Source organism: Fibrella arboris, from assembly GCF_041321095.1.
In the GTDB taxonomy this organism is placed as follows: Bacteria; Bacteroidota; Bacteroidia; order Cytophagales; family Spirosomataceae; genus Fibrella; species Fibrella arboris.
In genome coordinates this window covers 1-230,686 of sequence record NZ_JBGGWE010000005.1, presented here as the reverse complement: position 1 = coordinate 230,686, position 230,686 = coordinate 1, and the positions used below count along the sequence as shown (strand labels likewise).

The 230,686-nt window shown below is 54.0% G+C and carries 191 protein-coding genes and 1 tRNA gene (1 of these 192 cut by a window edge); 90 read left to right on the top strand and 102 right to left on the bottom strand.

The window, feature by feature from the left end:
* The 8 genes from ACAW75_RS10815 to ACAW75_RS10780 all read left to right on the top strand — a co-directional run.
* On the top strand, positions 1-2,779 hold the 3' portion of the coding sequence (locus tag ACAW75_RS10815) for a metallophosphoesterase (RefSeq protein ID WP_370728730.1). It extends 968 nt beyond the left edge of the window; only the last 2,779 of its 3,747 coding nucleotides appear in the window; its start codon lies beyond the left edge, outside the window; the stop codon is at positions 2,777-2,779.
* A 54-nt stretch (positions 2,780-2,833) separates the two neighbouring features.
* Positions 2,834-3,934: a mandelate racemase/muconate lactonizing enzyme family protein gene (locus tag ACAW75_RS10810; RefSeq protein ID WP_370728729.1), complete on the top strand. Its 1,101-nt coding sequence runs from the start codon at positions 2,834-2,836 to the stop codon at positions 3,932-3,934.
* An 85-nt stretch (positions 3,935-4,019) separates the two neighbouring features.
* Entirely contained in the window at positions 4,020-4,583 is a 564-nt protein-coding gene (locus ACAW75_RS10805; RefSeq protein WP_370728728.1) for a GNAT family N-acetyltransferase, read from the top strand.
* Positions 4,580-5,863: a serine hydrolase domain-containing protein gene (locus ACAW75_RS10800; RefSeq protein ID WP_370728727.1), complete on the top strand. Its 1,284-nt coding sequence runs from the start codon at positions 4,580-4,582 to the stop codon at positions 5,861-5,863. The genes ACAW75_RS10805 and ACAW75_RS10800 overlap by 4 nt, the downstream gene beginning before the upstream one ends.
* Positions 5,864-6,053: 190 nt before the next feature.
* A complete protein-coding gene (locus ACAW75_RS10795) occupies positions 6,054-7,307 on the top strand; it encodes a dicarboxylate/amino acid:cation symporter (RefSeq protein ID WP_370728726.1) in 1,254 nt (417 codons plus the stop codon).
* Positions 7,308-7,371: 64 nt separating this feature from the next.
* Entirely contained in the window at positions 7,372-9,009 is a 1,638-nt protein-coding gene (locus ACAW75_RS10790) for an ABC-F family ATP-binding cassette domain-containing protein (RefSeq protein WP_370728725.1), read from the top strand.
* Between the two features lie 115 nt (positions 9,010-9,124).
* The gene (locus ACAW75_RS10785) at positions 9,125-9,568 is read left to right on the top strand and encodes a peptidylprolyl isomerase (protein WP_370728724.1); all 444 of its coding nucleotides are present in this window, start codon (positions 9,125-9,127) and stop codon (positions 9,566-9,568) included.
* Positions 9,569-9,693: 125 nt separating this feature from the next.
* The gene (locus ACAW75_RS10780) at positions 9,694-10,332 is read left to right on the top strand and encodes a hypothetical protein (RefSeq protein ID WP_370728723.1); all 639 of its coding nucleotides are present in this window, start codon (positions 9,694-9,696) and stop codon (positions 10,330-10,332) included.
* Positions 10,333-10,432: 100 nt separating this feature from the next.
* Here ACAW75_RS10780 and ACAW75_RS10775 read toward each other — a convergent pair whose 3' ends face one another.
* The gene (locus ACAW75_RS10775; protein ID WP_370728722.1) at positions 10,433-11,182 is read right to left on the bottom strand and encodes a TrmH family RNA methyltransferase; all 750 of its coding nucleotides are present in this window, start codon (positions 11,180-11,182) and stop codon (positions 10,433-10,435) included.
* A 5-nt stretch (positions 11,183-11,187) separates the two neighbouring features.
* Here ACAW75_RS10775 and tamL point away from each other — a divergent pair, with 5 nt between their 5' ends.
* Positions 11,188-13,815, top strand: coding sequence for a translocation and assembly module lipoprotein TamL (gene tamL, locus ACAW75_RS10770; protein ID WP_370728721.1), 2,628 nt, complete (start codon positions 11,188-11,190; stop codon positions 13,813-13,815).
* 66 nt (positions 13,816-13,881) lie between these two features.
* On the opposite strand, the gene tgt is transcribed toward tamL, so the two are convergent.
* Positions 13,882-15,012: a tRNA guanosine(34) transglycosylase Tgt gene (gene tgt / locus ACAW75_RS10765; protein WP_370728720.1), complete on the bottom strand. Its 1,131-nt coding sequence runs from the start codon at positions 15,010-15,012 to the stop codon at positions 13,882-13,884.
* A 213-nt stretch (positions 15,013-15,225) separates the two neighbouring features.
* Between tgt and ACAW75_RS10760 the strand changes: the two genes are divergently transcribed.
* The 5 genes from ACAW75_RS10760 to ACAW75_RS10740 all read left to right on the top strand — a co-directional run bounded on the left by ACAW75_RS10760 (position 15,226) and on the right by ACAW75_RS10740 (position 18,217).
* Positions 15,226-16,389: a glycosyltransferase gene (locus ACAW75_RS10760; RefSeq protein WP_370728719.1), complete on the top strand. Its 1,164-nt coding sequence runs from the start codon at positions 15,226-15,228 to the stop codon at positions 16,387-16,389.
* A 166-nt stretch (positions 16,390-16,555) separates the two neighbouring features.
* Positions 16,556-17,176 (top strand): 16S rRNA (guanine(527)-N(7))-methyltransferase RsmG, encoded by a 621-nt coding sequence (gene rsmG / locus ACAW75_RS10755; RefSeq protein ID WP_370728718.1) that lies wholly within the window; start codon positions 16,556-16,558, stop codon positions 17,174-17,176.
* A 105-nt stretch (positions 17,177-17,281) separates the two neighbouring features.
* Complete coding sequence (locus ACAW75_RS10750) at positions 17,282-17,608, top strand: hypothetical protein (protein ID WP_370728717.1); 327 nt, start codon at positions 17,282-17,284, stop codon at positions 17,606-17,608.
* A 181-nt stretch (positions 17,609-17,789) separates the two neighbouring features.
* A tRNA-Asn gene (locus ACAW75_RS10745) sits at positions 17,790-17,863 on the top strand.
* A gap of 228 nt (positions 17,864-18,091) precedes the next feature.
* A complete protein-coding gene (locus tag ACAW75_RS10740; protein ID WP_370728716.1) occupies positions 18,092-18,217 on the top strand; it encodes a hypothetical protein in 126 nt (41 codons plus the stop codon).
* A gap of 79 nt (positions 18,218-18,296) precedes the next feature.
* On the opposite strand, the gene ACAW75_RS10735 is transcribed toward ACAW75_RS10740, so the two are convergent.
* From ACAW75_RS10735 to ACAW75_RS10725, 3 genes are all read right to left on the bottom strand, one after another.
* Positions 18,297-19,181 (bottom strand): inositol oxygenase family protein, encoded by an 885-nt coding sequence (locus ACAW75_RS10735; RefSeq protein WP_370728715.1) that lies wholly within the window; start codon positions 19,179-19,181, stop codon positions 18,297-18,299.
* Positions 19,182-19,356: 175 nt separating this feature from the next.
* Positions 19,357-20,334 carry an aldo/keto reductase gene (locus ACAW75_RS10730; RefSeq protein WP_370728714.1) on the bottom strand — a complete coding sequence of 326 codons (978 nt, stop codon included), beginning with the start codon at positions 20,332-20,334 and terminating at the stop codon, positions 19,357-19,359.
* 98 nt (positions 20,335-20,432) lie between these two features.
* Complete coding sequence (locus ACAW75_RS10725; protein ID WP_370728713.1) at positions 20,433-21,677, bottom strand: DUF2264 domain-containing protein; 1,245 nt, start codon at positions 21,675-21,677, stop codon at positions 20,433-20,435.
* 348 nt (positions 21,678-22,025) lie between these two features.
* Between ACAW75_RS10725 and ACAW75_RS10720 the strand changes: the two genes are divergently transcribed.
* Complete coding sequence (locus tag ACAW75_RS10720; protein WP_370728712.1) at positions 22,026-22,742, top strand: sialate O-acetylesterase; 717 nt, start codon at positions 22,026-22,028, stop codon at positions 22,740-22,742.
* Positions 22,743-22,830: 88 nt separating this feature from the next.
* Here the strand turns inward: ACAW75_RS10720 and ACAW75_RS10715 are convergent, their stop codons facing one another.
* Genes ACAW75_RS10715 through ACAW75_RS10705 form a run of 3 tightly spaced genes read right to left on the bottom strand, consistent with a single transcriptional unit; the run spans position 22,831 to position 24,974 of the window.
* Positions 22,831-24,120, bottom strand: a complete 1,290-nt coding sequence (locus ACAW75_RS10715) for an MFS transporter (protein ID WP_370728711.1) — start codon at positions 24,118-24,120, stop codon at positions 22,831-22,833.
* Between the two features lie 8 nt (positions 24,121-24,128).
* Positions 24,129-24,356 (bottom strand): hypothetical protein, encoded by a 228-nt coding sequence (locus ACAW75_RS10710; RefSeq protein WP_370728710.1) that lies wholly within the window; start codon positions 24,354-24,356, stop codon positions 24,129-24,131.
* A gap of 27 nt (positions 24,357-24,383) precedes the next feature.
* Entirely contained in the window at positions 24,384-24,974 is a 591-nt protein-coding gene (locus ACAW75_RS10705) for a TetR/AcrR family transcriptional regulator (protein WP_370728709.1), read from the bottom strand.
* A 126-nt stretch (positions 24,975-25,100) separates the two neighbouring features.
* On the opposite strand from ACAW75_RS10705, the gene ACAW75_RS10700 reads away from it, so the two are divergent.
* Positions 25,101-26,210: a bile acid:sodium symporter family protein gene (locus ACAW75_RS10700; RefSeq protein WP_370728708.1), complete on the top strand. Its 1,110-nt coding sequence runs from the start codon at positions 25,101-25,103 to the stop codon at positions 26,208-26,210.
* 157 nt (positions 26,211-26,367) lie between these two features.
* Here ACAW75_RS10700 and ACAW75_RS10695 read toward each other — a convergent pair whose 3' ends face one another.
* The 3 genes from ACAW75_RS10695 to ACAW75_RS10685 form a co-directional block, all read right to left on the bottom strand.
* The gene (locus ACAW75_RS10695) at positions 26,368-26,631 is read right to left on the bottom strand and encodes a hypothetical protein (protein WP_370728707.1); all 264 of its coding nucleotides are present in this window, start codon (positions 26,629-26,631) and stop codon (positions 26,368-26,370) included.
* 89 nt (positions 26,632-26,720) lie between these two features.
* Positions 26,721-27,839, bottom strand: coding sequence for a glycerate kinase (locus tag ACAW75_RS10690; RefSeq protein ID WP_370728706.1), 1,119 nt, complete (start codon positions 27,837-27,839; stop codon positions 26,721-26,723).
* A gap of 97 nt (positions 27,840-27,936) precedes the next feature.
* Positions 27,937-28,977 (bottom strand): glycoside hydrolase family 43 protein, encoded by a 1,041-nt coding sequence (locus tag ACAW75_RS10685; protein ID WP_370728705.1) that lies wholly within the window; start codon positions 28,975-28,977, stop codon positions 27,937-27,939.
* 163 nt (positions 28,978-29,140) lie between these two features.
* Between ACAW75_RS10685 and ACAW75_RS10680 the strand changes: the two genes are divergently transcribed.
* Together ACAW75_RS10680 and ACAW75_RS10675 are read left to right on the top strand one after the other, a co-directional pair.
* On the top strand, positions 29,141-29,824 hold the full coding sequence (locus tag ACAW75_RS10680; RefSeq protein WP_370728704.1) for a murein L,D-transpeptidase catalytic domain family protein: 684 nt from the start codon (positions 29,141-29,143) through the stop codon (positions 29,822-29,824).
* A 116-nt stretch (positions 29,825-29,940) separates the two neighbouring features.
* Complete coding sequence (locus ACAW75_RS10675; protein ID WP_370728703.1) at positions 29,941-30,645, top strand: murein L,D-transpeptidase catalytic domain family protein; 705 nt, start codon at positions 29,941-29,943, stop codon at positions 30,643-30,645.
* 105 nt (positions 30,646-30,750) lie between these two features.
* On the opposite strand, the gene ACAW75_RS10670 is transcribed toward ACAW75_RS10675, so the two are convergent.
* Both ACAW75_RS10670 and ACAW75_RS10665 read right to left on the bottom strand, forming a co-directional pair.
* The gene (locus ACAW75_RS10670) at positions 30,751-31,926 is read right to left on the bottom strand and encodes a L,D-transpeptidase family protein (protein ID WP_370728702.1); all 1,176 of its coding nucleotides are present in this window, start codon (positions 31,924-31,926) and stop codon (positions 30,751-30,753) included.
* A 68-nt stretch (positions 31,927-31,994) separates the two neighbouring features.
* Positions 31,995-32,585: a DUF6962 family protein gene (locus ACAW75_RS10665; protein ID WP_370728701.1), complete on the bottom strand. Its 591-nt coding sequence runs from the start codon at positions 32,583-32,585 to the stop codon at positions 31,995-31,997.
* Between the two features lie 92 nt (positions 32,586-32,677).
* On the opposite strand from ACAW75_RS10665, the gene sucD reads away from it, so the two are divergent.
* From sucD to porN, 8 genes are all read left to right on the top strand, one after another.
* The gene (gene sucD / locus ACAW75_RS10660) at positions 32,678-33,553 is read left to right on the top strand and encodes a succinate--CoA ligase subunit alpha (RefSeq protein WP_370728700.1); all 876 of its coding nucleotides are present in this window, start codon (positions 32,678-32,680) and stop codon (positions 33,551-33,553) included.
* Positions 33,554-33,585: 32 nt separating this feature from the next.
* Entirely contained in the window at positions 33,586-34,821 is a 1,236-nt protein-coding gene (locus tag ACAW75_RS10655) for a DUF4271 domain-containing protein (RefSeq protein ID WP_370728699.1), read from the top strand.
* Between the two features lie 72 nt (positions 34,822-34,893).
* Positions 34,894-35,679: a uroporphyrinogen-III synthase gene (locus ACAW75_RS10650; protein WP_370728960.1), complete on the top strand. Its 786-nt coding sequence runs from the start codon at positions 34,894-34,896 to the stop codon at positions 35,677-35,679.
* Between the two features lie 134 nt (positions 35,680-35,813).
* The gene (locus tag ACAW75_RS10645) at positions 35,814-36,776 is read left to right on the top strand and encodes a PorP/SprF family type IX secretion system membrane protein (RefSeq protein ID WP_370728698.1); all 963 of its coding nucleotides are present in this window, start codon (positions 35,814-35,816) and stop codon (positions 36,774-36,776) included.
* Positions 36,777-37,001: 225 nt separating this feature from the next.
* The gene (gene porK / locus ACAW75_RS10640; protein ID WP_370728697.1) at positions 37,002-38,150 is read left to right on the top strand and encodes a T9SS ring complex lipoprotein PorK/GldK; all 1,149 of its coding nucleotides are present in this window, start codon (positions 37,002-37,004) and stop codon (positions 38,148-38,150) included.
* 45 nt (positions 38,151-38,195) lie between these two features.
* Positions 38,196-39,017, top strand: a complete 822-nt coding sequence (porL, locus tag ACAW75_RS10635) for a type IX secretion system motor protein PorL/GldL (RefSeq protein ID WP_370728696.1) — start codon at positions 38,196-38,198, stop codon at positions 39,015-39,017.
* 141 nt (positions 39,018-39,158) lie between these two features.
* Entirely contained in the window at positions 39,159-40,751 is a 1,593-nt protein-coding gene (gene porM, locus ACAW75_RS10630; RefSeq protein WP_370728695.1) for a type IX secretion system motor protein PorM/GldM, read from the top strand.
* 59 nt (positions 40,752-40,810) lie between these two features.
* Positions 40,811-41,890 carry a type IX secretion system ring subunit PorN/GldN gene (porN, locus tag ACAW75_RS10625; RefSeq protein ID WP_370728694.1) on the top strand — a complete coding sequence of 360 codons (1,080 nt, stop codon included), beginning with the start codon at positions 40,811-40,813 and terminating at the stop codon, positions 41,888-41,890.
* A gap of 287 nt (positions 41,891-42,177) precedes the next feature.
* Here the strand turns inward: porN and uvrC are convergent, their stop codons facing one another.
* The 3 genes from uvrC to porW all read right to left on the bottom strand — a co-directional run bounded on the left by uvrC (position 42,178) and on the right by porW (position 48,795).
* Positions 42,178-43,986 carry an excinuclease ABC subunit UvrC gene (gene uvrC, locus ACAW75_RS10620; protein ID WP_370728692.1) on the bottom strand — a complete coding sequence of 603 codons (1,809 nt, stop codon included), beginning with the start codon at positions 43,984-43,986 and terminating at the stop codon, positions 42,178-42,180.
* A 73-nt stretch (positions 43,987-44,059) separates the two neighbouring features.
* Positions 44,060-46,411, bottom strand: coding sequence for a penicillin-binding protein 1A (locus ACAW75_RS10615; protein ID WP_370728691.1), 2,352 nt, complete (start codon positions 46,409-46,411; stop codon positions 44,060-44,062).
* A gap of 122 nt (positions 46,412-46,533) precedes the next feature.
* Positions 46,534-48,795: a type IX secretion system periplasmic lipoprotein PorW/SprE gene (porW, locus tag ACAW75_RS10610; RefSeq protein ID WP_370728690.1), complete on the bottom strand. Its 2,262-nt coding sequence runs from the start codon at positions 48,793-48,795 to the stop codon at positions 46,534-46,536.
* Positions 48,796-48,949: 154 nt separating this feature from the next.
* Between porW and ACAW75_RS10605 the strand changes: the two genes are divergently transcribed.
* From ACAW75_RS10605 to ACAW75_RS10570, 8 genes are all read left to right on the top strand, one after another.
* Positions 48,950-49,195, top strand: coding sequence for an AtpZ/AtpI family protein (locus ACAW75_RS10605; RefSeq protein ID WP_370728689.1), 246 nt, complete (start codon positions 48,950-48,952; stop codon positions 49,193-49,195).
* 482 nt (positions 49,196-49,677) lie between these two features.
* On the top strand, positions 49,678-50,778 hold the full coding sequence (gene atpB, locus ACAW75_RS10600) for a F0F1 ATP synthase subunit A (RefSeq protein WP_370728688.1): 1,101 nt from the start codon (positions 49,678-49,680) through the stop codon (positions 50,776-50,778).
* 60 nt (positions 50,779-50,838) lie between these two features.
* Positions 50,839-51,084, top strand: coding sequence for an ATP synthase F0 subunit C (atpE, locus tag ACAW75_RS10595; protein WP_370723402.1), 246 nt, complete (start codon positions 50,839-50,841; stop codon positions 51,082-51,084).
* 167 nt (positions 51,085-51,251) lie between these two features.
* On the top strand, positions 51,252-51,746 hold the full coding sequence (gene atpF, locus ACAW75_RS10590) for a F0F1 ATP synthase subunit B (RefSeq protein WP_370728687.1): 495 nt from the start codon (positions 51,252-51,254) through the stop codon (positions 51,744-51,746).
* 13 nt (positions 51,747-51,759) lie between these two features.
* Positions 51,760-52,299 carry an ATP synthase F1 subunit delta gene (gene atpH / locus ACAW75_RS10585; protein ID WP_370728686.1) on the top strand — a complete coding sequence of 180 codons (540 nt, stop codon included), beginning with the start codon at positions 51,760-51,762 and terminating at the stop codon, positions 52,297-52,299.
* Between the two features lie 62 nt (positions 52,300-52,361).
* Positions 52,362-53,519, top strand: a complete 1,158-nt coding sequence (locus tag ACAW75_RS10580) for a pyridoxal phosphate-dependent aminotransferase (protein WP_370728685.1) — start codon at positions 52,362-52,364, stop codon at positions 53,517-53,519.
* Positions 53,516-54,373, top strand: coding sequence for a prephenate dehydrogenase (locus tag ACAW75_RS10575; protein ID WP_370728684.1), 858 nt, complete (start codon positions 53,516-53,518; stop codon positions 54,371-54,373). Before ACAW75_RS10580 ends, ACAW75_RS10575 begins: the two co-directional genes overlap by 4 nt.
* Positions 54,374-54,557: 184 nt before the next feature.
* Positions 54,558-55,439, top strand: a complete 882-nt coding sequence (locus tag ACAW75_RS10570; protein WP_370728683.1) for an aldo/keto reductase — start codon at positions 54,558-54,560, stop codon at positions 55,437-55,439.
* An 81-nt stretch (positions 55,440-55,520) separates the two neighbouring features.
* Here the strand turns inward: ACAW75_RS10570 and ACAW75_RS10565 are convergent, their stop codons facing one another.
* Together ACAW75_RS10565 and asnS are read right to left on the bottom strand one after the other, a co-directional pair.
* The gene (locus ACAW75_RS10565; RefSeq protein ID WP_370728682.1) at positions 55,521-55,973 is read right to left on the bottom strand and encodes a ferritin-like domain-containing protein; all 453 of its coding nucleotides are present in this window, start codon (positions 55,971-55,973) and stop codon (positions 55,521-55,523) included.
* Positions 55,974-56,165: 192 nt separating this feature from the next.
* Positions 56,166-57,617, bottom strand: coding sequence for an asparagine--tRNA ligase (gene asnS, locus ACAW75_RS10560; protein ID WP_370728681.1), 1,452 nt, complete (start codon positions 57,615-57,617; stop codon positions 56,166-56,168).
* Between the two features lie 144 nt (positions 57,618-57,761).
* On the opposite strand from asnS, the gene ACAW75_RS10555 reads away from it, so the two are divergent.
* The 4 genes from ACAW75_RS10555 to ACAW75_RS10540 all read left to right on the top strand — a co-directional run bounded on the left by ACAW75_RS10555 (position 57,762) and on the right by ACAW75_RS10540 (position 59,589).
* Positions 57,762-58,319, top strand: a complete 558-nt coding sequence (locus tag ACAW75_RS10555; RefSeq protein WP_370728680.1) for an RNA polymerase sigma factor — start codon at positions 57,762-57,764, stop codon at positions 58,317-58,319.
* Between the two features lie 5 nt (positions 58,320-58,324).
* Positions 58,325-58,651 carry a hypothetical protein gene (locus ACAW75_RS10550; protein WP_370728679.1) on the top strand — a complete coding sequence of 109 codons (327 nt, stop codon included), beginning with the start codon at positions 58,325-58,327 and terminating at the stop codon, positions 58,649-58,651.
* Between the two features lie 156 nt (positions 58,652-58,807).
* Complete coding sequence (locus ACAW75_RS10545) at positions 58,808-59,122, top strand: hypothetical protein (RefSeq protein WP_370728678.1); 315 nt, start codon at positions 58,808-58,810, stop codon at positions 59,120-59,122.
* 170 nt (positions 59,123-59,292) lie between these two features.
* On the top strand, positions 59,293-59,589 hold the full coding sequence (locus ACAW75_RS10540) for an Hsp20/alpha crystallin family protein (RefSeq protein WP_370728677.1): 297 nt from the start codon (positions 59,293-59,295) through the stop codon (positions 59,587-59,589).
* 61 nt (positions 59,590-59,650) lie between these two features.
* Here ACAW75_RS10540 and ACAW75_RS10535 read toward each other — a convergent pair whose 3' ends face one another.
* Positions 59,651-60,517: a YitT family protein gene (locus ACAW75_RS10535; RefSeq protein ID WP_370728676.1), complete on the bottom strand. Its 867-nt coding sequence runs from the start codon at positions 60,515-60,517 to the stop codon at positions 59,651-59,653.
* 280 nt (positions 60,518-60,797) lie between these two features.
* Between ACAW75_RS10535 and ACAW75_RS10530 the strand changes: the two genes are divergently transcribed.
* The 6 genes from ACAW75_RS10530 (at position 60,798) to ACAW75_RS10505 (ending at position 69,560) form a co-directional block, all read left to right on the top strand.
* Positions 60,798-61,352 carry a hypothetical protein gene (locus ACAW75_RS10530; RefSeq protein ID WP_370728675.1) on the top strand — a complete coding sequence of 185 codons (555 nt, stop codon included), beginning with the start codon at positions 60,798-60,800 and terminating at the stop codon, positions 61,350-61,352.
* 90 nt (positions 61,353-61,442) lie between these two features.
* Positions 61,443-62,027, top strand: coding sequence for an RNA polymerase sigma factor (locus tag ACAW75_RS10525; RefSeq protein WP_370728674.1), 585 nt, complete (start codon positions 61,443-61,445; stop codon positions 62,025-62,027).
* A gap of 186 nt (positions 62,028-62,213) precedes the next feature.
* Positions 62,214-63,269, top strand: a complete 1,056-nt coding sequence (locus tag ACAW75_RS10520; RefSeq protein WP_370728673.1) for a FecR family protein — start codon at positions 62,214-62,216, stop codon at positions 63,267-63,269.
* A gap of 107 nt (positions 63,270-63,376) precedes the next feature.
* Positions 63,377-66,820, top strand: coding sequence for a SusC/RagA family TonB-linked outer membrane protein (locus tag ACAW75_RS10515; RefSeq protein WP_370728672.1), 3,444 nt, complete (start codon positions 63,377-63,379; stop codon positions 66,818-66,820).
* A 27-nt stretch (positions 66,821-66,847) separates the two neighbouring features.
* Positions 66,848-68,371 carry a RagB/SusD family nutrient uptake outer membrane protein gene (locus ACAW75_RS10510; protein WP_370728671.1) on the top strand — a complete coding sequence of 508 codons (1,524 nt, stop codon included), beginning with the start codon at positions 66,848-66,850 and terminating at the stop codon, positions 68,369-68,371.
* Between the two features lie 124 nt (positions 68,372-68,495).
* Positions 68,496-69,560, top strand: a complete 1,065-nt coding sequence (locus ACAW75_RS10505) for a glycoside hydrolase family 43 protein (RefSeq protein WP_370728670.1) — start codon at positions 68,496-68,498, stop codon at positions 69,558-69,560.
* Between the two features lie 16 nt (positions 69,561-69,576).
* Here the strand turns inward: ACAW75_RS10505 and ACAW75_RS10500 are convergent, their stop codons facing one another.
* From ACAW75_RS10500 to ACAW75_RS10490, 3 genes are read right to left on the bottom strand one after another with little or no spacing between them, the layout of a single operon-like run.
* Positions 69,577-70,296, bottom strand: a complete 720-nt coding sequence (locus ACAW75_RS10500) for a YqjF family protein (protein WP_370728669.1) — start codon at positions 70,294-70,296, stop codon at positions 69,577-69,579.
* Between the two features lie 53 nt (positions 70,297-70,349).
* The gene (locus tag ACAW75_RS10495; protein WP_370728668.1) at positions 70,350-72,395 is read right to left on the bottom strand and encodes an OmpA family protein; all 2,046 of its coding nucleotides are present in this window, start codon (positions 72,393-72,395) and stop codon (positions 70,350-70,352) included.
* Entirely contained in the window at positions 72,350-72,982 is a 633-nt protein-coding gene (locus ACAW75_RS10490) for a 7-carboxy-7-deazaguanine synthase QueE (protein WP_370728667.1), read from the bottom strand. Before ACAW75_RS10490 ends, ACAW75_RS10495 begins: the two co-directional genes overlap by 46 nt.
* Before the next feature lie 151 nt (positions 72,983-73,133).
* Between ACAW75_RS10490 and ACAW75_RS10485 the strand changes: the two genes are divergently transcribed.
* Entirely contained in the window at positions 73,134-73,376 is a 243-nt protein-coding gene (locus ACAW75_RS10485; RefSeq protein WP_370728666.1) for a GlsB/YeaQ/YmgE family stress response membrane protein, read from the top strand.
* Positions 73,377-73,398: 22 nt separating this feature from the next.
* On the opposite strand, the gene ACAW75_RS10480 is transcribed toward ACAW75_RS10485, so the two are convergent.
* Positions 73,399-73,779 (bottom strand): NfeD family protein, encoded by a 381-nt coding sequence (locus ACAW75_RS10480; RefSeq protein ID WP_370728665.1) that lies wholly within the window; start codon positions 73,777-73,779, stop codon positions 73,399-73,401.
* A 236-nt stretch (positions 73,780-74,015) separates the two neighbouring features.
* On the opposite strand from ACAW75_RS10480, the gene ACAW75_RS10475 reads away from it, so the two are divergent.
* Positions 74,016-75,236 (top strand): MFS transporter, encoded by a 1,221-nt coding sequence (locus ACAW75_RS10475; RefSeq protein WP_370728664.1) that lies wholly within the window; start codon positions 74,016-74,018, stop codon positions 75,234-75,236.
* 60 nt (positions 75,237-75,296) lie between these two features.
* Here ACAW75_RS10475 and ACAW75_RS10470 read toward each other — a convergent pair whose 3' ends face one another.
* Positions 75,297-76,367 (bottom strand): agmatine deiminase family protein, encoded by a 1,071-nt coding sequence (locus tag ACAW75_RS10470; RefSeq protein WP_370728663.1) that lies wholly within the window; start codon positions 76,365-76,367, stop codon positions 75,297-75,299.
* Positions 76,368-76,430: 63 nt separating this feature from the next.
* Between ACAW75_RS10470 and ACAW75_RS10465 the strand changes: the two genes are divergently transcribed.
* Positions 76,431-78,878 carry a leucine-rich repeat domain-containing protein gene (locus tag ACAW75_RS10465; protein ID WP_370728662.1) on the top strand — a complete coding sequence of 816 codons (2,448 nt, stop codon included), beginning with the start codon at positions 76,431-76,433 and terminating at the stop codon, positions 78,876-78,878.
* A 25-nt stretch (positions 78,879-78,903) separates the two neighbouring features.
* On the opposite strand, the gene ACAW75_RS10460 is transcribed toward ACAW75_RS10465, so the two are convergent.
* Entirely contained in the window at positions 78,904-80,835 is a 1,932-nt protein-coding gene (locus tag ACAW75_RS10460) for a tetratricopeptide repeat protein (protein ID WP_370728661.1), read from the bottom strand.
* 251 nt (positions 80,836-81,086) lie between these two features.
* On the opposite strand from ACAW75_RS10460, the gene ACAW75_RS10455 reads away from it, so the two are divergent.
* Complete coding sequence (locus tag ACAW75_RS10455; RefSeq protein WP_370728660.1) at positions 81,087-81,812, top strand: universal stress protein; 726 nt, start codon at positions 81,087-81,089, stop codon at positions 81,810-81,812.
* Between the two features lie 75 nt (positions 81,813-81,887).
* Here the strand turns inward: ACAW75_RS10455 and ACAW75_RS10450 are convergent, their stop codons facing one another.
* The 3 genes from ACAW75_RS10450 to ACAW75_RS10440 form a co-directional block, all read right to left on the bottom strand.
* The gene (locus tag ACAW75_RS10450; protein ID WP_370728659.1) at positions 81,888-82,409 is read right to left on the bottom strand and encodes a DUF4494 domain-containing protein; all 522 of its coding nucleotides are present in this window, start codon (positions 82,407-82,409) and stop codon (positions 81,888-81,890) included.
* A 130-nt stretch (positions 82,410-82,539) separates the two neighbouring features.
* Positions 82,540-85,155, bottom strand: coding sequence for a PspC domain-containing protein (locus tag ACAW75_RS10445; RefSeq protein ID WP_370728658.1), 2,616 nt, complete (start codon positions 85,153-85,155; stop codon positions 82,540-82,542).
* A gap of 14 nt (positions 85,156-85,169) precedes the next feature.
* The gene (locus ACAW75_RS10440) at positions 85,170-85,661 is read right to left on the bottom strand and encodes a PadR family transcriptional regulator (RefSeq protein WP_370728657.1); all 492 of its coding nucleotides are present in this window, start codon (positions 85,659-85,661) and stop codon (positions 85,170-85,172) included.
* A gap of 325 nt (positions 85,662-85,986) precedes the next feature.
* Here ACAW75_RS10440 and porU2 point away from each other — a divergent pair, with 325 nt between their 5' ends.
* The 3 genes from porU2 to ACAW75_RS10425 all read left to right on the top strand — a co-directional run bounded on the left by porU2 (position 85,987) and on the right by ACAW75_RS10425 (position 91,073).
* Complete coding sequence (gene porU2, locus ACAW75_RS10435) at positions 85,987-89,334, top strand: putative type IX secretion system sortase PorU2 (protein ID WP_370728656.1); 3,348 nt, start codon at positions 85,987-85,989, stop codon at positions 89,332-89,334.
* The gene (locus ACAW75_RS10430; RefSeq protein WP_370728655.1) at positions 89,331-90,545 is read left to right on the top strand and encodes a hypothetical protein; all 1,215 of its coding nucleotides are present in this window, start codon (positions 89,331-89,333) and stop codon (positions 90,543-90,545) included. Before porU2 ends, ACAW75_RS10430 begins: the two co-directional genes overlap by 4 nt.
* Before the next feature lie 165 nt (positions 90,546-90,710).
* The gene (locus tag ACAW75_RS10425; protein ID WP_370728654.1) at positions 90,711-91,073 is read left to right on the top strand and encodes a VOC family protein; all 363 of its coding nucleotides are present in this window, start codon (positions 90,711-90,713) and stop codon (positions 91,071-91,073) included.
* A 105-nt stretch (positions 91,074-91,178) separates the two neighbouring features.
* Here the strand turns inward: ACAW75_RS10425 and ACAW75_RS10420 are convergent, their stop codons facing one another.
* Both ACAW75_RS10420 and ACAW75_RS10415 read right to left on the bottom strand, forming a co-directional pair.
* Positions 91,179-91,685 (bottom strand): GyrI-like domain-containing protein, encoded by a 507-nt coding sequence (locus ACAW75_RS10420; RefSeq protein WP_370728653.1) that lies wholly within the window; start codon positions 91,683-91,685, stop codon positions 91,179-91,181.
* Positions 91,686-91,836: 151 nt separating this feature from the next.
* Positions 91,837-92,313 (bottom strand): anthrone oxygenase family protein, encoded by a 477-nt coding sequence (locus ACAW75_RS10415; RefSeq protein ID WP_370728652.1) that lies wholly within the window; start codon positions 92,311-92,313, stop codon positions 91,837-91,839.
* Between the two features lie 181 nt (positions 92,314-92,494).
* Between ACAW75_RS10415 and ACAW75_RS10410 the strand changes: the two genes are divergently transcribed.
* The 3 genes from ACAW75_RS10410 to ACAW75_RS10400 all read left to right on the top strand — a co-directional run bounded on the left by ACAW75_RS10410 (position 92,495) and on the right by ACAW75_RS10400 (position 95,317).
* Positions 92,495-93,508: a zinc-dependent alcohol dehydrogenase gene (locus ACAW75_RS10410; protein WP_370728651.1), complete on the top strand. Its 1,014-nt coding sequence runs from the start codon at positions 92,495-92,497 to the stop codon at positions 93,506-93,508.
* Positions 93,509-93,547: 39 nt separating this feature from the next.
* Positions 93,548-94,885, top strand: coding sequence for an MFS transporter (locus ACAW75_RS10405; RefSeq protein WP_370728650.1), 1,338 nt, complete (start codon positions 93,548-93,550; stop codon positions 94,883-94,885).
* Between the two features lie 243 nt (positions 94,886-95,128).
* On the top strand, positions 95,129-95,317 hold the full coding sequence (locus ACAW75_RS10400) for a hypothetical protein (protein ID WP_370728649.1): 189 nt from the start codon (positions 95,129-95,131) through the stop codon (positions 95,315-95,317).
* Positions 95,318-95,331: 14 nt separating this feature from the next.
* Here the strand turns inward: ACAW75_RS10400 and ACAW75_RS10395 are convergent, their stop codons facing one another.
* The 3 genes from ACAW75_RS10395 to ACAW75_RS10385 are packed head-to-tail and all read right to left on the bottom strand — an operon-like array spanning position 95,332 to position 97,712.
* The gene (locus tag ACAW75_RS10395) at positions 95,332-96,048 is read right to left on the bottom strand and encodes a carboxylesterase family protein (RefSeq protein WP_370728648.1); all 717 of its coding nucleotides are present in this window, start codon (positions 96,046-96,048) and stop codon (positions 95,332-95,334) included.
* A 39-nt stretch (positions 96,049-96,087) separates the two neighbouring features.
* Positions 96,088-97,341 (bottom strand): RNA polymerase sigma factor, encoded by a 1,254-nt coding sequence (locus tag ACAW75_RS10390; RefSeq protein ID WP_370728647.1) that lies wholly within the window; start codon positions 97,339-97,341, stop codon positions 96,088-96,090.
* A 14-nt stretch (positions 97,342-97,355) separates the two neighbouring features.
* A complete protein-coding gene (locus tag ACAW75_RS10385; protein WP_370728646.1) occupies positions 97,356-97,712 on the bottom strand; it encodes a YciI family protein in 357 nt (118 codons plus the stop codon).
* Between the two features lie 226 nt (positions 97,713-97,938).
* Here ACAW75_RS10385 and ACAW75_RS10380 point away from each other — a divergent pair, with 226 nt between their 5' ends.
* Positions 97,939-99,102 carry a zinc-dependent alcohol dehydrogenase gene (locus tag ACAW75_RS10380; protein ID WP_370728645.1) on the top strand — a complete coding sequence of 388 codons (1,164 nt, stop codon included), beginning with the start codon at positions 97,939-97,941 and terminating at the stop codon, positions 99,100-99,102.
* A gap of 85 nt (positions 99,103-99,187) precedes the next feature.
* On the opposite strand, the gene ACAW75_RS10375 is transcribed toward ACAW75_RS10380, so the two are convergent.
* From ACAW75_RS10375 to ACAW75_RS10345, 7 genes are all read right to left on the bottom strand, one after another.
* On the bottom strand, positions 99,188-99,886 hold the full coding sequence (locus ACAW75_RS10375; RefSeq protein WP_370728644.1) for a hypothetical protein: 699 nt from the start codon (positions 99,884-99,886) through the stop codon (positions 99,188-99,190).
* Positions 99,883-100,254 (bottom strand): GntR family transcriptional regulator, encoded by a 372-nt coding sequence (locus ACAW75_RS10370; protein ID WP_370728643.1) that lies wholly within the window; start codon positions 100,252-100,254, stop codon positions 99,883-99,885. The genes ACAW75_RS10375 and ACAW75_RS10370 overlap by 4 nt, the downstream gene beginning before the upstream one ends.
* A gap of 4 nt (positions 100,255-100,258) precedes the next feature.
* On the bottom strand, positions 100,259-101,068 hold the full coding sequence (locus ACAW75_RS10365; RefSeq protein ID WP_370728642.1) for a hypothetical protein: 810 nt from the start codon (positions 101,066-101,068) through the stop codon (positions 100,259-100,261).
* The gene (locus ACAW75_RS10360; protein WP_370728640.1) at positions 101,065-101,913 is read right to left on the bottom strand and encodes an ABC transporter ATP-binding protein; all 849 of its coding nucleotides are present in this window, start codon (positions 101,911-101,913) and stop codon (positions 101,065-101,067) included. Before ACAW75_RS10360 ends, ACAW75_RS10365 begins: the two co-directional genes overlap by 4 nt.
* Before the next feature lie 228 nt (positions 101,914-102,141).
* Positions 102,142-103,149, bottom strand: coding sequence for a vWA domain-containing protein (locus ACAW75_RS10355; protein WP_370728639.1), 1,008 nt, complete (start codon positions 103,147-103,149; stop codon positions 102,142-102,144).
* The gene (locus ACAW75_RS10350) at positions 103,118-103,492 is read right to left on the bottom strand and encodes a hypothetical protein (protein ID WP_370728638.1); all 375 of its coding nucleotides are present in this window, start codon (positions 103,490-103,492) and stop codon (positions 103,118-103,120) included. Before ACAW75_RS10350 ends, ACAW75_RS10355 begins: the two co-directional genes overlap by 32 nt.
* A gap of 6 nt (positions 103,493-103,498) precedes the next feature.
* The gene (locus ACAW75_RS10345; protein WP_370728637.1) at positions 103,499-103,705 is read right to left on the bottom strand and encodes a hypothetical protein; all 207 of its coding nucleotides are present in this window, start codon (positions 103,703-103,705) and stop codon (positions 103,499-103,501) included.
* 184 nt (positions 103,706-103,889) lie between these two features.
* Between ACAW75_RS10345 and ACAW75_RS10340 the strand changes: the two genes are divergently transcribed.
* Entirely contained in the window at positions 103,890-105,128 is a 1,239-nt protein-coding gene (locus tag ACAW75_RS10340; RefSeq protein WP_370728636.1) for an MFS transporter, read from the top strand.
* Between the two features lie 71 nt (positions 105,129-105,199).
* On the opposite strand, the gene ACAW75_RS10335 is transcribed toward ACAW75_RS10340, so the two are convergent.
* From ACAW75_RS10335 to ACAW75_RS10325, 3 genes are all read right to left on the bottom strand, one after another.
* The gene (locus ACAW75_RS10335; protein ID WP_370728635.1) at positions 105,200-106,735 is read right to left on the bottom strand and encodes a TolC family protein; all 1,536 of its coding nucleotides are present in this window, start codon (positions 106,733-106,735) and stop codon (positions 105,200-105,202) included.
* Positions 106,732-108,093: an HlyD family secretion protein gene (locus ACAW75_RS10330; protein ID WP_370728634.1), complete on the bottom strand. Its 1,362-nt coding sequence runs from the start codon at positions 108,091-108,093 to the stop codon at positions 106,732-106,734. The genes ACAW75_RS10335 and ACAW75_RS10330 overlap by 4 nt, the downstream gene beginning before the upstream one ends.
* 66 nt (positions 108,094-108,159) lie before the next feature.
* Positions 108,160-109,173 carry an ABC transporter transmembrane domain-containing protein gene (locus ACAW75_RS10325; RefSeq protein ID WP_370728633.1) on the bottom strand — a complete coding sequence of 338 codons (1,014 nt, stop codon included), beginning with the start codon at positions 109,171-109,173 and terminating at the stop codon, positions 108,160-108,162.
* A 121-nt stretch (positions 109,174-109,294) separates the two neighbouring features.
* Between ACAW75_RS10325 and ACAW75_RS10320 the strand changes: the two genes are divergently transcribed.
* Positions 109,295-109,972, top strand: a complete 678-nt coding sequence (locus ACAW75_RS10320) for a TetR/AcrR family transcriptional regulator (protein WP_370728632.1) — start codon at positions 109,295-109,297, stop codon at positions 109,970-109,972.
* On the opposite strand, the gene ACAW75_RS10315 is transcribed toward ACAW75_RS10320, so the two are convergent.
* Entirely contained in the window at positions 109,962-111,059 is a 1,098-nt protein-coding gene (locus ACAW75_RS10315) for a hypothetical protein (RefSeq protein WP_370728631.1), read from the bottom strand. The genes ACAW75_RS10320 and ACAW75_RS10315 overlap by 11 nt on opposite strands.
* Positions 111,060-111,655: 596 nt before the next feature.
* Here ACAW75_RS10315 and ACAW75_RS10310 point away from each other — a divergent pair.
* Positions 111,656-112,258, top strand: coding sequence for a T9SS type A sorting domain-containing protein (locus ACAW75_RS10310; protein WP_370728630.1), 603 nt, complete (start codon positions 111,656-111,658; stop codon positions 112,256-112,258).
* Between the two features lie 72 nt (positions 112,259-112,330).
* Here ACAW75_RS10310 and ACAW75_RS10305 read toward each other — a convergent pair whose 3' ends face one another.
* From ACAW75_RS10305 to ACAW75_RS10280, 6 genes are all read right to left on the bottom strand, one after another.
* On the bottom strand, positions 112,331-114,286 hold the full coding sequence (locus ACAW75_RS10305) for a heparinase II/III domain-containing protein (protein ID WP_370728629.1): 1,956 nt from the start codon (positions 114,284-114,286) through the stop codon (positions 112,331-112,333).
* A gap of 189 nt (positions 114,287-114,475) precedes the next feature.
* A complete protein-coding gene (locus ACAW75_RS10300) occupies positions 114,476-115,684 on the bottom strand; it encodes an alginate lyase family protein (RefSeq protein ID WP_370728628.1) in 1,209 nt (402 codons plus the stop codon).
* A gap of 99 nt (positions 115,685-115,783) precedes the next feature.
* Positions 115,784-116,770, bottom strand: a complete 987-nt coding sequence (locus ACAW75_RS10295; protein WP_370728627.1) for a DUF4466 family protein — start codon at positions 116,768-116,770, stop codon at positions 115,784-115,786.
* A 5-nt stretch (positions 116,771-116,775) separates the two neighbouring features.
* Positions 116,776-117,174, bottom strand: coding sequence for an SGBP N-terminal domain-containing protein (locus tag ACAW75_RS10290; protein ID WP_370728626.1), 399 nt, complete (start codon positions 117,172-117,174; stop codon positions 116,776-116,778).
* A gap of 19 nt (positions 117,175-117,193) precedes the next feature.
* Positions 117,194-118,921, bottom strand: coding sequence for a RagB/SusD family nutrient uptake outer membrane protein (locus ACAW75_RS10285; RefSeq protein WP_370728625.1), 1,728 nt, complete (start codon positions 118,919-118,921; stop codon positions 117,194-117,196).
* Positions 118,922-119,035: 114 nt separating this feature from the next.
* A complete protein-coding gene (locus ACAW75_RS10280) occupies positions 119,036-122,188 on the bottom strand; it encodes a SusC/RagA family TonB-linked outer membrane protein (RefSeq protein ID WP_370728624.1) in 3,153 nt (1,050 codons plus the stop codon).
* 522 nt (positions 122,189-122,710) lie between these two features.
* On the opposite strand from ACAW75_RS10280, the gene ACAW75_RS10275 reads away from it, so the two are divergent.
* Positions 122,711-123,916, top strand: coding sequence for a glycoside hydrolase family 88 protein (locus ACAW75_RS10275; protein ID WP_370728623.1), 1,206 nt, complete (start codon positions 122,711-122,713; stop codon positions 123,914-123,916).
* An 11-nt stretch (positions 123,917-123,927) separates the two neighbouring features.
* On the opposite strand, the gene ACAW75_RS10270 is transcribed toward ACAW75_RS10275, so the two are convergent.
* From ACAW75_RS10270 to ACAW75_RS10255, 4 genes are all read right to left on the bottom strand, one after another.
* Complete coding sequence (locus ACAW75_RS10270) at positions 123,928-128,067, bottom strand: hybrid sensor histidine kinase/response regulator transcription factor (protein WP_370728622.1); 4,140 nt, start codon at positions 128,065-128,067, stop codon at positions 123,928-123,930.
* 189 nt (positions 128,068-128,256) lie between these two features.
* Complete coding sequence (uvsE, locus tag ACAW75_RS10265) at positions 128,257-129,216, bottom strand: UV DNA damage repair endonuclease UvsE (RefSeq protein ID WP_370728621.1); 960 nt, start codon at positions 129,214-129,216, stop codon at positions 128,257-128,259.
* A 114-nt stretch (positions 129,217-129,330) separates the two neighbouring features.
* Positions 129,331-129,762 (bottom strand): FKBP-type peptidyl-prolyl cis-trans isomerase, encoded by a 432-nt coding sequence (locus tag ACAW75_RS10260; RefSeq protein ID WP_370728620.1) that lies wholly within the window; start codon positions 129,760-129,762, stop codon positions 129,331-129,333.
* Between the two features lie 88 nt (positions 129,763-129,850).
* Positions 129,851-130,948, bottom strand: coding sequence for a DNA/RNA non-specific endonuclease (locus tag ACAW75_RS10255; protein ID WP_370728619.1), 1,098 nt, complete (start codon positions 130,946-130,948; stop codon positions 129,851-129,853).
* 269 nt (positions 130,949-131,217) lie between these two features.
* Between ACAW75_RS10255 and ACAW75_RS10250 the strand changes: the two genes are divergently transcribed.
* The gene (locus tag ACAW75_RS10250) at positions 131,218-132,501 is read left to right on the top strand and encodes a BaiN/RdsA family NAD(P)/FAD-dependent oxidoreductase (protein WP_370728618.1); all 1,284 of its coding nucleotides are present in this window, start codon (positions 131,218-131,220) and stop codon (positions 132,499-132,501) included.
* Between the two features lie 39 nt (positions 132,502-132,540).
* Here ACAW75_RS10250 and ACAW75_RS10245 read toward each other — a convergent pair whose 3' ends face one another.
* Positions 132,541-133,173 (bottom strand): 4'-phosphopantetheinyl transferase family protein, encoded by a 633-nt coding sequence (locus ACAW75_RS10245; protein ID WP_370728617.1) that lies wholly within the window; start codon positions 133,171-133,173, stop codon positions 132,541-132,543.
* Between the two features lie 62 nt (positions 133,174-133,235).
* On the opposite strand from ACAW75_RS10245, the gene ACAW75_RS10240 reads away from it, so the two are divergent.
* From ACAW75_RS10240 to folB, 3 genes are all read left to right on the top strand, one after another.
* The gene (locus ACAW75_RS10240) at positions 133,236-134,153 is read left to right on the top strand and encodes a WD40 repeat domain-containing protein (protein WP_370728616.1); all 918 of its coding nucleotides are present in this window, start codon (positions 133,236-133,238) and stop codon (positions 134,151-134,153) included.
* 114 nt (positions 134,154-134,267) lie between these two features.
* The gene (locus ACAW75_RS10235) at positions 134,268-135,191 is read left to right on the top strand and encodes a DivIVA domain-containing protein (protein ID WP_370728615.1); all 924 of its coding nucleotides are present in this window, start codon (positions 134,268-134,270) and stop codon (positions 135,189-135,191) included.
* Between the two features lie 12 nt (positions 135,192-135,203).
* The gene (gene folB / locus ACAW75_RS10230; RefSeq protein WP_370728614.1) at positions 135,204-135,554 is read left to right on the top strand and encodes a dihydroneopterin aldolase; all 351 of its coding nucleotides are present in this window, start codon (positions 135,204-135,206) and stop codon (positions 135,552-135,554) included.
* A gap of 85 nt (positions 135,555-135,639) precedes the next feature.
* Here the strand turns inward: folB and ACAW75_RS10225 are convergent, their stop codons facing one another.
* Positions 135,640-136,188 (bottom strand): RNA polymerase sigma factor, encoded by a 549-nt coding sequence (locus ACAW75_RS10225; RefSeq protein WP_370728613.1) that lies wholly within the window; start codon positions 136,186-136,188, stop codon positions 135,640-135,642.
* 712 nt (positions 136,189-136,900) lie between these two features.
* Here ACAW75_RS10225 and ACAW75_RS10220 point away from each other — a divergent pair.
* The 6 genes from ACAW75_RS10220 to ACAW75_RS10195 all read left to right on the top strand — a co-directional run bounded on the left by ACAW75_RS10220 (position 136,901) and on the right by ACAW75_RS10195 (position 142,894).
* On the top strand, positions 136,901-137,101 hold the full coding sequence (locus ACAW75_RS10220) for a LamG-like jellyroll fold domain-containing protein (protein ID WP_370728959.1): 201 nt from the start codon (positions 136,901-136,903) through the stop codon (positions 137,099-137,101).
* A gap of 79 nt (positions 137,102-137,180) precedes the next feature.
* Entirely contained in the window at positions 137,181-138,563 is a 1,383-nt protein-coding gene (locus ACAW75_RS10215) for an extracellular solute-binding protein (RefSeq protein WP_370728612.1), read from the top strand.
* A 104-nt stretch (positions 138,564-138,667) separates the two neighbouring features.
* Complete coding sequence (locus tag ACAW75_RS10210; RefSeq protein WP_370728611.1) at positions 138,668-139,513, top strand: carbohydrate ABC transporter permease; 846 nt, start codon at positions 138,668-138,670, stop codon at positions 139,511-139,513.
* Positions 139,514-139,540: 27 nt separating this feature from the next.
* Complete coding sequence (locus ACAW75_RS10205; protein ID WP_370728610.1) at positions 139,541-140,353, top strand: carbohydrate ABC transporter permease; 813 nt, start codon at positions 139,541-139,543, stop codon at positions 140,351-140,353.
* An 8-nt stretch (positions 140,354-140,361) separates the two neighbouring features.
* The gene (locus ACAW75_RS10200) at positions 140,362-141,654 is read left to right on the top strand and encodes a hypothetical protein (protein WP_370728609.1); all 1,293 of its coding nucleotides are present in this window, start codon (positions 140,362-140,364) and stop codon (positions 141,652-141,654) included.
* Between the two features lie 136 nt (positions 141,655-141,790).
* A complete protein-coding gene (locus tag ACAW75_RS10195) occupies positions 141,791-142,894 on the top strand; it encodes an ABC transporter ATP-binding protein (RefSeq protein WP_370728608.1) in 1,104 nt (367 codons plus the stop codon).
* 89 nt (positions 142,895-142,983) lie between these two features.
* Here ACAW75_RS10195 and ACAW75_RS10190 read toward each other — a convergent pair whose 3' ends face one another.
* The 3 genes from ACAW75_RS10190 to ACAW75_RS10180 all read right to left on the bottom strand — a co-directional run bounded on the left by ACAW75_RS10190 (position 142,984) and on the right by ACAW75_RS10180 (position 146,356).
* Entirely contained in the window at positions 142,984-144,231 is a 1,248-nt protein-coding gene (locus ACAW75_RS10190) for an NAD(P)/FAD-dependent oxidoreductase (protein ID WP_370728607.1), read from the bottom strand.
* Between the two features lie 68 nt (positions 144,232-144,299).
* Complete coding sequence (locus tag ACAW75_RS10185) at positions 144,300-145,304, bottom strand: 4-hydroxyproline epimerase (RefSeq protein WP_370728606.1); 1,005 nt, start codon at positions 145,302-145,304, stop codon at positions 144,300-144,302.
* 140 nt (positions 145,305-145,444) lie between these two features.
* Complete coding sequence (locus tag ACAW75_RS10180) at positions 145,445-146,356, bottom strand: dihydrodipicolinate synthase family protein (RefSeq protein WP_370728605.1); 912 nt, start codon at positions 146,354-146,356, stop codon at positions 145,445-145,447.
* A 211-nt stretch (positions 146,357-146,567) separates the two neighbouring features.
* On the opposite strand from ACAW75_RS10180, the gene ACAW75_RS10175 reads away from it, so the two are divergent.
* From ACAW75_RS10175 to ACAW75_RS10165, 3 genes are all read left to right on the top strand, one after another.
* Positions 146,568-147,413: a maleylpyruvate isomerase N-terminal domain-containing protein gene (locus ACAW75_RS10175; protein WP_370728604.1), complete on the top strand. Its 846-nt coding sequence runs from the start codon at positions 146,568-146,570 to the stop codon at positions 147,411-147,413.
* A 74-nt stretch (positions 147,414-147,487) separates the two neighbouring features.
* Positions 147,488-148,312, top strand: coding sequence for a M90 family metallopeptidase (locus tag ACAW75_RS10170; RefSeq protein WP_370728603.1), 825 nt, complete (start codon positions 147,488-147,490; stop codon positions 148,310-148,312).
* A gap of 102 nt (positions 148,313-148,414) precedes the next feature.
* The gene (locus tag ACAW75_RS10165) at positions 148,415-148,561 is read left to right on the top strand and encodes a hypothetical protein (protein WP_370728602.1); all 147 of its coding nucleotides are present in this window, start codon (positions 148,415-148,417) and stop codon (positions 148,559-148,561) included.
* Between the two features lie 65 nt (positions 148,562-148,626).
* On the opposite strand, the gene ACAW75_RS10160 is transcribed toward ACAW75_RS10165, so the two are convergent.
* From ACAW75_RS10160 to ACAW75_RS10120, 9 genes are all read right to left on the bottom strand, one after another.
* Complete coding sequence (locus ACAW75_RS10160; protein ID WP_370728601.1) at positions 148,627-149,721, bottom strand: acyltransferase family protein; 1,095 nt, start codon at positions 149,719-149,721, stop codon at positions 148,627-148,629.
* Positions 149,722-149,976: 255 nt separating this feature from the next.
* Entirely contained in the window at positions 149,977-153,108 is a 3,132-nt protein-coding gene (locus ACAW75_RS10155) for an efflux RND transporter permease subunit (RefSeq protein ID WP_370728600.1), read from the bottom strand.
* 124 nt (positions 153,109-153,232) lie between these two features.
* The gene (locus ACAW75_RS10150; RefSeq protein WP_370728599.1) at positions 153,233-154,288 is read right to left on the bottom strand and encodes an efflux RND transporter periplasmic adaptor subunit; all 1,056 of its coding nucleotides are present in this window, start codon (positions 154,286-154,288) and stop codon (positions 153,233-153,235) included.
* Between the two features lie 23 nt (positions 154,289-154,311).
* Positions 154,312-155,679, bottom strand: coding sequence for a TolC family protein (locus ACAW75_RS10145; protein ID WP_370728598.1), 1,368 nt, complete (start codon positions 155,677-155,679; stop codon positions 154,312-154,314).
* Positions 155,680-155,736: 57 nt separating this feature from the next.
* The gene (locus tag ACAW75_RS10140) at positions 155,737-156,207 is read right to left on the bottom strand and encodes a MarR family winged helix-turn-helix transcriptional regulator (protein ID WP_370728597.1); all 471 of its coding nucleotides are present in this window, start codon (positions 156,205-156,207) and stop codon (positions 155,737-155,739) included.
* A 156-nt stretch (positions 156,208-156,363) separates the two neighbouring features.
* Entirely contained in the window at positions 156,364-158,427 is a 2,064-nt protein-coding gene (locus ACAW75_RS10135; RefSeq protein ID WP_370728596.1) for a glycoside hydrolase family 3 protein, read from the bottom strand.
* A 360-nt stretch (positions 158,428-158,787) separates the two neighbouring features.
* Positions 158,788-159,294, bottom strand: a complete 507-nt coding sequence (locus ACAW75_RS10130; protein ID WP_370728595.1) for a Dps family protein — start codon at positions 159,292-159,294, stop codon at positions 158,788-158,790.
* 36 nt (positions 159,295-159,330) lie between these two features.
* Complete coding sequence (locus ACAW75_RS10125) at positions 159,331-159,930, bottom strand: hypothetical protein (protein WP_370728594.1); 600 nt, start codon at positions 159,928-159,930, stop codon at positions 159,331-159,333.
* A gap of 97 nt (positions 159,931-160,027) precedes the next feature.
* The gene (locus tag ACAW75_RS10120) at positions 160,028-161,824 is read right to left on the bottom strand and encodes a thiamine pyrophosphate-dependent enzyme (protein ID WP_370728593.1); all 1,797 of its coding nucleotides are present in this window, start codon (positions 161,822-161,824) and stop codon (positions 160,028-160,030) included.
* 214 nt (positions 161,825-162,038) lie between these two features.
* On the opposite strand from ACAW75_RS10120, the gene ACAW75_RS10115 reads away from it, so the two are divergent.
* Both ACAW75_RS10115 and ACAW75_RS10110 read left to right on the top strand, forming a co-directional pair.
* Positions 162,039-162,944 (top strand): helix-turn-helix domain-containing protein, encoded by a 906-nt coding sequence (locus ACAW75_RS10115; protein WP_370728592.1) that lies wholly within the window; start codon positions 162,039-162,041, stop codon positions 162,942-162,944.
* A gap of 95 nt (positions 162,945-163,039) precedes the next feature.
* Entirely contained in the window at positions 163,040-163,804 is a 765-nt protein-coding gene (locus tag ACAW75_RS10110) for an SDR family NAD(P)-dependent oxidoreductase (RefSeq protein ID WP_370728591.1), read from the top strand.
* Between the two features lie 74 nt (positions 163,805-163,878).
* On the opposite strand, the gene ACAW75_RS10105 is transcribed toward ACAW75_RS10110, so the two are convergent.
* The 4 genes from ACAW75_RS10105 to ACAW75_RS10090 form a co-directional block, all read right to left on the bottom strand.
* Entirely contained in the window at positions 163,879-164,013 is a 135-nt protein-coding gene (locus ACAW75_RS10105) for a hypothetical protein (protein ID WP_370728590.1), read from the bottom strand.
* 293 nt (positions 164,014-164,306) lie between these two features.
* Complete coding sequence (locus tag ACAW75_RS10100) at positions 164,307-165,464, bottom strand: hypothetical protein (RefSeq protein WP_370728589.1); 1,158 nt, start codon at positions 165,462-165,464, stop codon at positions 164,307-164,309.
* Positions 165,421-166,533, bottom strand: coding sequence for a hypothetical protein (locus ACAW75_RS10095; protein ID WP_370728588.1), 1,113 nt, complete (start codon positions 166,531-166,533; stop codon positions 165,421-165,423). Before ACAW75_RS10095 ends, ACAW75_RS10100 begins: the two co-directional genes overlap by 44 nt.
* A gap of 108 nt (positions 166,534-166,641) precedes the next feature.
* On the bottom strand, positions 166,642-168,186 hold the full coding sequence (locus ACAW75_RS10090) for a glucuronyl esterase domain-containing protein (protein WP_370728587.1): 1,545 nt from the start codon (positions 168,184-168,186) through the stop codon (positions 166,642-166,644).
* 378 nt (positions 168,187-168,564) lie between these two features.
* Here ACAW75_RS10090 and ACAW75_RS10085 point away from each other — a divergent pair, with 378 nt between their 5' ends.
* On the top strand, positions 168,565-169,779 hold the full coding sequence (locus tag ACAW75_RS10085) for a M43 family zinc metalloprotease (protein ID WP_370728586.1): 1,215 nt from the start codon (positions 168,565-168,567) through the stop codon (positions 169,777-169,779).
* A 9-nt stretch (positions 169,780-169,788) separates the two neighbouring features.
* Here ACAW75_RS10085 and ACAW75_RS10080 read toward each other — a convergent pair whose 3' ends face one another.
* From ACAW75_RS10080 to ACAW75_RS10050, 7 genes are all read right to left on the bottom strand, one after another.
* Positions 169,789-171,354, bottom strand: coding sequence for a M81 family metallopeptidase (locus ACAW75_RS10080; RefSeq protein ID WP_370728585.1), 1,566 nt, complete (start codon positions 171,352-171,354; stop codon positions 169,789-169,791).
* Between the two features lie 102 nt (positions 171,355-171,456).
* The gene (locus ACAW75_RS10075; RefSeq protein ID WP_370728584.1) at positions 171,457-171,915 is read right to left on the bottom strand and encodes a DoxX family protein; all 459 of its coding nucleotides are present in this window, start codon (positions 171,913-171,915) and stop codon (positions 171,457-171,459) included.
* Positions 171,916-171,987: 72 nt separating this feature from the next.
* A complete protein-coding gene (locus tag ACAW75_RS10070; protein WP_370728583.1) occupies positions 171,988-172,560 on the bottom strand; it encodes a Crp/Fnr family transcriptional regulator in 573 nt (190 codons plus the stop codon).
* Positions 172,561-172,779: 219 nt separating this feature from the next.
* Entirely contained in the window at positions 172,780-173,334 is a 555-nt protein-coding gene (locus ACAW75_RS10065; RefSeq protein WP_370728582.1) for a dihydrofolate reductase family protein, read from the bottom strand.
* Positions 173,297-175,912: a PAS domain-containing protein gene (locus tag ACAW75_RS10060; RefSeq protein ID WP_370728581.1), complete on the bottom strand. Its 2,616-nt coding sequence runs from the start codon at positions 175,910-175,912 to the stop codon at positions 173,297-173,299. The genes ACAW75_RS10065 and ACAW75_RS10060 overlap by 38 nt, the downstream gene beginning before the upstream one ends.
* A 342-nt stretch (positions 175,913-176,254) precedes the next feature.
* A complete protein-coding gene (locus ACAW75_RS10055) occupies positions 176,255-176,638 on the bottom strand; it encodes a hypothetical protein (RefSeq protein ID WP_370728580.1) in 384 nt (127 codons plus the stop codon).
* Between the two features lie 38 nt (positions 176,639-176,676).
* Positions 176,677-180,126, bottom strand: coding sequence for a ThuA domain-containing protein (locus tag ACAW75_RS10050; protein WP_370728579.1), 3,450 nt, complete (start codon positions 180,124-180,126; stop codon positions 176,677-176,679).
* Positions 180,127-180,332: 206 nt separating this feature from the next.
* Between ACAW75_RS10050 and ACAW75_RS10045 the strand changes: the two genes are divergently transcribed.
* Complete coding sequence (locus tag ACAW75_RS10045) at positions 180,333-181,076, top strand: NUDIX hydrolase (protein ID WP_370728578.1); 744 nt, start codon at positions 180,333-180,335, stop codon at positions 181,074-181,076.
* A 112-nt stretch (positions 181,077-181,188) separates the two neighbouring features.
* On the opposite strand, the gene ACAW75_RS10040 is transcribed toward ACAW75_RS10045, so the two are convergent.
* On the bottom strand, positions 181,189-182,196 hold the full coding sequence (locus ACAW75_RS10040) for an SDR family oxidoreductase (protein WP_370728577.1): 1,008 nt from the start codon (positions 182,194-182,196) through the stop codon (positions 181,189-181,191).
* Positions 182,197-182,495: 299 nt separating this feature from the next.
* Here ACAW75_RS10040 and ACAW75_RS10035 point away from each other — a divergent pair, with 299 nt between their 5' ends.
* From ACAW75_RS10035 to ACAW75_RS10025, 3 genes are read left to right on the top strand one after another with little or no spacing between them, the layout of a single operon-like run.
* Positions 182,496-183,293 carry a 2Fe-2S iron-sulfur cluster-binding protein gene (locus ACAW75_RS10035; RefSeq protein ID WP_370728576.1) on the top strand — a complete coding sequence of 266 codons (798 nt, stop codon included), beginning with the start codon at positions 182,496-182,498 and terminating at the stop codon, positions 183,291-183,293.
* 15 nt (positions 183,294-183,308) lie between these two features.
* Positions 183,309-184,316, top strand: coding sequence for an FAD binding domain-containing protein (locus ACAW75_RS10030; protein WP_370728575.1), 1,008 nt, complete (start codon positions 183,309-183,311; stop codon positions 184,314-184,316).
* Between the two features lie 5 nt (positions 184,317-184,321).
* Positions 184,322-186,463, top strand: a complete 2,142-nt coding sequence (locus ACAW75_RS10025) for a xanthine dehydrogenase family protein molybdopterin-binding subunit (RefSeq protein WP_370728574.1) — start codon at positions 184,322-184,324, stop codon at positions 186,461-186,463.
* Positions 186,464-186,528: 65 nt separating this feature from the next.
* Here ACAW75_RS10025 and ACAW75_RS10020 read toward each other — a convergent pair whose 3' ends face one another.
* A complete protein-coding gene (locus ACAW75_RS10020) occupies positions 186,529-187,695 on the bottom strand; it encodes an FAD-dependent oxidoreductase (protein WP_370728573.1) in 1,167 nt (388 codons plus the stop codon).
* A gap of 30 nt (positions 187,696-187,725) precedes the next feature.
* On the bottom strand, positions 187,726-188,472 hold the full coding sequence (locus tag ACAW75_RS10015; protein WP_370728572.1) for a helix-turn-helix domain-containing protein: 747 nt from the start codon (positions 188,470-188,472) through the stop codon (positions 187,726-187,728).
* 252 nt (positions 188,473-188,724) lie between these two features.
* On the opposite strand from ACAW75_RS10015, the gene ACAW75_RS10010 reads away from it, so the two are divergent.
* The 4 genes from ACAW75_RS10010 (at position 188,725) to ACAW75_RS09995 (ending at position 194,428) form a co-directional block, all read left to right on the top strand.
* Positions 188,725-189,681, top strand: a complete 957-nt coding sequence (locus ACAW75_RS10010) for a UTP--glucose-1-phosphate uridylyltransferase (RefSeq protein ID WP_370728571.1) — start codon at positions 188,725-188,727, stop codon at positions 189,679-189,681.
* A gap of 97 nt (positions 189,682-189,778) precedes the next feature.
* Complete coding sequence (locus ACAW75_RS10005) at positions 189,779-193,144, top strand: UTP--glucose-1-phosphate uridylyltransferase (protein WP_370728570.1); 3,366 nt, start codon at positions 189,779-189,781, stop codon at positions 193,142-193,144.
* 155 nt (positions 193,145-193,299) lie between these two features.
* Positions 193,300-193,578 carry a hypothetical protein gene (locus tag ACAW75_RS10000; RefSeq protein WP_370728569.1) on the top strand — a complete coding sequence of 93 codons (279 nt, stop codon included), beginning with the start codon at positions 193,300-193,302 and terminating at the stop codon, positions 193,576-193,578.
* Positions 193,579-193,639: 61 nt separating this feature from the next.
* Positions 193,640-194,428, top strand: coding sequence for a phytanoyl-CoA dioxygenase family protein (locus ACAW75_RS09995; protein ID WP_370728568.1), 789 nt, complete (start codon positions 193,640-193,642; stop codon positions 194,426-194,428).
* A gap of 96 nt (positions 194,429-194,524) precedes the next feature.
* Here the strand turns inward: ACAW75_RS09995 and ACAW75_RS09990 are convergent, their stop codons facing one another.
* From ACAW75_RS09990 to ACAW75_RS09980, 3 genes are all read right to left on the bottom strand, one after another.
* Entirely contained in the window at positions 194,525-195,970 is a 1,446-nt protein-coding gene (locus ACAW75_RS09990) for a sensor histidine kinase (protein ID WP_370728567.1), read from the bottom strand.
* Position 195,971: 1 nt separating this feature from the next.
* Positions 195,972-198,629, bottom strand: coding sequence for a hydroxysqualene dehydroxylase (locus ACAW75_RS09985; protein WP_370728566.1), 2,658 nt, complete (start codon positions 198,627-198,629; stop codon positions 195,972-195,974).
* Positions 198,630-199,049: 420 nt separating this feature from the next.
* Positions 199,050-201,497 (bottom strand): TonB-dependent receptor, encoded by a 2,448-nt coding sequence (locus ACAW75_RS09980; RefSeq protein ID WP_370728565.1) that lies wholly within the window; start codon positions 201,495-201,497, stop codon positions 199,050-199,052.
* Between the two features lie 106 nt (positions 201,498-201,603).
* Here ACAW75_RS09980 and ACAW75_RS09975 point away from each other — a divergent pair, with 106 nt between their 5' ends.
* The gene (locus ACAW75_RS09975; protein ID WP_370728564.1) at positions 201,604-201,738 is read left to right on the top strand and encodes a hypothetical protein; all 135 of its coding nucleotides are present in this window, start codon (positions 201,604-201,606) and stop codon (positions 201,736-201,738) included.
* 50 nt (positions 201,739-201,788) lie between these two features.
* Here the strand turns inward: ACAW75_RS09975 and ACAW75_RS09970 are convergent, their stop codons facing one another.
* From ACAW75_RS09970 to ACAW75_RS09945, 6 genes are all read right to left on the bottom strand, one after another.
* Positions 201,789-202,487, bottom strand: coding sequence for a DUF4097 family beta strand repeat-containing protein (locus ACAW75_RS09970; protein WP_370728563.1), 699 nt, complete (start codon positions 202,485-202,487; stop codon positions 201,789-201,791).
* Positions 202,488-202,624: 137 nt separating this feature from the next.
* Entirely contained in the window at positions 202,625-203,401 is a 777-nt protein-coding gene (locus ACAW75_RS09965; RefSeq protein ID WP_370728562.1) for a DUF4097 family beta strand repeat-containing protein, read from the bottom strand.
* Between the two features lie 25 nt (positions 203,402-203,426).
* Entirely contained in the window at positions 203,427-204,212 is a 786-nt protein-coding gene (locus ACAW75_RS09960) for a HEAT repeat domain-containing protein (RefSeq protein WP_370728561.1), read from the bottom strand.
* Positions 204,196-204,714 (bottom strand): GFO_1088 family ECF-type sigma factor, encoded by a 519-nt coding sequence (locus ACAW75_RS09955; RefSeq protein ID WP_370728560.1) that lies wholly within the window; start codon positions 204,712-204,714, stop codon positions 204,196-204,198. The genes ACAW75_RS09960 and ACAW75_RS09955 overlap by 17 nt, the downstream gene beginning before the upstream one ends.
* A 172-nt stretch (positions 204,715-204,886) precedes the next feature.
* Positions 204,887-206,476: an FAD-dependent oxidoreductase gene (locus tag ACAW75_RS09950; RefSeq protein ID WP_370728559.1), complete on the bottom strand. Its 1,590-nt coding sequence runs from the start codon at positions 206,474-206,476 to the stop codon at positions 204,887-204,889.
* 38 nt (positions 206,477-206,514) lie between these two features.
* Positions 206,515-207,414, bottom strand: coding sequence for an SMP-30/gluconolactonase/LRE family protein (locus tag ACAW75_RS09945; protein WP_370728558.1), 900 nt, complete (start codon positions 207,412-207,414; stop codon positions 206,515-206,517).
* Between the two features lie 260 nt (positions 207,415-207,674).
* Between ACAW75_RS09945 and ACAW75_RS09940 the strand changes: the two genes are divergently transcribed.
* Positions 207,675-208,751 carry an SMP-30/gluconolactonase/LRE family protein gene (locus ACAW75_RS09940; RefSeq protein WP_370728557.1) on the top strand — a complete coding sequence of 359 codons (1,077 nt, stop codon included), beginning with the start codon at positions 207,675-207,677 and terminating at the stop codon, positions 208,749-208,751.
* A gap of 68 nt (positions 208,752-208,819) precedes the next feature.
* Here ACAW75_RS09940 and ACAW75_RS09935 read toward each other — a convergent pair whose 3' ends face one another.
* The 10 genes from ACAW75_RS09935 to ytxJ form a co-directional block, all read right to left on the bottom strand.
* On the bottom strand, positions 208,820-211,045 hold the full coding sequence (locus tag ACAW75_RS09935) for a xanthine dehydrogenase family protein molybdopterin-binding subunit (protein WP_370728556.1): 2,226 nt from the start codon (positions 211,043-211,045) through the stop codon (positions 208,820-208,822).
* A gap of 51 nt (positions 211,046-211,096) precedes the next feature.
* Positions 211,097-212,071: an FAD binding domain-containing protein gene (locus tag ACAW75_RS09930; RefSeq protein ID WP_370728555.1), complete on the bottom strand. Its 975-nt coding sequence runs from the start codon at positions 212,069-212,071 to the stop codon at positions 211,097-211,099.
* Positions 212,068-212,694 (bottom strand): (2Fe-2S)-binding protein, encoded by a 627-nt coding sequence (locus ACAW75_RS09925; RefSeq protein ID WP_370728554.1) that lies wholly within the window; start codon positions 212,692-212,694, stop codon positions 212,068-212,070. The genes ACAW75_RS09930 and ACAW75_RS09925 overlap by 4 nt, the downstream gene beginning before the upstream one ends.
* Before the next feature lie 172 nt (positions 212,695-212,866).
* Positions 212,867-214,399 carry a SusD/RagB family nutrient-binding outer membrane lipoprotein gene (locus tag ACAW75_RS09920; RefSeq protein WP_370728553.1) on the bottom strand — a complete coding sequence of 511 codons (1,533 nt, stop codon included), beginning with the start codon at positions 214,397-214,399 and terminating at the stop codon, positions 212,867-212,869.
* 10 nt (positions 214,400-214,409) lie between these two features.
* Positions 214,410-217,598: a SusC/RagA family TonB-linked outer membrane protein gene (locus ACAW75_RS09915; protein WP_370728958.1), complete on the bottom strand. Its 3,189-nt coding sequence runs from the start codon at positions 217,596-217,598 to the stop codon at positions 214,410-214,412.
* Between the two features lie 396 nt (positions 217,599-217,994).
* On the bottom strand, positions 217,995-219,314 hold the full coding sequence (locus tag ACAW75_RS09910; protein ID WP_370728552.1) for a sensor histidine kinase: 1,320 nt from the start codon (positions 219,312-219,314) through the stop codon (positions 217,995-217,997).
* A gap of 5 nt (positions 219,315-219,319) precedes the next feature.
* Complete coding sequence (locus ACAW75_RS09905) at positions 219,320-219,661, bottom strand: circadian clock KaiB family protein (protein ID WP_370728551.1); 342 nt, start codon at positions 219,659-219,661, stop codon at positions 219,320-219,322.
* A gap of 4 nt (positions 219,662-219,665) precedes the next feature.
* Positions 219,666-219,965 carry a circadian clock KaiB family protein gene (locus ACAW75_RS09900; RefSeq protein WP_370728550.1) on the bottom strand — a complete coding sequence of 100 codons (300 nt, stop codon included), beginning with the start codon at positions 219,963-219,965 and terminating at the stop codon, positions 219,666-219,668.
* 86 nt (positions 219,966-220,051) lie between these two features.
* The gene (gene kaiC, locus ACAW75_RS09895) at positions 220,052-221,764 is read right to left on the bottom strand and encodes a circadian clock protein KaiC (protein ID WP_370728549.1); all 1,713 of its coding nucleotides are present in this window, start codon (positions 221,762-221,764) and stop codon (positions 220,052-220,054) included.
* A gap of 250 nt (positions 221,765-222,014) precedes the next feature.
* Positions 222,015-222,344, bottom strand: a complete 330-nt coding sequence (gene ytxJ, locus ACAW75_RS09890) for a bacillithiol system redox-active protein YtxJ (RefSeq protein WP_370728548.1) — start codon at positions 222,342-222,344, stop codon at positions 222,015-222,017.
* Between the two features lie 121 nt (positions 222,345-222,465).
* On the opposite strand from ytxJ, the gene ACAW75_RS09885 reads away from it, so the two are divergent.
* The 3 genes from ACAW75_RS09885 to ACAW75_RS09875 all read left to right on the top strand — a co-directional run bounded on the left by ACAW75_RS09885 (position 222,466) and on the right by ACAW75_RS09875 (position 224,712).
* Positions 222,466-223,005: a YfiT family bacillithiol transferase gene (locus ACAW75_RS09885; RefSeq protein ID WP_370728547.1), complete on the top strand. Its 540-nt coding sequence runs from the start codon at positions 222,466-222,468 to the stop codon at positions 223,003-223,005.
* A 99-nt stretch (positions 223,006-223,104) separates the two neighbouring features.
* Positions 223,105-223,260: a FeoB-associated Cys-rich membrane protein gene (locus tag ACAW75_RS09880; protein WP_370728546.1), complete on the top strand. Its 156-nt coding sequence runs from the start codon at positions 223,105-223,107 to the stop codon at positions 223,258-223,260.
* Positions 223,261-223,320: 60 nt separating this feature from the next.
* Positions 223,321-224,712: a DUF4403 family protein gene (locus tag ACAW75_RS09875; protein WP_370728545.1), complete on the top strand. Its 1,392-nt coding sequence runs from the start codon at positions 223,321-223,323 to the stop codon at positions 224,710-224,712.
* Positions 224,713-224,766: 54 nt separating this feature from the next.
* Here ACAW75_RS09875 and ACAW75_RS09870 read toward each other — a convergent pair whose 3' ends face one another.
* Complete coding sequence (locus ACAW75_RS09870; RefSeq protein WP_370728544.1) at positions 224,767-225,408, bottom strand: DNA-3-methyladenine glycosylase family protein; 642 nt, start codon at positions 225,406-225,408, stop codon at positions 224,767-224,769.
* Positions 225,409-225,740: 332 nt separating this feature from the next.
* Between ACAW75_RS09870 and ACAW75_RS09865 the strand changes: the two genes are divergently transcribed.
* Together ACAW75_RS09865 and ACAW75_RS09860 are read left to right on the top strand one after the other, a co-directional pair.
* Positions 225,741-227,384, top strand: coding sequence for a pectate lyase family protein (locus ACAW75_RS09865; protein WP_370728543.1), 1,644 nt, complete (start codon positions 225,741-225,743; stop codon positions 227,382-227,384).
* A 43-nt stretch (positions 227,385-227,427) separates the two neighbouring features.
* Positions 227,428-230,580: a DUF6298 domain-containing protein gene (locus ACAW75_RS09860; RefSeq protein WP_370728542.1), complete on the top strand. Its 3,153-nt coding sequence runs from the start codon at positions 227,428-227,430 to the stop codon at positions 230,578-230,580.
* Positions 230,581-230,686: the final 106 nt, after the last annotated feature.

The window sequence follows — 230,686 nt, the reverse complement described above, 5'->3', positions numbered from 1 at the left end:
AACAGCTCCGTTGATCGGCGCTCCTGCAAAAACACGCATGTGGGTGTTGGGCGACTTCGGGAAACAGGTGCTCCCGCTGGGTGGTGATCCCGACCCCACCCAGATGAAAATCAGCAATGGATTCAACAAGTATGTAAAGGACCATGCCCTAACGGAAGGCGCCAGCTACATCGACTTATGGCTTTGGCTGGGCGATAATGCGTATGGATGGGGCCTGCCCGAACAGTACCAGAACTATGTGTTTGAGGCTTACGATGGCCGCCGGTACTCGTCGCAGTATATCATGAAGCAGACGCCCATTTTCGCTACGCCTGGCAACCATGATTATCACAACAATCAACAGGGGGCCAATGACGCGAATACACCGCTCGATTACCGGAAAAACCATGGCTTAAACCATTATTACGACGTGGTGAACAACATGACTGCCGGGGATTCAGCAGGCAGGCACTCCCGCCACGAAGAATATTACTCCTTCGACCACGCCAACATTCATTTCGTGAGCCTGGATACATACGGGCTGGAAAAAGGGCAGACAACCATTTTTCCGGCAGGCAGCGAACAGTTGACATGGCTGAACGAAGATTTAACGCTGGCACAGGCCAACGCGAAGATCAAGTGGATTGTCGTGTTCTTTCATCATCCGCCCTATTCGATGGGTTCCCATCAGTCTGATGGCGACCTGGACCTGATAAACATTCGTGAGAAACTGGTGAAAGGCGTGTTGGACAACTACAGGGTAGATCTGGTCCTCTCGGGCCACAGCCACACTTACGAGCGGTCGCGCCCGATGCGAGAACATTATGGTCTGTCGACCTCATTTGTGCCTGCGTTTAATGCCCCTGCTGGTAACAATGGTCGGTCGAGCGGAAGCTACGATGGAACACCCGGCAACCCGGTCGGTGGTTCGTGCTTTTACTATAAGAGCGCGGCAGACCCCAAAAACCACATCATTTACGTCGTCAACGGGTCGGGTGGTGGCATAGAAGATATTCAGCCGCCCTGCGATCCCGCCAACCCGACAAGTCCCTGCTGGCCTCACAAAGCCATGCAAACATCGCTCAATACAGGTGGCTCCCTGTTTATCGAGGTGGAGCAGGATCGGCTCGATGCAAAATTCATCGACGAAAATGGGGAGGTGAAAGACCAGTTCACAATCATGAAGGACCTGAAGTCGTTTGGGGTTCCTGCAACGGACGGCACCACCCGCAGGGCCGCCTGCGAATGCTCCGACGCTGAAGGCTGGACACATTACACCGACTTGAAAGCTAACCTGTTGCTGTCGATCAAAAAGAAAGGCGCTACGATAGGCACGGTGGGTGATGGTACGTTCGACCTTCAATTGAAAGGGGCTACCGGAACCAGCGTTATCAAGGCTAATTTCCCCAACAACTACGTCAGATCAACCCTGCCATCGAACCTATCGGGCACCTGGGTTACCATGAACCGGTATTGGTCGATTACGCCTACCACTGAATTGAGCGGCAACAGCCAGGTGTTAGTGCGCCACTATTTCAATGAAGCCGATAAAATGTCGGTGCAGATCGACGGAGTAGGGCCGGCTATTGCCTACAAAATCAATAATGAGGCCGGTACGTATAACCCGGACCCCGCTTCGGGCCATGCCGGTATTCCGAAAGCAGCGGCCTATAATAAGAATGGCGCCTGGACGTATGACTACGGCGATATGCAGACTGGTGTTGGTTCATGGTATACAACGTATGGGTATGATGTACCAAACCTGGCTTACTGGATCAACAAATGGGATGCGGAGCGGAGTGCATCGTCTACCGCCAGCTGGAAAAGCCGGTATATGGGTAAGGGCAGCTACTGGGGCGAAATGGTCATTGGGCGGCTGAAAGGTGGCGGCGGGATTGGTACCTACAATCGATACGCCAACCCAACGGGTAGCCAGCCGGTGATATTGACCGGAAGTCACTGGACTTACTTCGCTAAGGGGTTTGCCCCGGGCGCCAACTGGAATGGTACCACCCCGACTGTTGTATTCAATGAAGCAGACTGGGCAAAAGAGGCTGAAGATGGCCCGGGGCTTGTATCGCCTTTTGGCTATTCGCCCAACTATGAGGACGGGGAACGTACCCGTGTACCGGCCTGCGCCCAGGAACCCTGCTCAACAAAATGGTGGACCGTCTATTTCCGTAAGTCTTTTTCGCTGAGCGATGTGCCTTCGTATTACAACTACAAGTACTACATCATTAATTACAAGCGCGACGACGGAATTGTCATTTATATCAATGGCAAGGAACTGCGCCGTGATAACATGCCTGCCGGAACCATCTACTACAATACGCCCGCCTCAACGGCGGTAGCTGATGAAGCTGACTGGCAAACAATCATCATTCCCAACGATGGGCAGTTTATCAGGCCGGGTCAGAACATCATTGCCGCTGAAGTGCATCAGGTAGCCGATGCCAACGGACAGGCTACCAGTTCCGATATGCATTTTGATCTGGAAGTGATTCGAACCGCTGATGTTGTTTCATCAACTGCCCGGATGGCCGTTGACGAGACAGCCCGGCTGGATGAATACAAGGTAGAGGCCTATCCAAATCCGACCCGCGATGGGAACGTATCGTTCTCGCCTGCCTTACCCTACCACTCTTACATACTGACCAATAGCCAGGGCAGGATCCTGAAACAAACCACTACGGCAGGTATACTGGAACGACTCGACCTGTCGGATCAACAACCGGGTGTATACATCCTGGTAAGCCAGGGAGAGTACGGCACCAAGAGGTTCAAGCTGGTGAGGAATTAGTCGCCCACCGGACAGGTTTTACGGCTTTGGCCAAAGCCTTCGTATTTTGCGCCAATGAAGATCATCGGCGTTACACTCTACCAATACAATATTCCGCTGAAGGCCCCGATTGCCATTTCACTGGGTACCATCGATGCGGCTCGTAACCTACTCGTCTGCATTGATACCGATGCTGGGCTGACGGGCTGGGGTGAGGGGTCGCCGTTCTGGATGATCGTGGGCGAAACGCAGGCGTCGGGCCTGGCTGCGGCCCAGGATATGGCCCAACTGTTGATCGGGCGTGATCCGCTGGCTATCGAAGACTGTCTGCAAGCTATTCTGCGGTACCTGCCTGGTCATCCCACTACGCGCTCGGCCTTCGACATGGCTTTATACGATCTGGCCGCTAAAGTTGCCAACATGCCGCTTTACCAGTTTCTTGGCGGGGTAAATCGAACACTGATCACCGACGAAACCATCTACATTAACGACCCCGAACGCATGGCCGAAGACGCGCGTCGGATTGAAGCGAATGGGGGAGAGGCTATTAAGGTAAAACTAGGCACCACGGCACAGGCCGACCTCGACCGGCTGGCCATGATTCGGCAGGTGATCCGCTATGAAACGCCAATTCGCCTCGATGCCAACCAGGGCTGGGACGTACCTACAGCCCGCGCCGTATTGAGTAAGCTGGGCGATTGGAACGTCGAGTATTGCGAGCAGCCCATTCTGAAAAGCAACGTACCTGGACTTCGGCTGCTGCGGCAGCAAACCAACGTACCCATCATGGCCGACGAATCAGTGTTCGATGCGGTTGACGCCATTCGGTTGGTGCGTGAAGAGGCCGTCGATTATCTGAATATCAAGCTCTCGAAAAGTGGGGGCATATTCGAAGCCCTAAAGATCAATGCCGTTGCCGAAGCCGCCAACATGGCCTGTATGATTGGCTGCATGTCGGAGTCACGACTGGCGTTGACAGCCAACGCCCATTTTGCCGCCGCTCGCCAAAATGTTCGTTTCTGCGATCTGGACGCCTGTTTTGAACACGCCGAAGACCCGGTGCTGGGCGGGATTACCTACGACGGCTACCTGATCTCTATTCCCGACGTACCTGGCATCGGTGCTGAAATAGACCCCATATTTCTGGCAACCTGCGCATCGGTTCACGTTGCGTAGCACTGTACTATCGAAGCTCCAGCTTCGGTAGTCAATAACTCTACTGGAACGACCGAAGCTCCAGCTTCGGTCTTACACTCACCCCATGCCGATCACCATTACCACTACCCAAACCGACGCCGATCTCCGTGGGTTGCTGGCCCTGCAACAGCGCAATCAGGTACGTAACCTAACGCCCGAGGAGCAGCGGGAGCAGGGTTTCGTGACGCTCACGTATACATTCGAGCAGATGAAACGGATGCACCAGGCAGCGCCAACGGTCATTGCCAAAGATGGCGACGAAGTGGTGGCCTACGCCATCACTACCGTACCCGAGGTCCGCGCCGACATACCCGAACTAGCTGTCCTGTTCGGTTTGGTCGATACCTTACAGTACGAAGGTAAACTACTCTCCGAATACCCATATTACGTAGTAGGTCAGGTGTGTGTCGACTCGCGTTACCGGGGGCAGGGTATTTTCGATAGGCTGTATGGGCACCATAAAGCCCTGTACCAGGATCGGTATCGACTCTTTATCACAGATATTTCGGCCCGGAATACGCGGTCGTTACGGGCCCACCAACGGGTAGGATTCCAGGCTATCCATTCTTTCCATGAACCCGCCGCCAATGAAATATGGGAAGTGGTCGTGTGGGATTTTACGAAATGAAAAGAACGCTTTGCCTCTGTCTGTTATCCACCTCGTTACTAGCCCAGCAGCCAGTCTCTCGCCCGTCAGTTCCAAACCAGTTTGTTTTCAACGTCAATCCGGCCAAACAGGGATTTTCGCCTGAACGATTAAAGCGGGTCGACGTCTTATTACAGGGATTTGTTGATCAGGGGCTGGCTCCAAACGCCGTGGCAATGGTTATTCGAAATGGCGACGTAGTGTTACACAAAGCCTATGGGTACAGCAATCTGGAGAAGAAAACTCCCGCCCGCACGACCGATATTTACCGGATCGCCTCGCAGTCGAAAGCCATTACGACCACGACGCTGATGACCCTGTTCGAAGAAGGGAAATTCATGCTCGACGAGCCGATCTCGAAGTATATTCCGGCCTTTAAAAACCCGGTGGTGCTGGTCAGCTACGAAAAAAATGACCCGGTGAAAGGTGCCTACGAAACCCGGCCGGCGAAGTCGGAGATCACCATTCGTCAGCTCCTATCGCACAATGCGGGTATTCCCTACGAACACCCGCTCGATCAGCGGCCAGAGTTTAAAATCCCGTTTTTCGGGTCGAAAGAGTCCGATAAGCTGGAGGATGTGGTGAACAAACTGGCGAAACGTCCGCTGATCAAAGACCCCGGCGATGGGTTTACGTATGGCCTGAACACGGATATTATTGGTCGGCTGGTCGAGGTTCTATCCGGCGAACCGCTCGATGTGGCTATGCGAAAACGGGTGCTGAGCCCACTGGGGATGAACGACACGCATTTTTATCTGCCACCTGGTCAGGCGGGGCGTTTGGTGGAACTGTACACGAAAAATGCAGAGGGGCCAATCACCCTGAACGCCAATGATACGTACCGAAATTTCGCCATTTCGGGGGCAAAAACGTATTTTTCGGGTGGCGCCGGTCTGGTTGGTACGGTAGAGGATTACGCGAAGTTATGCCAGCTGTTTCTCAACGGAGGTACGTTCAACGGCAAGCGAATTTTGGGTCGAAAAACCGTTGAGATGATGCTGCGAAATCAGATCGGTGACGCCAACGTCTGGGATCGTCAGGATAAATATGGCCTTGGCTTTCAGCTCATCACGGCGAACAGTCATTACGGGGATCAGGCTACGCCGGGCTCGTTTACCTGGGGTGGCATGTACTGCTCTGAATACACGATCGACCCTGCCGAAAATCTGGTCATGCTGGTCTACACCAACATCCATCCGTATGCCTACTACGGTGATTTCGTTCGCAAGTTCCGGGCTGCGGTATACCAGGCGTTGGAGTAGTCATTTTGTAATGTGGCCGGGAAGACTCATTTTTAAAGAATATTTGCTTTGGCTACTGGCTGGCGCAAGGCCCTTCGACTACGCGTCCCGGACAGGCTCAGGGCCGTGCGCCAGCCAGTAGCGCTAATCTTAATAACGTATACAGGCTCACAAAGCACCCACCATAACCCAGTCGGTTTTTACACTTCCTATGAAACTAAACATTACTACTAAAATCGTCATTGGCTTTGTGCTGGGCGTGCTGATCGGTCAGATTCTACACAGCAGCTACGATGTGGCTACCGCAGAAGGGATCGGGCAGAAATTCCAATTGGTTAGCAAAGTGTTTCTGAAGCTGATCAAGATGATCATCGGCCCGCTGGTTTTCTCAACGCTGGTAGTCGGCATCGCCAAACTGGGTGATTTTAAGGTGGTTGGCCGGATCGGTATCAAAACGCTGGGCTACTTCTACTTCGCCACCATCCTCTCGCTGATCATCGGCCTGGTTGTGGTCAACGTAACCAAGCCCGGCAGCATCCAAAGCTGGCCCCGGCCGGCCGCCGGTACGTCGATCGGCGTTGAAGGCAAGAAATTGAACTCGATAGAAGAGTTTATCCTCCATATCTTCCCCGATTCAGCATTTCGGGCACTGGCCGAGAATGAAATCCTGCAAATCGTGGTGTTTTCGTTGTTCTTCGGCGTGGCACTAGGGGCTATTGGCGATAAGGGAAAGTCGATCACCAAGGCGCTGGATGCGCTAAGCGAGCTGGTTTTCAAGATGGTTGGGTACGTGATGCAACTGGCTCCGTTTGCCGTATTGGGCGCCATGGCGGCTGTGGTGGCGTCGAAAGGGTTGAGCATCCTGGCGTCGTATGCCTACCTGTTGCTGTGTTTCTATGGTGGCCTGCTGTTCTTCATCTTCGTTGTGCTGTTTGCCATCTGTGCCGTATCCAGGATTCCGTTCTTCCGGCTGTTGCAGGCCATGAAAGCACCATTGCTGCTGTCGTTCAGCACGGCATCGTCGGAGGCATCCTTACCGCAGCAGATCAAGGTGCTGGAAAACTTCGGCATCTCAAACCGGATCATCGGCTTCGTGCTACCGTTGGGCTATTCGTTCAACCTCGACGGCTCCATGATGTACATGACCTTCGCTACCGGCTTCATTGCGCAGGCGTACGGTATTCCGCTGACCCTCAATCAGCAGATCTTCATGCTCCTGACGCTGATGATCACCTCGAAAGGCATTGCCGGTGTACCCCGTGCCTCGCTCGTGGTCATTGCCGGCACGCTGGCCCAGTTCAACCTGCCCGTCGAAGGGCTGGCCCTGATTTTAGGCATCGACCCCTTCCTCGACATGGGCCGTTCGGCTACCTCCGTAATGGGCAACGCCGTTGCCACCACCGTAGTAGCCAAATGGGAAGGCGAACTAGACCTTAACCACGTACCTGTGCTGGAAACGGAGTAGCTGCCTGCTAATCCCGCTAAAATTTCGTACCTTTGCGGCTTAATTTCAGCCACAACGAACGCGAATGATATCAGTATCGAACGTCTCGCTGCGCTACGGCAAGCGGGTACTTTTTGACGACGTTAACATAAAATTTGTACCCGGTAACTGCTACGGCGTTATTGGTGCCAACGGAGCCGGGAAATCAACGTTTTTGAAAATCCTGTCGGGCGAAATTGAGCCGCAGACAGGGCAGGTGACCATGGGGCCCGGCGAACGGATGTCGGTGTTGAACCAGAACCAGTTTGCCTACGATGAATTTCCGGTGCTGCAAACGGTGATCATGGGGAATAAGCGCCTGTATGACATCATGCAGGAGAAAGACGAACTCTATGCTAAAACCGAATTTACCGATGCCGATGGCGAACGTGCCGGGGTGCTGGAATCAGAGTTTGCCGAGATGAACGGCTGGGATGCCGAATCAGACGCCGCCTCGCTGCTATCGGGCCTGGGCATCACCGAAGACCTGCACTATACGCAGATGGCCGACCTGAACGCCTCCGAAAAAGTACGCGTACTGCTGGCACAGGCCCTTTTCGGCGACCCGGATATTCTGCTCCTCGACGAACCGACCAACAACCTTGACGTTGAATCGGCGATCTGGCTGGAGGGTTTTCTGGCTAATTTTAAGAACACAGTGATCGTGGTGTCCCATGACCGGCACTTCCTCGATCAGGTCTGTACACACATCGTCGATATTGACTTCTCGAAAGTGAAGCAGTATGCCGGTAACTACACGTTCTGGTACGAATCGAGCCAACTGGCGCTCCGTCAGAAGCAGGACCAGAACAAGAAAACGGAAGATAAGCGGAAAGAGCTGGAAGAGTTCATCCGCCGCTTCTCGGCCAACGCCTCGAAGTCGAAACAGGCAACGAGCCGTCAGAAACTGCTGGAGAAGCTCACCATCGAAGACATCGCGTACTCATCGCGGAAGTACCCCTATATCCACTTCAAGCCGGAACGTGAACCCGGCGATCAGATTCTGACGGTCGAGAATCTAAGCTACACGGGCGAAGACGGACAGAAACTGTTCAGCAACGTGTCGTTCTCGATGAACCGGAACGATAAAGTTTTCCTGTACAGCCGCGATAGCCTGGCCGTGACGGCCCTACTCGATGTGCTATCAGGTACAAAACAGGCTGACTCAGGTACGTTCAAATGGGGCGTGACGATCACGAACGCGTACTTCCCGAACGATACCGGCCGTGATGCGTTCTTCCAGGCTGCCGATGACCTGAACCTGGTTGACTGGCTGCGTCAGTATTCAGTAGAAAAAGACGAGTCGTTCATTCGGGGTTTCCTGGGCCGGATGCTGTTCTCGGGCGAAGAGTCGCTGAAGAAAGCGTCGGTCCTGTCGGGGGGTGAGAAGGTACGTTGTATGCTGTCGCGGATGATGCTGTCGGGGGCCAACGCCCTGATGCTCGACGAGCCAACCAACCACCTGGATCTGGAGTCGATCGAAGCGGAAAACCGGGGGCTGATCGAGTTTAAAGGGCCGGTCCTGTTCTCCTCGCATGACCACCAGTTTGTGCAGACGATTGCTAACCGGGTAATCGAACTGTCGCCAACCGGCATGCTCGATAAGTTGATGACCTACGACGAGTTCATCGCCGACTCGCGGGTAAAACAACAGCGTGACGAATTATATAAACAAGTTGCATAAACTAAACTGGTTTCAGGCTTCAAGTTTCAGGTTTCAAGTGCATCGCTTATCATCTATTCATTGGTTCAGCGGAGCACTTGAAACCTGAAACTTGAAACCTGAAACTTATTTTCCAATGAAAGCTCTAATGAACACCGATCGTGGTACAATGACGATCGAATTTTTCGAGAAAGACGCGCCGGGAACGGTTGCCAACTTTGTGAAACTGGCCAAGTCTGGTTTTTATGATGGTGTCGTGTTTCACCGTGTCATCCCTAATTTCATGATTCAGGGCGGTGATCCAACTGGCACAGGTGCAGGTGGCCCCGGCTACAGCATTCCCTGCGAACTGACTGGCGATAACCAATACCACGATCGCGGGGTATTAAGCATGGCGCACCGTGGTCGCAACACGGGTGGTTCACAGTTCTTCATCTGCCACAACCGTCAGAATACGGCTCACCTCGACCGGAACCACACGGTTTTCGGTAAAGTAACCGACGGCATTGACCTCGTTGACCAGATCAAGCAGGGCGATAAAATCCAGTCGATCACGATCACGGAAGAAGCTGAAGCGTAAGCTGTAAATCTCTTTTTAGGAGCCCCGCCAGAAGTCTGGCGGGGCTTTTTTATTTGAATTGGCGTAGAGCCGCAAAATCTTGCGGCTCTACATGCGTCAGCAATACAAAACCCCTTATTTGCAGCATGACAGCACTACCCCCCTGGACCTTGACGGGCAATGGCCTTGTGTTGATCGCGCACTTCCCTGAGGAGTTTGTGCGGCAGCATGGGTTTCTGGAAGACTTCCAACAGGTAGGTTACCGCGGCTGGATCGGAACCGTTATGCTCGTCGATTATACATCGTCGGATGTCGGGCCGTATTATGAGTTGCTATTTATTCCCGGCCTCTTCAACCTCAACGGGCGAACTACATTTTCGATCTCGAAAATTTACGTCTCCACGCAGGTGAGCGTTGATCATGGTATAGCCAACTGGGGTATTCCGAAAGAGCAGGCCGATTTCGCGATCACGACCCAGCCAGATGGCTCGAAGATGTATCGGGTGCGTAAAGATGAAGTTGTGTTTTTCGCAGTACGAGTCAGCGCTGGTGGTTTATCGTTTCCCGTCAGCACAAAACTGCTGCCTGGTTTTCAGGTAACACAGCGACGTGGTAACGAACTGGTATTGACGGCCCCCACCGCCAGCGGCAAAGGCCAGTTAGCGTCACTGCATGATCTGCAAATCAATACCGACTACTTCCCCGATATTCGGCAGGGAACGCAGTTGGCAGCCATCGCGATGACATCGTTTGAGATGGTATTCCCGGTGGCTGAGGTATTGTAACGTGTGTTGCGTTGGTATGTGTTGCTTCGCGCTCTAGTCCCTTCGACCGCGAAGCAACACATACCAACGCGAAGCAACAAATCGCCCAGCAGCAACGTACCTACCCCTGCACGCGGCGGAGATTATCCAGGATCACAGCCGTGGCGATGCCTACGTTGAGCGATTCGGCGTCGCCGTAGCGGGGAATGGTGATCCGTTGGGTAACAAACGGCGTTACTTCAGGGCTGATTCCGTTGGCTTCGTTTCCCATGACAATGTATCCACCCGATGGACTAAACGAACTTTGATGTACGTCGGTCCCATCCAGAAAGGCGCCATAAACAGGGGCATTTGCCTGTTCCAACACCGTGCTTAACGAACCGTACCACCAGTTTACCCGTGTAAACGAGCCTTTACTGGCCGAAATAACTTTTGGGTTATACACGTCAGCGGTGGTGCCGGAGCAGAGGATCGTGTTAATACCATACCAGTCAGCGATGCGGAGGATAGTGCCCAGATTGCCGGGATCACGAATGTCATCGAGCACCAGCGCCCAGTCGTCTTCAGCCCGTAAAAGCGGTACATTTGCACGCATACGCACAACCGCCAGGGCAGCGTTATTGCTTTCGAGCGTACCAATGCGGGTTAGTTCGTCGGCCGTGGCGGTTTCAATTCGGCAGCGTTGGCGGTCTGCCTCGTCGGCGTTTTCTTTGTAAAAGGCGTCTGTTGTCAGCAGCAGATCGACCTCAAATGTTGATGACAGCACTTCCTGCACACTCTTCGCGCCTTCGACCAGAAAGCAGCCTTCCTGCTGGCGGTATTTTTTCTGGTGCAATGACCGGACGAACTGCGCGATAGATTTTGATATCATAAAAAATGAATAATAGACAATCGGCCCCCCGGTTCACTAAACGTCGACACGAACCCCGGAGATGGACCAAAGGTATACTGAGTTTTGGCAAGCATAAAGCTCAGCGCTCCGTGTACGTTACTGGTGGCCTGATTCTACTTTTTGTTTTTTTGCTGGATGCCTGTGCCCCGGCCAGGCGATCTGAAAACCAATATCTGCTTTACTCGCAGTCGGTGAAGGGCAACCAAATCATTGAAACCGAAGAACTGGAGGCGTTAATTCCCCGGCGACCCAATAAACGCTTGTTGCAGCTCCCATTTACCCCTGGCCTTTGGATTTACCTGGGTACGTCCGGGCACTATAATCCAGACTCGGCGCAGCGCGTTTTGGAAGCACGCACAGCCCGCTTCGAGCAGGAAAGCCAGGTGGTTGGTAATGACCCTAAAGCTCTGAAAAAACTGAATCGTCAGTTTAATCATGACGCTCGCCGAACACAGAAATACATTGAGAAAGGAAACTGGTGGATGCGCAACTTCGGTGAACCGCCCGTATATTATCTGCAGGCAAATGCCCAGGCCGATTCCGCAAAAATGCGCCTTTTTTTAAATAAGAAAGGCTTTCTTGGCGCCAAAGTCCGCTATACGGTCGATACCCTTGCCGACAAACGGGTACGGGTCAACTACATCGTGTCGGAAGGGATTCCCGCTGTTTTCCGGTCAATCAACTATGAGATTGCCGATAAGCGGATCGACTCGCTGGTAGGCTACTCGTTGGGTGCTGCGCAGATTAAAGCGGGCGATCGGCTCGACGAAGACAAGGTGATTGCCGAAAGTGTGCGCATCGAAGAATTGTTGCGAAATAACGGGTACTACGGTTTCTCGCGCCAATACATTATTCCTTTCGGGAACGACACGGTAAAGAACGTACCTGGCGATACGTTGAGTAAGCCGATAGAATTGACCATGCGGATTCTGAACCCTCCCGGCAAAAACAGCCATCCGGTGTACCATATCGGCGACGTACAGATGACGCTCGCCCGCGACCCTCGGTTGGCCACAGACACCGTGCGACGAAACGGTATTCGGTACTTTCTGGAAGAAGGAATGTATTCAACGCGGCTGCTCGATACCAAGATCGCGCTACGCCCCGGCGCGCTTTACCGGCTTCGCGATTACGCCGACACGCAGCGACAGCTTTTTCTGCTCAATCAATTCCGATTTGCCAACGTCAATTTTACCGATACGACTGGCCGCCGCCTGAAAACAGTAATCACGGCTACACCCCTGGACAAGTACGATATTACGACTGAGTTAGGGGCAACAGTCTTGTATTACGGACAGGGATTTCCAGGTCCTTACGCCAACGCAGCGCTGCGAGTGCGTAACCTGTTTGGTGGCCTGGAGACGTTTGAGATTGCCGCTCGATACGGCCTGGAAGCGCAGTTAGGTTTCGCGGCTGATTCTGTGTTGTACTCGCAGGAGTTTGGCCTGACCGCGTCGTTGTTGTTTCCACAGATCTTATTCCCCGGTAAAACGCGTTTTCTTTTCAACACGCTCAACCCACGCACACAACTCTCGGTAGGGTACACGATTACGAGTCGTCCTGATTACACCCGGCGAAACCTGCGGGCAACCATGACGTACCTATGGCAACGTACCCAGGCCCAGCAGTTTAATCTGAGCATTGCCGACATCAACTACTTGCAGGCAGATATTCAAAACAGCAGTGTAGGGCGGCAATTTGAAAAGTCGCTGGAAGACTTAGCTGCCCAGGGAAGTACGATCAATAACAGTTTTCGAAACGCTTTTTTCTCGAGTGTCAGCTTCGGTTATACCTACAATACGAACATATTGGGGCAAAATAAGCGGGCCAATTTTTTCAGAGCAACGGTTGAATCGGGTGGAACAACGCTCAATTTCTTGAAAACGTCGGCTATCGAATCGTTAACACAAAGCACGGGATTGCAATTTTATAAGTACCTGCGTACGAACGTTGATTACCGACACTACCTTCCTATCTCGCAGCGAGCTTTACTTGCCTTTCGCGCCAATGCTGGTATCGTGTTCGGGTATGGCGAAAATGGCACGGCACCTTACGAAAAACGCTTCTTTGCCGGTGGTTCCAACAGTGTTCGAGCGTGGCTACCGCGTCGGTTAGGGCTAGGGGCTTCCTATCCCCGGTCGACTACATTAACTGATGGAACCTCGGTGCCCGTTTTTGCCGAAGGCCAGAGCGGCCAGTTCGATTACCGATTTGAGCAGCCTGGCGATGTGCTCATCGAAGGGTCAGCCGAACTGCGGGCACGGCTTTTTAAATTCGTGGCCGACGTGAACGGTGCTGTCTTTATTGATGCAGGAAACGTCTGGCTATTGCGCGATCCTTACGGGACGAACCCCACCGCTGTTTTCCGGCCAGGTACGTTCTACCAGCAACTCGCCGTAGGTACCGGCGTGGGCCTTCGCCTCGACTTCTCATTCTTCGTCCTTCGATTCGACTTCGCCGTAAAAGCCTACGACCCCTCGCGCAGGTATGTTGATCCAACCACAAAACAGCTCATCGATGAGCGGTTTATCCTGAATCAGTTCTCCTTCAAGAACCCGTTTTCCGGCACCAATCCGGTGAACGTAGTCTTCGGGATTGGCTACCCGTTCTGATATAAAGAGCGAGGGGCGAATGGCAAAACCCGCGTAAGCAGCTTTCGCTCTTTCACCATTCATTCTTTACATCCTCACCATCAATCGTTTGACCATGTCGTTTTTCCACGACACGAAATCGCCGGCTTCGATGTGGGAGCGGGCCTGCCGAACGAGCCAGAGATAGAAGGTCAGGTTCTGCAGCGAGCCAATTTGTCCGGCCAGTAACTCATCCGATTTGAAAAGGTGACGCACGTAGGCCTTCGTATAGAAGGTACTGGCATAGCCGCCCAACCCGGCATCGATGGGGCTAAAATCTCGGCTCCATTTTTCATTCTTCATGTTCATGATGCCCTCTGTGGTAAATAGCAGCCCGTGGCGACCATTACGGGTAGGCATCACGCAGTCGAACATATCAACACCCAGGGCGATGGCTTCCAGAATATTGGCGGGCGTACCCACGCCCATCAGATAGCGCGGCTTGGTTCGGGGCAGAATCTCGTTCACCAGATCGATGGTCTTGTACATGTCCTCGGCCGGTTCACCAACCGCCAGACCACCAATGGCATTACCGACCCGCTCTTTACCGGCAACGATGGATGCTGACTCGCGCCGTAGGTCGGAGTAGGTGCTGCCCTGCACAATGGGGAAAAGATATTGGGTATAGCCGTAATGCCCTTCTGTTTCATCGAAACGCCTGATGCAGCGATCGAGCCAGCGATGGGTCATATCCATCGACTTTTTGGCATAGGCGTAATCGCAGGGGTAGGGGGTACATTCATCGAAGGCCATCATGATATCGGCGCCAATCGTACGCTGAATATCCATCACGACTTCTGGCGTAAATGTATGTTTTGACCCGTCGATGTGCGATTTGAACGTAACACCTTCTTCTTTGATCTTCCGCGTATTGGACAACGAATAAACCTGATAGCCGCCCGAATCGGTTAGAATAGGCCGTTTCCAGCCATTAAACGCGTGTAACCCACCCGCTTGTTGCAACACGTCGAGGCCCGGCCGCAGGTAGAGGTGGTAGGTATTGCCAAGAATAATATCGGCATTGATATCTGTTTCCAGTTCGCGTTGATGCACCGCCTTCACCGTTCCTGCCGTTCCGACGGGCATGAAAATGGGAGTTTGAATGGGGCCGTGATCGGTGGTCAACGTACCTGTTCGGGCTTGCGAAGCCGGGTCATTGTGTTGAATTGTAAAGGTCATTGGATGAAGTTTACAGTTTACTGTTTGCTGTTTACAGTTGCGTTGCCACATTCACCTTGAGGCTAATGAGCAACGCAACTGTAAACAGCAAACAGTAAACTGTAAACAGAAAGCATTGTGCTGAAACCACAAAGGTACGATGCCGCTGTTTGTCTCTATCTTTGCGGCGTTGAATAGTCTACTTCTCCATTTGATTAAACTGCTACCATTCTGGTGATTACTAGTTTACTGGCGGGATGGCTTGGCGTGCTGGTGATTCAGGTGCTGTGCCTCCTTTTTCTATTTGCCCGAACGGCGTTCCGGCCCGTCTCGGCCCCGGCTGGCGCATCGCCTTCTGCTCCGGGAGTAACGATCGTGGTTTGTGCCAACAACGAACATGACAACCTGCTCGAGCTACTCCCGATGCTGACCGCACAGGATTATCCCCTCTTCGAAGTCCTGGTGATGGACGACCGCTCGACTGATCTTTCCGACGTATTACTGGAAGAGCTGGTGCCGTTGTTACCCAATCTGCGTTACATCCGGGTAGATGTGGAAGCAGCGCACGTGACGCCCAAGAAATATGCCTTGACCATTGCCATGAAAAAGGCAATGTACCCAACCGTCCTGCTGACCGACGCCGACTGTCGCCCCGCTTCAGATCAGTGGCTGGCTGGTATGGTTGCGCCGCTCCAGAATGCGGCGACAGAAATTGTGCTGGGTATCTCGCCATACAGCCGCCGCCCTGGCTTCCTGAATTTCCTGATCCGGTCAGAAACGCTATTCACAGCCGTACAGTACATATCGATGGCCCTGGCTGGTCGACCCTATATGGGAGTTGGACGTAACCTGCTGTATCGGCGCGAGTTGTTTTTTCGGCACAAGGGCTTTTATAGCCACATGCGCGTCTGGGGCGGTGATGATGACCTTTTTGTGAACGAAGCAGCTACGCCCCGGAATGTAGCCGTCAGCCTGCACCCCGATACGTTTACCCTGTCGACACCCAAAAAAACCTGGGATGCCTGGAAACGGCAGAAACAGCGGCACTTAGCCGTGGGCAAATACTACAAAACCAGCGATAAACTACGGCTGGGCCTCATTACAGGCACGCATGTACTCACTTGGCTGCTGGGTTTATTGGCGGCTGGGTACGTCGTGTGGTTGGCCTTGACTCACCAGACTGCGCTCCTCTATCGGCCGCTGCTGCTGATCGCAACGGGCCTTTTTGTGCTGCGTTTTGGTTTATTTTGGGGAATAATCGGCCGCATTGGTCACCGGTTGGATCAGTTGGTACGCTGGTACGCTATCCCAGCCTCTGATCTGACGCTTGCCATTTATTATTGCCTGTCAACCGCACGCATGGCCTTTACCTGGCGTCGAAAACAGACGGGTTGGTAGAAACTAGTTTCAAGTTTCAGGTTTCAGGTTTCAAGTTTCAAGTTTCAAGTAGCGCTGCTAACTGAACAGTTGATTCATGAGCGAAGCACTTGAAACATGAAACCTGAAACTTGAAACTTGAAACTTGAAACTTGAAACATGGAACTTGAAACGCAAGACTTGACACGTGGAACAACTTCTCGCTTACTTCCCAAATCTAACCGACGGGCAAAAAGCTCAATTTGCCGCACTCGACGGGCTATACCGCGACTGGAATGCGAAAATCAACGTGATCTCGCGGCAGGATATCGACGCGCTCTATGAAAAGCACGTACTGCATTCGCTGGGTATTGCCAAAGTGATTCAGTTCAAGCCCGGCACCGAGATTCTCGACGTGGGCACAGGCGGCGGCTTTCCCGGCATTCCGCTGGCTATTCTCTTTCCGTTGGCACAGTTTCACCTCGTCGATAGTATCGGCAAGAAGATCACAGTAGTAAAAGGCGTAGCTGAGGCACTGGGGCTAGCCAATGTCCGTGCCGAACAGGTACGTGCCGAATCACTTGGCCAGAGTTATGATTTTGTCGTGAGTCGGGCTGTAACGCGCCTGCAGCCGTTTATGAGCTGGATGCGCTACAAAATCACGAAGCGCGGCAACAACGACCTGCCCAACGGGGTTCTGTATCTGAAAGGCGGTGATCTGACCGAAGAATTAGCCGAGATTCCCGACAAGTATACCATTTACAACCTCTCTGACTATTTTGAGGGGGAATTCTTTGAGACCAAAAAAGTAGTACACGTGAAAAAATAGTTTACAGTTTGCTGTTTACAGTCTTCCGTTACTTCGCTGTGGTACGTATCTGACCACAGCGAAGCAACGGAAAACTGTAAACAGCAAACTGTAAATACAAAAACCATGAACGAACGATTTAGCAGCAGCAGTTTCAAAGATCCGATCCGGCAGGATGTGATTGAGTTTAACGACAAGGGCGTCACTTTCCGCGTGAAGAAGCTTATTGGCGGCACCGACAATTTCATCTTCTATTCCGACATATCGGGGGTGGAGATCGATAACGGCCTTTTCTTCTCAACGATTCGTATCCTGCCTCGTGCCCGACCCGAGATCGTGCTGAACAATTTCACCAAGGGCGATGCCCGCCGCGTGAAGGAGCTGATCCTGGAGAATGTACCTGCCAACCGCCCCGACGCCTTTGGAGGGCCGACCGGCTACGGGCAGCGATAAAAAATTAATTATTAATGGCCATTCGTAGTCATTGATAGTCATTACGTTGTAAAGCCAGCCAGACGCTAAAGCGGCCGCAGCGACGAAAAAGGACGTTTTTTTTCGCCAAATGCTTGCGTTGAACCGCTCATTGGCCTACTTTTGCAGCACGATATCAGAACAACGATATCGTCCGGCACATTCCCGAATAGCTCAGCCGGTTAGAGCATCTGACTGTTAATCAGAGGGTCGCTGGTTCGAGCCCAGCTTCGGGAGCAATCTTTAGAAGGCTGTTACGTATACCGTAGCGGCCTTTTTTGTTGCCCTCCTATAGAGTTAAAGAAGGACTGTACTACAGAAGAGAATGCTATACTAGTGTCACTGCTGTATTATTACTTAAGCGTTCGGATAGGGATCCCGTATTTTTCATTAAATTTTTATTTAAAGGAAACTAATAACATATCTATTCCGTAAGTAGAGTCATCGTAACTCCTAAAACGCTTCATGACTACCAAATCACTCTCATCCGTATCACTGGCTACCGTTAACATCATTACCTGGTCTGTTGTCCTGCTTTGTTCTGCCTTTATGGCATGGGGACTCTGGCAAGTGGTAGCGGGCGTATTGTAGCCAGGCAAGTACCATTTCTGAGCCATAAAAAAAGCACTTAACAGCTAGTTAAGTGCTTTTTTTATAGAACCAGGCGCGTTTACAATCGAACTGTAGCGGGCAGGTACTTTGCAATCAGATCCTCATAATAAGGGCGGAGTTCGCTCACAACAGGTGTTTTGGGGCTCTTTGAATACAGATCATACGGATTGAATTTGTCTACCCACTTGAACATGGCCCGGTCATGATCGTTCAGCAGGTGATCGTACGCCTTTTCGCGGTGTTGCGAGTAAAACGAGTGATACCGAATCATGTACAAAGCTGGCTCTGGCAAATAATCTTTCGTAATATGATATAGATACTCATCATGTCCCCACGACATGGTCACGTTATCCAATCCACATTGATGGCTGTAAACACCGTATTTCGTATTGAACTGCTCATTCTGGCTGTCGGGGTTGGTCGCGAAATATTCGGGATAGACGATCTTGTCAGAATGCTGGCAACCAACCGGGAAAGTGTCGCCCACTACGGCCCACTGTGGTTCGCCGAACAGGCAGAGCACTTTGCCCATATCGTGCAGGAAACCCGTTAATACAAACCAATCGGGATGACCGTCGGCGCGAATGGCTTCGGCCGTTTGCAGCAGGTGTTGCAACTGATCGAGCTCAATATCCGGATCTGAATCATCCACTAAGGTGTTCAGAAACTCCATAGCTCCCCATACCGACATTTCCTTTTTGTCGAACGCCAGATACTCGGCCCGCTTCCGCTGTACGAAGTCGTACGTCTGGTACTGGTGATTTAGCCTGTAAAATTCCCGAACCGTATCGCGGGTGGGGGCTTCGTAGTTGCGAAACTCCGCTTTGGTCTTATGTTCCGGGTCGGCCGGGTCGGGGTAACGGGCGAGCAGGTCATCTTCCCACTCGTCTAACGAACCCAATGGGTTGATTTCCTGCGGCGTTAGCGTTGATTGCTGGTTCATAGAAGTCTTGCAGCTATTTATTGGTTAAAAGTAGGAATTTATTGCACATGTGCTACCGTCTTGTAGGGGTGATAGCCCTTTAACAGATGGCACATGCCAGCTTGAGATACTGTTGCAGGCTGCTTTATTAGTTCCTGCATCTCGTCCGGGTATGATTCGTCGTACCGCCTGGTCGTTAAATGCCTGCCACTGGATGAGGCTGATAAATAGCCTCCAGCTGTTTTATTTCGTCGGCCGATAACGTTATGCCCAGCGCGCCGACGGCATCCTGCAAATGGCCGGGCTTGCTGGCTCCGATGATAGGCGCCGTAACAACAGGCTTGGCCAACAGCCAGGCCAGTGCAATTTGAGTAGGTGGAATACCTCTTTCCTCCCCTAGCTTGGTCACCAGGTCTGCAATGGCAAAATCATCGTCGCGCGTGTACAGCGATTTGCCAAAGGTGTCTGTTTTGGCGCGTTCCGTTTCATTACGCTCTTTGCTCCGCTTGCCGGTGAGTAATCCCCTTGCCAGCGGCGACCAGGGAATGACGGCTACTCTCTGATCCTGGCAGAAAGGCAGCATTTCGCGCTCTTCTTCCCGGTATACCAGGTTATACTGTGGCTGCATGGAGACGAAGCGGGTCCAGCCGTTCAGGTCGGCGGTATATTGGGCTTTCGCAAATTGCCAGGCAGCCATCGACGAAGCGCCAATGTAACGGGCTTTCCCAGCTTTTACCACATCGTGTAAGGCCTCCATAGTCTCCTCGATGGGCGTATTGGCATCCCACCGATGAATCTGGTACAAATCAACATAGTCGGTGCCAAGTCGTTTCAGGCTGGCGTCAATGGCACTCATGATGTGCTTGCGCGAAAGACCCTTATCGTTAGGCCCGGGGCCCATGGGGTTAAAGACTTTGGTAGCCAGCACGATCTCGTCACGGGTTGCAAAATCACGCAGGGCACGGCCAACAACTTCTTCACTAGCCCCGGCGGTGTAGATGTCGGCTGTGTCGAAAAAGTTGAAGCCGAGTTCCAGCGCTTCCTGAATAAATGGGCGACTTTGTTCTTCATTAAGTGCCCAGGGCCAGCGCTCTGTGGGGCGCCCGTAGGTCATGCATCCCAGGCAGAGTTTCGAGACCATCAGGCCCGTATTGCCAAATCGAACGTGATCCATGCGTAGTGCTTGCGGTTGTTTGCATCAACGTAACCAGTCTGCATGCGTATAGTTTGCCGTGATTAATCGATGACGGTAACGGGTTGCCACGGATTGAATTAGCCCGTAATCGCGTGATCAACTTTGACGTCCTGCCCAGACCAGATCTTTTTGGCAGTCCAGGCTTCGGGAGGAGCAGTCCAGAAGGGATCAGTAGCCGGGAGGCCAAGTGGGAGAAAGGCTTCAGTGCAGAGGTACAGACTACCGGTGGAAATATACGTCTCCCCAATAGATGGCTGATGGCCGCACAGCCCAATCTGCAACCAGCCTTTGGCATCGAACGTACCTGGCGCATCCATTGTCCGCTGAATAACGGCGGTTAGCGCGCTACGTACCTGGGCTGCAGACAGTTCTGCGGGTAACTGTTTCTGTAAGGCTACCTGAGCGAGTAACTGGAAAGCACCGCAACGGTAGGCAAGTGACCGACCGAAAGCCGCAAATGATCCGTCGGGGCCGATGAGCCGTTCTTGGATCATGGCGTATCGCTGGGCGCGGGTCAGTAAGGTAGTATACAGGCGTATATCCGCTTTTTTAGCGTCGACAAGGGTTTGTACGACATCCAGAAGCATGGGTTGAATGACATAACTGTTGTAATAATCCCAGTGAAAGTCAGGGCCATCGCCGTAGGCGCCATCGCCTTTATACCAGGCTTGGTGCTGCCTGATCGCGTAATCCATACGCATTTCATCGCCCTCGCCGGTGAATTTCAGCAAAGCGGCTTCAATCATGGCGCTGAATAACAGCCAGTTGGTATAGCCAGGTTTAATGACCCGGCTTGATTTCAGCGCCGCAATCAGTCGGGTCTGCGTTACGGTATCGAGCCGTTGCCAGAGTTGTGTTGGCGCCCGTAGCAACCCATGCGCCAGAAAGGCTGCGTCGACCAAAGGCTGGCCACCCTGATTGAAGTTCAGCGCATCAAGCGACTGCGGATCTACGGCGCTGGCTATGGCTTTCCGAGCCATTTCGGCGTATGTCTGTTGCTGAAGCTGTTCGGTGCCTGTGGCCGTATGTTCCAGCCAGGGTGCTAAACCCGCCAGCGTACGACCAAGCGCTTCCAGATGCGATACGGCTCGGCGACTTGCTTCCTGCCCCGGAGCCGATTCAACGGGCATAGTTGCCTTGAGTTGCCCTTTTGCTAATGCGCTCAGTACCGGATGCGCCACGTTCAAAAGGGTGTCAAGCCAGTAAGTCCGGTCATCCAGGGGCATAGACGCAGCGAAAGATGGAGAAGCGCTGGCTTCGACTGGATTAATTGAGAGAAAAGGAAGGGCTGAAAACAGGCGGGCGAAATGACGTCGATGCACGGTTTGTAGAGGACTTTGCTTTATACAAGTTGAGCGGAAAAGTAAGCTCCCCCGCCCAACTTACTGCCTTTTAGCTGACTATGGGTTGCCCTTGACCGGTAACGTACCCAGTATCCTATGGCGTTACCGGGAAGTGTCGCTGGAGTATTCCGCTGCGATTTATGCTTTGTAATCCATAGCGAGCACTGCTCGGCGTGGTTGGTTGTCAACTGGTGCCAGCAAAACCTTTCCTGATTAAATCTAGACAAAAGAAGCATGACGAATAGGGGCAGAATGGTGCTTTGGGCGCTTATAGGATGGGTGTTCGGTTCGTTGGCGGCTAAGGCTCAAGCGACATTGCCGGCGGGGTTGGCACCAGCCAACTTTCACCTGTATTTGCTGGCTGGCCAATCGAATATGGCAGGCAGGGGCAAGGTCGACAGCCTGGATAAGCGGCCGCATCCGCGCGTCTGGATGCTCGACAGATCAAATCAGTGGGTGCCGGCCACCGAGCCACTGCATTTTGATAAACCAGCCGTTGTGGGCGTAGGGCCGGGACTGGCTTTTGGCAGGCAACTGGCCGATCAGGACACTGGTGTTTTCATCGGGCTAATTCCTGCCGCCGTTGGTGGGTCGGCGATTGATGCCTGGCAGCCTGGTGGCTATCATGAGCAGACAAAGAATTATCCTTATGATGAAGCGATCCGGCGCGTGCAGACCGCCCAACGCTCAGGTACGTTGCACGGTATTCTCTGGCATCAGGGCGAGAGCGACAGTAAACCTGAACTGGCTGCTGGGTACGAACAGAAACTGACCCAACTGATCAGCCGGTTCAGGCAGGAGATCAACAGCCCGTCTCTACCGGTCGTGGTAGGTACGTTAGGCGATTTTTATGTGGTGAAAAATCCGGCTGGCGAGCAGATCAATACGATTCTGCGTAACCTGCCTTCACACTTGTCACGGATTGCCTGTGCTGATGCGTCGGGTCTGACTGATGGCGGTGATGCTACTCATTTCAACGCTGCTTCGGCACGGGAACTGGGCCGCCGGTATGCAACGGCGATGCAGTCAATGGTAAAACCATGAATAGATAATCGGGGAAATGTGGGCATCGCTGGCCAACAGATTGAGAGCAGACCTGCATTGGTAGCTAATTCCCAATCTCCCGATCTCATCAGTCAATCAGCGTCGTGACCGGGCTGTCGGCCAGCGCCCTGTCGGTTGTTTGTGTCGCTTCTTTAGCTTGTTTTCTGACCAGTATACTCATCCGGTACACAAAGTAGATACAGACTAGAAAAGCAACAGAAACAACGTACCCAAGCAGATTGTAATTGGCCAGCGGACTATGCTGGTCTGCCTGAGTGACAATTAGTCCGGCCCCCACGGCGGCCAATCCACCTGCCATTTGCTGGAGCGATGCTGTAATGCTCATGTAAGCGCCCCGGTCTTTAAGGTCAGGTAGGCTAGTGCTGAGGATATTGGCGGGGATCATCCGGCTCATGATCCCCATGAACATAACGACGTTGATGACAACAATCTCCCAGATAGGAACAGGTGGCAAACTGGTGTAGATGATCACCATCAGAATGGCCAATAATGAACCCGCCGTGAACAGCTTGAACTTGTCAATGCGATCGCTTAAGCGGCCCACAACGGGCATAACGATCAACGAAGAAAGCCCAGTAATGAGGAAGATAAAGGGTAGCTGGGCCTGCTTCAGATGGATATTATTGATCAGGTAGGCACTGCCGAAAGGCATTAGCATAAATCCGCCAATGGACAGAAAGGCGACCGCCAGGTATCCTGTCTGATACGTTTTATTGGTTAGCGCATTCCATAAGTGTTGAAACGCGTTATCGGATGATTGCAAGGCCAGGTGCCTGGTAACAGGTTTCATCTGCAAGAGTATAGCCAGTCCAATCAACACCGCCAAGACAACGATCATCAGAAAAACAGCATGCCAGTTCCACAGATTAGCAAAATACAGCCCGACAGGAATGCCCAGTACCTGGCTGACAGCGAAGGCCATCTGGATAAAGCCCATAACCCGGCCTCGCTGGTTAATGGCAAACACGTCGGCAACGATAGCCATTGAGATAGAGCCGATCACTCCGCCAAACAAACCAGTAAGTATCCGGGCTGCCAGCAGCATCTCAAAACTGTTGGATAGGGCGCAAAACAACGTACCCGCTATAAACCCAACGTAGAAAAAAAGGAGCAGCTTTTTGCGGTCATATTTATCGGCAAATCCTGCGGCCAGTATACCCGATGCCCCCGCACTGAAGGCGTAGGAGGAGACTACCAGCCCAAAATTGGCGGGCGTCATGTGCAGCGTTTTCATCAGAATATCGCCAAGCGGCGATAGAACCATGAAATCCAGTATAACCGTGAATTGCAGTAGGGCCAGAATCGCGATCAGGAATTTTTGATACGCCGAGAAGGGAAGAGCGGGGTTTTGTTCCATAGTAGTGGTCAGTCTAATTCGGTACAGTTGAAGCCCAGCTGTTGAACCAACAGGGTGATAGCCTGCGGTCTGAGCGTGGGCGAGACAATGCGCAAGACACAGTCGACGTCATCAAGATCAATGGTCCATTCCTGAATTTCGTTGTGCGCATTCAACCTTGCTGCTACGCAATGTTTGTCGGCTATTGTCTGAATCGTGGTTCTAAAAACCAGGATGTGTGATAACGGGGTGCTCATCTGGCTGAGTAGGTACAGGTAAGAAAATTAAGGGGTCAGGGCTTTGATCACCAGTTGCAAAGCGTCTTCCATCAGTTCATCCGTGAGTTGAAAAGGCTTTTTGCCAAGCCCCTGGCCTTCGCTGTGAAACCGCAGCAAGGTGTAGAGCGGTCCGTAGGCGACACTCCAGAAAACTTCAGTTGCTACGGGCTTCAACTCGTTGTTGTCGATGGCATTTTGGAGAAACTGCGCCATGGTTTCCTTAAATACCTGCATCGTTTCCCTGAGGATTGTATCACCATAGGGAGTGTGGCGGAGCATTTCGTGATAGGCAACTTCGTTCGGATAGGTCAGCGCATACCGGGATCTGTTCTCCCATTGCCTGCGCAATCCATCCGCAAAGGGCATAGACGGTGAAAAGTCGCTAAACGTACAGGCCAGAAAGTCGCGGGCTATTTCGGTGCCAATTTGCTGAATCAGGTCGTCTTTGTCGCGGTAATAGATGTAAAGCGTAGCTACTGAAATGCCGCATTCTTTGGCCAGCTTGTTCATACTGAATCCATCGAACCCATTTTTGACAAGCAGTTCAATGGCGGTGGCCTTCACCAACTGTTCTTTATCGGTGTCTCTGGTACGCATAGATGGAATGACCGCACAAAGTTAACAGTATTTATAAATAAGCGTTCATTCATTTATGAAATTTTACCGATTTGAGTAACACTAATTGGGTTACTTTCTTTCGGTAGTAAATTTTCCTGAATCTATATGACTAGTTATAAAGCTATGCTCGGGCTGGCGGCTTTGTGCCTGCTGATCGCACTCTATGTGGTGGCGACAGATGCACTATCGGAAGCCGGGCCGTTCCTGATCAGTTCGTTATATGCACTTGCCATTGGTATCAGAGGCTATCCGCAGTTGAAAGGACTTTCGTTTACCGTCGTTATTATGGCTTCGGTCACGATGGCCTTGTACTATCCAGGTTATTTTGTTGACGTAAACGGCTACAAACTTTCCGGACTGATCACCCCGCTCATTCAGCTGATCATGTTTGGCATGGGTACGTCGATGAGCGTCCAGGATTTTGTGGGCGTAGTAAAGATGCCCAAAGGGGTATTTATTGGCGTCGTGAGCCATTTCATGATCATGCCATTGCTGGGTTTCACACTGGCCAACATCAGCGGATTTGAGCCAGAAATAGCCGCTGGCATTGTGCTCATCGGTTGTTCGCCCAATGGCATGGCCTCAAACGTTATTTCGTATCTGGCCAAGGCTAATCTGGCACTTTCTATTACCATCACAGCCATTTCCACAACGATTTCGCCATTTGTAACGCCGCTACTGATGAAGTTGCTGGCTGGCGCTTTTGTTGAAATCGATATGGTACACATGATGTGGGATATTGTCAAAATGGTGATTTTGCCGATCGGTGCCGGTTTACTGTTCAACAGGTTCCTGAGCGGAAAAGCCAAATGGCTTGACGACGCCATGCCAGTCGTTTCCATGTTCGGCATTGCCTTCATCATCGTAGTTATTACGGCGGCAGGTAGAACCAGCCTGCTGACAATCGGTCCTAAACTGATCGGTTTAGTACTCATTCATAACCTCTGTGGCTATATTTTGGGCTACTGGTCGGCGCGCATGTTTAAAATGAGTGAGCGAGACTGCCGTACTATTGCGATCGAAGTAGGCATGCAAAACGGCGGATTAGCGTCGGGCATTGCCAAAGAAATGGGAAAGATGGCAACCGTAGGACTAGCCCCTGCCATTTTTGGCCCATTAATGAATATCACTGGCTCAATGCTGGCATCCTGGTGGCATCGAAAACCTGTAGCAGAAGAAATTACCAGCCCCGACGTGCTGGCAGACGCTCGATAAAGCGCTAATGAACCAGTAAAAAATGCAACGCAGCGGGGGGTCATGCCACGGTAGCGCATCGCGCCATCGTGGCATGACCCCCCGCTGCGTTAATCCCCGCTGCTTTACTTGCAAGGGTTTACTGGCGATGTTGCCTCCTCCCTGACAGGAGTGTCGGTTATTCCTGGCGCACAACCAGATTCGCCGGGGGGTGCCAGCTTCCGTTGCGCCACTCAAACGCAAACGATTCAGGCATAACGGCCCACATCGACCATTTTCCCGCGTTAATTGTCTGGCTGGTATTCAACCGATACTCATAGGCGGTTACGGGTACTGAGTAGGTTCTCTGCTGTTCAGTGCCTGAAGTGGGTAAGCTAGCCAGTGCCGTTTCGTACGCTGCCTGACTAATAATGTATTCGGTTTTTGCGTCCTGACGGGCCATGGTGGTTTTGTATTTGACCAATAAACCAGCCGGCAGGTAGGAGTGTTGCCAAATACGCTCGCTTTTCCAGGTACGTTCCGTCCGTAGAATCAGGCGGGGTACATCGTCGCAACCGCTTTACTGAGCAGTTCAGCCGCCTGTTTATGAACTTCGGCCATGGAGAGATCGGGCGGTGAAACGGGAATGGCCTGTTGCAAGCCTAACTGCCTGATCTGGGCAGCGCTTAGATCAAGTTTGCCACAGAAAGCAACCACTGGCTTTTGTGCATCCTGAGCCAATTGGGCAATGCCCCGGATCGCTTTACCATCTAAGGTTTGGGTGTCTATTTTGCCTTCGCCGGTAATGATCAGGTCGGCCTGCTGCACCGCCTGACTCAATTTTGTGTACTGGGCCACCAGCGCAAAACCGGGTTCTAACGCCGCATTCAGGAAAACACGAGCCCCGAAGCCAACACCACCCGCTGCACCGCTCCCTGGCTCCCTGGCCGCAAAAACGGCCCAATCGCGCTCAACAACAGAGGCTATGTGCCGAAGCCCATCATCCAGCTTTCGCTGATCGCTCAGGCTCGCCCCTTTTTGGGCGCCATACACATAAGCCGCTCCAGTTGGCCCATATAGCGGATTGGTCACATCGCAGGCAACTCGTATACGTACCTGGCCAAGTGCCGGGTCAACTGCGCTCCGGTTGATACGTGCTATTCGGAGGAGATTTATCCCGCAGGGAAATACCGGCTGATCCTGCCCATCAAAAAATTGATAACCAAGTGCAGCGGCAATACCAATGCCCGCATCGTTGGTAGCGCTGCCACCAATACAAAGCACCAACTCAGTGATGCCGGTTTTTAGCGCATCGTGTAGCAGCGAACCGGTACCAAACGTGCTTGTATGCAACGGATTACGCTCCTGATCGGTGAGCAGATGCAGCCCAGATGCTTCGGCCAGCTCAACAAAGGCCGTTTGCCCATTACCAGACAAGCCGTAGCTCGCCCTCACGGGGCGCCCTAGCGGGTCGGCTACCGTGCAGGTACGGAACATACCCAGCGTAGCTTTCGTCAACAGGGCTACGGTGCCTTCACCTCCATCGGCAATGGGCTGGATCGTAACGGTCCAGTCAGGATGGTGTTGCTTCAGCCCATGCTGGATCGCCTCTGCTGCCTGTTGAGCCGTTAGCGACCCTTTGAATTTGTCTGGAACAACCAATACGTGCATATGAGTGGGGTAGAAGCCTGTTTACAGCAATACGCTGGTAAAGGCAATCTACCCGTTTCCTGACAGCCTTGTGCTCAGAAAAGCCTTCTCATTACCCTCATCGGGCCGGGGCAGGTGTTGGAACTTTCGGAATAGGCTGACCGAAATGAGGGGTACCATCCGTGTTCCAGGTAAACTGCTGAATATGAGGGGCCCGTTTATTGCCACAACCATCATTGGCACCGGGATTGGCGTGGTAGATCATCCAGCTTTGCCCTTTTCCATCCTCGAAAAAACCACCGTGCCCAGGAGCAAATACGCCGTTCTCGACCGACTGGGTAAAGACCGGCTGTGGCAATTTTGTCCAATTGGCTGGTTTCAGTAAACTACCTTTTCCCCGGTATGAAAGCAAGCCCAGGCAGTAATCGAGCCAGCAGGCATTGGCCGAAAAAGCGATATACAACCGCCCATCGTGCTGCAGCGCTTCGGGGCCTTCGTTGACAAAGATTTTAGGGACCTCTCCGTTTTTCTGCCAGGCCGCAGGTACGTCACCATGTTTTTCCCAGTCAAATTGGGGCGACGAAATTTTTGCCCGACGGCCTTTCTTCAACGTCCAGGGATTGGCCATTTCGCTGATGAAAATATCCTGCTGCCCATTCGTTCGGCCATCCCAACCCGACCAGACAGCATACCGTTTTCCGCGAAAATCGAACACCGACATATCGATCGCCCAGTGATCATCCCGATCGCCGATTTTACCGCGAACCGTCCATTCACCTGTAAATGGGTCGGCAGCACTATTTTCGATCACCCAGACCCGATGGCTCAGGTTAGTTGCCGAGTCGGCCGAAAAATAGACGTACCATTTATGATCGAGGAAATGGATCTCGGGCGCCCAAAGCTCCTTTGAATAGCCCGTTTTGGCGGGTGGCGTGAAGATTACTTTTCGTTCAGCGGTGCCTAGGTCTGCCAGATTTTTGGTGCGCCAGAGTGTCAGGTTGCTACCGGTGGTGTTCATGTAATAATACCAGCCTTCTTTCTGCAAAACCCAGGGGTCGGGACCCGATTGCTTGATCGGGTTAGTAAACGTGGCAGACTGAGCCAGTGAGACAGCGCTTGTCAGGGACAGGAATAAGAAGCAGAAAAGGGCATTTTTCATACATGAAGGGTTTACCGCCGCCACACCTTGATGAGCGGCTACTACTACTAAGACGGGAAAGCCAAAAAATAGCCCTGACTCCTGCTGAATTCTACCGAAAAAAGTAAGCCTATACCTTAACTTGCAGGTTGAGCCGTTTTCCTTCTGCCAGATCGTTGTTCGGATGAAACACCTTATCTATCTGCTTGTCCTGATAAGTGGCTGTACGTCACTGGAAACCAGAACACCCGTACAAACGGAGGTAGCTGCGCCTCAGCGACCCGTTGGCTCGCCCTTGTATACGAGCTTAGGGCTCGATACACTGGGCCTCAATCCGTCGGTGTTCGATCTGGCCTGGCGGGGCATGCAACTGGTGCCGAAAAAGAAGCCGTTCCTGCTAATTGCCGACATGACGCAGCCCTCATCGGCTAAGCGACTTTATGTACTTGATCTGGAAAAAAAGCAAGTACTCCTGCGTACCTACGTGGCACATGGCCGAAATTCGGGTGGGTTGATGGCTACCCAGTTTTCAAATCAGACCAATTCAAATCAGACGAGTCTCGGCTTTTACCGGGTCATGGGGCGATACCACGGAAAACATGGCCTGTCGCTCAAGCTGAAAGGGCTGGAAAAAGGGTTCAATGACAATGTTTTTGCCCGCAATATCGTGTTGCATGGCGCCGATTATGTATCCGAAGATACCGTTCGGGTGAAAGGGCAAATAGGCCATAGCGAAGGGTGTCCGGCCATCCCCAACGCGATCAGCAAATTGCTTCTCGATAAAGTAGAGGGAGGAGCCTGCCTGTTCGTCTACTACCCTGACCCAACGTACCTGGCGGCTTCGTCATTTGTTAAAGCACGCCTGTGACCAGTTGCTCAACTGAAAATTCCGTTAAAAGGCAGGTGCGCTGTCTATGTTAGTGAATCAAATTAGTAGACTAATGGTTTTCTGAAGACCAACAGCTCAATAAGCCCTCCGTCTGCATGAAACAAGCTTTGATCGCTGCTTTCTCGTTGCTCTCTTTGGCCACGACAGGTTCTGAAAAGAGCGCTACGCCTACCCCGACGCACCACGTTAATGCCCCAGCAGCTGTCACGCCTGCTCCTTCGGCCTTTCAACTATTATATGACGAACTACACCTGGCTGCGTCTGGCCTGAGTCGAGAGGCCTACCTCATTGCCTTGCGCGGCATGCAACAGATGATTGGCGCAAAACCGCTGCTGTCCATTGTTGACATGAGCCAGCCGTCGAGTCAAAAGCGGCTGTATGTGATCGATCTGGTGAAACGGAAGTTACTGTTCAATACCTACGTAGCGCATGGCCGAAACTCGGGCGAACTACAGGCCAAACGGTTTTCCAATACGAATTCATCGTTCCAGTCTAGCCTGGGTTTTTACAAAACATTGGGGTTGTACCAGGGGAAGCATGGCCTGTCGATGCAACTGCAGGGGCTGGAAAAGGGAATCAATGACAATGCGTTCGCCCGGGCGATTGTGATGCATGGAGCCGATTATGTTGGCGAAGAGTTCATTCGGCGAACAGGTCGACTTGGTCGTAGCCAGGGTTGTCCTGCGGTCTCAACGACCGAATGTTCTCCAATCGTTCGGACAATTGCGGGCGGCTCCTGCCTGTTCATTTACTACCCAGACAACACGTACCTGAAAAAGTCAGTGTTTCTAAAGTCATAGGAATAGCGCAAACAGAGCGGCACGGCAAACACAGCGTTTTGAAATGGGAGCAACTGCCCAGGTAAGAAAACGCTGTGTTTGCCGTGCCGCTCTGTTTGCGCTGCTCTACTGTTTAGCAACTGAGTCTGACCTCCGCCCGTAAACATCCTTGTAGTACACCAGCTGCCCTGCCTCATCTACATCGGCCAGATTATAGGTTACGAAAACAGGGTAAGGCTTTGGCAGTTTGAACGACGATGGTTTCTGATCGGTCAGGCAGCGATTGTAAAAACCCTCATCGAATTTTGGCGCACCCAGTACAAAATTGGCCAGTTCAACGGGCTTTTCCACGCGCACACAACCATGGCTGCGCCAGTGGTCGGTAGTTGCATTGAAAAGCTCCCGGGCGTTGGTGTCGTGGAGGTAAATGGCCGGTGGTCCGTTCAGCACAAATTTGATGAGTCCCAACGAATTATTACAGCCCGATCGCTGCCGGAACCGGTAGGGGAAATTGGCTGCTGATACGCTGGCCCAGTCAATCGTCTCGGGATCAACAGGTTTATCCCGTTTATCCAGCACGTCCATATTCTGACTGTCGAGGTAGCTCAGGTTGGCCTGGACCTTAGGGAGAATTTCTTTCACCCCAATGCCCTCAGGTACGTTCCAGTACGGGTAGGCTACCACTTCGGTCAGGTAACAATTGAAACGGGGAGTTGCCTTGGCTGCTTTACCAACGATAACAGCCATGGGTAATTCGCGCCGTCCCGATTTATCGAACACGGCCAGCCGGGCTGCCGGAATGTTCACCACGATAAACTTGTCGGATTCAAATCGATTCAGGTAACGGTAAAAATTCAGCGTTCCCTGAATTTCCTGAATCCGGGCAGGCGAAGCTGTTTTTTTTACTTCATTGTATTTTGTCAGCAATGACCGATAAGGGCCAAACGTCGCTGCGTCAGTTTTCAGGGCGGCCACTACATCTGTCGCCCGGGCGAACTTGCCAATTACCGCTGTATCGACTTTCTCCGTTAGTTTGGTAAACGACTGATTGGCTGGCACATGCCCATAGTGAATCTCAGTGATCAGCTTCTCCAGCTCAATACGGGCCAGCTCGGGGTTCGTTTGTGCCTGTACGCTGGCGAACTGCGTGGTGTCGATACCAATTGAGTCGGCAAAGTGCCGTGAAGCGTGCAACTGCCTGCCAATGCGTTGCTGGTTGTCTTCTTTTTTACAACCGGAGAAGAGGCTTGTCATTAGTAAAAACAGGCCGCCGAGAATGGTGTATGAGGTACGTTGAGTCATACTATAAAGACGAATGACTGTAGTGAAATGTTATCATTCGTTTGGTGAACTCCGTCAGCAAAGCCTGGTTACGGGGTCTGTTCCCGTTTGCGCATAGCGTATCCGAAGGCGACTAATGCTATGGCTATCAGGTAATGATACGCATCGATAGGGTGAAGGGGCAACACCAGGTGCTGCACTTTGGTGGCAAAGGCCATCAGCATTACGGCCACCACAAGCCAAACCGCCCACTGTTGTTTCTGTAACAGGGCCAGCACCGCAAGCAACATGACCAGTAGAATACCCAATGCCGCGACGACGGGGGCAAAAACGGCCACGTCAGGAAAGAATAAACCCACAAAAAGAAGCATGCCAGCACCGAGCGTGACGCTAAAGCTGACGGGCGATAATGGCCGATTGAGCACCGTGGCGTAAGTGGCCACCACAACAGCTACCACCCCCAGACTACCGGCTAGGGTCGTGAGCGAACTGTGTAATGGCTCCAGGGCGGTAAGGCCAGCAAAGGTGAAAACGCCTGCCAGAGCAGCCAGGGCGATTGTCAGAAAGAAAAAGCCCCATAGCAGGCGACTATAAAAAGGAACTCGTCTGAATGCTGTGGCGAAGACCCAGACACCCGTTGCGGCCAGCACCGCGTCGGAGATCATATGCGAAAGAATCATTGCGGAAGATACCGTTTTTCGGTCTACTTTTGCGCCGTTATCTGCAATATAGACGTCAACTCGCAAGGCATCGCCTACGATCCACGAACAGCATGAGCGTATTAGTAAACAAGCACTCGAAAGTGATAGTGCAGGGCTTCACTGGCTCTGAAGGGAGTTTCCACGCCCAGCAAATGATTGACTACGGTACCAACCTGGTCGGTGGAGTCACGCCTGGAAAAGGAGGCCAGACTCATCTTGGTAAGCCGGTGTTCAACACGGTATATGAAGCCGTTTCAACCGCTGGGGCCGATACATCGATCATTTTCGTGCCGCCAGCTTTTGCCGCCGACGCGATCATGGAAGCCGCTGATGCAGGCATCAAAGTGATCATCTGTATTACTGAGGGTATTCCTACCGAAGATATGGTGGGCGTGAAAGCATACCTGAAAGGAAAAGAAACGCGCCTGATTGGTCCTAACTGCCCGGGTGTTATGACGGCTGGTGAATGTAAAGTGGGTATTATGCCCGCGTTTATTTTCCAGAAGGGGAAAGTGGGTATTGTGTCGAAATCAGGTACGTTGACCTACGAAGCCGTAGACCAATTAACGAAAGCCGGACTGGGCCAGACCACGGCGATCGGTATTGGTGGTGACCCGATTATCGGTACTACAACCAAGGAAGCCGTTGAACTGCTCATGAACGATCCCGAAACGGAAGCTATTGTCATGATCGGTGAGATTGGTGGTGGTATGGAAGCCGAAGCCGCCCGCTGGATCAAAGCGGACGGAAACCGCAAGCCCGTTGTTGGGTTCATTGCCGGACAAACCGCACCGAAAGGGCGTCGGATGGGCCACGCTGGCGCAATCGTGGGTGGAGCAGATGATACGGCTGCCGCTAAAATGGCGATCATGCGGGAGTGTGGTATTCACGTAGTGGAGTCGCCCGCACTGATCGGAGATACCATGCTGAAAGCACTGGGTCAGTAATAGATAGATCGAAAGAGATAACGAGTGAAAGAGTGACACCGACCCCCCTGTTCCCTGTAAACTGGCAGGCCAAGTCGACACACAATCGTCGTCGTGTTTGGATACTGGTTGCGGCTGCCACCCTTTCACTCCTTCACTCGTTCACCCTTTCGCTCGTTGCGCAGGGCAGACAAGAGGGCGCAGGACCTGCACAGGCATATTTTCCCGTTCACGATTTCCAACAGGAATTTGTGATCTATGATGAGGCCTTCAAGGCCTACGTCCCCTTCATTGCTGAGCAGCACAGTGCCGAAAATGCGCTTAGTGCCTCAGTCGACATTGAAAGCAACCGACATTATAAGCTTCTGCTTCAGAGTAAACAGGATGGCTTTCTGTTTATTGACGCTGCACTGCGCAAAAAATGCCCGGCTGGTCAATGGCAGGTACTCGATATAGATAGCTTATACAGACTGTACCGAAAACCGTACCTATTTCTGACCCTCTATGGGCCACCCTCACTGGGGAACTGGCAGTTGCTCACCGGTTACCCCCGCGTGGCGGCAAACCAGACCATTCGCCTGAATGATGACCTGCTGAGCGTTCGTCCCCGAAACATATCACCATACGGTAACTTCTTTGGCGTTGGGCTGCTTTTCCTGCTGGCAGCACATGCGTTTTTATACACCTTTTTTCGGCGCGCATTTCAGCTTTTCTACAATCCTATCAACCTGATACGATTGGTTTCGCCCGATGAGTCGTTCGTGATCAATCGACCGTTGAGCCGAATTTCGCTGGCGTTTACGTTAAATCTAAGCTTCGTCCTGGCTTTCCTGTTCATGTATGTTCAGCATAGAAATGTATTCTTGTTCGGGTCAGGGCTATTCATACCAGCGCAACAAACTTTCTTCTGGCTGTTAGCTAGTTATGGAGTAATCAGTGTAGCTATCTTTTTACTACTCATTGGTAAATACCTGTTGATTGCTGCCGTTGGGAGCTTGTATAAATTCGATGCGCTGGTGAACTTACACTACTTCAAAGTGCTTCAGGCATCCCTGTTATTTACGACTATATTAGTACTGCTGATCACGGCCATCGGGCAATATGTTACCCTGGCAGACACGCCGGTAAGCTACGTGCTGATTCCGTTCATTAGTTTTTATCTGGGCCGGTTAGCCTGGCTATACCTGACCTTCGTGCAACTGATGCCGGTCAAAAATCTCTATTTATTTTCCTACCTTTGCATCGTGGAATTAATCCCGCTTGTGATCGGTATCCGGTTTGCCGTTTAGCAGGCATGTATCAGTTCAGCGTAAGTACCACACCGCGTAGCCGCCGGAATGCGTAACATAGAGGTAGATTCAATGAGCCATACCAACACACAGCCCACCGAGGAACGTCAGACGAAAGTCAGCCATGTGTTAGTGACCCAATCCAAACCCGCCGACGATAAATCTCCATATTTCGATCTGGCCGACAAGTACAACATTACCATCGACTTCCGGCCTTTTATTCAAATACAAGGGGTATCGTACAAGGAGTTTCGTAAGCAGAAGATCAATATTCTGGAGCATACGGCCATCATTTTCACCAGCCGGAACGCAATCGATCATTTCTTCCGTATCTGTCTGGAGGCGCGCATCGACGTACCTGCCGACATGAAGTATTTCTGTATTTCAGAGCAAACGGCTAATTATCTACAGAAATACATTGTCATCAGGAAACGAAAGATTTTTTCGGGCACAAAAACAGCGAAAGAGCTTTTCGACCTGATCAGAAAGCATAAGACAGAGAAGTTCCTGTTTCCGTGCTCGAACATTCGAAGCAATGATATCCCTGACTTTATGGACACCAGCGGTCTCCATCTGTCAGAAGCGGTCATGTATGAAACAGTCGCTACAGACCTGTCTGATCTGGATGTCACCCACTTCGATCTGATCGCGTTTTTCAGCCCGTCGGGAGTAGCATCACTCATGACTAATTTCCCCGATTTCAAGCAAAATGGAATCCGACTGGCGGCGTTTGGGCCAACTACGGCTAAAGCTATCACAGAGGCCGGATTGACCCTGGATATTGAAGCGCCATTACCCAATGCTCCGTCTATGACAGGTGCGTTGGACCTTTACATTCGGAAAGCCAACAATATTTAGGCCTTAGGCGTTAGAGGAAGGTCGGTACTAGCATAAAAAGCGGGTATCGACCTTTTTTTCGGTCAATATTTTGTGTTTACGGACGTTAATCAGGTAATTGAACAGGGTAATGACCGCCCGGATTTTCTTCGTCTATGCTTCGCAAACTCTACGTGTCTCTTGGTGGCTGGCTACTCGCGCTTACGGCGTTTGGTCAGCAAGACCCTCAATTTAGTTTTTTCCCGTTCGCGCCCACGTTCTATAATCCAGCAGCAGCTGGCTCAGAAGGACTTACCAGGGTTCAACTTATTTATAGAACGCAATGGGCGGGCTATCAGACCTCAAGTGGGGCTGGTGGCGCACCCACTACACAATTACTGACGGCCAATCTGCCACTTACCCGGCTCAATAGCGGGGTCGGTATTTATGCATTCAACGATGCAATTGGTCCGCAAAGCAATCAGTCAGTGCAGGTAGCCTACGCCTATCGTTTACCCTTAAAGTCAGGTACGTTCTCTGTGGGCCTGCAAGGAGGTGTCTATAACAAATCGATCGACTACAGCGATGTAATTGTTCGTGACCCGGGCGATCCGTTGGTTGGAGCGGGGAAGGTATCGCAATTGCAGCCCGACATAAGTGCAGGTATTCATTACAATACAGTCGATTATTGGGTAGGAGTGAGTCTGTTTCACCTGAATGCAGCCAGCTACAAGCTGGGCACTGCTCAGGCAATCAACCCGTTATCGCGTACCGCTTATCTGTCGGCAGGCTATCGGCTGGGGATAAGCTACGCACTGGACGTACAGCCCTCGATCCTGTATAAGTACAGTACTGAACCGGGTCCGCAGGCGTCATCACTGGATGTGAACATTCTGGGTACGTATAATAATCAGTACTTTGGCGGAGTGTCGTATCGCACTGGCGAAGCGTTCAGCCTTATGGCCGGGACAAATTTGTTAGCCAACAACGCGTTGCGGTTAGGATTATCCTACGACTTCACGATTGCCGGAGCTACTGCCAAACGCCCCGCTTCGTACGAAGTGCTGTTGAGCTATGCCTTACCAGCACCTAATACCAATAAAAAACCGATTATTCGTACACCACGCTTTAGATACTAAGCTCACTTTTTCAGCGTTTTCAGGCAAACGGACAGGCCAAGTCGACAAATTGGCGTTATTGTTGTTAGGCTGTTTGGAGCCACGCGTTTAATTTTGACCGTTTACGCCTTTTTAGCGATTCTAAGCAATTACCGCTTCTTTCTGACAATCAAAATTTACATACAATAAGCGTGAGGATTTTCGTTCTTACGTCAGTCTTGCACAAGTTTTATGCAGTTTATACATATGAAATCGAACCGAATGCCGGCATATACACTCCGGGGCGTATTGGTTGTGGCGACAGTGCTGGTTTTGCAGAGTTGCGGCTTTTTTAAGTCTAAGTTTGGGGGCGGTAAGGCAGGCGATGTCGGCGTAAGCAACGGTGAGATTGTGGCTAAGTCCCGACCAGGTTACCGGCAAACGACACCTTACGGTATGGTGCTTATCCCTTCAGGCTCATTCATTATGGGTCAGGCTGACGAGGATATTGCCGCGACACAAATCAACATGAACCGGCGGGTAACCATCAGTTCATTCTACATGGATGATACGGAAATCACCAACCACGAGTATCGTCAATATGTAAACGCCATGCTGGCCGATTCGGCTGCCTCGATCGGCGAAGAAGAGATCATGGCAAAATATTACCCCGATACAACTGTTTGGAAGAACGACTTTACGTATCATAACGGTGACCCAATGCTTGAGTATTATTACAGCCACCCTGCTTTTGATACGTACCCGGTTGTTGGTGTAAACTGGAAAGCTGCCCAGCACTTCTGCCAGTGGCGTACTAACCTGTACAACGATTACCGGACAAAAGAGAGTCTGGTGAACTCACCCCGTTTCCGGTTGCCTTCTGAAGCAGAATGGGAATGGGCGGCCCGGGGTGGTAAACAAGGCGCTAAATATCCTTGGGGTAACCCATATGTGGCGAACGGCAAAGGTTGCTACCTGGCTAACTTCAAACCACAACGTGGGAATTTTGATGCCGACGGCTACCCATATACAGCACCTGCTAACCAGTACAACGCCAACGAATATGGCCTGTACAACATGGCTGGTAACGTAGCTGAATGGTGCCGCGATGCCTATGCCGACAATGCGAATGCTATTGTGTGGGACATGAACCCGGACAACCAGAATCCAGACGAACCGCGTAAAGTGGTGCGCGGCGGTTCCTGGAAAGACATTGCCTATTACCTGGAATCAGGTACACGTACCTACGAAGACGAAAACGCCCGTCGGTCATACATCGGTTTCCGTTGCGTGATGGATAACCTCGAAGGCCGCACAGCGTCGGCAAGAGGTGGTCGTTCCTCAGGACGCTCGTCATCGAAATCGTCTACCAAGGCCAGTAAAGCCGATAAAGGCATGAAAAACAGTAAAGCTTAACCCTTATTAGTCCACTTACATAAATAATCATCTGTAAACCAACTCATGGCAGCAGGAAAAGTAAATTTCTTTTGGGACCGTCTCGTTCCTACCGTTTATAGTGCTGGGGCCGCCGTTGTTATCTTCGGTGCCTGGGCCAAAATCACCCACAATGAGCAATTTGGCTTTATGCTAACCGTGGGCTTGCTGACAGAGGTAGTAATCTTTGCATTGTATGCGATTCAGAGTTTCACTCAGCCAGTCACCTCTGGTGACGACTACGAGTGGGAGCGTGTATATCCCGAATTAGCACCCGACTACAAAGGAGAAGTGCGCAAAGCAGTTGCTACCCCGCAGGCAAATGGGTTAACCGCCAATATGGACCAGATGCTGGCGCAGGCTAAAATTACGCCTGATGTGTTCGAGAAGCTTGGCTCAGGTTTCCAGAACCTCAACAGCACAGTGTCAAAATTGACCGACCTGACCGATGCCACCGTAGCTACTAATGATTACGCGCGTAACGTAAAATCGGCTTCAGGGTCTATTTCTGAAATGAATAAGTCGTACGGTACAGCTATCACCGCCATGAACTCAATGGCCGATGCAACGACCGACGCTAAAGATTACCGTGACCAATTCCAGAAAGTAACTAAGAATATGGGCGCCTTAAACGCCGTGTACGAACTGGAATTGCAGGATACCAACAAGCATCTGAAGACGATGAACGCCTTCTATGGTAACCTGACTTCTGCCATGCAGAATATGGCAGATGCCAGCAAAGACACGCAACAGTTCAAATCAGAACTGGCTAAACTGACTGGCAACCTTGCTTCACTTAATAACGTATATGGCAGCATGCTGACTGCCATGCGGGGAAGCAATCAATAAGCAATCTTGGTTTCACGTTCGGCGTTTCGGGTTTGACATTGCGTGCTATACACCATCTGGGGTATAGAAACGTGCTATCAAGCTCGAAACGCTCGATGTCGAACATTCCTTTAATCAAACTACATTTAACACTACCAACTAATGGCAGGTGGAAAAGAAACACCCCGTCAGAAAATGATCGGGATGATGTATCTGGTGTTGACCGCGTTGCTTGCCTTGCAGGTGACATCGGCCATCCTGGAAAAATTCGTCCTGCTGAACAATTCGTTAGAGCAATCAACAGGTTCAGCCAATCGGGTCAATCAGGAGACACTAGAGAAAATAAGAGCTGCTGTCAGCAAAACGGGTAACCGCCCTGCCGACGTAGCTGTATTGCAACAGGCTGATCAGGTACGTAAGAGAACGGCCGATATGATCAGCCAGATCGACGCGCTGAAGTCGCAACTTGTCGAGGCAGGTGGTGGAACCGATGAAGAAGGCAACATCAAGAATCTTAGCGAAGAAGAAAAAGTAGCGCAGCTTTTAGTTGGAAATAATCGGAATGGTGAAGCGTATAAATTACAGACAACGCTGAACCAGTTTACGGATGAACTGTCGAAGGTGGGGAATGCCAAATTTGCGCCATTGGCATTAGACGGTAAAGACGACCCGATCGCTAAACGGTCAACAGAGCAACGGACTAAAGACTTCCCGACGCTGAATTTCGCTCAGACACCTGTACCTGCTGCGCTGGCCGTATTAAGCCAGAAGCAAGCTGACGTACGTCGGATCGAAGGCGAAACGCTGGATTATCTGGCGACTAAAGTAGGCGCGCAGGATGTGAAGTTCGACAAGATCATGGGTATGCTGAGCATGCAATCGAATGTGGTTGTGGCGGGCACCAAGTTCCGGGGCGAGATGTTCCTGGCAGCGTCATCATCGGGCATCCAGCCGCGCATGAGCCTAAGCGGTGGTCCTGTTCGGATGGACAACGGCCGGGGTATCATCGAGTTTACGGCGCAGGGGGGATCGTATGATAAAGACGGTCTCTCTAAACGGGTGCTAACCGGTTCTATTTCGTATAATGCACCTGATGGAACAGTGAAAACAGTGCCTGTGCGGGCAGAATACGCCGTTGCTAAGCCATCTTATCAAGTGGAAACTGGTACCATGCCGCCACTTTATCTGGGTTGCGAAAACAAACTGAGTATTCAAAGCCCACAGTTGGGTGCACTCTGGAATCCTAATTTCTCGGCAGATGGCGCGGCTGTGCTGCCTTCAGGTGGAAAAGGGAAAATTACAGTTGTACCTAACGCCGCGGCTGTTTCACTAAACATTAGTAATGCTGGTAACCTGCTGGGAACAGAACGGTTCAAAGTAAACCGGGTGCCACGCCCAACGATCGAATATCTGGTTGGTGGACGGCCTGCTACAGATCCTCGTGGTGTACCAGTGGGTTCAGCGCGTAGCATCAGCGTACGCGCAGTGTCTGATCCAAGCTTTGCCGCCTATGCTCCGAACGACGCTAACTTCCGCGTAACGGGAATAACGGTGAACCTGGCGCGTGGTACAAGGCGCGTTGCTGGACCAATATCGCTTGGTGCCGGTGGTGGATCATTAGGCGGTATGGCTGCTGAAATGGAGCCTGGTGACCGTCTGACAATCACGATTGATGGCGTTCAGCGTCGCAATTTCCGTGGTGAAATCAGCGACGTTCCTATGGGGAGTTTGTTGCAGGTAATATCCTTATATTAACTATACTAAAGCGGCTTTCGGGCCGTTTTTAGTGCGTAGACAGGTAAAGAACACAGGCTATGAAGCAAGTGATAATGATACGGACGATTGCGCTGACAGCTACAGCTACGCTGGCGCTTATGGGCGGCGCGGCTATGGCGCAAGAGCGGGACAATAGCAAAGCTAACTCCATGTCGGTTCGTCCTATCGATGATAGCGACATCATGATGAAGAAGACCCTTTGGCGTCGGATCGACCTGAAGGAGACGCAGAACCGGAGCATGTTCGCCAAAGGAAATGAGATCACCAAGTATCTGATCGATGCGGTGAAAGCCGGGTTGCTCGATGCCTACGAAGACGATTCATGTACCAAAAAAATCTCGCCGGAGAAATTCCACGAGAAACTGCTGATTCCAAACCAGGAAGGCGGTTTATCGAAAGAAGAGATCGAGGCAGGGTTCGGTAAAGAAGGAGCTACTACTGGCAAAGACGATGGCTGGGGCGATACTAAGAAGCAGGACCCCACTAAAGCTACCGCAAAAGCCAAACCAGCTGATGACGGTTGGGGAGCGCCAGCGCCTAAAACCGCCGCTAAACCAGCTGATGATGGTTGGGGGGCACCTGCGCCTAAGAAAACGGCCAAAAATGCCAAAGGTAAGAAGGGGGCTAAAGTAACTCAGCCAGTAGCTCCCGTTGTGCAGAAAGATACCGTGGCCGTTGCAAAAGCTGCTCCTGCTATGACCGGTGACGAGTATTTCCCTAAAGAACTCAGCATCCTGGAAGTGAAGGAAGACTGGATTTTCGACAAGAAACGCTCACGCCTGTACTACGATATCCAGACGATAGCGATGAAGTTACCAGCCGATAAAAACGCCGCTGGCTTTGAGGTACCTGTTGCTACGTTCAAGTACAAAGATTTGGACAAGCTGTTCCGTTCAGACCCTAAGAAGTTTGTTTGGTATAACACGCAAAACCAGGCCCAGCACAAAAACCTGGCCGACGCCTTTGATCTGCGCTTGTTCTACGGGCGGATTACGAAAGTGGCCAACCCAGAAGATAAAGAATTGGTTGGTATTTACGGTGACAAAGAAGGCCTGTTGAAATCGTATCAGACCGAATATGATCTGATGGAGATCGAGCATGGTCTTTGGGAGTACTAAGTCATGGAATCGCATCAAAAAAGGGTCCCTGCTCGTGAGCAGGGACCCTTTTTTGATGTACGTACCTAGCCGACAACCTACCAGATGGTTTTTTCGTCGCGTGGTGCCCCAATGTTCATAGCTCTTGACAAAATCTCACCTTTTCTCCCGTCGCGTAGCGACCAAACATGACTCGGTGGTTTGGTCGCTACGCGACGTAAACGACATTATAGAAGCCTGTTTTTACAGTCGTTGGGTCGCTAGGCGACGTAAACATCACTTTACCTGACAGCCTCCCGGCAACGTACCTACACTTCCTGTGCGTCGAAGTACGCTTTTACTTTCTGAGCCTTGTCTTCGCCAATTAACTCGGCGATGGCTGAAACATCAGCTTCCTTTATTTTTTTGACGCCTTTGAAGTGAGTCAGCAACTTCCCGGCAGTTTTCTGGCCAATACCTTCAATGCCTTCCAATTCACTGATCAGGCTGTTCCGGCTCCGTTTGTCGCGGTGATGGGTAATGCCAAACCGGTGCGCTTCATCCCGGCAACGTTGAATTAATTTTAGCGATTCTGAACGCTTGTCTAGGTAAAGCGGAAGGGTATCCTCCGGGAAATAAATCTCCTCCAGGCGCTTGGCAATGCCAATGATCGGGATTTGCCCGTACAAGTTTAACGCTTTTAAAGCATCACAGGCTGCGCTGAGCTGCCCTTTGCCGCCGTCGATCACGATGAGATCGGGCAATGGCCCATTTTCGTCCAGCATACGGCTGTAGCGCCGCGTAACCACTTCGTGCATACTGGCAAAGTCGTTGGGGCCAATGACAGTTTTGATGCTGTAGTGGCGGTATTCTTTGTTGGCGGGCTTGCCATCGATAAAACACACCATAGCCGACACCGGGTTTGTCCCCTGAATATTCGAGTTATCAAAACATTCAATGCGGCGAGGTAAGTTTTTCAGCTGCAAATCCTGCTTCAATTTAATCAGCACCCTATCTTTTTTACTGGCATTGGCGGTTGCTTCGGCGGTAGCCCGATCCTGGCGTTCCCGTCGGAAATACAGCACATTCTTGAGCGACATATCCATTAATTTGCGCTTGTCGCCGATCTGCGGAACGGTCACTTCTGCTTTCAAATCCGTGTCGAGTGGGATATTGGTAATAATTTCTTTGGCTTGGCTACCGTACTGATCCCGAAACTCAACGATCATCATGGCAAGCAGGTCTGTGTCTGCCTCTTCCAGCTTCTTCTTGACCTCAACGGTATGCGTTTGAATGATTGTGCCGTTGACCACTTTCATGAAGTTGATGTAGGCCGCTACGTCATCGGATGCGATCGTGAACACGTCGGCATCCGCAATTTTCGGATTAACGACTGTTGACTTGCTTTGGAAACGTTGCAACACATCCAGCTTCTCCTTATACTGCTGCGCCTGTTCGAAGGCCATCGTACCAGCGGCTTCAACCATTCGGCTACGGAAGTACTCCTGCGCTGGTTTGAGCTGACCTTTCAGAATGGCGTGAATCTGTTCGATATCGGCGTCATAGTCTGGCTCGGCCTGCTTGCCTTCGCACGGCCCTTTGCAATTACCAATGTGATATTCCAGACAAACCTTATACTTGCCCGCTTCAATGTTCTCGGGAGCCAGGTTGTAATTGCAGGTACGTAGTGTAAACAACTGGCTGAACATTTCCAGTACCGTATACATCGGTTTCAGATTGGCGAATGGGCCGTAATAGGTGCCCTGGCCACGTTCGATGCGCCGTGTGGTGACTACCCGTGGAAAATGTTCGTTGGTGACGCAGATAAACGGATACGTCTTGTCATCACGCAACAGGATGTTATAGCGGGGCTGATACCGCTTGATCAGCTGATTCTCGAGTAAGAGCGCGTCAAATTCAGTATGAACGATCGTGAACTCGATCTTTCTGATCTGACTAACCAGTCGCTGGGTTTTGCGGTCATGCTGGTTCGATTTAACGAAATAGCTACTGACACGATTCTTTAAGTCTTTGGCTTTACCAACGTAGATAACCTCACCGGACGCGTCGAAATACCGGTACACACCGGGTTCATGAGGCACCCTGGCCAACTCTTTTTTGTAGTCGAATTCTGGCATGTTACGTTAACGAACGTACCTGGGTAAAGGTTGCTCCGATTGAGCTTGTTCGCCGCCAGGCAACGTACCTGCGTCAGTTAAGAATTTCCTCTTCTTCGGTCGGGGCAATCTGCGGAGGAATATATCGCTGCGAGGAATCGATGTAGTAGCCACCGCAGTCTACTTTATAGCCATTGGGCTTTAGGAATAGACTTGGCTTATACTTCGTCAGCGATTTGTCGGCATATACCTTCTGCATATATAATCCCCAGGCAGGCATGGCCAGTCTGGCTCCCTGTCCAAACCCGATATCTTTAAAGTGAATAGACCGATCGTCGCCACCTACCCAAAGACCCGACACCAGATTTTGCGTGATGCCCATAAACCAACCGTCTGAAAAGCTTGACGTCGTACCCGTTTTGGCGGCAATCTGGTTGCCGTTTTCCAGCAATTTGTACTGCGACCGCAAGCGGGCAGCTGTACCATTCGGATCTTCACTGGCGCCACGCATCAGGTACAACATATCATAGGCTTTCTGGGCGCTAATCACCTGCACGGCGTTCAGGGTGAAATTATGCAGCACATTGTCATTCTTATCCGTGATCCGGTAGATCGTGATTGGTTCTACCCGGTGGCCGCTGTTGGCAAAGGTGCAATAAGCCGCTACCATGTCCATAACCGATACATCGGCGGTACCCAAACAAAGGGTGGGGTTAGCTGGAAAACCAGTGGTGTCGATGCCCAGATCGGCCGCCGTTTTAATCACCGACCGGGCGCCGGCCTTCTTCATCAGTCGAGCCGAAACGCTATTGACTGAGGCGCCGATGGCTTCCCGTAACGACAATGCCTGCCCACTATACCGACCGGTCGAGTTTTTAGGTGTCCAGGAGCGAGGCCCGTTACCATCTTCATAGGCAGCAAACGTAACCGGGCTGTCGGTGATGCGATCGCAGGTTGTGAAGTAATTATTGTTCAGTGCAGTCAGGTACACGAATGGTTTGAAGGTTGACCCTGGTTGCCGTTTCCCCTGGGCAACGTGGTCAAACTTCATGTGTTTGAAATTGATTCCCCCCACCCACGCACGAACGTACCCAGTCGTAGGGTCCATTGAAACGAACCCCGTGTGTAGCAATCGTTTGTAATAACGGAGCGAGTCGAGCGGACTCATGACGGTGTCTTTCTCCAGACGACGATTGGCGTAGGTAAAGACCTTCATTTTTACTGGTTTATTCAGCTCCCGCCAGATCGTCTTCTGATCGTCGCCATACACTTCCTTCAGCAATCGATAGCGACTGGTACGCTTAATGGCGTTCTCGATGAAGTTGGGCATTTCCTGCCATTGGTTGGTGGCATTCTTGAACACCCACGGATTTCGCCCGCGCCACTGCTGGTAGAATTTCCCCTGCTGGTCGCGCATATTTGCCATTACCGCTTCTTCGGCGGCCTGCTGCATGCGTGAATCGAGTGTCGAGTAGATCTTCAGCCCGCTTGTGTACAGATTCAGTTCGGTGCCATTTTCTTTATTGTACTGCTTGATCCAATTCTTCAAAAAGTCCCGGATGGTGGCACAGTAGTACGGGGCTTTATTCGTATTCTGGTTCTCGACATTGAAGTCGAGTTTCAATGGCTTGATCTTATACGCTACGTACTGATCCGTGGTTAGAAATTTGTATTTCCGCATCTGGCTCAGTACCACATTTCGCCGTTCCCGGGAGCGATCCTCAAAGACGCGCGGATCGAAAAGCGACGGGTTTTTAAGCAGACCAACCAGTGTAGCGCTCTCCTCGACCGACAGTTGCCAGGGCTCGCGGTTGAAATACGTCTTCGCCGCCGTTTTGATGCCGTATGTGTTATTGCCAAACGATACCGTGTTGAGGTACATCATGATGATCTCCTGCTTGGTGTAGTTCCGCTCAAGGCGCACGGCGAGAATCCATTCCTTTGTTTTGGCAATCACCAGTCGAATCACCGGCAGATCGCCCAGTATTCCTTCATATTGTTCTTCACGTGTATTGAACAGGTTCTTGGCCGTTTGCTGAGTGAGCGTACTGCCGCCACCCGTGCTGGCCGTGTTCTGAAACGTGAGTATACCCGTAATCGCCCGGGCAATTGATCGGAAATCGATGCCCGAATGTTTCATAAAGCGGGCATCTTCGGTAGCCAGCAGCGCCGAAATAACATTGGGCGAAACCTGCGTAATATCGATTGGCGTTCGGTTCTCCAGATAGAATTTCCCCATCTGCGGCCCATCGTTAAAATAGATAGTTGACGCGACCTGGCTCTTGGGATTCTCCAACGCTTTCAGATCGGGCATGCCGCCAAAAAGCCAGAGAAAATTCACTGAAACTGCCAGTACGTAGAGTACAAGCGCAGCCAGAAAGATCAATACGTAGGTCCAGAGTCGGGTAATAATAGTGCGGTACTGCCCGGAAGCAAATTCAATCATGGGTGGGAGGGGGATTTCAAGTGATTAGTTTCAGGGGCCAGGGTTCAAATGCTCCGCGTGAGAACGACTGGTCAGTAAGAGACGCATTTGAAACCTGAAACCTGAAAATTGAAACCCATAACTTATTGTTTATTCCGTTTCGCCGAGAGTTGTTCAGCGGCTGCCTGACGTTCTTTTATGTGTGAAAGTAATGGACTCAGCGGATAATCACGAACGAATTCAGTGAGTGCCTGCCGGTATGCATCAACACCTTGCACACGCCCGATCAGCACGATTCGCAGCAGGGCCATCTTATCGGCAATCTTTGAGCCGCCAAACGTACCCAGCGCAGCCTCAACACGTGCAAGTGCCTCTGTACTATTGCCCGACTGGTATAACTCATACAAGTTAGTGTATGTCTGGTTAGCGGCAATCTCGTTTACACCTCCTTTGCCATTTTCTGTGTTACTGGTTAAGGTAGACTGGCTCCCAGCAGCTGTCAGAAGCTTGGCGTACGATGAAGTTGGAAATTCGGTCAATAGTTTATCGCGCCAGGGAGATGGTTTACCAGCCTGTTCCGCCGATAGATGCATCAAATAGTAGGCTTCCGGTTTGTAGCTGCTGTTAGGGTAACGAACCAATAACCGGTCGAGGGTAGTCATGGCCTGTAAAGGCTGATCGAGTTGGAATTTATAAAGCTTACCCTGCCGAAACAACGCTGACTCAAGCTGGTCATTTGATTTTTGCAGCGCATCGGCAGAGAAGGGGATCTGCCGGTATAGCTCGTCCTTTTTTGCTTTTCTTAAGTTCAAGGTATTCGCAACGGGGGGGCGCGCTCCGGCCGCTGGTAGAGGCGTTGCCGGATTCGTGGAATTGGCTGGGTTTGCCCCGTTTAAGGCGCTGGTTTCACTGGCTATTGCTTGTGACGCATCTTTATTTTGCCGCCGCCAGTCGTCGGCCAGCGGGCGATTACCCCAAAGCTGCATAAACTCCTGCTTACCCTGAGCCAGTTGAACCGGATTATATAAAACCCAACGGTCGTTTGGGGCCAGATCAGAATTAGTTGCCTGTGCGCCTGACAGGTTGGTGCGTCCGGTAATTTGCCTGGCCAATTCAGCCTGAGCCGCATCGTCTTTCTCGCGCTGGTCAATGATCTTGTCGAGCAGCTGGTCTAAGGCCGCCGGGTTCATCTGAGCCATGCGTTGCAGGCTATCTTCCCGGTCAATCGTGGTCTGGTTGTTAACAAACTCATCGAGCGACTTCTTGCGGTTGGCCAATGTTGTGTAGGCAGGGTTATTCTGAGGTAGCAAGGCGAGCGAACTGTCGTAATAAGCCTGTGCTTTGCTATAATCTCGCTTCTTTTCGAAATAGAGATTACCAATCTCGGCATAAGTCAACGCCACCTGAGCTGTGTTTGTAAGCCCTGTCTGTACGGCTTTGTTGAAATTAACCAACGCCCGGTCGTAATTGCCACGACGGGCATCAGCGCGGCCCATCGTGAAATAGATCTTGTCTTTTAAATCCGAATTTTTTCGGTCGTTCAGCATTTCCTCAAACCGCTCGGCATTACGGGCCAGCTGTCTGGAATCAGTCCCATCAGCCTGCATCAGATAGATGTTGGCAAAAAACTCCTGATCGTAATTTGGATGAGTTCGCAGGACCTGCTGAAACTGTTCGGTAGCTTGTGTCGCTTTGCCGGCCGACTCATACAGTTGCCCGGCAATTAAATGCAGCCTGGCTGTAGCTTCCGATTTCTTCAAAAAGGGAAACGTCGCTTCAAGAATACCAGCCGCTATTAGTGCTTCTCCTTTCCGTTGGTGCAGGTTCGCTTTGGTCAGGTAAAAGTCGCGGGTGTTGGTTTTAGTCAACGGTTGCGTCCGGAGGTATTCAGCCACGGTCAGTCCGTTGGCGAAGTCCCCTGTTTCGGTATAGGCCCGCATGAGTAAGATCAATGCTTCATGCTTGTCAGCATCGTCTGTCCCCTTCGTATTAACGTACTTGAATACCTCGATCGCATTCGGTAAATCCTGACGATACAAACGCGTTTTGCCAATCAGGACATACGCATTGTCGACCCACTTACTGTTCTGATGCCGTTCCGCAACCAGCGACGCTTTCTTGATCGCGTCGTCGAGTTGAGGCCGTACCGATTGAATGGCATTGGAGTCGAGCGGCACCAGAATCGGAAGGGTCTCGTTGTAATTTTCCTGCCGGTTCTTGAACAGATAGCGCTCAACCTCATCGATATCGTCCCGGGCCATGACGTACGCATTGAAATGCGCTGTCAGGTTATGGTATCCTTTGCTGACCGTTCCGTTGCTATGTTGCGAACACGACCAGAACCCGCCTGCCAATAATGCCAGAAGGCCCAGTGAAGTAAAATAGACAGGTCGAAAACAATACATAGCCGGTAAAGAAATTGGCGCGTCCCCTTTTTTCGGGACATACTGCTGTGGAAGCGACAAAATAAGGTTGAATCAGTTATAGATAAAACGAGCCCGCTACCGGTCAACGTATCGAATCCTGTGCCAGCGTGGCGAAATTAGCTATTTTCCTGTGATGAATGCACCAGAAACCCCAGACAGGCCCGATCAGGGCAGTGATCACGACCGCCGTCCGTCGGCATTCGCCCAGTACAGCGGCATAGGCATTCAAATGCTTGGAACGATTGGCTTAGGCGTTTACGCCGGCATGAAACTCGACGAATGGCAGGGGAATAAAACACCCGGCTGGACGATTGGCCTGTCATTATTTGCCATTTTTGCATCACTTTACCTCTTCATCAAGCAGCTCCCCAAAAACTGACATTTCATTTTGAAGGAGAAGACAATATTTTATTTGGCAATTATAGCTAGTTGCTCTATTAAAAACAGGTTAATCGAAGCGAACGAAAAATAACGGTTGGATGCGTGATTCTATACTATTAACTGTATTACTAGGAATTGTATTTTTTGTAGCTGACCGATTTTATAGACCAAACTGGGTTCATCCGTTCTGGCCGTATTTACTACTCTTCTATACCATGCTGTCTGTCCTGCTGCATCGGCTCATGAGTTTCGTAAAAGACCTGAAATCAGCCCAGTTCACCACTTTTTTTTTAGCATTCACGACGGCCAAGCTAGTGTTGAGCCTTGTTTTCATGGGAGTGATGCTGTATAACAACGTACCTGAACGGAAACGCTTCGTACTAAGCTTTCTTGGATTGTATTTAGTTTACACCAGTTTTGAAATCTACGGCCTTACACGTAAATTGCGGCGCGATTCGTAGAAACGCTTACTTATTTCATATGATGAGTTCATCAATTAATAGATTTTTGCTTGCTTTTGTCCTTGTGTTCAGCACCGTAGCTGGCGTTTTCGCGCAGGAGCATACCCTCGACGGTCAGGAGTCACACGCTGAGCAAAAGAAGGGGTTCAAGGTTGGAGAAATGATCACCCACCACATCAGTGATGACCGTGGTTGGGAATTTGCCCATGGCCTAACGTTGCCTTTACCTGTTATCCTGTATTCCGCCGATCGCGGTCTGGAAGTATTCTCGTCATCTCATCTGAATCATGGCGAAATCTATAATGGCTACAAGTCAGAGCATGGCCATATTCACCGGGTCGATGAAGCTGGCAAGCCAGTAGAAGAGGTTCACGTACAGGACTTCTCGATCACCAAGAACGTAGCTTCTTTGCTGATCAGTGCGCTCATTCTGTTCTTTGTATTTACGTCTGTTGCTAAAAGCTACACCGTAAACAAAGGGAAAGCCCCGAAAGGACTCCAGTCGTTCCTTGAGCCGATCGTCATGTTTGTTCGTGACGAAATTGCCAAGCCAAACCTGGGTCCGAAATATGAGAAATACCTGCCCTATCTGCTGACGCTGTTTTTCTTTATTCTGGTGAACAACCTGCTTGGCCTGCTGCCCGGTGGTGCTAACCTGACCGGAAACATCGCTGTAACGATGGTGCTGGCAGTCATCACATTCTTCGTTACCAACTTCAGTGGCAACAAGCACTACTGGATGCACCTGGTGAAACCAACTGGCGTACCAGTAGCCCTGTTGCCAATTATGATTCCGGTTGAGATCGTAGGCCTGTTCATGAAACCACTGTCGTTGATGATCCGGTTATTTGCCAACATCACAGCCGGTCACATCATTATTCTGGCCTTGTTATCACTCATCTTCATTGCCGGACAAGCCAGCATGGGCACCGGCTATGGCGTGAGTTTGATCGTTGTTCCCTTTACCCTGTTCATGAACCTGATCGAATTGCTGGTCGCATTCCTGCAGGCATTCATCTTCACACTGTTGACCTCTATGTATATCGGCAGTGCTATTGAAGACCATCATGAAGCCGATCATGGTATCGGGTATGAAGGTCCTGGCGATGAGATCGGGTAGTCTTTACTTTGCTTTCTTTTGTTTTTTCACTTATAAATCTGTTTGAAGATGTTAGCTTTCATGCTGTCAATCTTATTGGAAGCAACTGGTAGTGTAGCCATCATGGGTGCTGCTATCGGTGCTGGTCTGGCCGCTATTGGTGCTGGTCTTGGTATTGGTCGTATCGGTGGTAGCGCAATGGAGGGCATTGCCCGCCAGCCAGAAGCCGCTGGTCGTATCCAAACGGCCATGCTGATCATTGCCGCCCTGATCGAGGCCGTGGCTCTGTTCGCTGCCGTTATCTGTCTGCTGGTGGCTCTGGCTTAATCGCCCGATCATCAGTACGTATCTTGTCTGAGCACTAGGCCACGACGCACGGGATACACCGAATTTTTAGTTAGCCTGCCAATTGGGGTTGCCGTTGGCAGGCAACTTTTACAAACAAAAGGAAGCGTATCAATTTCTTGACTCATTACTCTTATTCATAATTTACTATGGACCTGCTTACCCCCGACATTGGCCTGTTAGTATGGCAAGTAGTCATTTTCGGTTTACTGTTCTTCCTGCTCAGCAAATTTGCCTGGGGCCCTATTTCGGCTAGTCTGAAAGAGCGTGAAAGCAATATTCAGGGTGCCCTTGACCTCGCTGAAAAAACGCGCGGCGAAATGGCTAAACTGAAGTCAGAAAACGAGCAAATTCTGGCCCAGGCACGTATTGAGCGTGATACGATCTTACGTGGTGCTAAAGAAACGGCCGATAAAATGGTAGCTGACGCCCGCGACAAAGCCGCCGCCGAAGGGCAGCGGGTACTGGAGCAGGCTCGTGAGGCTATGCAAAACGAACGCCAGGCGCTGGTTGCCTCCATGAAGAAAGATGTCGTTACTCTGTCGATCGAAGTGGCCGAGAAAGTGCTCCGTCGTGAACTGGCGGATAAAGCATCCCAGGAAAAACTGGTACAAGACCTGGTGGCTTCATCACGGTTAAACTAAACGGGCGTTAACGATGGCTATTTCAACGGTTGCTGCCCGATATGCCAAGTCATTGATTGATTTGGCGCAGGAAAAAGGCATTGTGGAAGAAATGTATGGTGACATGCTCTTTTTCCAGCGCACGATTTCCGAAAATCGTACATTAGGTGTGTTGCTCAAAAACCCTATTGTACGAAACGCAAAAAAATGGAACATCATCAACGCTGTGTTTGGCGGTCGGTTGAATGCCATGACGATGTCCTTTTTTCACATTGTGGCTCAGAAAGGCCGCGATAACATCCTGGAAGATATTGCTGTCGAATTTGGTAAGCAGTATGATTCGTTGAAAGGAGTTGAACGGGCTACGGTTATCACAACAGTGCCTCTAACTGATGAATTGCGGAGTCAGCTAAAAGCGAAAGTGCAAACGCTAACCGGCGGTAAAACCGTTGAATTAGATGAAAAGCAGGATAGCAAACTCATCGGTGGGTACGTTCTTCGGGTTGGCGATAAACAAATTGATGCCTCACTGCGTAGTCAGCTGAATGACCTGCGGCTAAAATTCATGAACTAAGCGATCTACTTACTACAAGTAAAAGCCGCCCCGATCTGGGGCGGCTTTTGTATTTTTACCCCATGATTATCCCTCTTGCCCACCGCGCCAATCAGGCTCAGGAATATTATTTCTCAATCAAGCTCGCTGAGGTACGTAAGCTACAGGCAGCGGGGCACGATGTGATCAATATCGGTATCGGCAACCCCGATATGATGCCTTCGGAAGCAACGATCAAGACACTGGCCGACGTAGCGCACCAGCCAACTGCACACGGCTATCAATCGTACAAAGGGATTCCAGCCTTGCGGCAAGCTATCGCTCATTTCTACGCGCACACGTATGGAGTCATGCTTGATCCAGAAACGGAGCTGCTGCCCATGATAGGCTCTAAGGAAGCGATCACGCATTTATCGCTGACCTTCCTGAACGAAGGCGATGAAGTACTGGTGCCAGAATTAGGTTATCCGGCCTATCGGGCTGTGAGCCAGATGGTTGGCGCAAAGGTCCTCGCGTATCGTTTGCAGGAGAATGACGGGTGGCAGCCCGACTGGGAGCAGATGGCTGACCAGCTGACGGAACGTACCCGGATTGTCTGGCTGAACTACCCGCACATGCCCACGGGCGCACCAGCAACGAAAAGCCTTTTTGAGCGCGCTGTTCGGTTTGCCCAGGACCATAACGTATTGCTCTGTCACGACAACCCGTACAGTCTGGTACTAAACAAAAAAGACCCAATCAGTTTGCTGTCTGTTGATGGCGCTAAAGAAGTAGCTGTTGAACTGAACTCCATGAGTAAGTCGCATAACATGGCTGGCTGGCGAGTTGGCTGGCTGGCAGCAGCAAAACCATATGTCGATGCGGTACTGACGATAAAGAGCAATGTAGATTCGGGGATGTTTCTGGCCTTACAACAGGCAGCAGCCACAGCCCTGCACAATGCTGACGCGTGGCATGCTGAACGTAATGCCATTTATCAAGGGCGCTTAGAAGCAGCCTACGCCTTTCTGGATACATTGGGTTGCCATTACGCCCGCAATCAGGAAGGGATGTTTTTATGGGCCAAATTGCCCGACAGCCTTCCGTCGGCAGAGGCGTTGGTCGACGATCTGCTGTACACCAGGCATATCTTTATTGCCCCGGGTTTCATCTTCGGTCCCAAGGGTAGCCGTTACATCCGAATCTCGCTTTGTATGCCTAAAGAACGGATTGAACAGGCCGTAAACCGATTACGTATATGACTATTTCGATTGTAGGTGTCGGTTTGTTAGGCGGTTCATTTGCCCTGGCCGTCCGTGAGAAATACCCGAAAGCCTATTTCATTGGGGTTGATGCCTCCGCTGTTCATGGCCAGCTGGCGTTGGCAAAAGGCATTGTCGACACCATAATGCCGCTGGAGGAAGCCGTGACGCAAAGCACGCTGGTTGTGCTGGCTACGCCCGTCAATACTATTCTGACGCTATTGCCTGCCGTGCTCGATAAACTGCCGGTCAATGCCACTGTGCTTGATCTGGGATCAACCAAAGAGGGGATTTGTGCTCTTGTCGATTGGCATCCTAAACGGACTCAGTTCGTAGCGGTACACCCAATGGCGGGGACTGAGAATTCGGGTCCTGGCGCCGCTTTCCGTGAGTTGCTTCCCGGCAAAAACCTGATCATTTGCGATAAAGACAAAAGTGATCCTGATAGCCTGAAACTGGTTGAAGCCATCTTCAGCGATATTGGCATGAAGCTGTTTTACATGACCCCGCAGGAACATGACCTGCACCTGGCCTACGTATCGCACTTAAGTCATATCAGCGCGTTTGCGCTGGGACTGACCGTGCTGGAGAAAGAGAAAGACGAGCAGGCCATTTTTGATATGGCGAGTACCGGTTTCAGTAGCACGGTTCGGTTAGCCAAAAGTTCGCCGCAGATGTGGGCACCGATTTTCGACCAGAACCGCGATAATGTCTCCCAGGCCCTGGCCGATTACATCGAGTTTCTGCAACGCTTCAAAGCCGTGATCGACTCAGGCGACGTAGCTGGTTCACTCGATTTTATGGCCCGCGCCAATGTCATCCGCCGCGTACTGGAAGGCATTGAGAAGCGGTAGATAGTTTGTTAAGCGCTTAAACAAATATAGGTTTGTTTTTGGCGAGAGAAGCCGGGTAACCGGGCCCGGCAACGTACCCAGCCGAAGAAAATTCCTGGTGTTGAAAACAGTTAGTGGTTCTGACTAGTAAAGTAAAGGTGGTTCATGAGGATGGACCTCATAGACTAGTCAACAACCAATACCCATGCAGTCAACAACTGAAAAGCCCGGACGCGGGACCGCCGCTACTGCCGCCGGAACAATCACACTCGGTGGCGATCTAACCGTGAACCGTTTAGGCTATGGTGCCATGCGCATTACCGGCGAAGGCATCTGGGGACCACCCAGAAATCGCGATGAAGCCCTGCGGGTGCTGAAACGGTGCCTTGATCTGGGCATTAACTTTATTGATACGGCCGATAGCTACGGTCCGTTCGTCTCCGAAGAACTTATTGCCGAAGCCCTTCACCCATACGCCGATGATCTGGTAGTGGCCACGAAAGGAGCCTTGTTGCGTACCGGACCCAACCAGTGGCCCGTCGATGGGAGCCGCAAACATTTAGAAGAAGCGTTGAATGGAAGCCTGAAACGACTGAAAGTTGAGCAAATTGATCTGTATCAGCTACACCGGTTCGATGATAAAGTGCCTTCAGACGAGTTTCTGGGCTTTTTGGCAGAAGCGCAGCAGCAGGGTAAAATCAAACACATTGGCTTGTCGGAAGTCGATGTAGATCAGATCAAGCAAGCACAACAATATTTCGAAGTGGTTTCCGTGCAGAACATGTATAGTTTTGGCCAGCAGAAATGGAACCCCACCCTGAAGTTCTGTGAGGAGCAAAACATCGCGTTCATTCCGTGGTATCCGCTCGGTGGTGGTGATCTGTCGGCCGAGAAAGCCATTCATACAGTGGCCCAACGACATGGGGCGACCGATTTTCAAATTGCACTGGCCTGGCTACTGGCGGCTTCGCCCGTGATGCTGCTTATTCCAGGTACGTCGTCGGTTAAACACCTGGAAGAAAATACAGCCGCCGCCACGATTCAGTTAACCGACGCAGATTTTAAGGATATGCCACTACCAGAGTAACAAACGCTAGGTTAGGCGTAAAACATAGAAAGGGAGAACGTACTTAACGTTCTCCCTTTCTATTAAACACTGTGAGCCGTTTTATTTGCTCTTCAGTTCTTCCATTTTATCGCGGGAAGCCTTCAGATCAGATAACTGCCTGGTCAGGTCTTCTTTGATATAGGCTGGAATTTTATCGTTTTCGATGGCGCCTTCGTAGGCTTCCACGGCAGCATTTTCGCCAAACGTCACGGAACTTAACACCGTGTCGCGGTCTTTACCCGTCACTGCCGACTTAATGTCGATCCATGCCCGGTGAATCTTGCTGCTTACATCTGTAGAAGTGGCATCTGACACGGCCGTGCCATCAATACGCACAATATGATCGGCCAGTTGGCTACGGAAATTTTGGCTCTGCACAATCATCTCGTTGAAAAGATGGTCGAGCTGCGAATCGTCCGTGTCTTCAACGGCCTTCATGTATCCCTGGATACGATCGTTGTTGATTTTTACCAGTTCGTTGAGGTCTTCAACAATGTCTTCGTTCTTAATCATGACTAACGCTGATAGGATGGTTTAACTACTGTTTAAAAACAGTACGGGCGGGTCAATGTTCAAAAAAAAGCCGCCCGGCTTATTAACCGGGCGGCTTTTGACATAGGGTTGATACGCGGGCTGTTATCTATCGGCGTATTGCTTACGCGAGGCGGGTGGCCACTGTAGGCCGCCCCTACAGGAGAACCATCTCTAAAATTCGGCTGACTTTGGGGCGCGGGGAAATGGGATCACGTCGCGGATGTTGCTCATGCCGGTGACGAATAATACCAGCCGCTCAAAACCGAGGCCGAAGCCGGAGTGTGGGGCTGAACCAAAGCGGCGCGTATCGAGGTACCACCAGATCGCCTCTTGCTCAATGCCCACTTCGGCCATACGCGCCGTTAATTTGTCCAGATCATCTTCGCGCTGTGAGCCGCCAATAATTTCGCCGATGCCGGGAAACAGCACGTCCATTGCCCGTACGGTTGGGCCAGGAGCCGCCGCCAATTCGTCGTCCTGTTTCATGTAAAACGACTTGATCGCGCGGGGATAATTAGTCAGGATGACCGGCTTTTTAAAGTGCTTCTCAACGAGATACCGCTCGTGCTCTGATTGCAAATCTATGCCCCAGCCTACTTCATACTGGAACTGCCCTTTCTTGGCCGGTTTCGAGTTACGCAGAATCTCCACAGCTTCCGTGTAGGTGAGCCGCTCGAAATCGTTATCGACCACAAACCGGAGCTTTTCGGTCAGCGACATCTCGCTCTGTTCTTCTTTCTTCTTCGTTTTTTCTTCCTCTTTCAGGCGATTTTCGAGGAAGGCCAGATCGTCGGCGCAATTGTCGAGGGCGTAGCGAATGACCGTTTTAACGAAGTCTTCGGCCAGATTCATGTTGTCTTCCAACTCGAAGAAGGCCATCTCAGGTTCAATCATCCAGAACTCGGCCAGGTGCCGTGTCGTGTTCGAGTTTTCAGCGCGGAAGGTTGGGCCGAATGTGTAAATCTTGCCAAGCGCCAGGGCGCCAAGCTCGCCTTCCAACTGTCCCGAAACGGTCAGGTTGGTTTCGCGACCAAAGAAATCCTGGCTATAATCAATCTGGCCGTCTTCCGTTTTGGGCGGATTGATCGGGTCGAGCGTTGATACGCGGAACATCTCACCGGCTCCTTCAGCATCCGATGCCGTGATAATGGGGGTATTCAGGTAGAAAAACCCGTTGTCGTTGTAGTACTTATGCACGGCAAAGGCCAGCGCGTGGCGGATGCGTAGAATGGCGCTGAATGTGTTGGTCCTTGGCCGGAGGTGAGCAATCTCGCGCAGAAACTCGAGTGAATGACGTTTGGGTTGCAGCGGATATTTCTCCGGATCAGCGGGACCGTAAATATGCACTTCGGCTATCTTCACCTCCACGGCTTGTCCGGCGCCCTGCGACGGAACGAGCTCGCCCGTAATGGCTACACAAGCGCCGGTGGTGATCAGGCGAAGCGTTTCGTCGGGCAGAAAACCAGCCTCAGCCACCGCCTGAATGGTGTGAATAGTTGAGCCGTCGTTGATCGCCACGAACACGGCATTTTTGCTTTCGCGCTTGGTACGTACCCAGCCCTTCACCGTCACGGTCTGGCCAGGTTCCGTCTGTAGCAGTTGCTTAACAGGTAGGTAACTCATGGAGCAAAGATAAGACGACGGGCGGATAGGGGTCAACGTTTAACGGCCAAAGTCAAACGTTGAACCGCAATTTGAACCGATCTTCATACAACAGGCCCATCCTGAACGTTGGACCTTGACCTTTGGTCCACTTACTTTCGCCCTATGCCTGCTGAAACCCCCAAACGGACTGTGCTCGACGCTGTAAAGCAGTATGGGGGGCGCCTGTTCGGGTTTATTCGGAATCAGGTGAGAACGGAAGAAGACGCCGAGGATATTTTGCAGGATGTCTGGTACCAACTGAGCCGGGTTGTTGACCTTGACCAGATTACCAGCCTGAGTGGATGGCTCTACGAAGTAGCCCGGAATCGCATCACAGACCGCTACCGACGTACCCGTGAAATTACGTTGACCGATGCTGCCCGACAGGCTGACGAAGACGATGAGCTGTCACTGGATGATCTGTTGCTGGCCGATCCCGATTCGGCGGATGATCCCGTTTTTCGTGACCTGATCTGGGATGAACTGATGCGGGCGCTGGATGAGCTGCCCGATAATCAACGTACAGTGTTTGTTCAGAATGAACTGGAAGAGCAGACGTTACAGGCGATTGCCGATCTGACCGGCGAAAATCTGAAGACCATTATTTCTAGAAAACGCTATGCCGTGCAATACCTTCGCAAACGGCTTCAATCATTATACGACGAACTGTCGAACTCCTGACAACCATGCGCCACGGACCGAAACGCCGCTTCATCTGGATCCCTTTTTTCGTGTTGATCAGCGCTGCGCTACTCTCAGCAGCCGTGATGTGGCTATGGAACCATGTGCTTGTCGAGGTTGTCCAGGTACGTCCTGTCACGATCTGGCAGGCAGGGGGGCTTATGCTGCTGTGTCGATTGCTGTTTGGTAACTGGCCCGGACGAGGTGGCCGGTGGGGCAATGGGCATAACCGATTTGCCAGCCCTTCCTGGAAGGCAAAATGGCAGCAGATGAGCGAAGAAGACAAAGCTCGTTTCCGCGAGCAGTGGCGGCAGCGTAGGGGCGGACGCTAATTCTTTAACAACTTTTTTTGACTAATGATCTGATAGTCAGATTTTTGTAAATTATTTGTAAATTTTTTCAATTTCATTAAAGTAATTTATCGACTCATACGTCATCGTGTTTGAAGCCGATTTATAACCCCGGCTTGCAACAGGATAATGAACCGTATGCCTCGTTTTATTATACCCGCCATTGTACTTGGCGCGGCTTTAGTAGCCTTCCCGTTCTTCTTTTTACGGCTGGCCTTATTTGCCCTCATCATTGGTGGTGCTCTCCGCTTTATTCGCCGTCGGGCCGTTGGGGTTGGTTCTGGTTACCAGGGCCGGTGGGGGAGCCCCTGGCAATCGCGTCGGCTGGAATTCACCGACCGGATTCGCACCATGAGCGACGCTGAGTACGCTGATTTTGTTCAGCAGAACAAGCCGCAGCGCCCTATTCCAATCGAATCATTTGATCGCCACAGTGAAAATTTTGTGCTGTAGGTGATCTATGCCGAAAACGCCGGTCAGCGTATCACGAGTTTACAACCAACCCAATAAACAACAAAAACATGTATCATCACCAACACCGCCATCAGCAACATGGCCACCCTTTCGCACAATTCATTCGTCCTTTTTTTGGTGGTTGGCGTCGGCCAAAACACAACGTACCGATGAACGTTGAAGACCACGGCGATCACTACAAAATCATGGTATACGCCGTCAGTTTCGACAAGGCAGCTATCAAGGTCAGCGTGCTCAACGACCAATTGATCATTCAGGGGACCCGCGCGCACGATACCGAAAACGACCCCGCGTTTCTGTTACAGGAATATCCGTTGAAATCGTTTGAGCGCGTCTTGCCACTCAGCAATCGCGTCGATGCGGCTGGCATTGTGGCTAAGCAGGAGAACGGTGTACTAATATTGACAGTACCCAAAAAACCAGAAGTGGTTGTAGAGGTAGCGTAAAAAGAGAAAAGTCCTTATGCGATGAGGCCATTGGCCTCGTCGCATAAGGACTTTTCTCTTTTTAATGTAAGGGCAGGCTCTTGATCTGCCCGCCCAACACGTCGTCGACGGGATATTGAATTAGAAAGGCCTTCGGATCGATGGTCAGGATCGTTGACCGTAACCGACTGATTTCGAGCCGTGTTACAACGACATATAGCACGTCGACATCCTGCGCCAGATCACCCCGCTTGCCGTGACCCTGAGCACCTTTCAGCACCGTAATTCCCCAGCCTGCAGCCGACACCTGCTCCCGAATATCCTCATATTCCTCGGAAACGATCAGAATAGCCGTGTACTCCTCGATACCGTGAACGATGAAGTCAATCGTTTTGGAAGCGGCAAAGTAGGTGATCATTGAATAGAGAGCCAATTCGATAGTCAGAAAGAAGGCGGCGGCACCAAAAATGACTACGTTTAACAGTAAGATAACGTCGCTTACTTTCATGGTTGTGGCCTGGCGGCTGATGACCAGTGCTGCCACCTCGGTTCCATCCAAAACAGCTCCACCGCGCATAGACAGGCCAATGCCGGCCCCGATGAAAAAACCCCCAAACAAGGAGGTCAACAGCAAATCGGGCGTTACATCGGGGTAGGGGACCAGCACCAGGCAGGCTGATAGGCCGGCAATACCGAGCGTACTTTTGATGGCGAACTCCCGCCCGATCTGCCGGTATCCGAGCCAGATAAAAGGCAGGTTGATAACAACGATGCCAACCGCCAGGGGCATACCTGTCTGCGAAGCCAGGAGCATAGAAATACCCGTGACACCACCATCAATAAACTGGCTGGAGAGTAGAAAGCCTTTTAGCCCAAGCCCAACGCTGAGAATACCTGCGATGATAAATACCGCGTCGCGTACGTAATGCGTGTGTGCAATTGTAGTCATATCAATGTGTGAGAAGTGTTACTCGTCAGTGAATGGCGAACAGAAAAAACAGGTACGTCTTGCTGGTGATGTTGGGTCTGTAGCCAGAACGCAGTAGGTAGCCGCCTATGAACGAAACCGATCAGCCAGTGAAAAGGTCAAGCGATTTATGCTTAAATGGGCTCGAACTTATTTAAGCTCTGCCTGGCCGTGGTGACGCGCTGGCAAAGTAAGGTGAACCAACAGTTGACAAATGAGCCCGGCAAGCTCGATATTCGCGGACTAACTGTTTTCTACCGCTATGGGCTTAATCAAACCAATTGGAACGATCGACCGAACCATATCCAAAACGGGTCTTGTGCGCCTGGCTGCCGACCACGCGCAGCAGATCATTGACAGCGGTAACTACGATCTGCTGAAAACCTACGTGGAGATGAAACGCTATGAGGTGTATATCAAGACGATCATCGCACGGCTGAAAAATCGTAGTGTGGCGCAGGCGCAGGAACTGCGTGCCATCACCCAAACGCCTGTTGTACCGGCTGCAGATGGGAGCGACCAGGCTGCTGTACCTGCCTCGTCGCTGCCAATGCCAACCAGTTCAGCTACGTCGCTCGACGAAACGGACGAACCGGCCGATGACCCAATCGTTCGGAACAACACCATCAACTACAATACCGCCAGCGTTCAGATCACCAAACGTGTTACCTACGACTTCACGCAGGATGCTGAATGGCAACGCCTTACTGCCGACATTGCTTCGTTGAAACTGCAACTCAAGCAACGGGAAGAGTACCTTAAAACGCTGGCTGATACGCCCTCCCAAATGAAGGAGAATGTCTCCGTTCGGTTGTAATGTCAAGCTGACGCATCCCTTTATGCCGAAAAATTTGACTTTTTCCGTGGGAAATGCGTTAGCTAGACTAGTGATTTGCTCAACGCTGACATGGCTCTGATACGTGTGTATACTTATTCGTCTGACGCTGAACTTTGGGATGACTTTTTGACCGGAAGCCGTGATGCCTATGCGCATATGTATGAGCGTTATGCGAAGACATTGTATAATTACGGCTATAAAATCGCCCAGAACAGACAGCTGACAGAAGACTGTTTGCAAGACTTGTTCCTCTCCATTTTGGAAACGCGCAACCGGCTGGGGCGCACCGACTCGATCAAGTTTTACCTCATGCGTTCGCTTCGGCGCGAGATTGTCCGTCGGTTGCAGGCCGAACAGCGGTTCGATGCGGACCCTGACGCGCTGGATTTTCAGGTCGAGTTTCATTACGAACCAACCTGGCTCGACGCGCAAATATCGGCCGAGCAATCGACGGCCCTCCTGGCTGAATTAAATGCATTACCACCCCGGCAAAAAGAAGCGCTGTTCCTGAAATACTTCGACAACCTGAGTTATGAAGAGATTGCGGGAGTCATGAACATCGAGCAGACGTCTGCTTACAAGATTATCTACAAAGCCATTGCCGCCCTGCAAAAGCGCGTTGGCAGCAGCGTCTTAATGCTATTACTGATGTGAAAGAGCGAAAGAGTGCAAGAGCGAATGGCGAAAGAGTGAAACCGCGACGGCCACTCTTTTGCCATTCGCTCTTTAATTTTCTTCATCGTAGAATTTTTTGGATTCGTGAGGGATAAAATAGGGGCGCGGTTTCTTCTGTAGAAAATCGCCTGGAATGCCGGACCACCGGCGCACCTGCTCAGCCAAATGCCGCACGACCAATTACCCGATTATTCGCAATTCACCGTCCGCGATCTTGTTCTCGACGAATCGTTTCGGCGTTGGGTGCTTCAGCCCGACGAGGCGACGATGTCGTTCTGGCACACGTTTATGCTGCGCCATCCCGAGCGCCAGACATTGGTAGATGAGGCCGCGTCGTTGCTCCTGCACCTGCGCGTCAGCTACGACGATCTGACAGATGCCAGTTATGAGCGGATCTGGTCAATTCTGGAACAGGCGCATACCGATCAGTCTATACCCGTAATCGAGCTGACGCGCAGCCCATCGGTATGGCATCGGCTAGGGGGGTGGAAGGTGGCCGCCACTCTAATCGGATTGCTGGGTACGCTGGTAACGGGCTGGTATATCCGGGAAAGTCGCCATCAGCACAACGAACATACCGCTTTTGGCGAAACCCGCACGCTAACGCTTCCTGACGGGTCGACGGTACAACTCAACGGTAATTCGACGCTGACCTATCGCGATGACTGGGCGGCAGGCCAGCCACGTGAGGTATGGCTGGAAGGCGAAGGGTTCTTCACCGTTACCAAAAAGGCAGAAGCAGGTCAGCGGGTGAAATTCATTACCCATACGCCAGGACTCGATGTGCAGGTGCTGGGTACCCAATTCAACGTGCATTCGCGCAGAGGGCAAACCGATGTGACACTGGTTGAAGGAAAGGTGCAACTGATCCGGCCTGGTGAGCCGAATGCCCACGTGCTGGAGATGCGTCCTGGGCAGGTAGCTATTGCCCGGCCTGGTATTGAGCAAGTAGCCTTGCAGGAGATAGCCCCCGAACGCCAGACCGCCTGGACACAAAAACAATTCATTTTTGAAAAGACACCCCTGCGTGCAGTTGCCCAGCAGTTAAGCGACTCGTATGGGCTAACGATTGTCTTCGGCGACGAAGCACTGGCCGACCGGCAGTTTACCGGAAACCTGTCTAGCCAGGATGTAGAAACGTTGCTGACCACACTGGCCGCCACGTTTGACCTCACTATCGAGCGCGACAGTAACATTATCTACCTCCGAAAAAGTAAGTGAACGGGGCACGTGCCAACAATGGCCACCCCCAGATACTTTAGTATCAGTCGAGTTGTTTGATCGGTCTACTTTACATAGATCAACGTTAGTTAAACTAATCTAAAACCATGAAGAACAGGTACGTTACCTTATCTGTGTTGATTGGCCTAAGCCTGTACAGTATGCCGCAACTGGCTGCTGCCCAGCTGATGACAAGGGCCAATATCAGTAGCAGGGGAACCACGCTACACGCCGATGCCCAAAACGATGAGAGTCGATCGGGCCGGACCCGATCGCTTAAAAAAGCGCTCGCCGAAATTGAACAGAAATACCGCGTCAACTTTGCGTATGATGAGCAACTGATGGACGGTCGCCAAACACAGGTTGACCTGGCGGGCACTACATTAGAGCAGACACTCAATCAGTTGCTGGCTGGACAGGGCCTGCGGTTTCGTAAAATCAAGGATAATCTGTTCGTGATTCAGGCAGCCCCGGCCGACAAGCCTGTGTTGGCGACCCCTTTAGCAAACCCAGCCACAGATCGTCCCGCCGTGGTGGTGGCACCGGCGGCTGAGGTCGTTGTGAAGCGAATTACGGGACGGGTGACCGACGAGAACAACCAAGGGTTACCGGGGGCCAATGTCATTGAGAAAGGGACAACCATTGGCGCGACTACCGATGCGGATGGCAACTTCGTGATCAATGCGAGCGATAACGCTACCACGTTGACTATCAGTAGCGTGGGCTATACAACGAAAGACGTAGCGATTGGTGGGCAGACAGTGATCAACATTCAACTGGTACCCGATGACCGGACCCTGAACGAAGTTGTGGTGATTGGTTATCAGTCGGTTCGGAAGAAAGACCTGACGGGTGCCAACGACGTGATCAGCCCAACGCAGGCCAACAAAGTAACGGCCAACTCACTGGCCGAGTCGATTCAGGGTTTGTCGCCGGGCGTTACGGTGCGCAATACAGGTGTGCCGGGTCAGCAGGCGTCTATCCAGATTCGGGGGGTGGCCAGCTTCCTGAATACCGATCCGCTGTACATTATCGATGGCATGATTGCCGATGCCAACCCGACCATCAACAACGACGATATTGAATCGATCCAGGTGCTGAAAGATGCGTCGGCGGCGGCTATCTATGGGTCACGAGCGGCCAACGGCGTAGTGATCATTACCACGAAACAAGGCAAAGAAGGCCCGATCCGGGTGTCGTTTTCGGGTAAATACGGCGGGCAGCAGGTGTACAAACGCTGGAACGTGACCGACGCAGCTGGTTTTGCCCAACTGCAACGTACCCAGTACCAAAACTCCGGCCAGACCCCTCCCGCCAGCGTGGCTACAGGTACGTTCAATCCGAACATCAATACCAACTGGCAGGATCAGGTGCTGCAGACGGGAAGTTTACAGGACTATAACCTGACGCTCTCGGGGGGCACCAAAACCGGAACGTACCTGATTTCGGGCAGCTATTTCGACAATAAAGGGTATGTGATCGGGAGCGGGTTCAACCGGGCCAGCCTGCGCATTAACACCAAGAGCCAGACTGGTCGGTTCACGTTCGGCGAAAACGCGCTGTTGACCAACTCGAACATTCAGAACTTCCCGGCGGGCAACCCCATCTACGACATGGCCACGGCCTTACCGGTCATTCCGGTGCAGGACCCCAGGTATGTGAACGCGGCCAACCCGGGCGGCTACGGTATCGGCACGAACCCCGACGCCGTTTCGTATTCGTATAACCCCGTGGCGGTGCGGAATCTGGTCAGCAATGGGAGCAACTTTGCCAAGCTGGTGGGCAACGCCTACCTCGACGTGAAGCTGACCGACTGGCTGAGCTACCGCGCCAACGCGGGCCTGGAAGTGAGCTTCGATTACACGCAGAACCTGCGTCGGCTGGGTACGTATCAGTACAGTGCCTCGCCAGTGCCTACGTCGGTGAGCGAAGATCGGTCACGCTACCTGAGCCTGCTGTTCGAGCACACGCTGAATTTCAACAAAGTGTTTGGCGCACACAGCATTAACGGCGTGGTTGGTATCAGTCAGCAGACGACGCGGCGCGATATTACATCGGGCTCCCGCACCAACCTTGGTTTCTCGGGTGGGCAGTATTTCACAACGATCAACGCCGCTACGGGTATCTCCAATTCGGCCGGCAGCACGCCCGATGATTACCGGATCCTGGGGTATCTGGGCCGGGTGAACTACGCATACAACGACCGCTACCTGCTGACCTTCACGGGCCGCGTCGATCAGGACTCGCGGTTCGGGGCCAATTACCGGACGGGCTTCTTCCCATCGGTGGCCGCGGCCTGGCGTATCAGTCAGGAGAAGTTCTTCCATGCAGACTGGGTGTCTGACCTGAAGCTGAACGCATCATATGGTAAACTGGGTATTGTGGTCCCGTACCTGGGTTCATTCCCGTATACGGCGTTCATCAACAACAACCCGAGAGCCATTTTCGGGGTTGACCAGACGGCAAACGTGGGCGCGTATCAGGCGCAGTTGGCCAACCCGGATTTGCGGTGGGAAGAACGGATTCAGCAAAACTATGGCGTGTCGGCCAGCTTCCTCAATAACCGGATCACCACGGAGATCAACGTGTATAATTCGCTGTCGAACGATGCTATTCTGAACCTGGCGGTACCGGGCTATCTGGGTAACCTGCGCGGCAACCCGTTCGTAAACACGGCGTCGATTCGCAACCAGGGCGTTGAGTTCTCGGCAACCTACCGGAACAACGAGCACCCGTTCAAATGGGATGTGTCGGGTAACTTCACGACGATCAAAAACACGGTGATCAACGTCGGAAACCAGGGGCAGAACATCAACTACATCCAGAGTGGCAACACACGGTCGCAGGTTGGGCTGCCCGTGGGCCAGTGGTACGTGCTGAAAACGGCGGGCATTTTCCAGAGTCAGGAAGAGATCAATAATTACCGGGGACCAAACGGCCAGCTGATTCAGCCCAACGCGAAGCCCGGCGACATCCGCTACGTCGACACGAACGGCGATGGACAGATTACGCAGAATGACGATCGTCAGTTTGTATCGTCGCCCTGGCCTAAACTTCAGGCAGGGGCGCAGTTCAATGCGTCGTATGGCCAGTTCAGCCTGAACGTCCAGCTGACGGGCGTGTTTGGCTATACCGTCTACAACGACGTTCGGCGTAGTCTGGACACCTACCAGCTGACCAACTTCCGAAGCGATGTTAGCCCTTGGTCGGCCACGAATACGAACACGACCGACCCTCGTTTAGGACTGGAGGCAGGTGATCAGGGCATTGTCGCCAACAACTTCGGTTACACGGATCGCTGGCTGGAAGACGCCTCGTATGTACGGCTGCGGAACGTGGAAGTAGGCTACACCCTGCCTCGTGCCTTCCTCGACCGCGTCAAGGTGCGTAGTGCGCGTGTGTATGTGAGCGGTCAGAATCTGTTCACCATGACCAACTACACAGGTCTTGACCCCGACGTAACGGGTGCCAATATTCAGGAGCGTGGCGTTGATAACGGTCACTGGCCATCGCCCCGCGTGGTGTCGGTCGGTATTAACTGCGAGTTTTAAGTTCGATTCACTCCAGAGCAAATCATCATGAAAAATAGAGTCATATCGCTCACCGTTGCCGCCGCCCTGATGCTGGCTGGTTGCGACCGGAGCTTAGATATTGTTAACCCAAACCAGGTGACGGCTGAGTCATTCTGGAAAACTGGCGACGATGCACTGGCGGGTGTCAATGCCGTGTACAGCACGATGCACCGGGGGGGTATTTCGCGGTGGATGCCGTTCTACTTCATCATCCGGTCTGACGAAGGACGGAGCCAAAGCCCGGCCACCGACATTGTGAATAACATGGATCAGTTTCTGGTGACCGATTACAACTACGGTAATGCCTACGCTGTCTGGAACGACAACTACATTGGTGTCAACCGGGCCAATCAGGTGATCGACAACGTACCCAACGTCACGATGGATGCGACGCTGAAAGCCCGCTACATCGGGGAAGCCAAGTTTCTGCGGGCCATGTATTATTACCACCTGGTGTCGCTGTGGGGCAATGTTCCGCTTATTCTGAAAACGTCGGTAGTTGGCGACAAACCCAGCTCGGCTACCAGCGCGCAGGTATGGGCGCAGATCGAAAAAGACCTGACCGAAGCCGCGGCGGTGCTGCCAACAACCTATGGAACGGCTGACCTGGGCCGGGCGACAAAAGGAGCTGCCTATGCCCTGCTGGCTAAGGCGCAGATGCAACAGCAGAAATACACCGAAGCCCTCACGCCGCTGCAATGGCTGGCCGACGGTGAAGGCAAAGGCGTTTATGCCCTGATGCCGAACTACCGCGATAACTTCCTGATCACGACCGAAAACAACCGCGAATCGGTGTTCGAATGGCAGTTCCAGATCAACCCGGCTGAGTATACGGATGACGATACCGAGACACCGAACCAGAACTACGGCACCTCGCTGGCGCAGTTCTTCGGGCCAAGCGGCATTGGCTGGTCGGATGGCGAAGCGCAACGGTGGCCGATCTACGAATTCAACGAGAAAACGACGACCGGTGCCCGCGACCCACGGCTGGAAGCGTCGTACCTGTTCGACTCAACGGATGTGCGCGGCCCTAACTTCACGCAGATTTACGGCCAGACCTTCACGCAGCGGTATGGCACCGGCAATAAGCGGGTCTGGTTCCGGAAGTTTCAGAACGACCACTGGAAGAACGAAGAAGGCTACCGGTCGCCCAACAACTGGCGGTATATCCGGTACGCCGATGTGCTGCTGATGTATGCCGAAGCACTGAACGCAACGGGCAAAACAACGCAGGCCTACGCCTATGTTGATCAGGTACGTCGGCGGGCGGGCTTGCCAACGCTCACAGTCGCTAAACCGGGCCTTTCGCAGGCGCAGTTCCTGACTCAGATCAAACACGAACGGCTACTGGAGCTTTCGGGTGAAGGGCATCGCTGGAACGACCTGGCCCGCTGGGGTGATCTTGGTCCGCAACTGGCCAGCCGAGATGCCGCTTTCTCCACCTTCGTGAAAGGCAAAAGTGAACTGCTGCCCATTCCGCAGCTGGACCGGGATTTGAACCCAAACCTGACACAGAACCCGAATTATTAATTAAAAAAGGGAGAACACAGAGGCACTGAGATTTCACAGAGAACACGGAATTTGTTTCTAAAAAAACGCTGTGTTTTCTGTGAAACCTCTGTGCCTCTGTGTTGAATTTCCTTTATACGCAACGATGAAAAAGGCGCTTTTCCCAACTTTTATCTTACTGTGGTTTATTGGCGGCTACAGCTGCAAGCAGACAAACAATGGCACCGTAACCCCAACACCACCCGTTACGGCAGTTGATACCGTCGGGAAGTTTAAAAATCCGGTGTTACCCGTTGGACCTGATCCCTGGGTGATACAACGCGACGGATTTTATTACGTCATGCGGACCACCGGCAGTAACCTCCGAATTTATAAGACCAGGACCATGAGCCGCCTTGATCAGGCACGGTTCGTCACCGTCTGGACGCCTCCGGCCACGGGCCCTAATTCGCGGAATATCTGGGCACCCGAACTGCACAGCGTGAACGGCAAATGGTATATCTACTACACGGCCGATGATGGGGCTGATCGTAACCACCGGATGTATGTGCTGGAAAATGAAGCCGCCGACCCTACTACCGGTACCTGGACAGACCGGGGACAATTGATGCTCCCGGAAAACAGGTGGGCGATCGACGGTACGCTGCTCAATCTGAACAATCAACTGTATATGGCCTGGTCGGGCTGGGATACTGACCTGGGCGGCGCGCAATACATTTATATCGCCAAACTGACCAACCCTTATACCGTTGCTGCGGGCTCACGGGTACGTTTGTCGGCTCCTGAGTATAGTTGGGAGAAACAAGGTTTTGGCGTCAATGAAGGGCCAGAGTTCCTGGTCAATGGCAACAAGGTATTCCTGATCTATTCGGCCAGTTATTGCGCCACCGATTTTTACGCGCTTGGTCAACTATCGGCCAACGTTACCGATGATCTGCTGAACCCGGCCTCGTGGACAAAGTCAGCCACACCCGTTTTTGGCCCCTATGCGAGTGGAAGCACCTACGGCGTTGGGCATAACAGCTTTTTCAAGTCGGTAGACGGTACCGAAAACTGGATTCTCTACCACGCCAATCCCGCCCCAGGTCAGGGTTGCGGCGACTTCCGGTCGATCCGAATACAACCTTTTACCTATCGAGCCGACGGTACCCCCGATTTTGGCTCGCCTGATCCGGCTACAGGCTACATCAAACGCCCGGCGGGTGAGTAAGCTGGCTTCGACGTGTTTAAACCACTTTGGCCCCAGACTTGATGGCTACGGCTGATCCATCGGCCAGAAAAACGGAATGGGGGGGCTGCTCGAAAAACGGGGCAAAGGCTGCTCCGTATAAGTCGGGTACGTTGCACTTGACGTCATATTCCGATACGGTGTGGATGTGCCATTGCGGATGGACTACTTCATACTCGGATGTTCGCCCTGCGCCCCGGCCGGTGTACCCCCAGTAGTGTTCGGTAATGAAGGCTTCTTCGCTATTGGGTACCAATGCGTGGCCTGTTTTGTCGGCGCTGACCCGGATGTGATTCCAGTCGGCGCCGACTTTCCATTCGTAGCCAATGCGCTGGGTATCACCGTCTGTTTGCCAGGAATGACGCATGGGGTGGGTTGCATAGGGCTCGCCGTATAACGTCCGGGCAACGAGTGTAATCGCCAGTTTTGGTACAATCTCTTTCACAAAAACGACGCCCCGTTTCCAGCCGGTTTCGGTCTTGCGCCGCACGTAGAAGCGCAGATTAAACTCCTCGAATTCGCGGTGGAAGGGCACCGCGACCTGGCCAAACAGCCTTACGCCCTGGAAGTAGAAACCGACCAGGCTGCCGTAGCAAACGCCCTCAAATTCGTCGAGTTCGGTGCCATACGGTACCAGCGGCTCCAGCACGTGGCGATCAATTGCGTAATTGGCAAAGATTAATTGTCGCCATTCGGCGGTCAGGAAGGTAGTAGCCATTCAGTGGGGCAGTTCGTTGATGTAACGATGCCCACACTGGAAGGTTCACGTCGCTACATCACCCGCCATTCAATACGGCGATTGCGTTGCCGGGCTTCGTCGGTAGTGCCTTTCACGGCGGGGCGGGTTTTGCCATACCCGATGGCTTTTAACCGGGTAGGAGCTACACCCATTTTGGCCAGATAGTCAATAACCGACTGGGCCCGTTTCCGCGATAATTCCAGATTGGCTGTCGGGTCGCCGCGGTCGTCGGTATGGCCCGCAATTTCAATCCGCGTGGTGGGATTGGTTTTCAGGAAATCGGCCAGCCGTTCAAGTTCAGTCAGCGATTTACCCGATAACTCGTACCGTCCAGACTCAAAAAACAGGTTATTCAGCGTCTCTTTGCTGGTGACACCAATGGGTTCCAGCCCGGCGTCGAGCGAAACGCCCTGTCCCATACCGGTTTCGGTAGAGGTTTTGTCGGCGTAGTTGAACGCCAGGCTCTTGAAGAGATAACCCGGTGCGCTTACGTACAAGGCGTACTCGCCGCCAGCGGGCAGCACCGCTACGTATTGCCCTGTCTGTGCGTCCGACGAAATGCGGGAAACAGACTGGTTGGTTCGCACGTCGATCAGATCCAGGGTGGCACTGAGCGGCTTACTGGTGCGGGCATCGGTAACAAGGCCCTTCAGGTAGTTGACGGGACGTACCTGTTCGCGGAGTACAGCGGGCAGGTCGAAGGTATAGATGCGTGATTTCTGCGAAACCCCTTCTTTTTGTTCTTCAAACGAATAATACGCCTTGGCGCCGTTGGCTGATACAAACAGCGAGGCCTGGTCTTCCGACGTGTTGATCGGGTATCCCAGATTGGCGGGTTCTGACCAGCCTGCTTTCACGCTGTCGGGCCTATACCGGCTAACAAACAGGTCGTAGCCCCCCATGCCGATATGTCCATCAGATGCGAAAAACAGGGTTTGTCCGTTGGCATGCAGAAATGGCGATGCTTCATTCAGCGATGTATTAATGGGCTTTCCCAGATTCACGGGTTCAGTCCAGTTTCCGCCCGCATCGCGGGAACTGCGCCAGATATCACGTTGACCCAGGCCGCCGGGGCGATTTGAGATGAAATACAACTGCCGTCCGTCGGCCGAGAGACTGGGCTGCGATTCATAATCACGGGTGTTGATGGTAGGACCCAGGTTCTGCGGAACGCTCCAGACATCGCCGGTTTTCTGACTACTATATAAGTCGCAACTGCCGAATCCCTGCCGGATTCCGCTCTGGCAGGCCGTGAAGACCAGTAATCGACCATCTGCTGAAAGGCTGGCCGTGCCCTCGTTGTCGGGCGTGTTGATGTTGGCCGACAATGGGACCGGGGTTTGCCAGCCACTTTCTGTGCCCCTGGTGGCTACCATCAGGTCTTCATCCCCTTCCGGTTTAAGCATGGTGAAAACCAGGGTCTGCTCATCGGCGGTCAGCACCGGAAAATACTGCGATTCCCCCTGCTTTAGCGATTCAGAGAGCGGTTTGGGGCTGACCGATACCGGATGCTGAATGGCTTCCTGGCCAAAACGGGCAATGGCGATCGAGCGTTGTACCTGACGCGCTTTGGCCGATTCGGGTGCGAAGTTGCGCAGGAAAACCTCGAGCACTGGAATGGCTTCGGCATACCGCCCCAGCTTCAGTAAAATCTGGGCGGCTCCCTGATAGGCGGCCGCCGTTGCCCCGGTGCTTGCCGGGGTAGCCGACAGGTTGCCCGGTAAGGCAATTGCAGCCCGGTAGGCGGCCAATGCCTGCTCGGGCTTGCGGGTATACTCGTAGGCTTGTCCGAGACGTACCTGCGCGTCGAGGAAAGCGGGCGTCTCTTTCAGTGCCTGTTCGAAGAACGGAATGGCCTCCTTTGCTTTTCGTTCGTTGAACAGCTTGATGCCCTGGCTGTATAAGTCGACCGCCTTTTTCGACTGCGCGTTACCGGGAATCGAGACCAGTAAATAAAAGAGTAGAAGCAGCCAACCGGCCACGGTAAGCAGACGTAACGGAAAAGAGAGGCCAGCGCGGAGTGCCAGTTGGCCTACGGAATCTGCATGAATTTGTGGGTTTGCAGGGAAATTTGCCACTGTGGATTTGCCTTTACATAATCAACGATGCGGGGCAGCATTTCGTCTGAACGATTCCATTCCGGTTGCAGTAATAACCGACAATCTGGCCGTAGGCTAGAGACAAATGACTCGGCAAAAGCGAAGTCTGACTGGTTGTAGATGATGACCTTCAACTCATCGGCCTTCGCATAAATAGCAGGATTCGGCTGTTTGAATTTCTTGGGCGAAAAGCAAATCCAGTTCCACGAACCGGTAACCGGATAAACGCCCGATGTTTCAATATTAGTCTGAAAGCCAGCTAGTTGCAGGGCGTCAGTAAGCCGGGTAAGGTCGTGCATCAGCGGTTCTCCACCCGTAATGACGGCCATACGCCCTGGGTACGCCAGGGCCTGCGTCACGATCTGATCGATGTACAGGTGCGGGTGCGCCTGTACATCCCACGACTCTTTGACATCGCACCAGTGGCAACCTACGTCGCAACCACCGAGGCGAATAAAATAAGCAGCCTTACCTGCGTGTGCTCCTTCGCCCTGGAGCGTATAGAACGCTTCCATGACGGGTAACGTACCTACTTCTGTTTGTTGTTGATGCTGTTCGATAATCATGTAACAAAGATACAGCATTCTGAAAAGTCAATAAGCAAAGACACCTGGCATAAGCGTGTGCAGGGCACTCAATCAAACAACCGAACATATTATCGTCTCTGCCGTTATATATCTGTTTTTAATGCAAACTCAACAAAAAAGAAAAACTGTCATGGGTATCTTAACATCAATTCTCGTAGGCGCTGTTGCCGGTTGGTTAGCCGACCTCGTGTTCAAGCGGTTCTCATTTTCACTGCTGGTAGAAATTCTTCTGGGCATTGCCGGTGGTATTGTCGGTGGCTATTTCTTCGGAAAATCAACGGGTGTATTCGACGCCATTCTGACCTCATTCGTTGGTGCGGTGATTCTGTTGGGTATTGCGGCGCTGATAAAAGGCTCCGCGAGCCGGGCATAGTCAGCTCGTACCGACATACGCTTTATTCAACGATTAATATTATCCCCTCGACCCGGCGAATGGTAACTCCATCGCCGGGTTTGTGCGTTTTACCGGCTATGGTTCGGGCCGACCACTCGGTGCCCCGATACGACACACGCCCCAGCCCATGAACTGGGATCGTCTGGGTCACTTTCACCAAAGCGCCAATGCTATCAGACCCATTGCTTGTATCGGTACTACCCAGCAACCGGCGGAGCCAGTGGCGAAAAACACTCATACAACCCATATGAGCTAGCTCAACACGGGTCGAATCAGTAACTGGTTGAGCTACCATCGGCAGCTTGTTGGTCAGGAATGTCAGTACAGGATAAGCTTCCGGTTGAGCCAACTGAGCGGCATAATCGGATAGGGCAGTAGACATGAGGCCACTACCAAGGCTAAAACCTATGGCCGGCTGGGACGTATGGAGGAGTGAGTACATGATAGGAGGCTGATAGACAACACAATAAAATAAGCCCCACCTATATACCAATATATTTGGTTACTAACGGCCAGGAAAGTGAGGAGGCGGTCACCGAATAGGAAAAAGCGGCCGCATCGTCTTTTCTGCGTAGATTCGGGCTTCTCCCAAATAGCCACGCTAAACGAACGTACCTGATGTCGTTGATTACCCGCTTACAATTGTCGGCCATGATGTTTTTTCAGTTTTTTATCTGGGGAGCATGGTATGGCCAGGTTACCAAGTACATGGAAAAAAGTATGGGCGCTACGGGAGTGCAGCAGGGGGCTGCTTTCGCCACGTTTTCGCTGGCCATGCTGGTTGCCCCTTTTTTCGTTGGCATGATCGCCGACCGCTACTTTGCCGCGCAACGCGTATTGGGCGTACTTACCTTGCTGGGGGCAGCCATTCTGTACTTTCTGATCGATGTGCATGACCCAGACCAGTTTTTCTGGGCGTTACTGGCCTACTGCCTCACGTTTGCCCCTACATTGGCCCTGGCCTCATCGATTGCCATGCAACAGATGGTTAGCCCGGAAAAGGAATTTCCCGGTATTCGGGTGCTGGGGACAATTGCCTGGATCGTTGTCTCGAACGTGGTTGGTTATTACGGGTTTGGCGACAAAGTGGCCATTTTCGAGCTGTCGATGTATATGTCTGTAGCTTTGGGAATTTTCGCCTTTTTCCTGCCCAATACCCCGCCCAAAGCAACCGGTGGCGCCACCATCAGTCAGATTTTGGGCTTCAATGCGTTCAAGCTCTTTAAGGATCGCTCGTTCGCTATTTTCTTCCTGTCATCGGTGCTGATCTGCATCCCGTTATCGTTCTACTACGCTATGGCCAACTCGGCGCTGACCGATTCAGGGATGAAGAATGTCGAGAACGTAATGTCGCTGGGGCAGGCGTCGGAGGTGATTTTCATGCTGTTGATTCCCGTTGCCTTTACGCGTTTCGGTGTCAAAAACATGCTGATCATTGGCCTGGTGGCCTGGATTGCCCGCTTCCTGTTTTTCGGCTATGGCAACGCAGACGCCGGCATCTGGATGTTCTACCTGGCCATTATTCTCCACGGCGTGTGCTACGACTTCTTTTTCGTAACGGGCCAGATCTATACCGATCAGAAAGCCGATGATTCGATCCGGTCGTCGGCGCAGGGGCTGATCTCACTGGCAACCTACGGCATCGGGATGAGCATCGGCTCCTATCTGTCGGGCTTTGTGAAAGACTGGGCCAAAACGCCCACCGGTATCGATTACACCGTTTTCTGGATGGTGCCCGCCGGCATCGCGGTGGTTGTACTACTGCTCTTTATTTTCCTCTTCACGGATAAGAAAAAGGTCCAGCCAACTGAAGGCGAACTGGTAACGGGACCACTCTGAAGAGTCTTCTGTCTTGTGTTTGCTGTAAACAGTAAACTGTAAACAGCAAACACAAGACATTTACACCGCCGGTTCCTGTTGGCTGAGGCAATGGAAACTGCCGAGTCCCCAGACGATCTGGGTAGAATCTATGCCGACGATTTTACGGTCCGGGAAACACTGCCCGATGATGTCGAGGGCAGTCTGGTCTTTATCGCAGCGGAATGTTGGGACGATGACCGAGCTATTGGTAATCAGGAAGTTGGCGTAGGAGGCAGGGAGCCGCAGTCCGTCGCTTTCAACGGGGTCGGGCATAGGCAAGTCAACAATGTTGAGTGGCTTGCCGTTCAGAAGCCGCATCTGCCGCAGTTCATGGTGAATCTCCTGTAGCGGCGCATAGTTCGCATCGTTGGTATTGTGTTCGATCGCGGCAACGACCGTGTCTTCGTTTACAAAGCGAACCGTGTCGTCGATATGGCCGTCGGTATCGTCTCCTACGATGCCATCTTCTACCCACAAAACCTGTTGTACGCCGTAATAGTCGCAGAGGTACTGCTCAATTTGGGCTTGTGTGAGGTGTGAATTCCGGTTTTTGTTGAGCAGACAGGCCCGGCTGGTCAGTACAGTACCCGCCCCGTTAAACTCGACCGAACCGCCTTCCATAATAATGCCGGGCGTCACATAGTCCAGTTTCCGGTAGTGGGCAATGGCCGTTGGCAGCAGGTCGTCTTTGTCGTAAGGAGGGTATTTACCACCCCAGGCATTATAGCCCCAGTTCACGATCATTCGCTCTTTTTTGGCCGGGTTGATCAGAAAAGCAGGACCGTGGTCGCGGCACCAGGAATCGTTGGTGGGGAAGGGGAGGAGTGTAATTCGGTCCATATTCGCCCCGGCCATGAGCAACCGCATTTTTGCCTGCTGAATGATGAATTCGTTATGCGCATTGATGCACACCTGCTCACTTTCTGAGATGGCTTTGATGAGTTCCAGGTACGCCGGCATCATTAGTTCCAGGCGTTCGGTTGTCCAGGAAGCGTCGGTATGCGGCCAGGTTAACCAGATAGCTACGTGTGGATGCCATTCGGCCGGAAAGAAAAACCCCTGTTGAGCGGGCTTAAGAACCTCTGATTCTGTATCTGAAAAGAGCGACATTGCGTTAGTTATTCGTTGAAATCGTTACCTACTGATTACGTTTGTCAGTAAACGTACAAAGCTATGCAAGGATACCGTGGTCACAACTGTCTGCGTTACATGCGAACGTACCTGCTGGGTGTATGGCTCATTTGCCTGGCAGGGGGTGTTATGGCGCAACAGGCAGTTAATCAGCCCCTTGTCTGGTATGTGCCACAACCCTCGCTGAGCACACCGTTTATGGCTAACTCCGCGGTTATTCACTACAGTTCCTGGACCGATCTGGCCGAAAAACTAGCTCATCGTCCGGCGCAATCCTTCCACCTGTCGCTGGTACTCGACCAAAACACGGCCGCTGACTGGCGAGCGTTGCGCACGGTTCCGCCGGCGAATAGCCTGTCGGTCATGCTGGCAGATAGCGTCATGGGCGATTCGCTGTTGCCTATCCTGGCTGCGTGGCCAACGTTGACAAAAGTTGAGTTAGGCGGTTTTACCCCGCCACGTTCATACACCTTCGTAAAAAACGCCAAGGGTGAAACCGTTTTCGGTACGAAGGAATACGCGAAACGGTTGGCTGCAACAGGTTGGGAAAGGTTGCGGTCCGTTGCAGAAATGATTATCCTGGAAGGGGTGAAGACCGAAGAGGCCATTCGTGTAGCTGAACAGTTGCCGGCGCTTACGTCGCTCACGATCAGGCAGTATATCGACATGGCGATAAAAAATGAGCCTATCGCGCTTGGCGGACTGCATCGCCTGCGAAAACTGTCGATCGAAGGCAGAATGGCGACCCGGAGTTACACGGAAGCCTTTAAGGGTCTGGCGAATCTGACCGACCTGCAAATCACAGATCCCGATGTCCCGCAGTTCAATATTGGGTTAACGCACATGCCTACCCTGCGCCGGCTGGCCATCACCAGTATGGCGTTGAGCCAACTAAGACTGGGAGGGTTACAGCAGCTGGAAGAACTGACGCTGACCAACCGGTTTAAAAACCCTCCCAGAAGAACCGCAACCGGTCAGCCAGCTACCGAACCGGCTCCAACTACTATTTCCCTTGATTCAACCCTGGCGGGATTAACGTCGCTCAAACGACTGTCGGTAGCCTATACCGACTTGTCGACTTTGCCAGCTGGTCTACTGGCCAACACAGGATTAACCTACCTGTCATTGCCAGACGCTGGTCTGGGTACGTTACCTGATGAAATCAGCCAGTTGAAGGAACTCAATGAGTTGATTCTCGACAATAATCCACTACGCCGCCTGCCCGACGGGCTCTGCCGGTTGCCTAAATTGAGCCGGTTAAGTGTGAGCAAATGCGAACTCAGCGAACTGCCAGCCGCTATTGGGCAGCTTACGTCGCTCACGGTCCTGGCCTTGGACGCCAATCAGTTGACGCAGTTACCCGCTTCGATGGGACAGCTAAGTAAGCTCCGTCGGTTAAATGTAGCCATGAATCAGCTGACGGAGTTGCCCGCTGAACTGGGTAAGCTGCCAGATCTGACGATTATCGCCGCTTTCTGGAATAAGATCAGTCGTTTTCCCAGTGGTTTTTCGCATGTCAACGAGCTGTACCTGAGCGATAACCAGCTAACCGAATTGCCCGCCTCGCTGGGTACGTTACGTCGGTTGCGTACGCTGCTTTTAGACAACAACCCGCTGGCTGCCTTGCCTGAAACGATCGGTCAGCTCGATTCCCTGGAGACGCTGGTACTGGGCGAGAATCAACTGACTACGTTGCCGGGCAGCCTTGGTAAGCTTCGCCGGCTGCGTAGCCTGACCATCGGCGCCAACCAGCTTCGGGCACTGCCGGAGTCGATCAGTGGATTGGTGTCGCTCACCAGTCTGTCGGTGCAGGATAACCCGATCGCCCGGTTACCGGCGTCAATTGGTGCCTGGAATCAGCTACAATCGATCAAGCTGCGACTTCCGCAGTTGGAATCACTGCCAGAACAGATTGGGCGGTGGCAATCGCTGCAAAGCCTGGCGGTCGAGAGTGATCGATTGCTGACGCTGCCCGGTGAGCTTGTTGATTGTCAGAAACTAAACGATATATCGGTCGCGGGCAATCGCTTTATCGGATTGCCAGAGGCAATTGGTCAACTGCGTCAACTGGCTAGTCTGACAGTAGCCGGAAAGGCCGATTCACTGACCGGACAAGGCAGAGGCCAGCTGATTGCCCTGCCAGCCAGCCTGGTCTCCTGCACGGCTTTAACTTCCCTGACGGTGAAGCATCAGCAGCGGTTCGACGGCGTTGAAGCCCTACAGCTTGCCACCAGGTTAGCGGCGCTGGAAGGACTTTCGTTGATCAACTGCGGCCTCACAGACCTGACTGATGTGCCCTGGAAACAGTTGCCGGTTTTGTACCTGAATCTGTCGCAAAATCAGATTAGCCAGTTACCGGCAGCCCTGCTTACGATGCCAAATTTGCGGCAGCTAAATGTGTCGGAAACCAATCTGCCCACCATACAGAACCGGGTTTTTATCGGTCGGAATCAACTCGCCGACGCATTGAAGAATGAAGTTCCCAAATGAATTGTAAAAGACGCGCTTACCGGATTTACAAGACTTGCATAATGGTTGCATCGATGGACTGGCCCAGTGCTTTTGCCCGTTCGGCATGCTGACGAGCTTCGGCCATATGGCCTGATTTGACAAGGGCATAGCAGGCGTATACATGCGCCATGCCATTGGCCGGATCACGGGCGATGGCTTTTTCGCAGGTAGCTGCTGCTTCCGAATATTGTTTGTTTTGCAGATAGGTTGCGCCCAGGTTCGTCATAAACTGCGCGTTTTCGGGGGCGCGGGCAATGGCTTTCTGATAGAATTGTGTGGCCTTGGTGTATTGTTTACTGGTAAAATAAGCCGCTCCCAAATTTACTAGTGTATTCAGGTACGTTGAGTCGAGGTGGTAGGCATGATCCAGGTAGGCGATGGCTGCCAGGGGTTGGTTTTTCCCCACCAGGGCCGTGCCTTTGATCGTGAGCGCCACAACATTCTCGGGGTTTTGGGCCAGCAGAAAATCAGCATCAGCCTCTGCTTCGGATGGCCTGTTCAGTTTTGATAACAGATACGCCCGATTGGCCCTGAAAAGCGGTTTCGGATCCGATTTGACGGCCATGTCATAATCGGTGAGCGCCGCTTCCAGCTGGCCGTTCTGTTCGTAGAACAGCGCTCGGTTACTGTAGGCCGTGGCCGACGATGGGTCCGTTTTTAGCACGTCGGTCCAGAGCGTCTCCGTGTTTTTCCAGATGGCTATTCGTTGTACGGTTAACCAGCCCAGGGCAACGGATACCCCGAGCGTGGCCCCGACGGTCAACTGCTTCCAGCTACGTCCGGTCGGCTGGGTACGTTGCCACAGGCTGTCGAGCAGCATGGCGATCGGGAAAAACAACCCGATATAGGCGATGTAGGTGTATCGGTCGGCGTAGGCGGCACTACCTATGGCTTTGATCACCTGTAGGGTAAGGGCTAGATTCAGTGTAAAGAACACCAACCCCAAAAACCAGAGCGACGAGCGCCGGTATAGCCAGGCAAGCGAGGCCAGCAAGGTGACACTCAGGCCGGTATAAATCAGGTAAACCGCCGGAAAGGGCATACCGGCTCTGGGCCGCCCATAGAGCGCCGACAGGTCGACGGGCCAAACAAACTTTATCAGGTAACTAATGAGTGCATAGCCGCCGAGCTGGGTACGTTCCCAGCGTGAATACTCATCGTTGATGGCCGCCGCCGCTGCCTGTGCCTGCAACGTGAGCCAGCCAATGTACCCGGCCAGGAGCAGGAAGGGAATGACTGGCAGTAGTTGCCTGCCAGTCAGTTGGCGTGCCTGCCAATAGGTGAGCAGCACCAGAACGGCTGGTAAAATGACCGCAGCAGGCTTGGCCATACTTGCCAGCAGGCCACAGAGCAGGCTTAGACCAAGATAAAGTCTACGTTTCCCCGACAAAAAATGCCAATAGGTGATGAGTGCAAGAAGAAAGAAAAAGCCGTATAGTACGTCTTTCCGTTCGGCCACCCAGGCTACCGATTCAACGTGCATGGGATGGATACCGAACCACAGGGACACTAAAAAGGCAACAACCGGTCGGCCGTCTGACAGCTGCCAGACGAAGCCGAACACGAGTCCCACGTTCAGAAGGTGTAACAGCAGATTTGTGCGGTGAAACTGTTCGGGTGAGCTGCCGCCTAAAGCATAGTCGAGGCTGAGCGACAGCATGGTCAGCGGGTGAAGGTTGCCCGAAATGACCGTTTTCAGGTAGGCTGAAAGGGGCGTCTTACTGAAATCGAGCAGCGGATTATTCGTAATATACTCAGGGTCGTCCCAGTTCGTCAGGCCATGACGGAGCGAAGGCAGGTAGAGGAGCAGCGTGGTCAGGATAGCGACAGTCAGGTACCAGTACCAGCCCACGCGCTGGGTACTTACGCTAAGGGGGATAGCCTGTTGACCGGATGGCGCGGGCGATGAAGGACGAGGGGCTGTTCGGGTCTTCATGGAACGGATGGGTTTGCCTGCTTACAATCAAGTAACGTGCCAGCCGCCAGTTTACAATAGAGATACATAACTATCCGGTGAGTTGGCAGTTGAGTAGATGCTTACTTCCTTTGAATGGAACACGGCTGTAGAGGAGTTGGAACGATTGCGCAGCTGATCGGTACGCTTACAGCAGGCGATTGAGCCCATTAAATCCCAAACTGTATCAATCGGTTTGACTCAATTACAGTTGCGTACAATACTTACTACGTATGAAAACGATACTTTTTCCAACCGATTTATTCGACCAATCGCCGTCGACACGCTCGTATCTACACCTGATGGCCAGCGCCTGGCAGGCCCGCGTTATTCTGTTGCACGTCTATCAGCCTGTTGTTGCCGATACGTCACTAACCACCTTTGCCGATCCCGGGATAGGTTCACTGGCAACCTTGGATCTGGAGACGATCAGCCAGAAACACCTGAATACCCTTGTCGATAAATTCCGCAGCGAAGGCCTGGACGTTATTGGCGAATGGCGGGTTGGGAGCGTTGAAGATAGCATCGTGGAGGCTGCCCGCGAATTAGCCCCCGATCTGCTGATTACGCAGCGTAGCACCATCGCTACTTTTTTTGATCGGCTGGCAGGAAGCGCGGCCGACGATTTGGCCAGGGAGGCTCCCTGCCCGGTGCTGTTCATTCCAGACGGTGAGCATGAAGCGCGTTCGGCACCAACAGCTTTTCGGTCGATCGCTTATGTGCTGCAACAAAATATTACGCAGCAGATGGTTACTGAGCAGACAGCTACGATCGTTGATGCCTTCGATGCACATCTGACGGTGATCACGCCCGAGCAGATAGACGAGAATAGGCCTGATTTATTTGTGATCCAGCGCAAAGAGACCGGCTTTCTGGGCGGACTCATGGGGAGTGATCCGACCGAAAAGCTACTGTCCTCATCAACGGTACCGGTGCTGGTGTACCACGAAGCAGCGTAAGGACAGCCATAGCCTGACACGAAGAAGGGCCATTTCCTGCATAGGAAATGGCCCTTCTTCGTGGAACTGGACCTGTTATACGGTCGCAGCCTCAACCGGTGCCAGTGGCTTTAGATTGGCCGGGATGTCGGCCTCAAGCGCATCGTGTGGCACTACTTCCAGAATTGGGGTGAGGTTAATGTCGGTGATTTCTACAGGTACCAGCATCGAACTGAGGTTCTCGACCAGCCGCTGATGCGCCTCGCGCAGGTTGGCGCCGTTGATGAGCATGGTGCTCAACACCTTTTTGGCCCGCCCTTTATCGTCTTCGGTCATGTAGAACGTCTTGCATTTATACCAGTTGTCGCCGCCTTCCATGTGGAAAACGTCGCTCAGGCGCATGGGCCGAATCGCCGTGATCTCAAAATCGGGCGTGTTGTCGGCCACGATGCGGTATAGTCGGGCTTCGGCATCGGTATACGAAACGGCATCGATCAGGTACGTTTCGTTGATGGTTTTCAGTTTAGGCGCTTCCGCTGACCCGTCTTTTCGGGTATCAACAGCGGCCGAATCATCAGTTTGCTGGTAGCGTATTTTGCCGATAAACCAGGTTGGCATAAGCAGTAGAGAGAGTTTATACGTATGTTTTCCGGGCAGGTTTTACAGGACAATGGCGTTGCCCGGACACCGTTGTAAGGTGAGTGGCAACGCCATTGTCCTGTAAAACCCTTCACCATGGTAAAGGTACTCAATCCCGGTCGTTGCTCTGCCTGATTCGGCTAATACCGCTGGTCTTTTTCGTTAGGTTTTTAACTTCACCCAACCGGGCAACGCTGGCGCCTGATGCGTTAACATCGGCCTTTTCGATACGTATCTGACTGGCCTGTAACCGGCTGGCACCTGATAGCGTGGCGGTTACCTGACTGGCTTTGCCCCGTAGAACAACCCGCGACGCACCCGTTTGGTCGGTCGTGATGGATTGGGCCGTTGTTTTCACAAACACTTTGCTATTGCCCGAGAGGTCGAGCGTTAAGGCAGTAAGCGCATCAAATTCTGTCAGGCGTGCTTCGGACTGGCCCGATAAGCGCAGCACCTGTAGAGTGGGCAGGGTTATGGTTAGGCCAAGCCGTTCGCTGTGACCCTCACTGTTACGTTGTTCGATCCGGAGATTACCATCTTCATTCGTGATCGTTACGCGGTTTAACCCTTCTTCGCTGCCGTCGCCATCTACTTTAACAGAGGTGCCTTTCTGGAACCGTACACCGAAGTTTCCTGAAATAGAGATCGTAGTCGGGGCGGCGGTAGCGGAGCTGGAACCGGGCAGCAGCGGCCTGGTCAGTTCACCGTTGGTATCCACATCCACATCGTCTTCATTTTCGCCATCATCATCGTCATCCGAGCGATCGTTGTCCTGATCGAGTGTCCGCTCAAAGCCAACGCCGGTTAGCCCTGCTGCGGTAAACTGCCAAAGGTTCCGGGGCATATTGCTGAGTTCCTGATCATCGAAGCGGTTGCTGATATACCGGCCAAACTCTTCGGTCATGCGGAACGGCTTGCCATAAGGTACATACACCTGAATGTGCAGCTCCTGGTTGCGGAACCGGACATCTTCGGGCAGATTATAGGCATCGTTAAACACGAGCAGCGAGTCTTTGGTAACAGGCACATAGTGTATTTCGCGGGCATTCGCTTCGGCCTGGTCGCGATTCCGGCCACGGGCCGATGCTTCCATGACGGCCTTGATCTCAGTGCCAGCGTAGCCTAGTAATTCGATTTGTGGCCGGGTGCGGAACTCATTGTCATTGTCTATGTCGTTGATACTGAACGTAGGTGTACCGGTGGGCCGTAAAATGGTAGCGGTCTCTACTTTGCCTCCCCGATTGAATTCGCCAACGATCTGTGGAATAGTGGTAGCCAGAATGACGCCGCTGATGACCCAGACGGCTAGAAGCGTTAGGACCGTGTTGCCGGTCAGGAATGACTTACGGGTGATGACGATCAGACCCGTGAGGGCCAGCGCCAGACTTGGGAGGAACCCAAAAACGAAGCCCGCCACCAGGGTCAGGAAGCTGGTATCTTCCCGTAGCAGAGACAGAGGGATGCCGTCGCCATCGCCGAAGTTGGTACCCGACATGATCCCGATGCCAGCGCCAAAGACGGTGAGGCAGGCCAGTATGCAACTGAACCCAACCAGGAGCATCAGCAGCCCGAACAGCACCCGAATAACGGTGCCCAAACCACCCAGGGTCTTGCCAAACAGCCTGCCCAGCGCAGAAAATATGGCCGCTATAGCGCGAAATGGAAAGAGCAGCAGTTGTGTCAGGCCGCTTTCCGGAGCCGTTTCTGAAACGGTCAAATTGCTTTTCACGCTGCTCTCGATGTTGCTCAGGGTGATGGGTTTGCCCGTCATCTCCATTTTCTCGGTCAGACTACGCGCTTCGGGGGCTACCATCCAGAGGACAATGTAGGCCAGAATGCCAAAGCCGGCCACGAACACACTGGCGACCAGCGCAATCCGGACGATGCTGATCTCGATATCAAAGTAAGCCGCCAGTCCCGATGCTACACCGCCCAGTACTTTGTTGTCGGGGTTGCGGTAGAATTTGCGGATGCCTTTTTCTGCTTCAAGGGTTGAATCGCCGGGCAGAAAGGCCCAGAGCAGGATATAGGCGATAATCGTCATGCCGGATAGCGAACCAAAAAAACCATTGTCGTCAAAGAAGCCATTGCCGACGGCCGGCAGGCCGATCACCAGGGAAACCAGCAGCACACGCATCCAAACCGGGTCGATTCGGAAATAATGCGCCAGACCAGCGGCTACCCCACCCAGCGTTTTGTGGCGCAGGTCGCGGGCCAGCTTGCGGCTGCCGGTCGAGTTGGCAGCTTGCGAAGCTCCCGCGTTCGGGTCTTGCTGATACGCATATTCATACGTACCACTTTTGTAGTTGTAGCTGGTGCCGGGCGGGGGGGGCGTTTCGCTTTTCGCCGTGCCGCCAGGTGTTTCGCCAGGTACGTTACCGGTACGCGGAGCCGTTGGGTTAGTCTTGGCCCGGCTGCTTCCGGTAACCAGCACTTCGTCGTTTTCAACGGCTTCAAAGTCGGCAACGGTACCCATTTTAGCAATCAGTCCGTTCACGTCTTCGAGCGTTACGGCCTGGCGAGCTGGGGTTTTATCGTCGCCTTTCAGGTTCTGGAGCAGTTTCTCGGCAATGCGGTTTTCAATGTCCGTAACAATCTCCTGGCTATCGTCGTAGGTCGAAAAATACTGCTGGATAGACTGGAGGTACCCTTTCAGTTTTTCGTAGCCGTCTTCTTCAATATGGAAGATCACCCCGCTGATGTTGATGCTGATGGTCTTTTTCATGGTGTAAATGGGGCTTATTGATCTTGTTTAGGTTCGGGCATCACAATATTAACCGAGTCGGTTGATGACTCGGGCGTGCCGGGGTCTGGTAGTGGAGCCGCGAGAACCACACTCGCTGGGGCGGGCTGCACATCAACCGCCGTCTGCGTAGGAGGGATTATACCACTTCCCGTTGCTTTCGCCCGATTCACGATGAGCATTACGGAGTCAGAAAGTTCCTGCCACGTTTCGTTCAGCGATTCTAATGAATTCCGGCCTAATTCGGTGAGCATATAGTATTTACGGGGGGGGCCTGAGGTTGACTCCACCCATTTGTAATCGAGCAGCCCAGCGTTTTTCAGGCGGGTCAATAAAGGATAAAGCGTGCCTTCAACCACCATAATGCGGGCCGAGGTTAGCTCATCGAGCATATCAGAGGCGTAAATTTCGCCACGCGATATGATGTGTAGGATGCAGAATTCCAGAATGCCCTTTCGCATCTGGACCTGCGCGTTTTCGATATTCATGAGCCGTAGTGGGTCATAGGTCAATGGATGGAACAAACATAGTATAAGGTACTTTGTGATGCAAGGTACTTGATTGTAAATATTAGTATTTTGGTATGAATGGTTGATTGACAGTGATGAAACGTAATGAAACGATTGGTGGGAGTGAGTAAAGGGATAGTTATGTAGCCCGTAGGATGATATTTGTATACCAGTGGGATCGGCTACTCAGTCGGCTGATGTATAAATCCTGCCAGCGCTCACCGGGCCCAGTCCCTTTATCACCGACTGCTCATTCACTGAGTACCAATTCGCCGTAACTTGTTGCTGTTTTTGACCCTACCGTATGAAGCTATCCATCTACCTGTACCTGTTCTGCCTGCCATTCTGTTTGTCCGCTTATGCGCAGAAGCCCGTTTTTGGCAATGAATGGCTCAATTACCAGCAGACATACTACAAAATCCCCGTTGCTCAGAAGGGTTTATACCGGATCACATTCAGTGATTTACAGAAAGCCGGATGGCCGCTGACGAGCCTCGACCCTAAGACGCTGCAACTGTTCCATCGGGGCATTGAGCAGTCGATTCTGGTAGAAGGTGAAGCCGACGGGAAGTTCGACGCAACTGATTACATCGAATTTATTGGGCATGGCAATGATGGTACGCAGGATTCGGCGTTGTACCGTCCCGCTTCGGCCCAGCCGCACCCGTATTACAGTTTGTATTCCGACACGACCGCCTATTTCCTGACGGCGCGCCTGGATGCCCAACCCGGTAAGCGAATGGCGGTCTACACGGAGCTTAACGCTGGCTCACTGACACCTCAACCGTATGTCTGGGCCGAAGAGCTGCGGGTGTTTACTGATCAGTACCCGGCTGGTAATATCTATCCGTTTGGTGCTGGCTACAGCAACGGGGCGATTCTGACGGCCTACGATGTGGGAGAAGGCTGGATGGGAACCAGCGTGAAAGCCGCCACCCGCTATGAGCAGAGCCTTTCGCTGACGAAAGTGCTGAGCACCAGCCTGGCTACGCCTACGTTGACCATGCAATATATTGGCCGAACGCCAACGGCACATTCCGTGCAGATTCAGGTGGGGCAAAGCGTTCGGCCACGTACACTTGATCTGGCCAGAAGCGTTAATTACGATCCATTGACGTTGACTATACCGCTGTCGGCCTCCGATGTGGCCGATGGGGGGCGGGTAATCTGTAGTCTTAGCCCGCAAGTCGCTGATGAAGAGGTATCTATGACGTACCTGCGAGCGCAGTACCCGCACCAGACCGATCTGAGTGGCTATACCTACCGTGAGTTTCGCACCGACCCTGTTCCGGGCGGGCGGTTGTGGCTGCGGCTGACCAACGTACCCATGACCGGTCGTGTTTTTGATATTACCACCCCCGGTCAGACTTCTGTTATTTCAGGTACGTTGGTCGCCAGTACGCTGACAAGTGGTACCTGGACAAGCGTGGTTCGGGAGGCCGCTACGGCCCGGCAACTGCTGATGGCCAGCGCGTCATTGCCTATTCTGGGTATAGAGCGGGTAGTGTTCAGAAATCTCAATCCCGCCAAGGCTGGTTTCATACTGGTCGCACATCCGTCGCTGGCCGTATCAACAACAGCGTCGCCCAATGCTGTGGCAGACTATGCAGCCTATCGGGCCTCGAAAGCGGGCGGGGGGTATGATACGCTGAGTGTTACCATCAACCAGTTGTTCAACCAGTTTAGCTACGGTGAACGCAACGCGGTGGCCATCCGGCGGTTTGTCGACTACCTGAGCCGCACTGGTTCACCGAAGGCCCTGCTGCTGATCGGCCAGTCGCGCGATCCGCAGGGCGTTCGGAAAAACCCGTTGGCTGGTAGCCTCGATATGGTGCCCAGCGGTGGTTGGCCCGGCTCCGATCTGGCGTTGGTTACCGGGTTGAACGGCCGCCCCGCTTATGTACCGGCTGTGGCGGTAGGTCGGCTGAACGTGACACAGCCGCGGCAGGTCATTGATTACCTGAACAAAGTGAAAGAACACGAGGCCGCTACCAGCACCGCACCCTGGCGTAAAAAGATGCTACACCTCAGCGGTGGCCGGTCAGCTTACGAACTAAGTCTTTTCCGGGCATTCGTGGATGAGTTTGCCCGCGACATTTCGCGGAAATATGTGAGTGCTACCGTCGAAACCGTGTCGAAACAAACCGACGATCCGGTCGAGAACATCCCGATCGTTGATCAGATCAACAAGGGCATTGGCATGATCTCGATGTTTGGTCACTCTAGCCTCGACGTAGCCGATATCGACATTGGGTATGTGAGTAACGACCGGCTTGGCTATCGAAATAAAGGACGGTATCCCCTGTTGCTGGCCAACGGCTGCGCATCCGGTAATTTCTATTTTGGTCCGAAAACGTTCATTTCCGACTGGGTGCTCACGCCCGATCGGGGGGCTATTCTGGCGCTGGCGCACACGTACAATGGGTTTGCCAGTGCGCTGAAAACCTATACCGATAACCTCTACAGCGTGATGACCGACAGCCTGTGGTATGCCAGACCGTTCGGTGAGATACAGGTGGAAAGCATTCGGCGGTATATGCTGGCGAATAACTCCATTTATGACAAAACAAATGCCGAACAGATTACGCTCCAGGGCGATCCGGCGGTGCGGCTGTTTCCGTTTAGTCGGCCCGACCTGGCATTCTCCGATGGTGGCATACAGGTGAAAACGCAGGCCAATACGGTAGCGCTGACGGCCGTTGCGCTGAATCTGGGGCGGGGCATAAGCCAGCGGCCAGAGGTGCGTGTCCGGCAATATGCGGCCAACGGGCAGCTGTTGCAGGAGAAAAAGCAGCCCGTCAACGGGGCTACCTATGCTGATACGCTACGACTAACGATGCCCGTTACCAACATCGCCGGTACGTTTTTTGAGTTTTACGCCGACGCCGATGGCCGGTTCGACGAGGAACGAAAAGATAACAACGTATTGCAGGTAAAAAGCGATGGCCAGGTGGCTAACCTGCCGTTCGACATTGACAATACCGCACCGGTTGTTGAAGTGGCTTTTGACGGGCGGCGTATCGCCAACGATGCCTTTGTGGCGCCTCAGCCCGCCATCAGTGTGCTGGTAGCCGACGAAAACACGCGTTTGCTCCGAACCGACCCCTCTGGTCTTGAACTGTACCTGCAACGGCCATGCGGGCAGCAGCCCTGCCCGTTTGAACGATTGTCAATCTCAGCCAGCAACGCCTCCTGGAGTAACGCAGGAGGTACGTTCCGGCTTGACTTTCGACCCGCCCAACCCTTGCCAGATGGTACCTACACACTCGAAGTGTACGGGAGTGATCTGAGCGGAAACCGCGCTCAACCTTACGCGATCCGGTTTGTGGTGAAGCAGGACGCCGTGGTTCAGGCGATTACAGTGGCACCGAATCCGTTTGCGTACCAGACAACGATCAGGTACGTGCTGACGGGAAACCAGCCACCGCTGCCGGTCACGCTTCACCTGTTTGATCTGACCGGCCGGGCCGTACGAACGGTTCAACTGCAACCAGCGATTGGGACCAACGAGTTTATTTGGGATGGAACGAGTGACACGGGCGCACCGATGGCGGCGGGCTCCTATCTCTATCGCCTGGATATCCCCGGTTATAGCACCTATGCAGGGAGCGCCAGCAAGCAGTTGACCGGCCGAATCGTTCTGGCCCGATGACGCGGGAAGATGGTTGGCTGGTGGCCCTGTGGCTCTTGATCAGTGCCCTGATCGGTGGGCTCAGCTACGTGAACCCAACTCATTTTCTGAGTCCCGATTCGGCCTATTACCTGTCGTTTGCCGGCTGGCTGGTCGGTCTTGATGGAGATCAATACGGTCATGTGACCAGCGGTTGGGAGGGGACTTTCCCCGTGGGGTACCCGCTGCTGATAGGTACGTTGGCTAAGGCATCAGGAACGTCGCTTCTGGTTGCTTCGAAGCTGCTCAATAGCCTATCGACCGGTGTTTTTCTGCTGATCTGGCGTAATCGGGTTGGGGCTCGCCGCGCTATCTGGGTCGGGTCTGTGTGCCTATTGGGTGGCTTTCTACGGCTACTGGCCTACACCTGGTCGGAGTGGGTTTTTGTGGTGCTGCTGCTGGAATGGCTCTGGTCTGTCAGCCGACCAGTTACAGCCGGAGCCGGTTCAAGCGATCATTACCGCTTTGTTGCCCGACTCTTCCTGTTGACCAGTGGCCTGTTCCTCCTCAGGTACGTTGGTGGGTACGTGGTGCTCGCGTATGGTTTGCAGGCATTGGGTACGTACCGCCATATTGACAAGATAGACCGTGAAAAGCGTTTTGGGGCCGATCTGCTCTATGCGGCGGCTTCGATTACGTTCATGCTGGGTTACTTCTACCTCAATTACCGCTTGACCCATTCGCCTTATGGTGGCGAGCGTTTCGTAAACACCACAGAGACAATCGGTGAAAAGGTAGCCCTGATAACACTGGCGGTGATTAATGAAGGGCTGCTCGTTCGGGATTTCATTCCAGGCGAGTCGGTTATACTGGTGCTGTTGGGTGCAGTATTACAGGGGCTGCTGATCGGGTGGATCTGGCCCCGTCTGAACCAACAGCGCGACACACTTCCCAACTGGTCGCCGACTGACCGCCAGTTGTTAAGGACCTACCTCGTGTCGGCAGGGACGTACCTGGCCCTGCTGTTTGCCTTGCGCCTGTTTAGCCCCTACAGTGGCCCGAATGCGCGCCTGATGGCGCCGGCGTCCTTTCCTTTTCTGGTAATACTGACCTCCTGGATCAGCTGTTGGCACAATGTGGTGGCCCGGCGGCAACTCGGCTACTGGTGGACCGTACTGTTGCTTTGCTCCTGGCTTCAATTGCTGCCACAGGCCGACCTCTGGCAGAAGTTCACTCAGGTATGGGCCCGATGAGCGGCTGCATACAGGCTGGGGGCAGGTGTGTAAATGAGCCATAGTGCTGATTGGTAGAGCCATTCTTAAGTGACACTAAATGGGGTGAAAAGCAAGGACGACCAAAGCGAAAAATGGTTGATTCGCACTAGTTTTGTTCCGTACTAACTCCTCCGATTAACCAGCATGTCATCTTCTCTGCTCGGCTTACGAACCGCCATTTACGCCGCCCCTAATCTTGATCAGGTGAAAGCCTGGTATGCAGCTTTTCTTGGTATCGATCCCTATTTCGACGAACCCTTTTATGTCGGCTTCAATGTAGGTGGTTACGAGCTGGGCTTAGACCCTGACACAGCACCTGCGTCGGGAACGCCTGTTACGTATTGGGGCGTAACGGATCTGGCCGCCACTTGGCAGCAACTACTGGATCTGGGAGCCACCGCGCAACAGGAACCGCAGGATGTAGGTGATGGGATTATCGTGGCAACGGTAACCGATCCGTTTGGCAACACGCTGGGCATCATTCAGAACCCATATGTCAAGGGATAAAGCAGGAGCCAGGCAAATCGGCGATGAAGGGGCCTGGGCCGGTGGCACTACGTCTACGGTAACCGGGAAGGCCAGGTACGTAGTAAATGGAAAAATCAACTGGTTTCAGGCTCTCGGCCGGATGGGTATCCATAGCTCTTCTTCTGAGTCTGGATGGTCGTTCCTGTAGTGGGCACCCAGCACCTCAAAATGGGGGCGGTCATCCAGTTCGTAGCCGGAGGCTGGCAACCAGGTCGTGAAAATGTACTGGATGGTGCGGGTATCAGTGCTGGCTCCCTGATGTAGAAAAACGGCGTACAACCCGCCTGGCAACGTAAAAGGGAGCAGTCCGCTGGGTAGATTGGCAGTATCGGCTACCTCCGCCAACGCCCATTTCTCGAACTCGATAGCTGGATTGAAAGCCTCGAAATAGTGCTGGGGATACGTTTGCAGCGAGACCAGATCCGTTGTCAGCCGATTGGTGATCAGATGCCGAAGTGGCATGAACGCACGCCAAAGCTCACCCGTTTTATTAGCCACCAGAGACATCGTTAGTCGCGTGCCTGCCAGCGTTTTCGCCATGATCGTTTCAATTCGTGGTTGCCTGAACGGCTTACCGGTTGTTGGGTGCATACGTCTGTATGAAAGGATTTTACCGATAGCTGGCTGTTAATCAGGTTGTTTACTGCCCAGCTTGGCAAACTGAGCACTCTGATATAAGAAACATTAAGGAGCAACGCTGGACCTCTTACTGATCAGTCGTTACGACGGTGGCGTAGCTTGCTTAGGCAACCAGTGAAAAGGCCTTGAGCGCCAGTAAGAAAGCAAGAAGCGTTAGGCCGTTGCGGATGTAATTGATCCCAAGCCAGGCGCTGACCATACGGTTTGTCTGAGCTGGTGTTACCTGATCGGTTCGCTGTAAGCGGATGATCGTCGGGATAAAAAAAGCGAAGGTCGACAGCCGTTCCACGAGTGTAATCAGTGTCGCGGCCAGCCACCAGGTGGTCCCGGGATGAGTGGTCTGCAACGCCATGTATACATTAGCCAATGTTAAAAGAGTGAGGGGCACCGTGGTAACGAAGGCCCAGAATTTCCGGCCAGAATCTAGCCGATGCATCGCCTCCGGATCGACCCGATAACCAGACGCGGCAGCTTTTGGGAACCAGTGCGGGAGAACGAGTTGGGTTTCGTAGAGCCCGGCGCCAAAAGCAGTGCCCAGGTTCAGGATAAATAACGAGAGGACTAGATAGGAAATGCTCATGGAGTAGCCGGTTGGTTATGCCGGTAAACCTAGCCATTTGCCGGCCGTCGCGCTGAAAATGGGGCGTCAATGAGCCGTTTGGCGGGGTAAACCGGGCGAAAGGAGGGATGAACGAGCGCTCATTCCGAGTGGCAAGTCGGTATATTGCCAGCTCAAACAGGTGGAAATAGCACAATCGGCCATGAAAGCGGCATTCTTACAAACCCCTAATCAGATTCAGTTCCACAACGTGTCTGTACCCGAACCAGGTCCCGGCGAGGTGCGGATAAAGCTCAAAACGGTTGGCATATGCGGGTCAGATGTGCATCTGTTTCTGGGCCACCGGCTACTGCCGAAACCGACCATCATCGGCCACGAGGGGTTGGGGCATATTGATCAACTGGGGGCGGGTGTAACAGGACGGTCTGTGGGCGAACGGGTTGTCATAGAGCCCAACATTCCCTGTCGTCAATGCCGGTATTGCTGGTCTGGCCGGGGTACGATCTGTGTGAACAAGCGGGTCATCGGCGTGAATGAAGCGGGTTGTTTTGCCGAGTATATTGTCTTGCCGGCCGATTTTTGCTGGCACGTACCTGACACCATCACCGATGCGGATGCCGTGACTATTGAGCCAATGGCTGTTGCTGTTCATGCGCTGCTGGCCTCAAGTGCCAAACCGGGCGACACGATCGCCGTGATTGGTCTGGGGGCTATCGGCCTGTTGTTGACGCACCTTGGGTTAGCGTTGGGGTACCGGGTGGTCGTTACTGAGCTCAGCGCCACTAAACGTCGGCTGGCCGAGTCGATGGGCGCGGTGGCATTCGTGTCGGCTGGTACCCCCGACGAGCCGCATAAGGCCCTGGCCGAAGCGTGGCTAGCCAATGAGGTCTGCGCTGTATTTGAGTGTGCCGGGGTGGCTGCTACTGCATCATTGGCCATGGCGGCGGCTCCGCGTGGGTCAGAGGTAGTCCTGGTTGGGCTGTCGGGGGATGCTGCGGCGTTCACGCCTCTAAAAATTGCCCGCGAAGGAATTCACCTGGTGCCTTCGATCGTTTATGACCACCCCGCCGACTTCCGGCGAACCATTCAATTGATCAGCTCAGGAGTAGTTCGGCCGGGTTTTATTATTTCCAGTCAGGTTACGCTCAATGATTTACAGCAGGCGCTGGAAACAGCCGCGCTGGGTGAAGCGACCAAAATTCTGATCACGATCTAGTTCAATAGCCTTACCTACCGTATTACTGAATCTATCCGTATGCCTGTAGTAAACCAGGTCGCTACCGCCGAAACCGTCCAGGCTGACCTTAAACAACTGATTGACGATAGCCCGATGAGCCCGTTTCAGGTGCTGATGGTCGCTATCTGCTTCATTCTGAACATGAATGACGGGATCGATGTGCTTGTTGTCTCGTTTACAGGTTCCGAAATTGTTCGTGAATGGGGGCTCTCGAAAAGTGAATTGGGATACGTGTTCAGCGTAGGGTTGGCAGGCATGACGGTCGGCTGCTTTTTCCTGGCTCCATTTGGCGATAAGATCGGGCGGCGGTCGCTCTTTATTTACTCACTCGCTCTGATTACCAGCGGTATGTTGCTGTCGTCTGTTATTGGGTCGTATGCTCAATTGCTGCTGATGCGGTTCGTGACGGGCCTGGGTATTGGCGGTATACTACCCAATCTGGCGGCTGTGGCGGCGGAGTTTTCCAACCATAAACGGCGCGATGTCAACGTCGGGCTGGTGCAGGCGGGCTGGCCAATCGGAGCAATTCTGGCAGGTTTTTTCACGGCCTGGGCCATTCCGCTGTTTGGCTGGCGGTCGGCTTTCCTGGCGGCAGGGGTCGTGTCGGCGCTTATGCTGGTGTGTATCGTACTATTCATGCCCGAATCGCTCGCTTTTCTGGCCGGGCGTCAACCCAGACATGCGCACCGGCAGATCAATCGGCTTTTGATCCGCATGAGCCAGCCTACACTCGATTTTTTGCCCCCTGTGAATGATTCCAGGGCTATTGTGCCCCTGAAGGTGTTGTTTACCCCTGAATACCGGGCGTCTACGCTTCGGCTGTGGGTAGGCGTTTTCTTTGGCTTCATCACCCTCTATACGCTGATGAGCTGGGTACCAGCATTGGCTAAGGATGCCGGGATGCCCTTCCAACTGGCAACCTATGTAGGTACGGCACTCAATGTCGGCGCGTTTTTGGGCAGCCTTCTTTTCGGGGTCGTGGCTGCGCGTGTGGGCCTCCGCCGATTAATTCTGTCGTTTATGGTCATTGCCTTCAGTGTGATGGTGCTCTACGCCAATCTGCCGATGACGTACCTGTTGATGTTTGTCATGACCTTCCTGATCGGCGTTTTTGTGCAGGGAGGGTTCAATGGGTACTACCCAACCGCCGCCCGCGTTTATCCGGCGGCTATACGCACCACCGGTGTTGGCCTGGCCATGGGCATCGGCCGTTTCGGGGCTATTCTGGGGCCTGCCCTTTTCGGGGTTCTGTCTGACGCCGGCCTGAGCTTTGCGCTGCTGTTCTGCCTGTTTTCAGTCCCATTATTGATTGCTGGAGTGTCGGCCTTTACTATTCCATCCAAGAATCTGGACTAACTATATTGGCCAGGCGTGCTATGGGCGCTGCTCCTTAAAAACAGAACGCCTCCCCATAAGCTGGGTAGCAACCAGAAAACGGAGTAGCAACGCCAGCCAATCCATTCGACGAGAAGTAAACGGAATCCGTTTAGAACGATAACAGCGATTGGAGACAAGCAAGTACTGTCTATTGGTTGAGTGGATGGTAGCCCCTCAATCGGCGCGTAACAGCCTAGTATGGCCACGATCTATTGAAGCGTTATGACGACTGGAAACAAGCTGATAATTGGATGTCTTGCCGCGCTGGGCGTGCTTCAGTTCGTGCATATTCTGGGCAGTGCTAACCCCCTGGCGCCGATGTATCGGTATAAGTTTATCTATGGTGTTGTACTGATTGCCGTAGCCATTGCTGGTTATAACTGGGCAAAACGCAATCCGCCCCAGTCGTAATGCCTTTAGGTCAGCTACTTATGCTGTTTGAGTAGCCAGTTGTACAGTTTTTTGTTATCGTAGAGGTACAGAATATCGTGCCCTTTTCCGGCAAGCTCGGCAAACCGGACATTGCCCGCGCAGGCCTTCAGTCGCCGGACGAGTCGGGCAGTTTCGTCGAAGGGAACAAGATCGTCGGCAGTACCGTGAAAGGCCCAGACAGGTACGTGCCTGATCTGGCAAACCTGGGTCGAGTCGTCGCAGCCACCGCAGAGCGGCGCAATGGCGGCAAACGTGTTGGGGTAGGCCACCGCCGTTTGCCAGGTGCCATAGCCCCCCATGCTGACGCCCGTCAGGTACACCCGTTTTGGGTCAATCCGATACTGGGTGGTCAGTTCGGTGTAGAGCGAGTCGAACCAGTTGTCGGTCGACCAGAACTTGCCGTCGGGGCATTGGGGTGAAGCGACGATCGCGTCGACGGTCAACCCCTGTTCCAGAGCGTGCGGCGGGCCATACTCTTTTAGTTTATTTAGGTCGGTGCCCCGTTGCGAGCCACCATGCAGGTAAATGATCAGCGGATAGGCGTTGCGGCTGGTGTATGTTTTGGGTACGTAGAGCAGGTACTTGTAACGAGCAGCGGGCTTACTTTTCTGGCTTGATTGTGCCATTGCTGCCAACCGGATCAGGCAGAAGAGGAGTGAGAAAAGCAGGGTCGTTCGGCTGAGGTACATCGATTCGGCAGTATACCGCAAAGGTGATAGACAGCCGCTGCTTCGGCAATAGCCAAGCTGTTAAAGCCGGTCTATCTTTTGCGCTAATAGCTTCTTCTCCGCCGTTGATTGGGTCAGCTGGAGCGCTTGTTGATAGTGCTGCCGGGCCCGGCCCGGCTGATCGGTGCGTTCGTATAAATCGCCCAGCACTGCGTGGTAGAGGTGATTACCTGCCAGCCCATTTATAGTTATCAGGGCCGCTATAGCGGCCAGCGGGCCAGTTACTTCGGCGAGTGCGACGGCCCGGTGCAACGCAACGACGGGCGACGGTTTATAAGCGAGTAGCAGGTCGTAATAGTGTAGAATGGTTGGCCAGTTGGTGGCCGCGTAGGTCGGTGCGCTGCTGTGAAGCATGGCAATGCCTGCTTCGAGGTGGTATTCGGTCAGCTCGTTCCCTTCTGCCGATCGGTGCAGGTACGTATGTCCTTTGCGAATAAGGTGGTGATTCCATCGGCTTCGATCCTGATCGGCTAGCAGCACAATAGCCCCCTGCTCGTCAGTCCGGGCCTCGAAACGGGCTACCTGAAAACACATCAACGCCAGCAGCGCGTCAACCGTCGGCGCGTGTGTATAGGGTGTTTCGGTCAGCAAGAGGGCCAGCCGCATCGCTTCTTCGCATAAATCCCGCCTGATCAGCGTGCCGGGATGCGACGAATTATACCCTTCATTAAACAGCAGATAGATCGTTTTAAGCACGGATGCCAACCGGGGGGCCAGGTACGTTCCGGTGGGTACATCGAGCTGAATACCATCCTGTTTGATTTTCTCTTTTGCCCGATAAATCCGTTTGGCAATGGTGTCGTCGCTGGTCAGGAAGGCATTTGCGATCTCGCGGACGCTGAGCCCGCACAGGATCTTGAGACACATTGCCGTCTGCGATTCTGGCGCGATGGCCGGGTGGCAGATGGCAAACAGCATTCGAAGCTGACTATCGGTAATGGCCTCATCGAAAAACAGGGGGTGTGCCATATCGTCGTTGGTGTCCTGCTGGTGTAGGTAGTCAGCGGCTGTACGGATCTGTTGAAACCGGTTTTCGCGACGAAGCACATCCAGCGCCCGGTTGTTAGCTACCCGATACAGCCAGGCACGCGGGTTGTCGGGGATACCCTGAAGCGGCCAGCTTTGCAGGGCCTGCATCATGGCGTCGTGCACAATATCCTCGGCCAGATCGAGGTGGGCGACACCTAGCCGATAGGCCAGCACCGACGTCATCCGCCCTGCTTCGTGACGAAACAGATGGTCTACTAACTGGCCGGATTCGTTCGGTGCTGGCATGAACTGGTTGTAAACTACCCAAAGTTAACAACGGGCCGAACTTCTACGGAACCGCCTTCCGTATCGAACATAGGGCATCCCTGCCCCAGTTCTACGGCTTCGTCGATGCTGGCGGCTGTTACCAAGGAGTAGCCGCCAATAATCTCCTTCCCTTCCGTGAACGGGCCATCTGTCACTACCTGACCACCGTTGGTCATGACTTTGCCGAACGGCATCAAGGCTTCGGAACCAATCAGCCTGCCCTGCGCCGCAATACCGCCAATCCATTGATTCCATTTCTGAATGTCGGCCTGCATCTCTTCCGGTGATGGTTGCTGATAGGCAAGCGCTTGTGAATTAGGCGAGTGAAAGATGAGCATGAACTTTTCCATAGTACCTGGTTTGATTGGGTGAAAATTACCTGATTTCGACACTAAGACGAATAGGTAGCCAGGAATCGGACAGCCTGCTAAAAAAAAGTGTGGCATGGCTCAGCCGTTGTTTTCGGGCTGGCGGGCGTAAAATAGGATACTTTATTATTCGTGTTAAACAATCGAACAACTAGAATGTAGGGATGTTCAGTCAGCAAACGAATACCAAAACCAATACCTCCTTCGTATGAAAGCCTTACAGATTCACGGCATGAAAGACGTTCGTGTCGACACAGTGCCCGACCCGATCATTGAACACGAGCGCGATGCCATTATCCGCGTAACCAGCACGGCCATTTGCGGCTCGGACCTCCACATCTATAACGGCAGTATTCCACAGCCCCGGCCCATGGTGCTCGGTCATGAGTTTATGGGCATCGTGGAAGAAGTGGGGAAGGGCGTGGGCGGCAAGCTGAAAGTTGGCGACCGTGTGGTGGTGCCGTTTCCGGTAGCCTGTGGCACCTGCTACTTCTGTAACCATGAACTACCCGGCCACTGCGAAAACTCAAACCCGGAACATTACGGCCCCGAAGGTGGCTTGCTGACTCAGAAAGGAGGCGCGCTGTTCGGCTACACGGATCTGTATGGCGGCTACAACGGCGGACAGGCCGAATATGTGCGGGTCCCTTACGCCGACTTCGGCCCCCGTGTCATTCCCGATTCGCTCACCGACGAGCAGGCACTTTTCCTGACCGATATTTTCCCGACGGGCTACTCTGGCATCGATTGGGCCGATGTGAAAGGCGGCGAAACCATCGCCATTTTCGGTTCGGGTCCGGTGGGGATCATGGCCGCAAAATCGGCCTGGCTGCGCGGGGCAGCGCGGGTGGTCATCGTCGACACGCTGCAATACCGCCTCGACAAGGCTAAAACCACGGCCAATGTGGAAACCATTCTCTGGGAAGACGCCGAGAGCGTGGTAGAGCAGATCCGGGCCATGACCAACGGTCGGGGAGCCGATGTGTGTGTCGAGTGCGTCGGCTTTGAACCTGACCGCAGCCTGCTCGATCGTGCCAAGGCGGTGATCAACCTCGAAAAGGGATCTGATAAGGTACTGCTCGCCTGTATGAGTGCCGTTCGCCGCGGTGGTGTAGTCACGATCCTGGGCGTATACAGCTCACCGTTCGACAATTTCCCGCTACACCAGTTGTTCGACAAAGGCATTACGATCAAAGGTGGTCAGGCACCGGCGCAGAAGCACATCGACAAACTGTTGTCGTACGTTGTGGAGGGAAAAGTAAGGCTCGACGATATCATTACGCACCGACTGCCGCTGTCTGAAGCCCCCCACGGCTACGAGATCTTCCGCGAGAAAAAAGAAGATTGTGTAAAGGTTGTGCTGAAACCGTAGTTGGTGAATTTTTCAATAAAAAAGGGCTTCTCAGTGTGAGAAGCCCTTTTTTATTGATTGTAATGCCGAAGCTGGAGCCTCGGCATTACTCCTTCACTTGCTGTAGCGCCTTGCCTGTCAAACGTAGCTTAGCCGTAGGATCAGCGGTGAGGGTCAGCCCTTGTAAAAAATCGGCATCATGTGAAAACTGTGAGCTGTCGCGTACAGAAATAATCGCTTTCCCAATCTTGTTTTTGACGCCATAGACAAGCAATCGGTTCCGACCTGAAAGTGCTGCATGAAGCTGGTTGTAGGTCAACTGTTTCACCAGCATATTTCCTTTGATAGTTTGTTGCAACGCTAACACATCACCTTTAAAACCCGCAATCTGGCAAAGCGAATTGGTTGTCGAAACAGCAACCAACTTCGGTAGCTGGACAACCAGCTGTGGATCATTCCAATCTCCATTGGTAACATAATCGTTGAACGTCCAGCCTTCCATTGGGCTGAGGTGAAGAAACAACGTGTCTCTGTCGACCTTATAAGTGTACATCGGCTTCCGCCACAGCCCCAGCGAATCGACTAAAAGCCGGGTCGTATTGCCAGGTTCGATCAGGACAACCGCCGCCGAAGGGCCGCTAATACTTACGGCATGAAAAGGGAGCAACGGCTTCTTCTGCCAGCGCGAATACTTATCAGATTTATCGATCGAATCATATTGATGCTGGATGGAAACAGCCGCGCCAAACATAGCGATAAGCAACGCTAGCCCCAGGCCTAACAGGAGTTTAATACTTGTCTTCATGAAGCGGAGGCGAGTTGAAACGCGTTGAAACGGGATTCAATTTCGGAGATGCTAATGCCCAGTAAGGTCATTGTGCGAAACAGTTCGGGCAGTTCCACGTCGAGGAAACGGGTGCGGCGCATGGCCTTGACCCGCTCCGGAGCGTCGTCGGCAGCGTAGTAACCCATGCCGCGTTTGTTGAACAGAATGCCCTGCTGTTGCAGGAAATCAAAGGCTCGCATGGCCGTATTTGGGTTTACTTCCAGCGACGAGCCGAGGTCGCGCACCGATGGAATGCGTTCGCCGGGTGGCCAGGCCTGCTGAAGAATCTGCTCGCAGACATAGTCGGCGATCTGCAGATAAATAGGTTGTTTATTGTTGAACTCCATGTGGTTACCGTTCTATTTCAGTGAACCGGACTCGGGCAATGACCCATAGCATGAGCAACGTACCGGCGTAAGCCCCATACTTCAACCAGTTGGGTGGCCCTAATAACTCGTAACTGCTTTTCGAGGTGTGAACTGCTATTTGATAAAAAGGAAGCGCCGTGCCCACCCCTTGCCCAGTCGATTGGATACCGACGATCCAATGGTACAAAAACAGTAGACCAATCGTGAGAATCAATACCGCCCCGACGTTTCTGATAAACACGCCACGCCGGAAGAAGAACGAGCCAATCAGCGAGATAGCGAGGCTGGTGAAGAGAAAGTAGGGGATAAGTAGCAGTAAGTCTTTGTCGCCACTGATCGGCGAGGAATTGTAAATCAGCGATGATACGTACCTATCGGTTTCGGTAGCAGGAAGACGGCTATTGGCTATGTCAAAGACAAACGCTTCATACCCGAAATACGCACTGCTCACTAACAACAGGGCAACAATACAGTACAGCGTGCCCAGCCAAAACTTCTCTGTTCGTGAGGCTGGAAGCATCAGGTAAGCGATGGCTGATTCCTGCCGGAACAAGGCATTAAATACGTCGCTACCTATACTGAATGTGACGAGCAACGATAAGAAATTAAAGTAAACGATGTTGTTTCGCTGCACGCCTAGTCGGAAAATATGATCGTCTGACAACACCTGCGATGGAATCAGGATAATGATAGGGATCAGTGCCAGGGCGGCAATCAGGTACGTTCGGCCTTTAACAGCCCAGAACCAGCGGTTCAAACGGGCGAAACGGGTGAATGAAAAGGTCTGGTTCATGGCTTGGGAGCAGAAAAAAGAGACTTCATACGTTGCGGATTGCTGATGGCCGCGTTGAACAGCCGTTCCAGGTCAATAGGTGTGTCATCGGCAGGGTCAGTGTTTTCGAGTACCACGGCATTCCCGCGCAGGCTGGGTTCAGTGTAAAGCGCGTCGGCAGGTACGTCGCGGCCGAGCAGTTCGAAACGAAGACGCTGGCTTACCCGCTCAAGGGGAGCGTTGAGCAATAGCTCGTGGTCGTTCAGGACAACCACCGAGTCAATCAGCGAATCAAGATCCCGTACCTGGTGCGTCGAGATCAGGATTAGCCGATCGTCGGTCAGGGCGGCTGAGACAACTTTGCGGAACTGGCTTTTCGACGGAATATCCAGGCCGTTGGTTGGCTCGTCCATGAGGAGCACGCTGGTGTTAGTGGCTAATCCGAAGCTGATAAACACCTTTTTCCGTTGCCCCAGCGACAGGTCGGCGAGTTTATCAATACTGGCTGGTAGGTGAAACGCCTGTAAGTGCTGCTGAAACTGGCTTGCGTTGAACTTTGGATAAAACACACTCACTGTATCAACGTACCTGGCGAGGGTCATAGTAGGCGTATCAATTTCCTCAGGAAGGAAGAAAATGTCTTCCAGAAAAGCGGGTTCACGGCGGCGGGGCTCGTGCTTGTTTACCCGAATTTGGCCATTGGTGGGGTAGAGGAGCCCCGCTATTAGCCGCATCAGGCTCGATTTTCCCGCCCCGTTCGAGCCTAACAGCCCGTAAATACGTCCCGGCTCAAGATGTAAGCTCAGATCCTGTAATACCGGCGGTTTTCGTCCGTATTGAAAGGTCAGGTTCGTTAAATTTACCATGATTGAAGTGTATTAGTGATGTAATACACTGCAATAGTAGATATTGATTTTTGAATGGCAATGAGGGGTAGTGACATTTTTTGGAAGTTTTAAAGTTCGTCCTGTGCGTTGTGAGGTTTTGGCTTCGGGCTGTAGGTTGCTGACGCCTAGTCGAAGGGCTATGCGTCAGCAACCTACAGCCCGAAGCCATACGCACGCGAAGCAACCTACAGTGCGAAGCCAAAAAACTCACTTGCTCAGCGCTTTCTTCGCCTGGGCTTCCTGAATGAGTTGTAGGGTAGCGTTTTCGGGCGTTACGTGGATGAAAGTGCCTCTGCCTAGTTGGCTAAGTTTCATCAGGTTCTGACCGGTGAGCTTATTTCGCCCAAACGTGAACACGGTCAGGTAGATATCCTGTTTGGCGTAGTCGGCAATAAGCTGAAAGGCGTCGTCACTGACCGGAAATTCACCATCAGTCGCCAGAATAATTCGGTTGTTACCTGCCCGGATGTAATTCTTGTTCGCCACCTTGTACGCCAGCCGGATCCCACCGTTCCCGTCCGTATCGCCCGACGATTGCAACGCATCAATGACGCGGCTAATCTCGGCGGTATTAGCCCCTGAGGTCGGTGTCAACGCCACTTTTGCTTTTCCCGAATAAACCACAACAGAAAGCTGATCTTCGGGGCGAAGCAACATCAACAGTGACTTGATCGACCGTTTCAGCAGCGGCAGCTTCACTGGTGAGTCCATTGACCCCGATACATCGAGCAACAGCACCATGTTGTTAGGTGCGAAACCTGCCAGCGAATTCGGCACGTCGCGCTGAAGGCCGCGATCTATGTAAACGGTATCAGTTCGGGTTCGCTCAATGACCTGGGTTCGTTCAACAACGACCGTGTCGTGCCGAATGGCCGTTCGCTCAGGTACGTTGCCTGCCGGTTTAACAATGGCTGTTTGTTCAGGTACGTTGCCAGCAGGCTTTGCGGCTACAACGGGCTCCGAAGCAGTGGAAATCGGCACGCGGGCTGGTAATGAACGTACTGTTGCCGCCCCCGGCCGGCGCAGCAGAAAAACGTCGGGCTGGTTAACGGCAAGCAGGAGATTGTCTTTCGCCAGTTCGGTGAGTTTGTTGTACTCATACACCAGTTCATTGTTATAGAAATAATAGAACGACTCGTACGGATGTCGTCCCGATGAGGTCGCCAGCACGGGTTTCACTTTCTTAGCTTTCCAGCGACTTACCCGTTTGGTCAATTGCAGTCAGCAGTTGCCATATTCCCTGTATGCCAGTGGCCAGTTGTTGCCTGTCTGTTGGCGATAGCCCGTTTGTGGCCAATGCCTTCTGGTAGTAATAGGTTTCCAGTGGTCCTGATGAAGCCAGACGAAGCCCCATGGCTCGTTTCCGGTATCGATCCACGTCGGCCTGATACGATTGCAGCATCTGAAAACGACCTGTTGTCACATCGACAGCCTGATTCAGAAAGGTCACGTACTCATTGAGTGCCTGTTGAAGCGACGTCTGCTGGGCCAGCATCGGGCTAGCGAGCAGACTCAGCACGAGTAGCTGAACGGAGTAGTGGATAACGCGTAGGGGCATGGTGGATCAGGCAGAACGTTTAGCCCATTGGTAACCCATAAAGATACCCTGTATGGCCCCAATAGGCCCCAGGGTCAGTAAACGGGTGATAGCCGCTTCAACCTCGCGGTCGTGGGTATCTGACGATAAGCGGATGAGCAGGAAGAAGCCGAAGACGGCCACAAGAACGTACCCAACAAACCCACCAAACAAGCTGATTCCAATTTTTTTCATAAGCAGTGGTCGGGTCAATGTCCGTTGGTTTATAGTGATTTGGACAAGCAAGTTGGGTACAGATAGACTGATGGGCGCAACGCGTTGAGTGAACGGCACGGAACTGATTCATTCGTACGCCCGGCCGCTTGTTGGTACCCGTTATTTTGCCATCTTAGCCGGATATTCCTGCTCCCTGCTTGTCATGAACTACCGCGCCCGCGTCCTTTCTTTTTTGTCCGTACTCTCCATTATTACCTACATCGACCGAACGGGAATTTCGCTGGTGGCGGCTGAGATGAAGCGGGACCTGCATATCGAGAATGATGCCTGGGGCTGGGTGCTTAGCGCCTTTGCCCTGGCCTATGCCACCTTCGAAATGCCGACGGGGGCCATGGGCGATCGCCTTGGGCCACGCCGGGTGCTGACACGGGTAGTAGGCTGGTGGTCGGCGTTTACCATGCTGACCGGCACGGCAACCAGCTGGCTTTACCTGGTCATAGTTCGTTTTCTCTTTGGCGCTGGCGAGGCCGGTGCTTACCCAAACGCGTCCATTGTGGTGTCGCGCTGGTTTCCGCGCCAGGAAACCGGGCGGGCGCAGGCATTTATCTGGGCGGCGGGCCGGGTCGGGGGTGTACTGGCTCCCTGGATCGTGATTCCTATTGCCACGAACTATGGCTGGCGGGCTGCCTTCTGGGCAATGGGTCTGCTGGGGATCATCTGGGCCGTTTGCTGGTACATCTGGTTCCGCGATTTTCCGCATGAACGACCCAACGTACCTGCCGACGAGCGCGCCTATATCGAAGAAAATCGCTGGTTCAAGGTGAAGGCACACCATATTCCGTGGCGGGCCATTTTCCGCAGTACCAACATGTGGGCCATCATGCTGATGTTCCATTTCTACATGTACGGCGCCTATTTCTTCACAGGCTGGCTACCAACGTACCTGAAAGAAGGGCGTCATTTCGACAAAACGCAGATGCAGTTGTTTGCCACGCTGCCCTTTATACTGGGGGCCATTGGCTGCTTCACCGGCGGTTTTGCCAGTGACTGGCTGGCCAAACGCTACGGCCTGAAAGCAGGCCGCCGCACGGTAGGCATCGTGGGCATGGGGCTGTCGAGCATCAGCATCTTCCTGTCGGCCAGCACAGCCGACAACCAGACAGCGGCCATTTTGCTGGCGATGGGCATGGGCTTCAAAGACCTGACGCTGCCGGTTTCCTTCGCCGTGTGTAATGATGTAGGCCGCAGTCAGTCGGGGGTAGTGTCCGGGGCCATGAACACGTTCGGGCAGATGGGGGCCGTGTTTCTGGGCGTTCTGTTCGGCTATATCGTGAAAGCCACCGGCGATTTCAATGATCCGCTGTTTATGATCTCGGGCCTGCTGTTGTTGAGTTGCCTGCTCTGGATACGCATCGACCCCACCGAAGAAGTAGTACTTTAGGGTGACTGGCGAAAGAGCGGGGACGCAAGAGTACTATCGCGTCAGCCACTCTTTCGCCTTTCGCCAGTCACTTATATCCCTTGCGCGCTGCCGGCGACATACCAGAGGGTGGCAATGGCTTTCTGATATTTGGTGCGAAGTTCTTCCAGTTTAACCCCTAAATCGATGAGCTTACTTTCGCGGGAGTTTACCAGAAACAGAGAACTTTCGCCGAGGGTAAACCGCTGCTGTTCAGCCTGTACCAGCCGACGCTGATTCGCTACGGCCTGCTGTTGCACGCCTAGTTGCTGGTTAAGCGTCAGGATTTCGTTTCTGGCCGACAGCACATCGTTCTGGATGTCTCGTACTACCTGCTGCCGTTCCAGCGTCAGTTGCTGGCCTTTCACCTGTACCTGCCGAAGTTTACCGCGCTCTTTTCGCAAAAACAGCGGCATCACCAGATCAAGGCCGATCTTGTGGTTTGCCAGCCCGAATGCGTAATAACTCGACCAGTCGTAGCCCTGCGCCAGATTGGGAGTCTGGCTGAGCAGATTGGCACTAAGGCTTATCTGTGGCTGAAGTAAAGCCCGGCGATAACGCTCCTCCAACTGATTTTGCCCGGTTTTAGCATCAAGTTTTACCAGTTCAGGATGCTGTTGCGTAGCCTGGCTGAGCAACTGTTGAACTAGGGCATCGTTAATCACATCGCCCACCGAGGCTTGCGGCACCACCTTCTCGGGCAGATCAACCGGCTGATTATTGGCGGCCCAGAGAAAGACCGCCAGGCGTAGCCGGGCATTTTGCAAATCAACCGTTGCCTGTTGCCGCTGCACCAGCCGATCCTGCACCGTAATGAGGGCTTCGGTGGTGTCGATGGTGGCGACTTCGCCGATCAGGGCACGCTGCCGGGTGGCGGCAAACCGCACATCGGCCAGTTGAAAACCTTCGTTGATGAGCTGGTACGAACGATACGCCAGATACCATTCCCAGTAGGCTTTGGCCGCGTCGTACAGGGTTTTGTTTACCTGTTTCCGGCGATCTGCTTCAGCCAGATTGACGCCCAGCTGCGCCTGTCGGAGGGTGGTTCGGCGCCCGTCGATCAGGATCGTCTGGCCAATCGGCAGGCTGACGCCAACCAGGACCAGCCCGGTTGGCGGGGTTTTAACTTCGGGGTTTACGCGCTCGCCAATGGCGCGGTCGTACCCGATCTTTACATCCATACCTGTTGGCATGATCGGTACCGACAGGCCCGTTTGCCAGCGGTTGTAGTACAGGTCAGAGCCGAATTCTTTCCGGTCGAAGTATGACGTTATCTTCGGATCGAACGCTCCCCGCGCCTGCATGATTTCGGTCCGGGCTTCTTCGGGCAGCAGGGCCGCCTGTTTTACGATGGGGTGAAACTGCACCACCGCCCCGAAAAATTCGGCGGCCGTGAACACCACCGTATCCACCTGCTGGCCTGTCCGTTGCGCAAACAAGGGGGGCGTCCCCGTTAAGGCCAGGGCCACCAACCAGCCTCCAACGGCCCCACGTAGCTTAACCCAGGTACGTTGCCTTGTCCAGGCGCCCCTGATCCGTTCCGGCAACGTACCTGACCGTTGCCGGGTAACTGTTACTGGCTGTGTCATTTCTTGGCTCCTCCTTTTTCTTCTCTCGGTTCTGCTTTCAGGCTTGGCGGGAAGCCGTTCAGCTGCCGCCAGATTTCGTACCAAATGGGCACATCGTCGAGCATGACCCAGCCGTACACGCCCGATCCGACGCGGAGCTGGTCTGGCCATTTAGGGTCTTTGCCCGTCTGCGTTGGCCGAACCAGCAGCCTGTATTTTCCGGTGCTGCTGGCCACCGCATCGATCACGGCCACTTCGCCCCCGAACGTACCTACGGCCACAGTAGGCCAGCCCGAAAACTGAACCGCAGGCCAGCCATCGAACTCGAGCCGAACCGTGCGGCCACGCTGAATAAGGGGCACATCGTTGGGGCGCACGAAGAGCTCAACGGCAATATCCGGGCTTTCGGGCTGGAGGGTCACAATGGATTCACCCTCCTTGATCGTCTCGCCAATACCTGCCTTGAACGATTGCACCACGTAGCCATCCTGTGGGGCACGAATGACATATAATCCCCGACGTACCTGAACACTGCTGATCTTGTTGGTAATCTTCGACACTTCGCCGGCTGCATCGGCCTTGTACGAAACCGCCGAGCTTTTATCTGACTGGGCCTTGGCCACTTTCTCCTGATAATCAGCCTGAATCGTATTTAAGTCGATCACCGAATTGGTCAGCTCCTGGCGGGATACATTTAGTTTGGCTTCCTGCGAAACTACTTTGGCGTAATCTTCCTGCAACTTAAGGCGGCGACTTTCCAGGTCGGTCAGCGAAATCAGTCCATCTTTATGCATCTGTTCCGAACGCGCCAGCCGGTCGGCAGCGATCCGGTAGTTGGTCCGTTGGGCAATCAGGTCGGTACTGTCGCTGGTCACTTTAAAGCGGTTCTGTTTTACTTTATTCCGGGCCGATTGCAGTTTGGCCGTGAGCCCGGCCGAGAGGGCCGTTATCTGCCCGTCGAGCGCCTGGATTTTCGATTCGGTCGCCGCCAGACTATTTTGTTTGGCTCCCAGTTGTTCGCGCAGCCGCTCGGGCAGGTTGGGGTCAAAATAGTCGTCTTTAATCTCCGAGATCAGCAGGAGGGTGTCGCCTTTCTTCACCCGCTGCCCATCTCTAACGTTCCACTGCTCAATTCGACCAGCGATGGCGTTCTGCACCGTTTGTGGACGATCTTGTGGCGTAAGCGCCGTTACGTGCCCTTCGCCGGTTATGTTCTGCCGCCAGGGCAGAAAGAGCGTAGCGAAGAGGATGAACAGCATGAACAGCATCCACCGCCCCAGCGACCGGCCTGCATGAAGATCAGGGAGCTTACGAAGGGTTTGCAGGGGAAAATGGTCAATGATATCGTCGTTGACACGACTATTTGACAGATTCAGCATAGGTATTTTCAATTAGCAATGATCAATTAGCCGATGGATTCGCCTGTTGGCTAGCACAGCTAGCGCTTATTCTTCATTGTGCATCGATACTTGTTTACTGGTCAGTGGCAAATCAGTTACCTGCCCAATTTTCTCGGCGGCGGTCATCAAATCATACACGACATCAATATTCATAATGAGTTTATCAACCGAGCTGGTAATGAGCACAATGACCAACTCAGCGGCCACAAACTGGCCCAGCGTCATTTCGCGACCGACTACCAGGGTGGTCCCCAAAATCAGCAGCCCACCAGTAATGACCGTCTTGAACGCCACCGCGCTGTAGAAGAACCGCTTCAATACCTGAAAGTGCGCGTTTCGGTAAGCAATGTATTGCGCCACATAATCGTCTGTATGCCTCATCAGGTCGGGGGTCTGGTTCTGCTGCCGAAGCGCCGGCAACCGGCTGGCCATATCTTCCAGCCACGCGACCAGCTTATACTTGAATTTCGATTCACTCAGGCTGGTTTTCAGCGCACTACGGCCAAATAACCCGATCAGCCCCAGAACGACCAGTAGCGTAACCAACCCAAAGGCGATAAAAACGGGGTGGTAGAAAGAAAGCAGAATAATGCCGAACAGGATCTGGACAACGGCCGCTGTCAGGTCGATCAGCAGCTTGGGTAAGCCCTTCTGAATAGTGAGCACGTCGAAAAAACGGTTCATCAGTTCGGGGGGATACGTTCCCTCGAGGCTGTCTGGCTTAATTCGGGGCAGGCGGTACGTAAACTCAAAGGCCGCTTTCACAAAGATGCGTTGTTGCAGCACCTCCACGATTACCTGCTGCCCGATCAGGATCAGCCCACTGATGACCACGCCAATCACTACCAGCCCTATCAATACATAGACCGAACTGAAGACCATGCCACCAGATACCAGGTTGAACACCGCCTGGATGCCCAGGGGAAGTGATAAACTGATTAATCCTGCCACGATGGCGTACAGATAAACATACCAGATATCCCGTCGCTCCGTATTTAACAACCGGATCAGCCGCTGGAGCGGTGAAGGGGGAAGTTGATCAGATGTAGTTTGTGTCATAAGTAAATTTTAAGACCGCTTTAATAGGTTGATAGTAAAACTATCTTTCATGATAACATAACTTTGATCTGGAAAAGTTTGTTATCCAGTAGAGTTTGTAATTTATTGAGCTGATTGACGCATGGAATACTCTGTCCAGGTACGTATGAATGCAAAGCTGTTCCTCCGCGACCCGGAACAGTCTGACTTAGGCCGTCGTATTATTCGTCAGGGTATCTTGCTGATCAACGAGATCGGGTTTGAAGAAACCACGTTCAAAAAACTGGCCGACCGGATAGGCACGAGAGAAGCCAGCATTTACCGGTATTTTGAAAACAAGCACCGCCTGCTGCTCTACCTGATCGACTGGTACTGGCAGTGGCTTGATTTTCAGGTCCTGTTTGTAACCAACAACCTGTTCGATCCCCGCGAAAGGCTGGAACGTGTGCTGCGCGTGTTGCTGCAGGCGGATGTGTCGACGCCTGCTACCCCCGATGATATTGATCTGGTGGCGTTACATAACATTGTTATCTGCGAAGCCAGCAAAGCGTACCTGACCCGGCATGTAGCTGAGGATAACCAGCAGCAACTTTTCAAGCCGTATAAAGACCTCACCGCCCGCATTGCTCAACTGATTCTCGATTACCGCCCCAACTACCCATATGCCCGGTCGCAGGCCAGCTCCATTATCGAAACGGCCCATTATCAATCGTTCTTCATGCGATTTCTGCCGGCGTTGACTGATTTTAACGGGGCCGACAGCAACGTGTCTCTCCTGGAATTTCTTCGTCACCTGCTGTTCGCCACGCTTAATTCGTAAGTTTCACCACACTGTAAGCAGCCTGGTTAGGCTGGCGGATGATGGGGCCAATGTGGGTACGTACCCGGTCGTCGTCGTGGATAACGAAAAGGGTGTTTGGGTCAATAAACGTCATGTCTTCGGCTTTGTGCGTGAAGGCGAGCGGTTTGCCGTTCTGGGTACGTACCAGTTGTAACGTACCATTGTTTTTCAGGGCTTTCTCGGAAATGACCCAGAGATACGCGCCGATCCGTTCCCCCTGCTCAAAGGAGGTCAGTAGCCAGAAACACCGGCGATTGGCGTCATATTCAATGCTCGAAATGGCCAGGGGCTTTGGCAAGGTCGTGTCTACATCGCTCACATCGAAGTTCCGAATTAGAACGGGCTTGTCGACGACCACCCCCTGGCGACTTTTGACGCCTTCCTGGCTGTGGTATTTTGCCCGCAGCAGCGTGATACGGTAATCAAATTTATCGTAATGGTCGCCCTGTTCGCGCACCCCGAACCAGAGGTGTGTATTGGTGGCGGCGAGCCCTTCGATTTTAAAGTACGGGGAACCACCCAGCGCCTGCTGAACCTGCCTACGCAGATCAAGCGATGCGGCTTCGCCCCGGCCGGCGCCCGCCAGCCGCACGTCGCCCTCCTGGCCAGGGTGCCAGGCCAGCAGCATGTTGTAACCGTCGAAGTCGGCCGAACCCGGCTTGATCCGATCAAAGGCGGTGGTCAGGAACGTCCACTTTCGATTGGGGCTTTGGGCAAACTCTTCAAATTTATGCGCCATGCGCATAACCGGCTGATCAAGATAGACGGGGCTGGATGGATCCAACCCGTTTCGGATCGAGTCACCTTTAGGCCAGTTGATGTAGAAGACAGAGGAACGGGGGGCAGGCATATCCTTATCATTGGCCAGATAAATACGGTCGCCCTGAGCTAGTACCGCCGAGGCTTCGCACCAGGTTTTGCCATCGGCCAGACCGGGCTCAAAGCAGGAGATGAATCCTTCGGTGGCGATGTGGCCAGTAGGTGTTAAGCGGAGTTGGGCTGTACGGCACTGCACAAAAAATAAACAGGCCAGCGGGATAAAGAGGCAGGTACTAAGTTTTCTCATAACGCCGTAAAGAAAGCAAATTGGCAGGAAAGCGTATAAATAGTGATCACATGGCTAGCGCAGCAACGATTGGCGAAGCAATAAATAGCCTACGAAAAGCATAGCCTCCCGGATTTACAGGACCCCAGTCCAAGAACGAATAGAGCAACAGGAATCAGGTTGGGCAACAGGGCTGCCGCCAACTGTGTAGCCCGTTAGCCAGACGGCCGTGATGAGCATAAGCCGCCTGATCGATCACCTGCTTCTGGCGAATACAAGGCTAGACCAGCCCGGTCGCCGGTGATTTAATGACCCGCTAGCCACCTCTTTTGCGGGTGGGGTAGTTTCTGGAAAAAATACAAATTGTACGAAAATAATATTGTTTTTACGTGAATCTACGCTATGTCCTACTTTCTCTGATTTAGGCTAAAAATGTAACCGTGTAGCGAAATAAGGAATCTATTGCACATTCTCGTTTTTCGTAAAACGATTCAGTCAACGACTTGTACAGAATCAAGAACTTTAGTTAAATGATTGTTAATCAGCCTGTTTTGTCTTGCATTTGATTCGGCCTGTAGCCCACCTTTGTCGCAGTCAAAAACAACTGTACATCAACAATGAAACAGATTCGTGTTACCGTCGCAATGCTCGCAGTAGCATTCACACTGACCACCGCAGGGAGTGCCGTGGCTCAGACTCCAGCCACTACGGCTCCAGTTAAAGTGGTTAAATCAGCCTTGAAAAAAATTCGCCTGCAGGCACCCGCCGGCGCTACGCTGGATGTAGCGGTGATCGACCAGGCCGGAACCGTGTTGTATACAGGTGCCGTGCAGGTAAAAGACAGCCGGGGTACATCGCTCAACCTGACTAACCTGCCCGACGGCCGCTATTACGTAACGGCTACCAACAACGACTTCTGGATGTCGCAGGGTATTATGGTGCTTAACGACAAAGTAGTTGTCGACGCACAGAATGTAACGGAGGTTGTTCGGCCATCACTGGTAGCCTACGCTAAAAACAAGTACGAAGTAGTCATGCCCGGTGTTAAAACCCTGAGTGTGGCCATTTACGACCGGATGAATGACCTGGTGTTCACCAAGTCGTTCGGTAGTGCTGGTGAAGTGCACCGGTTCGACCTGAGCTCACTGCCAAGTGGCGAATATACGTTTGTATACGGACCTGAGCAGAAGCAATTCATCGAACACGTGGCCATCAAATAACCATGTGTTGGGGCACTGCACGTGGGGCGGTAGACTGTAGAGCACTAGCTGAAGTCTACCGCCCTTTTTGCGTTATGATTCTTTTTTGCTGACGATAAATGTCTGCTGGTCCGTTGTTTTAGGGGCAACGGCCCTGAGGTTGATCCGGTAGATGGTATCGCCCCACTTGCTGATGATTCCCCGGTCTTCTGGCTGGTCTAGCTTTACCTTTTCGACGGCCGCCTGAAACTGCTTGGGGTTGTAGGTGATCAGGAAGTCGGCGGCCTTGCCGCCTTTCGGCGCATAGTGAACGATCAACTCGCCGGGTTTACCCAGGTCAGTTGGGTAGCAGGTCATCAGATGCTGGGTGAGTTCGGTGGCCTTTTCCAGCCGGATGGCGTCAATGACCTGCACGTTTTTACCGCGATTGAGCCGAATTGTCCGCTGCCAGGTGGTTACACCGGCCTCCCTGGGGTACGCCTGGGCGATATGGACGTCAAATTGTGTGTAACCGTTGCCCGTTTTATAGGCAACCGAACCCGCTTTGAACTGAGGGCCGGGTGGCTGGTCCGCTCCGTTGATGGTTGGCAGGTTATGGTAGTCTGAACAGTTGTACCAAATAGCGTATCGCTTGTCGCTGAAGGTCTTGCGCGTATACGTACCCCGCCCAACATCGATCAGCAGGGGCTTGCCATCGTAATAGACCACGTAATTACCAATGTCGTTATGGTTGTGGCTCTCGTCGTTATTCCCTCCCTTGGCGGCTACGTAAAAACCGTTGGTTGTGCCAGCCTGGTCGCGGGCGGCAACTACCTGTAGATCGGGCAGCCACACATTCTGCGGCAAGGGTAATCCTTTGGCTGCCGCACGGAGCTCGTCCTGCATGAACAGCGAATAAAAGTGACGGAAGTAATGAAACCTGCCGACAGAACCCTCTTCGGGTTTGACATAATACGCGCCGAACCGCATCATGTCGGGGTCGCTGATCGCTTTGCCGTAGCGATAGATCATCGTGGCCGCCATGCCCGGTTGGGGGTCGGCGTCGGCAAAGTTCAGAAAGTACCGGTCACTGATCTGGGCGCGATAGATAAAGCGCCCCATATTCCGAAACTTTTCGTCGGCATAGACGTAGGTAAAGGCATCGTTGGTGGCGGTATTCAGCAGGGCCAGATTATCGTAGAGCGAAGCCGCGGCGGCTCCCCAGTAGCTCGGCCCTTCATCGCAGCCGCCATCCTGCGGATATGGGTTAACGAACTGGTCCAGCACATGAAGTAGCTTATACACGGCGGCGGCTCGTTTATCGTCGTCTTTTTCCAGCAACAGTACCGCGTTTAACCAGTTCGAACAGATCCACGGATTCCAGTTGTTGGGTGCGCGGCCATTGGCCGTCTTAGCCATCCAGCCGTGGGGCTGTGTCATCAATGGCTGAAAAATCCGGGTGTTGGTTTCGTGGTACATCCGTTTCCGAATCTGTGGCGATACGGCGTCCAGTTTGTCGCCCACGTAGTAGTCGACCCAGGCCAGGTACGTTGCCGTTTCGGCCGAAAATAGCTCGACGAACGGTTTCGACACATCCATCAGGCCCGAATACGCTTTCGATTTGGGCAGGTGAGCCGGTGCCCCCCAGAACGATTCTTCACAGATCGACCAGACGCCATCGATGAGCTGATCAACGAATCGACCTTTGTTCTCATAGATTTCGGCCAGCAGCAACGTACCCAGCACGTCACGCTTTTCGAAGCTGACAGCCTGATACTCATCCCGATCACCGGTACGCTCGATCAGCAGTGATTTCGTAGCCGGAATGGATGGCCACTGATAGGTCAGGTACGTTTCAGCCTTCTTCAGATAAGCCTGCATCATGGCCTGATCGGCTTTGGCCCAGCCTGCCCGGTCGTCGCGTTTGGGAAAAGGCACCCACTGCGCCTGTGGAATCAGGGCCGTCCTCAGCTGCTCTTGCGTGTATTTTCCGCTCAGCAGATTGGCTTCCTGTGCGGTGGCTGTTGCCACAGTAAATAAGGTAAAAAGGGCAATGAAAAGACGTTTCATACCAGGTACGTTAAGTCGGGGAAGAGTTTGCTGCTATTGCTTCGCGCTTGTGGCCCTGAGCCTGTCTGGGATCGCACCGGCCTAGTCGGGGACGCCTAGTCGGGGATCGCGGCGGCGAACCGGCCTAGTCGGGGACGCCTAGTCGAAGGGTCACAAGCGCGAAGCAACTAGCCAAGCACGTACACACCTTTAAAACAGCGAATGCGTCAGTGCGAACAGACTGGTATCAGGCGCTGATTTAGAGCCGCTTGTCGCAGTGCCCGGCCGCTTGTACTTCCAGTCAGCCACTACTTTGACCGGCGCGAATTCTTCCCGATGCAGGGTTTTTATTTGCCGGAACGTCCAGGGTTTTTCGCCTTCGGCATAAGGTAGCATCCAGGCATACGCTTTTCTGAGGCTCTTTCCGTCGGGTGTCTGGTAGTTCCAGAGATCGATGTTAACGCTTTCGGCCAGTTGTGCCAGACCAAAAAAACCTTTCAGGTTCATGAGTGAATAGCCCCAGGTGAGGGTGCGGGCCAGTTCGTGCGGCTGGCTGCCATCTTCGTTCAACTGGCTCTGAATCCGCTTCATGGTCTTCTGTTCGATCATCTGCCGGGCCAGTGGCTTATCGTCGAGAAATAACGCGAAGGCGACGGTCTGAAAATCATAGTAGGTGCCGTGGTTGTTGTGCTCATCCTCTTCATCTTTTCCTACCGGGCTCGTCAGCATCCAATTGAGAAACTGCCGGAACCAGCCCTGCAGGGCAACCTGGTCTTTCTGAGGCCACGCTGTTGACGCGCGAATCAGTTGAACGGCATCGACCAGCTTGGCCAGCATGCGTGTGTCGATCAGGCCAATGCCTCGTCCCTCGGTGATGCCCGGAATGGCCTGGCCGTAATTCAGGTTGGCATTCATGCGCGTGTCGGCGTTCAGAAACCAGACGCGCAGCAGTTCGGCGGCGTGCCGGGCGTATTTTTCGTCAGCCGAGAAATAGTAGGCGAGGGCCAGCACCTGCACATCGTCGCAGAGGCCGTTCAGGTACGTTGCATCCTGAACGGCATAGCGTTCCGGGTTGATCTGCCCATCTTTTCGGATATACGGCAGGCCGTTTGGCTTCGTTGAGTCGGGCCACCAGTAGGGTCCCACACTCAGGTAATCGTGTTTGTTGCCGCTGGGTGGGAGCTTCGTTTTTTCTACTACCGAATGAACAGGCTTGGTCAGCGCTTGATCGGCCATTGCCAGCAACGCCTGTTTCGCGGCCAGTAACGGCTTGTCGCCCTGCTGCAGGCGTGTTCTGTTGGCCTGCAACAGGGCCCCGTCCAGCAGGAACGTCGCCGGTTGCTGGGCGGTAGCGCTCAACACGCCGATGAGCAGCAGAAAACCGAGTGAAAGTGCCAGTCGTTGCCCTTGTTGAGTCATGGTTTGGCTTGATGTATACGTTGTTGCCGGCGTAGCCCCGCAGCGGCGGCCCGTCCTGCCGAGATGTCGGACCACCTGAACAGGAACTACGCCGAAGATTTATTTCAGTTTCAGTCGCTTGATACTGACAGTCATGGTCCTGGCCGTGTTATTGACTGCGTTCACGTAAATATAGGCCGCGTAGGTTCCGTCGGCCGATTTAACGAAAGCGCCCTGGTCGGCGGCGAACCCGTAGCCGTAGTCGGCGGCATTGACGAACGTAGTCTGTTGCAAATCGATATCGTCGATATACACATCGAAACCGGCGGTATTGCGCAGCTGAGCGTCCTTTACATCCACCCGTTTGTCGATCAGCGTGCGGGGCTTGGCCAGGCCGGTGGGCAGCGTTACATCTTTCAGGTAATCCGGGTTCGATGGCGCCACCAGGGCATGACCAAACGTGTAGGTGTTGATCGTCGGTCGATACACGTACACAAAGTCAATTTTGTTGGCCAGGTTGTTCTGCTCCACGTCGGCCCTGGTGTAGGCCGTCATGTCGGCCAGCGACACATAAGCTTTGGCCCCGTCGCCCAGCACGATGGCCCGTTTTATGTCCATGCTGCTGATCCGGTACGTCGGCGATTGAATGCTGACCTCTTTACCGGTGGAATTGGTCGCGCTGAAGCGAAACGACACGTCTCTTCCCTGCCCCTCCGGGGTGGGGTAATAATAGTAGCGCAGCGTAACGGCTTTGTTGGTAGCCACATCGAGAATATTGGCCGTCGATACAGTGCCGTTGGTAAGGGTATCCGTAGCCGTTTGTTTGGGCTGATCAACGCCGGTACTGTAATTCGTGTACCAGGAATTTCGGCTGATGCCCGTGCCGGCGCCACCCGCTACACTGGCTTCGACCCGCACGTTCTTAAGGTCGCCTTCGGTGGTGCCAATGGCATAGGCGAACTCGATCCGGTCACCCACTACGGCCGGGCCCGTGGTCTTTTTCAGTAGATCATTCTGGAAGGGCTGTGTGGGCTCTATAGCCTTCTGACAACCAGTAGCTAACAGGGCGGCAACGGCCGGGACCAGCAAAAATAAGGGGTTGCGCATGGTGGTTATTTTTGAAGGGTGACCGTTACTGTGTACGTTTTGCGCACTTGCCGATTACCCGACACAACGGTGTAGGTCTTCGCTTCGGTGAAATCCGTCCAGATGCCCATCGTCGGTTCAACGATGGCATCGGAAACGACGCTGCAAATGGGCTTCAGGCGCTGCATGTTGGTGCCGAATTTAGCCACGGCCGTGACCGTCAGGGCTGTGGTGTCAACTTTCGTTTGGCCGCTGACCAACACCGTACGGTGATCGGTGCCGAGCAGGTCGAACGAGGTCATGTAGCTCTGGGCCCGTTGGGTGATCAGCAGCCCGCTGGCGTCGATAGGGTCGTCGGATTTACAGGCAAACAGGCCTGCCAGCGTGAGCAGGCCCAGGAGGATGAATGAAAATAAGCGGTTCATGGGAGTTGATGCGGTCAGGTTAGAGCCAGGGGGTGTTCTGCGTGATTTTTGTATTGACTTCGATCTCGCTGGGCGGAATCTGGAAAATATAATACCGCTGGTAGGTACGTAGGTCGGCGTTGTTGAACTCGTCGCGGATGCGCGTTCCCTGCGTATCGAAAAGCACCTGTCCGCCTGGGGCGGGCCAGATTTCTTCCGCTTTTTTCCAGCGGCGGATGTCGAAGAAGCGCTGCCCTTCGCCCACCAGCTCAATGATTCGTTCCTGTTCGATGGCCTTGAAGAAATCGGTCTTCGACGAGAATTTAGCCGTGTTCAGGGCGGGCAGGTTACCCCGGCGGCGAATCCGGTTCAGCAGGGTAAACAGTTCCGGTGTTGGCCCGCTCAGCTCATTAACGGCTTCGGCATACATTAGCCAGACATCGGGCAGGCGCATCAGGTAAATGTCCTGTGGCCCGTCGCTGCGGCCAATACCGCCCGTCTGACGTACCCACTTTCGGAACACGTACCCCGCCGGGGCGCCGTCGTAGTTGATCGCCGTCACCCCATCGCGGTTTCCGAAGCGGAAAGGCAGGCTGTCGGGTAAAACGGTCAGGCCGTCCGTTGAGAGCTGCACCATTTTCTGGCCATCCCACACCATCGTTGCCCGCATCCGGTAGTCGCGGCCTTCGTATGATTTGGGGTTAGTGGCGCTATTCAGCAGCGTAGTGGTGCGGCTCAGTACGAGTAGCGGCGCAAAATCGCCGGTGCTGGTGAGCTGGTAGCGGTTGGCCAGCCGGAACGTCGGTGCCACCCAAACCTGGCCGAAGCCCGTGTTCCGGTTGCCAAAATCACGCGATAACTCTTCGCCCTGGCTGAGCAGCGGCCCACCGAACTGCACCGAGAAGATGATTTCGGGGTCATACTCGTTGAAATACTGGAACAGGTGCCAGTAGTTCGGGTTGTCGGCTGGCCCGGGATCGCCGTTGCGGAAGAGCGGAATGTTCTTGTCGACGATCTTCTTGAAATCTGCTGCTGCTGCCGTAAAGTGCTTTTGCGCGTCAGCGGCGTTGCCTTCATTTTTCATCCACGAAGCCCAGAACAGGTTCACCTTACCGCTGAAGGCCCACGCCGCCAGCTTCGAGGCCCGGCCCAGGTTGTCGCCCGAGTAGGTTTCGGGTAAAATAGACGCGGCGTAAGTGAGGTCGGCCAGAATGGAATCCTTCACGGCGGCACGTGGGGTACGGGCCAGGTTGTAGGCTTCCGCATTGCCGTTCAACTTATTGGTGAAGTAAGGAACGTCTCCCCACAGGTCGATCAGCCGGAAATAGTTGAGTGCCCGCAGGAAACGCGTCTCGGCAACCAGTCGGTCCATCAGTGCCAGATCGGCCGGCGCGGTGGTGGTAGCGCGCAGAATGCCGATGTTGCCCAACACGTAGTTGGCGCGGTTGATGGCCCGGTAGCAGTCGCCCCACAGAAAACCAAAGTTGCCGTTCGAGCCTAACCCACTCGGGCTGAACGACCCCTGGTTATTGCTGGTGCCGCGTGTGTGCATGAACTCACCGGCTCCATCGAAATAGTAGTCGCGGTCGAAGGTGGTGCGGTTGGCTTCGTAAACACCGTTAACGGCGGCCACGGCATCGGCGGTGGTTTTCCAGAAGAGGTCGGCCGATAGTTGGGTGGTGGGGACCTGATCGAGCAGATCCTCGGTACAGGCTGCCGAAACAACCAGCAACCCCACCAGCATGTATACTTTATAGAATCGATTCATGACGAAGGGAGTGAAGTAAGTGGCTGGTAATCAGGTGACTGATCGACAGGTAATGCGTGCCGGTAACACGCTGGGCTGATCAGTTACCTACTTGCCAACTCACTTTTGTACTACTTAAAAGCTGAGGTTGAGGCCGAACGAATAGGATTTCAGCAGCGGGAAGGGGTCGTCGTTGTTATCGGCGCCCGATACGCTCGTACTTTTTTCCGGATCGACCCCCCGGTATTTAGTGAAGGTCAGCAGGTTTTCGGCGGTGCCGTAGATCCGTAGCTTGCTCACACCCACCCGGCTGGCATATTTGCTGGGAATGTTGTAGCCGAACTGGATGTTTTTGAGCCGCACGTAGCTGAAATCGTCCAGCCAGAAGGTCGATTCGGCCTGGTTGTTGCCGCCCGAACCCGTTAGCAGCCGGGGCAGCGACGCCGATCGGTTGTCGAGGCTCCAGGTGTCGTTCCATAGGAAATCCTGAAAGGCGTTCCGGGCCGATGGAATGTTAACCTGGTTGAAAGGCTCGAGCCAGTAGTCTTTGCGCCCGGTGGCTCCCTGCCAGAGGATACTCAGGTCGAAGCCACGCCAGTTGCCGAAGAGGTTCAGGCCGTAGGTGCCGGTTGGCTGGTCGCGGTTAAACTGAGGCTGGGCTACGCGGTCTTCGTCGTTCACCTGTCCGTCGCCATTGATGTCTTTGTAGAGTACATCGCCCGGCGAGAAATACTGACCCTGGTAGGGGGCGTTGGCAATATCTTCCCAGCTTTGCGCAATACCTGTCGATACCCGGCTGTAGGCAAAGTGATAGGGGAGGTTCAGGTACGTGAAGCCCTTGCTCAGGAACTCGTTCCACTCCAGCAGCCTGTTCTTGTTGAACGCCATGTTCAGCGTTGCTCCAACGTTGGCGTCCCTGACTTTAGCCCGGTAGGTCACATTGACTTCCAGCCCCGAGTTGCTCAGCTTACCAATGTTCACGCGCGGGGCGTTGTAGCCCGACAGGAAAGTCGACAGCGACGACGGGCGGATCATGCCTGAGGTCAGCTTGTTGTAAAAATCGATGTCGGTGGTGAGTCGACCGCCGAAGAAAGCGAGGTCAAGGCCAACGTTGGTCACGTTGGTTTCTTCCCACGAGAAATCTTCGTTGATGATCTTCGACGAGCTGAATCCTTTTACGATTTTTCCGTTCAGGATGTAGTTGGTCAGGTTGAAAATATCGCGCTGTTCGTAGCGACCAACGCCCGAGTTATTTCCCAGCTTACCAATCGACGCCCGCAGTTTGGCCGACGATACCACGGCACTCAGCGGCTTGAAGAAGGGCTCTTCTGAGAAGCGCCAGCCCGCCGATGCCGATGGAAAGAAACCATATTGAAAGCCCGGTAAGAATTTGCTTGAACCGTCGTACCGTGCGTTTACCTCGAACAGGTACTTGTCGTTGATCACGTAGTTCAGGCGACCAATGCCCGAACGAAGGCCTTCCGCGTCGGAGTTGCCACCAGCCGTTTGGGTGGTGGTCAGCGCGGCGTCGATCTCGCTCAGCAACGGGTTGATCCGTTCCAGCCGACTCGCCGACAGGTTACGGTTAAACCAGTATTCTTCTGTATAGGCACCCAGGAGCGTCAGCTGATGGGTACCAAACAACGTGCGGTTGTAGGTCAGGCGGCCCTGAAGCAGCGTTTTGTAGCCCGAGTTGATGGCGTTGCTGATTCCCGCGCTGCTCGATACCAGCGTTCGCGAAATCTGATTGGTCTGGAAGTTGAACACATCCGTCGGGTCAGAATAGCTCTTGGTGAACTGGTTGTAGTACCGCAATCCATAATCGGCGCGGGCGGTGAGGCCAGTGATGGGCGTCCATTCGCCATACAGGTTAGCGTTCATCTCCTGCCGGTCGCGGTGGTTATGGTTAATGTTCATAGCCGCCAGCATGTTATAGGCCAGGGCATCTTCCCCGTAGGCCATTGCACCGCCATACTGCCCGGTAACCGGGTTTTGCGGCAGAATACCCGCCACGGCATAGCGGATGTCGTAGCCCGCCGTGCCGGTGTACGTAATGAGCCCCTCCGAGTTGGCAAACGTCTGTTTCGACCACTGCCCGTCCATTCGGATACCCACCTTGATCTTATCGCTCAGCTTGTAGTCCAGGTTGAAACGGGTGTTGTAGCGGGTATAATCGTGGTTGATCAGCAGACCAAGTTCATCGTACACCCCCGCCGAGAGGTAAAAATTGGCCCGGTCGTTGCCACCCGCCGCCGACAGGTTATGCGTTTGAATCCGGCCGTGGTCGCGCAGCACCACATCCCACCAGTTCGTGCTTGGGTAATTGACCGGGTCAATCAGGCGCTTCGACAGCCAATCGTCTACGGTGCCATACCGGAACGTCGTTGAGGAAGCTCCCGCCGCCGAAGCCCGCAGGTGCATGGTCAGCGACCGGGCATAATCATCGAAATAGTTGTAGAAGTTGGTTGGCTGCGACGAGCCATACGTACCTGAGTAACTAATGACCGGTTTCTTGTTGCCTGACCCGTTTTTGGTCGTAATCAGCACCACGCCGTTGGCCGCCCGAGAGCCGTAGACCGACGCCGACGCGGCATCTTTCAGGACCGAAATGCTGGCCACGTCGTTCATGTCGATCCGGTTAATGTCAACGTCGGGCAGGCCGTCCACGACGATCAGCGGACCGGAGTTGTTTACCGTGCCCAACCCCCGGATGACCAGCGCCGCGCCACTGCGCCCGGCCTGGCCCGTCGATTGCTGCACGGATAGGCCCGGAATCAGGCCCGACAAGCCCGACGAAACGTTGGCCAGCGACCGACTGGCAATCTTGTCGTCGATCGTGATGGCCGCTACTGCCCCGGTCAGGTTCTCTTTTTTCTGCGTACCATATCCTACGACGACCACTTCGTTCAACTGTTTGGTGTCGGTGGCCATCGACACATCGAGTGAGGTTTCGCTGGTGATCACCACTTCTTTGGCCAGATACCCGATGGCCGAGACCACGAGCGTACCCCCGCCGGTAGGTACGTTCAATGTGAATCTCCCGTCGGCATCGGATGTAGTGCCGGTTCGGGCGTCATTTTTCAGGACCACCGTGGCTCCGGGTAGCCCGCTGTTTTTTTCGTCGAGAACCCGGCCCGTAAACTTGTAAGTGGCTACCTGCTGAGTAGGAGCAGACTGCCCTCGCCCCGGTGGCACAGTCTGGCCAACCGCTACACCGCTGACCAGGGCAAGCGCCAGCCAGCTGTAGGTTGTCGGTAGCAAGAGGTTAGTGAATACAGTTTTTTGCATGAGGTTTCAGGTAATAGATTGGCATGTTGAGAATTGATAAAAGCTGGGTTGTTCGGGAGTTTGTGTGCAGTCCAACCGCCTGGCGACGAACGTACCCAACCGGGAAGCACACTAGGCCATGCTGATTTCGTTGAGTCGATTACCGGGTGTTTCCCCGATGTGTATGTGCCAGACACAGGTTCCAGCGCGGGTTGTCTTTATCGCGCTTTTGGCGGGCGATGAGGCAATAGTAATGGGTATGTGACAATAAAATAATGGAATAGTATCAATTGAAGCGATCTGTCCACCCTTTTGAACGCTTTGTCATCCTGCCGAACAGTTTGTCCACCTGCCTGATCAGAACACGTACCCAGCCCGAGTTGGGGCGTTGCTAAACTTGCAGGATCAACTTCTAATTGATCGGAACGTGAGAAAAGATCGAAGTGCAATGACGCTGGCTGAAGTCGGATCGTTGGTGTTAATCGTCAGCCTACTGGTATATATGCTCTCGATTTTGCTCTGACTCTTATTCCCTGATACCCCATGAAAAACACCTTACGGAAGAGCGCCTTTGCGCTGGTGGCCGCCCTGCTGGTAGCCTTCGTACCCGCGCGTACGCTCAAATCGCTGTTCGATCGGGCCGAACAGCAAACACGCTTACTGCTGAACGACCTGGCCACTGTGCTGGCCCAGCAACCGTCGGGTAAACCGATGCTGGTCTCGCCCCGCACGCTGACGGCAGAAGGGGCCTTGCAGGCCGTGCCCGCCCGCGACTGGACCAGCGGTTTTTTCCCCGGCGAACTGTGGTACCTCTACGAATACACGGGCAAACAGGAGTGGGCCGATCAGGCGCGGCGGTTCACGGCTCGGTTGGAAGGCGAAAAGACCAACGCCGGTACCCATGATATGGGCTTCAAGCTTTATTCAAGCTATGGGAATGGCTACCGCCTCACGCGTGACCCGGCCTATCGTGCGGTGATCATCGACGCTGCCCGTACTTTATCGAAACGGTTTAAGCCAACGGCGGGGATCATCCGGTCGTGGGATCACCATAAAGAGGTGTGGGATTGCCCCGTCATTATCGACAACATGATGAACCTGGAACTGCTCTTTGCCGCCACCCGGCTGACGGGCGACTCGACCTTTTACCACCTGGCTGACACGCACGCCCGAACCACGATGAAGCACCATTTTCGGGCCGATAACAGTTCCTACCACGTTGTCGATTATGATACGCTAACGGGCAAGGTGCTGAAAAAGAATACACACCAGGGGTTCAGCGACGAGTCGGCCTGGGCGCGGGGGCAGGCCTGGGGGCTGTATGGGTACACCGTCTGCTACCGGGAAACGAAAGACGCGCGGTACCTGAAGCAGGCCGAAGCCATTGCCCGATTCATGCTCAACCACCCGCACATGCCTGCCGACCTGGTCCCCTACTATGATTTCGATGCGCCCGGCATTCCCAATGAACCACGCGACGTGTCGGCTGCGGCAGTTATGGCGTCGGCCCTGTTTGAATTAAGCACCTACGTACCTGGCTCATCCTACCGGGCAAAAGCCGAGCAGGTTATCGGTAGCCTGGCAAAAAACTACGCGTCACCGACTGGAAAGAACCACGGTTTTCTGCTGCTGCATAGTACGGGGGCAAAGACGTTTGAACGGGACGTGCCCCTCATCTACGCTGACTATTACTACCTGGAAGCGCTTTTACGCGCAAAGAAAATCGGCGAGAAGAAGCCGCTATTCTGACAGAGCCAGCCCTACAACGTCTCTACCAACGGCTCAGCTCCCTGAAGACTGAATTCAGTGGGCGTCATACCGTACTGGGCACGGAAGGCGCGGCTGAAATATTTGGGATCACTGAAACCCACCGCAAAGGCTACTTCTGCCACACTGACCTTTCGCTGTTTCAGGAGCAGCTCCGCCTTTTTTAGCCGGGTAGTCCGCAGCAGGTCAATGACCGACAAACCCGTCAGCATTTTCACCTTGCGGAACAGCACCGGCCGGCTCATCCCGATTTCACTGACCAGACTCGTTACGTTAAAATCCGGGTCGGCCAAATGCCGGTCGAGGGCGACCATCAGCTGATTCAGGAATTTAGCGTCGGGATGGTCAAGCTCCTGCGCCTGCGGTTGCAGCGTGACAAGGCGATTATATTTTGTCTTCAACTGATCGCGCAGGTTCAGCAGGTTACTGACCCGGGCCTGGAGCAGGATCGGATGGAAAGGTTTGGTCAGGTAATCGTCGGCCCCCGTTTCCAGGCCCGTCAACTGGTTGTCGACCGTGTCTTTGGCCGTCAGGATGATTACCGGAATATGACTCGTCCGTGGGTCTGATTTAAGGCGGTGCGTCAGGGCAAAACCGTCCATGATGGGCATGGCTACGTCGGCGATGACAATATCGGGGAGTAGCCGGGCTGCCTTTTCCCAGCCAGCAGCGCCGTCAGCGGCTTCAATAACCTGGTACAGATCAGCAAAGAGATGACGGATATACATCCGAATATCGTCCTGATCTTCCACAAGCAGCAGCAGTGGCTTATCGGCACCAACAGCTGGAGGCTGGCTTGTCGAGAGTGGCGGGATCCGCAAGGCTGGTGGCACTGGAGCAGTTGGTTCGGCTACGGGAGCAGAAGCTACCGGTCTGGTTGGCCTGGCCGACTGGTCAGGTACGTTCAGCGGCAGGCTAATGCTGAAGCGGGTAAAGCCCGCCTGCTGAGCGGTTGCTTGCCGGCTCTCCACGTCAATTCGGCCGCCATGCTGTTCAACAATGTGCTTGCTCAGGGCGAGGCCGAGACCAAAACCGGAGTCGCGCGTTTTGGGTTGGCTAACCTGGTAGAACTGGTTAAAGATGTGGTCGATGTCGCCCGGCGAAATACCCTGACCGGTATCTTCAATCAGAATAACGGCGTTCTCTGCACCGCCAGGCATCGTGAAATCCTGCTGTAACCGCACCGAAACGACACCGTCTGTAGGCGTAAACTTAAACGCATTCAACAGCAGGTTGTACAGGACCTTTTCCAGCTCGCCGCTATCGATCCAGGCGGGTAGGGCAACAACTTCCGACTCGTTGAGCAGCGTTATCCGGTGCGTACGGGCATGCTCGGCAAACGAGTCGGTGATGGTGGCCAGGAAATGGACCAGATCGACCTCCTGCCGTTGCAGCTCAATGTTACCGGTTTCGTGTTTCCGAAAGTCGAGCAGCTGGTTGAGCAGCCGCAGGAGTCGATCGGTGCTGTTGCGCATGATCGACAACTGTTTCTGCGCGCTGAAATCGGCCGCATACTGGGTGGCGAGCACTTCAATAGGGGCCATCACCAGCGTGAGGGGCGTTCGGATCTCGTGGGCAATCTCCGTGAAGAAATTCAGCTTTATCTGGTGCAGTTCCTGCTGGCGGGTTTTCTCGTCGTGCTCAACCTGAAGGTCATGGGCCAGTTGAATCCGGTTGCGGTTAAACCGCGACCAAAGCCGTAACAGACCGAGGAACGTCAGCACGTAGCCTCCATAGGCCCAGACCGTTTTCCAGGGTGGTGGCAACACCCGAACGGGCAGTTCCAGCGGCGTCTGGTTCCACACATCGTCGTTGTTACTCCCCTTTACCCGAAGCACGTAGTCGCCCGCCGGCAGGTTCATGTACATGGCCTGCGGATCGCTGGTGTAGTTCCAGGTGTTATCGAAACCCACCAGCTGATAAGCATATCGGTTTTTGGGCGAGTTGATGTAGTTGAATGCCGCAAAACCGAGAGAGAACACATTCTGCTGGTACGTCAGAGCGATGCCCTCCGGGGACTCTAGATCCAGCTCCCGTGTTGGCCGGGCCGCCTGGTCCGTTACCGACTGGTTGAATAGGCGCAGTTGGGTAAACGCGAGGCTGGGCGCTTTTGTATTTCGACGGATACTATCGGGGTGGAACTGGACGATGCCGTTGTAGCCCCCGAAGTACAGGTTGCCGCGCTCATCCCGGTAGGTCGAATTGGGCGTAAATTCCTTGCAGATCAGCCCGTCGTGCCGGTCATACGAAATAAACCTCGACTGGGTGGGGTCAAACTGAGCCAGCCCTTTGTCGGTGCTGATCCATAACCGACCGCGATCATCTTCCAGAATGCCAAAAACGGTGTTACTGGGTAGGCCCTGTGTGGTAGTAAACCGCCGGAACGACCGCTGATTGGGCAGCAACAGGTTGACGCCACCGCCGCGTGTGCCGACCCAAAGCCGTTGCCGCCGGTCTTCCAGCAGGCAGATGATGTGATTACTGCTGAGCGACGTGCTGTCGCCATTTTGCTGGTAGTAACGGACGAACGCATTCTGGCCCGTTAGTTTCCGATTCAGTCCGTGAATGGTACATACCCAAAGCTGTTGTTTACTATCGATCAACAAGCTCGTTGTATTGTCGGAACTTAAGGAGCTTTGCCGGTCGGCCTGATGCGTCAGCGGAATAAAGGATTTCGTCTGCTCATCGAACTGGCAGAGGCCGGCAAAGTAGGTAGCGATCCAGATGCGGCCCTGGGCGTCCCGTTTCAGGTCATAGATATGATCATCGGGAATCGAACGTGGATTGGTGGGCTCGTGCAGGTAGCGCGTGACTGTTTGTTGGCGCAGGTCGATGTAATTCAATCCTTTCAGCGTACCGACCCATACTCCTTTTGTCCCATCGGCCAGCAGGCATTTCACTTTATCGTTGGTTAGCGATTGGCTTACCTTGGGGTCGTGGCTATAATGTCGGGCAATCGTTCTGTCGGCATTCAGCAGAAAAAGTCCCTTGTCTTCGGTGCCAAGCCAGCGTTGATTGCCGCTGCTGGCGGCTAGCATGGGTCCCGAAATCTTGAAAGGCATGCCCCCCTGTTTATCAATGGGCCGATACGAGCCAAACTGCCGGGCCAGCGGACTATACATACTTACCCCGCCATAATACGTACCTATCCAGAATGATCCGTCGCGATCGCGAAACAGGGAACGTACCGAGTTATCGCTCAGTGAACTGGGATCAATCGGCTGATTGATGTGTGTGGTGAACTGACTGCCGTTCTGGGCAATGATGTGCAGTCCCGTCATGGTGCCCACCCAGAAGCGGCCTTTTCCATCGGGAAGAATCGTGCGCACTGTCTGCGTACTCAGGTCCAGGCCGGGAACCGGATGCCAGGAAACGACTTTACCCTGCTGCTGATCGAACAGGGCAAGGCCATTTCGCTCGGTGCCGATCCAAAGCCGGCCAAACTGGTCTTCGGCAATGGCATTCACCCCGTTAGACGTGTTGTGATAGGCCGAATCGGCGGGGTGCAGAAAAAAATTGGTCAACTCAAACTGCCCGGATGCCGTTGGCTTCAGGCTGGTAATGCCCGCCGACGTACCTACCCAGATCGTTCGGTTGCGGGCCTGATAGAGCGTTCGTATGTTCTGGTGGCTAAGATCGCGGTGGTGGCTGGTCAGATCGACCAGCCGGTCGCACTGGTTCTGGTTGGTTGCCTGTAGCCGGAATAGCCCCCGTGGTGTACCCATCCAGATATGTTGCTGCTGGTCTTCAAACAGCGTATTGATGGTTGAATCGGCCAGTTTTCCTGTCGCCACGATCCGGGGCATAAATGACTGGAAATTGTCCTGCTGTGCCCGGTACAGGGCAATCCCCTTCGACGTACCTACCCACAGCTGCCCCCGTTTGTTCAGCACTAGGCTGTTGATGATATTGGAGGGAAGGCTGTTCGCGTTATCGCTACGGGTCTGATACACAACTACCTGCCGGGAGTCATAGCGATTCAGGCCATTGCGGGTGCCAAACCACATGAACCCCTTTTTGTCCTGCGTGATGGTATAGACGCTACTTTGCGATAGGCCTTCTTCGATGCTCAGGTTACTGAAATGCTTTATATCGGTCTGACCAGCCACCCGCTGGGTGAGCAGAAGGAGCAAAAGGCCCAGCCAGGGTCTAGAATTTGTTTTGCTGCTTTTCATTAACGTCGCTTTAACCTCGAATCGCCTTCGTTACTCACAAAGCAAAATCGACGCAGAAGCTAATAGACCAGTAAGCGGGTTTATTTTTCGGTCGCCAGCAGCAGCCAGTACCGGCCTGGACTGCTTGGCCAGAAAGCTGGGCTGGAATCAGTCGGTGGTGCCGGCCAGATCGGCCGCAACAGCGGCGGCGTCAATAAGCTTACGCATTTTGGGCGAGTAGTCTGGTTCTTCACCGCGTAGTCGCAGAATCGATAATTCCTTCATCTTCGATTCAAATACGATGTCGAGATCACAGCCATAGGTGTTGGCGGCCGTGTATAGCCAGTCGGCATGCGCTTCTTTGCGGGCTTTAGGGTCTTCGTAATCGCGGCGCGAATCGGAATAGTGAAAAACAGGGCGTACATCCCAGGTCGCGTAGGCGGTCTGAAAGGCTTCTTCCTGCGTTTGTCCGTCGGGGTGCAGCGAATGATGGAAATAATCGAAGACGATCGACGTACCTATTTTCTCGTAAAGAAACAGCAGGTCAGTAACGGAATAAAGCGAGGGCCGGTCGTCGTTCTCAACGGTCAGGCGGGCGCGGAGATTCTCGGAGAGGCGCGTGCTAAAGTTATGGGCAAAGCGGGTGAGCGTGGCCACTTTGTCGCCGTAGGTACCGCCCGCGTGAATGTTGATTTTATTCCAGCGCGACGGTTTCAGCCCCATCTGATCGAACACGTCCGATTGGTATTCCAGGTCCGTGACGGTATTGTCGAGGGTTTTCCCCTGACCGGCCAGGTGATTGAAGGGGCCGGGGTGGAACGTCAGCCGGATAGGACGTGCCCCGATCTCTTCCAGCGTCGCCCGGATGTCGGTAAAGTCGGGCAGTTGATGGAGGCGGTATTCCGAAGCCCACGGAAACAGATCGGACGAGATACGGAAAAGCCGAAAGCCATGCTCCAGGTTCCAGTCTACGATCCGCAGCAGATCCCGCACGTTTTGCAGGGCCAGTTGCGAGGCATACTGCACGCCTTTTTCGGTGAATGTCTTCTTGATCATTCCCCGGCTGGTCGTTACTTTTTCCTCTACCTGTAGGGTCAGGTTGATGCAGGCATAGCCGACGTTGGTCATAAAAAAAGTTTACAGTTTTCTGTTTGCCGTTTTCTGTTGCTTCGCCCACTGGCAACGAACGTGCCTGAGCAGCGCAACAGAAGACGGCAAACAGAAAACTGTGAACTGTGTACTTTAGTTAATCCCGACCAGTTCGATCTCGAAGGTCAGGTCCTGGCCAGCCAGTGGGTGGTTGGCGTCGAGCGTGACCGAGTCGTCGCTGAGGGCACGCACAATCACGGGAACGGGCTGTGGATTGCCGTCTTCGTGCATGTTCAGGGTCATACCCACTTCAAGCGGGATGTCATCGGGGATGTCATTGCGATTCAGCGTAAATACCATCGCTTCATTAGCGGAGCCATAAGCTTCATCGGCGGGAATATTGATTGTCTTGTGTTCGCCCACAGACATACCCGTGATCCCGTCATCGAACCCTTTGATGACCTGCCCGCTACCGAGCGTAAATTCCAGAGGCGAGCGGCCCTGTGATGAGTCGAACAGGGTGCCGTCGGTCAACGTACCGGTATAGTGTACCTGAACGGTATCTCCAGCTTGTGCCTGTGCCATAAGTTGTCTGCGTTTTTGTTGAGGCGTAAAGGTAAGGAACCTCACGTGAACGGTAGGGCAACACACTCACATTATCGGCACTGGCCACTTAATTGGTAAACCACTGGCTCACCATCTGGCTTCGCGACTGGTTCTTCAGGCGTTGCTCGAGGTCGTCGGGCATCTTATCGAAAAAGTCGAGCCCGGTAGCCCGTTCAATGGTCGATACAGGTACCACAAACGAGCTGAGCGGTTCGTCCGACGGTTCATTCTTCAGCAGAAACCCGATCATCCGAATTTCTGGTGATGCGCCTTTTCGGCAATACAGAATCACTTTATAGAAGGAGTCAGGGACGGCTACCTCGTTGGTCCGGCCAATGGTGGGAAGGTTATTACGGAGCACTGGCCCGGTTACAACGTACAGGCCACCATCGCGCAGCGCCCAGGTCCGCACCATTTCTTCCAGTGATTTCCAGATGCCCCGGTTGAATTGCGGTGCCTGTGGCGAAATGTTGCTCATGAAAAATGACTGGCGGGTCAGCTGCTGCGAGAACTTGAAATCACCCGCTGGAGCCAGATGCCCCCGGTCGTAACCCGATCGGGTGTAGTCTGAGGGGAGCGCCGTGCCCCCGTCGACGGCTGGGTCGGGTACAAAATGTTCATTGTCACGCTCGGCGTCACCCGTGACTTCGTAAGCCAGCAGGGGATAGGCTACCCAGACGGGGTTTTTCAGGGCCTCATCGTATCGAAGTGTGTAGCCGTCGTGCCGGACCAACTCGGCCTGGGTACGTCCTGACGGCAGGATGAAATCGACCTGTTTTTCAAAGTCAAACAGTTTTCCCGACGTGCGCTTTTCTGAGCTGCGGGTTGTCGTTTCCGGCGTGTCTGTTCCGGCCGACTGGTCGTCGGAGGCTTCGCTTTCGGAGCTGGGCTGCCCCGCCGAACGGTCGTCGGTGGCCTCGTCGGACTGCGTTGGCTCAGGGGCTTTATACGGGTTTGTGCCGGAACGTTCGCGTCTCGAATGGCCAATGCCCAGCAGGCTGCGGACATCATTCCAGAAGGCGACAACAGGTTCGGTGCGGCCTTTGTAATGCAGGAACAGCCCAACCAGGAAGAAGCCAAACAGCAGGAGCAGGGAATTGCCCCGCAGGCGAAAACCCCGCCGGGCATACCGTTGAGAAGCGCGAAATTTGGGTCGGAAGAACATACTGCGAAGGTAGGGGAAATGGGGGTAGAGTTTGAGGTTTCAGGTTTCAAGATTCAGGTTTCAGGTTTCAGGTTTCAAGTTTCAAGTTTCAGGTTTCAAGTTTCAGGTTTCAAGTTTCAGGTTTCAAGTGGCTTCGCTATATCACCACATGGCCAATGAGCGGGGCCACCTGAAACTTGAAACCTGAAACTTGAAACTTGAAACTTGAAACCTGAAACCTGAAACTTGAAACCTGAAACTTGACACTCACTGCTTACTGTTACAAGTACATGTCATCACGTCAATTAGCTGTTATCGGAGGGGGGGCTGCCGGTTTTTTTGGCGCCATTGCTGCCGCCGAAGCGGATCCCACTGCCACCGTTACGATCTACGAAAAAGGCCGTCAGGTGCTGCAGAAAGTCCGGGTGTCGGGTGGGGGGCGCTGCAATGTCACCCATGCCTGTTTCGATCATAAAAAATTAGCTACCCATTACCCCCGCGGCGACCGTTGGCTCCGGTCGTTGCTACCGCAGTTCGACGCGGCCGGTACGGTCCAATGGTTCGAACGCCGGGGTGTTGCGCTGAAGACAGAAGCCGACGGACGGATGTTTCCTACCACCGACTCGTCGGAAACGATCATTGACTGTTTGCTGACTACCGCGCGGAAGCTGGGTATTCAGATCAAGACCAGTTGCGGCGTCGAACGGCTCGAGGCGCTGGCTGATAGTGACGGGCCTGATGCCCCGGCGCACCGGTCCGGGTACGTGCTGCACTTCCTGACGGGCCGCGACGACGGACCGACCCATACCCAGGTCGATCGCGTCTTGATTGCCACGGGCGGCTACCCGCAGGCGCCTTCCTATGGCTGGATACCATCGCAGACCGAGCCACTTCAACGGCCAGTGCCTTCGTTGTTTACATTCAATACACCGGGGAATCCGTTACTGTCCCTGGCGGGCGTATCGGTCCCCATGGCGCGGGTGCAGGTGGTGGGCACTAAACAGCAGCAAAGCGGCCCGTTACTGATTACGCACTGGGGATTCAGCGGACCAGCCGTGTTGAAACTATCGGCCTGGGCTGCCCGTGATCTGGCCAACTGCGACTATCGATTTACGTTGCGTATCAACTGGGTACCGGATAAAAACGAGGATCAGCTCCGCGAGGCGCTGGGTACGTTCCGGCAGCTACATGCCAGGAAGTTGGTGACCTCACAAAATCCCGTTGGTTTACCCGCCCGCCTTTGGGATGCTTTTTGCGCCGAAGCGGGCGTGACGGAAGGGCTTCGCTGGGCCGATTTGCCCGGTAAAGCGCAAAACCGGCTCATCGAACGCATAGGAAACAGCCAGTTTGCTGTAGCGGGGAAAAGCACGTTCAAAGATGAATTCGTCACCTGTGGAGGCATCGCGCTGGGTGCGCTGAACCCGCAAACGCTGGAGAGCGTCGCCCATCCGGGCCTGTTTTTTGCCGGGGAGGTCCTCGATGTCGACGGCATAACGGGTGGGTTCAACTTTCAGAACGCCTGGACAACCGGGTACGTTGCCGGGAAGCACCTGGGCGGTCATTGGTCGTCATAATGCTTCGCACCCCGTACAATGACCCCTGACGACAGGTTGCTAACACGCTACGATCACCAGCCCTGGCTCCAGGTGCAGGCAATAGAGAGACAGGGTTTCGTTGTGATCGGGCAGGCGAACGTGGCCTGTCAGGTAGGTGGCTCCGGTGGGAAACGGATCAACCAGCAAGTGGTCGCGGAAGGTGAGCTTACGTTTTCCATACAGTTTGTAGAGGGCTTCCTTGGCGCACCAGTATACCGCCAGCCGGTCGGGTTGTCCGTTGGCATCGGCAATCTCGGCGGCCGACAATACGCGCGGCACCACGCGGGTGAACTGATCGCGAATGGGCTCAATATCAAGCCCTACCGGACGGGTCTGATGCCATACGGCTGTGGCCCAGCCGGGCGTGTGCGACAGCGAGATATGCCCTGACAGGCCGCGTAGGTGCGGTTTCCCGTACTCATCTTTCCATAGCCCGGCGTAGAGGTGACCACTTGCCTCGACCATCGTTTTCAACGCTAGCCGACAGGCCAGCCATTCGAGCCGCTGGCCGGGATGCGCAATGCCATCCAGATCGGTTTGCTCATCGCAGGTCAGCACGAGCGGTCCGGCCAGCTCAGGTTCTGACTCGGTTATCTGCCAGCGAGTCAACGTGCAGTCGGGTGTAATGGGGTGAGTTGAGACTTGGGGCATAAGGAAAGGCAGAGTGCCAACACAATTGCGCGTACTTTTGCACGAATTTAGATTAAGTCAGCATGTTAAAACCTGCCCCGCTTCAAATCCAGCGTCTCGATACCTTTGGCGGGCACCGCGACAGCGTTTTCGCGCTGGCCCCCTCGGCGCAGGCGGGCCACTTTTTTTCGGCCGGAGCCGATGGGCAGGTGGCCGATTGGGACGTGGCGCAACCGGATATGGGTGCGCTGGTAGCCCGTATTCCCGCCTCGGTATACGCCCTTTGTTTTGATCGACAGGCAGGCTTATTATGGGTGGGGCAAAACTACGAAGGGATTCAGTTTATCGACCCTGTTCAGAAACAGGCTGTCGGGTCTCTTCAACTGACAACGGGGGCAATCTTTGATATTCAATTGTATCAGGAGACCGCCTTTGTGGCCCTTGGCGATGGCGTAGTGGTGGTCATCGACGTACCCACACGGGCTATCCGCAAACACCTGAAAGCATCGACCCAATCGGCTCGTTGTGTGGCCATTAACCCGGTTGAGCGGGAAGTGGCTGTTGGGTATAGCGACCATCAGATCCGTATTTTCGACCTGCACACGTTTGCGCTGAAACGAACAATCAGCGGCCCATCCAACTCCGTGTTCACGGTGACTTATTCTCCTGATTTCAAACGGCTGCTGGCCGGTGGGCGTGATGCCCATTTACGCACCTGGGACGTTGAAGCTGATTACCGGCCAGAGGCCGACATAGTAGCCCACCTGTATGCGCTGAATCATTTGGCGTTTAGCCCCGGTGGCCAATGGCTGGCCACCGTCAGTATGGATAAGACCATAAAACTCTGGGAAGCCGATACACTGAAACTTCGAAAGGTGATAGATCGGGCGCGTCATGGCGGGCATAGTACATCCATAAATAAGGTGTTGTGGTTATCAGGCACGACCTTTGCAACAGCCAGTGACGACAGAACCGTAGCCGTTTGGGAGGTTATCGGCTAACTAATTGGCAGCGATAGCCTATTTTGTCATGAAAAATGTTGTTATTTCCAATAGAGAACGATTTATTCGGCCCCTCAAAAACAGGACTCTTCCGATAGGATATAGACCATACGCATGAAAATTACACCAATTGAAATCCGCCAGCACACATTTGAGAAGAGTTTGCGTGGCTATAAAGTCGATGATGTCGACGCTTTTTTGTCGTCATTATCGCAGGAGTGGGAGCGGGTTGTTGGCGAAAGCAAGATGCTGAAAATGCAGCTTGAACTGGCCGAAAAAGAACTCAATAAACTTAAAGAAATTGAGCTGACGCTGTTCCGCACGTTGAAAAATGCAGAAGATAACAGCTCGCAGATTGCTGAACAGGCGAACCGCCAGGCTGAACAATATATTGCGGAAACACGCCAGAAAGCGGATGAACAACTGGTAGCTGCCAAAAAGAAATCAGCAGTGATGATTCAGGATGCTGAAAGTCAGGCCAGGTACGTTCGTGAGAATTTATCGGTTGAGTTGAAATCGCTGGAGCAGGATTTCAAGGCAATGGAGCGCTACAAAGACAACCTGATGGTGCAGATCAGGGCACTGGCTACCAATGCGATGGAAAGCGTTGACCGGTTCGAGAAGAAGTTCGCCCGCCAGTCAGCGAAACAGAAGTTCGACGAGGTGGCCGCAGACCCCGGGCAAGCGGAAGCCCCCGCCGTTGAGGCATTGGTTCAACCAGCGCCCACAGCCAGCGAAGCACCGGCCGAAGCGTCCGTAGAAGAAGCCGCAACAAGGCAACCTGAACAGGAACAGGTTGGTGAGGAGCCAACTGCTGAAGCGGCAGAACCAGCTACGACCAACGTACCTGAATTACCTGAAAACGCTGAGGTCCCCGACGATCTGCCCACCAACGGGCCATCGACAAACGAACCAGATCCGCTGGCTGGGGCAGATGCATCGGCCCAGTATACGGCTGAACCAATCGTGACCGAACCGCAGGTGACACAAGCCGAGCCGGAAGAAAAGAAAGGGGGCTCGTTTTTCGACCAGATTTAACTAACCGTTGCTTTGGGGACCATTTCGCTGGAAGGCCTTGAATTCTTTGCCTATCATGGCTTCTACGATGAAGAGCAGAAAATAGGCAACAAATATGCTGTTGATATTACCGTCTTTGCTGACTTTTCGGAGGCTGCCCGCCTCGACCGGCTCAGTGCGACGGTGAACTACGAAGCGCTCTACAGAATCACCGCCGATGTCATGAAACAACCGGCGCGCCTGCTCGAACACATTGCCCACAGCCTGATTGCCGGTATCAAGCAGCAGTTTCCGGCCGTTGACAGTGTTGAGGTCAGCGTTTCTAAATTCAATCCGCCAATTGGTGGGGTATGCCACCGGGCGCGAATCACGCTTAGGGAATAGATCAGTACCAATGCCACCATGCCGCTATACTAGCCTGTTCGTCAATAACATAGCTGGCATGGCGGCATGATGGTGTTGGTATGGGTCAAGGGCACTGCTGCCTGAAGGATCTGGCCTGATCACGGGCGCGTTTGAGCCGCATCTTCATGGCGCTCACGCTGACGTGGGCTTCGCTCGCCAGCGTAGCGACATCTTTATTGGCCAGGTATCGCCGGCGGAGAAGCTGCTGGTCCTGAGTGGATAACTTATTGAGCGTGCGCTCGGCCTGAAACCAGCGTTCGTCCAGCGACGGTTCATCCCATTGTACCTGCCCGATCATGGTCTCACCAACCGAGTCGAGTGGAACGAACGAGCGCTTTTTCAACGTATCGAGTACCGACAGGCAATGATAACGAGTCAACACAAACAGCCAGGTCGAGAACTTAGCTTCAGCCCTGAACGTGTGCAGTCGGGTGTATACTTTACAAAATATTTCCTGCGTTTGGTCCATGGCTTCTTCAGGGTTGTGAAGAAACTGCAGACAGGATTGATATACTTTCTGCTGATAGCGGTTATGCAATTCGGTAAAGAGAAAATCGTCTTTGTAGTGGACAATAGCGGCAACCAAAGCCTCATCAGTATACACTTCGTTCATAGCAGACAACCCGTCACCATCGGCACTGAGAGCGTTGGGCTTGGAGTGGAAAAGTTTGTGGATGCCCCTGATGAGGCTGTAAACCGATGGATATAACCTGCGTTTAATAACAGTTAGTCTATTGGCTTATCAGGAGTATGTATGATACGAATACCGATGTATTTTGGATTCCATGTATATACACTAAAGTTGATGTTATTTTCATATGTATTATTAATATGTTGGTTATCAGTCATATAAGTAAGATTAAAATTTACTTACAATCATAATAATTGGCTAATAGGTATTCATTATAGCTTTAGCTATATAATTTAAGTTTATCAATATGCTTAGCAGGTTATGTAAAAATTTGACCACTGTTCACAGACACCTATGACGTGATCAGCAACGGCCGGGTCCTTTGAGTAAGATAAATGCTAAATAATGCCTACATAGTTAAAGGCCGGGCTGCTGGCACATAGCTTTGGCAGTCGACAAGATTGATCGGTGGTCCTGCCAGGTGATCCTCAACGTTATGAACGATGGTTTACGCACCTGCCGATGGTATCGGCCTTTATTGCTATTAGTAACAGGGCTACTTTTTTAGGCTCCCTCGTTGGTTGCTCAGTCTGCTGGCCGTATTGTAACCGGAACCGTTCGCGATGTGGGTACGTCCTGCCAAGGTCTGGCCCACTAACCAGCTGATCTGTCTGAGTCGGTGGAACGGCTACAAATGGCAGCTACAGGAAGCCGACAGGTGTGCTTAACAGGTAAAAAGGCCGCCGGTAAATACAACGATAGGGATAACGGATCACCAACGTTCGACGTTACCCCGTGGTATCATATCGCGGTAACGTATAGATCAGGGGAGATGGTCTTCTATATCAATGGAACACCTTCTTGCGGGATTATGGCGGTTTCTCATTGGCGATAGGGGTGAAATTCGGATGTAGAATATGGGGCTAAGCGGTACCCAGGTACGTTCTATTTATAAGGCAGAAAAGGGTTTATAGATGAGAAAAGAGCAGAGGGCAAAGGGCGTAGGGTTTTTGGTGAAGAACGTGATCTCGCGTGCTTTGCCCTGCGCCCTTTGCCCTCTGCTCTTTTTTACGGCTTGCCAGAATAACCACACCGAGACAACCCGGCCGTTGCTGTTCTGGTGTTCCAACAACGCCGCCGAAATTGCCCTGGCCAGGGAGTTTACCGAGCAATGGCAACGTACCCAGGCCCAACATACAGGGTCACAGACCGGCGTTCCATTGCGATTTCAGCCGATTCCGGAAGGGCAGTCGAGTGAGGAGATCATTCTGGCGTCGGTGGTGGGAAAAACAACGCCTGACATTTACGCCAACATGTGGCAGGGCAGCGTAGAGTTGTACGCCAAAGCCGGGGTGCTGGTACCGCTCGACACGATTCCGGGCTTCCTCGACTTCATCAGGGAGCGCTGCGACAGTGCGGTGATACGGGAGATCACATCCACCGATGGGCATATCTATCAGGTACCGTGGAAGGTGAACCCGATCATGACGCTCAGCAACACCCAGGCATTGGCTGGTATACTGCCGGCCACGCACGCTAATGGCACCGCCTACACGTACCCCGCTTTTGTGCAGGCTGGTAGGGCGTTCAAAAAAGACCTGGACCGGGACGGCTACACCGATCAGTGGCTTGGCTACACCGAAGTGAAAGCGATCTGGTATCAGCGGCTGTTCAACTTTTACCCGTTGTATCTGGCCGCATCGGGTGGCGCTCCGTTATTGACCATCGAACCGGGCAAGAAAGCCAGAGCCGCGTTTAACAATGCGTATGCTGTGGCGGTGTTCCGGTTTTTGCAGACCCTTTACAAGAACGACTACTTCTCGAAAGAACGCCTCTCCGCTACCCGCGACCCCTTTCTCGACCAACGTATTGCGGTTGAGTTTACGGGCCCCTGGCAGGTGGGTTTCCTGAAGAAGTATGGCCCTGATCTGCACTATCAGTTTTATCCGATGCCTGTTCCTGCCAGCCAGCGAGGACCGATCTACACGTATGCTGATCCCAAAAACATTGTCATATTCAATACCTGCCCGAACCCAACAGCTGCCTGGGCCTTCGTGCGCACCCTGGTCGACCGCCCCGGCGATCTGCGTTTGCTGGAGCTCACCGGCCAGATGCCCCGCCGTAAAAACCTGACGACCGACCCGTTTTTTGCCACGTACCTGGCCCAGAATCCTGGCCTGAAACCCTTTGCCGAGCAGGCCCGCTACCTGCGTGGCGTCGATAACCACGAGCAGATCGTTGAAGTATTCGACATCATCTCGCAGGAGTACGAAGCCTGCGTTGTCTACAACCGGAAAACCCCCGAAGCGGCCATCGCCGACGCCGCCAAAGCGGTGGATGTGTTACTTGGCAATTAAGTTTTCTGTTTGCCGTCTTCTGTCTTCAGTTGCTTCGCCAATGAGCGAGGTGATTTATACAGCAGAGCAACTGAAGACCAAAAACTGTAAACAGAAAACGGACCTTGAAACGCCTAACCCCATACGCCCTGATTGCACCGTACCTGCTGCATGTAGCCGTGTTCGTGCTGTTTCCGGTGGTGTTCTCGGTGGTACTCACCTTTCATAGCTGGAACATCATTTCGCCGATGCAGTATGTGGGGCTCGATAACTACGCACACCTGCTGAAAGACCGGTTATTCTGGCAATCGCTTTGGAATACGTTCCGGTTTCTGCTGGTGCATATACCCCTGCAAATCGTGATTGCCCTGGCCCTGGCTGAGTTTCTGAACGGGCCCATTCGGGGACGGGCTTTCTTCCGGGCGTCATTTTTCCTGCCGGTTATCGTGTCGGGCGTGGTGGTCACTATTCTTTGGCAACAACTGCTTGGTTTCAACGCGGGCATGATCAACAAGCTGCTGACGAGCCTGAACATACCCAAAGTACCCTGGCTCGAAAGTCCCGATGTGGCCATGTACGCCATTGCGCTGATGGCTACCTGGAAGAATGTAGGGCTGTACGTGATCCTGTTTCTGGTGGGCCTGCAAACCGTGCCGATACAGTACTACGAAGCAGCCAACCTGGAAGGAGCTACCCGCTGGCAGACGTTCAGATACATTACCCTGCCGATGATCAATCCCACGATTTTTATGGTCGTAGTGCTGTCGACCATCGGTGGTTTTTCGCTATTCATTGAACCGTATATCATGACCGAGGGCGGGCCGCTCAACAGCACACTGTCGGCCGTGATGTACATCTACCGGCAAGCGTTTCAGTATTACCATATGGGCTATTCGGCCACCCTCGGGTTCTGTTTCGCCCTGTTGATTCTGGCCGTTGTTGCCGTGCAGAAGAAATATGTTGAAGATTGACCCAATCGCCCAGTTAACCAATTCCCAATGATCCGGAAAATAGCCATCTATCTGTTGCTGACGCTGGCGGCATTGTCGTTTCTCTATCCGTTTATCTGGATGGTTAGTGCGTCGTTGTCGTCGGAGGCGGGTATTGGGTCGTTACGGTTGTTACCCGTTGAGTTCACCTGGCAGAACTACCGGACCGTTTTCGAGCGTATTCCGCTGGGCCGGGCCTTTCTGAACAGTGTGCTGGTGGTAACCGTCACAACCTCGCTGGTACTGGTGCTGGGTGCCCTGGTAGGCTATGCCCTGGCCCGGCTGGCGTTCAAGGGGAAGCAGCTTGTCTTTTTCCTGATCATCTTCACGATGACACTGCCGTTTCAGATTACGCTGATTCCCAATTACATCACGATGGTCAGGCTGGGGTGGGTCGATACGTACCTGGCCCTGATAGTGCCGTTTGTCATGAACTCCTTCGCCATCCTGCTTTTCCGCCAGGCATTTATGGGGCTGCCCCAGGCGCTTATCGACGCGGCCCGGATGGATGGGGCCGGAGAGTTGCGGATCATTTTTCAGATTCTGGTGCCCAACGTGCTGCCTACGGTCGTAACCATCACCATTTTAACCTTCATGGGCCTCTGGAACGATGCGCTCTGGCCCCTGATTGTGATTCGAAATGAACAGACCATGACCATGCCGCAACTCGTGACGCTTTTCTCCGTTGGCGGACGGGCCGACGCACAACTGGGCGTGAAGATCGCCGCGGCGGTGATGCTGGCCATACCGGTCATTCTATTGTATCTGCTTTTTCAGAAACACTTTATCCGAAGCATGGCCTCTTCCGGATTGAAAGATTAACTCGACCTGTGAAACACCTTCTTTTCATCACCATCATATATACGCTGTTGGCGCCATCCTGCAAGAAAGGGGTAGTCGCTGGTACAGGCGTAGTCCCCAATGTTTCCCGGCTGGTCAATACCGATCACCTGCTGGGTACGTTGTACCAACCCGCTAAAATGGCAAGTAGTGGAGCCGACATCGGCGCGGTCTGGATCTACTCGGAGCCAGATAGCCACGGCGGGTACAAACTTGTGGGCGACGCCGACGAAGGCTATACCTGTGTTGATGATGTGTCACGAGCCAGCCTGTTTCTGCTTCGCGAACCAGATCTGGCCACGAATACTGACAAGCAGGACAAGCTCCGAAAAATGACCCGGTTTGTGCTGGAAATGCAATCGTTGACCGGTTATTTCTACAATTTTCTATGGCCCGACAAAACGATCAACACCACATTCAGAACAAGTACCAACACACCCGACTGGTGGTCTTGGCGGGCACTTTGGCTGCTGAGCGAAGCGTATCCTTACTTTCAGAAAACAGACGCCACATTGGCCACCCGGATCAAGGCCGCTACCGACCGGCTGGTAACGGTAATGGTGCGTGATTTTGGCTCGACACCTAAAGATGTCAATTTCGTGCAGGGCGTTACAGTGCCCAAATGGCTCCCCTACGGCTCGGGTTCCGACCAGGCGGCCATCATGTTGCTGGGCTTGAACAACGTATATGCCCAGACGCCTTCGGCGCCCGTTCTGAGGCTCATGGAGCAGTTGGCGGAGGGTATTTTGCTTATGCAGAAGGGAGATGGCCCGCATTATCCGTATGGGGCATTTTTGAGTTTCGGTACTAGCTGGCATGCGTACGGCAACGACCAGGCCTATGCGCTGCTGACCGTTGGCAAAGCGCTGAACAAGCCTGACTGGCTAGCCGCCGCCCGGCGGGAAGTGGAATCGTTTTACCCCTATATTCTGAATCAGGGCTTCCTGGAGTCGTTTCGTGTACGTCAGTCGGGCGAGACGTTTACGGTGGTCAGTCAGTCGCGGTATGCCCAGATTGCGTATGGCGTTCGCCCCATGATCTGGGCAACGCTGGCATTGTATGAGCAGACCAAAGAGCCGAAGCTGCTCGAGCAGGCAACTAAACTGACCCGCTGGTTTCTAGGCAATAATCCCGCTAATGCCACCATGTACGACAAAGCGACTGGCCGGGGTTTCGATGGTATTTCATCGGAAACCAGCGTCAGCCGGAATGCCGGTGCCGAGTCAACGATTGAAGCACTGCTGGCTATTCAGGCGGCAGAAAAATATGGATTCCTTGAGTGAAAGAGCGAGGGGCGAAAGAGCGACTGCTCGACTCGTGCTTAAATACGAGTAGCTATCTTTTCACCTGTTTATCCGCCGCCCTTTCGCTCTCTCTTTCACCCTTCACTCTCTCGCTCTTTCCCCCTTTCGCCAGAACATGTCATCCATTACCCTTTCTCACATTGCTAAAGCATATGGTACGGCTGCGCGCGTGATCAACGACGTGAGCCTGACGGTAAACGACCATGAATTTGTTGTTTTCGTTGGCCCCAGTGGTTGCGGCAAGTCGACCTTGCTTCGCATGATTGCCGGCCTGGAAGACATCACTGCGGGCGATCTGCTGCTCGATGGGGAACGGATCAATGACCGGCTACCCAAAGACCGTGATATTGCCATGGTGTTTCAGAATTATGCGTTGTATCCGCACATGACGGTATACGATAATATGGCGTTCGGGCTGAAACTCCGTCAGGTGAGCAAAACCGATATCAGGGAGCGGGTCACACAGGCCGCGCGCATTCTGGAGATTGACAACCTGCTCGACCGGAAGCCAAAGGATATGTCGGGCGGGCAGCGCCAGCGGGTAGCTATCGGGCGAGCCATTGTGCGGGAGCCGAAAGTATTTCTGTTCGATGAACCGCTGAGTAACCTCGATGCCAAATTGCGTGGCCAAACCCGGCTGGAACTGCAAAAACTCCATCGCGCGCTGCAGGCAACCATCATCTACGTAACCCACGACCAGGTGGAGGCCATGACGTTGGGCGACCGGATCTGTGTATTACGGGCTGGGGAGGTAATGCAGTTCGATACGCCTGCGACACTCTATAACCAACCTGCTAATCTGTTTGTCGCTGGCTTTATTGGCTCGCCGCCCATGAATTTTTTGCCAGGTACGTTGCAGGGCCCTGGCGACTCCGTTTTCTTTAGAAGCGATGCTGGCAATGTCCATATCGATTTGTCTGGACATCCAAACAGATCCGTCTATGCGCAACACAGGGAGAAAGCAGTGATACTGGGTATCCGGGCTGAACACATCACCGATAGGGCTAACAGCCATTCGCATGTGCAACCAATGACTATCGATGCGCTGGAACACCTGGGCAGCGAGACATTTGCCTATGCGCTGCTAGAAGGCGTTCGCTTTGTGGCACGACTCCCTGCTGATTCTGCCGTGACCATCAACGCTGAGGCTATCCTCTACTGGCAAACCGAAAAATGCCATGTGTTTGACGCACAAACGGAGGTAAGGCTGGGGAGGTAGTGGCTGTAATGCATCGCGCACCGGCCTAGTCGAAGGGCCACAAGCGCGATGCATCACAGTCAGTTGGAAAGTAGCTTATTAACAACTATCTACGAGAAGCGGTTAGGCCGGAATGGCGTTACATCCATACTGAGAGGCTGGTTCAGCACGGTTTCGGCCACTAGTTTACCGGTGGCAGGGCCCAGGCTTAAGCCCATCATGCCGTGTCCCGTTGCCATCGTCAGGTTCTCGAACCGACGTACCCGACCAATGTAGGGAAGGCCGTCGGGCGAGCAGGGGCGCAGACCTTTCCAGACGGCGTCAGGCTTGGGCAGATCAACCGGGATGTCGGGGTAATACTGGCTGATGCCTGCTACGATACCACGTACCCGGTTCATATTTACTGATAGATCGGTCCCGGCTACTTCCAGCGTACCGGCGAAGCGCAGCCCGGTGCCCATCGGTGTGGCAGTAGCGCGGGCCTCTAACATAATGGCTGGCATACGAACGTTTTTGGTTAGGTCAGGAAGCATAAAACTGTAGCCCTTGCCACCCTGAAGCGGTAGCGAAAACCCTAGAAGGCGGGCTAGTTCCGGCGACCAGGAGCCGCCCGCTACCACTACTTCGTCCACCGGGTACTCGCCCTGGCTGGTTTGGACGGTATGGATGCGTGGTCCCGACGCGCCAAAGCCAGTAACTGCCTGTTCTTCAACGAACTGAACGGCATTCTTTTGCAGGTACGTTACCAGCGCCCGAATCAGCTCGCCGGGGTTCAGGTGCGCATCGCCGGGGTAATACACGGCCCCGCGAACGTCGACACGCACATCGGGTTCCATAGCCTGCACCTGACTGGCAGCCAACACCTGCGCAGCGATACCCGCCCGATTCGCCACCTCGGCTTCTTCGGCCATTTCATGGGCCGCAGCGACCGTTTTGTACAGCATCAACAAGCCCCGTTCCTGCCAGCCAAACGCTGGCAACGTACCTGACGAGGCCAGGTCCTGATAGAGCTTTTTACTGAGCAGACTGATATCGCGGAGGGCAGGAATGGCCCGTTCAACATGGTCGGGGGTAGCATGGCGGTAGAACAGCCAGCCCCAGCGCATCAGATCGAGGCTCAGGCGAGGTTTTACGTAGAATGGGCTGGTCGATTTCAGCATCCAGCGCATTCCTTTCGCCATCATACCTGGCTGGGCCAGTGGAATAATATGGCTCGGTACGATCATGCCGGCGTTGCCGAAAGAGCAGCCATCAACGATTCGATTCTGGTCAAATACGGTAACACGATGCCCCGCCTGATGAAGGTAATAGGCCGAACTAAGCCCGATGATGCCGCCACCGATAATGCCGATATGCATGGAGTTGGGTGATTGAATGAAAGGGTAAGCGAGGGATCAAGGTAATTGGCTGATCAGAATGCCTGGCACTACACTACCTGAAAACCAAACCGGTAGGGGTCTTCTTCATCGAGGATGATGTGGTTGTAGCCGTGGATGATAGCCCATCCTTCGACGCTGGGAATGATGGCGGATTTCCCGGCCAGTTCCGTCTCCGCCTCGATACGCCCGTTGAAGATGGACCCGATGATGCTTTCGTGAACAAACGTTTCGCCCGGCTTCAACCGGCCCTGCGCATACCATTGCGCCAGCCGGGCCGACGTACCTGTGCCGCAGGGCGACCGGTCAATGGCTTTGTCGCCATAGAACACAGCGTTGCGGGCGGTCGACGTGGCCTGTAATGGGGTTCCCGTCCAGAGAATGTGGCTCAACCCATTGATCGTCGGATTTTCGGGGTGCACAAACGTGTAGTGCTCGTTCAGTTGCTCGCGCATGACACGCGCCCAGGCAATCAGTTGCTCCGCTTTGTAGTGTTCCAGTCCCGGAAAATTGGGCTGTGGATCAACGATGGCGTAGAAATTACCACCATAAGCCACATCAACGGTCAGATCGCCCAGATCGGGACAGCTGACGGTCAGGTTTTCGGCAGCGAGATACGATTTGATGTTCGTGATCTTCACCGACTTTACCTTTTTTCCTTCCTGCACATACGCCACCTGAATCAGACCGGCAGGAACTTCAAGGTTTAACCTGCCGGGCGTCTTAGGCGTGATCAGCCCCTGCTCGATGGCTACCGTTACCGTGCCGATGGTGCCATGCCCGCACATGGGCAGGCAGCCCGACGTTTCGATGAACAACACCCCCGCATCGTTGGCCGGGTCTGTTGGCGGGTAAAGAATACTGCCCGACATCATATCGTGCCCGCGTGGTTCAAACATCAGCGCCTTCCGAATCCAGTCGTACTCGCGCAGAAAATGCTGCCGTTTTTCGCTCATCGATTCGCCAGCCAAATGCGGAATGCTGCCACCCGTTACCACCCGTACAGGGTTACCGCACGTATGCGCATCGATACAGAAGAAATGAAAATCAGGCATGGGAAAGATGGAAATTGAGGCGTAAGGTAATGGGTAGCTGGAGGGAATCGGGCTGGAGACTTCGCTGTCGAAGACGGTCGCGCAGCTGGGCACAACTGGCCAAACACCAGCCGGGTAGCCCAATGGCCGTATGCCATCAGTTACCCATTCACCAGCACAGGACGGTTGGCCAGGGCGGTTTCGATGACTTGTAAGACCTGTTCGCGTTCGTTGCCGATCAGAGGCAGGCGGGGAGCCCGAACGTATTCGGAACCGATGCCGGTGGCCGTCGCTGCCAGCTTGATGTATTGAACTAGCTTCGGATGAATGTCGAGCTCGAGCAGCGGCATAAACCAGCGATAGATAGTAAGGGCTTCCGCAATCTGGCCGGCCTTTGCCAGTTCATAAATGGCCATCGTTTCCTGCGGGAACGCATCGACCAGGCCACCCACCCAGCCGTCGCAACCGAGCAGGAGCGCTTCCAGGGCCAGTGTATCAACGCCGCCCATCAGCTTGAACCGATCACCAAAGGCATTGCGCATGCGGGTAATGTTGGTCAGGTCGCGGGTCGATTCCTTAACCGCCTGGATGTTAGCTAACTGGGCCAGCTCCTCAAACATGGCCACGGTCGTCATGATCTTGTAATCATATGGATTGTTGTAGATCATGATCGGTAACGCCGTTTCCAGAGCCACGGCTTTAAAATACGTCACCGTCTCGAGCGCATCGGCGGGGTAGCGCATTGGTGGCAGCAGCATCAGCCCATCGGCCCCGGCGGCTTCGGCCTCATGGGCGCGGGCAATGGCCTGTTTGGTCGACTGCTCGGCAATATTGACCAGCACGGGCACACGACTTTCGCAGACCGTCAGCGCTGATTGAAGCAGGGCTATTTTTTCGTCATTCTCCAGGGTACTCGCTTCGCCCAGCGACCCACCGATGATGAAGCCATGAATGCCGGCGTCGAGTTGGGCGTGCAGATTCGTTTCAAACAGGGGTATATCCAGTTCGTCGTTGGCGGTAAAAGGCGTCAGCAAGGCGGGGTAAACGCCCTCCCAGGTAACAGATACGTTCATGCGCTAGCTTGGTTGATAGTAGTTGGTCAAAAGTACTACAGGACAGGAATACCTTGTCGACTTAGATGCAGTCTGTACTAGTATTATTTATACGAAAAAGGACTGATCATTGCCGCGATTTTGTGAAAATAGGCTATCATAGCGTAAGTATACCCTTATGCTACCTGGCTACGAGCAGCAGCGATTCCTCGAAATAGCCTAAGTTTGCCGGATGAAACCGCTTTCCGTTATCCAGACAGCCCCACTCTTCCCGATTCTCCACGAGAAGCTGATCGACCTGCTACGGAGCTTATCGCCCGACGACTGGCACCGCCCAACGATCTGCGCTGGCTGGTCGGTGAAAGACATAGCGTCGCACCTGCTGGATACGTCGTTGCGAACGATTGCCCTGTACCGGGATGCCTATGCATCGCCCGAAGAAAAACCGGCTATTGAGTCGTACCGTGATCTGGTCGATTACCTGAACCAGCTCAACAACGACTGGGTACGGGCCACCCGGCGGTTGAGTCCGGCGGCGTTGGTCGACTGGCTCGACCAGGCAGGCCAAACGGCTGATACCCTGGTGATGAACCTGCCGCCCGATGAACCTGCTGTTTTTCCGGTGGCCTGGGCCGGGCAACAGGCGTCGCCGAACTGGTTTCATGTGGCCCGTGAATACACTGAGCGCTGGCACCATCAGCAACAGATCCGGCTGGCTGTTGGCCAAACGGCAGCGCTGGAAACGGAGGTGCTCTACCACCCCCTGCTCGACACCTTTATGCGGGCGTTGCCCTACGCCTTTCGCGATACCAGGGCGCCATTGGGTACGTTGCTCCGCGTTTCGGTCACAGACATGGTAGCGGCCAACTGGTTTCTGCTCCGCAAACCAAATCACTGGCAATTAGTGACGAACGCCGAGGCGATCGAGGCCGATACAACTGTTTACATCGATCGGCCGTACGCCTGGCAACTCCTGACCCGCCATTTGCCAGTTGCCGTTGCGGCTTCATATATCCATGTTGAAGGCGATGAAGCGCTGGGCCGACAAGTGCTGACCATGCGTTCGGTGATGATGTAACGCCACTTACTAGCATTGTCGGTGATTCAGGTGGGAAAGTAAGTTGTAGGAAGGAGTAGTCTACAAGCGAACCTATGGTATATTTCCTGCTTCTGTTGGTCGTTGCCGCCGCACTTTGGTGGTTTTTTACCCGAAAAAAAGAGGTCATCATCGAGCCATTGGCTCCCACCTATGTTGACCTCCTGGAGAAGAACGTGCCCTACTACGCATCCCTTCCCAACGAACGTCGCCAGCAGTTCGCTGACCGGGTGAGCCGCTTTCTGGATTATGTCACGATCGAAGGCGTAGAGACGACCGTCGATGATCTGGATAAAGTGCTGGTAGCCAGCAGCGCCATCATTCCTATTTTCGCTTTTGAAGGCTGGGAGTACCCGAACCTGACCACTGTACTGCTGTATCCACGCACGTTCAATGAGTTGTATGAAACCAGCGGCGACGACCGGGCCATCATGGGCCAGGTTGGCGACGGAGGCGCGTTGCAAAGCACGATGGTCTTGTCGAAGCCAGCGCTTCACAATGGCTTTGCAGTTGAAACCAGTAAAGAAAACACCGGCATTCACGAGTTTGTGCATCTGCTCGACAAGGTCGACGGATCGATTGACGGAACACCAGCGTACCTGATTCCCAAAGAACACCTTCAGCCGTGGCTCCGGCAGATTCAACAGCATATTGACGAGATCAAAACCAATCACTCCGACATCAATCCGTATGGGATCACCAACGAGGCCGAGTTTTTTGCGGTGGTATCGGAATATTTCTTTAAGCGCCCCGACCTGCTTCAGGCCAAACATCCCGACTTATTCGAGAGCCTCGAACGTATTTTCCGGCAGAATCCGCGAGAACCGGAGAAAGTGATTGACGAACCCACTGCATCAACTGCCGCCCCTGAGCAGGAATGACGTTTTCTGCCGAGTCGAGGGAGGCTTCGCCAGCAAAACCGATCTCGGCCAAGAAATGGCACCCGATGCCCACTCATTGAACAGGGGTTGTACCGGGCCGACTTGAATGAGCCTGTGATTGCCTGGTTATGGCTGGAACAGAGCCAACGCGACGTACCCGGCAAAGGTGATGAGCAGGTCATCAAACACCATTTCGTGCGGGGCCTGCTTACCCAAAAAGGCCTGACGGTCTATGAGGCGTTGCCGTAGCCGATTTTTCTCGGAGTTACTTCGTGTGGCCACGATTCTATAACCCTCCAACCAGCCGTGATGGGCTAGGCATCGGGGGGCTGTGCTATTTTATTTTTGACGTAGCTACGTATGGGTACGTCCACGTAAAGCATGACAAGATAAGCCAGCCCAGTCAAGAGCAAGACACCGATCGGTATGAACGCTGCCAGTTGGGGTAAGGTAGGTTTTTTAGCTTCTACATAGCTCATAAACAGCCAGATGAAGGGATAGTGAACCATGTATAAGGGGTAGGATAGTTCGCCGGCCGCTTTGCAGAGCTTATCGAAAGCGGGGTTCAGGGAGGCGCCGGCACCCAGAGCCACTACGAAGGGAAGATAAACGACAACGAGAACAGGGTCTACCAGCTTGCTGGATGTGGCTGTATAGGGAAATAGAAAGGCAGCCATCAGTAAAATGCTCACCGTAACAAATCCCAGACGCGATCGAATGATCCAGCCGGAACGGTAGATCAGAAGCCCGGCCAGGAAGGAGTAAGACACTCGTATTGCGCCGCCTGCTATGTTGTCACCACTCCAGCCTACTGCCAGGTTTCCCGACTTGTTGGCCTCATAAAAAAGAGCCACAGCCGCGATTGCCGTCAGGAGCCAGAGCAGCTTGTTTCGCAGTTTGACCAGAATAAGCGCGTAGCAAACGTTGACAACGTATTCCCAGAATAATGACCAGGCGGGTGGATTAAGGTGGAAAATATTGAAATACCGTTCCCGCACCAGCGCGTACGGGATCATCAGGCAGGAGGCTACAACTAACTGTACTGTTTTGCCTGCGTATAGCGCATGAATGTTGCTGAACGGATCGAAAAGAAAGACAAGTAGCCCGATGATTGACCCGATAATCACCAGCGGATGTAGGCGGATCAGGCGTAGCCTGAGAAAGGTTGCGATGCCAATGTCGGGCAGCTTATCGTCGTACGCATAGGCAATGACAAACCCGGATAAACAGAAAAAGAAATCGACAGCCAGGTAGGCGTGGGCAATGAAGCTATCGTTGTAGTTAGGCACTGCAATTTCCATGAAGTGGAAGATAACGACGGCTACTGCCGCTACGCCTCTCAGCCCGTCCAGAATGGCATAATGTTCTTTTGTTTTTAACAGGCTCGGAGTTGGGTCTGGCAGATGCATTTAAGGCGGTTGAGTGACGTGACTAATAGGCTAAAATTAAGCGACTACGAAAACCTGTTCCTTGTCTGGACCTTCAGGTTTAGCGTTTAACCGTGTACTGGTAACAGGGCGTGATCGATTGGCAAGATAAAGAAGAGGCATGGAGTGAGCCAATAGCCTCCAGGTACGTTGCCGACGGTAACTTGTTGAGCAACCCCTACAAATAAAATGGCCGGTCTGACTCCAGACCGGCCACGTTCAGGCTAGTATCACTGCCTAACCAATCGCCTTGGCGACTTCCAGCTCCTGCGGTTTTTGAGGCACCACCTTCTTCTTCGTAAAGCGGGCGATCAACCGGTCGACGACGAGGTACATGGATGGTACGACCAGCAACGTCAGCAATAACGACGAGCTTAGGCCCCCAATGATCACCCAGGCCATGCCATTCTTGGTTTCGGCGCTGGCTCCGCTAGCCAAGGCGATGGGTAACATACCCAGAATCATGGCCAGCGTGGTCATCAGAATGGGCCGCAGCCGTTCTTTCCCGGCCTCGATCAGGGCATGAACCACCTCCTGGCCTTCGGCTTTTAGCTGGTTGGTGAAGTCAACGATCAGGATCGCGTTCTTGGCCACCAGACCCAGCAGCATGATCATCCCCACGATGGCAAAAACGGTCAGGCTTTCCATGGTCAGGGCCAGGGCCAGCAGCGCACCGATCAGGGCGACGGGAATGGAGAAGAGTACCACGAACGGATAGACGACACTTTCGTAGAGCGCCACCATGATGAAATACACCAGCAGAATGGCGATGCCGAGCGCCAGCCCCAGACTACCGAAGGCGTCGGACTGTTGCTGTAGCTGGCCCAGGTACTGAATGGAAACCCCCTCCGGTAGTTTCTCCTGCGCCATCTTCGCCTGGATGTCGGCCCCGACCGTACCTACCGGACGACCCACCACCTGCGCGTTGATCGTGATCGACGACAGCCGGTCAATGCGTTCGAGTACGCTTTCACCTACCTGCTCCTGCACCGTAGCGAACTGCGACAGCTCGAACGTTTTACCCTGGTTGTTCACAAACGTCAGCCGCGATACATCCGATGCCTGGGTGCGGTCGAACTGATCGAGGCTGACCAGAATATCGTACTCGTTACCGTTCTGCTTGAACTTCGACAGGTCGTTACCCCGGAAGGCATTTTGCAGGGCAATACCCACGTCTGATGCGCTGATACCCAACTGCGCCATTTTATCACGATCCAGATTGACCGTCACTTCCGGCTTCGGGTCTTTCACCGAAAACTTCACGTCCTGCGTGCCCGGAGTCGAGGCTGTTACCTGTTTCACCAGCGCGGCGGCCTTCCGAATGTCGGCGAGGTTGGTGCCTTTGACGGCAATCATGATGGGCGCCTGCGACGCGCCGACAATACCAACGGGCGCCACTGTTACCCGCACACCCGGAATCTGGCCCACCTCATTCTTCAATAGCTGGCCAAAGGCTTCTGTCGACAGCTTGCGCTGCTTCTTGTCGATCAGCTTCACGTTCAGGTCGGCCAGGTTGCTGTTCGAGGACGTACCCAGCCCGGTGCTGCTGTAGCCAATGTTACTGAACACGTTGGTCACTTCGGGGTGCTTCATGATGAGCTGCTCGGCCCGCTGCGCCACGGCGTTGGTCTGATAAATAGACGCCGTGGGCGCCAGTTCGATCTGCACGCTCATCTCGCCCATATCGCTCTGTGGCATGAACGCTGCCCCGATGAAACCGGCCGGAATGAGGTAGATCGATCCAACCAGCATGGCAATGACCGATAGGAAAATGTAGCGTTTGTGGCCCAGTACCCAGACCAGAATACGGCCGTAGGCGTTGGTCAGCCGGTCAATCAGGCGCTCAAAACCAAGGTTTAGGCGCCCCCAGAGCGATTTCGGGTTCAGCACTTCGATCTTACCAAAGCGCGAAGCCAGCAGCGGCGTCAGGGTGAACGACACGAGTAAGCTCATCAGCGTAGAGAACACCACCACCAGCGCAAATTCCCGCAGGATGTTCCCGATCAGGCCACCAGTCATGGCCAGCGGCACGAATACCACCACGTCGACCAGGGTAATGGCCAGGGCGGTGAAGCCAATTTCGCTCCGACCGTCCAGCGCCGCCGTTCGTTTGTCTTTCCCCATTTCGAGGTGTCGGTTAATGTTTTCCAGCACCACAATCGAGTCGTCGACCAGGATACCCACCACCAGCGAGAGAGCCATCAGCGTCATCAGGTTCAGCGAGAAACCCATGATGTACATCAGCGCAAACGTCGGAATCATCGACGATGGCAAGGCAACGAGTACGAACATGGCCGACCGGAAACTGTGCAGAAACAGCAGCATCACCACCGATACGATCAAAATGGCCAGACCCATGTCGAACACCACCGCATCGGCCGAGGCCAGCGTATAAACCGACTGGTCAGAGGCGACGTTGAATTTCAGGCCAATGGTACTGTACTGCTTCTCGAGCTGTTTGATCTTTACCTGCGCCTGCTGGCTCACCGACACGGCGTTGGCATCTGACTGTTTCTGAATCTGTAAGCCGATCGAGGGCTGCGCGTTGATGTGGTTGATGGCCGTTGGCTTCGTGCTGGCATCAACCACTTCGGCCACATCTTTCAGCAGCACCTGCGATCCGTCGGCCCGGTTGGCGATGATCAGGTCACGTAGCCGATTCACCGTCTGCACCGAGGCATCGAAGCGAATCGAGTACTGCGATTGCCGCGTTTCCAGCTGACCAGCGGGGTAGCTGGCGTTGGCCGCGTTGATGGCCTGCGACACCTGACCGATCGACACACCGTATCCACGCAGTTTCTCGGTATTGACGTTCACCTGAATCTGGCGTTCGTTGCCCCCGATGATGTTCACCTGCCCAACCCCCGATACGTTGGATAGTTGCGGCTTGATGTTGTTGTTGATCAGGTCATACAGCGCTGTGGGCGACATGTTGGCCGTAACGCCCATCCGCAGGACCGGTATCTCATCGGTCGAGAATTTATTGAGGATAGGCCGGTCGGCGGCGTCGGGCAGCAGGTTCAGGATCTGCTCAATTTTGCGTTGGGCATCCTGTTGGGCCAGCGTCGTGTTCACGCCGTTTTTCAACTGGATAATCACGCTCGATACGCCTTCCTGCGAGGTCGACGTCATGCGGTCGAGGCCTTCCAGCGCCGACAGGGCATCTTCGATGCGTTTCGTAACGTTGGTCTCTACCTCATCGGCCGAGGCACCGCGGTAAACAGTGGCTACACTGATCACGTTGGCCTCGAACTTGGGCAGCAGATTGTACGAAAGCTGTTTGTAACTCAGAAAACCGAACAGGATCAGCACGGTAAAAATGGTCGTTACCAACAGCGGCCGTTTAACGGCAATTTCGGATATAGACATGGGTGAAAGGATGAATGAGTAAGGCGAAAGAGTGAATGGTGAAAGAGTGAATGAATGCCTGGTCACACTACAGTAGTTACGGGCTGTATTGCCGCTCGCTCGCCATTCACTCGTTCACTATTCGCTATTTCGTTATCTGTACTGGTTTGCCGTCGCTCAGGTTCAGCTGGCCGGTAGTAACTACCTGATCGCCAGCCTGTAGTCCGCTTAGTACTTCAATGGTGTCGCCAAAGTCGCGGCCAACCGTGATGGGGCGACGCGCTACTGCATTGCCATTGATGACGTAGACGTAGGGGTTCTTGATGCTCTCTACCAGCGCCGCCCGCGGAATCTGCAAGGCACGCTGATTCGATTTCTGCGAGAAATCGACGTTAACGAACGTACCTGCCTTCAGACCATTCGCATTGTCGATCGTGATTTCGACGGGGTAATTGTGTTCGTCGGACCCCTGTGGGGCAATGTAGGAGATGCGGCCACTGAAAGTTCGGCCAGCAAAAACGTCGGTAGTGACCCGAACTGCCTGGCCTTCGCGCAGGCGATACACGTCGCTTTCGTTGACCGGAACCTGCACTTTCAGGCGAGCCACATCGAGCACGTGCCCTACTACTTTTCCGACGGTGATGTATTCGCCGGGTTCGATGGCTTTCTGCACAATGCGGCCACTGATGGGTGCCTTTACGTTGGCGTCGGCAATCTGTTTCCGAATCTGCTCGGCCTGATTCAGTGCGTTCTCGTAGTTGTATTTCGTGTCGTTTACCTGCAATTCGGTGGTTGCATTACCCGCCAGCAGCGTGTTGTACCGCGTCACGTCCTTCTTCAACCGGTCGATCGAGAGTTGCGTGGCTTCCAGCGACAGTTCTTTCAGGCGGTTATCCAGCTGCACCAGCACAGCACCTTCCCGCACGGTCGACCCCAGCGCGAAATTCACTTTGGTCACTTTGCCGGCGGTGGTCGCAATCAAATCAGCCTCTTTATACGGAATCAGGTTGCCGGTTTTTACCAGTTGCTGGCTGACCGCTCCTTCAACAACAGGAGCTACGGTAACCGGAATGGCTACGTTCGCTTTCACGACTGGCTGCTTCTGCGCTTCGATTTTTTTCTTATTGGATGCCAATCGAAACCCGATCAGGGAAACGATCGCCAGTATGGCTATCACAACGACTACTGTTGACTTTTTCATGATCTATAAATCGGTTGTCTTGATCAAAGTTGGTTATAGAAAGTAAGGAGCTTGCCCTGTGATTGTTCGAGGTCGAGGCGCGCCTGATACAGATTAATGAGGGAATTGATGTAGTTGGTCCGGGCCTCGCGGTACGAGTTATCCGCGTTGATCAGGTCGGTGAGCAGCTTGGTGCCCTGCCTGTATTGCAGCGTGGTGATGTTGTAGACCTCCTGCGCCAGCTTCACGTTCCGATCGTCGTTTTGCAGACTGGTCTGCGCCCGCTGAATCTGCGACTGAGCGCTGTTGAATTGCAATTGATAGCTGGCGGTGTTCAGCTTCTGCCGTTCCTGCTGGGTAAGCACCGTCAGCCGTTGCTGCTTAAGCTGTGAATCACGGCGGAATCCGTCGAAGATGGGGATGTTCAGGCGAAGGCCAACACTACCGAAACCAACGAAATTGGTGAACAGATTATCAATCGTTTGGGCACCCAGATTCACCGTACCGTAGTTTCCTGTCAGGCTCAGTGTGGGCAGGTACCCTGCTTTGATACGCTGTAGCTGTAGCTGCTGGAGCATAATGTTCGTTTCCGACTGCTGGAAAGAGACCAGCCGCCTGGGGTCAAACGGTTCATTGTCGAGCGTAGGTGTCTGCGTGAGGAGCGTCGGGTCGGAGATGACCAGATTCTGGTCCTGCGGCATGCCCATCTGGTATTTCAGCCTGTTTAGCGCCAGGTTCCGGTCGTTCTCGGCCAGCGTCAACTGCGACTGCGTGCTGTTGTAACTTACCTCTGTCCGCGTGTAGTCGACAGGTTGAATCACGCCGTTGTCCCGTTGTAGCTTCAGGATGTTGAGCACCTGCTGGGTACGTTGCAGGTTGTCGCGCAGCAGGGCAATCTGCTGATCGGCCACAAACACCTGGTAGTAATTGCTGGCGATGTTATAGATTACGTCCTCCTGGGTCTGACGTGTATTCAGGGCGGCCAGCTGCTGGTTTGGCTTGTTGGCCTTGAGCCCGATCAGCAATGACCGGTCGTAGATCGGTTGCGTGACCTGGCCAGTCAGGTTTGTCTGGTATTTCTGACCGATAATAAACACCCGGGGTTCGGGCCCAAACACCCCGGCAGGGATCACGCTCTGCTGAAGCTTCAGGTTATCGGTGGTTGTGCCGGTAGCTGACACCTGCGGCAGGTACTGGCTCAAGGCCTCCCGCGCCTGCTCGTCGGCTGTCTGCACCTGATACTGGGCAATACGAACCGTTCCGAAATTCTTCAGACCGTAGTCAATACAATCTTTCAGCCGGAAACCACCACTGGTAGTGGTTGCAGACTGCGGCTGATTCACCCCCTGTGCGCCTCCGGAAAGGGGAGAAGCCAGTGTCAGAACTACGCCAAGTGCAATTAATCGTTTCATAAATCCAAAGGTTGATGCGTCTACAGTAGACATGTCAACTATATAGGTAAAAAAAAGTTAGTTATCGATCAGCGCAATAATTTTGCGGGTAGTGGCCAGGAAAGCCTCTTTTTCCGCCTGTGAAAGCTGGCTCATCACCTGCTGATCAAGCATTTCGGTTGTTTGAATGGCTTGTTCGATGATCATTTTTCCCGCTGGCGTCAGCCGGATCAGGTTTTTCCTGCGATCAACGCTGTCAGACACTACGCGGAGGTAGCCATCACGTTCCAGGGTGCGAATAGAGCGTTGAATGCCCGATTTGTCTTTCTGGAGCATATTGGCAATATCCTGCTGCGACAGCAACTCCTCACCCGCAAAGTAGGTAACGAACAAGACGGGAAACTGCTCGATCTGAATGGTGAAGCCAAGCCGGGTCAGTTCACGATTCGCCTTCCGGGCCATCAGATGACCAACGTGGCTGATCATGAAGATAGACTGGGAGCCCATTCGTTCGGCAAACTTGGCTCGTAGCGTTGTTTCGTCAATCATGAGGCAAAAGTAAAGATGGTTGCTATATCAACCAAACTAGCGAATGAAAAGTTTTTGCGCCGACAAAATAGGTATGGGCCGGGCGGGGAGACCCTGCCTGGCTTCGGACGTCGAATGGCGCGAAGCCAGGCAGAAGCAACACCAGTGCTGGTAAACTCAGTAACTGATGCCTTCGTCGTATTTGAAGAGGGGATACAATTTGCCTTCCTGATAGCCAGGTACGTCTTCCAGTTGGTTGCGAACGGCCGCTTCGGAAACGGGCGTAGTGAAGGGCATTTTTCCTGTCGGGTTGAATTTGCCCGACACCACGTCGAGCAGGGCATCCATGGTTGTTCCGAAGGTGGCCAGTACGCCTTTGATGCGTGGCATAGTGGCAGGGTTATAGACCTCATCAATCACCCACGGATTGGTGTAGTTGATGGCCAGTATGGTTGGCTTTTTGGCCGCCAGCGCATTAACGTAGGCTACATCGACGGCGTTTTTCGACAGGGACAGTTCGATCGGAGCGCCCTCCGAGGCGAACAGGGATTTGGCCGAAGGCAACAGCCAAAGCAGAATGACATCGGCTTCTTCGGGCGTTTTTACAAACTGGAGCGCGTGTTTCCCATCCGTGGGTACGTAGGCCTCGCCCTGGCCCGTAGCCGCTGTGTTCGAGCGTTTTGCGTAGGTTTCTACATATACTTTGGTGGCTGACTTGAGCGGTAGGGTTTTCGTTTCGTTCCGAAGCAGCACAATCGATTTCCGTAGCGCCAGATCGGCCCGTGCCTGAAACGCCGGGCTGCCCACTAGTTTTTCGGCGGCATCTTCATCCACGTAGGGGTTCTCGAACAAACCAAGCTCAAACTTTTCGGTCAACAGACGCACAACCGACTCGTCGATGAGCGACAGGCTCACCTGGCCGGTTTTTACCGTTTCAAGCAGGTTGGCGGGGTCGGCCGTTCCCGAATACAGGTTTACGCCCGCTTCCAGGGTGCGTTTGTATCGCTGGGTGATCGTCAGGTTTTCGGCCCCCCAGGGCATCATTTCGATGGGGCCGGTATCTGAATTGATGATGCCTTTGAAGCCCAGTTTAACGCGCAGCAGATCGTGAATGATCGGTCGGTTGTAGGCGTAGGCGATCGGTTCATAGGGTGTGCCAACGGGCATTGAGTAGTAGGGCATTATGGCCGAGGTACCGGCTGCAATAGCGGCTTTGAACGGGATCAGGTTGTTTTCCAGCCTGTTTCCGGGAAAGACCTCCTGTTTGCCCCAGTCGAAATGGGGGTCCTGTCCCTCTTTGCCGGCGCCACCACCCGGAAAATGTTTCGTTGTCATGGCTACGGATGAATGGCCCAGTTTTTTGCCCTGAAAGCCCAGGACGATTTCCGTAATCATCTTGGCGGCCCAGTCGGCGTTTTCGCCAAAAGTGCCGTCTACGCGCTGCCAGCGGGGTTCAGTGGCGAGATCGGCCATGTACATGTACCCTTTACGAAGCCCCACAGCGGCCCATTCCTGCCGGGCAATATCGGCAAATTCACGGGTCAGTTTCAGATCGCGCATGGCCGACAGACCGAGCTCGCCGGGCCAGGATGAGAAAACTGTTTTGCCAACGCTGGTACCAATGGCCGCCGTGGCCGTGACGTGATTGCGCGGGTTCGACGCCACCAGAGCCGGAATGCCCAGTCCGTCGCTCTCGCAAAGCGCCTGTAGTTTGTTGGCCCATTCAGCCGTCGTGCGCGCGCTGACGTTGGCCCGGAGAATGAAATGCCGCAGGTGAAACTGCGTCACCGCTTTGGTGGTCCCGGCGGCGTTCATCAGCGGGGTTGGTAACGGCTTGCGCGTAAACATGTTCGTGCTCGTCGACAGATCCGTTTCGTTGAAATCGCTGGTAATGGGCTCCTTATTTTTGGGCGCCTCGAATGACCAGTCATTTTTCAGCCGGGTGGTGCTGATGAGCATAAAGCCAACTTTCTGCTCCACCGACATTCGGGCCAGCAAATCCTGGCTACGCTCTTCCGCAGATAACCGCCAGTCTTCGTAGTTATCGAGCTGCCCGTTCCGGTTCAGATCTTTAAACGACAAGCCGTCGACAGGGATGATCCTGGCGGATCGAACCCCCAGCACTGGTTGCTTCGGCGCCGTTTTTGACTGGGCCTGCACACCGGTGACAGCCGAAGAAGCAACCACCAGACAGGCGGCCATGAAGGAGCAGTTAACTTGGTTTTGGCGGTGATTTCTCATCAGGGTACGGGGGTTAGCAAGTTAGTGCGCAGGTACGTTCCCGCAGGCAAGTTGGCTGGTTGGGAACGTACCTGCGCATACGGGTAGAAGTACAAGGATCAGGTCAATTACTCAAACCGGGTCCAGTGAAAAAGTGACCCTATAGTTGGTATAGGCGACTGATACAAGGCTACATTGCTGACCGATGAGAAGGCGTAAATCAGGGTGACCGCGTTTATACACTACGTCCCGTAGGAACACATGACCGGCCTTGCTGAACAGCTTCACCCGATGATGTGCTCCTACGGGACGTACCTGAGCAGGCTGGACTGGCAACGGAACGCTTCGGCCAGGCGCGACAGGAAGGCGGGAGACTATAGCTTACTCAATTTCGCGGGTCGCCTCGAAGAGGAACCAGGCGCGCCGTTCGGTTTCGTCGATATAGACCTCGAGCAGGCTGGCCGTGGCTACGTCGCTGGCGTTATCACAGTCTTCATGGGCCTCCCGCATGTTTTTGGCCATCGCCTTGTTCTCCTCCAGCAGGTCAATGAGCATGTCGATGGGTGCCACAAAATCCTTGTCGTTGTCTTTTACCCGCTGCCGCTTGCCAATCTCTGTAATCGAATGAATGGTGCGCTCGCCCAGTTTCCGTACCCGTTCGGCTAGTGGGTCAATGGTGGCGAAAATCTGTTCGGCCTGCTCATCCAGCAGCAGGTGATAGTCGCGGAAATGCCGACCCGACATGTGCCAGTGGTAATTTTTGGTTTTGACATAAAGCGCAAAGGCGTCGGCAACCAATGCGTTGAGAACGTCGGCCAGATGGGCGCGGTCAGATTCTTTCAGGTCTGAGGGTGTATGGAGCAGTTGCTCCTTCTTTGTTGTAGGCATTGTTGTTGCGTGTTACTAGGTATTCATGTAACCACATTACGCCTCCGACTGTTGGGCTTCATCCCGGTCGACATCGGTTTTTAACCGACGAATCAATACAAACAGCAACCCGGCCATAGCCAGGGGGAGCAGCCCTGCAAATTTCATGGAATTGCCGCCAAATGGCCGCTGAACCAGTAGAAACGCGGTGGCTCCGCCGAGCAGTGCATTAATGAAATGAAGGAGGATGACGCTCATGTCCTGGCCACTCTCACTGTTGTCTTTCACGCCCAGGAACGTATAGAGGGTAGCTACAAACTGCGTGATGCCGACGAGTACTCCCCAGGCGCCCAACAGGTTGTCGGTACCTTTGGCGGGGTGACCCAGGTAACAGAGTATGCCGACGCTAAAGGCGATATCCAGCACCCCCGCAATCATGAACCAGTAATCGGGTTTGTTGATGGCCCGGCTATTTCGCCAGAACCGATGTGCCATCAGCCCGGCGAGGAAAAGCAGGGCGCTGAGGATCAGCAGTGACACCACTGACTGATGCATGCCAGTGAAAAAAAGAACTGCGCCAAACGCTGCCAGCAGGCCTGCCCGCAGATACAGCATCTGCCAGGGAAGGGTTTTTGACGATACGGGTGTTGTTGCCATGTAGACGTGTCAATTATCAGTTATCAATGCCCCATTATCCACGCTGCTCGACTACAGCCTGCCCCGCAAGGTGCCTTCGCGGGGCCAGTAGGCTTGGTTACAACCCCGGAATAACGTTGAGAAGACTACGCCCTTTAGTGGCCACCGCTTCCTGAAACTGATTGCGGATTACCGTACTGATAATCTCGCTGCGATCCCGTTCGCCACGCGCCAGGGCTTTCACAAATTCTACAGCCTGAATGGTCGTAATCTTGCCCGGCATGGGTGGTTCGTTCTGATCCACGATACAATCCACGACCACCGGACCGTCATGGGCCAGTGCTTCGCGTACGATCCGGTCGGCCTCGGCCGGATCATCGATGGTGAAGCCGTTGGCCCCACAGGCGCGGGCATGCATGGCAAAGTCAATAGACTGGATATCAACGCCATATTCGGGGTTGCCTTCCATCACAATCTGCTCCCACTTGATCTGTCCGTAGGCGTTGTTATGAAAAATAAAGACCTTGATCGGGAGCTTGTATTTAACCGCCGTGGCCATCTCGCCCATCAGCATCGTGAAACCGCCGTCACCTACCAGCGCAACCACCTGCCGACCGGGATACGCCACCGATGCGGCTATGGCGTAGGGGAGGCCCGACGCCATGGTGGCCAGCAGGCCGGAAGTTGAAAACTGCATATCGCCTTTGAGCTGAATATGCCGGGCTACCCAGGTTGTGTTGTTGCCGCAATCGCAGGTGACAATGGCGTCGTTGTTCAGCAAGGGGCTTACCGTGTGCGGAATGACCTGTGGTTTCATGGGCAGGGTATCCTGGGTTCCACGCTGGTTCATCAGCTCGCGCCAGTGCTCCATCCGTTCCTGCGATTTTTCCAGAAAACCCCGGTCTGCCTTGCGCTCCAGCAACGGAATCAGGGCGCGCAAGGTGGAGCGGCTATCGCCCAGCAACCCGATTTCGACGGGGGTACGTAAGCCGATATGCGAGGCGTCGAGGTCAATCTGTACCGTTCGGGCCTGGCCCGGCTTCGGATAAAATTCGAGGTAAGGAAAGCGCGTACCGATCATGATCATCGTGTCGCATTCTTCCATAGCATCCTGCGATGGGGCCGTGCCCAGCAGCCCGATACCCCCCGTCGTGAACGGATGGTCATCGGGTACGAGGCTCTTGCCCAGCAGGGCTTTAATGATCGGCCCGCCCACCAGATCGGCCAGTTGAAGAATCTCTTCGCGCGCGTTCAGCGCCCCCCGACCGGCAAAAACAACCACTTTTTTGCCCGCGTTGATCAGGTCGGCAGCTCGTTGCAGCTGGTCGAGAGAAGGCGTTTGCTCATAACTGACTTTGGTGGCACTGCTATGCTCAGGTACGTTCAGCGACGAACGGATATCGTCGCTGGCGGTCCATTCCTGAAAGTCTTTCGGGAACGAAATATGCGTCACCGTTCGCTGGCCGAGGGCAGTGCGAACGGCCTGATCCAGCACGTTGGCCACGTGATCGGGACCCATCACGCGCTCGTTATACGCGGCTACATCGGTGAACACTTTCACCAGGTCAACGTCCTGCTGGTAAAACGTGCCGCTGATATCGTGGGCTGCACTGCCGGTGATGGCCAGCACTGGCTGGCAGTCGTATTTGGCATCGTAAAGGCCATTGAGCAAATGAATGCCACCACAGCCCGTAGTGGCCATGCAGACGCCCAGTTTTCCCGTGAATTTAGCGTAGGCGCAGGCCATGAAAGCCGCCGCTTCTTCGTGACGTACCTGAATGAGCCTGATCTTGTCCTGGTGGGTGCGCAGGGATTCGTATAGGCCATTAATTCCGTCGCCGGGGAGGCTGAAAATGGTATCCACTCCCCAGTCCAGTAATCGTTCGACCATCAGGTCGGCTCCAGTCTTTGCCATGTTGTGTTCAGCGTAATGCGTAAGGTTCTGTGTACAGTGTCAATCTGACAACCGGCTTGATGCTATTTGGTTGGTGGTTTAAGTAGGATTTAATGCATTGCTGCGTATATGGGTACGTTGCTACATAGCCTTGTAAAGTCGAACAAGAACGGGTGGAGGTGGTTACTGCGGTACGAACCAATTACTGTACATTTGAATTTTGCAAGCAAACGATATGGCCAGTAAAACATTAGCCGAATTTTATCAGGACATTGCGGCCGTGGTTCCCGCCGAGATCAATAAAGAGATCGGCCATTTCAATGTGTTTCGAATCGCCGACCTGATGGCGCTGAGAGCTAAAAAAGGCGTGATGCCCTACGACCGGCGGGCCTACTACAAGATCAGCCTGATCAGTGGGCGCAACAAGGCTGAGTATGCCGATAAGGTGATCGAGATCGAGACCAATGCGTTGCTGTTTGCCACGCCCAAGATCCCGTATCATTATGTGCCCCTCGACGACCAGCAATCGGGGTCTTTCTGCGTATTTACCGATGCGTTTTTAGTGTCGACAAAAAGCGGTGTAGTGCTCGATGAACTGCCACTTTTTCAGCCCGGTGGCGTCCCCGTTTTTCAACTGACCGACGATGAAGCCGACGAAATCCGCTATATCTTCACTAAGATACACCGCGAAATCGGGTCAGATTATGCGTACAAGTATGATCTGCTGCGGAATTACGTGCTCGAACTGATTCATTTTGGCCAAAAGCTGCAGCCCGCCACTTCGTTATACCCGACACATACGGCCTCGGCCCGGATCTCATCGCTGTTTATCGAATTGCTCGAACGGCAGTTTCCCATCGAGTCGCCCGGTCAGAAAATAGCGCTGCGTACGGCCAACGAGTATGCCCGGCAGCTGTCTGTACATGTAAACCACCTCAACAAGGTGTTAAAGGAGAACATGGGTAAAACCACCACGGACCTGATCAGCAGCCGAATTGTCCAGGAAGCCAAAATCCTGCTGAAACAAACCGACTGGAACATCTCCGAGATCAGCTACAGCCTGGGTTTCGAAGAGGTGGCCCACTTTTCTAATTTCTTTCGGAAGCAGACGTCTTTCTCCCCCGCTGCGTTTCGCGCCTGATTTGATTTTCGCAACGATCCGATTGCTATTTGCAACCAGCTGTCCCGTTAACTCATGGATCTTTGCCTTCGGTAAATGAACCTAGTTAACAGACAATGAGCACGAACACAAAAATTGCAGTAGTGACCGGTGGCAGCCGTGGACTGGGCAAAAACATGGCCCTGGCGCTTGCCAGAAAAGGGATTGGCGTAGTACTGACCTACAACAGTCGGCAGGAGGATGCCGATGCGGTTGTGGCCGAGATTGAGCAGATGGGCCAAAGAGCCGCGGCCCTGCAGCTGAACGCTGGTGACGTTGCCAGCTTCGAGGCGTTTGCCGGGCAACTGACGGCTACGCTGACGGCTACGTTTGGCACCGATCAGTTCGATTTCCTGATCAATAACGCTGGTATTGCCGGCAACTCACCCATTGGCCAAACGAAAGAAGACGAGTTTGATCAGTTGGTGAATATTCACTTCAAAGGGGTACTGTTCCTGACCGAGCGGCTATTACCGGTGATGAACGATGGCGGCCGAATCATTACTATTTCTTCGGGACTAGCCCGGTTCACCTCGCCCGGACGGGCCGTTTATGGCTCACTTAAAGGGGCGGTCGAAACCCTCAGCCTGTACATGGCCAAAGAACTGGGGCCGCGTGGCATTGCCGTCAACATAGTGGCGCCGGGCGCTATCGAAACCGACTTTGGCGGTGGGGTAGTACGCGATAACCCGGACGTAAACAAGCACATTGCGGCTGTTACGGCCCTGGGCCGCGTAGGGCTTCCCGACGATATAGGGGGAGTCGTAGCGTTCCTCTGCACGGATGAGGCACGCTGGATCAATGCCCAGCGGATCGAGGTGTCGGGTGGAATGAACCTGTAAGGTGTCTGGCCATAGCCGCTGTTCAGCCCTGTCTTACTACGGCTGAACAGCGGCTGATGGATAGCGGATAGCCCTTAAGTGCCGCTCTGTTTTCCCGATGTGTCCTCTACCAGTTTCTGGATGTAGGCGGCCAGGGGCGTAGTTCCTCGTTCAGGCACGTTGGGGAGCGCAGGGTCTTTCAGGGTAAGATACCGTGGGGTCGGCGGCATTTACACGGCTTCAACGGAGTTGTGCAGCGCCTTTGGAAAAGCTACTCTACCGCTATTGCGTGTGGATCGGCCATTGGCAGGCCAAAGTCGGGTGAGTAGAGGGTGTACCCGGATAATGGGGGCTGGAATGGGTTGTCTGTGAACCGTCTGTCTGCTTTTTCGTTCTTCCGTAGCCGGGAACGTACCCGGCACCGTTTAACCAACAGCAGTGCGTTTCCAACGTAAGCCCACCGCACTTGAGAGGGTTTGCAGGTTAACAGTGGGTATAAGCCAGGCGAAGTGGCCGCAGCTGCTCAAGGACGAACATCGAAGATGATGTCTTTGTAAGGCGGTCCATTGTCGGTCCGCTTGCTACGGGTAATGTCCCGATCAAAAGGCCGGATAAGGTTGTTGCCGGCCAGATCTTCCAGCCGGTTCTCGATACGCAGTCTGTACCGACCGGCTATCCAGGGTGCGGCTGGTCTGAACTGGCAACTGGTTTCGTTGGGTCCGATTTGCCACGTACCTGCAAGGCCATTACTGGGCCGGTCGATCTCCTGCAGAACGCGCATCGTTTCGGTTAGCAGAGCATAGTCGAGGGATTCGCCAAACACGATGGTCAGGGGGGATGAGCTGCCTGGTTTGGGTGGCCGAACAGACCAGCTGGCCGGCACAGGCGAGAGGCTATCCCGCCGAGTCACCTGAAATTTTTTTGTATACGCCTGCGCCAATGTCGCGCCCAACGCATCGGGCCAGCCGGGCGAAACAACCAGTTGGTATCGGTTGCCAGTCTGAAGCGGCGCACCCAGCCGTTTGTTCGGTTGCAGCTCGCGTTTGATGCGGCCAGGGTCGAGCCAGAGGGTCAATATGGTGCGGTCGGCGTTCCAGAGTTCGGGTTGCAGATCAAGAAAGACCTGCCGCAGCGTATCCCCGTCGGCATCCCGCAAAGCAACGTACCTGGCTGATTGATTTTCGCGCATGGGCCGCGAAAAGCGAAGATAAACCTTGAGCAGATTGTCAGGAAGCGACTCGGATGAAGGGTATACGGCCAGTAGTTTGGGGGTATCGTCAGCGGCCAGCGCCGGAATGGTTAGCTCGTATATCCGGGTATGTCGAAGCCACACCGTATACTGCCGGCCCCGGGTGAAGGGGATCAGCGGCTCGAAACGGATGCCGTCGGAAGTTGGCTCATAGTGTCCGGCTATCGCTGTTTGTTGGCCCGCCAGCCGAACTGCCAGTAGTGCCTCCATCGAATCCGCAGGTAGCTGGCTGGTCAGTTGGTCGGAGATGGTGAGGCCGGTTGCGCGTTTGCCGTCCCACTGAATGGTAATGGCCGACTGGTCGGCAGATTGGCAGGCGGGGAGGCTAGCCGCAAAAAAAATCAGGCTACACACCGTGTATAGCCTGATACGTACCTGCCAGCGAGATTTATAAATACCGATCACTGGATGTCCACAAATCAAGATTACCATTCGATCGGCGCTGTAGCATCACCATACGGCTATCGTCGAGTTTATCGATCTGGAGCACATTCGTCAGGGGCAGCGATACGAAATCGACGCCTGCGGTGGCGAAATTTTCGGCAACGGGCGTGGTCAGCGAGCCCTGATAGTTTTCCAGATTTTTATAGCTTACCCTGAAGACGGGTCGGCTCGAATTGGCCATGAGCAGGAATGATTCGTTCCCTTTTTTCAGCATCACCATATCGAGGGGCGAGTTGCCGCTGCCCATTTCGGCCACGGTCCGGCCTTTTACGTGTTTGCCGGGCTTCAGTTCGTCCATCGGGAATAGCACCAGCGGCGTGCAGGTGTAGCTGGCCAGCAGGTATTTCTTGCCTTTTATCTCGGTCGTGGTAAATGTCCGGATGGGAGACATCGTTTCGTATTTGGCGTGGGCAGCATGGTAGATTTCGAGCGAACTCTGGTCCTGAACGTTGGTAAAGGGGAAGGGAATACTGCGGAAGGTGGAGCCGAACTCCTGATTCGACAGGCCACTGACCAGCAGTTTGCCATCGGCAAAGCCCATATCAGAAATAGACGAAATTCGGAGCGATTCACCCCGCTGATTTTTGGCATCCTCCGCTGCCACATTGGTCAGCACCACGGTTGAATAAGTCACGTCTTTCAGCGAAACCGGCGCCAGCTTATCGCCCTCGATTTTAAGCAGTACCGGAGTGCCATCACTGTGCTGAACGGCGCAGTAGACCGTTTTCGATACGGGGTTCACGGCAATATCCTGAATCGTGATGTTGGCGACGTCGGTGCCGAGCAGAGCGGCAATTTTCTGATCGATATTCTTGATCTCTACCGGGTTGACTTTCGCTGCAGGCTGCGTATCCTTCGTGTCGATCGCAAAGACGGTTGCGCTACGGCCATCGCCCACGAACAGTACACCGTCGGGGCTAAAGGTGAGCGCATTGATTGACCGGATTGTCGGGGTGCCCGTCACCAATCCGCTGGCTGGCTTCGTGGAGCGGGTAGTAGCCGCCAGCAACAGTAGTCCGGCAACACCAGTAGCTAAGGCAATAGGTAAATTTTTCATGTATAGACAGGATGAAGAGCAAGAACAGCTTGATTACCAAGCCGAAAGTAGGCGTACTGCCGGGGATTTCAAAGAACTGGCCAGGCCATTCGATAGATACACGACCTGTTATTTCGCTGTTCGCTCGTACTTCAGCAGTTTATTGGCCCACGGAATGACGTACTGAAAATTAGGCGCATCGGTATGGCCACCGTTGTGCTGCCGCCAGGCCAGTTCGCCATCTGTCAGCGCAGTCTGCATAGGAGGCATTTTTTCGGCCTCGTAATCATTGCTGACGCCCAGATCCCGGGCGCCGAGTAGTTTAAAGACCAGCCCAGCGGCAATCGTTGCCTTGTAACTGCCTATCTGATCGAGCCATTTAGCGTCTCCTTTTTCTGGTATGCCATAACTAACGAAGGTGGGGCGGGGGGCACAAAGGGCCAGCAGTTCATGCGAATCAACGGGGAGGTCACAGCCTGTCTTACGGCCAAAAGACGATTCTTCGGCTGCATATTTCAGGTAATTACCAGCCATCCAGTGGTACCCTCCACCACCGGCCAGATTCTCAACGGCTTCGCCGAAGATCCGGCGTTGTAGCGTTGCCCCGCCCTTGCCCGACGAACCGATGAGCACCATCCCGAACCGCTGGTCGAAGGCCATCGTCACCAGCGCCGCCTTTCCGTAGCGCGATACGCCCTCGATACTGACCTGTTTGGCGTTCACCTGTGGTTCGGTCTCCAGATAGTCGAGAGCCCGAGACGCGCCCCACGCCCAGGCTCTGAGCGCACCCCAGTCGTCAGGTTTACGCGGCTGCCCTTTGTTGACGAGGCCAATAATACCCCGGGTAAGCCCGGCTCCATTGTCGGCCTGGATGCTGTTTGGCTCAATGGTACAATAGCCCCAGCCCGCCGCCAGGAGTTGCTCGGTAGGTGGCGAATCACCAGTGACGGGCGGCGCAAAGAAACCGGGTCCAGCCAACCGGGTGATAGGCATATAGGCCGGATAACGATCGAAAATGGCCTTCATGTCTGGGTTACTGTTGATCATCATGTCTTTAAAGGCTATGTTGAGCTTTTCCAGATCAGCAGGGGAGGGCTGAGCGGGCGCGGGCAGGGCCGGGAAGCCGAGCATCATCATAACCGGAACCGGGCCTTTCACATGTTGGGGCAACACCAGCACCATGTTGATGTTGACACTAACCAGCGGGTACTCGCTATTATCGACCCGGCCAATCAGTTGTTTGGCCACAACAGGTATACGGCCAACCACTTCATTATCAGTGACCTTGGTGATCCAGGTTACCTTAGGTACGTTCTTAGGCACCCGGCCGTACATTTCCCGCTCGAAATCGTCGACGAGCTCAGGGCGACGCTGCTTCCACCACTGGTCGGCCGTGGTTATTTTTTTACCGTTCCGGGTGGTGAGCACATCGGGCAGTTGCGGACAGGGGTTTGCCAGGGCTTCGTCGTAGTTGGCGTGGTTGGGATCTGACTCATTCCCACTGAAACCCGGCCTTAACTTTCTGATCGCCAGTTGCTCCATCATATTGGCATGATCCTGCTGTGTCGTGAAGGTTTTTAAAGGCAAATACTTGCTGCTGTCGATAGCAGCTGATTGAGCCATGCTCCAGTAGGGAGCGCTCAGGGCTAGCAGAAAAGCCAGGTAATTAGGCATGGCCGTTTAGAAGGTTAGGAAGCGATTTGACAGGTGTGCTGAAATTCACCCAATTACAGGTTATGCAATCGGTTACATAAAGGGGGACATCCATGAAATCTACCACCGCCAGTTAGTCGAAAAATTAGAGGCGTGGAGGAGTAACCCCAGCAATAATGTACGCCTGAAACAGGCTTACACAGCCAGTAACAGGGTTTGCGTCAATGGAGTGAGATTAAGGTGAAAATCAGCTGGCGCAAGGCAGTATATCCGGGTAGATACTTAATTTGTTTACCGCACGTTAGTCTCTACAAACCAGCTAGTTATACGAATGTGAAGGAACTGGTTCTAGTATGCCATTCACACTCTTCAAAACAGCGTATACGTTTACGGAAGCTTATGAAAACCGGATCGGCAAGCAAACGAATTCATTTTTTTGGCGTCTGGAGTCTGCTGGCAACAGTGTTGGTAGCCTGTCAGCAGGAGCCGGGACTACCTATCTCTCAGTTTAAGCAGGACTCTACCAGTATTACCCGCTTGTCGATTATGACAGCTACCGACTTCACAAACGCTGATAGTAGTCTGCGCCCTGCGGTTGGCTATGCAGCGTTTACCCAAGATGGTAAAGAGGTCAAAATTGCTCATCTTGACCAGTATGTTCAGCTCTACGCAAATGATCATATCCAATCGGCGAGTACTGCCTTCAAAGCGCCAAACCTGCCGGGTACAGTAAAGCTTAGTGCCAGGCTCTTTAATCGGATAAACAGCAACCCGGTTACAATAACTGTTCGCCCCAAGGCGTATTATACGTTAGCGCGGTTGCCCGTTATTTTTCATTTCCCGAGCAGTGTTGATCTGAATGCCAACGGGGTAAATCTGGAAAAGAATATTCAGCAGGTTAACTCGGTTTATAGGAACCAGGTAAAAAGCGCTGACCCAAATCAAGCCGATTCTTATCTAGAGTTTTATCTGGCCACAAAGTCTCCGAGTGGGCAAGCACTGGAGCGGCCGGGATTAAATTACCTTAGCGTAAGTCCAACAGCATCGCGCGAAATGCTGAAGACACTTGTTGATAGTGTGAGTCGAAGCTGGTGCTCAACGGAGTATATCAATGTTTTTGTCAAAATAGACTGGCTGGGTGTCACTCCAGTTGGGGCGTCCTACCTGGCTAACCTAGGCTGGACGGACTCCCCGTTCAACGGAAAAGCTGGCTGCGGCGATATAAACGGGATCAACGCTGGCCGGGGTATCATGCTGTTCGAACCCAGGGACCCCGGTGTAATCGCCCATGAATTGGGACATTATTTAGGGCTACCCCATACGTTCGACGCGGGGTGTAGTACGAATAGTGTAACGCGGTACGGCATAGTTGATACCCCGGCTCATACCGATATATACAGTAATCCAAGACCTACGTGCGCTGGAATACTTTTTTGGTCGGCAAACGTGATGGACTACAGGGTAACCCGAGAAATTTTTACACAAGATCAGGTAACTATCATGCGGAAAACGATCGACAAGGACCTGTACACGCCAGTGCAGCGGCAACAGAAACGTAAATATGTTCAGTCAGTACGACTGGTGCAGCCGGTCGTTTGCAGATCTGCTGGTTAAAACAGGCTGTTACATCGTACCTGAAAGAGGAATCAGCTTAGCCGATAGGTCCGGGGTTTTCATGTTCTTGTCGAAGGGGAACAGGGGGTGCTGGATGCGCTTGTAGGGCAGTCGGAACAGGTCCTGGTCCACACCACCGGGCGTCAGCGCCATGATCCAGTCTTTCTGCATGTCGTAGAGTTCTGGTTGCAGGTAGCCAATCTTTACCACCACAATGTCGGCGGTACGTGGATTGAGACCGAGGCGAACAAAGTCTTTTTCTTCGTGGTAGGGCTTCCGCTTCTGTGTCACGATCACGCGCACACTACCCACCTTTACCACGGCTTCTACCTCCGCATCTTTATCGCCTGTCACGATCGATGTCACTGTGCCCTTGAGTGGAACGGGCGGCGCAAACCGGTGGTCGACAACCGCACCTGCCGTGCCGTCAACCTGCCCGCCAACACCGGCAACCATCGCTTTTTTAATGAACTCAGGGTCGGGAATAGAGGCGTAGATCAGCGACGGACCGTTCGGCCGCTTGAATGCCGGCCGTTTCAGAAGCTGGGTGATGGTCCAGGTAACGTCGCCCGCGCCGCCTGCGGTTGGGTTATCGCCGGTGTCGCTGATGTAGAAGGGACGTTTCGCATTGGGAAGCAGCGCTTTGGCCAACACCTCGTCCAACGTACCTGTGGGCGCCACAAACCCAAACTGATTTCGTGCATTCCAGAAGTCACGGGCCAGTTTTTCGGCGGTCTGGGTCACCTTCGTTTTGTCGTCTCCAACTACCATCACGGCGGCGTGGTTACGGGGTTCGTCGGCCCAGGCGTACCCGATCCAGATGCTCGCGTCGACGACACCCGGCTGTTGGTCGGCCAGGGGAGTTACCTGCTGATACAGGCTTTTACCCGGCTCGATGCGCGTGCTGGTTTTTTCGCCCGGCAGCAGAATGGGTACGTTGATAAGCGCTTTGTAGGCCGGTTTGCCTTTTCCGCTGTTGAGCCGTTCGAGGAGGTGGGTGACGGCCCGCTCTTTGGTCTGCATGGCGTCTTCGTGGGGTGCCATCCGGTAGCAGGTCATCAGGTCGGTATGTCGGGCCAGCCGCTCCGACACATTGCCGTGCAGATCCATCGACGTGGAAATAAGCGTTTTGTACCCCACTACTTTTCTGATACGGGTGATCAGATCGCCCTCGGGGTCGTCGAGCCCCTGTACGCTCATTGCCCCGTGAATATCGAAGTACAGGCCGTCGTAGGGGGCGTATTTTTTCAGCGAATCCAGCATCTTACCCACCAGCGATTCGTAGGCGGCTCGCGTAACGATTCCTCCCGGTAGCGATTTGCCCACGACAGTAGGAAACCACTTCGCCTGTTTGCGTAGTGGGGCGGCACCCATCATGAAGGGGTAGGCACTAAACACTTCGCCACTATAGCGGGCGTGAAAGGCGGCCTCGTGGGTAACCGCTGGCGAGAACGTACTGGATTCGATGCCTAAGCCGGCAATGGCAATGCGTGGCAACGTACCTGAGCCAGATTGGGCCAGGCTCGACGTAGCGACGGAAAGAAGGGCCGAGAGCCCCAGCAGGACAGACTTCATGCGCACAAGGTACTGCATTCACTTATGCGCTGCCACATTCATAGGCTGTTGGGCCATAAAATGCCGGCGTGTGGCTTCGCCGTAGCGTTTGACCTGACCGTGTCAGAACGCCGTTCCCCAGACCGAGTAATAGATCCAGAGGCTGTATGCCGGCTGAAACAGGAGACGAGACCAGACGTACCACGGTTTGGCCGGAAGCCCCCCCGGCGGAGGGAGGTTGTTGACGGCTACGTTGATGTTTGCCGGAAAAATAAGGACCAGTAGTACGATCAGCCCCCAGGCCGCCCAGGTACGTACCTCCGGCACCAGAAGGCCGATACCCAGCCCGATTTCAGCTATTCCAGACAGGAGCACCAGCAGCCGGGCGTTTGGCAGACCAGCCGGCACCATGTAGGTGAGCGTCTCCGGTTTGCGCAAATGGGTACTGCCAATGAGTACAAACATGACCACTGTTGCCAGTAACCTATCGTTCTGAACAGTCAGTAGATAGGCGTTGTGTGTCAGCCAGCCTGCACCGTAGAGCAGCGCCGTGATGGATACTAAACCCAGGAAAAAAGCCATATGCCTTTGTGGAGGTGACGATTGCAAAGGTCCGGGCTGGCCGATGCCTATCCACTAACAAATGTTAGGAAATCAAATGCCTCGTCGGATGCGGCTCAGACTTTCGGGCTCGATGCCGAGATAGGACGCCAGGTGTTTCACCGCGATCAGTTGAACGAGGTGCGGATTCTGCTCTACCAACTGAACGTAACGTTGTTTGGCCGTACTGGTCAGAAACAACACTTCCCGGCTGGTTTTTCTGAGAAAGGCCTGCTCGGCAATCAATCGCCCAATGCGCTCGGCCTGGTGCGATTCGTCATATAATATATGAAGGTTGGCGCGGCTAAACCGCAGCACCGATACACTGGTCAGGGCCTGAACGCTGAAGGCGCTGGGCTGCTGGCTCAGAAAGGAAGAGTAAGCGGAGAACAGGTTTTGGCTGAACACGAAGTCGATCGAAACGTCTTTGCCGTCGTGGTTAAGCGACAGCCGGACCAGGCCATCTGCCAGATAATAGATGTGCTGCTCAACCTGCCCGGCTTCGATGAGAAAGGTGTTTTTGGCGTATGTCGCTGGCTCAACGATCGACAGAAACCGGGCCCATTGATCGTCTGTCAGGAGCGTAAAGTCACTAAGTCGCTGCCGTAGTTGCTCGTAGTGGTTCATGGCCAACGGGTACTTTTAGGTCACTGATTGGTTGCTGCATGGCCCACTGTCTCAACGGGTCGTAGCCGTTTGCCGGGTACATGACCAACCTGTTTTTTGGCAGAGAACAAAAAATGTGACGGGTCCAGGCAGCTATCGGTTGGGCGCTTTCCGTTTCGGCCGTCTGCCATTGGGCCAGCGGCCGATCAGTGCGCCTCAACGCGCTTCAGGTACGTTGGTTTACACCCGCTTCGGCTGGTAGCACAGCGCCACAATGCCACAGTCGAAGGCTGTTGCTTTACCCAGTGTCAGGGCCTGTTTAGAATCCAGTCCACCGAAGATGGCCATTCCGCTGCCAATCGCTGCCGGGTTAATAAACAGGTGTAGTTCGTCGATCAGGCCCGCTTTGATCAGCGACGACACAAACGTACCGCCGCCGTAGACGATCAGATCGCCACCCGGCTCGTTTTTCAGCGCGTTTATTTCGGTTGCCAGATCGCCGGTGGCCAGGCGCGTGTTTTCCCAGGGCGAGGTGGTAAGGGTTTTGGTGAAAACGACTTTGGGCGTACCGTTGATCTTATCGGCACCAGGGAGTTCGGGATTGGCCGCCCAGTGGGGAATGAAGCCCTGTGCCAGGTGGCGGCCCAGTAATATGGTGTCGACCGGTTCGGTGAGGGCCCCCACATACTGGCCGATGTCGTCTGTCCAGGGGTAAGCCAGCCAATCCATTTCACCAGTGGGTCCAGCCATAAAGCCGTCAACTGTTACCTGAACCTGTAGTTTGAGCGTGCGCATACGAGTCGATGGCTGATTGAATACTGTCGTGTGTGATTGATGAGTAGGCTGGTAAGTATACGTAAAAAGTGGCGCCTTCCCCTGGTTTGCTGCTGGCGGTGATGCCGCCGCCATGATTGGCGACCACCCGTTCGCAAATAGCCAGCCCTACGCCTGTACCGGCAAATTCATTTTTGCCATGCAGCCGCTGGAAGACATGGAAAATACGGTCGAGGTATTTCATATCGAAGCCAACGCCCTGATCGCGAACACTGATCTCGTGGAATGACCCGGCAGCACTGTTGGGTCGCAGATGGGTGGGTAATTCGGCCCGCTGCCGTATAGCATAATCAATGTTGATCTGGGGCCGCTTACCGGCGGGCGTAAACTTGATGGCGTTGGCGAGCAGGTTCTGAAACAGCTGGGATAACGGCAACTCGTCTCCCTGCACAACAGGTAGTTCACTCAGCTCGATCTGTGCGTTCCGCCGGGCGATTTCGAGCGATAGTGTGTCGAGAACGGTAGTCAGAATCGCATTCAGCGAGACCGGATCAAACGTTTGCGGCCGGGTCGAAATGCGGGAGTACGTGAGCAGGTCCTGGATCAGCAGCGACATCCGGGCGCCGGCAGAGGTGATCCGTTGGAGGTAATCGAGCGCCTGGCCATCGAGCTGGCTGGCGTACTGATCACGGAGTAACGCCCCGAACGACTGAATTTTCCGAAGGGGCTCCTGCAAATCGTGACTGGCAATGTAGGCAAACTGTTGCAGGCTCTCATTGGAACGGAGCAGGTCCTGGTTGGCGGAGGTGAGTTCCTGGGTACGTTCCACCACCCGTGATTCCAGATGAACGGCCAGGTTTCGGTACGCACGCTCGCTTTCTTCAATGCGCTGGCGGGTGAGCACGCGCTCCGTCACATCGACAGCCATATTCAGTACTGCATAGACCGACCCATCTGCGTTGGTCAGTGGCTGATAAACAAAGTTGAACCAGTAGGCCTGCAATCGGCCGTTCACGATCAGGTCGGCCCGCTGCTCGTTGGAACGGTAGGTTTCGCCCGTCGCGTATACGTTGTTGAGTAAGCCAATAAAGGGCTGACCTTCAAGTTCTGGCAGGGCATCGGCTAACTTCAGGCCGATCACAGCGGCTGTTTTTCCCCAGAACGCCAGCATGGCCTCGTTGGCAATGGCAATGACAAAGTCGGTGGTTTCGTAGACGCCGATGGCGAAGGGAGCTTCCTGGATGAGGCCCCGGAATCGCGCTTCGCTCTGTTCAATCACCTGCCGGGCCAACACCTGGCTGGTCACTTCAACGGCCATGACTATAATGCCCGAAATCTGGTTGGTGGCATCGCGAATGGGCGTGTAGCTGAAATCGAAATACGCATCTTCCAGCCGCCCATACCTGGTCAGACGGGCTAACGTACCTATCCCATAATAAGGCTCACCTGTATCATAAACCTTTTCCAGAATGGTGAAGAAGGGCTGATCCTTCAGTTCGGGTAGGGCATCGACAATCCGCATACCGATGATTGAAGGGTCTTTACCCCAGAATTCAAAGATTTTCTGGTTGCCCAGCTCAATAACCATATCCCGGCCTTTCAACTGGCCAATAGCCATCGGCGCCTGCTCTACAATGGATCGAAACCGGGCTTCACTAGCGCTTAATTCGCGTTGATCCTGGAGCTGTTGCGTGATTTCCAGACTGAAATCGACAATACTGACCGATCCGTCGGGCTCCTGAACGGGCTCGAAGCTGGCGTAGAAATAAGCCGTTTCCAGTTGATTGTTCCGATTCAGCAGCACTGGAATCTCCGGGGCAACAAACCGCTGGCCGGTTTGCTTCACGGTATCGAAAATTTCTTTGAGCCCCTGCTGGGCCAATTCGGGGAGTGCCTCGAGCAGGGGCTTACCCTGCATTTGCTCGGCCGTCCGGCCTGCCATCTGGGCAATTCGTTCGTTGACCAGCTCGAAGGTATGCTCGGGTCCCCGTAACAGCCCCAACCCGATCGGCGCGTGCTCAAAGATTGTTTTGAATCGCTTTTCATTGGTCTCCAGCACCACTTTTTCGGTCTGGTACTGCGCTTCCCGCGCCTTAAGGTCCCGTAGCTGTTTGCGCGCAGTGAGTAAACTGACTACCTGATTGGCCAAACGTGTCAGGGCCGTCAGCTGCCGCTGACTTAGCGCACGGGGTTCGGTATCGAGCACGCATAACGTACCCAGCGCCACGCCTTCCTGGTCGATCAGGGGCGCACCGGCATAAAAAACGATGTGGGGCTCGCCTTTAACGAATGGACTATCAGCAAAACGACTGTCTGATCGCAGGTCGTTGACAATCAGTATGTTGGCTGGACTGGCCAGGGCATGGCTGTAAAATGGATGGCCGTGTGGGGCTTCGTGAGTAGTATGTCCATCACCTGATGTGAACCATAGCCGACTGTCATTCACCAGACTGATGAGGCCTATCCGGGTCTGGCAACTGTCGGCAGCAAGCCCGGTCAGCTCATCGTATTCCTTATCTGACAGGAGATCAAAAAGGTCATGCCGACCCGGGGCATCCGGGCGATGGCTTTCCTTTGCGGCAGGAAAAGTGAGGTTCATACGTTCAGTAGATCGCAAAACATAAATTACAGGGATAGTTACCCAACTTCCTACTATACCCTGGGTACGTTCATCCTGACTGGCCGGGAATGTTGCCGGAACGGTGCCTGTAGCGTCTTACGGAAACAGGCAGGTGTAGTTAACCGACGGATGACAATGTCGATTAAACATGGATAACTACGGTGAATAATCGTGTGTTCGTCTAAATAGCCACTGGGTCCTTGCCAGGTACGTTAAGGTGGCAAAAAGACCGGCTACTGGTTGTAGCCTGCTGTCGATGCCGCGTATAAAAAAGGGGAGGCAGTAAACTACTGCCTCCCCTTTTTTATACGCGGTTATAACTTAATTCTTGACCCGTTTGGCGCTTGCGTCGAACATGCCACCCATAATGGAGCCTTTCAGGGTATCGTCGTCCACTTTAACCAGATCCATGGTAACGTTATGTCCCTGAGCGGTAAAAGCAAAACTCAGTTTATCGGCGGCTTCGGTCACGCTCTCAAGGGGGATTTTCTCGCTACCGGGTTCGCTGGGATTGGTCAACTGGCCGGTCAGCTTACCGTCTTTGCGCACCAGTTCGGCAATCAGTTTGGCATCGCCATTGGGGATTCCGACGATGAGGACTTCCCATTTGCCGGCATAAAAATCGGTGGGAGGCGTAGCTTGTGCGAAGCTATTGAGCGTTACACCAAAAAAGAGAAGGAGGACGAACAGGCTTACTTTTTTCATTGGAATTAGAGGTTAGACATAAGAGAAAAGAGAAACTTTTACTGCTCCACACTGCTCAGCACCACTTCGGTACCCATCACGACCATCAGGCTGCCCGAGGGCTCGTTCGGGTTCACGAAGACCAGGTACAGATCGTGCGGTTTATTATCGAAGGGAACGGGCAGTTTAACGGGTACCATCAACGTCGACGGGGTAAAATCCAGCTTATCCGTGGGCTCCAGCATGGCCGATTCGCCGATCAGTTTTCCGGTTGGACTATCCAGCCGCAACTCAATCTTGCCGCCCTTGGCGTTCAGTTGAGGTTTGGGGGCCATCGCCATCACACGAATGGCCGTCACGCCGCTCAGGTCAGCCTCTTTTAGACCCATGTAGGCCCCCGATTTACCGGGAATTGCCAGGTTATTGCCACCAAACGCCATTTTATTGACGTTGTCGTACTGATCGAATCCGTGTGCATCGACTTTGGCGTTGCGCAGTACGTAGGTCTGCTCAGACCGGAGTGATGGCAGGCCTTTGGCGCCTTTGTCTTCGTAGGAAGCCCGCAGAATATAGACGCCCTTCCCTTTATCACCAGCTGGAATCTTGGCCGAATAGCTGCCCTTAACGGGTAATACATTGGCCGTGGCGGCATCGCTGGCTACGTTGAGCACGTACTTGACCATATCAGCCGCTTCGGCAGCCGACAGCTGCGGGTGCGCCGACATGGGCGTTTCGCCCCAGACGCCGCTACCACCGGCAATGACTTTCTTCGTTAGTCGCTCAACGGCTGAGTTGTCGCCTTTATACTTTTTGGCAACATCTATGTAGGCAGGACCGATCGATTTCTTCGTGATGCTGTGGCACCCCTTACAATCGCTGGCTTCGATCAGCTTTTTACCGCTGGCATACAGGGCGGCCGCATCGGCCGACCGGTGCCCCTGGGCAATGGCCACTTTGTCGAAACCCTCGGCCAGGTAGTCGATGTTGACCGCTACCCGTTCCGGGTCAATGCCTTTACCAAGCGTGCCATCTTCTTTGTCGCGCACCTTTACATCGTAACTGAACGGCTTATTAGGCGTAAAAAATGACTTGTTGCCACCGGGCATGTCCAGGCTCAGAACGGGTGCTTCGTTGCCCACCGTTATGTCCATCGACTGCGAGGCGATACCGCCTTTACCGTCGCTTACGGTCAGCGTAGCCTTGTATACGCCTTGTTTGGCCAGGGTCAGGTTGGCATCAGGTGCGTTAACTACTTTAGTAAAGCCATTTTTCGATGCTACTTTCCAGGAATAGGTCAGGGCATCGCCGTCGGCATCTGTTGTGCCTTTGGCGCTGAGGTTCAGGGCAAGCGGGGCCGATCCTCCCATTTTGCTGGCGGCGGCCATAAGCTGCGGATTGCGGTTGCCACCGTTGTATTCAATGCGAATAAGCCGGGCGTCGTCGTTGGCCGTGAACCAGCCTGAACCGTACTCCAGCATGTAGAGATCGCCATTGTCGGCAAACTCCATATCCATCGGATTGCTGAATTTATAGCTGGGCATGAACCGCTCCATCGACTGCAGATCGCCTTCCTTGTTCATCGTGACGGCCATAACCCAGCCGCGCATCCAGTCATAGGTGATCAGCTTGCCATCGTAATAGTTCGGGAAGGCGTGGGGCGCATTCGGAAACGCATCGGCGTGAAATACCGGACCGGCCATGGCATTCCGACCACCCGAACCAACAAGTGGAAACTCCGGCGACGCATCGTATGGGTACCAGATAAAGGCTTTCTGGGCCGGGGGAAGCACCTGCAAACCTGTGTTGTTGGGCGAGGTGTTGGTCGGTGCACTGGCGTCCCATTGGGCACCCGATTTTCCGGCCGCGAAATCGTATTTGTTGTAGGCTTTGTTGTCACCCACAAAATGCGGCCAGCCGAAGTTGCCGGCTTTGCGCGCCTGACCTACTTCGTCATGGCCGGCCGGTCCCCGGTCGGCACCTGGCTTGGCAGCGTCAGGGCCCACTTCGCCCCAGTAAACGTAGCCCGTTTTTGGGTCGACTGAGATGCGAAACGGGTTGCGGTGCCCCATTGTGTAGATCTCCGGCCGGGTTCTTTCCGTGCCTTTGGGAAACAGGTTTCCGTCCGGAATAGTGTACGTACCGTCGGGCTGGGGTTTGATACGGATGATCTTTCCACGCAGGTCATTCGTGTTAGCCGACGATTTCTGGGCGTCCCAGGCGCTGCGCCCGTCGCGCTCATCGCTCGGGCTAAACCCATTTGAGCCGTGGGGGTTCGTGTTATCGCCCGTCGACAGGTACAGGTTTCCCTGCCGGTCCCAGGCGATGGAGCCACCCGTGTGGCAGCACTCTTCGCGCTGCGTGGGTATGTCGAGCATCTTTTTCTCTGACGCCATGACCAGTTCATCGCCTTTTAGCTCGAAACGCGACAAGACGTTTTTAGACTCCTTCGGATCGGAATAATAAAGGTAGACCCAGTGATTCTGGGCAAAGTTCGGGTCTTTGTTCAGGCCCATCAACCCGTCTTCTCCCATCGACTCTTTCCCCTCTTTGCTGACGTATTTGGTGCTGACGGGTAGCTTCGCAATGGTTTTCAGCTCTTTCGTTTTGCTGTTGTATAGCAGCACTTCACCCTTCCGCTGGATGAACATAACCCGTCCGTCGCCCAGTACGCTCAGTTCCATTGGCTCGTCCAGTTTTTCGTGAAGCACCACTTTGGTAAACCGGTTTTCTTCGGGCCGGGCCTTCGTGTAATCCAATGGCCTGGGCGTGTCGCCGCCGCTGGTGTAGTTGATGCCCGCCCAGAGATGATTCAGGAATAGGGGTTCCGAGAACGACTCGTCAGTGTGGCCCATGGCCGTGTAGAAAGACCGGCCTCCGTCGAACTCCTGATACCAGCTCATGGGGTGATAGTCCGGGTTTTTGCCGCCCACATAACTCTTCTCGTCGATGGTGAGCAGCACGTTGATTTTGGGTGATATATCCTTGAAGCTGTAGAATTCATCCGACCGCTCAAACTCGTCGGGCATCCCTTTCGTCGCCCAGTTGTTCTTCATGGCCACGATGTATTTACCTTTCTGCACATTATTGGGCATGGGGTGATCCAGGAAGTAGGCACCCGCCAGCTTGCCATACCAGGGCCACTCATATTCAGTGTCCGTAGCGGCGTGGATACCAACGTACCCGCCACCGGCCTGAATGTAGCGCTCAAAGGCTGCCTGCTGCCCGTTGTTCAGGATATCGCCTGTGGTATTCAGGAATAAGACCGTGTTGAATTGCTTCAGATTTGATTCGGAAAACTGGGCAGCATCTTCGGTGAAACTGACCTGGAACCCCTTCTCGGTAGCCATTTTTGCCAGGGCTTTCTTGCCTGCATCGATAGACTGGTGTCGGAAGGCGGCTGTCTTGCTGAAGACAAGCACACTGCGTTTGGGAGCCTGAGCCACGGCTGCCTGTACCAGCAGCCAGATGCCTAAGGCCAGTAGACTGGCAGTAAAGGACTTTGCGCGCATTTTGATTCGGATTTTTTACTCTTTCAAGCAAAGTAAAGCCGAATTATAATATTGTCTCAATTTTAGACAATAAATTTTGTTCAATTAAATAGTTTTGTAGTGCCAAGCTCGCACGCTGTTGGCCGCCCGAGTGTCGCTTGTAGGGGGCAGTTTGCCACTTTTCTTTATGTTTACAGGCTATTGGTGCCCATTCCCACGCCACAATCATGCATTCTCAACTGGAAGAACAGTACATTCAGCAGCTTTCTATCGACTGTGTCATCTTTGGCTATCAACAGAAACAACTAAAGGTATTGATACCGAAGCTCGACTTTCGGGGCGACTTCTGGGCGTTGCCAAGCGGGTATATCCGGCAGGAAGAAGGGATCGATGAAGCCGCCCGGCGGATTCTGGAGGAGCGTACAGGGATAAAAGACGTATACCTGGATCAGTTCCGGACGTTTGGTGCCGCTGAGCGGAGTAACCGGCAGATCATGGACCGACTGGTGCTGCTCAACGAAAACAGGCTGATCGAGAAGGGAATCAATCGGAAAGAACTGGAGTGGATCACGCGACGGTTTGTGTCAGTCGGTTATTACGCCCTGGTCGATATCAACAAGGTCGTTCCGCAAGCGAGCGCCATCGACGAGTACATCGAGTGGTACCCGATCCATCAGCTCCCCTCGCTCATTATGGACCATACCCAGATGGTAGCGCAGGCGCTCGACACCCTGCGGCTTCAGCTCGACCAGCACCTGATCGCGTTTAACCTGCTGCCCGAAACGTTCACGATGAAGGAGTTGCAGGAGCTTTACGAAGCCATTTTTGAGAAACCGTTTGCCCGTAACAATTTCCAGAAGAAAATGCTGGACCTAAACGTGCTTGAACGCCTGGAAAAGAAATTTACGGGAGCCGCCAATAAAGCACCCTTCCTGTATCGTTGGCAGCGGTCGGCGCTGGTACCGGCCTGATCATGAAAAAGTTGTTCCGGCCGTTGTAAACGGACTGGCGACGTACCTGGAAGCAACATTAGTGAATTGCCCCGGTCTCCGCGATCTGGCGGAAACCAGGGCAAACGCAGGGCTAAGGCTGGCCTTTCCCGCCCGAAGAGCCGTAAATCTGACCGGTGGCAAAACTGGCGTCACTGGCAGCAAGCTGTACGTATATAGAGGCCAGTTCGGCAGGTTGACCGGGCCGACCAAGGGGCGTATCGCCGCCAAATGTTTTTACTTTTTCCTGCGTCGCTCCGCCGCTGGGTTGCAGCGGTGTCCAGATCGGACCAGGCGCTACGCCGTTTACCCGAATGCCCTTGGGGCCGAGCTGCTTGGCCAGCGACTTCACGTAATTCATTGTGGCGGCTTTTGTCTGGGCGTAGTCGTAGAGGTTAGGCGAGGGATCATAGGCCTGCTCAGACGTGGTGCCAATAATGGCCGAACCCGCTGGCATGTGCGGCAGCGCCGCTTTGATGATCCAGAAAGGGGCGTAGATGTTGGTCTTCATCGTGGCATCAAAATCTTCCGATGAAAGATCCAGGATCGATTCGCGCTGTTGTTGCCGACCGGCATTACTGACCAGAATATCCAGCCCCCCCAGCCCCTTCACGGCCTCATCGACCAGCCGCTTGCAGAAAGCTTCGTCGCGTATGTCGCCGGGGATGGCAATGGCTTTGCGCCCCGCCGCCTTGATCAGCGCAATGACCTCTTTGGCATCGGGTTCTTCGGCGGGCAGATAATTGATGGCCACGTCGGCGCCTTCGCGGGCGTAGGCAATAGCCGCCGCACGCCCCATGCCCGAGTCGCCGCCCGTAATCAGCGCTTTACGTCCCTGTAGCCTTCCCGAGCCTTTATAGCTGGTTTCGCCGTGGTCGGGTTTCGGGTCCATCTTGCTGGCTAGTCCCGGCCAAGGTTGTGGCTGCTCCTTAAACGGCGGCTTAGGGTATTTGGTGGTTGGATCGACAAGCGGGGCCGGAGCCGGTATCGATGACGTTTCCGGCGACGCGGTTGCCAAGACGGGCGTTGCCATTACGGTGGCCAGGCCACCACCCAGACCGCCAATCACCTGGCGTCGGCTGAGTTGATTTTCCATGTTCATGGTTGTATACTGTCGTTGAGTTAGGGTAGAATTATAGATTATTCTATATTATCTACCTGATTTGTATGATAACTAAATCGCCTTCATAATGTTGGCCTGTTTTGCCTGGTTGTGTTAGTTGCCCGGAAGGCATATGCGAATGGCGCCCCGGTTCGTCGGCGACAGACCAGGCGCTGATCCGGCAGATCTTGCCAGACCGATCTGGTTAGCTACCCATCGAATTAATTAACAACTGTTGGGCCAGCGCGTTTACATGTTGGCAGGCTCAATCTCCTGAAAAACGATATTGTCTAAGCGGTATGATCGACGAAAACGAAACACCTGACCTATCCGACGACGAGAAAAAGCTGTTCGAGGATCTGATGCCGGAAGACCTGAACGAGATTCTCGACACAGGGGTAAATCGGCGGCACTTTCTGAAGCTAATGACGCTGGCGGGTGGCGGTATCCTGGCTACTCAATCGGCAGTCGCCGAGCAACTGATGGCGCGCCCTGGCAACGTACCTGTACCCGTCGAACTGGCCTCCGTCGAAAACGGCGTCAGCGTATCGTTTAAGGTGAATGGGGCTGCCCGGAAACTCTTGGTCGACTCTCGCATGACGCTCCTGGATACGCTGCGGGAACGGCTGGAACTGACCGGCTCCAAAAAAGGCTGTGACCACGGCCAGTGCGGCGCCTGTACCGTCATCGTAGACGGGCATCGAGTGCTCTCCTGCCTGACGCTGGCCGCCAGTTGCGAAGGAAAAGCTGTGCAAACCATTGAAGGGCTGGCCAGCGGTAGTGCCGGGCAAACGGCTCGTCTCCACCCCATGCAGACTGCTTTTCTGAAACACGATGGCTTTCAGTGCGGCTTTTGCACGCCGGGTCAGATCTGTTCGGCAGTAGCCATGCTCGAGGAGGCGAAGCGGGGCGACGCGAGTTACGTAACCGACGATGTCCGCCAAAAGACGGCTCCGGTTGCGCTGTCGTCGGAAGAGATTCGGGAACGGATGTCGGGTAATCTCTGTCGCTGCGGGGCCTACCCAAACATTGTAGCTGCCATTCAGGAAGTGCATACCGGCAAACCCGTCGAGCAAACGTTCCGCTTTTCGGCCTAACGCGAAACCAACCTTATGAGACCGTTCATCTACCACCGGGCCACCGACCCGGCCTCGGCCCTGAAACTGCTGGCCGGTAAGCAAACCGCGAAATTCCTCGCTGGCGGCACCAACCTGCTCGATCTGATGAAGGAAGATGTGGAACGCCCCAGCGACCTGATCGACATTTCCGGGTTACGCCTGACTGAGATAAAGGCCATAGCTACCGGTGCTAACCAGGGCGGGGTGTCGATTGGTGGATTGGGGAAAAACACGGATGCCGCCAATCACCCGCTGATCCGCCAGCATTATCCGTTGCTGACCCAGGCGATTCTGGCGGGGGCATCGGGTCAGATTCGGAACATGGCAACCAACGGCGGTAACCTGTTGCAACGTACCCGCTGCCCCTACTTTTACGAAGTAGCGATGCCCTGCAACAAACGGGATCCCGGCTCTGGCTGCGGTGCGCTGGAGGGCATCAACCGGTTGCATGCCATTTTCGGCTGGTCAGAAAAATGCGTGGCCGTGTACCCATCCGACATGGCTGTGGCGCTGGCAGCGCTGGATGCCGTGGTGATGGTGCGGGCCACTGGCGGGCAGGAACGAACCATTCCGTTTGCCGACTTCCACCGCTTACCCGGCGACAAACCCGAGCAGGACACCCATCTTCAACCCGGCGAACTGATCACGGCCATTGAGTTGCCAAAAAGTAAGCTGGCCGACAAATCATACTACCTGAAAGTACGCGACCGGGCTTCCTACGCCTTTGCTCTGGTATCGGTGGCGGCGGCGCTGGAAACCGAAGGGACCAGAATCATTCAGGCCCGCATTGCCATGGGCGGCGTAGCGCACAAGCCGTGGCGGGCGCTGAACGCCGAACAGTTTCTGATTGGCAAAGAAGCTACTCCAGAGAATTTCAAGCGCGCGGCCGACGCCGAGATGGCCGCTGCCAGGCCCCTGGAACACAATACATTTAAGGTGGCCTTGGGCAGCCGGAGCATTGTGCTGGCGTTGCAAACGGCCATGAACGGAGGTAAAGCGTGATTGTCATGCCCACGAAAGCCATGCAGGATAAAAACAAACAACTGGGTACCCCCGTCAGTCGTATCGACGGGCTGGCCAAGGTGACTGGCAAAGCAACCTACTCCACTGATTTTCAGGTTAATAATCTGGCTTATGGCGTTCTGTTCAAAAGCACCATTGCCGCCGGCACCATCCGATCGATCGATACAGACGCAGCCGAGAAAGCGCCCGGCGTGCTGGCCGTCATCACCCACAAGAATGCGCCGAAGCTAAACGTGAACGGCGGGCTTCGCGGAGGAGCGTTGTTACAGAGCCCTGACGTCGAATTTTACGGACAGCACATTGGTGTCGTTGTCGCCGAAACGTTTGAACAGGCCCGCCATGCGTCGCGGCTGATTCGGGTGGAGTATGATCAGCGAGAACCGAAGGTCGATTTTGCCAGGCTGGCTTCTACCGCCACGTTACCTAAAGACAAAGAAAAAGCCGATGCCAAACGCGGGGATGCCAAAACGACACTCAGTGCGGCGGCCTTCAAAGTAGAAGAAGTCTATAGCACGCCTATTGAACACCACCACCCGCTGGAACCCCACGCGACCATTGCGGAATGGAACGGTGATCATGTTACGCTCTACAACAGTTCGCAAATCGTGAACGGAGCGCAGAAAGCAGCGGCCAATACCCTGCATATCAAACCGGATCAGGTACGTATCGTGTCGCCCTTTATCGGGGGCGGCTTTGGCTCGAAGGGCGGGCAATGGGCCAACCTCGTGCTGACCGCCGTGGCGGCCAAACAGGTGAATCGCCCGGTAAAGCTGGCCCTCACCCGGCAGCAAATGGTCAATTCTGTGGGCATGAGGCAGCACAATCTCCAAACGGTTGGCCTCGCCGCCACGGAGGATGGGAAGCTGACCGCCCTGTCGCACGAGATCATCACGCATGCGGCGATCAACAACGAATTTGTTGAACCCTGCGGCGATTGCTCGAAGATCATGTACGACGTACCTAATTCGCTGATCACGTATCGGGTCGCGCCAATGAACCTGATCATGCCGACCTATACGCGCGGCCCCGGCAAGTCGACCGGGAGCTTCGCGCTTGAGTCGGCGATGGATGAAATGGCGTATAAACTGAAGATGGACCCCATCGAGTTTCGGATTAAGAATGAACCCGAACGCGATCCGTCAACTGGTAAACCCTGGTCGTCGCGGAAAACGGTCGAATGCCTGCGGGCGGGAGCCGAAGCGTTTGGCTGGGCCAAACGAAAGCCTGAGCCCCGACAAAACCAGCAGGGCAATTACCTTATTGGCTATGGGGTAGCGGCTGGCACGTACCCGGCTCATCAGCAACCAACCTCGGCCATTGTCAAGCTCAAACGGACGGGTAACGATGTAACGGCCACTATCGAACTGGCTGCGGCTGACCTCGGTACGGGCACGTATACCATTCTGACACAAACAGCCGCCGATGCGCTCGACCTGCCGATCCAGCACGTAAAAGTGATCCTGGGTGATTCTGATCTGCCCCCAGCCGCCGGTTCTGTCGGCTCGGTTGGCGCTACCAGCTACGCCAACGCCGTACATGATGCCTGCGAAAAAATAACCGACGAGTTGGTAACGCGCTCGGGTAAACAATTCTTTGCTCGACCCACAGCATACCAGATGATGCTCGCTGAAAAGCTGACCGAATACAAAACCCGGGCCGATGTGAAACCATTGGCAAGCGCTGAGGACTATTCGGCGCATAGTTTTAACGCCAATTTTGCCGAAGTAGCCGTGAACGCGCTGACGGGAATGGTGCGGGTAAATCGGTTTCTGGCCGTGACGGGTGCGGGCACTATTCTGAACCCGAAAACAGCCCGGTCGCAGATCATTGGCGGTACTGTCTGGGGCATTGGCATGGCCCTGACGGAAGAGTCGGTCGTCGATCCGCGCTGGGGCAATTTCGTCACCCGTTCCTTCGCCGATTACCACGTACCGGCTAATCTCGACATTGGCGAACTGGATGCTATCTTCATCCGGGAAGATGACCAGAAGGCCAATAAAATGGGTATGAAAGGCATTGGCGAGGTGGGCATCGTGGGCGTAGCCGCTGCCGTCGCCAACGCGGTTTTCAACGCCACCGGCAAACGTGTCCGCGACCTGCCCATCACACCGGATAAGCTGCTGTAAATGGTGTTGAACACTGGTTTTCGCCGGCCCGGTTTGCGCTAGCGAAAACCAGCGTTTAACTGGATTTACACAGGTAATCCCTGCTCGGTGCTGAAACTGTCAAACAGAGTAAGCAACCGGTCCAGCCCGTCGGGGGCGTGTAGGGCTTCGGTCTGCCTCAGCGTGACATTGGTCACGTCGGCTGCCCGGGTCAGCATCCGTGTTTCGAAGGTGGCCATTGCTGATGCCACGTCAGGAAAGTCACCGGTCAGGCATTGGGCCAGGTCCAGCGCGTCCAGCATCGCCATATTCACGCCCTCGCCCGCATAGGGCGGCATGCGGTGGGCGGCATCACCGATCATCGTCAGGTTAGTAAGTGTCGTCCAGCGCTGGTCCGGTGGAAAGTGATATTGCGGTCGGGCAATAAACCACGCGTCATGGCTATCGACCAGTTCCTGCCAGACAGGGTTCCACGCACCAAATTCTCGCTGAAACCACTCCTGTACCTGCGCGCGATCATCGAAGTTAATGCCACTGCGCCGTGTCCAATCCTCCGCCACCTTGCACCCCGTGTAGAATGACAGGCTTCCGTCGCCTTTTGCACTCAGGATCAGCGTTTTTTCGTCGCTCAGCGCAAATATTTTTCCTCCTTTTACCAATTCGTACAGAGCAGGCGCCCGCTGTTCAGCCTGGTACACATTACCTTCAATGATCGTAATGCCGGAATAGATGGGCTGAATCGGGGTGAGGTACGGGCGAATTTTTGACCGGGCGCCATCTGCCGCAATGACGATAGCGGCCTGGGCTGTAACTCCGTTTTTAAACTGCAATTCCCAGCCCCCCGCCACGGCCGTCATGCCGATGAAGTGACTGTTCCAGATGACCGTGTCTGGGCGCAACGAAGCCACCAGCAGATCTCTCAACGGCCCCCGGTCGATCTCAGGGCGGTCTTCCGTATACTCGCCCGAGTCATGGTCGTCCAGATAAACACGGGTGTCTTTATCGACCACCCGCAGTTTGCCCGCACCGGGCCGGTAGTTTTTATAGAATTCGTCCAGTAAGCCAGCCTGGCGGAGCGCTTCCAGGGCCGATTCTTCGTGTAGGTCAATGGTCGCTCCCTGCACACGGGCGTCTTTGGCGGCATCACGCTCGTAGACATTCACCGAAGCGCCCCTTTGTTGGAGCAGTCTGGCCAGGGTAAGACCACCGGGGCCACCTCCCACAATAGCTATTTGTTTGTTGGTCACCAGCATGGTTGTGATTCGTTGATAGGCTGGGCAAAACTAGGTGGGCGGCAGGGTGGACAATTGGATAAAACGGTCGTTTTTGTTTTTTGCCAGTTCTTTGGGTACAACACCCGCGTATTTTTTCACCTCCCTGATAAAGTGCGATTGATCAGCAAAGTCCTGCTCAGGAAATAACCGACCCGCTTTCAGGTCCTGAAATGAGGCCCTGAATCGCAGAATATCGCAGTAGGTTTTCAGCGATAGGCCGAAGTGATCATTGAAATAACGGTTGATCTGCCGCCGGCTCCAGCCAATTTTTTCGGCTAGCTCTGTAATGCGTATAGCACCGTCGGAGGCATAAAGCGAATCGAAAAGCTGCTTTTTCCGTAAGTCGATTGGTTTCTTCAGCCTGGCGCTCAGGATGGCCGAGAACACGGTACAGAACTGCTCGAAATCGCCAACCTCGCTGAACGAAACCCCCAAATAATCGGCAGGCAACTGGTAGACGACATCCGCTAACACAACGGACTGGCTTCCCAGCAGGTAATCAATGCCCAGCGGCCGGAAACTGATGACAAACAGCGCTGCCCCGGCTGCCAGCCTCCCTTGTTTAGGCCTACTGTCGAGGCCCTGTAGAATCAGGTGTTGCGGACGTTGCCAATCGAACGAAAGATCGATGCGGCCATCGGGCAAAACAATGACCGGCTTTTCATCGTCCGACTGGTTGGCGAGCATCCAGAAACTTTCTATGAAGTCAGAAAGCGCCGGGTCGGGCCTGACGATCGTATAAGCAATATCCTCCATAGCAACAGGCCATACGTACTGGTGAAGAGGCATTAGTGCTCAACGTCCCCTTTCGCCGAACGTACCTGGATCTGGAGACGGTGAGGCCGGAACCTAATGACTTTTCGTGAATAAAGCACTTTAGTTATAAACTGGTGCCGATTAGCTCTGTCCATGATTTATCATTGTACCAAAATCCAGGAAGTGCTGCGCGCTGGCTAGCCATTTACCTGGCCAACAGACCAGCGCCCAGTCATTGACACAGTTAGACAAATGAAAATAAGAAAAGCAGTGATCACTGCTGCTGCCCGTGGCGAACGTTTATACCCTGTTGCCGATACCATCCAGAAAGCCATGCTGCCGGTTATCGATACCGATGGCCTTCATAAGCCCGTTCTGCAGGCTATCGCCGAAGAGGCCTTTCAAAGCGGCATCGACGAAATTTGCGTGGTATGTGCCCCCGGTGACGGTGAACGCTACGTAAGCGCCTTCACTTCCCTGCGTGATAACCTGGTCAAATCATTCAAAAGCGTTGACTGGGCGCGTCAGGAAGCTGAAAAGATCGATCTTCTCATCAGCCGGACGCAGTTTGTGGAACAGCCCGAGCCACTGGGCTACGGCCACGCGGTGCACTGCGCCAAGGCTTTCGTCAACAACGAACCGTTTCTGCTGTTGCTCGGCGATTACCTGTACGTGTCGAACTTAATCGGAAAGCGGTGCGCGGCGCAACTGATTGAACTGGCGGTTGAGCAGGACTGCTCGGTATCGGCTGTCAACCCCACCATCGAACACCAGATTGGCAAGTATGGTACGGTGACGGGCAAGCACGTACCAAACAAAAACGGGGTATACCAGATCGAGAAACTCATCGAGAAACCATCACTCAGCACGGCCGAACTGGAACTGCAAACGCCAGGGTTGCGGGTAGGGTATTACCTCTGCTTCTTTGGGATGCACGTGTTGACCCCAACCGTGTTTTCTATTCTCGAGAAACATATTGCGCAGGGCAGCGGCAACACGCCGCTCACTCCATCGTTGCAGGAACTGGCCGATACGGAAACGTACCTGGCGCTCGAAATGAAAGGCAACCGCTACGACCTCAGCGGCCGGACGGGCCTGTTGCGGGCACAAATGGCGCTGGGGCTGGCTGGTGAAGCCCACGACGAAACGCTGACGTCGATGGTGGAGCTATTGGCTGAAGCGAACGCCCGCAAAGCACAACTGGTGTAAATGAGCGGGGGTTGTGGGGTATAGAGCAAGGGGTGTTGCTGATACATCAGCACTCCTTGCCCTATACCCCACAACCCCCGCCCCAAGCAAAAAAAGCATGAATGTTTTTATAGAAACTATTACGTCGGCAGACCCTGCCGTTCGGAATCGATCGTTTTTTGACCTGAGCCGAAGCCTAACCGCCAGTAACCTGTTGAAGGCCTTGCTGGAGCTCGACGATTTCCGAAAGGCCACGCCGAATCTATACGATAAAGTAAGGGCTATTCTGTTTCTGTCGGCGGGTTTTCGATTCTCGCTGATGGAGGCCCCGGAAACGCCCGCGATTGGTAAAATCCCCTACGCCGGCTTTGAGGATTTGCTGGCCCGCCGGTTTGAACAGGCCATCGCTACGTTCCTGCACGAACTGGACAGGCAGGGGCCAAGCGCAACGCTGTTCAGTGCGCTGGCCGATAGCTACCATCAGCTATCGTTTCAGATTCTGGCCGACCAGGTTCGGAAAAGTGTGCGGTCGAGCAAGGGGAACCAATGGATGTTTCGGGTAGGCCATCAGACCGAGCACCCGATCCGCATTCAGCCAAAACTGCTGCAACGGTCCGACAATTCGCTTTTCTACCCCGTTCTGCACGAACAGACATCCGTGCGGATGGACCTGACGCACAGCGGCTGGTCAGATATTTTCTTTCTGGGCATGGATTACCCCGAAGGCGCCCGCGTGATCAACATTTCGATCGACCTGGGCGTGTTCGGACGTGACAAAGACATCCGGCCACCCCTGGAATGCTTCGTGCGGGTTATCTCGGAACCGGTCCTCCGCCTCACCAGCGTTGACCTGAACACCACCAAAGACGTATCGGACCTGGCCGATCTGTTCAACTTCGGCAATGATTATCTGAGCCTGGTAAAGGCTGGCGTCATTGCGTCGGGCCTTATTCCGCCCTCGTTTGAAGGAACAAACCAGTCGCTGGCCGAGATTCTGGCGCGTATTGTAGCGCCGGGCATGGGTATCGAACTGGTCACGAAGGTGAATGATATTCCCAAAGGGTCTCGTTTTGCCGTATCGACTAACCTGCTGGGGTCAATCATCAGTCTGCTGATGCGGGCTACGGGGCAGACCCGGAACCTGGAAGGAGGACTGGAAGAAAGTGAACGGCGGCTGGTGGCTTCCCGGGCTATTCTGGGCGAGTGGATCGGCGGATCGGGTGGCGGCTGGCAGGATTCGGGCGGTGTGTGGCCGGGTATCAAAGCCATTCAGGGCACATTTGCGCAGAAGGGCGACCCGGAGTTCGGCATCAGTCGGGGTACGTTGCTGCCGCGTCACCGCGTATTGCAGGGCGACGAAGTGCATCCCGAGATTCAGGAAAAGATCATGAACTCGCTGGTGCTGATGCACGGTGGCATGGCCTCCAACGTTGGTCCGATTCTGGAAATGGTGACGGAGAAATACCTCCTCCGGGGCGACAAAGAATGGGTGGCCCGCCAGCAGACGAACCAGATCTTTGATAATATTCTGGGCGCTATCAAGGAGGGTGATATCAGGAAATTGGGCGAAAATACGGCCCGCAACTGGGAAGGCCCCATCAAAACGATCATTCCCTGGGCGTCGACGTACTTTACCGAACAGATCATTGCAAAGGCCAAAAAGCAGTTTGGTGCTGATTATTACGGCTTCCTGATGCTCGGTGGCATGTCGGGTGGCGGTATGGGCATGTTCGTGAACCCGGCGCAGTACGAAGACTACAAAATGCAGGTACTGGCTATTCTGCGAAAAACGAAAGCCGAACTGTCTGACTCGCTGCCGTTTGCCATGGAGCCGGTGGTGTACAACTGGAGCATCAACCCACGCGGCACCTGGGCCACGCTGCACGAAGGCAATGACGCCCTGATGCCCGAACCCTATTACGGTATTCACGTGTCGGAACTGGTCAGGAAGGATCCCGCGTCGATACCGTATGGGCGCCGGGCCGAAATTGATTTCTTCACGACTCACTGCGAACAAAATAACCAGGCCTACCCGCTGCTTCGAACGATCATCAGCAACCTGTTCAAGGTGTCGGACCCTACCTCGCAGGGTAACCGGAGCGTGGAGAACGACAAAGCGGACCGCATCAAAAAAGACAACGGCTTTGACTTCATTCAGCATGAAGATATCCGGGAAGAAATTCAGAAGGGACGTATCGGCCTCTCGCGGAATCGCCTGCCCGCCGACACCGCGATTGACGATGTACTGCCGGGCGATGTGGTGCCGCTTGATTCCGTAGCGGCCGCCGCACAGATAGGCGAAGCCGCTATTCGGGCCGGGAAAGTAGCCGTGTTGAGCCTGGGTGCCGGTGTTGGGAGCCGCTGGACCAAAGGGGCGGGTGTGATCAAGACCATCAATCCGTTTGTGGAGCTGGACGGCTCGCACCGCAGCTTCCTGGAAATCCACCTGGCGAAAACGCGGAAACTGGCCGAGAAATATGGTACCGCCATTCCGCACCTGGTCGCCACCAGTTATATGACCCACGAGCCAATTCAGAAGAAGCTGGCGCAAACAGGCAACTTTGGCTACCCGGGGCCAACGTACCTGTCGCCGGGCCGGTCAATCGGGCAGCGGTTTGTACCGATGGAGCGTGACCTGCGGTTCCTGTACGAGGAAATGCCGCAGGAAACCCTCGACGAGAACAAGCAAAAAGTGCGCGATGCCGTTCGGCAGTCGATGATCGCCTGGGCTAAATCGAAAGGAGAGGGGACTGATTATGTCGATAACATTGCGGCGCAGCGGTTCTCGCCCCTGGGGCACTGGTATGAGGTGTCGAACCTGTTGCGCAACGGCACGCTGGCGAAGCTGCTGGCCGAACACCCGGACGTTGATACGCTGATGCTGCACAACATCGATACGCTCGGCGCCGATGTAGACCCGGCTGCTCTAGGCCACCATCTCGAGTCGGGCAACGTGCTCACGTTTGAAGTGGTGCCGCGCCGGATCGAGGACCGTGGGGGCGGACTGGCGCGGGTAAACGGACACGTTCGCTTGCTGGAAGGACTGGCGCAGCCGCGTGAAGAGGACGAACTGAACCTGAGTTACTATAACTCGAACACGACCTGGATTCAGATCGACCCGCTGCTGCAACTGTTCGGCCTCACCCGCGCCGACCTGCAAACCGGCGACGAGGCCCAACTGGCGAAAGCCGTGCGGAGCGTGGCGCACCGGATTCCGACCTATGTGACCCTGAAAGACGTGAAATACCGCTGGGGACATGGGCAGGAGGATATTTACCCCGTGGCGCAGATCGAAAAACTATGGAGCGATATGTCGGCGTTGACCGATGTGGCCTGTGGGTACGTGGTCGTGCCGCGTCTGCGCGGGCAGCAACTCAAAGACCCCGCCCAACTCGACGCCTGGGTCACCGATGGCAGTAAAGACTATGTAGCCACGTTATGCTCGTTTCCCGCGGCCAGTGCTGCGCCTGTTGACGCGGTCTAGCAGCGGTGGTAAAACGTAACGCCCGACCCAATGCCGCGTCAAAGCTGTGTCGGGTCGGGCGTCTTTGGTTGTATCAAAGACGACACATACGGAAGTCGGTGTGACGCTTCGTGTTCAACGCGTAACCGAACTGCCCTGAAAGTCGTTCAGGAGCTATGGAGGAAGCGAACGAACCCCGCAAACACCAAGTGATCGACGTACCCGCGCATACGTTTAACACCCGGCTGGGCGAACTGGCCCAGACGCAGCCCGGCTCGGTCTATTCGCGGCTGGCCTTGATTCATCAGGTAGCCAAGGCCCTGGCAACGGAATCCGTAAACGCATCGGGACATACCCCAACTGACCTGACCATTGACGAACTGACCGACCCGCCGCTGTACGAGGGGATGGCTGACGTTGAACCGGTGCTTATACAGTTTAGTTTTTCCGAATAAACGCCTCTGTTTGACGTACCAGGTACGTTGCCAACAGAGAATTTCCCATACGTTCTCTCTTATGCAAGCTGGTCTGAACCCCTACCAAATCGAGCAGTTCATTCAGGATGGGTTCGTCCGAATCGAGGGTGCTTTCTCGGCGGATGATGCACAGGAAGCCCGGGCTATCCTTTGGCAGGATCTGCCCGGTGACCCCAACGACCCCGCCACCTGGACACAGTCCGTTGTTCGGCCGGGTATGTATGGGCAGGCGCCTTTCCAGCGGGCGGCTAATACGGCTATGCTGCACCAGGCTTTCGATCAACTGGTTGGCCTGGGCCGCTGGGTGCCCCGTCACAACCTGGGTACGTTCCCCGTGCGGTTTCCTTCGGCCGAGGAGCCGGGCGATACCGGCTGGCATGTCGACGCCAGTTTTCCGGGGGCTGACCCTACCCATTATCTCGACTGGCGAGTCAACGTGCGGTCGAGGGGGCGGGCGCTGCTGATGCTCTTTCTGTTCTCCGACTGCACTGGCCAGGACGCCCCGACGCGCCTCCGAATCGGCTCGCACCGCGACGTGGCCACCCTGCTGCACCCGGCTGGCGAAGCGGGGCTCTCGTTTATGGACCTGGCCGGTAAGCTGAGTGAATTGCCTGATCGGACCGAAACCGTGGCTACGGGCAAAGCGGGCACGGTGTACCTCTGTCATCCGTTTCTGGTGCATGCCGCACAGGCACATCACGGCACCGAACCCCGGTTCCTGGCGCAACCACCCCTGTTGCTACGCGACGAACTGACCATTGGCGATCCTGCAACTGGCTACACGCCCGTGGAAGCAGCTATTCGATTGGGCCTAGACGACTTGGGATAGCACAGGTTGAGCAGGAACTAGGACGAGATACGATCCGGGTACCCTGTTGCTCCTGGACAAGGCACCGGCTGGTACCCGTACGAAAGCCCGTGGTTATTAGCTGGTTGGCAGGCTGACCACAAACTCGGTCCCGTTTCCTTCCTGGCTTTTTAAAGACAGTTCACCGCCATGTCCTTTTGTCACAATATCGTAACTTAAGCTGAGCCCCAGTCCTGTACCCTGACCGGTTGGTTTGGTGGTGAAAAAAGGCTGGAAGATCTTGGCCTTGATACCATCAGAAACACCAGTACCGTTGTCCTGTACATGAACTTCTATCTTTCCGTTTTTCTGGCAGGTGCGGACACTGACGGTTGGTTCATAGCTGGCTAATGGACCCGTCTCGGTGGCTTTCTGCTGTACGGCGTAGAAGGCATTGGTGAATAGATTCAGCAACACCCGACCAATATCCTGCCCTACTATGTTCAGAAGCGGTAGGTGAGGGTCGAAATCCGTGATAAGCTGGCAATTAAATGACTTGTCTTTTGCCCGTAGACCATGATAGCTGAGGCGCAGGTACTCATCGGTCAGGGCGTTGAGGTCAGTTGGCTGACGTTCGCCGGTACTGCTGCTACTGTGCTTCAGCATGCCGCGCACGATGGCCGAAGCCCGTTGACCGTGCTGCGAAATCTTTACCAGATTATGCGAGAGATCGCCCACGATCTCATCCGCATATCCTTTCTCTTCGACCGGCAACAGCATCAGTGAACCTTCTTTCAGCTCCACAACCAGTTCGCTACTCACCTCGGCAAAATTATTGACAAAGTTGAGCGGGTTCTGGATCTCGTGGGCAATTCCCGCTGTCAGCTCACCCAGGCTGGCCATTTTCTCTTTCTGGATGAGCTGTACCTGCGTGGCCCGCAGTTCGTTCAGCGACTGTTCAAGCTGTTCAGTGCGTAGCAGGAGTAAATCGTTTTTCTCCGTGATCAGGCGGAGGGCGCGGTTGTTTGATTCGGTAAAGACAAACGCGATGATCAGAATGATCAGCATCAATCCTGCAATGATATTGAGCCGGAAGAATAACCGGTACTGGTCCAGCGTGATATGATTGGGAATCACAACGCCCCGGTATTCCAGGTACCAGAGGACAAGAAGCAGCGTCAGGGAGAGGCCGAGTGTAATGAAGCCGCCCGTTTTGCCCAGCAGGAACGTACCTACCAGCGGCATCACCACCAGCCAGATCGTAACGTCGCCATAAAAACCGCCAAGGTAAAAACACTCCAGAAAGACGAAGAGAATACCGAACAGATTGAAGGTGTATCCCAGCGCTACGTGCGTGATCAGGCCAGCTTTAAACAGTAGAATGGCCCCCACAAAAACCAGTAGGTTCGCCAGCATGATATACAGGCCAGGTTCATAGTGGAGCCACACGCAAAGAATGACGTAGTTGAGGGTAAACAGGGAGGTCAGGACAACGGAATTGACGATGATGGTTGCCTGACGGCGATTTTCGTCGGTGCCTGAAAAGTCAGGCGGGAAGAAGTAGGCACTTACTCGTTGCAGCATATTATCCGACAAGTTTAAAGGCGATCAGGCAGGCGACCAGCATGACGAGTCCTTCCAGTAGGCCGGCAGGCAGCGCCCAGCGCCCACCAGTGACCGTCGCTTTGCGAATAAAATAGGGAACCGGGAAGACCAGCAGCGCTTCGGCCAGATAAATATAGTACGGTACACCATGCCATTCGGGTGCGCCCACATACGCCCACCAGCCCCCGTGAATGGCCCATTTTTCGTAGAGCGGGATCAGAATACCACTGATCGGGACAAGCAGCAGACCCGTTTTCAGCGGGCTGAGCCGCTTCATGATCAGGTAACCTATAAAGCCAATCTGGGTTAACACCACTGCCCAGCTAAACGGCATATACGCGGGTGATTCCCACAGCCGGGGTTCGGGGCTGGGATACACAAGCGTGTTTGTGATGGAGACCAGGTAGAAATCACTGACCAGCTCGGCAAAACCGGCTACGAGCGCAAAGGACAGAATGGCGCCGACAACCGTATCACGGCTAATCAGCACATAGGCAGCGTACAAGGCGGTAAGGCCATACCCCCAGACAGCGGCCGTGTGCCAGCCAAGATCAATCTGGCTATCGAGGATGAGCAACCCAACGCCCAGGGCCATCATGGCAAGCATGAACGGCACCTGAAGGGCGTGCGCCTTGCCTGTGCCTCCCGCGTGAATGGCCGGTGGGTCCGTAACCGACCGGTTGGCAATGATGCGCTCTGGCCGGCGAGACAGCTTGTTCTGCACCCAGTAATAAGCGATCACCAGGGCAAAACCAATGCCGTAGATAACCCCCCAGATCAGGAACAATGCCTTTAGCCATCCCGGCGGATGGCCATAGGGTAATCCGCGCTGGTAGCGGTAAGCGTCGTACCATTTGTGGGGCACAAAGAAAGCAGGCTCCTGCAGGTTCCAGATCTGGCAGGGTTCAGCATCGACCCCCGCTGCGTCGATGATGCAGTTGACAGCCCGGCGGGCAGCTTCGTTGGCCCCTTCCATCGTGGCCAGGTCGGTGTTGGTCCGTACGTAATCAGAGGCCAGAAACAGGTTTGAGATCCCGTCAACGTAGGCATCGGGGCGCATTCCCCAACTGTCGACCGTATTGACCAGCAGTGGCTCGTGGTTTACCGCTTTCAGATCTGCCATTGGCACCCCGACCGTCGACGCCGCTGGATCAACTGCGTTGGGTGGCACCTGCATGTTGATCGAGTGATCCAGATAGTAGCCTTTGTATTCCTGGCCGTGGTCGTTGTAAACGCCCTGTCGCATGCTATCGCTCAGAACGGTGGTGCCGTTGACGTTGAGGCTCCGCTTGAGCTGCGCCCATACCCGGTCGGCAATCTCATCGAATGTCTGACAGTCTTTGGCCTTCATCGGCTTCAGATCCGGGTCATCTTTACTGCTTGGTGTATTCCAGTCGGAGATATCGACCGAGAAGATGGTTTGTACATGGCCATCGCCCCGCTCATCCATCCGGTAACCCGACCAGAAGGGTAACTGCGAGATCGACGTTAATGCCCACTCGCTGTCGACGTAGATGCAATGCCCCTGCACGATGTCTACCGGTTGATTGAGGTAAAACTGTATGCCGTTCATCCAGGCGACATTATCGGCTAGTTTATCGAGTGGCTGTAGACTACCATTATTTTTTTTAACGCTATGCTCGAATAGAGTAGCCGTCACTTCAACCGGAGTGGCCAGCAGGTAGTAATCGCCCAGGGCGGGCGGATCATAGTCGAACGAGCTGGCTGGTGGCGCTGGCGAACCCGGAGACGCTGCGTTTTCTGCCGCCAGTGCCTTCCTCCAGTCACGTATCTGTACCGACTTTATACCCCCATCAGCCACTACCAGCTTTTCAACCAGCGCCCCTCGATGGAAAAGGACCCCCTTGCTTCTCAGGTATTCTTCCCAGGGTTTCAGCCACACGTCGGTGGTGGGGCCATTCAGCACCCGGTCGGTATGCATACCAGGGTTGGCGATGTTGAAAAGCAACTGAATGAAAATGTCGCCGCCGGTTTTCGTACTGGCGTGTTTGGCATTGGCGGCTACCAGGGTGCGGGTGAGGCCTTCGACCAGTAAGTGTTGATAAGGCTTACTGTAGCTGCTGGCTTCCATAAATTGCCACCAGCCAATTTTCTCGTAATCCAGCTCCCGCCGCCGTTGGCAGGAGGTCATCAGCTGCCATACTTTACTGGCAAAAAAACGGGCTTCGCCATCCTTCAATCCTGTATCGTGGGTGTGCAGCACCGATAGCGCTGCTTCAAGATCAGCCAGTGATCTAGGGAAGCTGACGACCGTAATGATGGGCGGCTTTCCATTGCGCAGAATACCAACGCGCTGCACATCGACCAGGTTATCGAAGACCCCGTTCGGATTCTGACGGCCCGTTGCGTCTGTGAAGGGGATACGCTTCATCGTATCGGTAATGTGCCGATAAAATCCGGGGAAAAAGCGGAATCCATGCTCCCCTGGTAAGGGTGCGCTCTGCCCGCCGCCCGCCGTCGGAAGCTTGGTTCCAGGTACGTCGACCGACCGGGCTTTACCACCCAGGTACGTAGGTTTTTTCTCGTAGACGACAACTTCAAACCCCCGCTCAACCAGTTCGTGAGCGGCACTCAATCCGGCAACACCTCCACCGAGGATGACCACTTTCTTAGGCATAAGGTAAGGGTAGGGGGATAGTACTGATAACCAGAGAGCTATATACCATTTTTTTAGCTGAAAACAGGCGTTGACAACAACAAAATGACGAATAGAAGACTCCCTGGCCACCGGGTGCTATCCGGTACTAACACTTAGGTAAACCAGCTGGGCCTTTAGGTGTTGATCGGGTGAATTTGGATGACAAAGCAACGTACCTGACAGTCGACTTCGATTGATCGGAAGCCCTTTCCAAATACGTCCGTGAAATGGATCGCTGTGGCTTAAACAAACGCGCCGGAAAGGCTTTGTAGAGTGAGCTGGGCAGAACAACAAAAACGTGCCGGTGGGTCTGCGGTCAACCGCAAAACGCACCGGCACGTTAAAGCGTACTTCTGGCTATATTTTAGAATGGCTTTCCCTGCTTTGGCCTCCCCCTACTTACCGGCCACCCGCATCGTCGTTTTGTACTTTCTTGCTTTGTTTGCCACCCGCACTCATCTGCCCAAACCGCCATTCAAAAGCCAGCCGGATGGAGCGGCTCAGGAAGAACGAGCGCGTTTCGGATGCAAACGTGGGGGCCGATTGGGTCAGTGTTTGATAGACACCCCGGTTGAATGGGTTATTGACTCCCAGCGTCAGGCTTGCTTTTTTCGCCATCATCTCCCGTTTCAGCGCAAAGCCGTACCAGTAGAAGGGCGAGCCGATCCCCTGCAAGCTTATCCAGCCTGAGTTCAGGTTAGCGTTTGCCTGGAAGGTGTAGTCGCGTGGGAGTTTGTAGGTACTGCTAACATTCAGATTGCCAACCAGGCCGCTATTGCCCTGATTCAGGGCGGGGCTGCTCAGATCGACGTACCTGAGGTCTACGCCCCCGTTCATCGTCCAGTTTTTGTTGGCCTGTCCCGATACATTTGTGTTTAGTCCATAGGCCATGCGTCTGGCAATATTTTGGGGCCTGCTCAGCGAAATGCCGGCTTCATCGACGGTGCGAATGAACTCGATGGCGTTGTTGGTCATGCGGAAATAAAACGCTGAGTTGATCGATAACCCGGCTTTCGTCGATACGCTGTGGCCCAGCTCGACGGCATGGTTCAATTCGGGGTTGAGGTACGGATTGCCGGTTTGCAGGTTGCGCGGGTCGCTGGCATTTACCCACGGATTGAGAAACCAGAGTTGCGGCCGTTGAATCCGTTGGGTGTAACTGACCTTCAACGTATGCGTTTTGATGCCTTTCGAAATGGTCACGCTCGGAATCAGGTTGGTGTACTGAGTCGACAGGGCGGTTTGGGTGGTCAGAAAATTCCCCTCGATGGTTGTTCGTTCGAGGCGGGCGCCCAGGTTCAGATTCCATTTCCGGTTGGTCTCCAGGCGTAGGGCCGTGTAGCCGGAAACGATCTGCTGGTTGTAGTCGAAATCATTCGACTGGCTGGGGTCAACCACGAAGGGGGCTGCGCCATCTACCGACTGTTCAACGCGGTATTCGCTGCCAATATCGCGCCGGATGGCTTTCAGGCCTACCTCCAGTTTCGCCTGCGTGGTGTCGTGGCTCGAGCGGATCAGGAACGGATGGGTGTAGTCGGCCTGGAGGGTGTATTCCTTGTTGCGGCTGTAGTTGGTGCTCCGCTGCCTGAAGCTGAGCTGCTCAATTTCGTTGATCGTGTAGCGGTCGGTGTCGTAGAAATAATTGTCGGGCATCCGGCTAAACTGGGTGAGCAGCGTAAATTCCCGGTCCGAGTTGACACCAGCGGGCTTGCGGAAGGTTTTGGTGTAGCCCAGATCGAACTGACTGTTGCCATATGGGTTACGGAAATGAATGTCGTTGCGGAAATACTGAAGCAGCTTCCCCGTCGGGTCGGTCAGCCGGTTGATCACCGAACTATTATTGGGGTAGGAGCCACCCCAGGCGTTTGCCGAGACGTTGAGGCGGCTCGTGGTGTCGGGGTCATAATCGAGGCTAAACTCACCGTAGCCACCCGTGCCGGTGTTGTCGGCGTGGCTAGACTGGGTCAGAACATTCAGCACCTGACCACCTGATAGACTGCTCCGTCTTGTCTCGGCTTCCCGAATGTTCTGAAACTGATAGCCATTGGCCGCCAGCGAGATACCGACTTTCTTTGTCTTCACCGACAGTTTCGTGTTCACGCTGCGGTTCAACGTACCTGCCGACGCCATCACCGATCCGTTGAATCCCTGCAAGGCTTTTTTGGTGATGATATTGATCACCCCCGCGGCTCCTTCGGCATCGTATTTCGCACCGGGGCTGGTGATCACTTCGATCGATTTGATATTGTCGGCGGGCATCTGCTTCAGCGCGTCGGCCAGGTTGCGGGCCATCATGGCCGAGGGTTTGCCGTTGATCAGTACGCGGATGTTGCTGTTGCCCCGCATCTGAATGTTCCCGTCCAGATCCAGGCTGAGGGCCGGTACTTTTCGGAGCACATCGGCCGCCGAGCCACCTGCGTTGGAGATGTCTTTTTCGGCGTTGTAAATCAGCTTATCCCCTTTTTCTTCAATCAACGCTTTCTGCGCCGTAACGGTCAGCTCACCCAGCGTCCGACTTTCCGACGGCAGCTGTATCGCGCCCAGATTCACCGTGGCCTGTTCGCCGGTCAGCGTAACAGGTCTGATCCGGGTCTGATAGCCTACCGACGAGAGCACCAGCGTATAACTGCCGGGAGCCAGATTGGTCAGCCGGAACGTACCTGAGCTGTCGGTGGTGCTACCGCCCATCAGCGCCTCGGCCGTGCGCAGCGCAACGGTAGCAAACGGAACGGATTTCGTGGTCGTCGAGTCAACGAGCGATCCGGTAACGTTGACCTTTGGGCTGGTTTGGGCAAAAGCGTTCCCAACCCATAGCGCCAGGGCGGCTACGGCTAGAAAATGTTTCATAAAGGTTGATTGAATTTACGTGGTCATTGAGTGGTCGTTCGTTACGCTGTCAGTCTGCGCTTGTTCGTCATAGGCAGGCAATAGTCACTGAATGATAGCGTAGTGAATGACCAAAACTAAGTGCGGCACACAGGCCCATGTTGACAATGGGATGAACCAGCTCAAAAATGGGGTGAACCTGAACGTACCTGAACACCTTTCACCCTGGCTGTGCACCGTAGCGGAATGGTCGTTCGGTTGAAAGATGCAATACGCACACAAACGTTGCATGACAACCATCAAACGGACCCGTTATTTTTCTTTCCGCAGAAAAATATCGTTGCTGATTGATTCCAGCCGCACTTCCGGCCCACCGCTGAGAACAGTGCCTTCCAGCTGGTAGCCTACAATGGGGTTCTTCGGCCGTTTTCCCTTGAAATCAATGGCCAGATCAGAATATACTTCGCCCGTGATGGTCTTCATGGCCACGTTGGCGCCTTTCGTGCCCGACCAGCTCATATCGACAAATCCGCTGATCGACTTGGCCCAGACCGGACCGGTAGCCCCTTGAATCGCAATATTTCCGTTGATGGTCTCCACGCGGAGCGCGGCTTTCCGGGGCAGAAAAATAACGTAGTTGATTTTACTGCAAACTGAATACGAATCGCCGTTCTTATCACTATGCCAGTTGTGTTTGTTGCCGGGACAATCTTCGGTTTTACCCTGCCGGATGAGGTCTTTGTCGAAGTCAGTCGTCAGTTTCACGGCCTGATCGGTCGAGCTTGTTTCAACGGTGAGTGCATCGTTGAGCCTGCCGTTGTTGATGAGGGCCGAAATGCGCACCGATGCGTCCGGCTTGTCCCAGTAACGTACCTGGATGCTGTCGCCGAATTTCAGGTTGAGGTGAACCGCCTGACTGGCGCCTAACGGTAGGATTTTGGTGGTGACTTTCTGCGAGAAAGCCGGCTTCACCAAAAAGAGAATCAGCAGTAAGAGCAGCGGATTTTTCATGGCAACAGGTGTATAGGGAGGGGTAAAATGGCTGATTGGGAGTGAGTTATCTAGAGTGCGGTATGGATTTTTTCGTGTCTTGCCAACGCCTGACCCTTCGACCAGGCGGTGGCAAGACACGACACACCCAGCGCACCTTATTTCTGTTTGCGGATATAGATGTCGCTGTTGATCGTTTTCAGCTGCAGATCAACCCCGCCGCCGTTCGCTGTACCGTTGATGACATGGCCGCCGCCCATGCGGGTCATACCGTCTTTTTTGGTCATGCCCAGATCGAAATCCGTGTACATTTCTCCGTTGATGGTGCTCAGTTTAAACGTGGCCTTGGTGGCGGCGGGGAGCGTCACATCGATAGAGCCGTTGATGGTCGTGATGGCGGTTGGCTTGCGCTGGTCCAGTGTTGAATAGGTCACTTTGACCTCTCCATTGGTGGTATTGGCCACCACTGGCCCTGTTACGTCGTTCAGGTAAATACTACCGTTGTTGGTGCGAAGCTCCAGGTCACCGTCTACATTCTGCACCGTGATGTGGCCCATGTTCCAGTTGATCTGTTCATATAGCACCGCCACTTTTTGCGGTACACGAATCGTGTAGGGCATGTTTTTCCGCGACGCGCTCTCGATTCGGATGCCGCCATTTTCAGTCGTGACAGACAGACCGATGCCCGTGTTATCTACGGCAGAGTTGTAGATGGGCTTCAGGCCCTTTGCCTGTTCGGGTGGTGGCTGAATCTTGGCAGTGGTCTGAATGATCACCTCATTGCCGTTATAGCCTTCAATTTTCAGGTTGGCCGCGTTTAGCTGGATCGATACTTTCTGCTCACCACTGTTGGCCAGTTTAGTTCTATATTCCTGAGCAAAGAGCATAGTGATCTGACTCAGGCAGGCGATGCCCAGGAGGAGTACTTTTTTCATGATAATAGGAGTTAACTAAGGTGTATTACGAAGGAGATTGAGCTGTGTTGGTCAAGGCGCCGATTCCTTCTTCGGCTTTTAAGCGCACTACTTCCAGCACCTGCTGGTTACGGGCCAGCCACTGCATTTCGGTCGTGGCCCGTTTTTCTTTGATGGCTACCAGGGCGTCGATCAGCGTTAGCTGCACGTTCGGGTCTTTCTGAATGCGCAGCGACTGAATCAGCGCTTCCCGAACGCCCTCTTCCTGCTTGAAATGCAACAGGGCCTGACAAGCCGCCAATCGAACATTCACGTTGGCGTCGAAGTTGAGCGTGTTGATCAGCAGCTGCGTTATTTCCTGGTCGGCATTGGCCAGTTCATAACTCTGGTTCACCGCCTGAATCCGGTCGCTGGCCGAGGTTTGGCTGGTGGCGTCATACGTCAGGGTTTTCTTCAACAGCAAGGCTTCCGGCTGGTTGTTCACGGCTACCAAAGTGGTGTTAGCAACCTTCGACTGGGTATACAGGTGACCACCGGCGAAGCCAATGAGCAGGAGAGTAACCCCCGCTGCCAGCCGAAGTCCCCAGGTCGTTAGCTGACTAATTCTGCCGACTGGACGTGGGGCAACCTGCTGGTCCAGCCGATCAACGAAACCAAGTGGAAGCCGGTCGGCCTGGGTCGTTGTCACGTACTGAAAAAGCGGCGCGTGCGACTGGAGAGGCTCCGGTATCGTTGGCGTATTGCGGAAAAAGTCGCGAAGTTGCCGTTCTTCATCAAGGGTTGTCTCACCCGCATAGTACCGGGTCAACAGGTTGTCAATGTTCTGATTCATAGTTGTTTACTTGTAAATAGCCGTCGCGTACCCGCTGCCTTGCCCTCGACAGGGTAACCCGGATGTTGTTGATCGATAGGCCGGTTACCTGCTCAATTTCCTCGAACGAGTATTCCTCCACGTCGCGCAGATGCAGCACCAGCTTCTGCGCGTCGGGCAGGTCGTCGATCAGCCGCCGCAGCTGGCTCCCACTGTCGGTTAGTTCCAGTTGCCGATAGGGCGACAGTTGTTCGCCAGGTACGTTGGTCAGATCGGCATTGTCGACTGCTTTTTGCCGGGCATGGGCCTTCAGACGATCCATGCACAGGTTTTTGGTCATCTGAACGGCTAGGGCTTCCACACTCTGGTACGTATCTAGTTGTTGACGGTTCGACCACAGGCGCATCAGCACATCCTGCAACGCATCTTCGGCGTCTTCACGATTCCGCAAAAACAGCGAAGCCAGCCGGAAGAGTCGGTGCTGAACGGGCAGAATCCGTTGCTTAAACGCGTGTAGGTCCATGTCAATGGCAAAGACGCCCAAAGCCAGTAAACATTACAAGGGAAATGAAATTATTTTTTATAGTTTACATAAACTACTGATAGTCAATGGGGTAATATGCTAAAATAAAACTAGTGCACGTATATAAAACTAAAAAAGACGGCCCGTAAATGGGCCGTCTGTAACTGATTGATCAGGATGCCTCGCGGGCTAATTGAATAAAGTCGGGCAACTGTTCTCTAATCTCTTCAGCCCACGGCAGCAGGCGGAGGCGCATCAGTTCTTCGATCGCGAGCGAATCCTGATCCCGGTTCATGCTGGCCACAGCCAGTACCCGATTACCACTCACATAAAATGCCAGAAAGTCCTGCTTCTTAACGCTTCCGTGAAGGATGATCTCATCCCATTGGTCGGCATGGCCAACGTAGGAGAGCCGCTTCTCGTAGTGATTTGTCCAGAAAAACGGCACTGATTCGCCCACCTGTTTGGCCTTCCCCAACACGTTCAGGGCGGCGATTATACCGTGTTGCTGTGCCGTTCGCCAATGTTCGATCCGAATGGGCGATTCGCCGTTTCGGTGGTCGGGGAAATGGGCAATGTCGCCTGCGGCGAATATGTCCGGGGCGGCCTGCAGGTACGTATCCACGATGACGCTTTTATCTTTCTCATCCTGTGGCAGGCTGGCCAGACAGGCTGTGTTTGGGTGCACGCCAATACCTGCGATCACGATGTCGGCGGGTAGTCGTTCGCCGTTTTCGAGCACCACCGCGGTAACCCGCTCGTCGCCGTCCAGCGAATCAACTGTCGCGCCGAGCCGGAACGTTACACCGTTGGTCTCGTGCAACGTCTGAAACAGGGTGCCAATTTCCGGGCCCAGTACTTTTTCAAAGAGCGCCGTTTCCGGGGTAACAACGGTGACCTGTAACGCACGCTTACGCAGGCTGGCCGCTACTTCCAGTCCGATGAAACTACCGCCAATGATCACTGCTTTTCCAGCTTCAGGGAGTTGATCAATGAGCTGCCGGGCGTCGGCAAAAGTGCGTAGGGTGAAGATACCTGACTTGTCGGAGCCAGGCACCGTCAATGAGTTGGGCGTACTGCCCGTCGCAGCGATCAGCGCGTGGAAGTGCATCGACTCACCGTCGGTGAAGGTGATCGTGTGGGCATCGGCATCAATCGAGGCTACCTCGTTATTGACCTGAACCTCAATGTTATTTCTTTCGTAAAAGGCTTCGCCGCGTAGAGGCACCTTCCCGGCGGGTGTGCGCCCATCCAGGAAATTCTTGCTGAGCTTAGGCCGGTCGTAGGGTAAGTCGTTTTCGCGGGTGATCAGGACAATTCTACCGCTAAACTGCTCCTGGCGAAGGGTTTGGGCGGCGGTCAGGCCGGCTGCTCCGCCACCAAGGATGACAATGGTCCGGTCATCGGCCGGTAGCTGTTCAGGGTCTGGATTACCGGTCAATGGCGTTTTGGTATCAGGCAGGGTAACCCAGATCTGCCCGTCGTGCAGGCTAACCGGGTACGTTGGCAGGCCGTCGAGGCTGGGTGGATCGAGCAGGTCGCCGTTGGTGATATCGAAACTGCTGTGATGCCAGGGACAGTAGAGGCGGTGCCCACATAGCAACCCTTTGGCCAGTGGTGCCTGGTAATGCGGGCAAACGGCCCCCACGGCGTAGACCGTTTCGCCCACGCGGGCCAGCAATACGTTGTCTTGGCCGACTTTCACTCCTTTTACTTGCCCATCAGCTAGGTCGTCGAGGCGGGCAACGGCAATTTCGGTCATGGTTTTAGACGTTTATGTAGACAGTGGCGGAGCGACCATTACCAGCCCTTCACGCTGGTGCGTAGCCGGCATAGATACGGTCCCGAAGCCAGGTAAAGCGTAGAGCCGTCGTCGCCCCAGGCCACGTTGGCAATGGTTTCGCCCGTGCTGATGCGGCCCAGAAGCGTTCCGGCCGGGGTGATCACCAACACGCCGCCATGCCCGGTTGCCCATACGTTGCCATCCCGATCCACTTTCAGCCCATCGGCGCGGTCATTGGGAAGCTGTTTGGGTACGTTCGCCATCTCGAAAAAGATACGGCCTTTGCCAAGGTCGCCGCTGGCCCGCACGGGATAAGCCATAATTTTTGACTGTAGCGAGTCGGATTCCGTCAGATACAGTGTTTGCTCGTCGGGCGAGAAAGCCAGCCCATTTGGCCAGTTTAAGTCACGCAAAAGTACCGATAGGGCGCCCGTCGGCGCGAGCCGGTAGACCCCACTATACGGTGTTTCGCGGGAAGGATCGGTTTCCCGTCTGGGTAGCCCGTAGGGAGGGTCGGTGAAATAGACGCTGCCCGATGAATGCACCACCACATCATTGGGACTGTTCAGGCGCTTCCCCTCCGCATGATCGATCAGCGTTCGTTTGCCATTCTTAGGGGACATTGCCAAGAGGGCTACACGCCGGTCGCCATGTTCACAGATCAGCAGATCGCCCTGAGGGGTTATCGCCAGGCCGTTGGTACCCGATTCCTTGCTGTAGGGTAGGCGGCCCGTGTACCCCGTTTCCGTCAGGAATTTCGACAGTCCTTTCGTGGGAGACCAGCGGTAAATAGTTCGGTGTTCGGAGTCGGAAAAAAGCAGCATGGTACTGTCTCGTACCCAGACTGGTCCTTCCAGATGGCCGAAGCCTGAGCCAATAACCTGAATACGGGCCTTCGCCGGTATGAGTTGATTCAAGCGCGGATCAAGCCGTATCACCTCGCCAATTGTCGTGACAGAATCCTGGTTGGCTGTGCTCTTTACTGTGCTCTGAGCCAGCCCAGTTGGCCCACACCCTAGTAACGCGCCAGCGATAACGAACAAAAAAAGATAATATCTGTAGATCATAGAGGCCATGTTTCCCGTAGGTAGTCAACAGCCAGTGGCGAACGGATGTTAGTGGCCCGTTCGGCTTTGTGATTGAGTGGCCCGTTAATCGACAGCCTGTTTAGTACACCATGAAAAACCTGTTTCTTTCACTTCTGCTAACGAGTATAACTAGCCTCACCGCCACAGCACAAACGGACCCCAGGCTGATCGAAGTGGCCGAATTTGGTCCTTACCAACCGGTTGGCCTGGCTGTTTCGCCGCATTCACCGGGCCGCATTTTTGTGACGTTTCCGAAGCAGAAAGAATACCGGTATGGGTTGGCGGAGATTATTGACGGGCAGCGTAAACCCTACCCAAACGCGGAGATAAACCAATGGGATTCGTTGAAACCCAGAGACCGGTTCATCAATGTGCAGGCGTTGTTTGTTGATCAAACCAACACGCTCTGGGTGCTGGACCCGGCCAACCCTGCTGACAGCCCGCCGATCATTGCCGGCATGAAGCTGCTTCGCATCAACCTGAAAACCAATAAGGTGGAACGTACCTACCGGTTCGAGGACCTGCCCCGCGAGCAAACCGGCCTCAACGATGTACAGGTCGATACGCGGCGACAGGTAGCGTATCTGTCGGACCCTAAACGGTCTGCCATTGTGGTGCTGGACCTAACGTCGGGTAAAAGCCGGACGGTACTGGAAAAAGACAAGTCGACTTCCGCCGAGCCGGGCTTCAAGCTGATCATCGAAGGGAAAGAGGTGAAAGACCAGACGGGCAAATCGTTCAGTAGCAACGTGAATGGCATTGCCCTAACCCCCGATTTCCGCTACCTCTATTACCGGGCCATTAATCAGACCAAGCTCTACCGGATTGCCACCGACCTGCTGATCAATCCCAACCTGGCCCCTGCGGAGGTGGCCAAAGGCGTGGAACTGGTAGGCGAAACCGGCGTCTCGCACGGAATGATCGCCGACAAAGCGGGTAATGTGTACCTGACCGACTCACCCAATAAAGCCATTCGCCGGGTAACACCCGACAGCAAGCTGGAGACAGTCGTTCGCGATGATCGCCTGATCTGGCCCGATAGCTTCGGCATCGGTCCCGATGGCTACCTGTACGTGACAGCCGCTCAGATCAACCGCACGGCCAGGAATAACGACGGGCAGGATAAGGTCAGTTACCCGTTCAAGCTGTTCAGGGTAAAGTTATAAGCGGTTGACCGGGTCATTGGGTGGCTCTGTAGCAGCGCTCGCGCCTCAGCAATTGCCCGGTCAACCAATCAACTCATTACCTTCTCTACCGTAATTGGCAGGTCGTAGTGGCGTTTACCGGTGGCGTGGTAGATCGCGTTGGCAATGGCAGATACCGTGCCTACAATGCCAATCTCGCCGATGCCCTTCACGCCCGCCGGGTTAACGATCTCATCGTTTTCTTCAATAAAAAACGCGTCCAGATTCCTGATATCAGCATTGACAGGTACGTGGTATTCGGCCAGATTCGGATTCATGATTCGGCTGGTGCGTTGATCACGGGCAGCGTATTCGTGCAGTGCCATGCTGACGCCCCACACCATGCCACCCAGGATCTGGCTTTTGGCCGTTTTTTCGTTTACGATCTTGCCCGCCGCAATGCTGGCCAGCATGCGCGAGATGCGCACCTCTCCCAGGGCTTCATCGACCCGCACCTCCACGAATACGGCCCCAAAGGCATTCATCGAATAGGTGTCTTTCTCGGCACCTGATGTCGATTTCACCGTTGCTTCTACGGGTCTATTGCCATTCCGCTTCAACAGGCTGATAAAGGATTCGCCTTTCTTCGGGTTCGATTTAGATTCGAGTCGTCCGTTCCTGGCGACAAGATCGGCGGCAGCAGCGGCATACAAAGGTGATTTTGGGTCACTGTAGGCCAGCTTCTTCAGTTGCTTCAGTACATCCTCCGCTGCCTGCGCCACGGCCGACCCCGTAGTGACCGTGGTTCGTGAACCACCCGACCCAACGGCTTCGGGGTATTTGGAGTCGCCCGCCCCGAGCGTCACCCTATCCGGCGACAGGCCCAGAACCTCGGCGGCGAGCTGTGTCATGATCGTGAACGTACCTGTTCCCAGGTCCTGCGTTGCGGTTTCCAGCCGAACTGTACCGTCTGCGTTCAGGCGAAGCATGGCCGACGACTCGCCCCGGTTGACCGGATAGACGGTTGTTGCCATGCCCGTGCCAATCAGGTAGTTGCCATCGCGGGTGGCGCGTGGCTGGGCGGGCCGTTTAGACCAGCCAAACCGGTCGGCTCCCTGCTGGTAGCATTCGCGCAATGATTTACTGGTGTAAGGCAGGTTCTTGTGCGGGTCCGTTTCGGCGTAGTTAACCAGCCGGAACTGAAGCGGGTCCATCGTTAGCTGACTGGCCAATTCATCGATGGCACACTCCAGCGCAACGACGCCCGGCGCTTCGCCCGGCGCCCGCATCGGCGATGTGTAGCCGATGCTGGCTTTGATGAACTTATGCGATGTTGCCAGATTCGGGCAGGCGTAGAGCATCCGGGTAATGGTGCCCCCTGGTTCCATAAAGTCATCTAACGTGCCGGTCTGTGCCATCGTATCGTGCGACATGGCCGTTAGTTGCCCGGTGGCGGTAGCGCCGGCAGTCATCTTCTGCACAGTGGCCGAACGTGAGCCAACCATCCCGAACATGTGTTCGCGCTTCAGAACGAGCTTAACGGGCCTATTGACCAGTTTAGCGGCCATTGGGCCCAGCATTGCCTGTGAAAAGGTGGTGCCTTTGCTCCCGAAACCGCCGCCCAGGTATTGCGTGATCACCCGTACATTTTCCCTGGGAATACCAAAGATGTCGGCCACGCGTTTCTGGCTGGCCGATATACCCTGGGTGGCATTGTACATGGTCAGCTTGTCGCCTTCCCAGTAAGATAGGAGGGCGTGGGGCTCCAGCGCGTTGTGGTATTGCGTAGGCGTATAGAAGGTAGCCTCCAGGCGGGTGCTGGCGTCGGCCATTCCCTTTTTCAGGTCGCCCCGGATGGTATCGACCTGGTCATCGTAGCGGGGAAGTTGCTTGGGCGTAACCGCTTTGTCGATGTTGGCGGGAAGTTCCGGTCTGGGCGGCTGAGCATCGTAGGTGACCTGAACCAGCGACGCCCCTTCCACGGCGTGCTCGAACGTGTCGGCAATGACCATGGCTATCGGCTGGTTGTTGTAATGCACTACGTTGTCCTGGAATACATGCAATACCCGGTCGGTGGCGGTCTGACTGGTCTTGTTCTTGTCCATGCCCCCGAGCTTCGGCGCATTTTCGTGCGACATCACAGCCAGTACGCCCGGGAGTTTCAGCGCCTTGGAGGGGTCGAGCCTTTGGATGCGCCCGCTTGCAACGGTACTCATCACCAGCACGCCATGCACCAGGCCGGGCCGGTTTATATCAGCCGAGTATCGGGCCGATCCCGTTACTTTCTGTGCCCCATCGATCCGATCGATGGGGTCACCAATGAGTTTCTTTGCCATGATCTGAGATGTCATTATGCCTGTGGCGTCATGAATGACAGCGAAAACGTTTTATGCTACTGTTTGCAAGGCCCTGACAATAGCCGATTGGGCTAGTTTGACTTTGAAGGCATTGTGTTCGTGAGGCTGGGCGCCCGCCAGCAACTGTTGGGCTGCCGCCTGAAAGGTGGCTTCATTGGCCGGTTTCCCCACAAGCTGGTTTTCAATGGCCACGAGCCGCCAGGGTTTATGGGCCACACCGCCAAGCGCCAGCCGGGCTTCGCCAATAACACCTCCGTCGACTGCCAGCCGGGCGGCAACCGATACCAGCGCAAAAGCGTATGAGGCCCGATCGCGCACCTTCAGGTAGTGCGATTTACCCGCATTTTTCGGCGTTGGCAGGTCAATGGCGACAATCAGTTCGTGGGGTTCCAATACGGTATCTTTCTGCGGGGTATCGCCCGGTAGCCGGTGAAAATCAATGACCGGCACCGACCGATTACCGTTCGGGCCACTGATCTGCACCACGGCATCGAGCGCGCTTAGGGCCACATTCATGTCGCTGGGGTTCGTAGCGATGCACTGTGGACTGGCGCCCAGAATGGCATGAATACGATTGTAGCCGCCAATAGCGCCGCAGCCTGAGCCTGGCGCCCGCTTATTACAGGGCTGGCTGGTGTCGTAGAAATAATGGCACCGGGTACGTTGCAGCAGATTGCCGCCCATCGTTGCCATGTTGCGAAGCTGCGGAGAGGCCCCGGCGAGCAGGGCGTCTGACAAAAGCGGAAACTGCGCCCTGATCAACTCGTTGGCGGCCACGTCGCTATTACGAGCGAGTGCGCCAATACGAACACCCGTGGCCGTTTTCTCGACCCGGGCCAGGGGCAACTGGCTGATGTCGACCAACGTACCTGGCTTTTCAACGTCGTACTTCATCAGGTCGACCAGGTTGGTGCCGCCGGCAATGAAACGGCTGGCTGGCGCAGCAGCAATCAGGCGAAGCGCATCGGCCGACTGGCCAGCCTGTACATAATCGAATGCATTCATACGGTTTTTCCTTCTTTTTGTACCGATTCGATGGCATCGACAATGCCGCTATAAGCGCCACACCGGCAAATGTTCCCGCTCATCCACTCTCTGATTTCGTCGGCTGATTTGGCATGCCCCTGCCGAATGATCGCCACGCCCGACATGATCTGGCCGGGTGTACAGAAACCGCATTGATACCCGTCGTGCTTCACAAAAGCGGCCTGTAGCGGATGCAGCTGATTTTTAGACGGGGCAATCCCTTCGATCGTGGTGATGGCCTGGTTCTGGTGCATGACCGCCAGCATCAGGCAGGCGTTGGCCTGCCGACCATCTACGTGTACGGTACAGGCCCCACACTGACCGTGGTCGCAACCTTTCTTGGTACCCGTCAGGTCGAGCCGCTCGCGCATGACATCGAGCAGCGTTTCGCGCGGTTCAACGGCTAGTTTATACGTTTTTCGGTTGATCGTCAACGTAATCGACCGCTTGCCAGTGGGGGGCGCCATAGGGTGGGCCTGGGTTGGTTGTTCCGAGTTGGCAACGAGTGGAGGCATCAGAAAGAGGCCGGTCAGGGCGGATGATTGCTTTAAAAACCACCGTCGATTCGAGCCGTCGATCAGGTACGTGTCTTGGTGAGCCATAACGTTGATGTATTGAGCTTATTCGTAATGCTGAAAGGCAAATACCGGTTCGTTTGTTTGCATTCTCTCGGTAACGGCTGACTTTGGCGTCAATCCCGCTTTGCTGACTACCGAGCACAAAAAAAGCCCCGTTGTCGGAACGGGGCTTTTTGACTTGACAAGGACGCGGGACTTACTGTTTATCCCACCACACGCGGGTGTCGAGGTTATCGGCGCCCTGGCGGGCAATGGCTTCATCCACCTTAGCTTTGTTGACCGAGATTTCCAGATCCGGGTACGTTAGCCGGTTAATGAAACTGCCTTTGATCTCCTTTCCTGGGTAGGGGTTCGGCGTCAGTTTCGGAAAGCCGCTCCGCCGGAAATTAGCGAACACTTCAGGACCGTTCAGGAAAGACGCCACCCAATACTGCGTGTTGATCAGTTCCAGGCCTCTGGCGGCTACGTAGGGGTTGGCGGCCAGGTACGTGGCAATGTTAGCATCTGATACGAGTGAGGTGGCATCGTAATCGCCCAACTGCTGCATATGGGCTTTTACGCCCGCGTTGTAGTAGTCGGCCGCGACGCCGGTTGTCCAGCCACGAAGGGCGGCTTCGGCCAGTAACAGTTGCGTTTGTGCATAGGTGACCAGGTACGTTGGCGCGGTCAGTTTACCCATCCGGGTGCGGTCGAGCTGGCTGTAATCGTAGAAACTCGCCAGTTTATCGGCCGCTGCACGGGCCGGAATGGTGCCATTATCGAAGCCGATCGGCATGCCAATCTGCACCGACGGGTCGCGGTTGATCCGGGCGGCCGTTTGTTCCGGTCCACTTTTAGCGCCTACGTACCGGGCGGCAATAGAGCCCAGGCGTGGATCGGCGGTGCTTTTCAGGTAATCGACAAAATAGCCCGTCAGGTACAGGTTGGCGGCCTCAGTGGAGTTGAGCGTGACCCCGACCGGATTTTGATAGTTGGCATCGTTCCGCACCACCGCGTTGTCGGCGTTAGACTGGAATACGCCCCCGGCAACGGCTTTCTGCACGGTAGACTGAGCAAGCGTGGGGTTCACTTTCGAGAGCCGCATGCCTGCCCGTAACAGCAATGAGTAGCCGAGCTTCTTCCATTTTGGAATATTCCCACCGTATACGATTTCGCCGGCTTCGGTTGGTTTGGCGGCATCCAGCGCCGCCGACGCTTCTGTCAACTCCTTGATAATGTCGGTGTAGATGCTTTCCTGGGTGTCGTACTTAGGAGCCACATTACCGCCGATAAAACCCAGCCCTGCTTCGGAATAGGGGACGTCGCCATACGTATCAGTCAGGACCATAAACGAGTAGGCCTTCCAGATGCGGGTGGTGTTATACAGGTTCGTCCGATTGGCGTCTGTTTTTGTCTGATTCAGAATATCGACCAGGTAGCGGATGTTATCCCGATAGTAGCGCTGCCAGAGGGCTGCGTTGGGCCCGTTGGTGCCCCGGTTGTCGACGTTAAAGTTACCGCCCGCCAGTACGCCCGAGTTTGGTGAGAACATCTGCTGGACAATGGGGTGCTCAAAAACCAGAGACGAAGCCGGAAACGATGTGTTTACCACGGCATTGTTGAAGGTGAACACCGGATTCAGCGTTGTTACGGCGGTTGGGTTCACGTTCAGTTCGTCGAACCCTTTGTCGCAGCTGCTGATGCCTAGCGCCAGAGCAGTCAGCGTTGAGAGAATAGTTATCTTTTTCATCGGAAGGTCGTTAAAACTTAACATTCAGGTTGAAACCAACACTGCGGCTGATCGGAATCCCTGTTGCTTCGAGGCCAACGAGGTTATCCGAGCTGAAGCCGAATTGTTCGGGATCTATGTTGGGTACCCATTTTTTCAGAACAGCTACGTTGTTGGCAACAGCACTCAGTCGAATGCCTTTGATGAACAGGCTCTTGGGGAGCATTTTGGTGAAATCATAACCCACCGAGATCTGGCGCAATTTCCAGAAGCCAGCGTCATACATAACCTGCTCGCCGAGGCTCTTTGACCGACCAACCGAGTAGTAGTCCTGCACGAAGGCCCGAACCGAATTGGGCTCGCCTTTTTCGTTCACGCCCGCGCCGACCATTTTCTGATCGGCATCGCCCCGGCCCACCAGCGTTTCTTTTTGCAGACCGTGCCGGAACAGGTTCAGGTTAGTGCCCGACATCATCTTGCCGCCTAGTTTGAAGTCGATCAGCACCGATAGGGTAATACCCTTGTAATTAAAGGCGTTGGTAATGCCGCCGACGTAGTTGGGCAGGGCTGAACCAAATGAAATCGGAGACGATGTACGAAGGGGCAACCCATCACCGCCGTGCACAATCTGACCGGCGGCATTGCGCAGATAGCCAAACGTGTATAGCTGACCCAATGGCTGACCAACAACCTGCCGAAGTTCACCCACGAAAACGCCTGTGCCCACCACAATAGCTTCGGGCAGTTTGTCTTTGTTGTAATCTTTCTCGGGTGACCCATCGTCGTCAGTCTGTAGCTTCAGCAGTTTGGTTTCGTTGTAAGAACCATTCAGGGTGATATCCCACGAGAAGTCTCGGGTACGTACCGGAGCCAGATTCATCAGCACCTCGATACCCCGGTTACGGCTCTGCCCGCTGTTGATCAGTGTATTGGTGTAACCGGATGCGTCTGATGCCTGGGCCGATACGATCTGGTCACTAGTGATCTTATTATAGTAGGTGAGGTCGAGGCCAACCCGGTTGTTGAACAGTTTCAGCTCCAGACCCACTTCGGCTTCAGCCGTACGGCTTGGCTTCAGCGTAGCGCTAGGCACGGTGTTCGACGTGATGAATCCTACTGGCTGGCCCGCGCCCTGTGGATTCGGGAACAGGTTGGCACTGACTGCGTAGAAGAGGTTGTTCGAGTACGGAGCTACGTCGCCATCGCTGCCCACTTCGGCATAAGCCGCGCGCAGTTTGCCGAAATTCAGCCAGCTGGGCAGGTTGTTGAAGGCCTGCGAGAAAACGAAGCTACCCGTCACCGACGGATACAGGATACTGCGGTTAGCAGGGGCCAGCGTTGAGAACCAGTCATTGCGAGCCGTTACGTTCACGTACAGATAATCATTGTATGACATCTCTGCCGCGCCGTAAAGTGAGTTTACCCGGCGCTCGCTCAGCCCATACAGCGGATCTTTCACCCGACCATTCTGGGGTACGTATAAGCCCCGAACAACAAAATCAGTGGCCTGCACACTGTTGAGGTCACTGCGGCGGTAGAGCTGGTTGCCACCCGCCGTGATGTTTACGCCGATCTTCCCAAAACGACGGTTACCCCCGATCAGAAAATCGCTGTTGAGCTCGCGAAACCGGCGGGCTTCCTGTACGTAGGCGCCATTCACGAAACCGGCTGGTGCGGCGGCCAGAGACGCCTGCCCCGTCGGGAAGTTGTAATCCTGGTCGCGTGACCAGAAATCCTGCCCAACCCGCCCCTGTACGTAGAGCCAGTCGGTCAGGTTGTAGCGAGCCGTAATGTTGCCGAGCAGCCGGTCGCGCCGGATGTTCTCGAACTTGTAGTTCATCACGAAATACGGGTTGGTCCGGTTCATGAAGCGCGAATACACAAACTCGTTGCCCGTAGCCGGGTTGATCTGGTTGGCTTCCAGCACATCGAACGGCATCGAGTTGGCCAGCGTATACACCACCGTTGGCGTACTGTTGTCCTGCTGGGCAATCTGGGGCGGGTTTTTGTTTAGCTCGTTCGAATAATTCAACGTACCTGAGATCGTCAGCTTCGGCGACAGGTTATAGCTGAACCCCAGGTTGATGGTCCGGCGGTTGAAGGTGTTGTTTGGTGTAATGCCCTTGTTGTCGAGGTTCGACATCGACAGGTTAAATCCGCCTTTCTCGCTACCCGACGAAAGCGCAATGGAATTGGTCCAGGTGCTGCCATCGCGGTAAAACGTATTGATCCGATCACGGACAGGCTGGTAAGGAACCGTAATACCACCGAAGAGTACTTGCGTGGCACCGGGCGTGAATTTTTCACCGAAGCTCCACACCCCCGAGGTCGGGTTGGCTGCCGATGGTTTCACGCCGTACTCACCCTGGCCATATTCGTACTGGTAATCGGTGTAATCGAGCGGATGATCGCTGGTGAAGTTCGTGTTGTAAACTACGCCAATTCCGCCCGACGTACCTCTGGTTTTGGTCGTGATCAGAATGGCGCCGTCTTTGGCGCGGGAACCATAGAGCGCCGCAGCCGTACCACCTTTCAAGACGGTCATTCCTTCGATATCGTCGGGGTTGAGGCTCGATAGACCATCGCCACCATCCGAATAGTTACGATCGCGGTTACTGATCGAGTTATCCCCACCAGCGTTTCCGTTGTTCTGCCCGAAATTGGTGTTGTCAACGGGCACACCGTTGATAACGATAAGCGGGTTGTTCTGCCCCGAGAATGAAGACTGCCCCCGAATCCGGATCTTGGCCGTACCGGCCGCCCCCGTACCCAGACTAGTGATGTTTACCCCGGCAATTTTGCCCTGAAGCGCATTGACAAAGTTGACCGTCCGGTTGGTCGTGATCTGTTCCGGGTTAACGGTAGCTGTAGCGTAGCCAAGCGTTTTGGCCTCTTTCTTGATACCCAGCGCCGTTACGACGACTTCGCTCAGGTTTTGGTCGGCTTCCTGGAGCGTAACATTCACCTGGGTTTGATTCCCGATTACAACGGTGTTTCCTGCAAAGCCAATGGCGCTGAAAACCAGTGTGGCGTTGGGCGGCACGTTTAGCACAAAGCTTCCGTCTGCGTCGGTGGTCGTTCCTAGCTGAGTGTTTTTAACCAGAATAGTGACCCCTGGTATACCTTGCTGATCTTTGCCGGAGGTGACTTTCCCGGTTACGCGCCGATCCTGCGCGTTCACCGTGCCGGGCCAAAGCACGAGGGTAAAGACCAGTAGCATCGCTACCAGAAGGCCCGTTTTACGCAGTAGATAGTTGTTCATAAATACAGGAAAAAGGTGTTTGAGAATTGCTATAATCAAATTAAAACCAAATAAAATTATAACCAGTACCCAATAAACAGCCTTCAATTTCTATTTACTCACTTATCGTATGCGTAGAGCAGGTTCTGCCAGTTAATTGTATAATAAATACACTTTTTAGGGTTTAACCTAGGGTATTTCATGCAGCCCGGTAGCCTGTACTGGCTGCCATTACCGGCTCATTGATTTTACGCTGGTGGAAATACAGGCCAGGCTGGCTGATGCGGTTATCCAGCCAGCGCCCAGAAGGGATTTTGTAGAAAGACGCGACGCCAGGAGGCTTGGAAAGCAGGGGGCTTCCGTGGCAGTACGTACCTAGGCTGGTAAGTAGACGATAAATTTGGCGCCTTCTCCAGGCTTACTATTGGCACTGAGGCCCCCTGAATGATTCAGCACAACTTTGCGGCAGATGGCCAATCCTACGCCGCTTCCTGGGTAGTTACTCTTGCCATGCAGGCGTTGGAAAACCTGAAAAATACGATCCGCATATTTCTCGTCGAAACCAATTCCGTTATCAACTACGGTGATCTCGTGGTAAACAGGATTTCTGTTCGATTCAGCGGGTGTAGCCAGTGCTGCAATTGGTACCTCGGAAGCCGACACCTGCCGGGCTGAGATCAGGATATGAGCTGGCAGGTCTGCCCGGCGAAACTTCAGGGCATTGGACAGAAGATTCAGAAAGAGTTGCTGTAACTGGGCCTGATCACCCTGAATGACCGGTAAGCGTTCATAGTCTATTGTTGCCCCCGACTCGGCAATGGCGACGGACAAATCGTCGAGCACATCGAGCAACAACCGATCGAGCGAAACCAATTCAAAGGGAGCCTGCTGAGTGGTGAGGCGAGAGTAGTTAAGTAAATCTCTGATTAACAGAGACATGCGATTTGCGGCCGAGCCCATCCGGTTGATCATATCAAGGCCCTCAGCGCCAAGATTCGACCCGTACTGCGCCTTGAGCAGGTCACCAAATGATTGAATTTTACGCAGGGGTTCCTGCAAGTCGTGGCTGGCTACGTAGGCGAACTGTTGCAGGTTATCATTCGACAGATTCAGCGCGTTATTGCTGATCTCGAGCGCCATATTCGATTTTTCGAGGCGGTCATTGTTCTGTCGGAGCAGTTGTTGCGTTTCTTTCTGGTGCGTCAGGTCTGTCACAATGACGGAGAGTGAGGCGCCCTCATCGAGTTCCAGCGAGGTAACAGACAGCAGGCAGGGCACTTTGTTGCCCGCGCTGGTATAAATAGTCAATTCTGATTTACAGTCCTCTGTCTGACTCTCGGCAAACAACTGCTGGCAGAGCAGTTGATTATCGGGGCTAACAAACGTATAAAACGACAAACCAATTACCTGCGACAGGGCGAGGTTGACCAGGGTTGCAAAGGTGGAATTGGCGTAAACGATCAGCCCGTCCGGGCCCAGGGTAACCGCCCCTTCGTTCATCGTTTCGATGATGACCCGATAGGTTAGATCGGCTGTTTTGAGGGTGTATAGCTCATGACCTTCTTTCCCTTCAACCACCAGGGCATCCACCTGCCCGGTTCGGATAGCGTGAATAGTTTCGGTTGCTTCTTCCAGCTGCAGCCGTAGCCGTTCGTTTTCAGCCAACAACTCGCTGTATGTCTGTATTTTACTCATACAGATTAAATGATGAGGCCTAGTCCACGGAGTACCTTTTCTGTATCTGACATATCGCCAACCAGTCTGCGTTCGGGAGAAGGCCACCGTTTTATAAGCAGAGGTAATGCGATGATCTGCTGCTGCTCGGCCAACTCTTTTTGCTGGTGAACGTCAATAATTTCCAGGGCGTACTGGTTACTCAGATGCGTATCGCAGATGAGTTTCAGGTTATTGATGGCCCGTATTGAATTGATAGATGCTCCAGCAACGAACAGCCGTAGCTGATAGTGAACGCGTTCAGCCGCCTGGCGTTCATCGCCAGGGTGATCATCCCCGTTACTGGTATCGTTTTGGGATGGATCCATTCGTTTATTTGACAGCCGGACGAATGTTCAAGCCCACCAACACCTTCTCTTCATTAGACAGGTCGCCAATGATTTTGCGGATGGGCTCAGGGACCTTTTTAACCAGCGTTGGCACCGCAAGGATCTGATCGCCCTCGGCTAGTTGCGGGTGAATGAGCAGGTCAATTACCTCAATAACGTAGTTGTCTTTGAGATTGGCCTCACAATATCTTTTCAGATTAGCCAGCGCTAAATTGGACTTGGGCGTGTTGCCGGCAATGTATAACCGTAACTCCCAGACCGTATCTTTCTCTTCTAGTACCATAACGCTTAGTGGGATTTTATCAATGATCAATAAGGTCTGGATGGCTTCGCTCAGGTACGTTCGCTGGCAAAGTCATTCAGACCTGTTTACTGATCTTTATGGCGTTGACGGGTGAGCTGCTCCCTGTTTTTTTCGAGAATCTCTTTCCGCAGATCTTCTTCAATATAGCTCTTATTCAATTCCTCCTGAACAGATTCGAATTCTTCTTTCAAACTGGCAATCTTTGATTCCAATACGAATCGCTTCCGTTCAATCTCGCGGTCTTTCCGACCAACAGCATGGTCGCGTAAAGCAACACCCGTTTCTTCCTGCAACTGCTGGGCCTCGCGGGCTGACCCAATAAGCACACCCTCCGGTCCTAGATATACGTCGACCAGATCAACGCCTTCATCCGTAATGACAAACTCACGAACCTGGTTAGAGTGCTTCATACCGCGCGACTTCATAATGTAGATGCCCCGGTTGCGTTCACCATTCGATTCGATGTCGCGCACCAGCAGCCACGCGTCAACCAGCGACGCAACGCCTTCGTCGGCCTGTTCCTGCACGATGGTGTTGCGGGTGAGTGCGGTGAAGAGTACGGTTATCTGCTCGGCCTGCAGAAAGTCGATTAGCCGGATTAGCATGGCTTTTACCTCACTCATCGACCCCACCGTTACCAGGTTGGTGATCGGGTCGAGCACCACCACGTGAGGTTTAAATTCCCGCACAAGTTTATGAATGGCGATCAGGTGCATCTCAAGCCCGTTAAGGGTGGGCCGTGAGGCGTGAAAAAATAATAGCCCGTCATCGATATGTACCTGGAGATCAAGGCCGATTGAGCGCATATTCCGAACAATCTGCTGCGGTGATTCCTCGAATGCCAGATACAGGCACCGTTCATCACGCTGGCAGGCTGCATTGACAAAACAGGCCGCAATGCTGGTTTTTCCGGTACCGGCGGTGCCTGACACAAGCACACTACTGCCCCTGAAATACCCTTTTCCATCCAGCATTTTGTCGAGGGCTAAAATGCCCGACGAGATTCGCTCCTCCGACACGTCATGGTCGAGCGTAAGTGAGGTGACAGGCAATACCGAAATGCCATCTTCGTCTATCAGGAACGGATATTCGTTGGTACCGTGTACCGAACCCCGGTACTTGACAATGCGCAACAACCGGGTCGAGATCTGGTTATCAACGCGGTGGTCCAGCAAAATAACACAGTCTGAGACGTATTCCTCAAGACCATGCCGCGTGAGGGTGCCGTCGCCCCGTTCACCAGTAATGATCGCCGTTACGCCTTTTTCTTTCAACCATTCAAAGAGCCGGCGTAGCTCCGCACGCAGTATTCCCTGGTTATTGAGGCCAGAGAACAGATTCTCAATGGTGTCGAGCACAACCCGTTTGGCACCAATACTATCAATAGCGTAGCCTAACCGAATGAATAGTCCGTCAAGGTCATATTCGCCGGTTTCCTCAATCTCACTCCGTTCAATACGGACGTGGTCGAGCTTGATCAGTTTATCGGCCTGAAGTTGTTTGAGGTCGAAGCCAAGCGAGGCGACGTTCATGGTCAACTCGTCGGACTTCTCTTCAAAGGCCACGAAAACGCCCGGTTCGCCAAATTGAAGTGCACCGCGAACGAGAAACTCCATAGAGAACAGTGTTTTACCACAACCGGCACTGCCACAAATAAGCGTAGGCCTGCCTTTGGGGAGCCCACCACCCGTAATCTCGTCTAAACCATTAATTCCGGTTCTCGATTTTGGTAATGAACTCAAGAGGTTGGCAGGGTCTCTGGGGAGCTTAGGATTCATTTAGTAGGGCGATGTAGCTACCTAACTCACAAACGGAACAGGTTGTTAAAAATACAGAACTCTTCGACTTTTTCAACCTGTGGACTTATAACATATGTTGTATAGATCCTGTAGTAGTCTGGTAATGTGTCGGGTAGCTTTATTTTTTGACTTGTTTAGTGCCGATTCACTGGCTGCGCCTTCTGCTACAACCACAAAAAAAGCAGTTATGCCCAAAGGTATAACTGCTCAGTAGACCGATTGGCGTGCCTCAAACTGCCTGTGTTAATGCCTGAAAAGAAATTCCCATATGCGAGGCATCATACACGCACTTGCCGTCCTGAATCAATAAGACCTGGGGCGACTGGTGCATCACCTGAAACGCGTCGGCAATCTGACCGGATAATGGTCGGTTGGCCAGCAGATCCAGGTAGTATGGTTTTATACCCGCTGCGTCAGACCAGTTGCGCTCCATACGGCTGAGGGCCATGGCGCTGATCGAGCAGGTGGTGCTGTGCTTGAAGATCAGGATTGGTTGATCGGCTGATTCAGCTTTGATTTGATCCAGTTGGGCAGCGTTGGTTAGTTTATTCCAGTTCATTCTACGCGTTTGTTGACAGATATAGCAATAAAGAGTTGACTTCGTTGAGCTGGTGGTATACCGTCAAAAAAGGTTTTTACGGGCGAAAAGTTCAGGCTAGATTTGCCAAAACCATCTCACTATGCTGAATCCAGATGATCTCCGGTACCCGATTGGGCCCATGCCCGCCCCGCAGCCATATACGCCTGAACAGCTGATTACGAACCTGACAGCGATGGCTGAGTACCCGTACCGGCTGATTAGCCTGGTGCAGACCTGGCCTGATTCACGCCTGGATACGCCCTACCGCCCCGATGGCTGGACCGTTCGCCAGGTGGTTCATCACGTGGCTGATAGCCACATGAATGCGTATGTACGTACCCGGCTGGCACTGACGGAGGATAATCCACGAATTAGCCCGTATGAGGAACAGGAATGGGCTAAACTCGACGACTCGACCCTGCCCATCGCCCCGTCGCTGGCCATCCTGACCAACCTGCACCTGCGCTGGGTACGTTGCCTGCAACACCTGTCGCCCAGCCAACTCGCCAGAACGTACCTGCACCCCGGTAACCAGCAAACCTACACCGTGGCCGATGTACTGGCCCTCTACGCCTGGCATGGTGAACACCACTACCAGCATGTCTTTCGCCTCGCCCAGCGGAACGGATGGGAGAGGTAATACTGTTCACTGTTTACTGTCTTCTGTTGCTCCGCTAAAGCATAAATGGTTATCGTTAGCCGCGCAACAGAAGACAGTAAACAATAAACAGAGTTATTCATGCAGACTATCCTGATTTTTGTGTTGTTCGCTGTGGCGCTGGGTTATTTGGGCTGGCGGGCCTATACGCGTTTCGTAGCGAAAGAGGCTGGCTGTGGTAAAGGGTGCGGGTGTGCAACCGATGCCCGCTCACCGGCTGCCAGGCGGGCAGGGTAGGGACCGGACCTACACTAAGATAAACAAACCTTCAGTGGCCACTTGGCGTTGGGTGCCCATATGATTCCGCAACGCTCTACCTATCTTTTCTTATTGCTGATTGTACTGGGCTGGGCAAGTGCCTGCCAGAAAGTAAAGCCCAAGGCCCCCACCGCCGAAGGGTTCGATGAGCCCATTCCGCCCGCCCGATCATTTCTGGCCGGGCCAATCACCTTCCAGATCAAAAGCCTGGAAGACAAGATCAACGCATCAATAAAGACCGAAATTGTTAACCCCGAGATGCTGGAAGGCCAGAAGGGAGCGAGTTTCAACATGCGGGTGGTCCGTACCGGGCGGATCAAGATCAGGTATGCTGATCATAAGGTCAACTTTTCGGCTCCACTGGAGATCTGGCTCGATAATCCCATTCGACTTAAAAAGAAGAACCACGCCAAACACGCCGTTTGTGCCCTGTCGGTCGATTTCCAGAGTCCTTTGCAGGTAGCCTCCGACTGGCGACTGACCACACATGTCAGCCTGATCAAGCATACCTGGATCAAACAGCCAAAGATACGGGTGTTGGGCATTACTATTCCGTTTACAAAACTGGCCGAAAATGTCATTCAGAAACGTCGATCCGAGATTGAAGCGGCCATTGATAAAGCCGTTTACGATGGATTGCGCCTCGACAAGCAGGTACGTCCTGTCTGGATGGATCTGCAGAAACCATTGATTCTGGCCAAACAGCCCGATTCGCTCTGGCTGGTGCCAACGCCCTTCAGTGTAGCCGTAGGTGATGTGCAGGGCAACGCCACTACCCTGACCGTCCCCATTCGCGTAGCCTTCTATACCAGAACCATGATCGGTCCGCGTCCCGTTATTGAATTGAACCGGAAGCTGCCCCGTATCCGGCGCGATAAACACGTTCAGCAAGTATCCGACATTCAGGTTATGAGCTTTATCTCGTATGCCGACATAAATCGAATCCTGGCCAAACAACTGAAAGGCCACAAACTGGAACTGGCCGGTGGCTTGCTGACAATCAAGAAAACAGAAGTATATGGCGGTCAACGCGCCGTGATTATCAAGGCCGATGTGGGTGGCGCGGTGAAAGGGACGCTGTATTTCCGTGGTCAACCTGCCTACGATACGCTTACGCATACGCTGCAGGTCAAAAACATCGATTTCGACGTCGAAACGGAAGAACGCTTACTCGCCTCCGCCGACTGGCTGCTGCACGACCGGTTGAACGATACCCTATCCAAAGCACTGAAATTTCCCATTCGGGAACAGATCGACAGATTACCAAGGCTGATCGACGGGGCATTTGAAAAGGCTAAGGCCGGTAAAAAAAACGATCTCGATATCCTGACCTTCAAATTTGTCCCCCAGCGAATCGCCATTCGCCCCGACGGCATTCAGGCACTGTTGAAAGTGCAATCGACGGTAGCGTTCAAGGTCAAGAAGTTGTAGACCGGCCGAGCTTTTCCCCCGCCGATAGGCAGGCTTCCTTTAGGGGACTGTTCGCTACGACTTCTCCGGTTTCCACCGCCAGAAATAGCGGCAGGCCAGGGTGCGGTACGGCCGCCAGGGCGCGGCAATTTCCTGCAAGCGTTTGTAGAGCGGGCGACCCGTTTCAGTAAGGCTATAGGCTCTGACGATCTTTTGGCGGATCACCAGATCGTCGACGGGAAATACATCGGGTCGTTCCAGCACAAACATCAGTAACATCTCCACTGTCCAGCGGCCTACGCCTTTGATGGGCAACAGGTATTGCACCACTTCTTCGTCGGTCATCCCGGATACGTGCGCAATCGTGAGCGGGTTGGCCAGGGCGAACTCGGCAACGCTTTGCAGGTACTTTATTTTCTGGAAGGATAAGCCCGCCGTCCGCAATTCGTCGGTCGTTTTCAGCATGAGCTGGGCCGGAGAGGGATAGCCTTCGGCGTCGGCTGTTTCGCTGAAGAGCATCCGAAAACGTCGAAAAATGGCATCGGCGGCCTTCACTGAAATCTGTTGTGAGACAATACTTTCCAATAAAGCCAGGTAGAGGCGGTCTGCTTCAGGTATGTCAGCAAAGCTAACGGCGGGTTTGATGATGGGTGTTTCAGCCATGATGCGGGCTAAAACGGGGTCGGCTTGAAGGTGAGCCAGAGCGTCGGGGGTCATAAGGCGAAACTACCGCTTTTTATCCTGTACCGCTTCATTGTTTTGTCAAAATTAGTGTGTTGGCAGGCAGATGAAAAAGCCATTAAAGGCTGCTGAGAGGCCTTTTTTGAGCAGAAATGGCCGGACTGAACACAGGCCAGGGGTAAATGCTAATATCCTATACATTGCCGAAAAAATGATATAGACATTGCCCTATTTTTTAGCCTTATTTTGAGGTTAGTATACAATCTGTCCCTAAATCGCTGCCTGATCTTCTAACTGATTGTTAACGGAACGCCATCATCAGTGCTGGCCGAGCAGGAAGAAGCTCCGGCGTACCAGGCTCTCGTCCAATGAAAAAACAACTGACCCTAATATTACTTTCTGCTGGTCTTTTCCTTGCCCAGCAGCCCGCATCAGCCCAGTATCCGACCATTCCCGCCGACGTGCAGAAGGCAAGTGACGAGCTATTGGCTGAGTCGCGCCGACAATCGGATATTGCCTGGGGGAAAGCGCTGCCGATTATCAAGAAAGAAGCGAAGGAGGGAAAACCCTACGTACCCTGGGCGGCGCGGCCGGTCGATCTGCCTCAGGCGTCGATTCCTGCCTTTCCGGGCGCGGAGGGCGGTGGCGCCTATACGTTCGGCGGTCGGGGCGGCAACGTGTACGTGGTGACCAGCCTTGAAGATCGTGGCCCAGGTACGTTGCGCGAGGCCTGCGAACAGGGTGGGGCACGTACGGTCGTCTTCAACGTAGCCGGTATCATCCGCATCAAAACGCCGATCATCATTCGGGCACCCTATATCACTATTGCGGGGCAGACAGCGCCAGGCGACGGCGTTTGCGTGGCGGGTGAATCGGTCTGGATCAACACGCACGACGTGGTTATCCGGTATATGCGTTTCCGGCGGGGCGAAACTGGCGTAGGTCGCCGCGACGATTCGATTGGCGGTAACCCGATTGGTAACATCATGATCGACCACGTGTCGGCAAGCTGGGGGCTGGATGAAAACATGTCGATGTACCGGCACATGTACAATGACAGCACCGGCAAGACGGTGGAATCGAAGCTGCCGACGGTGAACATCACGATTCAGAACTCCATCTTCTCGGAAGCACTCGATACCTGGAACCATGCCTTTGGTAGTACACTGGGCGGTGAGAACTGTACGTTCATGCGCAATCTGTGGGCCGATAATGCCGGTCGGAATCCGTCGATTGGCTGGAATGGTATTTTCAATTTCACCAACAACGTGATCTTTAACTGGGTACACCGGTCAACAGATGGCGGCGACTATACGGCGATGTACAATATTATCAACAACTACTACAAGCCAGGTCCGCAAACACCCAAGGATACGCCCATCGGTTACCGGATTCTGAAACCCGAATCGGGCCGCAGTAAGCTAGGCCATCTGGAGTTCGGCCGTGCCTACGTGGACGGGAACATTGTAGAAGGGCATGACCGGGTGACGAAGAACAACTGGGATGGTGGCGTTCAGGTAGAAGACCGGCCCGATGCGGGTGAATATACCGCCAGCATCAAATGGAAAGAGCCACTGCCCATGCCGAAGATCACGATTCTTCCCGCGCAGCAGGCCTACAATTACGTGCTCGAAAACGCCGGTGCCGCCCTGCCCAAACGCGACCCCGTCGATGTGCGCATCCTGACGCAGGTAAAGACCGGGAAAATCGCGTACGATCCGAACGTGAAAGTGCCCGAAACGCAGTTCAAACACCGTCGGCTACCCCTCGATTCGTACAAGAACGGCATCATCACCGACATCAGTCAGGTGGGTGGGTACCCCGACTACAAAGGCACCCCCTACGTTGACACCGACAAAGATGGTATGCCCGATGCCTGGGAAACGAAGAATGGTCTGAACCCGAAAGATGCCTCGGACGCCAGCCAGGACAAGAATAAAGATGGCTACACCAACATCGAAGACTACCTGAACAGTGTCGTACCTGTTCAACAAGTGAAGCCACGGACGTAGGTACGTTCGCGCTGGTACAACTCACCCGCATCCACTTTCAACCGTGCTTAAAACGAACCTGTTTATTCTTTTGCTGCTGCTAGTAAACGCTGTTGGGCGTGTTGGCGAAGCGATGGCGCAGGGGAATAAGCCGGTTAAAAAACAACCACTGACCGTTGGTCCGCAGGGGCGCATCACGTACACACCCGATGAACGCGGTAACCGCATTCCTGACTTTTCATACTGCGGCTACAAGGCAGGTGAACGGGCCATTCCAACCGCCGACATAAAAGTGACTGTCCCCGTTCGGAAAGGCGATGCCACCCGCCGCATTCAGGCTGCCATTGATTACGTGTCAGCTTTGCCCGTCAACAGCGATGGCTTGCGCGGGGCGGTGCTGCTCGAAAAGGGCGTTCATGAGGTGACAGGTGCGCTAACCATTTCGGCCTCGGGTGTAGTGCTTCGAGGCGCCGGTATGGGGGCAGGTGGAACAACCTTGCTCGGAACGGGAACCAGCCGCGATAACCTCATCACGGTCAGCGGCAAAAACGACCGTAAACTGGAATCGGCCGTTTCCATTACCGATAGCTACGTACCTGTCAACGCGCTGACAATCAGGCTTGCCAAAACGACAAATCTAAAAGTCGGTGAGTTGGTGCAGGTACGTCGCCCGTCTACCAAAGAATGGATTCAGGCTTTAAAAACGGAAACGTTTGGGGGCGGTCTATCGTCGCTGGGCTGGAAACCGGGGCAGCGCGATCTCTTTTGGGATCGGCAGGTTGTGGCTGTGAATGGGTCTGCGATCACACTCGATGCGCCGCTGACGACCGCATTGGATTCGGCTTATGGCAGTGGCACCGTTGCCCGGTATAGCTGGTCAGGGCGCATCACTCAGTCGGGCGTAGAGAACCTGCGCCTGGAATCTGCGTATGACAAAACCAATCTGAAAGACGAAGACCATCGCTGGATGGCCGTTGTGTTCAGTAACGTGCAGGATGCCTGGGTACGTCAGGTGGAGTTCAGCCATTTTGCGGGTTCGGCGGTGTTGGTGCAGGAAACGGCCAAACGCATTACGGTTGAAGATTGTCAGTCGCTGGCCCCCATATCGGAGATTGGCGGCGAACGGCGGAGTACGTTTTTTGTGCGGGGCCAGCAGGTGCTTTGTCAGCGTTTGTATGCCGAATCGGGCTACCACGATTTTGCCGTTGGCTATTGCAGTCCCGGCCCCAATGCCTTTGTGCAGTGTGAATCGCATCTGCCCTTCAGTTTCAGCGGCGCGGTCGATAGCTGGGCATCGGGCGTGCTGTTCGATATCGTGAATGTAGATGGCCATGCCCTGCGTTTTGCTGATTTGGGCCAGGATGGGCAGGGTGCGGGCTGGAATGCCGCCAACAGTGTTTTCTGGCAATGTACCGCCGCCCGCGTTGAGAACTACCAGCCCCCAACGGCCCAAAACTGGGCGTTCGGCACCTGGGCGCAGTTTGCGGGTGATGGCTACTGGGATATGTCGAATGAGCAGATCCAACCCCGGAGCCTGTACTACGCCCAACTGAACGATCGCCTGGGGGCGGTCGTTGCTGATCGCGCCATTCTATTGCCGGTCGGCACCGAAGCGTCGAGCAGCCCGAAAGTGGACGTGGCGATGGCGCTCACGAAATTGGCCGTTGACCCCGCACCCACGCTGTACGATTTTATCATTGCCGCCTCGAAACGCCAGCCTATTCCAGGTATGTCGTCGGCCCGGTCGATTGATGCTATTGGTTTGCCGAAAGAACCAACGTACCCCCAAGCTGAACCCATGCGGGTGGTGCAGGGCAAATTGGTGCGGGGTAGTACGCTCGTAGCGGGTCGGCGGCAGGAGGTGCCCTGGTGGAACGGCAGCGCCCGCCCCCACGGACTGACCAACGCCAAGCCGCACATTACCCGTTTTGTGCCGGGGCAAACCGGTCGCGGCCTGACCGATGAACTGACGGAGGTAACCGACTCGATGAAGGTGAACAACGTAGTGGCGATGGACCATACCTACGGCCTCTGGTACGACCGTCGCCGCGACGATCACGAGCGTATTCGTCGGATGGATGGTGACGTCTGGGCACCGTTCTACGAATTGCCGTTCGCTCGTAGCGGCAGAGAAACTGCCTGGGATGGCCTGAGCAAATATGACCTCACGACCTACAACAAGTGGTACTGGAGCCGCCTGAAGCAGTTTGCCGATCTGGCCGACCAGAAAGGACTGGCCCTGATTCACGAAAATTATTTCCAGCACAACATCATTGAAGCGGGTGCCCATTACGCCGATTTTCCCTGGCGGCCCGTCAACAACATCAACCATACCGGTTTCCCCGAACCGGTGCCCTATGCCGGTGACAAGCGGGTGTTCATGGCCGACCAATTCTACGACGTGTCGCATCCGGTCCGGCGGGCGCTGCACCGGGCCTATATTCGCCAATGCCTCGACAATTTCGCGGCCAATTCAGGGGTCATTCAACTAATCGGGGCGGAGTTTACGGGGCCGTTGCACTTTGTACAATTCTGGATCGATACTATTGCTGAGTGGGAAAAGGAGACCGGCAAAAAAGCGCTGGTGGGTCTGAGCACGACCAAAGATGTGCAGGACGCTATTCTGGTCGATGCCAAACGCGCCGCCGTCATCAACCTGATCGACATTCGGTTCTGGCATTACCAGGCCAACGGTATGGCCTACGCGCCAGTGGGTGGGCAAAACCTGGCTCCGCGCCAACATGCCCGGTTGCTGAACCCGAAGAAAACGTCCTTCGAGCAGGTGTACCGGGCTGTGCGCGAATACCGCCAGAAATTCCCCGACAAAGCCGTTACCTACGCCGCCGACAGTTTCGACGCGATGGGCTGGGCAATCCTGATGGCGGGTGGCTCCATGCCGAACGTACCCACGATCAGCGATCCCCAGTTTATGGCCGATGCGGGTCAGATGCAGCCAATTGACCTGCCACAAAAACCTGCCAACCAGTGGGTGCTGGGCAACGACAAAACGGGCTATATCCTCTACAACGAGTCAGCGTCTCCCATGCAGCTCGATCTAACGAAGGCCACAGGTACGTTCCAGGTCAGCTTCGTGGATCCGAAAACGGGGCGGGTCACCAAATCGAACGAAATCGTGAAGGGCGGTGGTATCGTCAACCTGAAAAACCAGTCGACCGGCGCGGAGGTGATCTGGGTTAAAAAGAGCAATGGATTATGAGTGTGAAGAAAATGGATACTGGTTTTACCCCCAACCCGGACCGCCGGACCGCCCTGAAGAGGGCTAAAGCTCCGCGACGGAAAGCCCCCTTCAGGGCGGTCCGGCG

Excerpts from the sequence above, each read along its gene's own strand:
- ACAW75_RS10810 (WP_370728729.1), top strand. The coding sequence starts at position 2,834 with ATGAAGATCATCGGCGTTACACTCTACCAATACAATATTCCGCTGAAG.
- ACAW75_RS10805 (WP_370728728.1), top strand. The coding sequence starts at position 4,020 with ATGCCGATCACCATTACCACTACCCAAACCGACGCCGATCTCCGTGGG.
- ACAW75_RS10800 (WP_370728727.1), top strand. The coding sequence starts at position 4,580 with ATGAAAAGAACGCTTTGCCTCTGTCTGTTATCCACCTCGTTACTAGCC.
- ACAW75_RS10795 (WP_370728726.1), top strand. The coding sequence starts at position 6,054 with ATGAAACTAAACATTACTACTAAAATCGTCATTGGCTTTGTGCTGGGC.
- ACAW75_RS10790 (WP_370728725.1), top strand. The coding sequence starts at position 7,372 with ATGATATCAGTATCGAACGTCTCGCTGCGCTACGGCAAGCGGGTACTT.
- ACAW75_RS10785 (WP_370728724.1), top strand. The coding sequence starts at position 9,125 with ATGAAAGCTCTAATGAACACCGATCGTGGTACAATGACGATCGAATTT.
- ACAW75_RS10780 (WP_370728723.1), top strand. The coding sequence starts at position 9,694 with ATGACAGCACTACCCCCCTGGACCTTGACGGGCAATGGCCTTGTGTTG.
- ACAW75_RS10775 (WP_370728722.1), bottom strand. The coding sequence starts at position 11,182 with ATGATATCAAAATCTATCGCGCAGTTCGTCCGGTCATTGCACCAGAAA.
- tamL (WP_370728721.1), top strand. The coding sequence starts at position 11,188 with ATGAATAATAGACAATCGGCCCCCCGGTTCACTAAACGTCGACACGAA.
- tgt (WP_370728720.1), bottom strand. The coding sequence starts at position 15,012 with ATGACCTTTACAATTCAACACAATGACCCGGCTTCGCAAGCCCGAACA.
- ACAW75_RS10750 (WP_370728717.1), top strand. The coding sequence starts at position 17,282 with ATGAACGAACGATTTAGCAGCAGCAGTTTCAAAGATCCGATCCGGCAG.
- ACAW75_RS10740 (WP_370728716.1), top strand. The coding sequence starts at position 18,092 with ATGACTACCAAATCACTCTCATCCGTATCACTGGCTACCGTTAACATC.
- ACAW75_RS10735 (WP_370728715.1), bottom strand. The coding sequence starts at position 19,181 with ATGAACCAGCAATCAACGCTAACGCCGCAGGAAATCAACCCATTGGGT.
- ACAW75_RS10730 (WP_370728714.1), bottom strand. The coding sequence starts at position 20,334 with ATGGATCACGTTCGATTTGGCAATACGGGCCTGATGGTCTCGAAACTC.
- ACAW75_RS10715 (WP_370728711.1), bottom strand. The coding sequence starts at position 24,120 with ATGGAACAAAACCCCGCTCTTCCCTTCTCGGCGTATCAAAAATTCCTG.
- ACAW75_RS10710 (WP_370728710.1), bottom strand. The coding sequence starts at position 24,356 with ATGAGCACCCCGTTATCACACATCCTGGTTTTTAGAACCACGATTCAG.
- ACAW75_RS10705 (WP_370728709.1), bottom strand. The coding sequence starts at position 24,974 with ATGCGTACCAGAGACACCGATAAAGAACAGTTGGTGAAGGCCACCGCC.
- ACAW75_RS10700 (WP_370728708.1), top strand. The coding sequence starts at position 25,101 with ATGACTAGTTATAAAGCTATGCTCGGGCTGGCGGCTTTGTGCCTGCTG.
- ACAW75_RS10695 (WP_370728707.1), bottom strand. The coding sequence starts at position 26,631 with ATGGCCCGTCAGGACGCAAAAACCGAATACATTATTAGTCAGGCAGCG.
- ACAW75_RS10690 (WP_370728706.1), bottom strand. The coding sequence starts at position 27,839 with ATGCACGTATTGGTTGTTCCAGACAAATTCAAAGGGTCGCTAACGGCT.
- ACAW75_RS10685 (WP_370728705.1), bottom strand. The coding sequence starts at position 28,977 with ATGAAAAATGCCCTTTTCTGCTTCTTATTCCTGTCCCTGACAAGCGCT.
- ACAW75_RS10680 (WP_370728704.1), top strand. The coding sequence starts at position 29,141 with ATGAAACACCTTATCTATCTGCTTGTCCTGATAAGTGGCTGTACGTCA.
- ACAW75_RS10675 (WP_370728703.1), top strand. The coding sequence starts at position 29,941 with ATGAAACAAGCTTTGATCGCTGCTTTCTCGTTGCTCTCTTTGGCCACG.
- ACAW75_RS10670 (WP_370728702.1), bottom strand. The coding sequence starts at position 31,926 with ATGACTCAACGTACCTCATACACCATTCTCGGCGGCCTGTTTTTACTA.
- ACAW75_RS10665 (WP_370728701.1), bottom strand. The coding sequence starts at position 32,585 with ATGATTCTTTCGCATATGATCTCCGACGCGGTGCTGGCCGCAACGGGT.
- sucD (WP_370728700.1), top strand. The coding sequence starts at position 32,678 with ATGAGCGTATTAGTAAACAAGCACTCGAAAGTGATAGTGCAGGGCTTC.
- ACAW75_RS10650 (WP_370728960.1), top strand. The coding sequence starts at position 34,894 with ATGAGCCATACCAACACACAGCCCACCGAGGAACGTCAGACGAAAGTC.
- ACAW75_RS10645 (WP_370728698.1), top strand. The coding sequence starts at position 35,814 with ATGCTTCGCAAACTCTACGTGTCTCTTGGTGGCTGGCTACTCGCGCTT.
- porK (WP_370728697.1), top strand. The coding sequence starts at position 37,002 with ATGAAATCGAACCGAATGCCGGCATATACACTCCGGGGCGTATTGGTT.
- porL (WP_370728696.1), top strand. The coding sequence starts at position 38,196 with ATGGCAGCAGGAAAAGTAAATTTCTTTTGGGACCGTCTCGTTCCTACC.
- porM (WP_370728695.1), top strand. The coding sequence starts at position 39,159 with ATGGCAGGTGGAAAAGAAACACCCCGTCAGAAAATGATCGGGATGATG.
- porN (WP_370728694.1), top strand. The coding sequence starts at position 40,811 with ATGAAGCAAGTGATAATGATACGGACGATTGCGCTGACAGCTACAGCT.
- uvrC (WP_370728692.1), bottom strand. The coding sequence starts at position 43,986 with ATGCCAGAATTCGACTACAAAAAAGAGTTGGCCAGGGTGCCTCATGAA.
- ACAW75_RS10615 (WP_370728691.1), bottom strand. The coding sequence starts at position 46,411 with ATGATTGAATTTGCTTCCGGGCAGTACCGCACTATTATTACCCGACTC.
- porW (WP_370728690.1), bottom strand. The coding sequence starts at position 48,795 with ATGTATTGTTTTCGACCTGTCTATTTTACTTCACTGGGCCTTCTGGCA.
- ACAW75_RS10605 (WP_370728689.1), top strand. The coding sequence starts at position 48,950 with ATGAATGCACCAGAAACCCCAGACAGGCCCGATCAGGGCAGTGATCAC.
- atpB (WP_370728688.1), top strand. The coding sequence starts at position 49,678 with ATGATGAGTTCATCAATTAATAGATTTTTGCTTGCTTTTGTCCTTGTG.
- atpE (WP_370723402.1), top strand. The coding sequence starts at position 50,839 with ATGCTGTCAATCTTATTGGAAGCAACTGGTAGTGTAGCCATCATGGGT.
- atpF (WP_370728687.1), top strand. The coding sequence starts at position 51,252 with ATGGACCTGCTTACCCCCGACATTGGCCTGTTAGTATGGCAAGTAGTC.
- atpH (WP_370728686.1), top strand. The coding sequence starts at position 51,760 with ATGGCTATTTCAACGGTTGCTGCCCGATATGCCAAGTCATTGATTGAT.
- ACAW75_RS10580 (WP_370728685.1), top strand. The coding sequence starts at position 52,362 with ATGATTATCCCTCTTGCCCACCGCGCCAATCAGGCTCAGGAATATTAT.
- ACAW75_RS10575 (WP_370728684.1), top strand. The coding sequence starts at position 53,516 with ATGACTATTTCGATTGTAGGTGTCGGTTTGTTAGGCGGTTCATTTGCC.
- ACAW75_RS10570 (WP_370728683.1), top strand. The coding sequence starts at position 54,558 with ATGCAGTCAACAACTGAAAAGCCCGGACGCGGGACCGCCGCTACTGCC.
- ACAW75_RS10565 (WP_370728682.1), bottom strand. The coding sequence starts at position 55,973 with ATGATTAAGAACGAAGACATTGTTGAAGACCTCAACGAACTGGTAAAA.
- asnS (WP_370728681.1), bottom strand. The coding sequence starts at position 57,617 with ATGAGTTACCTACCTGTTAAGCAACTGCTACAGACGGAACCTGGCCAG.
- ACAW75_RS10555 (WP_370728680.1), top strand. The coding sequence starts at position 57,762 with ATGCCTGCTGAAACCCCCAAACGGACTGTGCTCGACGCTGTAAAGCAG.
- ACAW75_RS10550 (WP_370728679.1), top strand. The coding sequence starts at position 58,325 with ATGCGCCACGGACCGAAACGCCGCTTCATCTGGATCCCTTTTTTCGTG.
- ACAW75_RS10545 (WP_370728678.1), top strand. The coding sequence starts at position 58,808 with ATGCCTCGTTTTATTATACCCGCCATTGTACTTGGCGCGGCTTTAGTA.
- ACAW75_RS10540 (WP_370728677.1), top strand. The coding sequence starts at position 59,293 with ATGAACGTTGAAGACCACGGCGATCACTACAAAATCATGGTATACGCC.
- ACAW75_RS10535 (WP_370728676.1), bottom strand. The coding sequence starts at position 60,517 with ATGACTACAATTGCACACACGCATTACGTACGCGACGCGGTATTTATC.
- ACAW75_RS10530 (WP_370728675.1), top strand. The coding sequence starts at position 60,798 with ATGGGCTTAATCAAACCAATTGGAACGATCGACCGAACCATATCCAAA.
- ACAW75_RS10525 (WP_370728674.1), top strand. The coding sequence starts at position 61,443 with ATGGCTCTGATACGTGTGTATACTTATTCGTCTGACGCTGAACTTTGG.
- ACAW75_RS10520 (WP_370728673.1), top strand. The coding sequence starts at position 62,214 with ATGCCGCACGACCAATTACCCGATTATTCGCAATTCACCGTCCGCGAT.
- ACAW75_RS10515 (WP_370728672.1), top strand. The coding sequence starts at position 63,377 with ATGAAGAACAGGTACGTTACCTTATCTGTGTTGATTGGCCTAAGCCTG.
- ACAW75_RS10510 (WP_370728671.1), top strand. The coding sequence starts at position 66,848 with ATGAAAAATAGAGTCATATCGCTCACCGTTGCCGCCGCCCTGATGCTG.
- ACAW75_RS10505 (WP_370728670.1), top strand. The coding sequence starts at position 68,496 with ATGAAAAAGGCGCTTTTCCCAACTTTTATCTTACTGTGGTTTATTGGC.
- ACAW75_RS10500 (WP_370728669.1), bottom strand. The coding sequence starts at position 70,296 with ATGGCTACTACCTTCCTGACCGCCGAATGGCGACAATTAATCTTTGCC.
- ACAW75_RS10490 (WP_370728667.1), bottom strand. The coding sequence starts at position 72,982 with ATGATTATCGAACAGCATCAACAACAAACAGAAGTAGGTACGTTACCC.
- ACAW75_RS10485 (WP_370728666.1), top strand. The coding sequence starts at position 73,134 with ATGGGTATCTTAACATCAATTCTCGTAGGCGCTGTTGCCGGTTGGTTA.
- ACAW75_RS10480 (WP_370728665.1), bottom strand. The coding sequence starts at position 73,779 with ATGTCTACTGCCCTATCCGATTATGCCGCTCAGTTGGCTCAACCGGAA.
- ACAW75_RS10475 (WP_370728664.1), top strand. The coding sequence starts at position 74,016 with ATGTCGTTGATTACCCGCTTACAATTGTCGGCCATGATGTTTTTTCAG.
- ACAW75_RS10470 (WP_370728663.1), bottom strand. The coding sequence starts at position 76,367 with ATGTCGCTCTTTTCAGATACAGAATCAGAGGTTCTTAAGCCCGCTCAA.
- ACAW75_RS10465 (WP_370728662.1), top strand. The coding sequence starts at position 76,431 with ATGCAAGGATACCGTGGTCACAACTGTCTGCGTTACATGCGAACGTAC.
- ACAW75_RS10460 (WP_370728661.1), bottom strand. The coding sequence starts at position 80,835 with ATGAAGACCCGAACAGCCCCTCGTCCTTCATCGCCCGCGCCATCCGGT.
- ACAW75_RS10455 (WP_370728660.1), top strand. The coding sequence starts at position 81,087 with ATGAAAACGATACTTTTTCCAACCGATTTATTCGACCAATCGCCGTCG.
- ACAW75_RS10450 (WP_370728659.1), bottom strand. The coding sequence starts at position 82,409 with ATGCCAACCTGGTTTATCGGCAAAATACGCTACCAGCAAACTGATGAT.
- ACAW75_RS10445 (WP_370728658.1), bottom strand. The coding sequence starts at position 85,155 with ATGAAAAAGACCATCAGCATCAACATCAGCGGGGTGATCTTCCATATT.
- ACAW75_RS10440 (WP_370728657.1), bottom strand. The coding sequence starts at position 85,661 with ATGAATATCGAAAACGCGCAGGTCCAGATGCGAAAGGGCATTCTGGAA.
- porU2 (WP_370728656.1), top strand. The coding sequence starts at position 85,987 with ATGAAGCTATCCATCTACCTGTACCTGTTCTGCCTGCCATTCTGTTTG.
- ACAW75_RS10430 (WP_370728655.1), top strand. The coding sequence starts at position 89,331 with ATGACGCGGGAAGATGGTTGGCTGGTGGCCCTGTGGCTCTTGATCAGT.
- ACAW75_RS10425 (WP_370728654.1), top strand. The coding sequence starts at position 90,711 with ATGTCATCTTCTCTGCTCGGCTTACGAACCGCCATTTACGCCGCCCCT.
- ACAW75_RS10420 (WP_370728653.1), bottom strand. The coding sequence starts at position 91,685 with ATGCACCCAACAACCGGTAAGCCGTTCAGGCAACCACGAATTGAAACG.
- ACAW75_RS10415 (WP_370728652.1), bottom strand. The coding sequence starts at position 92,313 with ATGAGCATTTCCTATCTAGTCCTCTCGTTATTTATCCTGAACCTGGGC.
- ACAW75_RS10410 (WP_370728651.1), top strand. The coding sequence starts at position 92,495 with ATGAAAGCGGCATTCTTACAAACCCCTAATCAGATTCAGTTCCACAAC.
- ACAW75_RS10405 (WP_370728650.1), top strand. The coding sequence starts at position 93,548 with ATGCCTGTAGTAAACCAGGTCGCTACCGCCGAAACCGTCCAGGCTGAC.
- ACAW75_RS10400 (WP_370728649.1), top strand. The coding sequence starts at position 95,129 with ATGACGACTGGAAACAAGCTGATAATTGGATGTCTTGCCGCGCTGGGC.
- ACAW75_RS10390 (WP_370728647.1), bottom strand. The coding sequence starts at position 97,341 with ATGCCAGCACCGAACGAATCCGGCCAGTTAGTAGACCATCTGTTTCGT.
- ACAW75_RS10385 (WP_370728646.1), bottom strand. The coding sequence starts at position 97,712 with ATGGAAAAGTTCATGCTCATCTTTCACTCGCCTAATTCACAAGCGCTT.
- ACAW75_RS10380 (WP_370728645.1), top strand. The coding sequence starts at position 97,939 with ATGAAAGCCTTACAGATTCACGGCATGAAAGACGTTCGTGTCGACACA.
- ACAW75_RS10375 (WP_370728644.1), bottom strand. The coding sequence starts at position 99,886 with ATGAAGACAAGTATTAAACTCCTGTTAGGCCTGGGGCTAGCGTTGCTT.
- ACAW75_RS10370 (WP_370728643.1), bottom strand. The coding sequence starts at position 100,254 with ATGGAGTTCAACAATAAACAACCTATTTATCTGCAGATCGCCGACTAT.
- ACAW75_RS10365 (WP_370728642.1), bottom strand. The coding sequence starts at position 101,068 with ATGAACCAGACCTTTTCATTCACCCGTTTCGCCCGTTTGAACCGCTGG.
- ACAW75_RS10360 (WP_370728640.1), bottom strand. The coding sequence starts at position 101,913 with ATGGTAAATTTAACGAACCTGACCTTTCAATACGGACGAAAACCGCCG.
- ACAW75_RS10350 (WP_370728638.1), bottom strand. The coding sequence starts at position 103,492 with ATGCCCCTACGCGTTATCCACTACTCCGTTCAGCTACTCGTGCTGAGT.
- ACAW75_RS10345 (WP_370728637.1), bottom strand. The coding sequence starts at position 103,705 with ATGAAAAAAATTGGAATCAGCTTGTTTGGTGGGTTTGTTGGGTACGTT.
- ACAW75_RS10340 (WP_370728636.1), top strand. The coding sequence starts at position 103,890 with ATGAACTACCGCGCCCGCGTCCTTTCTTTTTTGTCCGTACTCTCCATT.
- ACAW75_RS10335 (WP_370728635.1), bottom strand. The coding sequence starts at position 106,735 with ATGACACAGCCAGTAACAGTTACCCGGCAACGGTCAGGTACGTTGCCG.
- ACAW75_RS10330 (WP_370728634.1), bottom strand. The coding sequence starts at position 108,093 with ATGCTGAATCTGTCAAATAGTCGTGTCAACGACGATATCATTGACCAT.
- ACAW75_RS10325 (WP_370728633.1), bottom strand. The coding sequence starts at position 109,173 with ATGACACAAACTACATCTGATCAACTTCCCCCTTCACCGCTCCAGCGG.
- ACAW75_RS10320 (WP_370728632.1), top strand. The coding sequence starts at position 109,295 with ATGGAATACTCTGTCCAGGTACGTATGAATGCAAAGCTGTTCCTCCGC.
- ACAW75_RS10315 (WP_370728631.1), bottom strand. The coding sequence starts at position 111,059 with ATGAGAAAACTTAGTACCTGCCTCTTTATCCCGCTGGCCTGTTTATTT.
- ACAW75_RS10310 (WP_370728630.1), top strand. The coding sequence starts at position 111,656 with ATGAAACAGATTCGTGTTACCGTCGCAATGCTCGCAGTAGCATTCACA.
- ACAW75_RS10305 (WP_370728629.1), bottom strand. The coding sequence starts at position 114,286 with ATGAAACGTCTTTTCATTGCCCTTTTTACCTTATTTACTGTGGCAACA.
- ACAW75_RS10300 (WP_370728628.1), bottom strand. The coding sequence starts at position 115,684 with ATGACTCAACAAGGGCAACGACTGGCACTTTCACTCGGTTTTCTGCTG.
- ACAW75_RS10295 (WP_370728627.1), bottom strand. The coding sequence starts at position 116,770 with ATGCGCAACCCCTTATTTTTGCTGGTCCCGGCCGTTGCCGCCCTGTTA.
- ACAW75_RS10290 (WP_370728626.1), bottom strand. The coding sequence starts at position 117,174 with ATGAACCGCTTATTTTCATTCATCCTCCTGGGCCTGCTCACGCTGGCA.
- ACAW75_RS10285 (WP_370728625.1), bottom strand. The coding sequence starts at position 118,921 with ATGAATCGATTCTATAAAGTATACATGCTGGTGGGGTTGCTGGTTGTT.
- ACAW75_RS10280 (WP_370728624.1), bottom strand. The coding sequence starts at position 122,188 with ATGCAAAAAACTGTATTCACTAACCTCTTGCTACCGACAACCTACAGC.
- ACAW75_RS10275 (WP_370728623.1), top strand. The coding sequence starts at position 122,711 with ATGAAAAACACCTTACGGAAGAGCGCCTTTGCGCTGGTGGCCGCCCTG.
- uvsE (WP_370728621.1), bottom strand. The coding sequence starts at position 129,216 with ATGACCAACGTCGGCTATGCCTGCATCAACCTGACCCTACAGGTAGAG.
- ACAW75_RS10260 (WP_370728620.1), bottom strand. The coding sequence starts at position 129,762 with ATGGCACAGGCACAAGCTGGAGATACCGTTCAGGTACACTATACCGGT.
- ACAW75_RS10255 (WP_370728619.1), bottom strand. The coding sequence starts at position 130,948 with ATGTTCTTCCGACCCAAATTTCGCGCTTCTCAACGGTATGCCCGGCGG.
- ACAW75_RS10250 (WP_370728618.1), top strand. The coding sequence starts at position 131,218 with ATGTCATCACGTCAATTAGCTGTTATCGGAGGGGGGGCTGCCGGTTTT.
- ACAW75_RS10245 (WP_370728617.1), bottom strand. The coding sequence starts at position 133,173 with ATGCCCCAAGTCTCAACTCACCCCATTACACCCGACTGCACGTTGACT.
- ACAW75_RS10240 (WP_370728616.1), top strand. The coding sequence starts at position 133,236 with ATGTTAAAACCTGCCCCGCTTCAAATCCAGCGTCTCGATACCTTTGGC.
- ACAW75_RS10235 (WP_370728615.1), top strand. The coding sequence starts at position 134,268 with ATGAAAATTACACCAATTGAAATCCGCCAGCACACATTTGAGAAGAGT.
- ACAW75_RS10225 (WP_370728613.1), bottom strand. The coding sequence starts at position 136,188 with ATGAACGAAGTGTATACTGATGAGGCTTTGGTTGCCGCTATTGTCCAC.
- ACAW75_RS10220 (WP_370728959.1), top strand. The coding sequence starts at position 136,901 with ATGGCAGCTACAGGAAGCCGACAGGTGTGCTTAACAGGTAAAAAGGCC.
- ACAW75_RS10215 (WP_370728612.1), top strand. The coding sequence starts at position 137,181 with ATGAGAAAAGAGCAGAGGGCAAAGGGCGTAGGGTTTTTGGTGAAGAAC.
- ACAW75_RS10205 (WP_370728610.1), top strand. The coding sequence starts at position 139,541 with ATGATCCGGAAAATAGCCATCTATCTGTTGCTGACGCTGGCGGCATTG.
- ACAW75_RS10195 (WP_370728608.1), top strand. The coding sequence starts at position 141,791 with ATGTCATCCATTACCCTTTCTCACATTGCTAAAGCATATGGTACGGCT.
- ACAW75_RS10190 (WP_370728607.1), bottom strand. The coding sequence starts at position 144,231 with ATGCATATCGGCATTATCGGTGGCGGCATCATCGGGCTTAGTTCGGCC.
- ACAW75_RS10185 (WP_370728606.1), bottom strand. The coding sequence starts at position 145,304 with ATGCCTGATTTTCATTTCTTCTGTATCGATGCGCATACGTGCGGTAAC.
- ACAW75_RS10180 (WP_370728605.1), bottom strand. The coding sequence starts at position 146,356 with ATGAACGTATCTGTTACCTGGGAGGGCGTTTACCCCGCCTTGCTGACG.
- ACAW75_RS10175 (WP_370728604.1), top strand. The coding sequence starts at position 146,568 with ATGAAACCGCTTTCCGTTATCCAGACAGCCCCACTCTTCCCGATTCTC.
- ACAW75_RS10170 (WP_370728603.1), top strand. The coding sequence starts at position 147,488 with ATGGTATATTTCCTGCTTCTGTTGGTCGTTGCCGCCGCACTTTGGTGG.
- ACAW75_RS10160 (WP_370728601.1), bottom strand. The coding sequence starts at position 149,721 with ATGCATCTGCCAGACCCAACTCCGAGCCTGTTAAAAACAAAAGAACAT.
- ACAW75_RS10155 (WP_370728600.1), bottom strand. The coding sequence starts at position 153,108 with ATGTCTATATCCGAAATTGCCGTTAAACGGCCGCTGTTGGTAACGACC.
- ACAW75_RS10150 (WP_370728599.1), bottom strand. The coding sequence starts at position 154,288 with ATGAAAAAGTCAACAGTAGTCGTTGTGATAGCCATACTGGCGATCGTT.
- ACAW75_RS10145 (WP_370728598.1), bottom strand. The coding sequence starts at position 155,679 with ATGAAACGATTAATTGCACTTGGCGTAGTTCTGACACTGGCTTCTCCC.
- ACAW75_RS10140 (WP_370728597.1), bottom strand. The coding sequence starts at position 156,207 with ATGATTGACGAAACAACGCTACGAGCCAAGTTTGCCGAACGAATGGGC.
- ACAW75_RS10135 (WP_370728596.1), bottom strand. The coding sequence starts at position 158,427 with ATGAGAAATCACCGCCAAAACCAAGTTAACTGCTCCTTCATGGCCGCC.
- ACAW75_RS10130 (WP_370728595.1), bottom strand. The coding sequence starts at position 159,294 with ATGCCTACAACAAAGAAGGAGCAACTGCTCCATACACCCTCAGACCTG.
- ACAW75_RS10125 (WP_370728594.1), bottom strand. The coding sequence starts at position 159,930 with ATGGCAACAACACCCGTATCGTCAAAAACCCTTCCCTGGCAGATGCTG.
- ACAW75_RS10120 (WP_370728593.1), bottom strand. The coding sequence starts at position 161,824 with ATGGCAAAGACTGGAGCCGACCTGATGGTCGAACGATTACTGGACTGG.
- ACAW75_RS10115 (WP_370728592.1), top strand. The coding sequence starts at position 162,039 with ATGGCCAGTAAAACATTAGCCGAATTTTATCAGGACATTGCGGCCGTG.
- ACAW75_RS10110 (WP_370728591.1), top strand. The coding sequence starts at position 163,040 with ATGAGCACGAACACAAAAATTGCAGTAGTGACCGGTGGCAGCCGTGGA.
- ACAW75_RS10105 (WP_370728590.1), bottom strand. The coding sequence starts at position 164,013 with ATGCCGCCGACCCCACGGTATCTTACCCTGAAAGACCCTGCGCTCCCC.
- ACAW75_RS10100 (WP_370728589.1), bottom strand. The coding sequence starts at position 165,464 with ATGGTAATCTTGATTTGTGGACATCCAGTGATCGGTATTTATAAATCT.
- ACAW75_RS10095 (WP_370728588.1), bottom strand. The coding sequence starts at position 166,533 with ATGAAAAATTTACCTATTGCCTTAGCTACTGGTGTTGCCGGACTACTG.
- ACAW75_RS10090 (WP_370728587.1), bottom strand. The coding sequence starts at position 168,186 with ATGCCTAATTACCTGGCTTTTCTGCTAGCCCTGAGCGCTCCCTACTGG.
- ACAW75_RS10085 (WP_370728586.1), top strand. The coding sequence starts at position 168,565 with ATGAAAACCGGATCGGCAAGCAAACGAATTCATTTTTTTGGCGTCTGG.
- ACAW75_RS10080 (WP_370728585.1), bottom strand. The coding sequence starts at position 171,354 with ATGAAGTCTGTCCTGCTGGGGCTCTCGGCCCTTCTTTCCGTCGCTACG.
- ACAW75_RS10075 (WP_370728584.1), bottom strand. The coding sequence starts at position 171,915 with ATGGCTTTTTTCCTGGGTTTAGTATCCATCACGGCGCTGCTCTACGGT.
- ACAW75_RS10070 (WP_370728583.1), bottom strand. The coding sequence starts at position 172,560 with ATGAACCACTACGAGCAACTACGGCAGCGACTTAGTGACTTTACGCTC.
- ACAW75_RS10065 (WP_370728582.1), bottom strand. The coding sequence starts at position 173,334 with ATGCGCACGCTCAAACTACAGGTTCAGGTAACAGTTGACGGCTTTATG.
- ACAW75_RS10060 (WP_370728581.1), bottom strand. The coding sequence starts at position 175,912 with ATGAACCTCACTTTTCCTGCCGCAAAGGAAAGCCATCGCCCGGATGCC.
- ACAW75_RS10055 (WP_370728580.1), bottom strand. The coding sequence starts at position 176,638 with ATGAAAAAAGTAAGCCTGTTCGTCCTCCTTCTCTTTTTTGGTGTAACG.
- ACAW75_RS10050 (WP_370728579.1), bottom strand. The coding sequence starts at position 180,126 with ATGCGCGCAAAGTCCTTTACTGCCAGTCTACTGGCCTTAGGCATCTGG.
- ACAW75_RS10045 (WP_370728578.1), top strand. The coding sequence starts at position 180,333 with ATGCATTCTCAACTGGAAGAACAGTACATTCAGCAGCTTTCTATCGAC.
- ACAW75_RS10040 (WP_370728577.1), bottom strand. The coding sequence starts at position 182,196 with ATGAACATGGAAAATCAACTCAGCCGACGCCAGGTGATTGGCGGTCTG.
- ACAW75_RS10035 (WP_370728576.1), top strand. The coding sequence starts at position 182,496 with ATGATCGACGAAAACGAAACACCTGACCTATCCGACGACGAGAAAAAG.
- ACAW75_RS10030 (WP_370728575.1), top strand. The coding sequence starts at position 183,309 with ATGAGACCGTTCATCTACCACCGGGCCACCGACCCGGCCTCGGCCCTG.
- ACAW75_RS10025 (WP_370728574.1), top strand. The coding sequence starts at position 184,322 with ATGCCCACGAAAGCCATGCAGGATAAAAACAAACAACTGGGTACCCCC.
- ACAW75_RS10020 (WP_370728573.1), bottom strand. The coding sequence starts at position 187,695 with ATGCTGGTGACCAACAAACAAATAGCTATTGTGGGAGGTGGCCCCGGT.
- ACAW75_RS10015 (WP_370728572.1), bottom strand. The coding sequence starts at position 188,472 with ATGGAGGATATTGCTTATACGATCGTCAGGCCCGACCCGGCGCTTTCT.
- ACAW75_RS10010 (WP_370728571.1), top strand. The coding sequence starts at position 188,725 with ATGAAAATAAGAAAAGCAGTGATCACTGCTGCTGCCCGTGGCGAACGT.
- ACAW75_RS10005 (WP_370728570.1), top strand. The coding sequence starts at position 189,779 with ATGAATGTTTTTATAGAAACTATTACGTCGGCAGACCCTGCCGTTCGG.
- ACAW75_RS10000 (WP_370728569.1), top strand. The coding sequence starts at position 193,300 with ATGGAGGAAGCGAACGAACCCCGCAAACACCAAGTGATCGACGTACCC.
- ACAW75_RS09995 (WP_370728568.1), top strand. The coding sequence starts at position 193,640 with ATGCAAGCTGGTCTGAACCCCTACCAAATCGAGCAGTTCATTCAGGAT.
- ACAW75_RS09990 (WP_370728567.1), bottom strand. The coding sequence starts at position 195,970 with ATGCTGCAACGAGTAAGTGCCTACTTCTTCCCGCCTGACTTTTCAGGC.
- ACAW75_RS09985 (WP_370728566.1), bottom strand. The coding sequence starts at position 198,629 with ATGCCTAAGAAAGTGGTCATCCTCGGTGGAGGTGTTGCCGGATTGAGT.
- ACAW75_RS09980 (WP_370728565.1), bottom strand. The coding sequence starts at position 201,497 with ATGAAACATTTTCTAGCCGTAGCCGCCCTGGCGCTATGGGTTGGGAAC.
- ACAW75_RS09975 (WP_370728564.1), top strand. The coding sequence starts at position 201,604 with ATGACCAAAACTAAGTGCGGCACACAGGCCCATGTTGACAATGGGATG.
- ACAW75_RS09970 (WP_370728563.1), bottom strand. The coding sequence starts at position 202,487 with ATGAAAAATCCGCTGCTCTTACTGCTGATTCTCTTTTTGGTGAAGCCG.
- ACAW75_RS09965 (WP_370728562.1), bottom strand. The coding sequence starts at position 203,401 with ATGAAAAAAGTACTCCTCCTGGGCATCGCCTGCCTGAGTCAGATCACT.
- ACAW75_RS09960 (WP_370728561.1), bottom strand. The coding sequence starts at position 204,212 with ATGAATCAGAACATTGACAACCTGTTGACCCGGTACTATGCGGGTGAG.
- ACAW75_RS09955 (WP_370728560.1), bottom strand. The coding sequence starts at position 204,714 with ATGGACCTACACGCGTTTAAGCAACGGATTCTGCCCGTTCAGCACCGA.
- ACAW75_RS09950 (WP_370728559.1), bottom strand. The coding sequence starts at position 206,476 with ATGACCGAAATTGCCGTTGCCCGCCTCGACGACCTAGCTGATGGGCAA.
- ACAW75_RS09940 (WP_370728557.1), top strand. The coding sequence starts at position 207,675 with ATGAAAAACCTGTTTCTTTCACTTCTGCTAACGAGTATAACTAGCCTC.
- ACAW75_RS09935 (WP_370728556.1), bottom strand. The coding sequence starts at position 211,045 with ATGGCAAAGAAACTCATTGGTGACCCCATCGATCGGATCGATGGGGCA.
- ACAW75_RS09930 (WP_370728555.1), bottom strand. The coding sequence starts at position 212,071 with ATGAATGCATTCGATTATGTACAGGCTGGCCAGTCGGCCGATGCGCTT.
- ACAW75_RS09925 (WP_370728554.1), bottom strand. The coding sequence starts at position 212,694 with ATGGCTCACCAAGACACGTACCTGATCGACGGCTCGAATCGACGGTGG.
- ACAW75_RS09920 (WP_370728553.1), bottom strand. The coding sequence starts at position 214,399 with ATGAAAAAGATAACTATTCTCTCAACGCTGACTGCTCTGGCGCTAGGC.
- ACAW75_RS09915 (WP_370728958.1), bottom strand. The coding sequence starts at position 217,598 with ATGCTACTGGTCTTTACCCTCGTGCTTTGGCCCGGCACGGTGAACGCG.
- ACAW75_RS09910 (WP_370728552.1), bottom strand. The coding sequence starts at position 219,314 with ATGAGTAAAATACAGACATACAGCGAGTTGTTGGCTGAAAACGAACGG.
- ACAW75_RS09905 (WP_370728551.1), bottom strand. The coding sequence starts at position 219,661 with ATGGATCCATCCCAAAACGATACCAGTAACGGGGATGATCACCCTGGC.
- ACAW75_RS09900 (WP_370728550.1), bottom strand. The coding sequence starts at position 219,965 with ATGGTACTAGAAGAGAAAGATACGGTCTGGGAGTTACGGTTATACATT.
- kaiC (WP_370728549.1), bottom strand. The coding sequence starts at position 221,764 with ATGAATCCTAAGCTCCCCAGAGACCCTGCCAACCTCTTGAGTTCATTA.
- ytxJ (WP_370728548.1), bottom strand. The coding sequence starts at position 222,344 with ATGAACTGGAATAAACTAACCAACGCTGCCCAACTGGATCAAATCAAA.
- ACAW75_RS09885 (WP_370728547.1), top strand. The coding sequence starts at position 222,466 with ATGCTGAATCCAGATGATCTCCGGTACCCGATTGGGCCCATGCCCGCC.
- ACAW75_RS09880 (WP_370728546.1), top strand. The coding sequence starts at position 223,105 with ATGCAGACTATCCTGATTTTTGTGTTGTTCGCTGTGGCGCTGGGTTAT.
- ACAW75_RS09875 (WP_370728545.1), top strand. The coding sequence starts at position 223,321 with ATGATTCCGCAACGCTCTACCTATCTTTTCTTATTGCTGATTGTACTG.
- ACAW75_RS09870 (WP_370728544.1), bottom strand. The coding sequence starts at position 225,408 with ATGACCCCCGACGCTCTGGCTCACCTTCAAGCCGACCCCGTTTTAGCC.
- ACAW75_RS09865 (WP_370728543.1), top strand. The coding sequence starts at position 225,741 with ATGAAAAAACAACTGACCCTAATATTACTTTCTGCTGGTCTTTTCCTT.